At 62.6% G+C, this 226,125-nt stretch carries 215 protein-coding genes, 1 other RNA gene and 2 pseudogenes (1 of these 218 only partly in view); 92 read left to right on the top strand and 126 right to left on the bottom strand.

Annotation, left to right across the window (positions count from 1 at the left end; all coding sequences use genetic code 11):
• The 6 genes and pseudogenes from DMX11_RS01110 to pcaR form a co-directional block, all read right to left on the bottom strand.
• Positions 1–212 carry the 5' portion of a 3-carboxy-cis,cis-muconate cycloisomerase gene (locus DMX11_RS01110; RefSeq protein WP_110742676.1) on the bottom strand. 1,141 nt of this gene lie to the left of the window's left edge, so 212 of the gene's 1,353 nt are visible here — the first part of the coding sequence; it begins with the start codon at positions 210–212; its stop codon lies beyond the left edge, outside the window.
• A gap of 9 nt (positions 213–221) precedes the next feature.
• Positions 222–1,511 (bottom strand): MFS family transporter, encoded by a 1,290-nt coding sequence (locus DMX11_RS01105; RefSeq protein ID WP_110742675.1) that lies wholly within the window; start codon positions 1,509–1,511, stop codon positions 222–224.
• Between the two features lie 185 nt (positions 1,512–1,696).
• Positions 1,697–2,902 carry a 3-oxoadipyl-CoA thiolase gene (pcaF, locus tag DMX11_RS01100; RefSeq protein WP_175442624.1) on the bottom strand — a complete coding sequence of 402 codons (1,206 nt, stop codon included), beginning with the start codon at positions 2,900–2,902 and terminating at the stop codon, positions 1,697–1,699.
• Positions 2,899–3,000: pseudogene (locus tag DMX11_RS01095) on the bottom strand (CoA-transferase subunit beta); the annotation flags it as partial. The gene pcaF and the pseudogene DMX11_RS01095, both read right to left, overlap by 4 nt.
• 153 nt (positions 3,001–3,153) lie before the next feature.
• Positions 3,154–4,500, bottom strand: coding sequence for an MFS transporter (locus DMX11_RS01090; protein ID WP_110742674.1), 1,347 nt, complete (start codon positions 4,498–4,500; stop codon positions 3,154–3,156).
• Between the two features lie 322 nt (positions 4,501–4,822).
• Positions 4,823–5,698, bottom strand: coding sequence for a pca regulon transcriptional regulator PcaR (gene pcaR, locus DMX11_RS01085; protein ID WP_110742673.1), 876 nt, complete (start codon positions 5,696–5,698; stop codon positions 4,823–4,825).
• 476 nt (positions 5,699–6,174) lie between these two features.
• On the opposite strand from pcaR, the gene DMX11_RS01075 reads away from it, so the two are divergent.
• Together DMX11_RS01075 and DMX11_RS01070 are read left to right on the top strand one after the other, a co-directional pair.
• Entirely contained in the window at positions 6,175–6,375 is a 201-nt protein-coding gene (locus tag DMX11_RS01075) for a hypothetical protein (RefSeq protein WP_110742672.1), read from the top strand.
• Between the two features lie 311 nt (positions 6,376–6,686).
• Positions 6,687–8,159 (top strand): inorganic phosphate transporter, encoded by a 1,473-nt coding sequence (locus tag DMX11_RS01070; protein ID WP_110742671.1) that lies wholly within the window; start codon positions 6,687–6,689, stop codon positions 8,157–8,159.
• A gap of 65 nt (positions 8,160–8,224) precedes the next feature.
• Here DMX11_RS01070 and DMX11_RS01065 read toward each other — a convergent pair whose 3' ends face one another.
• Positions 8,225–9,700, bottom strand: coding sequence for a helicase HerA-like domain-containing protein (locus DMX11_RS01065; protein ID WP_110742670.1), 1,476 nt, complete (start codon positions 9,698–9,700; stop codon positions 8,225–8,227).
• A gap of 168 nt (positions 9,701–9,868) precedes the next feature.
• Here DMX11_RS01065 and DMX11_RS26350 point away from each other — a divergent pair.
• From DMX11_RS26350 to DMX11_RS01045, 5 genes and pseudogenes are all read left to right on the top strand, one after another.
• Positions 9,869–10,885 (top strand): annotated as a pseudogene (locus DMX11_RS26350) (cache domain-containing protein); the annotation flags it as partial.
• A 93-nt stretch (positions 10,886–10,978) separates the two neighbouring features.
• Positions 10,979–11,743 (top strand): methyl-accepting chemotaxis protein, encoded by a 765-nt coding sequence (locus tag DMX11_RS26345; RefSeq protein WP_371921779.1) that lies wholly within the window; start codon positions 10,979–10,981, stop codon positions 11,741–11,743.
• A 248-nt stretch (positions 11,744–11,991) separates the two neighbouring features.
• On the top strand, positions 11,992–13,113 hold the full coding sequence (locus DMX11_RS01055; protein WP_110742668.1) for a glycosyltransferase family 1 protein: 1,122 nt from the start codon (positions 11,992–11,994) through the stop codon (positions 13,111–13,113).
• Complete coding sequence (locus tag DMX11_RS01050; RefSeq protein WP_110742667.1) at positions 13,106–13,870, top strand: DUF2334 domain-containing protein; 765 nt, start codon at positions 13,106–13,108, stop codon at positions 13,868–13,870. Before DMX11_RS01055 ends, DMX11_RS01050 begins: the two co-directional genes overlap by 8 nt.
• A complete protein-coding gene (locus tag DMX11_RS01045) occupies positions 13,867–14,859 on the top strand; it encodes a lysylphosphatidylglycerol synthase transmembrane domain-containing protein (RefSeq protein ID WP_110742666.1) in 993 nt (330 codons plus the stop codon). Before DMX11_RS01050 ends, DMX11_RS01045 begins: the two co-directional genes overlap by 4 nt.
• Before the next feature lie 249 nt (positions 14,860–15,108).
• Here DMX11_RS01045 and purU read toward each other — a convergent pair whose 3' ends face one another.
• The gene (purU, locus tag DMX11_RS01035; protein ID WP_110742665.1) at positions 15,109–15,960 is read right to left on the bottom strand and encodes a formyltetrahydrofolate deformylase; all 852 of its coding nucleotides are present in this window, start codon (positions 15,958–15,960) and stop codon (positions 15,109–15,111) included.
• 281 nt (positions 15,961–16,241) lie between these two features.
• Here purU and mvaT point away from each other — a divergent pair, with 281 nt between their 5' ends.
• Positions 16,242–16,619 carry a histone-like nucleoid-structuring protein MvaT gene (gene mvaT, locus DMX11_RS01030; protein ID WP_110742664.1) on the top strand — a complete coding sequence of 126 codons (378 nt, stop codon included), beginning with the start codon at positions 16,242–16,244 and terminating at the stop codon, positions 16,617–16,619.
• Between the two features lie 70 nt (positions 16,620–16,689).
• Here the strand turns inward: mvaT and sbcB are convergent, their stop codons facing one another.
• The 3 genes from sbcB to DMX11_RS01015 form a co-directional block, all read right to left on the bottom strand.
• The gene (gene sbcB / locus DMX11_RS01025; protein ID WP_110742663.1) at positions 16,690–18,123 is read right to left on the bottom strand and encodes an exodeoxyribonuclease I; all 1,434 of its coding nucleotides are present in this window, start codon (positions 18,121–18,123) and stop codon (positions 16,690–16,692) included.
• 58 nt (positions 18,124–18,181) lie between these two features.
• Positions 18,182–18,541 (bottom strand): PilZ domain-containing protein, encoded by a 360-nt coding sequence (locus DMX11_RS01020; RefSeq protein WP_110742662.1) that lies wholly within the window; start codon positions 18,539–18,541, stop codon positions 18,182–18,184.
• A 123-nt stretch (positions 18,542–18,664) separates the two neighbouring features.
• Positions 18,665–19,051, bottom strand: coding sequence for a tol-pal system YbgF family protein (locus DMX11_RS01015; RefSeq protein WP_110742661.1), 387 nt, complete (start codon positions 19,049–19,051; stop codon positions 18,665–18,667).
• 178 nt (positions 19,052–19,229) lie between these two features.
• On the opposite strand from DMX11_RS01015, the gene pyk reads away from it, so the two are divergent.
• Positions 19,230–20,684: a pyruvate kinase gene (pyk, locus tag DMX11_RS01010; protein WP_110742660.1), complete on the top strand. Its 1,455-nt coding sequence runs from the start codon at positions 19,230–19,232 to the stop codon at positions 20,682–20,684.
• Between the two features lie 124 nt (positions 20,685–20,808).
• Here pyk and DMX11_RS01005 read toward each other — a convergent pair whose 3' ends face one another.
• Positions 20,809–21,747: an iron-sulfur-binding ferredoxin reductase gene (locus DMX11_RS01005; protein ID WP_110742659.1), complete on the bottom strand. Its 939-nt coding sequence runs from the start codon at positions 21,745–21,747 to the stop codon at positions 20,809–20,811.
• Positions 21,748–22,026: 279 nt separating this feature from the next.
• Here DMX11_RS01005 and DMX11_RS01000 point away from each other — a divergent pair, with 279 nt between their 5' ends.
• On the top strand, positions 22,027–23,550 hold the full coding sequence (locus tag DMX11_RS01000) for a fumarate hydratase (RefSeq protein ID WP_016488901.1): 1,524 nt from the start codon (positions 22,027–22,029) through the stop codon (positions 23,548–23,550).
• A gap of 120 nt (positions 23,551–23,670) precedes the next feature.
• Here the strand turns inward: DMX11_RS01000 and DMX11_RS00995 are convergent, their stop codons facing one another.
• Both DMX11_RS00995 and DMX11_RS00990 read right to left on the bottom strand, forming a co-directional pair.
• Entirely contained in the window at positions 23,671–24,543 is an 873-nt protein-coding gene (locus DMX11_RS00995) for a carbon-nitrogen hydrolase family protein (RefSeq protein ID WP_110742658.1), read from the bottom strand.
• Positions 24,540–25,130: a GNAT family N-acetyltransferase gene (locus DMX11_RS00990; protein ID WP_110742657.1), complete on the bottom strand. Its 591-nt coding sequence runs from the start codon at positions 25,128–25,130 to the stop codon at positions 24,540–24,542. The genes DMX11_RS00995 and DMX11_RS00990 overlap by 4 nt, the downstream gene beginning before the upstream one ends.
• A gap of 115 nt (positions 25,131–25,245) precedes the next feature.
• Here DMX11_RS00990 and DMX11_RS00985 point away from each other — a divergent pair, with 115 nt between their 5' ends.
• Complete coding sequence (locus DMX11_RS00985; RefSeq protein ID WP_110742656.1) at positions 25,246–25,644, top strand: nuclear transport factor 2 family protein; 399 nt, start codon at positions 25,246–25,248, stop codon at positions 25,642–25,644.
• 36 nt (positions 25,645–25,680) lie between these two features.
• On the opposite strand, the gene DMX11_RS00980 is transcribed toward DMX11_RS00985, so the two are convergent.
• From DMX11_RS00980 to DMX11_RS00955, 6 genes are all read right to left on the bottom strand, one after another.
• The gene (locus DMX11_RS00980; protein WP_110742655.1) at positions 25,681–26,259 is read right to left on the bottom strand and encodes a DJ-1/PfpI family protein; all 579 of its coding nucleotides are present in this window, start codon (positions 26,257–26,259) and stop codon (positions 25,681–25,683) included.
• A 51-nt stretch (positions 26,260–26,310) separates the two neighbouring features.
• The gene (locus DMX11_RS00975; protein ID WP_110742654.1) at positions 26,311–27,468 is read right to left on the bottom strand and encodes a phosphatidylserine/phosphatidylglycerophosphate/cardiolipin synthase family protein; all 1,158 of its coding nucleotides are present in this window, start codon (positions 27,466–27,468) and stop codon (positions 26,311–26,313) included.
• 1 nt (position 27,469) lies between these two features.
• Positions 27,470–28,051, bottom strand: a complete 582-nt coding sequence (locus DMX11_RS00970) for a YceI family protein (protein WP_110742653.1) — start codon at positions 28,049–28,051, stop codon at positions 27,470–27,472.
• A 44-nt stretch (positions 28,052–28,095) separates the two neighbouring features.
• Complete coding sequence (locus tag DMX11_RS00965; RefSeq protein ID WP_110742652.1) at positions 28,096–28,392, bottom strand: amidase; 297 nt, start codon at positions 28,390–28,392, stop codon at positions 28,096–28,098.
• On the bottom strand, positions 28,389–29,468 hold the full coding sequence (locus DMX11_RS00960) for a serine hydrolase (protein ID WP_110742651.1): 1,080 nt from the start codon (positions 29,466–29,468) through the stop codon (positions 28,389–28,391). Before DMX11_RS00960 ends, DMX11_RS00965 begins: the two co-directional genes overlap by 4 nt.
• Positions 29,469–29,537: 69 nt before the next feature.
• Positions 29,538–30,425 carry an acyl-CoA dehydrogenase gene (locus DMX11_RS00955; protein ID WP_110742650.1) on the bottom strand — a complete coding sequence of 296 codons (888 nt, stop codon included), beginning with the start codon at positions 30,423–30,425 and terminating at the stop codon, positions 29,538–29,540.
• Between the two features lie 160 nt (positions 30,426–30,585).
• Between DMX11_RS00955 and olsB the strand changes: the two genes are divergently transcribed.
• Together olsB and DMX11_RS00945 are read left to right on the top strand one after the other, a co-directional pair.
• Entirely contained in the window at positions 30,586–31,341 is a 756-nt protein-coding gene (gene olsB / locus DMX11_RS00950; protein ID WP_110742649.1) for an L-ornithine N(alpha)-acyltransferase, read from the top strand.
• The gene (locus tag DMX11_RS00945; RefSeq protein WP_110742648.1) at positions 31,341–32,129 is read left to right on the top strand and encodes a lysophospholipid acyltransferase family protein; all 789 of its coding nucleotides are present in this window, start codon (positions 31,341–31,343) and stop codon (positions 32,127–32,129) included. The genes olsB and DMX11_RS00945 overlap by 1 nt, the downstream gene beginning before the upstream one ends.
• Before the next feature lie 115 nt (positions 32,130–32,244).
• Here the strand turns inward: DMX11_RS00945 and DMX11_RS00940 are convergent, their stop codons facing one another.
• Positions 32,245–32,829 (bottom strand): ACP phosphodiesterase, encoded by a 585-nt coding sequence (locus DMX11_RS00940; protein WP_110742647.1) that lies wholly within the window; start codon positions 32,827–32,829, stop codon positions 32,245–32,247.
• Between the two features lie 149 nt (positions 32,830–32,978).
• Here DMX11_RS00940 and DMX11_RS00935 point away from each other — a divergent pair, with 149 nt between their 5' ends.
• Complete coding sequence (locus DMX11_RS00935; RefSeq protein ID WP_110742646.1) at positions 32,979–33,281, top strand: helix-turn-helix transcriptional regulator; 303 nt, start codon at positions 32,979–32,981, stop codon at positions 33,279–33,281.
• Between the two features lie 16 nt (positions 33,282–33,297).
• On the top strand, positions 33,298–34,347 hold the full coding sequence (locus DMX11_RS00930; protein WP_110742645.1) for an alkene reductase: 1,050 nt from the start codon (positions 33,298–33,300) through the stop codon (positions 34,345–34,347).
• A 46-nt stretch (positions 34,348–34,393) separates the two neighbouring features.
• Here the strand turns inward: DMX11_RS00930 and DMX11_RS00925 are convergent, their stop codons facing one another.
• From DMX11_RS00925 to DMX11_RS00915, 3 genes are all read right to left on the bottom strand, one after another.
• The gene (locus tag DMX11_RS00925) at positions 34,394–35,263 is read right to left on the bottom strand and encodes an ATPase (RefSeq protein ID WP_110742644.1); all 870 of its coding nucleotides are present in this window, start codon (positions 35,261–35,263) and stop codon (positions 34,394–34,396) included.
• An 87-nt stretch (positions 35,264–35,350) separates the two neighbouring features.
• Positions 35,351–36,346 (bottom strand): NAD(P)-dependent oxidoreductase, encoded by a 996-nt coding sequence (locus tag DMX11_RS00920; RefSeq protein ID WP_110742643.1) that lies wholly within the window; start codon positions 36,344–36,346, stop codon positions 35,351–35,353.
• A gap of 49 nt (positions 36,347–36,395) precedes the next feature.
• A complete protein-coding gene (locus DMX11_RS00915) occupies positions 36,396–37,286 on the bottom strand; it encodes a LysR family transcriptional regulator ArgP (protein WP_110742642.1) in 891 nt (296 codons plus the stop codon).
• Positions 37,287–37,386: 100 nt separating this feature from the next.
• On the opposite strand from DMX11_RS00915, the gene DMX11_RS00910 reads away from it, so the two are divergent.
• The 11 genes from DMX11_RS00910 (at position 37,387) to DMX11_RS00860 (ending at position 51,862) form a co-directional block, all read left to right on the top strand.
• Complete coding sequence (locus DMX11_RS00910; RefSeq protein ID WP_110742641.1) at positions 37,387–37,986, top strand: LysE/ArgO family amino acid transporter; 600 nt, start codon at positions 37,387–37,389, stop codon at positions 37,984–37,986.
• Between the two features lie 282 nt (positions 37,987–38,268).
• Positions 38,269–38,865, top strand: a complete 597-nt coding sequence (locus DMX11_RS00905) for a superoxide dismutase (protein ID WP_060508514.1) — start codon at positions 38,269–38,271, stop codon at positions 38,863–38,865.
• 305 nt (positions 38,866–39,170) lie between these two features.
• A complete protein-coding gene (locus tag DMX11_RS00900) occupies positions 39,171–41,222 on the top strand; it encodes a bifunctional diguanylate cyclase/phosphodiesterase (protein ID WP_177410694.1) in 2,052 nt (683 codons plus the stop codon).
• Between the two features lie 146 nt (positions 41,223–41,368).
• Complete coding sequence (locus DMX11_RS00895; protein WP_110742639.1) at positions 41,369–42,706, top strand: imelysin family protein; 1,338 nt, start codon at positions 41,369–41,371, stop codon at positions 42,704–42,706.
• Positions 42,707–42,850: 144 nt separating this feature from the next.
• Positions 42,851–43,333 (top strand): hypothetical protein, encoded by a 483-nt coding sequence (locus tag DMX11_RS00890; RefSeq protein ID WP_110742638.1) that lies wholly within the window; start codon positions 42,851–42,853, stop codon positions 43,331–43,333.
• 12 nt (positions 43,334–43,345) lie between these two features.
• Positions 43,346–43,732 (top strand): hypothetical protein, encoded by a 387-nt coding sequence (locus DMX11_RS00885; protein WP_110742637.1) that lies wholly within the window; start codon positions 43,346–43,348, stop codon positions 43,730–43,732.
• A 110-nt stretch (positions 43,733–43,842) separates the two neighbouring features.
• Positions 43,843–45,270: a di-heme oxidoredictase family protein gene (locus DMX11_RS00880; protein WP_110742636.1), complete on the top strand. Its 1,428-nt coding sequence runs from the start codon at positions 43,843–43,845 to the stop codon at positions 45,268–45,270.
• Between the two features lie 20 nt (positions 45,271–45,290).
• Positions 45,291–46,355, top strand: coding sequence for an imelysin family protein (locus DMX11_RS00875; protein WP_110742635.1), 1,065 nt, complete (start codon positions 45,291–45,293; stop codon positions 46,353–46,355).
• Positions 46,356–46,357: 2 nt separating this feature from the next.
• The gene (locus tag DMX11_RS00870; RefSeq protein WP_110742634.1) at positions 46,358–47,455 is read left to right on the top strand and encodes a DUF1513 domain-containing protein; all 1,098 of its coding nucleotides are present in this window, start codon (positions 46,358–46,360) and stop codon (positions 47,453–47,455) included.
• A gap of 201 nt (positions 47,456–47,656) precedes the next feature.
• Complete coding sequence (locus tag DMX11_RS00865; protein ID WP_110742633.1) at positions 47,657–48,805, top strand: efflux RND transporter periplasmic adaptor subunit; 1,149 nt, start codon at positions 47,657–47,659, stop codon at positions 48,803–48,805.
• Positions 48,806–48,817: 12 nt separating this feature from the next.
• On the top strand, positions 48,818–51,862 hold the full coding sequence (locus DMX11_RS00860) for a multidrug efflux RND transporter permease subunit (RefSeq protein WP_110742632.1): 3,045 nt from the start codon (positions 48,818–48,820) through the stop codon (positions 51,860–51,862).
• A 106-nt stretch (positions 51,863–51,968) separates the two neighbouring features.
• Here the strand turns inward: DMX11_RS00860 and DMX11_RS00855 are convergent, their stop codons facing one another.
• The 5 genes from DMX11_RS00855 to colR all read right to left on the bottom strand — a co-directional run bounded on the left by DMX11_RS00855 (position 51,969) and on the right by colR (position 55,677).
• Entirely contained in the window at positions 51,969–52,202 is a 234-nt protein-coding gene (locus DMX11_RS00855; RefSeq protein ID WP_110742631.1) for a hypothetical protein, read from the bottom strand.
• Positions 52,202–52,900, bottom strand: a complete 699-nt coding sequence (locus tag DMX11_RS00850) for a lipopolysaccharide kinase InaA family protein (RefSeq protein ID WP_110742630.1) — start codon at positions 52,898–52,900, stop codon at positions 52,202–52,204. Before DMX11_RS00850 ends, DMX11_RS00855 begins: the two co-directional genes overlap by 1 nt.
• A gap of 6 nt (positions 52,901–52,906) precedes the next feature.
• A complete protein-coding gene (locus DMX11_RS00845; protein WP_110742629.1) occupies positions 52,907–53,587 on the bottom strand; it encodes a class I SAM-dependent methyltransferase in 681 nt (226 codons plus the stop codon).
• Between the two features lie 106 nt (positions 53,588–53,693).
• The gene (locus DMX11_RS00840; RefSeq protein WP_110742628.1) at positions 53,694–55,004 is read right to left on the bottom strand and encodes a HAMP domain-containing sensor histidine kinase; all 1,311 of its coding nucleotides are present in this window, start codon (positions 55,002–55,004) and stop codon (positions 53,694–53,696) included.
• A complete protein-coding gene (colR, locus tag DMX11_RS00835; RefSeq protein WP_003255215.1) occupies positions 54,994–55,677 on the bottom strand; it encodes a two-component system response regulator ColR in 684 nt (227 codons plus the stop codon). Before colR ends, DMX11_RS00840 begins: the two co-directional genes overlap by 11 nt.
• A 183-nt stretch (positions 55,678–55,860) precedes the next feature.
• Here colR and DMX11_RS00830 point away from each other — a divergent pair, with 183 nt between their 5' ends.
• The gene (locus DMX11_RS00830; protein WP_110742627.1) at positions 55,861–56,589 is read left to right on the top strand and encodes a phosphatase PAP2 family protein; all 729 of its coding nucleotides are present in this window, start codon (positions 55,861–55,863) and stop codon (positions 56,587–56,589) included.
• Between the two features lie 72 nt (positions 56,590–56,661).
• On the opposite strand, the gene groL is transcribed toward DMX11_RS00830, so the two are convergent.
• The 5 genes from groL to DMX11_RS00805 form a co-directional block, all read right to left on the bottom strand.
• The gene (gene groL, locus DMX11_RS00825) at positions 56,662–58,302 is read right to left on the bottom strand and encodes a chaperonin GroEL (protein WP_110742626.1); all 1,641 of its coding nucleotides are present in this window, start codon (positions 58,300–58,302) and stop codon (positions 56,662–56,664) included.
• A 48-nt stretch (positions 58,303–58,350) separates the two neighbouring features.
• Positions 58,351–58,644: a co-chaperone GroES gene (locus DMX11_RS00820; RefSeq protein WP_016488938.1), complete on the bottom strand. Its 294-nt coding sequence runs from the start codon at positions 58,642–58,644 to the stop codon at positions 58,351–58,353.
• A 244-nt stretch (positions 58,645–58,888) separates the two neighbouring features.
• Positions 58,889–59,350, bottom strand: a complete 462-nt coding sequence (locus DMX11_RS00815) for an FxsA family protein (RefSeq protein ID WP_096426721.1) — start codon at positions 59,348–59,350, stop codon at positions 58,889–58,891.
• 67 nt (positions 59,351–59,417) lie between these two features.
• The gene (locus DMX11_RS00810; RefSeq protein WP_110742625.1) at positions 59,418–60,149 is read right to left on the bottom strand and encodes a HugZ family protein; all 732 of its coding nucleotides are present in this window, start codon (positions 60,147–60,149) and stop codon (positions 59,418–59,420) included.
• A gap of 167 nt (positions 60,150–60,316) precedes the next feature.
• A complete protein-coding gene (locus DMX11_RS00805) occupies positions 60,317–61,327 on the bottom strand; it encodes a DUF481 domain-containing protein (protein ID WP_110742624.1) in 1,011 nt (336 codons plus the stop codon).
• A gap of 152 nt (positions 61,328–61,479) precedes the next feature.
• On the opposite strand from DMX11_RS00805, the gene DMX11_RS00800 reads away from it, so the two are divergent.
• Positions 61,480–61,833, top strand: a complete 354-nt coding sequence (locus tag DMX11_RS00800; RefSeq protein ID WP_110742623.1) for an MGMT family protein — start codon at positions 61,480–61,482, stop codon at positions 61,831–61,833.
• 43 nt (positions 61,834–61,876) lie between these two features.
• Positions 61,877–63,424, top strand: a complete 1,548-nt coding sequence (locus tag DMX11_RS00795; RefSeq protein ID WP_110742622.1) for an AmpG family muropeptide MFS transporter — start codon at positions 61,877–61,879, stop codon at positions 63,422–63,424.
• Between the two features lie 97 nt (positions 63,425–63,521).
• On the opposite strand, the gene DMX11_RS00790 is transcribed toward DMX11_RS00795, so the two are convergent.
• The 3 genes from DMX11_RS00790 to DMX11_RS00780 form a co-directional block, all read right to left on the bottom strand.
• Positions 63,522–64,766 (bottom strand): MFS transporter, encoded by a 1,245-nt coding sequence (locus DMX11_RS00790; RefSeq protein WP_110742621.1) that lies wholly within the window; start codon positions 64,764–64,766, stop codon positions 63,522–63,524.
• 154 nt (positions 64,767–64,920) lie between these two features.
• Positions 64,921–65,763, bottom strand: a complete 843-nt coding sequence (locus tag DMX11_RS00785) for a mechanosensitive ion channel family protein (protein ID WP_110742620.1) — start codon at positions 65,761–65,763, stop codon at positions 64,921–64,923.
• A gap of 114 nt (positions 65,764–65,877) precedes the next feature.
• Positions 65,878–66,363, bottom strand: a complete 486-nt coding sequence (locus tag DMX11_RS00780; RefSeq protein WP_016713577.1) for a YajQ family cyclic di-GMP-binding protein — start codon at positions 66,361–66,363, stop codon at positions 65,878–65,880.
• Between the two features lie 100 nt (positions 66,364–66,463).
• Between DMX11_RS00780 and DMX11_RS00775 the strand changes: the two genes are divergently transcribed.
• The 3 genes from DMX11_RS00775 to DMX11_RS00765 are packed head-to-tail and all read left to right on the top strand — an operon-like array spanning position 66,464 to position 70,018.
• Positions 66,464–67,381, top strand: a complete 918-nt coding sequence (locus DMX11_RS00775) for a putative 2-dehydropantoate 2-reductase (RefSeq protein ID WP_110742619.1) — start codon at positions 66,464–66,466, stop codon at positions 67,379–67,381.
• A 38-nt stretch (positions 67,382–67,419) separates the two neighbouring features.
• Positions 67,420–69,450, top strand: a complete 2,031-nt coding sequence (locus tag DMX11_RS00770) for an ATP-binding protein (protein ID WP_110742618.1) — start codon at positions 67,420–67,422, stop codon at positions 69,448–69,450.
• A 1-nt stretch (position 69,451) separates the two neighbouring features.
• Positions 69,452–70,018, top strand: coding sequence for a cob(I)yrinic acid a,c-diamide adenosyltransferase (locus DMX11_RS00765; protein WP_110742617.1), 567 nt, complete (start codon positions 69,452–69,454; stop codon positions 70,016–70,018).
• 32 nt (positions 70,019–70,050) lie between these two features.
• On the opposite strand, the gene DMX11_RS00760 is transcribed toward DMX11_RS00765, so the two are convergent.
• The 3 genes from DMX11_RS00760 to secA form a co-directional block, all read right to left on the bottom strand.
• Positions 70,051–70,995 carry a Nudix family hydrolase gene (locus DMX11_RS00760; RefSeq protein WP_110742616.1) on the bottom strand — a complete coding sequence of 315 codons (945 nt, stop codon included), beginning with the start codon at positions 70,993–70,995 and terminating at the stop codon, positions 70,051–70,053.
• A 161-nt stretch (positions 70,996–71,156) separates the two neighbouring features.
• Positions 71,157–72,374 (bottom strand): bifunctional glutamate N-acetyltransferase/amino-acid acetyltransferase ArgJ, encoded by a 1,218-nt coding sequence (gene argJ, locus DMX11_RS00755; protein WP_110742615.1) that lies wholly within the window; start codon positions 72,372–72,374, stop codon positions 71,157–71,159.
• A 196-nt stretch (positions 72,375–72,570) separates the two neighbouring features.
• Positions 72,571–75,306: a preprotein translocase subunit SecA gene (gene secA, locus DMX11_RS00750; RefSeq protein ID WP_110742614.1), complete on the bottom strand. Its 2,736-nt coding sequence runs from the start codon at positions 75,304–75,306 to the stop codon at positions 72,571–72,573.
• Positions 75,307–75,634: 328 nt separating this feature from the next.
• Between secA and DMX11_RS00740 the strand changes: the two genes are divergently transcribed.
• Positions 75,635–76,090, top strand: a complete 456-nt coding sequence (locus tag DMX11_RS00740) for a DUF721 domain-containing protein (protein ID WP_110742612.1) — start codon at positions 75,635–75,637, stop codon at positions 76,088–76,090.
• Between the two features lie 47 nt (positions 76,091–76,137).
• Here the strand turns inward: DMX11_RS00740 and lpxC are convergent, their stop codons facing one another.
• The 18 genes from lpxC to rsmI form a co-directional block, all read right to left on the bottom strand.
• Positions 76,138–77,049 (bottom strand): UDP-3-O-acyl-N-acetylglucosamine deacetylase, encoded by a 912-nt coding sequence (gene lpxC / locus DMX11_RS00735; RefSeq protein WP_003260771.1) that lies wholly within the window; start codon positions 77,047–77,049, stop codon positions 76,138–76,140.
• Positions 77,050–77,161: 112 nt separating this feature from the next.
• Positions 77,162–78,358: a cell division protein FtsZ gene (ftsZ, locus tag DMX11_RS00730; RefSeq protein WP_012274054.1), complete on the bottom strand. Its 1,197-nt coding sequence runs from the start codon at positions 78,356–78,358 to the stop codon at positions 77,162–77,164.
• Between the two features lie 55 nt (positions 78,359–78,413).
• On the bottom strand, positions 78,414–79,670 hold the full coding sequence (gene ftsA, locus DMX11_RS00725) for a cell division protein FtsA (RefSeq protein WP_110742611.1): 1,257 nt from the start codon (positions 79,668–79,670) through the stop codon (positions 78,414–78,416).
• A 14-nt stretch (positions 79,671–79,684) separates the two neighbouring features.
• On the bottom strand, positions 79,685–80,554 hold the full coding sequence (locus DMX11_RS00720) for a cell division protein FtsQ/DivIB (protein ID WP_025340544.1): 870 nt from the start codon (positions 80,552–80,554) through the stop codon (positions 79,685–79,687).
• Positions 80,555–80,559: 5 nt separating this feature from the next.
• The gene (locus DMX11_RS00715) at positions 80,560–81,516 is read right to left on the bottom strand and encodes a D-alanine--D-alanine ligase (RefSeq protein WP_110742610.1); all 957 of its coding nucleotides are present in this window, start codon (positions 81,514–81,516) and stop codon (positions 80,560–80,562) included.
• Complete coding sequence (murC, locus tag DMX11_RS00710) at positions 81,513–82,961, bottom strand: UDP-N-acetylmuramate--L-alanine ligase (protein ID WP_016713564.1); 1,449 nt, start codon at positions 82,959–82,961, stop codon at positions 81,513–81,515. The genes DMX11_RS00715 and murC overlap by 4 nt, the downstream gene beginning before the upstream one ends.
• Entirely contained in the window at positions 82,954–84,033 is a 1,080-nt protein-coding gene (gene murG, locus DMX11_RS00705) for an undecaprenyldiphospho-muramoylpentapeptide beta-N-acetylglucosaminyltransferase (RefSeq protein WP_110742609.1), read from the bottom strand. Before murG ends, murC begins: the two co-directional genes overlap by 8 nt.
• Positions 84,023–85,237: a putative lipid II flippase FtsW gene (ftsW, locus tag DMX11_RS00700; protein ID WP_110742608.1), complete on the bottom strand. Its 1,215-nt coding sequence runs from the start codon at positions 85,235–85,237 to the stop codon at positions 84,023–84,025. Before ftsW ends, murG begins: the two co-directional genes overlap by 11 nt.
• On the bottom strand, positions 85,234–86,580 hold the full coding sequence (gene murD / locus DMX11_RS00695; RefSeq protein ID WP_110742895.1) for a UDP-N-acetylmuramoyl-L-alanine--D-glutamate ligase: 1,347 nt from the start codon (positions 86,578–86,580) through the stop codon (positions 85,234–85,236). Before murD ends, ftsW begins: the two co-directional genes overlap by 4 nt.
• A gap of 6 nt (positions 86,581–86,586) precedes the next feature.
• Complete coding sequence (gene mraY, locus DMX11_RS00690) at positions 86,587–87,669, bottom strand: phospho-N-acetylmuramoyl-pentapeptide-transferase (RefSeq protein WP_003251852.1); 1,083 nt, start codon at positions 87,667–87,669, stop codon at positions 86,587–86,589.
• The gene (murF, locus tag DMX11_RS00685; RefSeq protein ID WP_110742607.1) at positions 87,669–89,036 is read right to left on the bottom strand and encodes a UDP-N-acetylmuramoyl-tripeptide--D-alanyl-D-alanine ligase; all 1,368 of its coding nucleotides are present in this window, start codon (positions 89,034–89,036) and stop codon (positions 87,669–87,671) included. Before murF ends, mraY begins: the two co-directional genes overlap by 1 nt.
• Positions 89,029–90,516, bottom strand: a complete 1,488-nt coding sequence (locus DMX11_RS00680) for a UDP-N-acetylmuramoyl-L-alanyl-D-glutamate--2,6-diaminopimelate ligase (RefSeq protein ID WP_110742893.1) — start codon at positions 90,514–90,516, stop codon at positions 89,029–89,031. Before DMX11_RS00680 ends, murF begins: the two co-directional genes overlap by 8 nt.
• A complete protein-coding gene (locus tag DMX11_RS00675; RefSeq protein ID WP_177410699.1) occupies positions 90,516–92,273 on the bottom strand; it encodes a penicillin-binding protein 2 in 1,758 nt (585 codons plus the stop codon). The genes DMX11_RS00680 and DMX11_RS00675 overlap by 1 nt, the downstream gene beginning before the upstream one ends.
• Positions 92,273–92,566: a cell division protein FtsL gene (gene ftsL / locus DMX11_RS00670; protein WP_110742605.1), complete on the bottom strand. Its 294-nt coding sequence runs from the start codon at positions 92,564–92,566 to the stop codon at positions 92,273–92,275. Before ftsL ends, DMX11_RS00675 begins: the two co-directional genes overlap by 1 nt.
• Positions 92,563–93,510 carry a 16S rRNA (cytosine(1402)-N(4))-methyltransferase RsmH gene (gene rsmH / locus DMX11_RS00665; RefSeq protein ID WP_110742604.1) on the bottom strand — a complete coding sequence of 316 codons (948 nt, stop codon included), beginning with the start codon at positions 93,508–93,510 and terminating at the stop codon, positions 92,563–92,565. Before rsmH ends, ftsL begins: the two co-directional genes overlap by 4 nt.
• Complete coding sequence (gene mraZ, locus DMX11_RS00660; RefSeq protein ID WP_004575120.1) at positions 93,507–93,962, bottom strand: division/cell wall cluster transcriptional repressor MraZ; 456 nt, start codon at positions 93,960–93,962, stop codon at positions 93,507–93,509. The genes rsmH and mraZ overlap by 4 nt, the downstream gene beginning before the upstream one ends.
• A 308-nt stretch (positions 93,963–94,270) precedes the next feature.
• An RNA gene (gene rnpB, locus DMX11_RS00655) (RNase P RNA component class A) lies at positions 94,271–94,643 on the bottom strand.
• Positions 94,644–94,710: 67 nt separating this feature from the next.
• On the bottom strand, positions 94,711–95,586 hold the full coding sequence (rsmI, locus tag DMX11_RS00650; protein ID WP_110742603.1) for a 16S rRNA (cytidine(1402)-2'-O)-methyltransferase: 876 nt from the start codon (positions 95,584–95,586) through the stop codon (positions 94,711–94,713).
• A 186-nt stretch (positions 95,587–95,772) separates the two neighbouring features.
• Here rsmI and DMX11_RS00645 point away from each other — a divergent pair, with 186 nt between their 5' ends.
• From DMX11_RS00645 to DMX11_RS00630, 4 genes are all read left to right on the top strand, one after another.
• Positions 95,773–97,590: a penicillin-binding protein activator gene (locus DMX11_RS00645; RefSeq protein ID WP_110742602.1), complete on the top strand. Its 1,818-nt coding sequence runs from the start codon at positions 95,773–95,775 to the stop codon at positions 97,588–97,590.
• Positions 97,590–97,961, top strand: coding sequence for a YraN family protein (locus DMX11_RS00640; protein WP_110742601.1), 372 nt, complete (start codon positions 97,590–97,592; stop codon positions 97,959–97,961). Before DMX11_RS00645 ends, DMX11_RS00640 begins: the two co-directional genes overlap by 1 nt.
• A gap of 86 nt (positions 97,962–98,047) precedes the next feature.
• Complete coding sequence (locus tag DMX11_RS00635) at positions 98,048–98,641, top strand: phosphoheptose isomerase (RefSeq protein WP_012274070.1); 594 nt, start codon at positions 98,048–98,050, stop codon at positions 98,639–98,641.
• Positions 98,638–99,216: a BON domain-containing protein gene (locus DMX11_RS00630; RefSeq protein WP_110742600.1), complete on the top strand. Its 579-nt coding sequence runs from the start codon at positions 98,638–98,640 to the stop codon at positions 99,214–99,216. Before DMX11_RS00635 ends, DMX11_RS00630 begins: the two co-directional genes overlap by 4 nt.
• Before the next feature lie 176 nt (positions 99,217–99,392).
• Here DMX11_RS00630 and DMX11_RS00625 read toward each other — a convergent pair whose 3' ends face one another.
• The 7 genes from DMX11_RS00625 to rplM form a co-directional block, all read right to left on the bottom strand.
• On the bottom strand, positions 99,393–99,824 hold the full coding sequence (locus DMX11_RS00625) for a ClpXP protease specificity-enhancing factor (RefSeq protein ID WP_110742599.1): 432 nt from the start codon (positions 99,822–99,824) through the stop codon (positions 99,393–99,395).
• A 10-nt stretch (positions 99,825–99,834) separates the two neighbouring features.
• Positions 99,835–100,458, bottom strand: a complete 624-nt coding sequence (locus DMX11_RS00620) for a glutathione S-transferase N-terminal domain-containing protein (RefSeq protein ID WP_110742598.1) — start codon at positions 100,456–100,458, stop codon at positions 99,835–99,837.
• A gap of 117 nt (positions 100,459–100,575) precedes the next feature.
• Positions 100,576–101,355 (bottom strand): cytochrome c1, encoded by a 780-nt coding sequence (locus DMX11_RS00615; protein ID WP_110740498.1) that lies wholly within the window; start codon positions 101,353–101,355, stop codon positions 100,576–100,578.
• Positions 101,355–102,566, bottom strand: coding sequence for a cytochrome bc complex cytochrome b subunit (locus DMX11_RS00610; RefSeq protein ID WP_110742597.1), 1,212 nt, complete (start codon positions 102,564–102,566; stop codon positions 101,355–101,357). Before DMX11_RS00610 ends, DMX11_RS00615 begins: the two co-directional genes overlap by 1 nt.
• Positions 102,566–103,159 (bottom strand): ubiquinol-cytochrome c reductase iron-sulfur subunit, encoded by a 594-nt coding sequence (petA, locus tag DMX11_RS00605; RefSeq protein ID WP_110742596.1) that lies wholly within the window; start codon positions 103,157–103,159, stop codon positions 102,566–102,568. Before petA ends, DMX11_RS00610 begins: the two co-directional genes overlap by 1 nt.
• A 263-nt stretch (positions 103,160–103,422) precedes the next feature.
• Entirely contained in the window at positions 103,423–103,815 is a 393-nt protein-coding gene (gene rpsI / locus DMX11_RS00600; protein ID WP_003260797.1) for a 30S ribosomal protein S9, read from the bottom strand.
• 14 nt (positions 103,816–103,829) lie between these two features.
• The gene (rplM, locus tag DMX11_RS00595; protein WP_003251819.1) at positions 103,830–104,258 is read right to left on the bottom strand and encodes a 50S ribosomal protein L13; all 429 of its coding nucleotides are present in this window, start codon (positions 104,256–104,258) and stop codon (positions 103,830–103,832) included.
• A gap of 258 nt (positions 104,259–104,516) precedes the next feature.
• Between rplM and DMX11_RS00590 the strand changes: the two genes are divergently transcribed.
• Together DMX11_RS00590 and DMX11_RS00585 are read left to right on the top strand one after the other, a co-directional pair.
• Positions 104,517–105,557, top strand: coding sequence for an NADP(H)-dependent aldo-keto reductase (locus DMX11_RS00590; RefSeq protein WP_110742595.1), 1,041 nt, complete (start codon positions 104,517–104,519; stop codon positions 105,555–105,557).
• A gap of 208 nt (positions 105,558–105,765) precedes the next feature.
• A complete protein-coding gene (locus DMX11_RS00585) occupies positions 105,766–106,686 on the top strand; it encodes a GlxA family transcriptional regulator (RefSeq protein WP_177410697.1) in 921 nt (306 codons plus the stop codon).
• Between the two features lie 94 nt (positions 106,687–106,780).
• Here the strand turns inward: DMX11_RS00585 and zapE are convergent, their stop codons facing one another.
• From zapE to DMX11_RS00570, 3 genes are all read right to left on the bottom strand, one after another.
• Entirely contained in the window at positions 106,781–107,875 is a 1,095-nt protein-coding gene (gene zapE / locus DMX11_RS00580) for a cell division protein ZapE (protein WP_110742594.1), read from the bottom strand.
• Between the two features lie 84 nt (positions 107,876–107,959).
• On the bottom strand, positions 107,960–109,309 hold the full coding sequence (locus DMX11_RS00575) for a tryptophan--tRNA ligase (RefSeq protein WP_110742593.1): 1,350 nt from the start codon (positions 109,307–109,309) through the stop codon (positions 107,960–107,962).
• A gap of 25 nt (positions 109,310–109,334) precedes the next feature.
• Positions 109,335–109,970, bottom strand: coding sequence for an alpha/beta hydrolase (locus tag DMX11_RS00570; RefSeq protein WP_110742592.1), 636 nt, complete (start codon positions 109,968–109,970; stop codon positions 109,335–109,337).
• A 135-nt stretch (positions 109,971–110,105) separates the two neighbouring features.
• On the opposite strand from DMX11_RS00570, the gene DMX11_RS00565 reads away from it, so the two are divergent.
• The gene (locus DMX11_RS00565; protein ID WP_110742591.1) at positions 110,106–110,543 is read left to right on the top strand and encodes a YhcB family protein; all 438 of its coding nucleotides are present in this window, start codon (positions 110,106–110,108) and stop codon (positions 110,541–110,543) included.
• A 168-nt stretch (positions 110,544–110,711) separates the two neighbouring features.
• Entirely contained in the window at positions 110,712–111,389 is a 678-nt protein-coding gene (locus DMX11_RS00560; RefSeq protein ID WP_110742590.1) for a hypothetical protein, read from the top strand.
• Positions 111,390–111,462: 73 nt separating this feature from the next.
• Here the strand turns inward: DMX11_RS00560 and DMX11_RS00555 are convergent, their stop codons facing one another.
• Complete coding sequence (locus tag DMX11_RS00555) at positions 111,463–112,677, bottom strand: methionine gamma-lyase (RefSeq protein ID WP_110742589.1); 1,215 nt, start codon at positions 112,675–112,677, stop codon at positions 111,463–111,465.
• A 127-nt stretch (positions 112,678–112,804) separates the two neighbouring features.
• On the opposite strand from DMX11_RS00555, the gene DMX11_RS00550 reads away from it, so the two are divergent.
• From DMX11_RS00550 to DMX11_RS00525, 4 genes are all read left to right on the top strand, one after another.
• A complete protein-coding gene (locus DMX11_RS00550) occupies positions 112,805–113,284 on the top strand; it encodes an Lrp/AsnC family transcriptional regulator (protein WP_110742588.1) in 480 nt (159 codons plus the stop codon).
• Positions 113,285–113,396: 112 nt separating this feature from the next.
• Entirely contained in the window at positions 113,397–115,655 is a 2,259-nt protein-coding gene (locus DMX11_RS00545; protein ID WP_110742587.1) for an S-type pyocin domain-containing protein, read from the top strand.
• The gene (locus DMX11_RS00540) at positions 115,652–115,915 is read left to right on the top strand and encodes a bacteriocin immunity protein (RefSeq protein WP_110742586.1); all 264 of its coding nucleotides are present in this window, start codon (positions 115,652–115,654) and stop codon (positions 115,913–115,915) included. The genes DMX11_RS00545 and DMX11_RS00540 overlap by 4 nt, the downstream gene beginning before the upstream one ends.
• A gap of 243 nt (positions 115,916–116,158) precedes the next feature.
• On the top strand, positions 116,159–116,422 hold the full coding sequence (locus tag DMX11_RS00525; RefSeq protein WP_110742585.1) for a bacteriocin immunity protein: 264 nt from the start codon (positions 116,159–116,161) through the stop codon (positions 116,420–116,422).
• A gap of 94 nt (positions 116,423–116,516) precedes the next feature.
• Here the strand turns inward: DMX11_RS00525 and cysN are convergent, their stop codons facing one another.
• The 3 genes from cysN to DMX11_RS00510 form a co-directional block, all read right to left on the bottom strand.
• Positions 116,517–118,418 carry a sulfate adenylyltransferase subunit CysN gene (gene cysN / locus DMX11_RS00520; RefSeq protein WP_110742584.1) on the bottom strand — a complete coding sequence of 634 codons (1,902 nt, stop codon included), beginning with the start codon at positions 118,416–118,418 and terminating at the stop codon, positions 116,517–116,519.
• Between the two features lie 15 nt (positions 118,419–118,433).
• A complete protein-coding gene (gene cysD, locus DMX11_RS00515) occupies positions 118,434–119,351 on the bottom strand; it encodes a sulfate adenylyltransferase subunit CysD (protein ID WP_003251799.1) in 918 nt (305 codons plus the stop codon).
• Between the two features lie 218 nt (positions 119,352–119,569).
• The gene (locus DMX11_RS00510) at positions 119,570–120,328 is read right to left on the bottom strand and encodes a Nif3-like dinuclear metal center hexameric protein (RefSeq protein ID WP_110742583.1); all 759 of its coding nucleotides are present in this window, start codon (positions 120,326–120,328) and stop codon (positions 119,570–119,572) included.
• 167 nt (positions 120,329–120,495) lie between these two features.
• Here DMX11_RS00510 and algW point away from each other — a divergent pair, with 167 nt between their 5' ends.
• A complete protein-coding gene (gene algW, locus DMX11_RS00505; protein WP_110742582.1) occupies positions 120,496–121,656 on the top strand; it encodes a Do family serine endopeptidase AlgW in 1,161 nt (386 codons plus the stop codon).
• A gap of 171 nt (positions 121,657–121,827) precedes the next feature.
• On the opposite strand, the gene DMX11_RS00500 is transcribed toward algW, so the two are convergent.
• The 4 genes from DMX11_RS00500 to DMX11_RS00485 form a co-directional block, all read right to left on the bottom strand.
• Entirely contained in the window at positions 121,828–122,592 is a 765-nt protein-coding gene (locus tag DMX11_RS00500; RefSeq protein WP_016498022.1) for an amino acid ABC transporter ATP-binding protein, read from the bottom strand.
• Positions 122,593–122,602: 10 nt separating this feature from the next.
• Complete coding sequence (locus DMX11_RS00495; protein ID WP_110742581.1) at positions 122,603–123,700, bottom strand: amino acid ABC transporter permease; 1,098 nt, start codon at positions 123,698–123,700, stop codon at positions 122,603–122,605.
• 10 nt (positions 123,701–123,710) lie between these two features.
• Positions 123,711–124,889 carry an amino acid ABC transporter permease gene (locus DMX11_RS00490; protein WP_110742580.1) on the bottom strand — a complete coding sequence of 393 codons (1,179 nt, stop codon included), beginning with the start codon at positions 124,887–124,889 and terminating at the stop codon, positions 123,711–123,713.
• Positions 124,890–124,956: 67 nt separating this feature from the next.
• Entirely contained in the window at positions 124,957–125,985 is a 1,029-nt protein-coding gene (locus tag DMX11_RS00485; RefSeq protein WP_110742579.1) for an amino acid ABC transporter substrate-binding protein, read from the bottom strand.
• 332 nt (positions 125,986–126,317) lie between these two features.
• Here DMX11_RS00485 and DMX11_RS00480 point away from each other — a divergent pair, with 332 nt between their 5' ends.
• Positions 126,318–126,974 carry an alpha/beta hydrolase gene (locus DMX11_RS00480; RefSeq protein ID WP_110742578.1) on the top strand — a complete coding sequence of 219 codons (657 nt, stop codon included), beginning with the start codon at positions 126,318–126,320 and terminating at the stop codon, positions 126,972–126,974.
• Positions 126,975–127,075: 101 nt separating this feature from the next.
• Positions 127,076–128,545 carry an ATP-dependent RNA helicase RhlB gene (gene rhlB / locus DMX11_RS00475; RefSeq protein WP_110742891.1) on the top strand — a complete coding sequence of 490 codons (1,470 nt, stop codon included), beginning with the start codon at positions 127,076–127,078 and terminating at the stop codon, positions 128,543–128,545.
• 164 nt (positions 128,546–128,709) lie between these two features.
• Here rhlB and moaE read toward each other — a convergent pair whose 3' ends face one another.
• From moaE to DMX11_RS00450, 5 genes are all read right to left on the bottom strand, one after another.
• Positions 128,710–129,156, bottom strand: coding sequence for a molybdopterin synthase catalytic subunit MoaE (gene moaE / locus DMX11_RS00470; protein ID WP_110742577.1), 447 nt, complete (start codon positions 129,154–129,156; stop codon positions 128,710–128,712).
• A 2-nt stretch (positions 129,157–129,158) separates the two neighbouring features.
• Positions 129,159–129,404, bottom strand: a complete 246-nt coding sequence (moaD, locus tag DMX11_RS00465) for a molybdopterin converting factor subunit 1 (protein WP_110742576.1) — start codon at positions 129,402–129,404, stop codon at positions 129,159–129,161.
• A complete protein-coding gene (gene moaC / locus DMX11_RS00460) occupies positions 129,404–129,874 on the bottom strand; it encodes a cyclic pyranopterin monophosphate synthase MoaC (RefSeq protein WP_110742575.1) in 471 nt (156 codons plus the stop codon). The genes moaD and moaC overlap by 1 nt, the downstream gene beginning before the upstream one ends.
• 137 nt (positions 129,875–130,011) lie before the next feature.
• Positions 130,012–131,406, bottom strand: a complete 1,395-nt coding sequence (locus DMX11_RS00455; RefSeq protein WP_110742574.1) for a PhoH family protein — start codon at positions 131,404–131,406, stop codon at positions 130,012–130,014.
• A gap of 281 nt (positions 131,407–131,687) precedes the next feature.
• Entirely contained in the window at positions 131,688–132,815 is a 1,128-nt protein-coding gene (locus DMX11_RS00450) for a polysaccharide deacetylase family protein (RefSeq protein WP_110742573.1), read from the bottom strand.
• A gap of 137 nt (positions 132,816–132,952) precedes the next feature.
• On the opposite strand from DMX11_RS00450, the gene yaaA reads away from it, so the two are divergent.
• The 13 genes from yaaA to DMX11_RS00385 all read left to right on the top strand — a co-directional run bounded on the left by yaaA (position 132,953) and on the right by DMX11_RS00385 (position 150,943).
• Positions 132,953–133,732: a peroxide stress protein YaaA gene (gene yaaA / locus DMX11_RS00445; protein WP_110742572.1), complete on the top strand. Its 780-nt coding sequence runs from the start codon at positions 132,953–132,955 to the stop codon at positions 133,730–133,732.
• A gap of 1,095 nt (positions 133,733–134,827) precedes the next feature.
• Positions 134,828–136,144, top strand: a complete 1,317-nt coding sequence (locus DMX11_RS00440; protein WP_110742571.1) for a nucleotide sugar dehydrogenase — start codon at positions 134,828–134,830, stop codon at positions 136,142–136,144.
• A 74-nt stretch (positions 136,145–136,218) separates the two neighbouring features.
• Positions 136,219–137,700, top strand: coding sequence for a glycosyltransferase family 2 protein (locus DMX11_RS00435; protein ID WP_110742570.1), 1,482 nt, complete (start codon positions 136,219–136,221; stop codon positions 137,698–137,700).
• A gap of 37 nt (positions 137,701–137,737) precedes the next feature.
• Positions 137,738–138,904 (top strand): PilZ domain-containing protein, encoded by a 1,167-nt coding sequence (locus DMX11_RS00430; protein ID WP_110742569.1) that lies wholly within the window; start codon positions 137,738–137,740, stop codon positions 138,902–138,904.
• Positions 138,905–138,916: 12 nt separating this feature from the next.
• A complete protein-coding gene (gene algK, locus DMX11_RS00425; RefSeq protein WP_110742568.1) occupies positions 138,917–140,344 on the top strand; it encodes an alginate biosynthesis TPR repeat lipoprotein AlgK in 1,428 nt (475 codons plus the stop codon).
• The gene (locus DMX11_RS00420; RefSeq protein WP_110742567.1) at positions 140,341–141,819 is read left to right on the top strand and encodes an alginate export family protein; all 1,479 of its coding nucleotides are present in this window, start codon (positions 140,341–140,343) and stop codon (positions 141,817–141,819) included. Before algK ends, DMX11_RS00420 begins: the two co-directional genes overlap by 4 nt.
• Before the next feature lie 16 nt (positions 141,820–141,835).
• Positions 141,836–143,395 (top strand): mannuronan 5-epimerase AlgG, encoded by a 1,560-nt coding sequence (gene algG / locus DMX11_RS00415; RefSeq protein ID WP_110742566.1) that lies wholly within the window; start codon positions 141,836–141,838, stop codon positions 143,393–143,395.
• Between the two features lie 13 nt (positions 143,396–143,408).
• The gene (locus DMX11_RS00410; RefSeq protein ID WP_110742565.1) at positions 143,409–144,851 is read left to right on the top strand and encodes an alginate O-acetyltransferase; all 1,443 of its coding nucleotides are present in this window, start codon (positions 143,409–143,411) and stop codon (positions 144,849–144,851) included.
• An 8-nt stretch (positions 144,852–144,859) separates the two neighbouring features.
• The gene (locus tag DMX11_RS00405; protein ID WP_110742564.1) at positions 144,860–145,963 is read left to right on the top strand and encodes a mannuronate-specific alginate lyase; all 1,104 of its coding nucleotides are present in this window, start codon (positions 144,860–144,862) and stop codon (positions 145,961–145,963) included.
• A gap of 196 nt (positions 145,964–146,159) precedes the next feature.
• Positions 146,160–147,617, top strand: a complete 1,458-nt coding sequence (locus DMX11_RS00400) for an MBOAT family protein (RefSeq protein ID WP_110742563.1) — start codon at positions 146,160–146,162, stop codon at positions 147,615–147,617.
• Positions 147,618–147,627: 10 nt separating this feature from the next.
• Positions 147,628–148,785 (top strand): alginate O-acetyltransferase, encoded by a 1,158-nt coding sequence (locus DMX11_RS00395; protein WP_110742562.1) that lies wholly within the window; start codon positions 147,628–147,630, stop codon positions 148,783–148,785.
• Positions 148,786–148,805: 20 nt separating this feature from the next.
• Positions 148,806–149,453, top strand: a complete 648-nt coding sequence (locus DMX11_RS00390) for an alginate O-acetyltransferase AlgF (RefSeq protein WP_110742561.1) — start codon at positions 148,806–148,808, stop codon at positions 149,451–149,453.
• Between the two features lie 35 nt (positions 149,454–149,488).
• Entirely contained in the window at positions 149,489–150,943 is a 1,455-nt protein-coding gene (locus DMX11_RS00385; RefSeq protein WP_110742560.1) for a mannose-1-phosphate guanylyltransferase/mannose-6-phosphate isomerase, read from the top strand.
• Positions 150,944–150,982: 39 nt separating this feature from the next.
• On the opposite strand, the gene DMX11_RS00380 is transcribed toward DMX11_RS00385, so the two are convergent.
• The gene (locus tag DMX11_RS00380) at positions 150,983–151,435 is read right to left on the bottom strand and encodes a hypothetical protein (protein WP_110742559.1); all 453 of its coding nucleotides are present in this window, start codon (positions 151,433–151,435) and stop codon (positions 150,983–150,985) included.
• Positions 151,436–151,604: 169 nt separating this feature from the next.
• On the opposite strand from DMX11_RS00380, the gene DMX11_RS00375 reads away from it, so the two are divergent.
• Positions 151,605–152,069, top strand: a complete 465-nt coding sequence (locus DMX11_RS00375) for a multidrug transporter (protein ID WP_110742558.1) — start codon at positions 151,605–151,607, stop codon at positions 152,067–152,069.
• A gap of 70 nt (positions 152,070–152,139) precedes the next feature.
• The gene (locus DMX11_RS00370; RefSeq protein WP_110742557.1) at positions 152,140–152,952 is read left to right on the top strand and encodes an SDR family oxidoreductase; all 813 of its coding nucleotides are present in this window, start codon (positions 152,140–152,142) and stop codon (positions 152,950–152,952) included.
• Positions 152,953–153,015: 63 nt separating this feature from the next.
• Here DMX11_RS00370 and DMX11_RS00365 read toward each other — a convergent pair whose 3' ends face one another.
• The 5 genes from DMX11_RS00365 to DMX11_RS00345 all read right to left on the bottom strand — a co-directional run bounded on the left by DMX11_RS00365 (position 153,016) and on the right by DMX11_RS00345 (position 158,981).
• Complete coding sequence (locus DMX11_RS00365) at positions 153,016–153,810, bottom strand: SDR family NAD(P)-dependent oxidoreductase (RefSeq protein ID WP_110742556.1); 795 nt, start codon at positions 153,808–153,810, stop codon at positions 153,016–153,018.
• 50 nt (positions 153,811–153,860) lie between these two features.
• Positions 153,861–155,312, bottom strand: coding sequence for an efflux transporter outer membrane subunit (locus DMX11_RS00360; protein WP_110742555.1), 1,452 nt, complete (start codon positions 155,310–155,312; stop codon positions 153,861–153,863).
• Positions 155,309–156,370, bottom strand: a complete 1,062-nt coding sequence (locus DMX11_RS00355) for an HlyD family secretion protein (RefSeq protein ID WP_110742554.1) — start codon at positions 156,368–156,370, stop codon at positions 155,309–155,311. Before DMX11_RS00355 ends, DMX11_RS00360 begins: the two co-directional genes overlap by 4 nt.
• A gap of 28 nt (positions 156,371–156,398) precedes the next feature.
• Complete coding sequence (locus DMX11_RS00350; RefSeq protein ID WP_110742553.1) at positions 156,399–157,940, bottom strand: MFS transporter; 1,542 nt, start codon at positions 157,938–157,940, stop codon at positions 156,399–156,401.
• 135 nt (positions 157,941–158,075) lie between these two features.
• The gene (locus DMX11_RS00345) at positions 158,076–158,981 is read right to left on the bottom strand and encodes a LysR family transcriptional regulator (protein ID WP_110742552.1); all 906 of its coding nucleotides are present in this window, start codon (positions 158,979–158,981) and stop codon (positions 158,076–158,078) included.
• 208 nt (positions 158,982–159,189) lie between these two features.
• On the opposite strand from DMX11_RS00345, the gene DMX11_RS00340 reads away from it, so the two are divergent.
• Positions 159,190–159,636, top strand: coding sequence for a universal stress protein (locus DMX11_RS00340; protein WP_110742551.1), 447 nt, complete (start codon positions 159,190–159,192; stop codon positions 159,634–159,636).
• A 22-nt stretch (positions 159,637–159,658) separates the two neighbouring features.
• Here the strand turns inward: DMX11_RS00340 and DMX11_RS00335 are convergent, their stop codons facing one another.
• Genes DMX11_RS00335 through DMX11_RS00320 form a run of 4 tightly spaced genes read right to left on the bottom strand, consistent with a single transcriptional unit; the run spans position 159,659 to position 164,438 of the window.
• Positions 159,659–160,519: an HlyD family secretion protein gene (locus tag DMX11_RS00335; protein WP_110742550.1), complete on the bottom strand. Its 861-nt coding sequence runs from the start codon at positions 160,517–160,519 to the stop codon at positions 159,659–159,661.
• 10 nt (positions 160,520–160,529) lie between these two features.
• On the bottom strand, positions 160,530–160,730 hold the full coding sequence (locus tag DMX11_RS00330; RefSeq protein WP_009685040.1) for a DUF1656 domain-containing protein: 201 nt from the start codon (positions 160,728–160,730) through the stop codon (positions 160,530–160,532).
• A gap of 4 nt (positions 160,731–160,734) precedes the next feature.
• On the bottom strand, positions 160,735–162,912 hold the full coding sequence (locus DMX11_RS00325) for an FUSC family protein (RefSeq protein WP_110742549.1): 2,178 nt from the start codon (positions 162,910–162,912) through the stop codon (positions 160,735–160,737).
• Positions 162,909–164,438: an efflux transporter outer membrane subunit gene (locus tag DMX11_RS00320; RefSeq protein WP_110742548.1), complete on the bottom strand. Its 1,530-nt coding sequence runs from the start codon at positions 164,436–164,438 to the stop codon at positions 162,909–162,911. The genes DMX11_RS00325 and DMX11_RS00320 overlap by 4 nt, the downstream gene beginning before the upstream one ends.
• Before the next feature lie 191 nt (positions 164,439–164,629).
• On the opposite strand from DMX11_RS00320, the gene DMX11_RS00315 reads away from it, so the two are divergent.
• Together DMX11_RS00315 and DMX11_RS00310 are read left to right on the top strand one after the other, a co-directional pair.
• Positions 164,630–165,577: a LysR family transcriptional regulator gene (locus tag DMX11_RS00315; protein WP_110742547.1), complete on the top strand. Its 948-nt coding sequence runs from the start codon at positions 164,630–164,632 to the stop codon at positions 165,575–165,577.
• Between the two features lie 179 nt (positions 165,578–165,756).
• Positions 165,757–166,731 (top strand): D-glycerate dehydrogenase, encoded by a 975-nt coding sequence (locus tag DMX11_RS00310; RefSeq protein WP_110742546.1) that lies wholly within the window; start codon positions 165,757–165,759, stop codon positions 166,729–166,731.
• 68 nt (positions 166,732–166,799) lie between these two features.
• Here the strand turns inward: DMX11_RS00310 and DMX11_RS00305 are convergent, their stop codons facing one another.
• On the bottom strand, positions 166,800–167,702 hold the full coding sequence (locus DMX11_RS00305; protein WP_110742545.1) for a DMT family transporter: 903 nt from the start codon (positions 167,700–167,702) through the stop codon (positions 166,800–166,802).
• Positions 167,703–167,861: 159 nt separating this feature from the next.
• Between DMX11_RS00305 and DMX11_RS00300 the strand changes: the two genes are divergently transcribed.
• Positions 167,862–168,737, top strand: a complete 876-nt coding sequence (locus DMX11_RS00300; protein ID WP_110742544.1) for a helix-turn-helix domain-containing protein — start codon at positions 167,862–167,864, stop codon at positions 168,735–168,737.
• A 29-nt stretch (positions 168,738–168,766) separates the two neighbouring features.
• Here DMX11_RS00300 and DMX11_RS00295 read toward each other — a convergent pair whose 3' ends face one another.
• From DMX11_RS00295 to DMX11_RS00270, 6 genes are all read right to left on the bottom strand, one after another.
• Positions 168,767–171,157: a TonB-dependent receptor gene (locus DMX11_RS00295; protein WP_110742543.1), complete on the bottom strand. Its 2,391-nt coding sequence runs from the start codon at positions 171,155–171,157 to the stop codon at positions 168,767–168,769.
• Positions 171,158–171,319: 162 nt separating this feature from the next.
• Positions 171,320–172,303: a FecR domain-containing protein gene (locus DMX11_RS00290; protein ID WP_110742542.1), complete on the bottom strand. Its 984-nt coding sequence runs from the start codon at positions 172,301–172,303 to the stop codon at positions 171,320–171,322.
• On the bottom strand, positions 172,300–172,875 hold the full coding sequence (locus DMX11_RS00285) for an RNA polymerase sigma factor (protein ID WP_110742541.1): 576 nt from the start codon (positions 172,873–172,875) through the stop codon (positions 172,300–172,302). Before DMX11_RS00285 ends, DMX11_RS00290 begins: the two co-directional genes overlap by 4 nt.
• 3 nt (positions 172,876–172,878) lie before the next feature.
• Positions 172,879–173,205 (bottom strand): DUF3325 domain-containing protein, encoded by a 327-nt coding sequence (locus tag DMX11_RS00280; RefSeq protein ID WP_110742540.1) that lies wholly within the window; start codon positions 173,203–173,205, stop codon positions 172,879–172,881.
• Positions 173,205–174,782: a PepSY domain-containing protein gene (locus DMX11_RS00275; RefSeq protein WP_110742539.1), complete on the bottom strand. Its 1,578-nt coding sequence runs from the start codon at positions 174,780–174,782 to the stop codon at positions 173,205–173,207. Before DMX11_RS00275 ends, DMX11_RS00280 begins: the two co-directional genes overlap by 1 nt.
• Positions 174,779–175,084 (bottom strand): DUF3649 domain-containing protein, encoded by a 306-nt coding sequence (locus DMX11_RS00270; RefSeq protein WP_110742538.1) that lies wholly within the window; start codon positions 175,082–175,084, stop codon positions 174,779–174,781. The genes DMX11_RS00275 and DMX11_RS00270 overlap by 4 nt, the downstream gene beginning before the upstream one ends.
• A gap of 246 nt (positions 175,085–175,330) precedes the next feature.
• Between DMX11_RS00270 and DMX11_RS00265 the strand changes: the two genes are divergently transcribed.
• Both DMX11_RS00265 and DMX11_RS00260 read left to right on the top strand, forming a co-directional pair.
• The gene (locus tag DMX11_RS00265; protein ID WP_110742537.1) at positions 175,331–175,678 is read left to right on the top strand and encodes an HPF/RaiA family ribosome-associated protein; all 348 of its coding nucleotides are present in this window, start codon (positions 175,331–175,333) and stop codon (positions 175,676–175,678) included.
• 121 nt (positions 175,679–175,799) lie between these two features.
• Positions 175,800–176,090 (top strand): DUF3509 domain-containing protein, encoded by a 291-nt coding sequence (locus DMX11_RS00260; protein ID WP_110742536.1) that lies wholly within the window; start codon positions 175,800–175,802, stop codon positions 176,088–176,090.
• Positions 176,091–176,093: 3 nt separating this feature from the next.
• Here DMX11_RS00260 and DMX11_RS00255 read toward each other — a convergent pair whose 3' ends face one another.
• The gene (locus tag DMX11_RS00255) at positions 176,094–176,564 is read right to left on the bottom strand and encodes a phosphate-starvation-inducible protein PsiE (RefSeq protein WP_110742535.1); all 471 of its coding nucleotides are present in this window, start codon (positions 176,562–176,564) and stop codon (positions 176,094–176,096) included.
• Positions 176,565–176,855: 291 nt separating this feature from the next.
• On the opposite strand from DMX11_RS00255, the gene DMX11_RS00250 reads away from it, so the two are divergent.
• Positions 176,856–177,119 carry a YebG family protein gene (locus DMX11_RS00250; protein ID WP_016497959.1) on the top strand — a complete coding sequence of 88 codons (264 nt, stop codon included), beginning with the start codon at positions 176,856–176,858 and terminating at the stop codon, positions 177,117–177,119.
• A 16-nt stretch (positions 177,120–177,135) separates the two neighbouring features.
• On the opposite strand, the gene DMX11_RS00245 is transcribed toward DMX11_RS00250, so the two are convergent.
• Positions 177,136–178,155: a Glu/Leu/Phe/Val dehydrogenase dimerization domain-containing protein gene (locus DMX11_RS00245; protein WP_110742534.1), complete on the bottom strand. Its 1,020-nt coding sequence runs from the start codon at positions 178,153–178,155 to the stop codon at positions 177,136–177,138.
• 122 nt (positions 178,156–178,277) lie between these two features.
• Between DMX11_RS00245 and DMX11_RS00240 the strand changes: the two genes are divergently transcribed.
• Entirely contained in the window at positions 178,278–179,084 is an 807-nt protein-coding gene (locus DMX11_RS00240; RefSeq protein WP_110742533.1) for a SirB1 family protein, read from the top strand.
• Here the strand turns inward: DMX11_RS00240 and maiA are convergent.
• The 3 genes from maiA to hmgA are packed head-to-tail and all read right to left on the bottom strand — an operon-like array spanning position 179,078 to position 182,320.
• Positions 179,078–179,710 carry a maleylacetoacetate isomerase gene (maiA, locus tag DMX11_RS00235; protein WP_110742532.1) on the bottom strand — a complete coding sequence of 211 codons (633 nt, stop codon included), beginning with the start codon at positions 179,708–179,710 and terminating at the stop codon, positions 179,078–179,080. The two genes, DMX11_RS00240 and maiA, sit on opposite strands and share 7 nt — an antisense overlap.
• Before the next feature lie 12 nt (positions 179,711–179,722).
• Positions 179,723–181,015 carry a fumarylacetoacetase gene (fahA, locus tag DMX11_RS00230; protein ID WP_110742531.1) on the bottom strand — a complete coding sequence of 431 codons (1,293 nt, stop codon included), beginning with the start codon at positions 181,013–181,015 and terminating at the stop codon, positions 179,723–179,725.
• Positions 181,016–181,018: 3 nt separating this feature from the next.
• Positions 181,019–182,320 (bottom strand): homogentisate 1,2-dioxygenase, encoded by a 1,302-nt coding sequence (hmgA, locus tag DMX11_RS00225; protein WP_110742530.1) that lies wholly within the window; start codon positions 182,318–182,320, stop codon positions 181,019–181,021.
• A gap of 174 nt (positions 182,321–182,494) precedes the next feature.
• Here hmgA and DMX11_RS00220 point away from each other — a divergent pair, with 174 nt between their 5' ends.
• Positions 182,495–183,277 (top strand): IclR family transcriptional regulator, encoded by a 783-nt coding sequence (locus DMX11_RS00220; RefSeq protein ID WP_110742890.1) that lies wholly within the window; start codon positions 182,495–182,497, stop codon positions 183,275–183,277.
• A gap of 270 nt (positions 183,278–183,547) precedes the next feature.
• On the opposite strand, the gene DMX11_RS00215 is transcribed toward DMX11_RS00220, so the two are convergent.
• From DMX11_RS00215 to DMX11_RS00200, 4 genes are all read right to left on the bottom strand, one after another.
• Complete coding sequence (locus DMX11_RS00215; protein WP_110742529.1) at positions 183,548–184,462, bottom strand: SDR family oxidoreductase; 915 nt, start codon at positions 184,460–184,462, stop codon at positions 183,548–183,550.
• Positions 184,463–184,576: 114 nt separating this feature from the next.
• Positions 184,577–185,482 carry an alpha/beta fold hydrolase gene (locus DMX11_RS00210; RefSeq protein WP_110742528.1) on the bottom strand — a complete coding sequence of 302 codons (906 nt, stop codon included), beginning with the start codon at positions 185,480–185,482 and terminating at the stop codon, positions 184,577–184,579.
• 173 nt (positions 185,483–185,655) lie between these two features.
• Complete coding sequence (locus tag DMX11_RS00205) at positions 185,656–186,342, bottom strand: LrgB family protein (RefSeq protein WP_110742527.1); 687 nt, start codon at positions 186,340–186,342, stop codon at positions 185,656–185,658.
• Positions 186,332–186,718 (bottom strand): CidA/LrgA family protein, encoded by a 387-nt coding sequence (locus DMX11_RS00200; protein WP_110742526.1) that lies wholly within the window; start codon positions 186,716–186,718, stop codon positions 186,332–186,334. Before DMX11_RS00200 ends, DMX11_RS00205 begins: the two co-directional genes overlap by 11 nt.
• Before the next feature lie 96 nt (positions 186,719–186,814).
• Here DMX11_RS00200 and DMX11_RS00195 point away from each other — a divergent pair, with 96 nt between their 5' ends.
• Positions 186,815–187,696 (top strand): LysR family transcriptional regulator, encoded by an 882-nt coding sequence (locus tag DMX11_RS00195; protein WP_110742525.1) that lies wholly within the window; start codon positions 186,815–186,817, stop codon positions 187,694–187,696.
• Between the two features lie 75 nt (positions 187,697–187,771).
• Here DMX11_RS00195 and DMX11_RS00190 read toward each other — a convergent pair whose 3' ends face one another.
• Positions 187,772–188,230, bottom strand: a complete 459-nt coding sequence (locus DMX11_RS00190; protein ID WP_110742524.1) for a flavodoxin — start codon at positions 188,228–188,230, stop codon at positions 187,772–187,774.
• A 126-nt stretch (positions 188,231–188,356) separates the two neighbouring features.
• On the opposite strand from DMX11_RS00190, the gene DMX11_RS00185 reads away from it, so the two are divergent.
• Together DMX11_RS00185 and DMX11_RS00180 are read left to right on the top strand one after the other, a co-directional pair.
• Positions 188,357–188,785 carry a PAS domain S-box protein gene (locus tag DMX11_RS00185; RefSeq protein ID WP_110742523.1) on the top strand — a complete coding sequence of 143 codons (429 nt, stop codon included), beginning with the start codon at positions 188,357–188,359 and terminating at the stop codon, positions 188,783–188,785.
• A gap of 59 nt (positions 188,786–188,844) precedes the next feature.
• Complete coding sequence (locus DMX11_RS00180; protein WP_110742522.1) at positions 188,845–189,462, top strand: hypothetical protein; 618 nt, start codon at positions 188,845–188,847, stop codon at positions 189,460–189,462.
• Here DMX11_RS00180 and DMX11_RS00175 read toward each other — a convergent pair.
• Positions 189,447–190,382 carry a MerR family transcriptional regulator gene (locus DMX11_RS00175; protein WP_110742521.1) on the bottom strand — a complete coding sequence of 312 codons (936 nt, stop codon included), beginning with the start codon at positions 190,380–190,382 and terminating at the stop codon, positions 189,447–189,449. The two genes, DMX11_RS00180 and DMX11_RS00175, sit on opposite strands and share 16 nt — an antisense overlap.
• Before the next feature lie 223 nt (positions 190,383–190,605).
• Here DMX11_RS00175 and folM point away from each other — a divergent pair, with 223 nt between their 5' ends.
• The 3 genes from folM to DMX11_RS00160 are packed head-to-tail and all read left to right on the top strand — an operon-like array spanning position 190,606 to position 191,983.
• Positions 190,606–191,343 (top strand): dihydromonapterin reductase, encoded by a 738-nt coding sequence (gene folM / locus DMX11_RS00170; RefSeq protein ID WP_110742520.1) that lies wholly within the window; start codon positions 190,606–190,608, stop codon positions 191,341–191,343.
• 9 nt (positions 191,344–191,352) lie between these two features.
• Positions 191,353–191,649, top strand: coding sequence for a DUF1244 domain-containing protein (locus DMX11_RS00165; protein ID WP_146230333.1), 297 nt, complete (start codon positions 191,353–191,355; stop codon positions 191,647–191,649).
• Positions 191,642–191,983 carry a HopJ type III effector protein gene (locus DMX11_RS00160; RefSeq protein ID WP_177410692.1) on the top strand — a complete coding sequence of 114 codons (342 nt, stop codon included), beginning with the start codon at positions 191,642–191,644 and terminating at the stop codon, positions 191,981–191,983. The genes DMX11_RS00165 and DMX11_RS00160 overlap by 8 nt, the downstream gene beginning before the upstream one ends.
• A gap of 44 nt (positions 191,984–192,027) precedes the next feature.
• Here DMX11_RS00160 and DMX11_RS00155 read toward each other — a convergent pair whose 3' ends face one another.
• Together DMX11_RS00155 and fabV are read right to left on the bottom strand one after the other, a co-directional pair.
• Positions 192,028–192,936 (bottom strand): alpha/beta fold hydrolase, encoded by a 909-nt coding sequence (locus DMX11_RS00155; protein WP_110742518.1) that lies wholly within the window; start codon positions 192,934–192,936, stop codon positions 192,028–192,030.
• A 146-nt stretch (positions 192,937–193,082) separates the two neighbouring features.
• On the bottom strand, positions 193,083–194,294 hold the full coding sequence (gene fabV / locus DMX11_RS00150; RefSeq protein WP_003251642.1) for an enoyl-ACP reductase FabV: 1,212 nt from the start codon (positions 194,292–194,294) through the stop codon (positions 193,083–193,085).
• 334 nt (positions 194,295–194,628) lie between these two features.
• Between fabV and DMX11_RS00145 the strand changes: the two genes are divergently transcribed.
• Positions 194,629–195,807 (top strand): acetyl-CoA C-acetyltransferase, encoded by a 1,179-nt coding sequence (locus DMX11_RS00145; protein ID WP_110742517.1) that lies wholly within the window; start codon positions 194,629–194,631, stop codon positions 195,805–195,807.
• Between the two features lie 84 nt (positions 195,808–195,891).
• On the opposite strand, the gene DMX11_RS00140 is transcribed toward DMX11_RS00145, so the two are convergent.
• Positions 195,892–196,716 (bottom strand): 5-methyltetrahydropteroyltriglutamate--homocysteine methyltransferase, encoded by an 825-nt coding sequence (locus DMX11_RS00140; protein WP_110742516.1) that lies wholly within the window; start codon positions 196,714–196,716, stop codon positions 195,892–195,894.
• Positions 196,717–196,985: 269 nt separating this feature from the next.
• Here DMX11_RS00140 and DMX11_RS00135 point away from each other — a divergent pair, with 269 nt between their 5' ends.
• Positions 196,986–198,473 carry a methylenetetrahydrofolate reductase C-terminal domain-containing protein gene (locus DMX11_RS00135; protein WP_110742515.1) on the top strand — a complete coding sequence of 496 codons (1,488 nt, stop codon included), beginning with the start codon at positions 196,986–196,988 and terminating at the stop codon, positions 198,471–198,473.
• Here DMX11_RS00135 and yjiA read toward each other — a convergent pair.
• The 3 genes from yjiA to DMX11_RS00120 all read right to left on the bottom strand — a co-directional run bounded on the left by yjiA (position 198,433) and on the right by DMX11_RS00120 (position 201,835).
• The gene (gene yjiA, locus DMX11_RS00130; RefSeq protein ID WP_110742888.1) at positions 198,433–199,410 is read right to left on the bottom strand and encodes a GTPase; all 978 of its coding nucleotides are present in this window, start codon (positions 199,408–199,410) and stop codon (positions 198,433–198,435) included. The genes DMX11_RS00135 and yjiA overlap by 41 nt on opposite strands.
• A gap of 147 nt (positions 199,411–199,557) precedes the next feature.
• Positions 199,558–199,755, bottom strand: coding sequence for a YbdD/YjiX family protein (locus DMX11_RS00125; protein WP_016713459.1), 198 nt, complete (start codon positions 199,753–199,755; stop codon positions 199,558–199,560).
• A 13-nt stretch (positions 199,756–199,768) separates the two neighbouring features.
• Positions 199,769–201,835, bottom strand: a complete 2,067-nt coding sequence (locus DMX11_RS00120; protein WP_110742514.1) for a carbon starvation CstA family protein — start codon at positions 201,833–201,835, stop codon at positions 199,769–199,771.
• Between the two features lie 166 nt (positions 201,836–202,001).
• Between DMX11_RS00120 and DMX11_RS00115 the strand changes: the two genes are divergently transcribed.
• Both DMX11_RS00115 and DMX11_RS00110 read left to right on the top strand, forming a co-directional pair.
• Complete coding sequence (locus tag DMX11_RS00115; protein WP_110742513.1) at positions 202,002–202,364, top strand: PilZ domain-containing protein; 363 nt, start codon at positions 202,002–202,004, stop codon at positions 202,362–202,364.
• A 263-nt stretch (positions 202,365–202,627) separates the two neighbouring features.
• Positions 202,628–204,145 (top strand): nucleobase:cation symporter-2 family protein, encoded by a 1,518-nt coding sequence (locus tag DMX11_RS00110; protein WP_110742512.1) that lies wholly within the window; start codon positions 202,628–202,630, stop codon positions 204,143–204,145.
• Between the two features lie 35 nt (positions 204,146–204,180).
• Here DMX11_RS00110 and radA read toward each other — a convergent pair whose 3' ends face one another.
• Positions 204,181–205,551, bottom strand: coding sequence for a DNA repair protein RadA (gene radA, locus DMX11_RS00105; RefSeq protein ID WP_110742511.1), 1,371 nt, complete (start codon positions 205,549–205,551; stop codon positions 204,181–204,183).
• A gap of 176 nt (positions 205,552–205,727) precedes the next feature.
• On the opposite strand from radA, the gene mscL reads away from it, so the two are divergent.
• Positions 205,728–206,147, top strand: coding sequence for a large-conductance mechanosensitive channel protein MscL (gene mscL, locus DMX11_RS00100; RefSeq protein WP_110742510.1), 420 nt, complete (start codon positions 205,728–205,730; stop codon positions 206,145–206,147).
• Positions 206,148–206,180: 33 nt separating this feature from the next.
• Here the strand turns inward: mscL and DMX11_RS00095 are convergent, their stop codons facing one another.
• Complete coding sequence (locus tag DMX11_RS00095; RefSeq protein ID WP_110742509.1) at positions 206,181–206,957, bottom strand: ferredoxin--NADP reductase; 777 nt, start codon at positions 206,955–206,957, stop codon at positions 206,181–206,183.
• A 214-nt stretch (positions 206,958–207,171) separates the two neighbouring features.
• Between DMX11_RS00095 and DMX11_RS00090 the strand changes: the two genes are divergently transcribed.
• On the top strand, positions 207,172–207,879 hold the full coding sequence (locus tag DMX11_RS00090; protein ID WP_110742508.1) for an autoinducer binding domain-containing protein: 708 nt from the start codon (positions 207,172–207,174) through the stop codon (positions 207,877–207,879).
• Positions 207,880–207,975: 96 nt separating this feature from the next.
• On the top strand, positions 207,976–209,100 hold the full coding sequence (locus DMX11_RS00085) for a methyltransferase (RefSeq protein WP_110742507.1): 1,125 nt from the start codon (positions 207,976–207,978) through the stop codon (positions 209,098–209,100).
• Positions 209,101–209,198: 98 nt separating this feature from the next.
• Here DMX11_RS00085 and DMX11_RS00080 read toward each other — a convergent pair whose 3' ends face one another.
• The 3 genes from DMX11_RS00080 to DMX11_RS00070 are packed head-to-tail and all read right to left on the bottom strand — an operon-like array spanning position 209,199 to position 211,811.
• Positions 209,199–209,354, bottom strand: coding sequence for a DUF2474 domain-containing protein (locus DMX11_RS00080; protein ID WP_060508707.1), 156 nt, complete (start codon positions 209,352–209,354; stop codon positions 209,199–209,201).
• A gap of 9 nt (positions 209,355–209,363) precedes the next feature.
• On the bottom strand, positions 209,364–210,371 hold the full coding sequence (cydB, locus tag DMX11_RS00075; RefSeq protein ID WP_110742506.1) for a cytochrome d ubiquinol oxidase subunit II: 1,008 nt from the start codon (positions 210,369–210,371) through the stop codon (positions 209,364–209,366).
• Between the two features lie 3 nt (positions 210,372–210,374).
• The gene (locus tag DMX11_RS00070; protein WP_110742505.1) at positions 210,375–211,811 is read right to left on the bottom strand and encodes a cytochrome ubiquinol oxidase subunit I; all 1,437 of its coding nucleotides are present in this window, start codon (positions 211,809–211,811) and stop codon (positions 210,375–210,377) included.
• A gap of 346 nt (positions 211,812–212,157) precedes the next feature.
• Here DMX11_RS00070 and DMX11_RS00065 point away from each other — a divergent pair, with 346 nt between their 5' ends.
• The 3 genes from DMX11_RS00065 (at position 212,158) to trmA (ending at position 215,954) form a co-directional block, all read left to right on the top strand.
• On the top strand, positions 212,158–213,378 hold the full coding sequence (locus DMX11_RS00065) for an MFS transporter (protein WP_110742504.1): 1,221 nt from the start codon (positions 212,158–212,160) through the stop codon (positions 213,376–213,378).
• Between the two features lie 198 nt (positions 213,379–213,576).
• Complete coding sequence (locus DMX11_RS00060; protein ID WP_110742503.1) at positions 213,577–214,872, top strand: NCS2 family permease; 1,296 nt, start codon at positions 213,577–213,579, stop codon at positions 214,870–214,872.
• A complete protein-coding gene (trmA, locus tag DMX11_RS00055; RefSeq protein WP_110742502.1) occupies positions 214,869–215,954 on the top strand; it encodes a tRNA (uridine(54)-C5)-methyltransferase TrmA in 1,086 nt (361 codons plus the stop codon). Before DMX11_RS00060 ends, trmA begins: the two co-directional genes overlap by 4 nt.
• 42 nt (positions 215,955–215,996) lie before the next feature.
• Here trmA and pcaG read toward each other — a convergent pair whose 3' ends face one another.
• Together pcaG and pcaH are read right to left on the bottom strand one after the other, a co-directional pair.
• The gene (gene pcaG, locus DMX11_RS00050) at positions 215,997–216,602 is read right to left on the bottom strand and encodes a protocatechuate 3,4-dioxygenase subunit alpha (protein WP_003251601.1); all 606 of its coding nucleotides are present in this window, start codon (positions 216,600–216,602) and stop codon (positions 215,997–215,999) included.
• Positions 216,603–216,612: 10 nt separating this feature from the next.
• Positions 216,613–217,332 (bottom strand): protocatechuate 3,4-dioxygenase subunit beta, encoded by a 720-nt coding sequence (pcaH, locus tag DMX11_RS00045; protein ID WP_051100860.1) that lies wholly within the window; start codon positions 217,330–217,332, stop codon positions 216,613–216,615.
• 199 nt (positions 217,333–217,531) lie between these two features.
• Here pcaH and DMX11_RS00040 point away from each other — a divergent pair, with 199 nt between their 5' ends.
• Together DMX11_RS00040 and DMX11_RS00035 are read left to right on the top strand one after the other, a co-directional pair.
• Positions 217,532–218,425: a neutral zinc metallopeptidase gene (locus DMX11_RS00040; RefSeq protein ID WP_110742501.1), complete on the top strand. Its 894-nt coding sequence runs from the start codon at positions 217,532–217,534 to the stop codon at positions 218,423–218,425.
• 271 nt (positions 218,426–218,696) lie between these two features.
• On the top strand, positions 218,697–220,616 hold the full coding sequence (locus DMX11_RS00035) for a methyl-accepting chemotaxis protein (protein WP_110742500.1): 1,920 nt from the start codon (positions 218,697–218,699) through the stop codon (positions 220,614–220,616).
• A 118-nt stretch (positions 220,617–220,734) separates the two neighbouring features.
• On the opposite strand, the gene ggt is transcribed toward DMX11_RS00035, so the two are convergent.
• The 3 genes from ggt to DMX11_RS00020 form a co-directional block, all read right to left on the bottom strand.
• Positions 220,735–222,402: a gamma-glutamyltransferase gene (gene ggt, locus DMX11_RS00030; RefSeq protein ID WP_110742499.1), complete on the bottom strand. Its 1,668-nt coding sequence runs from the start codon at positions 222,400–222,402 to the stop codon at positions 220,735–220,737.
• A gap of 117 nt (positions 222,403–222,519) precedes the next feature.
• Positions 222,520–223,416: a LysR family transcriptional regulator gene (locus DMX11_RS00025; RefSeq protein WP_110742498.1), complete on the bottom strand. Its 897-nt coding sequence runs from the start codon at positions 223,414–223,416 to the stop codon at positions 222,520–222,522.
• A gap of 95 nt (positions 223,417–223,511) precedes the next feature.
• Complete coding sequence (locus DMX11_RS00020; RefSeq protein WP_110742497.1) at positions 223,512–224,102, bottom strand: NAD(P)H-dependent oxidoreductase; 591 nt, start codon at positions 224,100–224,102, stop codon at positions 223,512–223,514.
• Between the two features lie 162 nt (positions 224,103–224,264).
• On the opposite strand from DMX11_RS00020, the gene DMX11_RS00015 reads away from it, so the two are divergent.
• On the top strand, positions 224,265–224,579 hold the full coding sequence (locus DMX11_RS00015; protein ID WP_110742496.1) for a putative quinol monooxygenase: 315 nt from the start codon (positions 224,265–224,267) through the stop codon (positions 224,577–224,579).
• On the opposite strand, the gene DMX11_RS00010 is transcribed toward DMX11_RS00015, so the two are convergent.
• Positions 224,569–225,333 (bottom strand): sulfite exporter TauE/SafE family protein, encoded by a 765-nt coding sequence (locus DMX11_RS00010; RefSeq protein ID WP_110742495.1) that lies wholly within the window; start codon positions 225,331–225,333, stop codon positions 224,569–224,571. The genes DMX11_RS00015 and DMX11_RS00010 overlap by 11 nt on opposite strands.
• 77 nt (positions 225,334–225,410) lie before the next feature.
• On the opposite strand from DMX11_RS00010, the gene DMX11_RS00005 reads away from it, so the two are divergent.
• On the top strand, positions 225,411–226,125 hold a 715-nt coding region (locus DMX11_RS00005), incomplete at its 3' end, for a LysR substrate-binding domain-containing protein (protein WP_110742494.1).

The raw sequence follows: 226,125 nt of genomic DNA, 5'->3' as shown, positions 1-226,125 counted from the left end.
ATGGCATTGGCCAAGGCGCCAACGTCATAGCGCTCGGCCTGGCACGCTGCCTCGATGGCCGCCACTGCACTGTGCGGGACCAGCCCGGCAGCAGCTTCGGCATGGGCCAGCGCGGCCTCGAAATCGAGCATGCCCTGCAGGCGGCCACGGTCGGAGAAGATCTCGCGCATGGCCGGCGCGGTGAAGTAGGCGTCGAACAGTTGGTTGCTCATGCAGCATCCTTAGTGATCATGGTGCAGGTACTCGGCCTGCTTCGGCAGGCGCAGGCTGAACAGGAAGGCTATCGCCATCATCGCCGTCACATACCAGTAGAAGGTATTTTCCATACCCATGGTCTTCAGCCCCAGGGCCACGTACTCGGCCGAACCGCCAAATGCGGCGTTGGCCACCGCATAGGCCAGCCCCACACCCAGCGCGCGCACCTGCGGCGGGAACATCTCGGCCTTCACCAGGCCGCTGATGGAGGTGTAGAAACTGACGATGCACAGTGCCAGGCTAATCAGCACGAAAGCCATGAACGGGCTGGTCACGGTTTTCAGTGCCATCAACAGCGGCACGGTGCACAGCGTACCCAAGGCGCCGAACAGCAGCATCGAATTACGCCGCCCGATGCGGTCGGAGAGCATCCCGAAGAACGGCTGCAGCACCATGAACAGGAACAGCGCGCCGGTCATCACGTAGCTGGCGTTCTTCGCCGTCATGCCGGCGGTGTTCACCAGGTACTTCTGCATGTAGGTGGTGAAGGTGTAGAAGATCAGCGAGCCGCCAGCGGTATAGCCAAGCACGGTGACGAAGGCCGCCGCATGGTTGCGGAACAGGCCCTTGATGGTGCCAGCGTCCTTGTCCTGGCGGGTTTCGGCGCTGCTGGTCTCATGCAGCGAGCGGCGCAGCATCAACGAGATCAGCGCGGCGATGGCCCCCACCACAAAGGGAATGCGCCAGCCCCAGGCCCGCAGTTCATCTTCGGTCAGCAACTGCTGCAGGATCACCACGACCAGCACGGCCAGCAACTGGCCGCCGATCAAGGTCACGTACTGGAACGAGGCAAAAAAGCCGCGCTGCCCGCGCAGGGCCACTTCGCTCATGTAGGTGGCGGTGGTGCCGTACTCGCCACCCACCGACAGGCCCTGGATCAGGCGAGCCAGCAACAGCAGCGCCGGAGCCCAGGTGCCAATGCTGGCGTAGGTAGGCAGACAGGCGATCATCAGTGAGCCGAAGCACATCATCAGCACTGAGATCATCAGGGAATTCTTGCGACCATGGCGGTCAGCGAGGCGGCCGAATATCCAGCCACCGATGGGGCGCATCAAAAAACCTGCGGCGAATACGCCTGCGGTGTTCAGCAGCTGCACGGTAGGGTCGTCGGAGGGGAAGAAGGCCGGGGCGAAGTAGATCGCGCAGAAGGCGTAGACGTAGAAGTCGAACCATTCCACCAGGTTGCCCGAGGAGGCACCAACGATAGCGAAGATGCGCTTGCTGCGCTCTTCGCCGGTGTAATAGGTTGAGGTCATGACGTTTTTACTCCTGGAGGGTCCTAGGTAAGTCTAGACATACCTAGTAACACACTCGTTCCGCTATCTGGCTGGCAATTGGCCCTACGTCTGACAGGTCCGGCCTCTTCGCGGGTAAACCCGCTCCCACAGGGGTTGCGTGGATCCCTGTGGGAGCGGGTTCACCCGCGAAGAGGCCGTACAGGTCAAACTCGCTCGATGGCCAGCGCCAGGCCTTGGCCGACACCTACGCACATGGTCGCCAGGCCCTTGCGTCCACCACTCTTCTCCAGCTGATGCAGCGCAGTCAGCACCAGGCGCGCACCGCTCATGCCCAGCGGGTGGCCCAAGGCGATAGCGCCGCCATTAGGGTTCACCTGCGGCGCGTCATCGGCCACACCCAGCTCACGCAGCACCGCCAGGCCTTGGCTGGCGAAGGCTTCATTCAGCTCGATCACATCGAAATCATTCACCGCCACACCCAGGCGCTCGGTCAGCTTGCGCACCGCCGGCACCGGGCCGATACCCATCACCCGCGGTGCAACGCCGCCGCTGGCCATGCCCAACACGCGGGCACGTGGGGTCAGGCCGTGTTTCTTCACTGCTTCGGCCGAGGCCAGAATCAACGCTGCTGCACCGTCGTTCACGCCCGATGCGTTGCCAGCGGTGACAGTCTTGTCCGGGCCATTGACCGGCTTGAGCTTGGTCAGCGCTTCCAGGGTGGTTTCCGGGCGCAGGTGCTCGTCACGCTCAACGATAACTTCGCCTTTCTTGTGGGCGATACGCACCGGTACGATCTCTTCGGCGAAGAAGCCAGCAGCCTGGGCAGCAGCAGCCTTCTGCTGACTGCGCAGGGCGAAGGCGTCCTGGTCAGCACGCGACACCTGGTAATCGTCGGCCACGTTGTCAGCGGTTTCCGGCATGGAGTCGACGCCGTACTGGCTCTTCATCAGCGGGTTGATGAAACGCCAGCCGATGGTGGTGTCTTCCAGCTTCATGTTGCGCGAATAGCCGCTTTCGGCCTTGCCCATGACGAACGGGGCACGCGACATCGACTCGACGCCGCCGGCAATCGCCAGTTCCATTTCACCGCTGGCGATAGCGCGGAAGGCGGTGCCGATGGCATCCATGCCGGAGGCGCACAGGCGGTTCAGGGTCACGCCTGGAATGCTTTCTGGCAGGCCAGCCAGCAGCAGCGCCATACGTGCCACGTTGCGGTTGTCTTCACCGGCCTGGTTGGCGCAGCCGAAGAACACCTCGTCAACCTGGTCCCATTGCACGCCGGGGTTGCGCTCGATCAGCGCCTTCAGCGGCACAGCGGCCAGGTCGTCGGCCCGCACACCCGCCAAGGCACCGCCAAAGCGGCCGATCGGGGTACGGATGGCGTCACAGATGAATACGTCTCGCATCAGGCTTCTCCTGCCGGCTGGCCATGGGCCGCGGCGGTACGGGCATCGAGGTCACGCAGGGCGGACAGCTCGATTTCGGTGGGTTCGGTAGTGGTCTGCACGTGGCATTTGGAGGCTCCTGGTCAGGGTGCTTCAGTGAGCTCAGATTAAGGAGACTGGTGGGTGGCTTACAATCCGATAATCGACTCTATGTGCGGTTATCGAACAATTTGTTGCCCTGCTACTCATCTCCGTTCGCAGAGCCACCCCTGCTTTCACGTTGCGTCGGCATGGCTCACCAGGCCCTTAACGACCACACCCACGGTTGCCAGCGCCGCCGGCACCAGCAATGCGGTCAGCACCTGCTCGAAGTTCCAGCCCAGCCCCAGCAAGGTCGCGCCACTCCAGGCGCCGAGGATGGCACCAAACCGACCGATGCCCAGCATCCACGACACACCCGTGGCACGGCCCTGGGTCGGGTAGAAGCGTGCTGCAAGCGATGGCATCGCCGACTGCGCGCCGTTCACGCACATGCCCGCGATCAGTACCAGGGTGGCCAGAACGGTGATATTGCCCAGGCTCTGCCCGACGGCGTAAGCGAACACCCCGGCCAGCAGGTAGAAAATGCCGATCACCTTGTGCGGGTTGAAGCGGTCCATCGCCCAACCTACGCCAACGGCACTGAGCACGCCGCCAAACTGGAACAGCGCGCCGATGAACGCGGCCTGCTCCATGCTCGCGCCACTGTCACGCATCAGAGTGGGCAACCAGCTGGTCAGTAGGTAGACGATGACCAGGCCCATGAAGTAGGTCAGCCACAGCAGCACGGTCCCCAGGCCATAGGTGCCAGAGAAGATCACCGCAAACACGTTGCGCGCGGCCACGGCCTTCTGTTCCGGCACGCTGAAGCTACCCGCCTCGGCTACTACCTGTGGCGCAATCGGCGACAAGGTCCTGCGCACCTTGTCGGTGCCACGGTTGCGTACCACCAGGAAGCGTGCCGACTCCGGCAGCCAGACCATCAGCACCAGCGCCAGCAGCAAGGGCAGCACGCCGCCAATCACCAGCAGACTGTGCCAGCCATAAGCCGGAATCATCTTCGCGGAAATGAAGCCACCACCGGCCATGCCTAGGTTGAAGCCGCAGAACATGCTGGTCACCAGCAACGACTTGAGGCGCTCCGGGGTATATTCGGACAGCAGCGTGGTGGCGTTGGGCATGCCGGCGCCAAGGCCCAGGCCGGTCAGGAAACGCAGCACCAGCAACTGGTCGACATTGGTGGCATAGGCCGAGGCCAGGCTGAAGCCACCGAACACCAGTACCGCCCCTACCAGCACACCCTTGCGGCCAAATCGGTCGGCCAGCGGCCCGGAGCCGAGGGCGCCGAATACCATGCCGATCAATGCGGCACTCATCACCGGGCCGAGGCTGGCGCGGTCGATTCCCCATTCCTGTGACAGCGCCGGGGCGATGAAGCCCATGGCGGCGGTGTCAAGGCCATCGAGGAAGACGATCAGGAAGCACAACAGCATGACCCGCCACTGGTAGCGGGACAGCGGCTGCTGATTGATGAACGACTGGACGTCGAGGCTTTTGCCGACGTTGTTTTGCGCTTGGTTCATTGTTGTTATCCAGAATATGAGGCACAGCCAAGCCACTGCACGCGGCTAACCGGTACAAGTTGGCAATGATCGGAAAAGTTGGCCTGTGTCAGCCTGGATACAACGGGACTGCATGCGGGTGCGGCCGCGGCAGCGAAGGGACAGTATGCATGGTGAGTGCCTCTTATGTTTTTCTTGTTCGGTCGGCACAGCCGACCGTTGCGAGAAACATTAATCAGCGGGCGCAGGTGACGCAATTCACCGGGAGCGACACTGTGCGTTTATCGAACAGAGATGGCTTTTACCTGTTCTATTTTGGGGCCGCTTTGCGGCCCCGGCCAGGTCAACCAAACAACTGATGGCAAAGGTCGCGGCTGGCCGCCAGCAGAATCGGCAGGAAGCGCTGCTCCAGCTCGCTGCGCGTTACCCGCCCAACATGGGTACTCACGTTCAACGCCGCCAGTACCTGCCCCGAAGCGTCATACACCGGTACTGCAATCGACCGCAGCCCCTGCTCCAGCTCCTGATCCACCACGCACCAGCCCTGGGCGCGCACCTGCTGAATGCAGGCAAACAGCGACTCAGGGTCATGCAGGGTACGGCTGGTCCGCGCCTTCAGGTCGGCGCGCTCCAGGTACTCGCGCAAGCTGGTGTCATCCAGCGCCGCCAGCAGAATGCGCCCCATCGACGTGCAGTAGGCCGGCAGGCGCCCGCCCACCGACAGGTCCACCGAAATCAACCGCTCGACCGTGGCGGATCGGGCTATATAAAGGATGTCATCGCCTTCGAGGGTGGCCATGTTGGCCGCCTCATGCAATTGATCGCTGATTCGGTCCAGGTAAGGCTGGGCCGAAATCGCCAGTGGCGTCGACGACAAGTAGGCATGCCCCAGGGTCAGCACTTTCGGCAACAGCGAATAAGTACGCCCATCGGTGGTGGCATAGCCGAGCTTGATCAACGTGTGCAGGCAGCGGCGCACGGCGGCACGCGGGATTTCCGTGCGATGGCTGATCTGCGCGATGGTCAGGTGGCGCTTGCGCTCCTGGAAGGCCTGGATGACGGCCAGCCCACGCGCCAGCGATGTCATGAAGTCCGGATCGCCGGTAAAAGCCTGGATGCGCTTGGCCGGGGAGGCCACGATTGGCGGCGCCATGGCCGCAGACGCAGGTCGCCCCGCCTCCGGATTGGCGGAATCGTTGTCCACGGTTTGGTCACTCATCGCACACCTCAAAAAAAACGCCGGTTCGTGCGATTATCGAACAAACGGCCGATAATCGCAATTGACCGCTGACACTTTTGCTTATACCTTTCTCATGCCACTTGTGGCTTCTTTGGAGAGACTGGTCAGGTACCCACCGTAGAAGTCCCCAGGCAACGGCCTCGCCTTACGGCGAGGCCGTTTTTCATAACTACCCCGCCCGTACATTTCAGCGAACTTTTATCCGCGTTGCCTTTCCAAGTTGTACGAAAGGCCCAAATTGTTTGCGGGCACCTTCTACTCGTTATGTCAGGCGATGTCAGGCTTGGTTAAATAACGCTGTTCGGCGATTTATCGATTGCTATAATCAAGTGCACAGGCCCCACTGTCCGTAGGGTAGTGCAACCTTGCGGTCATGAAGCCGTTACGGCCTGCGAGGGGTGTGCGTACTGCACATCGCCCGACAACAGCCATTACTCTTAATTCAGGTACTGCATGTGACGAAAGATGAACTGCGCGCAGAACTCGAGCGCCAGGCTGAACGTTACAAGGATGTTTACGGCGGCGAAGTGACCACTTATGCCGCACAACCCGATCCGGAACGCAAACCTTGGCGCAAACGCGCCAGTGTGCGCGACCAGGCCTTCAGCCAGGAACTGGAACGTATTGAAAAGGAACTGCGCAGCGACGCTCCCTGACCCGGGACCACGCCAGCGCGTCGTCGCCCGGCCAGCCCGGGCGCGGTCGATCTTTACTGCTCGGCCGATGATGAAATGGAATTACACAAATTTCATACGGCCGTTTGAATCACGATCCAGCTGTTTTTTTTGGCATTTTTAGCCTCGTTTCGGCATATTTTGCGCTTTTTGAACGATTTTTACCTGCCTGAACGCCCCACCTTGCACCACGCCTTGCGGCCATGAAGATTGCCATCGGTCTGTAGCGGGTGCATCGATTGCCAAGGTTTTCTGGCATAATCCCGCCCCCCTATGACCGCCAGACAACCTTCATGATCGATTTATTCAGCGGACTGGATGCCTGGGTGTTGGTGAGCTTGCTGCTCGCCTTGACCTTCGTACTCGCCTTCGAGTTCATCAATGGCTTTCATGACACCGCCAACGCGGTAGCTACCGTCATCTATACCAAAGCCATGCCGCCGCACCTCGCCGTGTTCTTCTCCGGCGTGTTCAACTTCCTTGGCGTTCTGCTGGGCGGTGTCGGGGTGGCCTATGCCATCGTGCACCTGCTGCCGGTAGAGCTGCTGATCAATGTGAACACCGGACACGGCCTGGCCATGGTTTTCTCGCTGCTGGCTGCGGCCATCACCTGGAACCTGGGCACCTGGTACTTCGGTATCCCCGCCTCCAGTTCGCACACGCTGATCGGCTCCATCCTTGGTGTCGGCCTGGCCAATGCGCTGATCAACGACATTCCGCTGGGCGACGGCGTCAACTGGCAGAAGGCGATCGACATCGCCATGTCGCTGGTGGTCTCGCCGATGGCCGGCTTCGCCGTTGCAGCCCTGGTACTGATCGGCCTGAAATGGTGGCGCCCACTGTCGAAGATGCACAAAACCCCCGAGCAGCGCCGCAAGCTCGACGACAAGAAGCACCCGCCGTTCTGGAACCGCATGGTGCTGGTGGTCTCGGCCATGGGCGTGAGTTTCGTGCACGGCTCCAATGACGGTCAGAAAGGTATCGGCCTGATCATGCTGGTGCTGATCGGCATCGTCCCAGCCAAGTTCGTCCTCGACCTGAACAGCACCACCTACCAGATCGAGCGTACCCGCGACGCCACCCTGCACATGAGCCAGTTCTACCAGCGTAACGCCGCTACCCTGGGCGATTTCCTGGCCCTGGGCAAGGCCAAGGCCAGCGACCTGCCGGAGCAGTTCAGCTGCAACCCGCAGCAGACCGAGCCGACCATCGCCGCGCTGCAGTCCTCGCTGCAGGGCGTAACCGACTACCACAGCCTGGATACCGAAAAGCGCATCGAAGTACGCCGCTACCTGCTGTGCCTGGATGACACGGCGAAGAAGGTTGGCAAACTGCCTGGCCTGGATGCCCGCGAAAAGGCCGACCTGGAAAAACTGCGCAAAGACCTTACCGCCACCACCGAATACGCCCCGTTCTGGGTGATCGTGGCTGTCGCCTTGGCCCTGGGCCTTGGCACCATGGTTGGCTGGAAGCGCGTGGTGCTGACCGTTGGCGAGAAGATCGGCAAGCAGGGCATGACCTATGCCCAGGGCATGTCGGCACAGATCACCGCAGCCTGCGCCATCGGCATGGCCAACGTGTTCGCCCTGCCGGTGTCGACCACCCACGTGCTGTCGTCCGGTGTGGCCGGCACCATGGTCGCCAACAAGAGCGGCCTGCAAGGCGGCACCGTGAAGACCATCCTGCTGGCCTGGGTCCTGACCCTGCCGGCCTCGATGGGCCTGGCCGCTGGTCTGTTCTGGCTGGCGTCCAAAGCCATTGGCTGAGTGACACCGCTATTGAAAAAGGCGCCATCGGCGCCTTTTTCATTGGTGTAACCCCTGCACCGGCACTACTTCTTCTTGCTCCCCAACAACGACCCCATCAAGCCTCGCATCAACTGCCGCCCCAACTGATTGGCCGCCTGGCGCACCGCCGACTTGATCGCCTGCCCCGCCGCGCTCTGCAAGAAATCACCGGCCTTGTCGGCAAAGCTCTCTTCATCGACCTTCGGTTGCGGCGCCGGCTCCACCGCCTGGCCTTTACGCTGAGTCAGCATTTCATAGGCCGACTCACGGTCCACCGGTTTGTCGTAACGCCCCGCCAACGGCGAAGCGGCTACCCGTGCACCGCGCTCCGCAGCACTCAACGGCCCGATCCGCGACTGCGGCGGTGCAACCAGCACCCGCTGCACCATCGCCGGCGTCCCCTTCTCTTCCAAAGTACCCACCAGCGCCTCGCCGATCCCCAGCTCGGTGAGCACTGCCAGGGTGTCGAATGCTGGGTTGGGCCGGAAGCCATCAGCCACAGCCCGCAACGATTTCTGCTCCTTGGCAGTGAACGCCCGTAAGCCATGCTGAATGCGCAAGCCCAGCTGGGCCAGCACCGCGTCCGGCAAGTCGCCGGGTGACTGGGTCACAAAGTACACGCCAACCCCCTTGGAGCGGATCAGCCGCACCACCTGCTCCAGGCGGTCCTGCAAGGCCTTGGGGGTACCGTTGAACAGCAGGTGCGCTTCATCGAAGAACAACGCCAACACCGGTTTGTCGGCATCGCCGCGCTCGGGCAACTGCTCGAACAACTCGGCCAGCAGCCACAAAAGAAAGGTCGCGTAAACCTTGGGCGCCTCATGCACCAGCCGGGTGGCATCAAGCAGGTGGATACGGCCTCGGCCATCCGCGTCGGGGCGCAGCAAGTCCTCAAGTTGCAACGCCGGCTCGCCAAACAGCGCCTCGGCGCCCTGCTGCTCCAGGGTCGCCAGCCGCCGCAACAAGGCCTGGGTAGAAGCCGTGGTCATCAACGCGCTGTCTTCGCCCAGCAGCTGTGGGTTGTCCTTCAGGTGCGCGAGCAGTGCCTTGAGGTCCTTGAGGTCGAGTAGCAGCAGGCCCTCGCGATCGGCCACCTTGAACGCCGCATACAACGCCGCCTGCTGGCTGTCGGTCAGCTCCAGCAAGTTGCCCAGCAGCAGCGGCCCCATTTCGCTGAGTGTGGTGCGCAACGGGTGGCCGGACTGCCCGGCGATATCCCACAAGCTGACCGGATAGGCCTGCGGCACATGCCCCAGCCATGGCATGCCGGCGATCCGTTCCGCCACCTTGCCCTGTGGCGCACCGGCAGCACCCAGGCCGCACAGGTCGCCTTTGACGTCGGCGGCGAACACCGCCACCCCGGCGTCGCTGAACACTTCCGCCAGGTGTTGCAGGGTGACGGTCTTGCCAGTACCCGTCGCACCCGCCACCAAGCCGTGACGGTTGGCAAGTCGCATGGCCTGCCCGACTGGCTGGCCATCCGGGCCAGCACCTACAACGATGGTCGAAGTTTCCGGCATCTCATCAATCCTCTGCTCAAGCTTTAACTAAATTCGGCCGATACCGTTGGGTGATATTCGCCTTAATAGAGAGGAACAACCGAAAAGGGACTTTTCGGGATGTTGCACTGGCTACAGCTCCACTCGTGCGAACGCCTGATATAAAACCTTAGCGGAACCGATTACGCCATGAACAAAAGCCTTCGTTTCAGCCACAAGATTCTATTGGCAGCATCACTGATCGTGATACTCGCCTTCAGCCTTTTCACCCTCTACAACGATTACCTCCAGCGTAATGCGATCCGCGAGAACCTGGAAAACTATCTGGCTGAAATGGGCACCTCCACTTCCACCAACATCCGCAACCTGTTCGAAGGCCGGATCAAACTGGTGGAAAACCTGGCGCAGAACATTGCCCAGGACCCGGCCAACGCCGAGACCCTGATGGGCCAGAATGCACTGGTTTCCAGCTTCCTCACCGTCTACCTGGGCAAGGTCGATGGCGGTTTCAGTGTGCGCCCTGATTCGAAGATGCCGGACGGCTACGACCCGCGCACCCGCCCTTGGTACAAAGAGGGCATGAATGCCAGCGGGGCGACCCTGACCGAGCCCTACATCGACATGACCACCAACAAGATGGTCATCGGCATCCTCAGCAAGGTCTCCAGCAGTGTTGGCGTAGTCGGGGGCGACCTGGCCCTGGACGGCCTGGTGCAGATCATCAACTCGCTGAATTTCGGCGGCATGGGCTACGCCTTCCTGGTCAACGACCAGGGTAAGGTCCTCGTGCACCCGGACAAAGACCTGGTGATGAAGTCGCTGTCGGACCTGTTCCCGCAGCACACGCCTAAATTGACCGGTGAGCTGACCGAAGTACACAGCGATGGCCAGACCCGCCTGCTGACCTTCACCCCCATCACTGGCCTGCCATCGGCCAACTGGTACATCGGCCTGTCGGTGGACAAGGACAAGGCCTTCTCGATGCTCAGTACTTTCCGCACCTCGGCGGTGATCGCCACGGTAGTGGCGGTGGTAATCATCATCGGCCTGCTCGGCCTGCTGATCCGCGTGCTGATGCAGCCGCTGCACACCATGACCCGTGCCATGGAAGACATCGCCGAGGGTGAAGGCGACCTGACCAAGCGCCTGCGCATCCACAACCACGATGAATTCGGCATCCTCGGCAACGCCTTCAACCGCTTCGTCGAACGCATTCACAGCAGCATCAGCGAAGTTTCCTCGGCCACCGAGCAAGTCAACGAAGTGGCCCTGCGGGTCATCAGCGCTTCCAACTCGTCGATGACCAACTCCGATGAGCAGTCCAACCGCACCAACAGTGTTGCCGCCGCCATCAACGAACTGGGCGCCGCAGCCCAGGAGATTGCCGGTAATGCCGCCCAGGCTTCGCAGCACGCCAGCTCGGCACGCCTGCTGGCTGAAGAAGGCCAGCAGGTGGTCGAGCGCAATATTGCAGCAATGAACCGCCTGTCGGACCTGATCGTCACCTCCAGCGAGCACATCGAAACGCTGAACAGCAAGACCGTGAACATTGGCCAGATCCTCGAAGTGATCACCAGCATTTCCCAGCAGACCAACCTGCTGGCGCTGAACGCCGCCATCGAAGCGGCCCGCGCCGGGGAAGCCGGGCGAGGTTTTGCCGTGGTCGCCGATGAAGTGCGCAACCTGGCACATCGCACCCAGGAATCAGCGCAACAGGTACAGACCATGATCGAAGAACTGCAGGTCGGTGCCCGCGAATCGGTCGAGACCATGGACCAGAGCCAGCGCCACAGCCAGGACAGCATGCAGATCGCCAACCAGGCCGGCGAACGCCTGGACAGCGTGACCGTGCGCATTGGCGAGATCGACGGCATGAACCAGTCGGTGGCCACGGCCACTGAAGAACAGACCGCCGTGGTCGAGGCGATCAACATGGACATCAACGAGATCAACATGCTCAACCAGGAAGGCGTCGAGAACCTGCAAGCCACCCTGCGTGCGTGCGCCGACCTTGAACAACAGGCCGGGCGCCTGAAGCACTTGGTGGGCAGTTTCCGCATCTGACAGGCACTGCACCGCCCCCCTGCAGGAGCAGCCTTGTGCTGCGAGCGGGCAGTTCAGCCTAAACAGCTGTACTGCCCGTTCTGGCCCTTCGCGACACAAGGCTGCTCCTGCAAAACACCGGATCTCCTTCCCGTTACACCCCGCCCAACCCCGATCGAACAAACTATCCTTCACAAAGGTCAACCTTTAGGCGTGTCATCGCCGGCAATCCAGCGCCGGATGACAGACCCGAAGACGATCCCGGAGGGATGCTGATCGTGCACATCGCCGACATCACCATGTTCTACGCCCCGGCCAGCGGTGGCGTACGTACCTATCTTGATGCCAAACACCGCCGCCTCGACGCCATCCACGGCGTACGCCACAGCCTGTTGATTCCCGGCCCCAGCGCCCAGCACGCTGATGGTGTCTACCAAGTACCCGCCCCCCCTCTGCCATTTGGCAAGGGGTACCGCTTTCCGGTACGCCTGGCCCCGTGGTGCAAGACACTGCGCACCCTCAAGCCCGACCTGATCGAAGTCGGCGACCCCTACCTGACCGCCTGGGCAGCGCTGGAGGCACGGCGCCAGCTCGATGTCCCGGTGATCGGGTTCTACCATTCCGACCTGCCGCTGCTGGTCAGCAACCGTATGGGCAATTGGTTCACCCCCAACGTTGAAGCCTATGTCAGCAAGCTTTACGGCAATTTCGACCGAGTGCTGGCCCCCAGCCAGGTCATGGCCGACAAGCTGCGCCGCCTGGGTGTACGTGACGTCCACGTGCAGCGCCTGGGTGTCGACCTGGCCACCTTCCACCCCGAACAGCGTGACCCGGGCCTGCGCGCGCAACTGGGCATTGCCGACACCAGCCGGCTGCTTATCTACGCCGGTCGCGGCTCGCGGGAGAAGAACCTGCCGGTTCTGCTCGACTGCATTCAGCAGCTTGGTCAGCCCTACCACCTGTTGCTGGTGGGCTCGAACATGCCGGCCAATGTGCCGCATAACGTCAGCGTGATCGACCACTTCTGCCCCGCAGCAGAGGTCGCCCGGCTGATGGCCAGCGCCGACCTGCTGGTGCATGCAGGTGACCAGGAAACCTTCGGCCTGGTCATTCTCGAAGCCATGGCCAGTGCCACCCCGGTGGTCGCAGTGCGCGCCGGCGCATTTGGTGAAATCATCAACGAGCAGTGCGGCCGCCTGTGTCGCCCCAACGATGCCCAGGCCATGGCGACGGCAGTGCGCGAGGCTTTCGAAACCGGGGTAGACGTACTCGGCGCACAGGCCCGTCGACATGTAGAACAGCACTACTCCTGGGAGAACGTGGTGACCGGCCTGCTGCAGCACTACCAGGCTGTGCTTGGCCATCAACCGCAGGTACTCGCCCATGGTTGAGCCACTACCGGCATCGCGCAGCCTGATGCTGGTGCTGCACGATGTCGCGCCCGAGACCTGGCCCGACTACCAGCCCTTCGTCCAGGCCGTCGACGCCATTGGCGGCGTGCCCATGACCTGGCTGGTGGTACCGGACTTTCACCAGCGCAACCCGCTGCTGCGCTCACCGGCCTTCTGCAGCCTGCTGGAGCGGCGCCTGGCCCAAGGCGATGAGTTGGCCCTGCACGGTTATCACCATGCCGACAATGGCCCGCCGCCGCGTACCCCCGGCGAGTACTTCATGCGCCGTATTTACACCCACGAAGGCGAGTTCTACGGCCTCGACCAGCAACAGGCGCTGCAACGCCTGGAGCACGGCCTGGCGCTGTTCGACCAGCAGGGCTGGCCGGTGGCCGGCTTTGTCGCGCCGGCCTGGCTGATGAGCGAAGGTACCCGCCAGGCCCTGCGCCAGCTGCCCTTGCGCTACACCAGCACACCGCAGCATCTGTACCGCCTGCCGGAGTTCACCCCGATCAAAGCCCCCGGGCTGGTATGGAGTGCCCGCAGTGCCTGGCGCCGCGGGCTGTCGAGGGCGCTGTGCGACTGGCAATGCCGGCGCTGGCAGAATGCCGAAACCTTGCGCCTGGGCCTGCACCCGGTGGACATGCGCCACCGCACCTCCCGTGAATACTGGCTAAGCACCTTACGCAGCCTCATGGCACAAGGCCGCGAGCCACTGACCAAGTCGGCCTGGCTGGACCGCCAGGCCAGCGCATGAATCGCCTGGCCTGGCTCGGCCTGGCGCTGATCGGCGCCGTGCTGGTGCCAACCTTGCTCGGCGGCAGCGAGCTGCTGCCCAGGCTACAGCGCTTCGACCCCCGGTTGATGCTGACGCTGCTGGGCATGATCCTGCTGTGCTGGGTAATCAACGCAATGCGCCTGCGCTTGCTACTTGGCCAGCAGGGCTCAAGGCTTGGACGCATTCGGAGCCTGGGCGTGGTGATGGCCACCGAGTTCGCCATCTGCACGACCCCCGGCGGGAGCGGTGGGCCACTGACCCTGATGGCCCTGCTGGCGCGTGAGCGTATCGGCCCCGCGCGCAGCGGCGCGGTATTCGCCATGGACCAGCTGAACGACCTGGTGTTTTTCTTTTGCGCGATGCTGGCAATCGCCGGCTATGCGTTGTTCCACAGCCTGGGGCGTAGCCAGGAAAGCATGTTGCTAGGCAGTGCACTGCTGCTGTGCAGCGCGTTGGCTGGCGTGATCGGGTTGTTGCGTTACCGACGCCCGCTGATGCGCCTGAACGGCAAGCTGTTGCAACGCCTAGGCGTAGGCCAGCCGCGCAAACGCCGCTGGGCGCGCAAGGTGCTGCATTTCATCGACGCGCTGGCGCAGACCTGGGGGCTGCCTAAACGTACGCTGACAGCGGTGTTCATCCTCACCTGCGTCCACTGGGGGCTGCGCTACAGCGTGCTGTATCTGGTATTGCGCGGATTGGGTGTGGACCTGGCGTGGATCCCCAGCTTCCTGGTGCAGATGGTGTCGCTCAGTGCCGGCCAGTTCAGCTTGCTACCCGGCGGAGCAGGTGCTGCCGAGCTGACCTCGGCCAGCCTGCTGACGCCACTGGTGGGCAGTTCCACTGCCGCTGCGGCGATCCTGATATGGCGGGCGGTTACTTATTACTTCTACCTGTTGGCCGGTGGGCCGGTGTTCGTGTGCCTGCTGGCGCGTCCGTTACTGGAGCGCTGGCGGCGTCAGGCGGGTTGAGCTGTTGCCAGAGTTCGGCAGCGCCGGGGAAGTCGGTGCCGTCGGTTTCGGCCAGGGCTTCGGGGTCATAGCGGGCAAGGCAGCCTTCGCCCAAGGTGGGAGGGGGTGACGCATGAGGTTGGTTGCGCCGCTTGGCCATCGGGATCTCCCTCGAAGTTGCCGGGGGCTTCCCACCCCAATCGCCGGCAACCAGGTGCACTACCTGTGGCTGCTTGCCGACGATGGGCTGCAAAGCAGCCCCCTACACCATCAATCAAACACCACCGTCTTGTTGCCATGCACCAGGACGCGGTCTTCCAGGTGATAGCGCAAGCCACGAGCCAACACCATCTTCTCGACATCGCGGCCAAAGCGGACCATGTCCTCGATGCTGTCGGCATGGCTGACACGTACCACGTCCTGCTCGATGATCGGGCCGGCGTCCAGCTCTTCGGTGACGTAGTGGCAAGTTGCGCCGATCAGTTTAACGCCACGCAGCGAGGCCTGGTGATAAGGCTTGGCGCCCACGAACGACGGCAGGAAGCTGTGGTGAATGTTGATCACCTTTTCGGCATAGTCCCGGCACAGTTGTGGCGGCAGAATCTGCATGTAGCGGGCAAGCACGACGACGTCGGCAGCATGCTCCTCGACCAGGCGCGACACTTCGGCAAAGGCCGGGGCCTTGTCCTTGGGGTCGACCGGTACATGGAAGAACGGAATGCCGTGCCACTCGACCATGCTGCGCAGGTCGTTGTGGTTGGAGATCACGCAGGGAATCTCGCAATCCAGCTCATCGGTGTGCCAGCGGTGCAGCAGGTCGGCCAGGCAGTGCGATTCACGGCTGGCCATCAATACCACGCGTTTTTTTTGCGCCGAGTCGGTAACACGCCACGTCATCGAGAACTCTTCGGCGATGGGGGCAAACGCCTCGCGGAAGGCTTCTATACCAAACGGCAGCGATTCAGCGCGGATTTCATGGCGCATGAAGAACCAACCGCTCTGCTCATCGGAGTGGTGGCTGGCTTCGTTGATCCAGCCATTGTACAAGGCCAGAAAATTACTGACTTTCGCCACGATGCCTACACGGTCGGGGCAGGCGATCACCAGACGATAGGTGCGCATGAATGAGACTCCAGAACTTCGCAAAGGCGCCTATTCTAGCGGCCCGCCAGGAAAAACGCAGTATCGATTGCAGCAGCCGGGCCGGAGTGGCGAAGGCGACGTACTGTAGCCGTGTGTGACAGACATGACCAAACACAGGGCTTTATGTAAATTTTTGTTCACCTGAGAAATATTGTCACAGCTTAATTAACAGTTAACTGGCCAATATTAGGTTTACTTGCGAGTATCGCCTGTCTATTATTGCCTCACACATTTTCCGAACACGCATTAAGGAACACTCCATGTCCCTGATCAACGAATACCGCGCTACCGAAGAAGCCATCAAAGAACTTCAGGCCCGCCTGGCCAACCTGTCGCAGGATGACAAGCTGAAGAAAGAACTGGAGTTCGAAGGCAAACTGCGCAACCTGATGGGCGAGTACTCCAAGTCGCTGCGCGACGTGATTGCCCTGCTCGACCCAGAGTCGAAACTGAGCAAAGGCCCACGTGGTGCAGTCAAGGCTGTTGCCACCAAGCGTGCGCGCAAGGTCAAGCAATACAAAAACCCGCACAACGGTGAAGTGATCGAAACCAAAGGCGGCAACCACAAGACCCTGAAAGAGTGGAAAGCCAACTGGGGCGGTGATGTGGTTGAAAGCTGGGCTACCCTGCTGGACTGATTGTCCGCCTACGCCCCTGCTTATCGCAGCAACAACGCCGGCACATTGCCGGCGTTGTTGTTTGTGGCTTTCAACCAATTGCAAACTGCTGCTGCAACTGCCGGGCATGCACTTGCCAGGCCTCCAACACACGCCGGCCCGCCTCGTCGGCGCCCTCCCAGGCTTGCTGGCGCGCCTGTTCGAAGTCGCCCAGCGTGTTTGGCGCGCCCCATTGCGGCTCGCTCAGGCGCTGCCGACAGAAGCCATGCCAGCGTTGCCGCTCTTCACCGCTCAGGGTCTCGGGGAAGTTACGCGCGCGATAGCGGAACAACAGTTCCGGCAAGCGCGGGTCGTCGAACATCCAGTGGCCGCGGCTCAACTGCGCCGGTTCCAGCACCCGAACTTGCTCGCACAAACGCCGGTCACGGTCACCGATAAAACCGTCATACAACTGCTGTTCCGGGTCTTCACTCGGGGCGAAGTCTTCCTTGCCGTAGATGTGTTCCAGCTTGTCTTGCCATTGCGCCTGTTGGTTGGCCAACTGTTCGCCACGGCATTGTAACAACGTCAAGTCCAGGCCTAACCGTTGTTGATCGGCCGGTCGCAATACCGACAGCGGCGCCAGTACCGGGCAGCGATTGATCTGTACCAGTTTCAACGGTACCGGTAATTCCCCGTCAGCCAATTCATCATGCCGGGTGTACAAACGCTGGCGCAAAACTTCGGCACTTTCCCTCAGTAACGGTAGGGTTTCCTGATGCAGATCGCACACAATCAATGCATTGCGATTACGGGGGTGCCACGCCAGTGGCAATACGACACCCAGGTAATTACGTGCCGCTGAAAAGCGCCCGGAAATATGCACCAGTGGCTGCAACAAACGGATCTGCTCCATCACTTTGTGCTTGCTGCGCAACTGGAACAGCCAGTCATACAACTTGGGCTGCTTCTGCCGGATGAGCCGGGCCAGTGCAATGGTTGCCCGCACGTCGGAAAGCGCTTCGTGGGCATGGCCGTGGTCAATGCCATTGGCCTTGCTGAGCAATTCCAGGCGCAGGCTGGTGCGCCCGTCCTGCTGCGGCCATTGAATGCCTTCCGGGCGCAAGGCATAGGCGGTGCGCACGATGTCAATCAGGTCCCAGCGGCTGTTGCCGCCCTGCCATTCACGGGCATAGGGGTCAAAAAAGTTGCGATACAGGCTGTAGCGCGTCACTTCATCATCGAAGCGCAGCGTGTTGTAGCCAGCGCCACAGGTACCCGGTTGCGCCAGCTGTGCGTGGACCCGGGTCATGAACTCGGCTTCGCACAGGCCCTGCTCGGCCAACAGTTGCGGAGTGATGCCAGTCACCAGGCACGCCGCTGGGTGCGGAAGGATGTCGTCGGAGGGGCGGCAATAAAGGCTGATCGGCTCATCGATCTCGTTGAGGTCGAAGTCAGTGCGTACGCCGGCCACCTGCAGCGGCCGGTCGCAGCGCGGGTTGATGCCGGTGGTTTCGTAGTCGTGCCAGAAAATGCTGGAGGTCACGGAGTCGTCCTGTATCAAGGTCGACCCGATTCTAGCGCGATTCCTGGCGAACCAAGGCTCAGACGGAAGCGTTGGCGGGGCGGAAGCTGAAATAGTCGCGCAGCGAATGCACGAAATCATCGTACTCACGGGGCGCTTGCAGCAGCATGAAGCCCGAATCGTAATGCCCTGGCGTCTGGTCTTCGCTGCACCACAGGCAACTGGCGGTAAGGTTGACGAACTGATGGCCGCCGCCAACCAACGGCATGCGTAATTGCAGCTCGTAGTCGGGCCCGACCAGCACAGGTAACTGGCTGATGACCATCAGGCCGTCTTCGGAGGCGTTGCCCAGCTGGCCGATCTCCTGACCGGTAAAGCGGTTGAACACCTTGAGGACGCAAGGCAGCTGATGGCGTTCGATGTGGCGCTTGTTGAACATGATCGCGAGTGTATTCCGTACCTGATGCCAGGAATACAAGGTACTGGCGGTTGTTGTAACAGCTGAGTTACAGATTAGCGCAGGGCGCGCGGCAAATCCCGTGAAATAAATCACACCTTGGCATTAACGCCAAGGTGCACTCGTCACCGGGCTGGCCACGGCAGCTTCGCCGCGACGGTAATGCCCCAGTTTCTCGAGGGTCTGCAGGCGTGCCTGGGCGCGGTAGGCGTATTCGTTGCCCGGGTATTTCTGGATCAGGTACTGGTAGGTCTGCGCGGCATCAACGTACAAGGCCTGCCGCTCGAGGCATTGACCGCGCAGCAGCGACACCTCGGGGTGGATGAACGGCCGCGCACGGCTGGTGCGGTCGACTTGCGACAGCTCAAGCATGACCCGCGCACAATCGCCACGGTCGTAGGCGCGATAGGCATTGTTCAGGTGGTGGTCCATGGACCAGCGGGTGCAGCCGACAGCACTGGCGGCCAGGGCTAAAACGATCAGGGCTCGCATGGGGATCTCCTTTGATACCAGTGTATCGGCGTTCGCGTGCAAATCTTCACACCCTTTTGCCAGGATACCTTGCCGTTCAAATGCCACCCTGCCTTGGTCGCAGGTAGTGCAACGGAACAATGACTACAGCGCAATTGAGGAGTAGCCTTTCGCTGCGCTTCACTATAGGAGTCTGTGCATGAGCATCCGCCGTACCAAAATCGTCGCCACCCTTGGCCCCGCCAGCAACTCGCCGGAAGTGATCGAACAGCTGATCCTCGCCGGCCTGGACGTGGCACGCCTGAACTTCTCCCACGGCACTCCGGACGAGCACAAGGCCCGCGCGCGCCTGATCCGTGACATCGCCGCCAAGAACGGCCGCCATGTTGCACTGCTGGGCGACCTGCAGGGTCCCAAGATCCGCATCGCCAAGTTCGCCAACAAGCGCATCGAACTGAAGATCGGTGACAAGTTCACCTTCTCCACCGCTCATCCGCTGACCGAAGGCAACCAGGACATCGTCGGTATCGACTACCCCGATCTGGTCAAGGACTGCGGCGTCGGTGACGAACTGCTGCTCGACGATGGCCGCGTGGTCATGCGCGTCGAGACTGCCACCGCAGACGCCCTGCACTGCGTGGTGATCATCGGTGGCCCGCTGTCGGACCACAAAGGCATCAACCGCAAAGGTGGCGGCCTGACCGCACCGGCCCTGACCGAAAAAGACAAGGCCGACATCAAGCTGGCGGCGGAAATGGACCTGGATTACCTGGCCGTATCCTTCCCGCGCGATGCCAGCGACATGGAATATGCCCGCAAGCTGCGTGACGAGTCCGGCGGCAGCGCCTGGCTGGTGGCCAAGATCGAACGCGCCGAAGCGGTAGCCGACGACGAGACCTTGGACAAGCTGATCCTCGCTTCCGACGCCGTCATGGTTGCCCGTGGTGACCTGGGCGTGGAAATCGGCGACGCCGAGCTGATCGCCATCCAGAAGAAGATCATCCAGCACGCTCGCCGCAACAACAAGGCGGTGATCGTGGCGACCCAGATGATGGAGTCGATGATCCAGAACCCGATGCCGACCCGTGCCGAAGTGTCCGACGTGGCCAACGCCGTGCTGGACAACACCGACGCGGTAATGCTGTCGGCCGAGAGTGCTGCCGGTTCTTACCCGATCGAAGCCGTCCAGGCCATGGCCCGTATCTGCTCCGGCGCCGAGAAGCACCCGACCAGCCAGAAGTCCAGCCACCGCCTGCACACCACTTTCGAGCGCTGCGACGAGAGCATTGCCCTGGCGGCCATGTACACCGCCAACCACTTCCCGGGCGTGAAAGCGATCATCGCACTGACCGAAAGCGGCTACACCCCGTTGATCATGTCGCGCCTGCGCTCGCACGTGCCGATCTTCGCCTTGTCGCCGCACCGCGCAACCCAGGCCCGTGCCAACATGTTCCGTGGCGTCTACCCGATTGCCTTCGACCCGGCCTCGTTGCCGGCCGACAAGGTCAGCCAGGCTGCCGTCGACGAACTGCTCAAGCGTGGCCTGGTGGAGCAAGGTGACTGGGTGATCCTGACCAAGGGTGACAGCTACCACACCATCGGTGGCACCAACGGCATGAAGATCCTGCACGTTGGTGATCCGCTGGTCGGTTGATAGCGCCGAGGGGCCGCGTTGCGGCCCAATCGCCGGCAAGCCAGCTCCCCCAGGCTCAGGCCTGATGCAATCCTGTGGGGGCTGGCTTGGCGGAGATCAGGCCAGACTCATCACCCCCAATGCCTCAGGCATGCTCAACGAACACATCTGCGTACACCTGCCCCCGCGGCACCCCGGCAATGAATAGCCGCCGGGCAAACCGCTCTACACTCCCCGGCGCGCCACAAAGCAACGCTATCGTCTGCCGTGACGACGGGCGCAACCCGGCCAGCGCCTCATCCAGCTGCTCCGCCAGCACCAGCTCTACATGCACCCCGGGCAACGCCTGCAGCGCCTGCAGCGCCTGCAGCGCCTGCGCCAGATAATGCCCTGCCTGATCCCGCGCTACGTGTAGCAGCCGAATCTCCCCCCGGTGCCCCTGGCGCAATGCATCGCGCAAGATGCCCCACAACGGCGCCAGCCCGGTCCCCGCTGCCAATAACCAAAGCGGCCGCTCCTGCCAGTCCGGGTCGTAATGCAAGGCCCCGCCCCTCAGCTCACCCAGGCGCAGCTCATCGCCAACCTGCAAACCCCGCGCCTTGTCACAAAAGGCACCTGGGCGCAGGCAATCGATATGAAACTCAAGGTGATCATCCTCACCCGGCAGGCTGGCCAGGGAATAAGGCCGGGCAACCTCGCCCAGCCACAGCACCACATGCTGGCCCGCCTGATAACGCAGCGCTCGCGCGGGCTGTAAACGTAGACGCAACACATCGCCGAACCAGTCCAGTGCACTGACCTTGGCCGGCACACCATCCTGCCGAGGGTCGAACAGTGCCACGCGCACATCCTCGACCACCCGGCACTGGCAGGCCAGGCGCCAGCCCTGGGCATGCTTGTCCAGGGCCAGGGCCTCGGGCATGGCGTCCAGCAACTGCCCGCCCTGGCAATGCACCAGGCAGGCATGACAGCTACCGGCGCGGCAACTGTACGGCACATTCAACCCGGCCTCGTTCAAGGCATCGAGCAGGTTGTTGCCGGTCGGCACCGCCCAGCGGCGCTCGCCCACGCAAAGTTCGGGCATGTTCAGGTATCTCTTCCACTGCAGATTGTTGGGGGCGCAAATGGGCCCCCAGAGATTTTAAGGCCAGTCACAAGTGTCAGCAGCAAAAAGGACGCCTGCCCCCCAACCGACCATGGTCCAGACCACTCGCAGGTGTTTCACGCCGTGAGGCACGCTATACTGCCGCGCCCTTTTGCGTCGGCCATGCTGCCGGCGCGCCTTTGCAAGGCGTTTCGACATGCTGGTCGGCACCGTCGAGCGTCTCTATGAATGTTCCCGTCTTTAAGAGGAGCGCGCTGCATGACCGTGATCAAGCAAGACGACCTGATTCAGAGCGTCGCCGACGCCCTGCAATTCATCTCGTACTACCACCCCGTCGATTTCATCCAGGCCATGCACGAGGCCTATCTGCGTGAGGAGTCGCCTGCTGCACGCGATTCCATCGCCCAGATCCTGATCAACTCGCGCATGTGCGCCACCGGCCACCGCCCGATCTGCCAGGACACCGGTATCGTCACCGTGTTCGTGCGCGTGGGCATGGACGTGCGCTGGGACGGCGCCACCCTGAGCGTCGACGACATGATCAACGAAGGTGTGCGCCGCGCCTACAACCTGCCTGAAAACGTCCTTCGCGCTTCGATCCTGGCCGACCCGGCAGGTGCCCGCAAGAACACTAAAGACAACACTCCGGCAGTGATCCACTACTCCATCGTCCCTGGCGACAAGGTCGAGGTCGATGTCGCAGCCAAGGGCGGCGGCTCGGAGAACAAGTCGAAGATGGCCATGCTCAACCCGTCCGACTCGATCGTCGACTGGGTGCTGAAGACTGTGCCGACCATGGGTGCTGGCTGGTGCCCCCCTGGCATGCTCGGCATCGGCATCGGCGGTACCGCCGAGAAGGCCGCGGTCATGGCCAAGGAAGTGTTGATGGAGTCCATCGACATCCACGAACTCAAAGCGCGTGGCCCGCAGAACCGTCTGGAAGAAATCCGCCTGGAACTGTTCGAGAAGGTCAACCAGCTGGGCATCGGCGCCCAGGGCCTGGGTGGCCTGACCACCGTGCTCGACGTCAAGATCATGGACTACCCGACCCACGCCGCCTCCCTGCCGGTGTGCATGATCCCCAACTGCGCAGCCACCCGCCACGCTCACTTCGTGCTCGATGGCTCCGGCCCGGCCGAGCTGGAAGCGCCGTCGCTGGACGCCTACCCGGAGATCGTCTGGGAAGCGGGCCCAAGCGCCCGTCGCGTCAACCTCGACGACATTACCCCGGAAGAAGTCGCCAGCTGGAAGCCGGGCGAAACCATTCTGCTCAACGGCAAGATGCTGACCGGTCGCGATGCCGCGCACAAGCGCATGGTCGAAATGCTCAACCGTGGTGAAGCGCTGCCGGTGGACCTGAAAGGCCGCTTCATCTACTACGTCGGCCCGGTCGACCCGGTCGGTGACGAAGTGGTAGGCCCAGCCGGCCCGACCACCGCCACCCGCATGGACAAGTTCACTCGTCAGATCCTCGAGCAGACTGGCCTGCTGGGCATGATCGGCAAGTCCGAGCGTGGCCCGACCGCGATCGAAGCGATCAAGGACAACAAGGCCGTGTACCTGATGGCCGTAGGTGGCGCTGCCTACCTGGTGGCCCAGGCCATCCGCAAGTCGAAGGTCCTGGCCTTCGCCGAGCTGGGCATGGAAGCGATCTACGAGTTCGAGGTCAAGGACATGCCGGTGACTGTTGCCGTAGACAGCAATGGTGAGTCGGTGCACATCACTGGCCCTGCCCTGTGGCAGAGCAAGATTGCCGAAAGCCTGGCCGTCGAAGTGAAGTAACCTGATGTAACTGCGGCAGCTGCTTCGCGGGCAAGCCCGCTCCCACAGGTAACGCGTAGCCTTCTGGCTTGCGCTGCCCTTGTTGGAGCGGGCTTGCCCGCGAAGGGGCCGCCACTGTCATTAAAGGACTCTCTCGAACTGCTCCGGCCAGTCCCGCCAGGTAAACACCTGCCCTTCCCGCCTCACCCGTCGCACTTCCTCCAGGTCCACCTCACACACCAGCCACTGGCTGCAGTCCGGGTTCAACTGCTCACTCAACGCCACCACGCCATCGCCCGGCATGCCGTGATCCGGCGGCACGAACAAGCCTGCCCGGCCGATATTCTCGTCCAACGCCGGCGACCAGGGCGCCACCCCCACCGTAGGGCTCTGCAACACAGCAATCTGGTTCTCCAGGGCTCGTGCCTGAGCGCCAATCCGCACCCGGTGGTAGCCGGCCTCGGTATCGGTACAACTCGGCGCCAGGATCAGGTCGGCACCACCCTCGGCCAGGCGCCTGGCCAGCATCGGGAATTCGTTGTCATAGCAGATCAGGATCCCCAGGCGGCCCAGTTCGGTCTCGAACACCTGCAGTCCCTGGCCCGCCGCGATGTCCCACTGTTCCCGCTCGAAGCGGGTCATCATCAGTTTATCCTGGTAACCCAGCATACCCTTGGGCCCGAACAACCAGGCCCGGTTGCGGTAGCGCCCGTCGCTGTCCAGCACCGGCACACTGCCCGGTTGCAGGTAGATCCCCCAGCGCCGGGCAAGGCTTTCACACAAGGCTTTCCACGGTTCGATCAGCGGCTGGATACCGGCAATCGACGCCTGCAGGTCACCCCGTAGCTCAACGCTCAACTGGCCGCTGAGCACCAGCCCAGCGTACTCCGGCAACAGCAGCAAGCGGGCACCCGCCTCCACGGCTTCAGCGCACAGGCCTTGCAGGTGGTCGGCGTACGACTCCCAGGTTTCATGCAGCTCGACGGCATACTGGCAGGCCGCCAGGCGGATCATATCGGCAGTTCCTTGAGCCAGAACGACATCAGCTTGTCGGAGCTTTCTGCATCGTCAATGTCGCGCCAGGCGTAACGGGTACGCAGCGATGGGTCGTGCAGGAAGCCGCGGTTGCGCCAGAAGCCATGCAAAGGCTTGTAATCGGCGGGCCGGCGTGGGTGCACACCCGGCCGCTCGACCGCGCAGAACGCGCAGTAGTCGAACTCGGCCAGTTTGTGCGCGTAGGATTCGCGCTCGATGAAGAACCGCACCCCCAGGCCCTGGCCGCGGTATGCCGGCAGTACCAGGGACTCACCGAAGTAATACACGCTGGCCGGGTCGCGCCCCTGGGCCACGAAGGGCTGCTGGAATTCAGGCGCTACGTCCACCAGCGGCAGGCCGGTGGAGGCGCCGACCACCTCGCCGTCATCCAGTGCCAGCACCACCAGGCTGCGCCCGGAACGGGCGTAGCTGGCGAGGTAATCAGCTTCGTACTCCGGGGTGCCGTCGTAAAGGTAGGGGAACTCGCGGAACACACTGAGGCGCAGGCGAGCGAGGTCATCGATGTAAGGCGCGATAGCGGCGCCGTGCAACAGGCGTATTTCCATGCTTGGCGGTCGTTTTGTCGATGTGGATGACGCGCTCGGCTAAGCCGGGCTTGAGGGGAAACCCTATCATCCGTCGCAACGACCCGCCTTTTCCCTACACGACAGGTATTGTTCCATGACCGCTACCGAACTGGTAAATGCTTACTACGCCGCCTTCAACGCTGGCGACATGCAGGCCTTCCTGGCGCTGCTCAGCGAGGACGTGATCCACGATATCAACCAGGGCGAGCGGCAGATGGGCAAGGCCAGGTTCGCCGCGTTCATGGACAAGATGAACCGCTGCTACCGCGAGCGCCTGGCCGATATCGTGGTGATGCAGAACGCCGACGGCAGCCGTGCAGCGGCGGAATTCACGGTGCATGGTGAATACCTGGCCGATGACGAGGGGCTGCCGGCGGCCAACGGGCAGACCTACGTGCTGCCGGCGGGAGCATTCTTCTATATCCACTGCGGCAAGATTGCCCGAGTGACCAACTACTACAACCTCACTGACTGGGTTGAGCAGGTGGCCTGAAGTCACGCGCCCGGGCCCACGATTTGACCCGCTCCGTCAGGCGATACGGGTGCCGAGCACCTTCAGGAATGCCGCCAGCCAGGCAGGGTGAGCCGGCCAGGCCGGTGCGGTGACCAGGTTGCCATCCACATGCGCCTGGTCCACCGCAATATCGATGAAGGTGCCGCCCGCCAGGCGCACTTCCGGCGCACACGCCGGGTATGCACTGCATTCGCGTCCCTCCAGCACGCCAGCCGCCGCCAGCAGTTGTGCCCCATGGCACACCGCCGCAATCGGCTTGCCGGCGTGGTCGAATGCCCGCACCAGCTCCAGTACCTTCTCATCCAGGCGCAGGTACTCCGGCGCGCGGCCACCCGGGATCAGCAGTGCGTCGTAGCCCTCGGGCCGCACCCGCACAAAGTCATAGTTCAGGGCAAAGTTGTGCCCAGGCTTTTCGCTGTAGGTCTGCTCACCCTCGAAATCGTGAATCGCGGTGCGCACGGTCTGCCCCGCCAGCTTTTCAGGGCACACTGCATGCACCGTGTGGCCGACCATGCTCAGCGCCTGGAAGGGCACCATCGCTTCGTAGTCCTCGACGTAATCGCCAACCAGCATCAAAATCTTCTTCGCCGTCATCGCACCCACTCCTTCGATTGCCTTGGGACAGTCACTGCACGATAGCCGCTCTCAGTCGCGACGGTCGAGCAAGTTCACCACCAGGCGGTCGAGCCAGCCCCACACCCGCTGCTTCACCCGCCGCCACAACGGCCGAGCATGCCAGTGAGCCAGGTCGATTTCCTCGCTCAGGGCAAAGTCGCGCTCGAAGCTGGCAACCACGGCGGCCGTCAAAGGCGGGTCCAGTGCCTCGATGTTGGCCTCAAGATTGAAGCGCAGGTTCCAGTGGTCGAAGTTGCACGAACCCACACTCACCCAGTCGTCCACCACCGCCATTTTCAGGTGCAGGAAGCACGGCTGATATTCGAATATCCGCACCCCGGCGCGCAGCAGGCGCGGATAGTAACGGTGCCCGGCATACCGCACCGAAGGGTGGTCGGTGCGTGGGCCGGTCAGCAACAACCGCACGTCAAGCCCTTTGCTGGCCGCACGGCGTAACGAGCGGCGTACGCTCCAGGTCGGCAAGAAGTATGGCGTGGCCAGCCAAACCCGCTGCTTGCCACTATTAAGCGCCCGCACCAGCGCATGCAGGATGTCCTGATGCTGCCGGGCGTCGGCATAGGCTACCCGGCCCATGCCCTGCCCCTGCGCCGGTACCTTGGGCAGGCGCGGCAAGCCAAAGCCCTCGGCCGGGCGCCAGGCGGTGCGGCGGTTGTTTGCCTGCCACTGGCGGTCGAACAGCAGTTGCCAGTCGGTCACCACCGGGCCTTGCATCTGCACCATGACCTCGTGCCAGTCGCTGCTCGGCTCACCCGGCGTCCAGAACTCGTCGGTAACCCCTGTCCCGCCCACCACGGCCCAGCGCTCATCCACCAGCAACAACTTGCGGTGATCGCGGTACAGGTTGCGCAACCCGCGCTTCCAGCGCAGGCGGTTGTACCAGCGCAGGTACACGCCCGCGTCCAGCAGGCGCTGGCGCAGTTTGCTGTTGAATGCCAGCGAACCATAGTCATCGAACAGGCAGCGTACCCGCACGCCACGCCGGGCGGCCTGCTCCAATGCCTCGACCACTGCGTCGGCACAGGCCCCAGCCTCTACCAGGTACAGCTCCAGATCGACCTGGAACTCGGCGCGCACAATGGCCGTGAGCATCCGCGGAAAGAACTCGGGTCCGTCGATCAGCAGCTCGAACTGATTGCCATCCCGCCAGGGGAAGACCGGCCCCGGCATGTCAGCGGGCGGTGAAGATCAGCACCGCATTGACCGGTACCGACGGGTTGATGGATTTGAGCTTGGCGAATTTGCGCAGGCTTTCCAGCCCCGGCAGCAGGCCGAAATCCTCGGCACGCAGCACCAGTGGCTCAAGTGTCACCACCTGGAACCGCCGCGCATCCAGACGGGTGGCCAGCAACAGCGCATTGTAGCTGTGCGATTGGCCATGCAGAGTAACTGTCAACGGCAGGCGCAACTCGATCTGCGCGCCGTCGGCCAGGTCGTTGATCGGCCGCAGGTCGATGTGCGCCTGCACGGTCGCCTCGGCAAAACGCTCGACCTCGAACAGGCTGTCGCGCATCTGCTCATCGCGCAGCGGAATACCACTGCTGACCGAATCCATCTCGATGCGCAGCCCGGCCGTGCCCTTGCCATCGACACTGCCGTGCAACACCAGAAAACGATGGACCTCGGCGGTATCACCGTTCTTGCCGGTCACGAACGACAGGCGCGAAGACTCGCCATCAAGATGCCAGTTGGCATGGGCGGGCAGGCACAAAGCCAGCAACAGGGCGGGTAGCAGGCGGGGCAACTTGAACATGACTGATCTCGTGAAACCAAGCCGCCAACCTTACCCGCCCACCTTCACGGCAGCAAGCGGCAGCCCTCGCGAGGGCCTTGCCAGGCAGCCTGGTTGCGCTGGCCAAGGCCCTCGGCGGTAACCAGACGCTGCAGGCTGTGTTCCTCCAGCCGGCGCAACGGCAGCCATTGCTTCACGTAGCCCCGGCAGTACGCCTCGTCGAAGCCCATGACGAAGCGGCACGAGCAGTACTCCTTGGCCGAGTAAGCCGAGAGAATGCCCGGAAAGTCTGCCAGCGCCTGGCGCTCCAGCCACGCCCAGCCGAGCAAGGCGAGCATGGCCAGCAACAGCGCACGCCTCATGCACCCTCCTTGGGTAACGTCGCCAACACCCGCTTCAGCAGCTCGTCATGACGGTAGCTGCCGTCACGGTCATCGCCGTAACGCACGATAACCAGCTTCTGCGAAGGCAGCACATACAGCGCCTGGCCCCAATGACCCAGGGCGGCGAAGGTATCGGCGGGCGCACTCGGCCAAGGCCGATCGGCGCCGGTCAACGGTTGGTTGAGCCACCAGTGGCCACCGGGGTTGGCCTCGCCGGGCAGCGCTTCGGCCTGGGCAAAGGCTGTACGGTTGAAGGCCACCCAAGCCCGGGGCAACAGTTGTTGGCCCTGCCAGCGCCCGTCGCGCTGCATCAGCAAGCCAATACGCGCCAGGTCGCGGGCGGTGAGGTACAGGTAGGAAGAACCGACATAGGTGCCTGCCCGGTCACGCTCCCACACGGCACTGTCGATACCCAGTGGGTTGAACAACGCATGCCAGGGGTAGTCAGCATACTGCCCGGCGTCGAGCATGCCGCGCAGTGCGGCGGCCAGCAGGTTGCTGTCGCCGCTGGAATAGAGGAAGCGCTGACCGGGGCTGGCCGCCGTACCCCGCGCAGCGGTGTAGGCGGCCATGTCCTCGCGGCCGCGGGTATACAGCATGGCCACCACCGAAGACTTGAGCGGGGCATACTCGTAGTCTTCCTGCCAACTCAAGCCACTGGCCCAGTGCAGCAGGTCGACCATGCGTATGTCCGGGTGGGTGCGCATGGCCGGGTAGAAGCGCGTGACCGGGTCTTGCAGTTGGAACCGGCCCTGGCCCTGAGCCACGCCCAGCAGCGTGGCCAACACGCTCTTGCTGATCGACCAGGTGAGGTGCGCGGTGCCGGCGCTGGTGGGGGCGCTGTAGCGTTCGTGGAGAATACGGCCGTCGCGGATGATCAACAGGGCGTCGGTACGGATGCCTTTGCGCTCAGGCACGGAAGTTGCGGGGAACGCGTAGGCATCGACGGCTTGCCAGTCGAGGTTGGCAGGGTCGATCAGCCAGTCCGGCTGGGGCCAATCTTCTGCCCAGGCACACCCCGTAACCAGCGCCAGTGTCAGCAGGAGTGCCTTCATCGTGTTCGCCTTTTTCGGGGTCGCTTTGCGGCCCCGGGGTTCATCGAATCACAGCAAACTATCAGGCATTCATGACAATCCCGCAGCAGCCCAAGCCTTGCTCAGCCGCTTCTCTCGCGCCGCCATGGCCAGCGCCATCACCCCCTGGTCACGCTGCCAAAGCTCGGCCCAATGCGCCGGTCCCGCCGCCAACGCTGCGTCGATCTCCCCCCGCAGCGCCTGAAACTGCGCAAACAACCCGCCCAGCAGCAAATGGCAGCCCGTGCTGTCGGCACACTGCCGGCTACCCTCGGCACACCCGGCCAACAGCCCCAGCAGTTGCAGGCGCAAACCCTGCGGCCAGCCACACGCCTGCCCCACGCCATACAACCAGGCCGTCAGCGCCGTAAGTACGTACAAGTCCTCCAGCGAGCGGAACGGTTTAACGTAGGCATCCCAACCATCACCGGCCAGTAACTCGCACGCGGCCTGCTCCAGCAGCAGCCGGCCGTGGCCCACTTCCGGCATCAGCGGCAAGGTCGGCAGCGGCTCCAGCGTCACCCCCGGCTCGCCGGGGTAAACCACTGCAAGTTTCAAGCGCGGCGCCGCACCTGCCGGCTCGCTGCGCGCTGCCACCAGCAGCCACTCCGCCTCAAGCCCAGCGGTGACGAAATCCTTGCTACCCGTCAGCCGCAAACCGTCCAGCCGCGTGTGCATGTCGGCCGGCCGCACGCTGCGCCGCTCCGTGGCACACAACGCGCCAAGGCTGGGCGGCGCACTGGGCCACAGCACGCGCAAGGCCGCCTGGTAACCCACCAGGAAGGCCAGGCCCGGGGTGGGCATCGCGCGCCCGCCCAGTACCGCCAGTTCGAGCGGCGCAACCGGGCCAAGGCGCTCTAGAAGCGCGGCATAGGTTTCGCCCAGGGTGCCCGCCAGCGCTTGGCGTAGCGGGTCGTTGAGTCGTTGCAACCAGGCCATGAAACAGCTCCTTGCCGGGGGGCATTCGATGAAGGCTCAGGGGGTGTCACGCAAGCATCACCAAAGGTTCACAGGGGTGACACCGCGTCTACCTAGGCTGACTTTGCACAACAAAGCCGACCGGCCGCAACCCTTCATGGCTGGCTTATGGAGACTCGTAATGACTCGGATCGCTCACGCTGGCGACAACAGCACCGAACGCCGTCTGCAAGCCGAACGCCTGGTTGGCGCCGCGGCGCTGCAAGAGGCCCAGGCCCTGCGCTACAAAGTGTTCAGCGCAGAATTCAAGGCCAAGCTCAAAGGTGCCGAGCACGGCCTGGACATGGACGACTACGACGTGCACTGCCGCCATATCGGTGTACGCGACCTGAGTACCGGCAAGCTGGTTGCCACCACCCGCCTGCTCGACCACCAGGCGGCCAGCAGCCTCGGCCGCTTCTACAGCGAAGAAGAATTCAGCCTGCACGGCCTGGTGCAACTGCAAGGCCCGATCCTTGAACTGGGCCGCACCTGCGTGGCCCCCGACTACCGCAACGGCGGCACCATCGCCGTGCTCTGGGGCGAACTGGCCGAGGTCCTCAACGAAGGCCGCTACAGCTACCTGATGGGTTGCGCCAGCATCCCCATGCAGGACGGTGGCGTGCAGGCCCATGCCGTGATGCAGCGCCTTCGCGAGCGCTACCTGTGCACCGAACACCTGCGAGCCGAGCCGAAGAAGCCGCTGCCGAGCCTCCCGCTGCCCAGTAACGTCATCGCCGAAATGCCACCGCTGCTCAAGGCCTACATGCGCCTGGGCGCCAAGATTTGCGGCGAGCCATGCTGGGACGAGGACTTCCAGGTGGCCGACGTATTCATTCTGCTCAAGCGCGACGAGCTGTGCCCACGCTACGCCCGCCACTTCAAGGCGGCGGTCTGATGGCCAAGCTGCGGGTACTGGCCCGCCTCTGCAGACTGATGCTGGTATTGCTGCTAGGCATGCTGATGGCCAGCGTTATCGCCGTGGGCGAGCGGCTGGGCGTCAAGGCGCCGATCGAGCGACGCCAGCGCTGGAGCTGCCTGTTCATGAAACGCCTGGTCGCCGCCCTGCCCTTCGATGTGCGGGTAGTCGGCGAGCTGCCTCAGCGCCCCATGCTGTGGGTCAGCAACCATGTTTCCTGGACCGACATTCCGCTGCTGGGCATGCTGCTGCCGCTGTCGTTCCTGTCCAAGGCCGAAGTACGCCATTGGCCAGTGGCGGGCTGGCTGGCGGAAAAGGCCGGCACCCTGTTCATTCGCCGTGGTGGCGGTGACAGCCAGCGCTTGCGCGAGCAGATTGCCGGGCAACTAGGCCTGGCCCGCCCGTTGCTGATCTTCCCCGAAGGCACCACCACCACCGGTCGCACCCTGCGCACCTTCCATGGTCGCCTGCTGGCAGGCGCCATCGACCGTGGCGTGGCGGTGCAGCCGGTGGCTATCCAGTATTTGCGTGACGGCCAGATCGACCCGGTTGCGCCGTTCATCGGTGATGACGACCTGGTGTCACACCTGATGCGCCTGTTTGCCCAGCCCCGAGGCGAGGTGTGCATTCACCTGCTGGCGCCGATTGGCAGCGTGGGCAAGGAGCGCGCGGCGCTGGCGGTGCAGGCGCAGCAGGCGATCCACCGGGCGCTGTTCGGGGAGGACGACGTCGAGTTTGCCCCACAGCGGCAGGCTCGAGCTGCCTGAACTTTTTGCACCGTCAGTGCAGGCTGGCTGGGGGCAGTCCAGGTACGGCGCAACTTTCAATGCAAGCGGACCCGCTGTGGGAGCGGGCAAGCCCGCGAAAAAGGCCAATACAAAACTAACGGCCAGACACCCGCCGTGCCGCCGCAAACGCCTGCAACTGCGGGTAAAACTCGCGAAAATCCGCCATCAGCGGCTCATACAGCCGCTCCAGCTCAGCCATGACCCCGGCCATCCCCTCGGGCCGCGACAACCTTCGGGCAATGCCGTTGAACACCTGCTCCAACGTGGCGAAATCGCCATACGCCCCTAACCAGTCATCCGCTGCCATGAAGGGCGCAATCCGCGCCAGCCGCCCCGGCAAATCCGGCTCCGCCAGCAGCACCCGATAAAAATCCCCGGTGAACTGATCCAGCGGCTGCTCGGCATAGTCGCCCCAGTGCCGCGCCAGGCAATGATCGAAGAACACATCCAGCACGATCCCGGCGAAACGCCGCCGCTCGCGCGGAAAACGCGCCAGCGCCGCCAGTACCAAAGGGTGTTGGTCGGTGTAGCTATCGATATGCCGGTGCAGCCGAATGGCCGCCTCCAGCGCAGGCGGAAAACGCCCAGCCAGCGAACCTTTGACGAAGTCGCCATACAGGCTGCCCAGCAATTGTTGCGGCGCCGGGCCGCCCAGGTGCAAATGTGCGAGGTAGTTCATGGGCGCATTCTAGCATCGCCCCTGTCTATATCGTTGTAACGCGATATAGCGATTCGTACTCAGCTCAGAACCTCTTCATATTTGTATATCGGAATTCTACGATTTATATTTCGTCCTATCGCGATATACCGCTACAACGAGCCAACCCCATGCCACTCGATCTCGACGAAATCATAAAAGCGCTGGCCCATCCGGTCAGGCGAGAAATCCTCAGCTGGCTGAAAGACCCGGCAAACCAGTTCCCCGACCAGTACCACAGCACCGAAAACGGTGTGTGTGCCGGGCAGATCGACCAGCGCTGCGGCCTGTCGCAGTCGACCGTTTCTGCCCACCTGGCCACCTTGCAACGCGCCGGGCTGATCAACAGCCAGAAGATTGGCCAATGGCACTTCTTCAAACGCGACGAAGCCACCATCCAGGCGTTCCTCGAACAACTGCGCCAAGCGCTTTGACCAGCAGGTAACCGATATGACCACGCTTTTCGATCCGATCACCCTGGGCGACCTGCAATTGCCCAACCGCATCATCATGGCCCCGCTCACCCGCTGCCGTGCCGACGAAGGCCGCGTGCCCAATGCGCTGATGGCCGAGTACTACGTTCAGCGCGCCAGTGCCGGGCTGATCCTCAGCGAGGCGACGTCGGTCAGCGCCATGGGCGTCGGCTACCCGGACACCCCTGGCATCTGGAACGATGAGCAAGTGCGTGGCTGGAACAACGTGACCAGGGCCGTACACGCCGCTGGCGGGCGCATCTTCCTCCAGCTGTGGCACGTTGGCCGCATTTCCCACCCCAGCTACCTCAACGGTGAGCTGCCAGTGGCCCCCAGTGCGATCCAGGCCAAGGGCCACGTGAGCCTGGTGCGCCCACTGAGCGACTACCCCACCCCGCGCGCTTTGGAAACCGAAGAAATCCTCGACATCGTCGAGGCCTACCGCAGTGGTGCCGAGAATGCCAAGGCTGCTGGCTTCGATGGCGTGGAGATCCATGGCGCGAACGGTTACCTGCTCGACCAGTTCCTGCAAAGCAGCACCAACCAGCGCACCGACCGTTATGGCGGCTCGCTGGAAAACCGTGCGCGCCTGCTGCTGGAAGTGACCGATGCGGCCATCGAAGTGTGGGGCGCCAACCGCGTAGGCGTGCACCTGGCGCCGCGTGCCGATGCCCACGACATGGGCGATGCCGATCGCGCCGAAACCTTCACGTATGTCGCCCGCGAACTGGGCAAGCGTGGCATCGCCTTCATCTGCTCGCGCGAGCGGGAAGCTGACGACAGCATTGGCCCGCTGATCAAAGAGGCGTTTGGCGGCCCGTACATCGTCAACGAGCGCTTCGACAAGGCCAGTGCCAACGCGGCCCTGGCCAGTGGTAAAGCCGATGCGGTGGCGTTTGGCGTGCCGTTCATCGCCAACCCCGACCTGCCGGCGCGGCTGGCGGCGGATGCGCCGTTGAACGAGGCACATCCCGAAACCTTCTATGGCAGGGGGCCGGTGGGTTACATCGATTACCCGCGGTTGTGATCGAGGGCCATTCGCGGGCGTGCCCGCGAATGAAGCTCAGGTGATGTCACGGCCGGGCACTGATCTGCTGCTGCAGGTTCTGGATCTGGCTCTGCAAGGTATTCAGGTTCCGGGTCATCTGTGCCCGGAACGCATCGAACTCCTGCACCGAGGCGCCACCCGCCGACGAAGCGGCCGGGCGGTTGTCGATCTGGCTCTTGAGCACGACCATGTCCTGCTCAAGGCTCTGGATAGCCGCACTCGGGTTACCCTGCTTCTTCAGCGCTGCCACTTCGCTGCCCAGGCTCTTGAGCTGGCCGTCCAGCTTGCCGCCATCCACCTGCGCAGCCTTCAGTGCGGCAACCTGTTCATTCAGAGCCTTGAACTGGCTGTCCAGCTTGCCACCATCGACCTGCCCCGAGCGCAACGCAGCCAGTTCACCATTCACCAGTTTCAACTGCGCCTGCAACTGGCTTTGCAGCTCGGTCACGGCTTTCTGCTGTTCGCGGGTATCGGCCAGCACCTGCTCCAGACGCTTGCCCAGGTCGCCGGTCTGCCCGGCCACCCCCTTCTGCAACTCGCGCAGCTGCAATTTCAGGGCCTCGCTGCTGGTAGTCGCACCAGACTCGCTGGCCGCCACCTTGCCACTGATCGCCTGCAGGCGCCCGGCTGCTTCTTCACTGATGCGGGCAAAGCTTTCCTGGGTCGCCACCAGTTGCTGCTCCATCAGTGAGATCTGCTGGAAGCTCCACCAGCCCAGCCCAGCCAAGGCAATGAACGAAGCCACGAGCAATGCCCACAGTGGTGCCGTGCTGGCGCCACGGGCGGCTTTCTGGCGGCTGCGCACCACGTGCGCTGGCATCAGTTCGTCATCATCAACGGTGCCCGCCCGCAAGGTGGGCACGTCGTCGTAGTCATCGTGAGCATGGTTACGCATGGATACATTCAACCGCGGTAGTCGCAAAGAGGCACGAGTATAAACCGCCAGCGCGGCGCATTGATGACCATTGTCGGGCTGGCGCGATCAGTGCCCTTGCGGCAGGTGCTTCCACCAGCCACAGAATTCATCCAGCGCCGTCCACAGGCTGACCTTGGGCTGGTAGTCCAGGTACTGCCGGGCGCGGCTGATATCCAGGGTGAAATCTCGGCTCATCACCTGCATGCCCAGACGCGACAAGGTCGGTTGCGGGCGCCCCGGCCAAAGCATGCAGGCCGCTTCGTTCAGCGCCGCCAGGCTGTAGGCCAGGCCGTATGGACGGTAGCGGGTAACCTGGGGCAGCTGCATCTGGCGCATCACGTAGTTGACCACGTCCCACAAGGGCAGCGGCTGGCCGTTGCTGATGTTGTAGGCCTGGCCCAACGCCCGGTCTTCGGCGAACAGCGCACTGAGCAGCGCGTCGTTGAGGTTGTGCACGCTGGTGAAATCGACCTTGTTCAAGCCATTGCCAATGATCGCCACCCGGCCTTTGCGCTGCATCTGCATCAGCCGCGGAAAAATGCTGGCATCGCCGGCACCGGTAACGAAGCGCGGGCGCAGGGCCAGCACTTCAAGGCCAAACTCCTGGGCGCCGAACACCTTCTGCTCGGCCAGGTGCTTGGTTTGCCCGTAGTGGTCATGAAAGCGGCGCGGTACCTGGTCTTCGCGGATATCCAGGCGCGACCGGCCATTGAAGTAGATCGACGGCGACGACAGGTGCACCAGGCGCCGCACGTGCTCTTTAAGGCAACCCTCGACCACGTTCTCGGTGACCACCACATTGCCCTGATAGAAGTCCTGGTAGCGCCCCCAGTTACCGACTGCGCCAGCACAATGCACCACCGCCTCGACGCCCTGGCACAGGCGCCGCGCCAGTTCGGCGTCGCCCAGGTCGCCGGGAATGAACTGGGCGCCGCGCTTGACCAGGTGCTCGACCCCTTCGGCACGACGGCCGCTGACCCGCACGTCCAGGCCCTGCTCCAGGGCGAAGCGCGCAAAGCGTCCACCAATGAAGCCACTCGCGCCGGTGACCAGAATTCGCATGTATCACTCCGTCTTGCCAGATTTCAGATGCAACTGACGCCAGCCGCAGCTACAAGGGCACCAACCATTGCCGTGCGCGATGCCGCAGGTGGTCGGTCAGTTGCGCAAGCAGTTGCCCGCCATTGCGCCAATGATGCCAGTACAGCGGCACATCGATGGGGGTATCGCTGCAGATTTCCACCAACTGGCCGCCGGCCAGTTGCTCGCGAGCCTGCAGTTCGGGTACCAGGCCCCAGCCCAGCCCGGCTTCGGTCATGCGCAGGAAACCTTCCGAGGACGGGCACAGGTGATGCAGGAAACCGTCCTCGATACCCAACGAGGCCAGGTAGCGGTGCTGCAGGAAGTCGTCAGGCCCGTACACGATCGCTGGCGTACGAGCCAGGCGGCTGGCGACAAAGCCTGCGGAAAAATGCCGTGCCATGAACCCGGGGCTGGCCAGCGCCCGGTAGCGCATCGCGCCCAATGGCAGGCTGCGTGCACCGGCCACCGGCCGTTCGCTGCCACACAGGCAAGCCGCCACTTCGCCAGCGCGCATGCGCTTCAGGCCGACTTCCTGATCTTCTACCACCAGGTCGGTGAGCACGTTCTGCTGCGCGCAGAAGTCGCCCACCGCACCGGCCCACCAGGTGGCCAGGCTGTCCGCATTGAGGGCGATGCGCAGGCGCTCCGGCATGCCTTCTTCATCAAGGGCCGGCACCTGGCGCTGCAGGTCGCGCTCCAGCAACCGTACCTGCTGCACGTGGTTCAGCAACTGGCGGCCGACATCGGTCGGGCTGGGCGGCGTAGCACGCACCAGCACCGGCTGGCCTACGCGTGCTTCAAGCAGCTTGATGCGCTGGGAAATGGCCGATTGCGACAAGCCCAGTACCTGCGCAGCACGCTCAAAACCACCCTGTTCGATCACCGCGGCGAGGGCGGCCAGCAGCTTGTAGTCGAACATCGATTTTCCTAATGCCTGATGAGCTTTATTGGTTTTTCTTATACAACCCATAACCGCACAATAGCCAGCATCTTTTATGCGCTTTTTGGAGACTTCGGCCATGTGGCAAAGCTATTTCAACGGCATGCTGGTGGCTTTTGGCCTGATCATGGCCATCGGCGCGCAGAACGCCTTCGTTCTGGCCCAGAGCCTGCGCCGCGAACATCACCTACCAGTGGCGGCACTGTGTATCGTCTGTGACGCCATCCTGGTGGCCGCCGGCGTGTTCGGCCTGGCCACCGTGCTGGCCCACAACCCCACCTTGCTGGCCGTGGCTCGTTGGGGCGGCGCGGTGTTCCTGATCTGGTACGGCGCCAAAGCCCTGCGCAGCGCCTGTTCCAAACAAAGCCTGCAACATCAGCAGGGCCAAGGCACACGTTCGCGGCGTGCGGTGCTGCTGAGTGCCTTGGCAGTGACCCTGCTGAACCCCCACGTATACCTCGACACGGTGCTGCTGATCGGCTCGCTTGGCGCCCAGCAGACTGAGCCCGGGGCCTACGTGGCGGGAGCGGCCAGTGCCTCCCTGCTGTGGTTCTCGAGCCTGGCGATTGGCGCAGCCTGGCTTGCACCTTGGCTGGCACGGCCGGCGACCTGGCGCATGCTCGACCTGATGGTGGCGGTGATGATGTTCGCGGTAGCGGCGCAGTTGATCTTCAACTGACCTGGGTTCGGCATGGCATGTTTATCGCCTGGGAGTTCGAGCGCCGCGCAGGCGGCGCGCGGTTTCACAGGCGCTACAAGGGTTAAGGCAAACACCACCGGTCGGCACAGCCGAACCGCTCCGGAACCTCTATTCCCTATGTTTGTTGCGTGGTTATGCGCCGGGCCCGGTGCTATGATCCAGCCCTTGCGTCGCAAAGAGTACAAACTCGCCGACGCTTATCGGGCCGCCCGTGATCGGCCTTGCGCAAACCGCAAACAGACCTGAATCAGGAGATCCACCATGGCTTTTGAATTGCCGCCGCTGCCGTACGCCCACGATGCCCTGCAGCCGCACATCTCCAAGGAAACCCTGGAGTATCACCACGACAAGCACCACAACACCTATGTCGTGAACCTGAACAACCTGGTCCCAGGCACCGAATTCGAAGGCAAGACCCTCGAAGAAATCGTCAAGGCCTCTTCGGGCGGCATCTTCAACAACGCCGCTCAAGTCTGGAACCACACCTTCTACTGGAACTGCCTGTCGCCAAACGGCGGCGGCCAGCCGACCGGTGCACTGGCTGACGCCATCAACGCCGCGTTCGGCTCCTTCGACAAGTTCAAGGAAGAGTTCACCAAGACTTCGGTGGGTACCTTCGGTTCCGGCTGGGGCTGGCTGGTGAAGAAAGCTGACGGTTCCCTGGCCCTGGCCAGCACCATCGGCGCCGGCTGCCCGCTGACCAGCGGCGACACCCCGCTGCTGACCTGCGACGTCTGGGAGCACGCCTACTACATCGACTACCGCAACCTGCGTCCGAAGTACGTCGAGGCGTTCTGGAACCTGGTCAACTGGGCCTTCGTTGCCGAGCAGTTCGAAGGCAAGACCTTCAAGGCCTGAGTCATCCAGCCTTGATCCAAAAAACCCGGCCACGTGCCGGGTTTTTTGTGCCTGCGCGCTGCCACAGGGATGCAGCAGGGCCACAAGCAGCGCCGTATCCGTGGGCGCAGGGTTACCCGCCATGGGCAGGCACGGTTTTGCTTGCTCAGCCCGCATAGCGCGCTAACATCAAACCTCTGGAAGATTGATACAGCGCATTCAAGTTGCGGGGTCAGGCAACCGATACACTGCTCATGGTCGGCCGGTAGTGTATCGTCATCGTTGATGGCAAAATGATGCCATGCGCATGGATTAAGGAAACCCCATTGAAGCTGGAATTGCGGAACAGCTTGTCGGTCAAGTTGCTCAGGGTCGTGCTGTTGTCGGCGTTGGCGGTCGGCGTCGTGCTCAGCTGTGCGCAAATCGTCTACGACACCTACAAGACCCGCCAGGCCGTGAACAACGATGCCCAGCGCATTCTCGACATGTTCCGCGACCCATCCACTCAGGCGGTGTACAGCCTCGACCGCGAAATGGGCATGCAGGTGATGGAAGGCCTGTTCCAGGACGAATCGGTGCGCATGGCGTCCATCGGTCACCCCAACGAAACCATGCTGGCTGAAAAGTCGCGCCCGCTGCGGGACACGTCGATGCGCTGGCTGACCGACCTGATCCTTGGCCAGGAACGCACCTACACCACGCAACTGGTCGGCCGTGGCCCCTACAGCGAGTACTACGGCGACCTCAGCATCACCCTCGACACGTCGTCCTACGGCGAAGGCTTCCTGATCAACGCGGTGATCATCTTCATCTCCGGTGTGTTGCGGGCCTTGGCCATGGGCCTGGTGCTGTACCTGGTCTACCACTGGCTGCTGACCAAGCCGCTGTCGAAGATCATCGAGCACCTCACCCAGATCAACCCCGACCGCCCCAGCCAGCACCAGTTGCCGCTGCTCAAGGGCCACGAAAAAAACGAACTGGGCCTGTGGGTGAACACCGCCAACCAGCTGCTGGCGTCGATCGAGCGCAACACCCACCTGCGCCATGAAGCAGAAAACAGCCTGCAACGCATGGCCCAGTACGACTTCCTCACCGGCTTGCCCAACCGCCAGCAATTGCAGCAGCAACTGGACAAGATCCTCGTCGACGGCGGCCGACTGCAGCACCGCGTGGCTGTACTGTGCGTGGGCCTTGACGATTTCAAGGGCATCAACGAGCAGTTCAGCTACCAGGTCGGTGATCAGCTGCTGCTGGCGTTGGCCGACCGCCTGCGTGCCCACAGCGGGCGCCTGGGCGCCTTGGCACGGCTGGGCGGCGACCAGTTTGCCCTGGTGCAGGCCAATATCGAGCAGCCCTACGAGGCCGCCGAACTGGCGCAAAGCATTCTGGATGACCTTGAAGTACCGTTCGACCTCGACCACCAGCAAATCCGCCTGCGCGCCACCATCGGCATCACCCTGTTCCCCGAAGACGGCGACAGTACCGAGAAGCTGCTGCAGAAAGCCGAACAGACCATGACCCTGGCCAAGGCCCGTTCGCGCAACCGCTACCAGTTCTATATCGCCAGCGTCGACAGCGAGATGCGTCGCCGCCGCGAGCTGGAAAAAGACTTGCGCGAAGCGCTGCCGCGCAATCAGTTGTACCTGGTGTATCAGCCACAGATCAGCTACCGCGACCACCGCGTGGTGGGTGTCGAGGCGCTGCTGCGCTGGCAGCACCCGGAGCTGGGCATGGTGCCGCCCGACCAGTTCATCCCGTTGGCCGAACAGAACGGCAGCATCATCAGCATCGGCGAATGGGTGCTCGACCAGGCCTGCCGGCAGTTGCGCGAATGGCACGACCTGGGCTTCAGCGACCTGCGCATGGCGGTCAACCTGTCCACCGTGCAGTTGCACCACAGTGAGCTGCCACGGGTGGTCAACAACCTGCTGCAGGCCTACCGCCTGCCGCCGCGCAGCCTGGAACTGGAAGTCACCGAAACCGGCCTGATGGAAGACATCAGCACCGCCGCCCAGCACCTGCTGAGCCTTCGCCGCTCCGGGGCGCTGATAGCCATCGACGACTTCGGCACCGGCTACTCGTCGCTCAGCTATCTGAAGTCACTCCCGCTGGACAAGATCAAGATCGACAAGAGCTTCGTCCAGGACCTGCTCGACGACGATGACGACGCCACCATCGTTCGCGCCATCATCCAGCTGGGCAAGAGCCTGGGCATGCAGGTAATCGCCGAGGGCGTGGAAACCGCCGAGCAGGAAACCTACATCATTGCCCAAGGCTGCCACGAGGGCCAGGGCTACCACTACAGCAAGCCGCTGCCGGCGCGGGAGCTGAGCCACTTCCTCAAGCAAGCACAGCGTAACCAGGTTTCGATGCTCTAGGCCCACCTGCCCGGTTACAGCCTGCAGCCGGGATTTGAATGAATTGCACGTCAGACCCTTTACAGCAAATGCAAATCTTTCGCATGATGTTGCGGTTTCGCGTGCCTCGGCGCACTGTCCAACCACACGACGCAGGAAAACCAATAATGATTCGAATGCCCCTGGCCTCCGCCAGTCTGCTGGCCATCGCCATCGCCCTCGCCGGTTGCGGCGAAAAAGATGACAAGGCTGCCGCTCCGCAAGCCCAGGCTCCTGCTGCTGCCGCCAGCACCACCGCTGCGGCACCCGGGGCTGTCGACGAAGCCGCCGGCAAAGCCGTGGTCAAGCATTACGCCGAAATGGTCTACGCCGTATACAGCGACTCGCTGAGCACCGCCAAAACCCTGCAGACCGCTGTCGACGCGTTCCTCGCCAAGCCCAGCGATGAAACCCTGAAGGCCGCCAAGGAGGCCTGGTTCGCCGCACGCGTTCCTTACCTGCAGAGCGAAGCCTTCCGCTTCGGCAACACCATCATCGATGACTGGGAAGGCCAGGTGAACGCGTGGCCGCTGGACGAAGGCCTGATCGACTACGTAGACAAGAGCTACGAGCATGCCCTGGGCAACCCGGCCGGCAGCGCCAACATCATCGCCAACACCGAGATCCAGGTTGGCGAAGAGAAAGTCGACGTCAAGGACATCACCCCTGAGAAGCTGGCCAGCCTGAACGAACTGGCAGGTTCCGAAGCCAACGTCGCCACTGGCTACCACGCCATCGAATTCCTGCTCTGGGGCCAGGACCTCAACGGCACCGGCCCAGGCGCCGGCGCCCGCCCGGTTTCCGACTACCTCGAAGGCCAGGGCGCCACTGGTGGCCACAACGACCGCCGTCGTGCCTACCTGAAAGCAGTCACCCAGCTGCTGGTCACCGACCTCGAAGAAATGGTCGGCAACTGGGCGCCGAACGTCGCCGACAACTACCGCGCCAAGCTGGAAGCCGAGCCGGTCACCGACGGCCTGCGCAAGATGCTGTTCGGCATGGGCAGCCTGTCGCTGGGTGAACTGGCAGGCGAGCGCATGAAGGTTTCGCTGGAAGCCAACTCGCCAGAAGACGAGCAAGACTGCTTCAGTGACAACACTCACTACTCGCACTTCTACGACGCCAAGGGCATTCGCAACGTCTACCTGGGCGAGTACACCCGTCCGGACGGCACCAAGGTCAGCGGCCCGAGCCTGTCGTCGCTGGTAGCCAAGGTTGACCCGGCGGCCGACGCTACCCTCAAGGCCGACCTGGAAGCCACCGAAGCCAAGATCCAGGTGATGGTCGACCACGCCCTCAAAGGCGAGCACTACGATCAGCTGATCGCCGCCGACAACGCTGCCGGCAACCAGATCGTACGTGACGCCATCGCCGCCCTGGTCAAGCAGACCGGTTCGATCGAGCAGGCGGCGGGCAAGCTGGGTATCGCCAACCTGAACCCGGACACTGCGGATCACGAGTTCTGATCCGCTAACCGCGCTTCACCCCAAACGCCCGGCCTTGTGCCGGGCGTTTTCGTTTGCACGGCAGGGGCTGCAATTCCCGCTGCCTGGCATGCGCCGCGATAGTCATCCTGCTGACCTTCATCGGATCAACAAGCAGGAGGCACAGTGCTGCAGGTTCTTGATGTCTGGGGCGAAGGCCGAATCGTCCAGCGGGTGAAAGGGAAGGACCTCGTTACTGGGTTCCGTGACGCCTACAACCTGAACAAAGCCGGCCAACGGATTTCCAACGGCCCCTTCACGGGCGAGCACATTCCCAACCTGGTTCTCGTCTACGAGTACGACGCGCCCGACTTCCCCCTGGACGATCGCGCGATTCCCCATGTGACCCTGATGGGTGCTCCCATCACTTACCACGTGGCCCTGGAGATGTGCAGGGTGGTTGCCCGCCCCGGCAAGATCTACCTGTATGACCCCAATGAAACCGACCGCAGGATGTTCGAGGCCGTTGCCTTCACCCAAGGGCTGCAGCTACTGGGTCGCTTTGACCCCGCCGAACTTGACCCGCCCTTCAACGAGATCACCCTGCTTGCAGCGTACGTCTACCGCAGCCCAAGCAGCCCGTTGCCACGCCCAGACAACCGACCGTAAAAGGACCCTCACATGGCCAGCGTCACCTACTTGCGCTCCATCGCCAACAACACGCCCTACACCTTGACCGTGATCGACGGTGAAAACCGCAGCCATAGCCTGGCAATCGGCGCCCAGCACGCCTGGAATGGCTCGCTGGCCGTTCCGTGGATCGGTAAATCCAGTGAAAACCACAAAGCCTTGCGCTTGATCCTCGGCCCGGCGGCCGGTACCAGCATCTGGCTCTACCAGGATTACTGGCAACCCGCGCACGAGGACGCGATCAAACAGCTCACTGCCAGCACCATGGAATATGCCAGTGAAGAGGCTGTCGAGGTACCCGGCGACAATCGCAATGGCGGCAACAAGAACCTGATCATCAGCCTGGTCAATCGACAGTTCACGCTTTACATGGCGTGAGTGCCTCGAAAGGCGACGATTTCATCGAGCAAACGCAAATTGCTCTTATTCAATGATCCTGGGCCTGCTAAGCTTGCACGCCGGTTTTTCGCTCAAGCCCAGGATCCTTGATGTCCTTGTCGCTGTCTCGACTTTCCCCCGTGCTGCTGGCCTTCGCCCTCGCCGCCTGTGATGACGCCCCGCGTTTCACCCAGGCCGAGCCCGGCGAAGCCTTGTCGGCTGGCAAGGCGACCGTGCAGCGTGCCGACCGTAACGCCTATTCCCTGCCCTCGGCCAACCTCTCGCCCGAGCGACGTCTGGATTTCGCCGTAGGCAACAGCTTTTTCCGCAATCCGTGGGTGATTGCCCCGTCCACCACCACCGCCCGTGACGGCCTCGGCCCGCTGTTCAACACCAACGCCTGCCAGAACTGCCACGTGCGCGATGGCCGCGGCCATCCGCCAGAGCCAGGCGACAGCAATGCAGTAGGCATGCTGGTCCGCCTGTCGATCCCCGACCAACCCTACCTGGCCAAGGTGATCGAACGTCTCGGCGTGGTACCAGAGCCGGTCTACGGCACCCAACTGCAGGACATGGCCATCCCCGGGGTCGCTCCGGAAGGCAAGCTACGGGTGAGCTACAGCAGCGAAACGCTGACATTCAGGGACGGCCAGCAAGTCGAGCTGCGCAAGCCGGCCCTGCAGATCACCCAGCTCGGCTATGGCGTGATGCACCCCGACACACGGTTTTCGGCACGCGTGGCGCCGCCGATGATCGGCCTGGGCCTGCTCGAAGCCATCCCTGAGGCCGACCTGCTGGCCAACGAAGATCCGGACGACCGCAACCGCGACGGCATCCGCGGGCGGGCCAACCGGGTGTGGGACGACGCCCAGGGCAAGACCGTGGTCGGCCGCTTCGGCTGGAAAGCCGGCCAGCCCAACGTCAACCAGCAGAACGTGCACGCCTTTGCCGGCGACATGGGCCTGACCAGTACCCTGCAGCCCAAAGACGACTGCACCCCGGCCCAAACCGACTGCCTGGCCGCGGCCAATGGCGATGGCGCCGATGGCGAGAAGGAAGTCAGCGACAACATCCTGCGCCTGGTCACCTTCTACACCCGCAACCTGGGCGTGCCGGCCCGCCGCGACGTGGGCTCGCCACACGTACTGGCAGGGAAGAACCTGTTCTACCAGGCAGGCTGCCAGGGTTGCCATACCCCGCAATTCACCACCGCCGCCAATGCCGCCGAGCCGGAACTGGCCAACCAGGTCATCCGCCCCTACAGCGACCTGTTGCTGCATGACATGGGCCCGGGGCTGGCCGACGAGCGCACCGAATTCGCCGCCAATGGCCAGGACTGGCGTACCCCGCCACTGTGGGGCATCGGCCTGAGCGAAACGGTCAGCGGCCACAGCCAGTTCCTGCACGACGGCCGCGCCCGCAACCTGCTTGAAGCCGTGCTCTGGCACGGCGGCGAAGCCGAGGCGGCACGCAACTTCGTACTCACTTTCGATGCCGAGCAGCGCACTGCGTTGCTGGCGTTCCTGAACTCACTTTAAAACGCGCTAAGGAGCCGGGCATGTTCCGACCCAAACTGTTGTTCACCAGCCTCGCCGCACTCGCCCTCGGCGCCTGCTCGCCGCAGGACCCGCAAGCCGTGACCTCCGCCGCCATCGCCAAGCAGGTGATCCTGCCCACCTACAGCCGCTGGGTCGAAGCCGACCGCATGCTGGCTGCCAGCGCTCTGGCCTACTGCGAAGGCAAGGAAGACCTGGACAAGGCCCGCGCCGACTTCCTCAACGCGCAAAAAGCCTGGGCCGAGCTGCAACCGCTGCTGGTCGGCCCGCTGGCCGAAGGCAACCGCGCCTGGCAGGTGCAGTTCTGGCCCGACAAGAAGAACCTGGTCGGTCGCCAGGTCGAGCAACTGGTCAACGGTGACAAGCCAGTCGATGCCGCGGCCCTGGACAAGGCCAGCGTGGTAGTGCGCGGCCTGTCCGCCTACGAGTACATCCTGTTCGACAGCAAACCGGACATCGCCACTGCCGAGCAGAAAGCCCGCTACTGCCCGCTGCTGGTGGCCATCGGTGAGCACCAGAAGGCCCTTGCCGAAGACATCCTCAAGAGCTGGAACAGCACCGACGGCATGCTCTCGCAGATGACCAAGTTCCCCAACCAACGCTACGCCGATTCCCACGAGGCAATCGCCGACCTGCTGCGTTCCCAGGTCACCGCCCTGGATACCCTGAAGAAGAAGCTGGGTGCGCCAATGGGCCGCCAGAGCAAGGGCATCCCGCAACCGCTGCAGGCTGAAGCCTGGCGCAGCCACAACTCGATGAAGAGCCTGGAAGCCACCCTCAAGGCGGCCGAAACCGTCTGGGTCGGGGTCGACAACCAAGGCTTGCGCGGCTTGCTGCCCAGCGATCAGAAAGCGCTGGCAGACAAGATCGACGCCGCCTACGCTGCCTCGCTCAAACTGCTGGCCGATAACCAGAAGAACCTGGGCGAGCTGCTGGCCGACGACGCTGGCCAGCAAACCCTCAACCAGATCTACGACAGCCTCAACGCCGTCCACCGCCTGCACGAAGGCGAGCTGGCCAAGGCGCTGAACATCCAGCTGGGCTTCAATGCCAACGACGGTGACTGATCATGCTGCGACGCCAGGCCCTCAAACTCGGTAGCGTATTGCTCAGCGCCCTGACGCTGGGCGGCTGGAGCCTGTTCCGCAACAAAGGCAGCGAGCCCCTGCTGCTCTCGGCGCGTGACGATGGCGACGGCAAGCACTATGCCGTGGGTTTCCGCCTGGACGGCACCCAGGTGTTCAGCACCCAGGTCGCCCAGCGTTGCCATGCCATCATCCACCACCCCGAGCAGCCGATCGCACTGTTCGTCGCCCGCCGCCCGGGCACCGAAAGCTACCTGGTCGACTTGCGCGACGGGCGCCTGCTGCAAACGGTGGCCTCGCAACCGAACCGGCACTTCTACGGCCATGCCGTGGTGCACAAAGGCGGCGAATGGCTGTATGCCACCGAGAACGACACCAGCGACCCGGGACGGGGCGTGCTTGGGGTGTACCGTTTCGAAGGCGAGCGCCTGGTGCACACCGGCGAAATCCCGACCCATGGTATCGGCCCCCACGAGGTTGCCTGGCTGCCCGATGGCGAAACGCTGATCGTGGCCAACGGCGGTATTCGTACAGAGGCCGAAAGCCGGGTCGAGATGAACCTCGATGCCATGGAGCCAAGCCTGGTGCTGATGCAGCGCGACGGCACCCTGCTGAGCAAGGAAACCCTTGCCCAGCAGATGAACAGCGTGCGCCACCTCGCGGTGGGTAGCGATGGCACTATCGCTGCCTGCCAGCAGTTCATGGGCGATGCAGACGAAACGGCCGAGTTGCTGGCAATCAAGCGCCCGGGCGAGCCATTCAAGGCTTTCCCGGTGCCGGAACGGCAGCTGCAGGCCATGGCCCAGTACACCGCCAGCGTCGCCATTCACAGCGAGCTGCGCCTGGTGGCGTTGACTGCACCCCGGGCCAACCGCCTGTTCGTCTGGGACCTGGACAGCGGCGAGGTGCGGCTGGATGCACCGATGCCCGATTGTGCGGGGGTGGGTGCGGTGAAAGACGGTTTTGTCGTCACCTCCGGGCAGGGCCGTTGCCGGTTCTATGATTGCACCAAGGCCGAACCGGTAGGGCAACCGATGAACCTGCCGTCCGGCTTCTGGGACAACCACCTGCATCTCGTCTGATTTTTCTGTTGCCTGAACCGGCCTTATCGCCGGCAAGCCAGTGGCCCCTCTATGCGCGCTGACTTGCCGGCAATAGGGCCGGTACAGACAATTCACCCTCCTCCCCCGAAAAACAGTCAATACTTCCCCCATTCACACGTGGGCAGGATCGCCCGTTGTCGTGTCCAGACGAATAACAACCGAATCCAAGGAACCGGACCTATGCTGCGCCGGCGCATGCTCATCATGTTGGCCGTGGTTCTGCTGATCGTGCTGGCCCTGGGGGGCTACAAGGCCTTCTCGATCTACCAGCAGATCCAGATGTTCACGGCCCCCAAGCCGCCCATCACCGTGGCGGCGGCCTTGGCCGAACAGCGCCAGTGGCAACAGCGCCTGCCCGCCGTCGGCAGCCTTAAAGCGCTGCAGGGTGTCGAGCTGAGCCTGGAGGTAGAGGGCATCGTCAAGACCCTGCATTTCGACTCCGGCCAGCAGGTAAAAGCCGGGCAACTGCTGCTGAGGCTCAACGACGACCAGGAGACAGCGCTGCTCGGCACTGCCGAGGCGGACCTGGGCCTGGCCAAGGTCGACTTTGGCCGCGGCCGGCAACTGGTGGGCGACTCGGCAATTTCCCGTGGCGAATACGACCGCCTCAATGCCCAGTACCTGCGCAACCAAGCGGTGGTCGACCAGCTCAAGGCATCGAAGACCAAGAAGAGCATCAGCGCCCCGTTCAGCGGCACCATCGGCATCCGTCAGGTGGACGTTGGCGATTACCTGGCCCCCGGCACGGTGATCGCTACCCTCCAGGACACTTCCAGCTTGTATGTCGACTTCAATGTGCCGGAGCAGGCTCTGCCAAACCTGAGCCTTGGCCAACAAGTGCTGGTGCAGGTGGCGGCCTACCCCGGCCAGACCTTCCCCGCCAGCCTCAGCGCCATCAACCCCAAGGTCGAGGAAACCACGCGCAACCTGCTGGTGCGCGCGACCATGGCCAACCCGGATGGCAAGCTGCTGCCCGGCATGTTCGCCAGCCTGCTGATCCTGCTGCCCACCCCCCAGCCGCAAGTGGTGGTACCGGAAAGCGCCATCACCTACACCCTGTATGGCAACTCGGTGTATGTCGCCACGCCGAAAAAGGACAAGGACGGCAAGCCGGAAACCGACGAAAAAGGCCAATCGCAACTGGTCGCCGAACAACGCACGGTACAGACCGGCGAGCGCCGTGACGGTGTGGTGGTGGTCAACAAAGGCTTGCAGGCGGGCGAGCAGGTGGTCACGGCCGGGCAGCTGAAGCTTACCCCCGGCGCCGCGATCCGGATTGGCCAGGACAAGGCCCTCAAGCCCGCACAGGGCGCAGCGACCCAGGACTGACAGGAGGCTGGCATGGCGTTCACCGACCCGTTCATCCGCCGCCCGGTGCTGGCCAGCGTGGTCAGCCTGCTGATCCTGCTGCTGGGTTTTCAGGCCTGGAACAAGCTGCAGATCCGCCAGTACCCGCAAATGGAAAACGCCCTGATCACGGTGACTACCGCCTACCCCGGGGCCAACGCGGAAACCATCCAGGGCTACATTACCCAGCCGCTGCAGCAAAGCCTGGCCAGCGCCGAAGGCATCGACTACATGACGTCGGTGAGCCGGCAGAACTTCTCGATCATTTCCATCTACGCGCGCATTGGTGCCGACAGTGACCGGCTGTTCACCGAGCTGCTGGCCAAGGCCAACGAAGTGCGCAACAAGCTGCCGCAGGACTCCGAAGACCCGGTACTGAGCAAGGAAGCCGCCGACGCCTCGGCGCTGATGTATGTCAGTTTCTACAGCAAGGAAATGAGCAACCCGCAGATTACCGACTACCTGTCGCGGGTCATACAGCCCAAGCTGGCCACCTTGCCGGGCATGGCCGAGGCGGAGATCCTCGGTAACCAGGTGTTTGCCATGCGCCTCTGGCTCGACCCGGTCAAGCTGGCCGGTTTCGGCCTGTCGGCCAGCGATGTGACCAATGCCGTGCGCCGCTACAACTTCCTTTCCGCCGCTGGCGAGGTGAAAGGCGAATACGTGGTCACCAGCATCAATGCGAATACCGAGCTGAAGTCGGCCGAAGCCTTCGCGGCCCTACCGGTCAAGATCGACGGCAACAGCCGGGTGCTGCTGGGCGATGTGGCGCGGGTCGAGATGGGCGCGGAAAACTACGATACGGTCAGCTCGTTCGACGGCACCCCGTCGGTGTACATCGGCATCAAGGCCACCCCCGCCGCCAACCCGCTGGACGTGATCAAGGAAGTGCGGCGGATCATGCCCGAGCTGGAAAGCCAACTGCCCTCGGCGCTCAAGGTATCGATCGCCTACGACGCCACGCTGTTCATCCAGGCCTCCATCGACGAAGTGATCAAGACCCTCGGCGAAGCGGTGTTGATCGTCATCGTGGTGGTTTTCCTGTTCCTCGGTTCCCTGCGTTCGGTACTGATACCGGTGGTGACCATTCCGCTGTCGATGATCGGGGTACTGTTCTTCATGCAGATGATGGGCTACTCGCTCAACCTGCTGACCCTGCTGGCCATGGTGCTGGCCATCGGGCTGGTGGTGGACGATGCCATTGTCGTGGTGGAAAACATCCATCGGCACATGGAGGAAGGCAAGGCGCCTTTCGACGCGGCCCTGGAAGGTGCGCGCGAGATTGCCATGCCGGTCGTGTCGATGACCATCACCCTGGCTGCGGTGTATGCGCCGATCGGCTTCCTGACCGGGCTTACCGGCGCGCTTTTCAAGGAGTTCGCCCTGACCCTGGCCGGCGCGGTGATCATCTCCGGCATTGTGGCACTGACCTTGTCACCGATGATGTGCGCCCTGCTGCTGCGCCCGGAACAGAACGCCAGCGGCCTCGCCCACCGCCTCGACCAGTTGTTCGATCGGCTGAAGGTCCGCTACCAGCGGCTGCTGCACGCCACCCTCGACAGCCGGCCGGTGGTGCTGGTGTTTGCGGTGATCATCCTGTGCCTTATCCCGGTGCTGCTCACGTTCACCCAGAACGAACTGGCGCCCAACGAGGACCAGGGGGTGATCTTCATGATAAGCAGCTCGCCGCAACCGGCCAACCTCGACTACCTCAACGCCTACACCGACCAGTTCACCCCGCTGTTCAAGGACTTTCCCGAGTACTACTCGTCGTTCCAGATCAATGGCTTCAACGGCGTGCAGAGCGGTATCGGCGGCTTCCTGCTGAAGCCGTGGAACGAACGCGAGCGCACGCAGATGGAGTTGCTGCCGCTGGTGCAGGCCAAGCTTGAGGAAATCGGCGGCCTGCAGATCTTCGGTTTTAACCTGCCATCATTGCCCGGCACAGGCGAGGGCCTGCCGTTCCAGTTCGTCATCAATACCGCTGGCGATTACCCAGCCTTGCTGGAGGTGGCCCAGCGCATCAAGGCCCGCGCCCAGGCGTCAGGCAAGTTCGCTTTCCTCGATATTGACCTGGCCTTCGACAAGCCCGAGGTGGTGGTGGATATCGACCGGGCCAAGGCGGCGCAGATGGGGGTGTCGATGGACACCCTCGGCGGCACCTTGGCGACCTTGCTGGGCGAGGCGGAAATCAACCGTTTTACCCTTGAAGGGCGCAGCTACAAGGTGATTGCCCAGGTCGAGCGACCGTACCGCGACAACCCCGGCTGGCTGAACAATTACTACGTGAAAAACGACCAGGGCCAGTTGCTGCCACTGTCGACCTTGATCACCCTGACTGATCGCGCGCGCCCGCGCCAGCTCAACCAGTTCCAGCAGCTGAACTCGGCCATCATCCAGGGCGTGCCCATGGTCAGCCTGGGCGAAGCGCTGAAGACCGTGCAAGACATTGCCCGTGAAGAGGCGCCAGAAGGTTTCGCCTTCGACTATGCCGGTGCGGCCCGCCAATACGTGCAGGAAGGCAGCGCGTTGTGGGTCACCTTCGGCCTGGCCCTGGCGATCATCTTCCTGGTGTTGGCAGCGCAGTTCGAGAGCTTCCGCGACCCGCTGGTCATCCTGGTGACCGTGCCCTTGTCCATCTGCGGGGCGTTGCTGCCGCTGTTCCTGGGCATATCGAGCATGAACATCTACACCCAGGTAGGGCTGGTGACGCTGATAGGGTTGATCAGCAAGCACGGCATCCTGATCGTCGAGTTCGCCAACCAGTTGCGGGCAGAGCGGGGCCTGAGCGTGCGCGAGGCGATCGAAGAAGCGGCGGCGATTCGCTTGCGGCCAGTGCTGATGACCACGGCGGCGATGGTGTTTGGCATGGTGCCGCTGATCCTGGCAACCGGGGCCGGGGCGGTCAGCCGCTTTGACATCGGTACGGTGATTGCGACCGGGATGTCCATTGGTACGCTGTTCACTTTGTTTGTGCTGCCTTGCATCTACACCTTGCTGGCGCACAAGACGGTGGCCAAGGTACCTGTCGTTGTGTGATCCGGGCTCTTCGCGGGCTCACCCGAGCAGGCCCGACCAGGCAGATGCCAAAAAGCCAGAGGCCCCGCTATTGCGGGGCCTCTGGTATTTCTAGCTCACACCGGGCTCAACCGAACGGCCGTAATCCCTGGCGCATACCGAACAGGAACAGCAACAGGTCATGATCCGGCTGGACCTTGGCCTGCTGCTGCGGTTTCGCTTCCCGCGGCAGCGCGCACTGGTCGGCCATTTCAGCCTTGCTGAACACCGTCGGCTTGGGCTCCTCCCAGGCAGCGACCGCCACAGTGGTGACCGCCAGACCTGCAATCAGGAACAAAGCTCGAGCTATTTCTAGTTTCATCACCCTAACCCTTTGACAGCGCTGCCAAACGCCATCTTGTAAAAGTAGAGCAGCGTTTGCCATTCCGCGTCATTGAGCGACGAATGGCGGCGCAGCTGGCGCAGGTCGTTGCCCGCCGCACGCTGGCAGCTGATGCGCCGCCGGCACTTTTCCAGGTCGAGCAACGCCACCTCGACACGGGCCTGCTCGCCCTCGCCAATCACCTTGATGAACACATGCTTGCCGTACAGGCAGCCATGCTGCCAGTGGCCCAGGTGCATGCGCGCCAGGTTATCCGCCAGGTCCTTGAGCATGCGCTCATGCACCACCTGCGGGTAACGCTCGCGGGCACCTTCGGCATGCCAGGTGTCGAGCTCGACAAAGCCGTCGAGCGCTTCGCTGACCAGCAGCGCACGCCACTGGTGGTCGGCATCACGCTCGGCACCACAAAAGACGATGCGTGGCACACGCACGCCGAGTTGCTCGAAGCTGTTGAGCGCATCCAGCTCACGCAATACGGTCGGCCGGCCGAAAGGGTGCAGCAGGCTACGGTAGATATGCCCGACCTGGCGCTTGGCATACAGCAGTTTGCCGTCGGCATCGTTCAGGCGTTGCACACCACTCTCGCCACCGCGGCGCTGGTTAGGCTCCTCGACCCACTCGCCTTGCTGGCGCCAGTAAAAATCGAACCGCGACTCCCCTCTCTGGGCTACAGCCATCAAACACTACCCCTTACGCAATACGTAGACCCGCCACATGGCATAGAACGGCAGGAAGTCGAGGCGTTCCTGGATTCTGAAGCCGGCGGCCGTGAATTCTTCTTCGACCGTTTCAGCCGGTAACACGAAACGGTTCTGGTAATTATCCTGATCGGCCCTGGCACTGCGGCGCTGCTCGAGCTTTTTCCGCCGCCAGGCCTTGAAATTGCCGTCCACCCACAACGACAGGATCACACTATCACGGCTAACTCGCTGAAATTCCGACAGAATGGTTTTTCTGTGTGCCGATTCGCCAATGTGGTGGAACAGGCGCATGCAGAAAATGCTGTCCACCGAATTGTCCGGCAAATCGATGGCAAATGCCGAAGTCTGCAAAGGCCGTACCCGTGCCACCACTTCTGGCGGTTGCGCGGCGCAGGCTGTCTCGATCATCGCCTCGGAGTTGTCGGCACCGATGATGACCCGGTTGGGCTTTTCCGCCAGCAGCGGCCAGAAGCGGCCGGCACCGCAAGGCAAGTCCAGGACCAGGCCAGGCTCGCCGGCCAACGCCAGAGCGCGCCGGGCCAATTGTTCATCTCGCTTGTGGGAAAGGCGTCGCGCCAGGCCGTCCTGATGCTTGAGGAAGTACTCGCGGGCATGGTCTTTGTCGTACTTCTCGGAAAATTCAAGCTTGATGGGGCTACGCATTGGGCATCTCCTGACTCATTGCGCCCACAGTAGTCATGCAAGCGTTGGCATCAGGTCATGCCAATGTGAAAAATATGTTTAGCGCCCAGGCACCTGTTACAACAGATTACTCCACCAGGGTGTCCAGGTCGTCCTTGGTCGTGGTGTTGGTCAGGTCCACGTGGAATCGACAGCCGTGCGGCAGGGTCGATGTAAGGGTGACATGCCAACCCTGGTCGTCACAGATCCGCTGCACCAGCGACAGCCCCAGGCCCAGGCCCTCGCCGCGCCGCTCATCGCCCCGCACGAACGGTTTGAACATCGCCTCGCGCTGCTCCTCGGGGATGCCCACCCCGCTGTCCTCGACGCTGAAGCCGTTGGCCTCCAGGCTCAGGCGGATATAGCCAGCATCGGTATAGTGCGCGGCATTACGCAGCAGGTTGCCCATCACCGACTGCAGGAAGGTGGCGTTGTACAGCACCGGGCTGGCGCTGATGCGGCCATCGAAGTACAGGGTCAGGCCTTTCTGCTCGATGGTGTCGCGCCACACCCCGATGAGCTCGTCGGCCACCTCGCGCAGGGTCGCTCGCGACGCCACCGCGCCCTCGTCACGCTGCGCCCGGGCCAGCATGAGGAAGGTCTTGACCAGTTCGCGCATTTCTTCGGTAGCCCGCGCCACTCGCTCTACCTGGCTGCGTGCGCGGGTATCGAGATTGGGGTTTTCCATCAGCAGTTCGCAGGAGGTCGCCAGCACCATCAGCGGCGTGCGCAGCTCGTGGCTGACGTCACTGGTAAACAGCCGCTCGCGGGTCAGGGCGTCGCGCAGGCGGCCCAGGGTATCGTCGAACGCCACCGCCAACTGGCCGACTTCGTCCGCCGCATAGTCCGGCGCCAAAGGTGGCGCCAGGCCCAGCAACTGGTCGCGATGACGCACCTGGCGCGCCAGGCGGATCACCGGTGCCATTACCCGGCGCGCGACCAGCCAGCCGAGAATTACCGCCAGCACCAGGCTGAGCACGAAGCCCACCACTACCACTGCGAACAGCACACGCTCGCGCTCTTCGAAGTCGCTTTGGTCCTGCAGCAGCACATAGCGGCGGCCATCGACGATCTCGACCATGGCGTGGTAAGACAACTGGTCGCGAAACACTTCGTGGAAGCCACGCTCGAGGTGGCGCAGGTCCTTTGGCAGCTCGAAGTCATCACGGCCGCCACTGAAATAGAACAGCTGGTCGGGACGAGGCCGATGACTCCAGTCGCTGACACTGTCCATACGCAACAGACGCTGCAGGTCGCCACCCAGCACCGAGGAAATCAGCCGCTCTTCGACCAGGTGCACGGTGCCGACGATACCGAAGGCGAACGCCCCGGCCACCAGCGCGCTCATCAGCGCAAAGGCAATGATGATGCGCTGGGCAAGGCTTTGCTTAAACTCCATCGCGGCCCTCGGCGAGGCGATAGCCGACGCCATGGACGGTATGCAGCAGCGGTTTTTCAAATGGCTTGTCGATCACCTGGCGCAGCTGGTGCACGTGGCTGCGCAGGCTGTCGCTGTCGGGGCAGTCATCGCCCCACAGGGCCTCTTCCAGCACCTCGCGGCGCAATACGTGCGGGCTTTTCTGCATCAGCACCGCCAGCAGCTTCAGGCCGACCGGGTTGAGTTTGAGCAAGCGGCCCTGACGCGTCACCTCAAGGGTGTCAAGGTCGTAGCTGAGGTCGGCTACCTGCAACGTACGGCGCCCACCGCCCTGGGCACGGCGCAGCACCGCTTCGATGCGTGCGGCCAGTTCGGACAGGGCGAACGGCTTGAGCAGGTAGTCGTCGGCACCGGAGCGGAAGCCCTGTAGCCGGTCGTCCAGCTGGTCACGGGCGGTGAGCATGATCACCGGCGTGTCACGGCGGGCGTCTTCGCGCAGGCGCTTGCACAGGGTGTAGCCATCGATGCCGGGCAGCATGATGTCGAGCACGATCAGGTCGTAGTGCTCGGTGGCGGCCAGGTGCAGGCCGGACAGACCATCCTGGGCGCAGTCGACGGTGTAACCCTTCATGCCCAGGTAATCGGCCAGGTTGGCCAGGATATCGCGGTTGTCTTCAACCAAAAGAATGCGCATCGGTTTCTCCTGTGCGGCGCTTCTCGCTGTGGTGCGCGGCAGGCGCAGCTTAAGGCCTATGCCTGCACGGTGCCAGCCCTGCGGAAAATTCACCGCACTTGACGGTTTTTTCACTGATCCTTCACGGACACAGGATAGCGGGCGGCCGACAATGCCCGATCTTTTCCGCGCCCTGGAGCCGCCATGCAGCAACGCACCCGCCCACGTCCGATCAATTACTGGCTGTACCTGGGAGTTCCCCTGGCGACCGCGCTGGCCTTGATCCTGCTGGAACTGACCTCGGTCGACATGGACGTCGCCAACCTGTTCTTCGACCCCGCCGCCGGGCAGTTCATTGGACGCCACAGCTACCTGCTGGAGAACATCCTGCATGACCGGGTGAAGCAGGGGGTGATCCTGCTGGGTATTTTGTCGCTGCTGACCTTTGCCGCGAGCTTTTTCTGGCGGCGCTTGTTCGGCTGGCGCCGCGAGCTGGGCTGCCTGGTGCTGGCCCTGGGCCTGTCGACGGCATTCGTGACGCCGCTGAAAAAGGTGACCCAGGTGCAGTGCCCCTGGAGCCTGACCCAGTTTGGCGGTACCGAAACCTACAGCAAGCTGCTGGAACCGCGGCCGCCAACCGACAAGCCAGGGTTGTGCTGGCCGGGTGGCCATGCGGCGACCGGGTTCTGCCTGTTCGGGTTGTTCTTCATGCTGCGTGATCGCAAGCCACGGCTTGCGCGCGCAGCGTTCGTAGTGGCGTTTGTAGCCGGATCAGTGCTGGGTGTGGGGCGGATGATGCAAGGGGCGCACTTCTTGTCGCACAACGTGTGGACGGCCGTGTTCTGCTGGTTGATCGGGTTGGGGTCGTATTACCTGGTTCTGTATCGCCACGGAATGGCTGAGGTGCCAGTCACCGAGCGCAGCGTAGCCTGATGCTCGGGTAAACGAAAAAGCCCCGGTTCGTGAGAACCGGGGCTTTCTGATGGTGCAGGGGGTAAGGCTGGCTTACATCATGCCGCCCATGCCACCCATGCCGCCCATGTCAGGCATGCCAGCAGCTGGCTTGTCTTCTGGCAGGTCAGCAACCATGGCTTCGGTGGTGATCATCAGACCGCCGATCGAAGCAGCAGCTTGCAGCGCCGAACGGGTGACCTTGGCTGGGTCCAGGATGCCCATCTCGATCATGTCGCCGTATTCGCCGGAAGCAGCGTTGTAACCGAAGTTACCCGAACCTTGCTTGACCTTGTCAGCCACAACGCTTGGCTCGTCGCCGGCGTTAGCAGTGATCTGGCGCAGCGGGGCTTCTACAGCGCGACGCAGCAGGGCGATACCGACGTTCTGGTCTTCATTGTCGCCTTTCAGGTCAACAATGGCTGCCAGGGCGCGAACCAGGGCAACACCACCGCCAGGTACCACGCCTTCTTCAACGGCTGCACGGGTAGCGTGCAGGGCGTCTTCAACGCGGGCTTTCTTCTCTTTCATTTCAACTTCGGTGCCGGCACCAACCTTGATCACGGCAACACCGCCAGCCAGCTTGGCCAGACGCTCTTGCAGCTTCTCACGGTCGTAGTCCGAGGAAGTTTCTTCGATCTGGGCACGGATCTGCTTGACGCGTGCTTCGATCTCGGTGTCAGCGCCAGCACCATCGATGATGGTGGTGTTTTCCTTGGACAGGATCACGCGCTTGGCGTTACCCAGGTGCTCCAGGGTAGCGGTTTCCAGGGACAGGCCGATTTCTTCGGAGATGACCTGGCCACCGGTCAGGACGGCGATGTCCTGCAGCATGGCCTTGCGGCGGTCGCCGAAGCCCGGTGCCTTGACCGCAGCAACCTTGACGATGCCACGCATGTTGTTGACTACCAGGGTAGCCAGCGCTTCGCCTTCAACGTCTTCGGCAACGATCAGCAGTGGGCGGCCGGCCTTGGCAACGGCTTCCAGAACTGGCAGCAGCTCACGGATGTTGGAGATCTTCTTGTCGACCAGCAGCAGCAGCGGGCCTTCCAGCTCGGCAACCATGGTGTCCGGCTTGTTGACGAAGTATGGCGACAGGTAGCCACGATCGAACTGCATGCCTTCTACGACAGACAGTTCGTTTTCCAGGCCCGAGCCTTCTTCGACAGTGATCACGCCTTCTTTACCGACTTTTTCCATGGCTTCGGCGATGATTTCACCGATGGAGTTGTCGGAGTTGGCGGAGATGGTGCCTACCTGGGCGATGGCCTTGGAGTCGGCACATGGCTTGGACAGGTTCTTCAGCTCGGCGACAACGGCAGCAGTGGCCTTGTCGATACCGCGCTTCAGGTCCATCGGGTTCATGCCGGCAGCGACGGCTTTCAGGCCTTCGTTGACAATGGCCTGGGCCAGCACGGTAGCGGTGGTGGTGCCGTCACCGGCAGCGTCGTTGGCCTTGGAAGCGACTTCCTTGACCAGCTGGGCGCCCATGTTTTCGAAAGCGTCTTTCAGCTCGATTTCTTTGGCGACGGAAACGCCGTCCTTGGTGATGGTTGGCGCGCCGAAGCTCTTGGCCAGTACCACGTTACGGCCTTTCGGGCCGAGGGTCGCTTTTACAGCGTCAGCCAGTACGTTGACACCAACCAGCATTTTTTTACGAGCGGAATCGCCAAACTTTACGTCTTTAGCAGCCATGATCGTTTAATCCTTGAATTTCTTTGGAGTAACGGGAAGTCGGGGAAATCAGCCTTCGACAACGGCGAGGATTTCGTTCTCGGCCATGACCAGCAGGTCTTCGCCATCGACTTTCACGGTGTTGCTGCCCGAGTAAGGGCCGAAGACCACTTTGTCACCCACTTTCACGGCCAGCGCGCGAACTTCGCCGTTGTCCAGGATGCGACCGGTGCCGACGGCTACAACTTCGCCGCGGTTTGGTTTTTCAGCGGCCGAACCCGGCAGGACGATACCGCCAGCGGTTTTCGATTCTTCTTCGCTGCGACGGATGACTACGCGGTCATGCAGAGGACGAAGCTTCATTGTCGATCTCTCCCAAATTGTGGTTTTCATCGGCCGGTATCGACACCGGCGGGTTGATGCTGTCCGGCGTTGCCGGGAAGTGGCCCGCGATGGGCGAACCACTTGTGTAATGTCTGGCGTTGCCGCCAGAAACCTTGCGGTGACCACATACATGAGGCCGCCATATTCAATTACAAGGCTAGGTACACAAAATTTTTCATCAGGCCGAAAAAGACCGGGGCCGCTTATGCGGCCCCGGTGCGTTTCACTTATCGCGGCGCTCGTACTCGCCTTCGATCACGTTCGGCCGATGGCCGCCCTCACGGGGCTGCGCCTGGAACGGGTCGTCCTGGAACGCACGCTGGCGCATGGCCTGGGCCTCGGCGCGCTCGCGCATCTTGCGCGCAGCCAGGTGACGGGTGAACGGCAGCAGGCACAGCAGGCCGAGCACGTCGCTGATGAAGCCTGGCAGCAACAACAGGCCACCACCGACCGCCAGCATCATGCCCTGGAACATGTCCTCGGCGGGCAGTTCACCGCGCTGCAGGCTCTCACGGGCACGCAATGCGGTGGCCAGACCGGCCACCCGCATCACCAGCACGCCCAGGGCGGAGCCGGCGATGATCAGCAGCAGCGCCGGGAAGAACCCGATCGCGGCACTGACCTTCACGAAGACGAACAGCTCCAGCACGGGAAACAGCAGAAACAACAGTAGAAAAGCACGCATCAAAGCAATCCTCGTTGGAAGACACCCTTCCTGTGAGACCTACAGATGGATGCAGATGCTCGTTTTTTCAACCCTCGACCTGTGCCGCAGTCGGCCACTGGTCAGCGCGCGCCAGCAATACCAGGGCTTCGCGGACTTGTGTCGGGGTATTGCAAATACTGGGGAAAGGCAACCAGTGCACCGCCTGGCCAATACGCAGGTGCATGCCTTCGCTGTCCACTCCGACCATCTGCGCCTGCACATGGCGTGGCAGGTCGGTCAGCGCCACGTAGTGGGCGATTGCGTTAGCGTGGTCGCTGTTCATGTGTTCGACCATGCTCGCCTCGGCCTTGCCGGCGAACGGGTTGGCCAGGGTTACCTGGTCCAGCCAGTGAATTGCGCCGAAACCGCCAATGTAGCGGTGACGCACCGGCTGCAGCACCCAAAAGTCGAAGTCGTGGGCCTTATGGTAGTTGGCCGCGTCGGGGAAGTAGCGGTAGTAGCGCTCGGCGGCGGCCTCGATGGCCGCATCGTCGACCAACTTGTGCGCCTCGGCCATCACGGTCAGGCGGCCCACCGCCTGCACATCCTCTGCCTCCCGCTCCCCCACCAGCAGCGAGCACTTGGGGTCTTTCTGCAGGTTGTGGGTATGCTGGGCGATGCGGCTGATGAGGATCAGCGGGTTGCCCTGGGCGTCCAGGCAGTACGGCACGACCGAACCGAACGGGAAACCGGGCATCGACTTGGAATGGGTCGAGAGCACGCCACGGTATTCCTTGAGCAGCAGTTCCCGGGCGGGGCGGATGGCGGTGGTACTCACTTGGGGACGGCTCCTGGCGGACTGAATCAAGACAAGATAAGCATTATTAGTTCCAGTGCCAATGGGGCTGTTACACAGCCCATTGCGACACAAGGGCGCTCCCACATTGACCGGCGTGATCCCTGCCATGGTGTCGCGACAGGGGGGGGCAAAACGCCCCCGGCGGCTTACCAGGTAACGCCGAACCCGGCGGTATAGCGCGTCTTGTCCAGGTCACTCTCACGCGTCCCGGTGATGATGTCCTTCTCCGCCTTGAGGTTGAGCGAGGCCCATTCGGTGACCTTGTAGCGCAGGCCGACCTCAGCATCCAGCGAGTAGTCAGCCGCACCACCCAAGGGCTTGGCGAACTCGCCGTTGGTGAACAGCTGCACGTTCTTGCCGATCAGGTAGCGGGTGTAGTCCCACTTCACCGCAGCGGAGTAGAAATTGTCCTTGCTGCCGTCCTGGTACTCGAAATCGGTGCGGTTGATCAGCGAACCCAACGAGAACGCGCCTAGCTCGTCGTCCCAGAACTGGTACCCCGGGCCGGTACCCACAGTACGCTGGCGGGCCAGGTCTTCGATGCGGTCGCGCTTGTATTCAGCACGCCCCTGCCAGAACCACTTCTCGGTGAGAAAGCGGTCCAAGGCATACTCGGCACTCCAGTTGTCGGTGGTAGTGACGTCGTCCTTGGTCTCGCGGTTGTATTCGCCTTCGGCATTGTGCCGCCAGCGGCCATGACGGGCCGTGGTCTTGAAGCCGATGTCATAGTCGTCGGTGTCATTCTCGGCACGCTTGTAGTCCAGCGCCACATCGACATTGCCTTTCCACACGAAGTCCTCGACCAGCGGCTTGGGCTTCATGATCTGCTCGATGCTGGCGAGCTCGACGGTTTTCGGCGCTTCGCCATTGGCCAGGGTCACCTTGCCAGGCTCGGCCGCCTTCAGCGACTTGGCCCTCTCACCGTTGTAGGCATCCTGCTTGACCAGCATCTCCTGGTCGCTCTCCAGGGTCTGGACTTCCTTCCAGTCCAGGGCGATGGCGCCGCCGTAAGGGGTCTCGAGCAGCAGCTTGCCGCCATCGAAGACTTTGATCTTGCCACTGAGCCGGTCGCCATTCTTCATCCACACGGTGTCGGCGAACACCGGGGACGCACACAGGGAAGCTGCAAGCAGGCACAACAAGGATCTAGTATTCATAAGCGGACTACAGGTTCGATTCAACGAAAAAAGCCGGGCATTATCCAGATACCGACGACCAGAGCAAGGACAGACCGGGTGCATGCCGTTGAGTTCAACTCTCATTTCCCGGACCATCGGTCCGGTTTCATCTGCAGCCCTAGGGGGGCGTGATGCCTGGTGGATATGAGCACGCCCATGATTGCGCCGAAGGCCGACGAACGGCGCTATATTCGGTGCTTGGCCAGGTGCCGAGCGGCAAAGTGGTGAGTTATGGCCAGCTGGCCGAGCTGGCAGGGCTTGGGCGCGCGGCGCGGTGGGTCGGGCGCACCCTAGGGCAGTTGCCAACCGATCCCCGCCTGCCCTGGCACCGGGTGCTCGGCGCAGGTGGCCGGCTGAGCCTGGCACTGGGGACCCCGTCGGGGGATGAACAACGGGCGCGTCTACGCGCGGAAGGTGTGAATGTAACCAACAATCGTGTGGATATGACGCGCCATGGCTGGCGCCCAATGGAGCACAGCGGTTAGAGTGCGCGCTTTGTTTTCGAAAACTTGAGGCAGATGTTGGCCCATGCCCCGTAAAACCTGGCGCGCTGCGCTTGAAGCCTATGCCAGCCCGTCAACCCTGGTACTTTTGCTGCTCGGCTTTGCCGCCGGCCTGCCCTACATGCTGGTGTTTTCAACCCTGTCGGTGTGGCTGCGCGAAGCCGGCGTCGCCCGCGAGACCATTGGATATGCCAGCCTGATCGGCCTGGCCTACGCCTTCAAGTGGGTGTGGTCGCCGCTGCTCGACCAATGGCGCCTGCCGCTGCTGGGCGGCCTGGGGCGTCGGCGTTCGTGGCTGCTGTTGTCACAGGCGCTGGTGGTCATCGGCCTGGTCGGCATGAGCCTTTGCGATCCGCAACAACACCTGTCGTGGCTGATCGCGATGGCGGTGCTGGTGGCCTTCGCCTCGGCCACGCAGGATATCGCCGTCGATGCCTACCGCCTGGAAATCGCCGACGACCAACGCCAGGCCGCGCTGGCAGCCAGCTACATGGCCGGCTACCGGGTAGCCGCCCTGCTCGCCACGGCTGGCGCCCTGTTCTTCGCCGAGTGGTTCGGCTCCACCGGTTTCAGCTACCTGCACAAGGCCTGGGCCGGCACCTACGTGATGTTCGGGGTAATGATGCTGCCCGCGCTGTTCACCACCCTGGTCATGCGCGAACCGCCAGTGCCCATGCGTACCCAGCTCTCGGCAGCGCGTTACGGGCTGGTGCACCAGATGGCCTCGGTTTTCGTGCTGATCATCTTGCTGGTGTCGGTACCCGCCAGCTTCACCCAGATGTTCAATACCGGCTGGTCCACAGTCATCTCCGGTGATGCCACGCCGCTCGACCTGCTGCTGGAAGACCGCGCCTTCCTGCGCCTGATTCTCTATGTGCTGCTGACCTGGGCGTGCCTGTCGAGCCTTGGTCGCCGTGGCCTGGCGCCGGTGCTGACACCGGTCAACGACTTCATCGCCAGGTACCGCTGGCAGGCCCTGCTGCTGCTGGGCCTGATCGCCACCTATCGCATGTCTGACACGGTGATGGGCGTGATGGCCAACGTGTTCTACATCGACATGGGCTTCACCAAAGACCAGATCGCCAGCGTCAGCAAAATCTTCGGCCTGATCATGACCCTGGTCGGTGCCGGGATCGGCGGCCTGCTGATCGTACGCTTCGGCATCATGCCGATCCTGTTCATCGGCGGCGTTGCATCGGCGGGCACCAACATTCTGTTCCTGATGCTGGCCGACATGGGCCCGAACCTGGAAATGCTGGTGGTGACCATCTCGCTGGACAACTTCAGCTCGGGTATGGCCACTTCGGCCTTCGTCGCCTACCTGTCGAGCCTGACCAACCTGAAGTTCTCGGCAACCCAGTACGCGTTGCTCAGCTCGATCATGCTGCTGTTGCCGCGGTTGATTGGGGGCTATTCGGGGGTGATGGTGGAGAAGTTCGGTTACCACGACTTCTTCCTGATTACCGCACTGCTGGGCGTGCCTACGCTGATCCTGATTGCCCTGCAGTGGCGTCAGGAGGCCGGGCGGGGCAAGCCGGTGGCTCAGGAAAGCTCGGCGACCGAGCGCCCCTGACAGCTCGGTACAACCTGTTCTGCTCCTACCGCAGGCAAGCCAGCCGACACAGATGGCCGCTGGCTTGCCCGCGACAGGACCAGAGCAGGTAAACCCATTACTGGAACACAGCCCCCTCCCCCGACCTGCCGCCCACCACGAACCACAACGGCCACAGCGCCAATGCCCCCGCCACCCCCGCGGCCAGCGCAAAGTGCAGCAGGCTGGCGCCGGCACCAATCATTGCCAGCAGCGCACCGCCCAACCCCAGCAAGGCAATGGTGATCATCCCCAGCATCGCGGAAACCAGGCCCTTGCTCTGTTCGCTGGAGAACAGCGTCATGCGGTACAACACTGCGTTGGCCACGCCCAAGCCCAGGGCATACAGCGACATGCCCACGACCACGCTGGTTACGCTCGACCAGTACCAGGTCGCCAGCACCATCAGGCCCAGGCCAGCCAGGTATGGCCATAGCGCGCCGCGCACCAGGGCCGGCAACGGATAGCGGTCCGCGATACGGTTGATGATCAGGTTACCGAGGATCAGCCCGCCAAACACCGGCAGCTGCCACAAGGCGTATTCCATGGTGCTCAGCCCTTCGTCGTGGATCAGCAGCACCGGCGACAGCCCGATCCAGCCAATCAGCGGCAAGCCGACCAGGCCCAGGGCAGCGCTGCCGGCAACGAAACGGCGGTTGGCCAGCAACTGGCCATAGCCCGCCAGCAGCGGCAGCAAATGGATTGGCGTGAAGGCCAGGCGTGTCCCATCACGGCGCTCCACCCCCAGGGTTTCCGGCATCAGCCGGTACAGCAGCAACCAGGTCAGCATGGCGCCGAAGGTGAACGCCACGAACAGCCAGCGCCAATCCAGCCATTGCAGCAGCAAGGTACCCACCAGCGGACCCAACAGCGGCGATAGCAAGGCGATGTTCGCCAGCAGGGCCATCATGCGTACGGCGTCAGCCTCGCTGAAGGCTTCGTTGAGGGCCGGGTAGCTGACCGTGACCACGAAGCCCAGGCCAATGCCCTGCAACAGGCGCAGGAGGTTGAACAACCCGATGTCATGAACCCAGAAAGTAGCCAGGCAGGCCAGGCCGAAGCCTGCGCAGCCGACCAGTAACAGCGGGCGCCGCCCGTAACGGTCTGCCAGCGGGCCGATCAGCCATTGCAGCACCACGCCGCCCAGCAGGTAAAGGTTGAGGGCGTGCGGGATGTATTCCGGGCTCGCCTTCAGGTCGTCGACCACCACCGGCATGGCCGGCATGACCGCGTCACTGGCCAGATAGGTCAGCAGCTCGAACAGGGCCAGGGTCAGGCCGAACAGCAAGGCGCGCAGAGGGGTGATGTACAGCAGTGGTTTCATGATGGCGTATCGGGTGTGGCAGGCAGGGTCAGGCTATATGCCAGAAATGGCGTTTTTTTGCTGTGAACAAGTGTAAAAAAAAACGGGGCCGCTTCACGCCCCATCGCCGGTAAGCCAGCGATGAGGCCTAAAGCGGCCCCGTTTTCCTGCAGGCTTATTGCACGGCAGTCTCCTGCACCACGCGAATCACCCGCTGAGGGAACGGAATGTCGATGCCTTCGGCCTTCAACCGGTCACGTGCATGCTCATTGAGCATGAACATCACGTCCCAGTAATCGGAAGTCTTGGTCCACAAACGCAGCGACACGGTGATCGAGCTGTCACCCAGTGTCGCCACCACGGCCTGGGGTGCCGGGTCAGCCAGCACACGCGGGTCCTTGGCCAAGTCCAGCAGCACGTTACGGGCCTTCTGCAGATCGGCCTCGTAGTCCACGCCCACGTCGAACACCACCTTGCGCGTTGGCTGGCGATTGGTGTTGGTGATGATGCCGTTGGACAGGCTGCCGTTAGGCATGATCACAGTCTTGTTGTCACCGGTGCGCAGCACGGTGTGGAAGATCTGGATACTGTCGACGGTACCGGCAACACCCTGCGCTTCGATCCAGTCACCAATGCGGAACGGGCGGAACATCAGGATCAGCACCCCGCCGGCAAAATTCGCCAGGCTGCCCTGCAAGGCCAGACCGATGGCCAGGCCGGCGGCACCGATGGCGGCGACGAACGAAGTGGTCTCGATGCCGATCATCGAGGCAACACTGACCAGCAGCAGCACCTTGAGGACGATATTGGCCAAGGTGCTGATAAAGCCTTGCAACGCCAGGTCGGCATTGCGCAGGCCCACCAGCTTGCCCAGGCGGGCGCTGACCTTGTTGATGATCCACCAGCCGACCGCCAGGGTCAGCAGCGCCAGCAGCACACGGCTGCCGTATTCCATGATCAGGGGGATCCAGGTTTGCGATTGGCGAACCAGCTGATCGACTTCAGCGTTCAAATCCATATTCATCTCCTGATGCCGAGCGGCAAGTACACGGTAGAACAGGCTACGCGCGTTTGCGCAGCCCCGGCCCCCATGGACATCACATGGCCATCGGGGTTCCGGCCCGCCCGCGCATCAGTCGCGGAAGTTGTTGAACTGCAGCGGCATGTCGAATTCCTTGGTGCGCAGCAGGGCAATGGCTTCCTGCAGGTCGTCACGCTTCTTGCCGGTTACACGAACCTGCTCGCCCTGGATAGCGGCCTGCACTTTCAGCTTGCCATCCTTGATGGTGGCAACGATTTTCTTGGCCAGGTCCTTGTCGATGCCTTCGCGGAACTTGGCTTCCTGTTTCTTTTCCTTGCCGGATGCGTACGGATCCTTGGTTTCCAGGCATTTCACGTCGATCTTGCGCTTGACCAGCGCGAGGCGCAGGATTTCCAGCATCGCTTCGAGCTGGAACTCTTCTTCGGCAGTGAGCATCACGGTCTGCTCTTTGTCCTTGAACTCGAAGGTGCCCTTACCCTTGAGGTCGTAACGGCGGTCCAGATCCTTGATGGCGTTGTCGACCGCGTTCTGCACTTCGTGCTTGTCCAGTTCCGATACCACGTCGAACGAAGGCATGGTTGTTCTCCCAAAATAAAAGCGCGCTCAGGCTGAAGATGGAGCGCGCTGGGTTTGACGGTTAAAATGCGGGCTCATTATAACGGGTTGCGAAACGCATATGAGCAGCACCTGGCATATTCTCGGCGCCGGCAGCCTGGGCAGCCTGTGGGCTTGCCGCCTGGCACGTGCAGGCAAGGCCGTCAGGCTGATCCTGCGTGACGGGCAGCGGCTGCGGGCTTACCAGCAGGCTGGCGGCCTCACCCTGTTCGAGCAGGATCACACCCGGCACTACGCCATCCCCGCCGAAACCGCGCAGGCGCATGGGCCGATCCACCGCCTGCTGGTGGCCTGCAAGGCCTACGACGCCGCCCCGGCAATTGCCGGGGTGGCGCCACGGCTGGCCGATGGCGCCGAAGTGCTGCTGTTGCAGAATGGCTTGGGCAGCCAGGATGAAGTCGCCGACTTGGTACCTCACGCGCGCTGTATCTTCGCCTCCAGCACCGAAGGTGCGTTCCGCGAGGGTGACTGGCAGGTGCGCTTCGCCGGCCACGGCTTCAACTGGGTCGGCGACCCGCGCATGCCAACGACCCCGGCCTGGTTCGATGACCTGCACCAGGCGGGTATCCCTGCCGAATGGACGGTGGACATCCTCACCCGCCTGTGGCGCAAACTGGCGCTCAACTGCGCCATCAACCCGCTGACCGTATTGCATGACTGCCAGAACGGCGGGCTGCTGGGGCATCTGGGTGAAGTGGAAGCGCTGTGCGGCGAACTGGCCGAGCTGCTGCGCCGTTGCGGCCAGCCCCAAGCAGCGGACGGGCTGGACGAAGAGGTGCAGCGGGTGATCCTCGCCACCGCAGCCAACTACTCTTCCATGTACCAGGACGTGCGCGCTGGCCGGCGCACCGAGGTGCACTACCTGCTCGGCCATGCCTGCCGCGCCGCCGGCCGCCATGGCCTGCAGCTGCCGCAGCTGGAACACCTGCAGCTACGCCTGGTCGAAAACCTGCGCCTGCGTGGCTTGCCCTGCGACTGACGCAGCCCCTTGAACCGGATATGGACATTGCCTAGCCCATGACCTTGCGCCAACGCCTGGAAAACCTCCCGGTCGGGCAGAAGCTGCTGGCGGCCCTGCTGGTATTGCTGGTGACCATCCTGCTGGTGGCCAACCTCACCTTCATCAGCGCAGCCTACTGGATCACCCAGGAAAGCATGGCCCCACAGGCCCTGCAGACCATCGGCCGGCTAGTGGCCAACCCGCAGCTGGCGGCCCGCGCTGGCGACACGCCAGAGACCGCCAGTGCCCTGCTCAAGGAGCTGGACAGCTACACGCCGCTGCGCGCTGCCGCCGTCTATGGCGGCGATGGCCGCATGCTGGCGCAGTTGCAGCATGGCGAGCCGCTGGCCATGCCCAAGCGCTTTCACAACATCGACGGCTGGCGCCTCATGGAGTTTCGCAGCACCCAGCTGATCCGCATCCCGCGCGACGCCAACCCACCTGCACACCTGCTGCTGGTGGCCAGCAGCGAACTGCCCACGGCGTTCTACACCGGTACCCTCAGTGCCAGCCTGGGGATCCTGGTGTTCAGTATCCTGCTGTGGATTGTCATCGCCCGGCAGATCAAGCGCCTGATCACCCAGCCCATCAATCAGCTGGAAGAGCTCAGCCGCCAGGTGACCCGTGAGGAGAGCTACGCCCTGCGCGCCCGGCGCGGCAACGACGATGAAATCGGCAGCCTGGCCGAGGCTTTCAACACCATGCTGTCGCGTATCGAAGCCCGGGAGCAGCAGCTCAAGCGCGCCCGTGACGAGTTCCAGGATGCCTATGACCAGGCCCAGGGCCTGGCCGAGGAAACCCGCCACACCAACCGCAAACTGGAGCTGGAAGTACAGGTGCGCAGCAAGATCGAGAAAAAGCTCACCGGCTTTCAGAATTACCTCAACAGCATCATCGACTCAATGCCATCGGCGCTGATCGCCCTTGACGAACAGCTCTATGTCACGCAGTGGAACCATGAGGCCACGGTGCTTTCCGGCACGCCGCTGGATGAAGCGCTGAACCAGCCGGTGTTCATCGCCTTCGAACCGCTCAAGCCGTTCCTGCCGCAGCTGAAGGAAACCGTGGAAAAGCACCGGGTGGCGAAAATCGAGCGGGTGACCTGGGCCAAGGGCGATGACCTGCGCCACTACGCCCTCACCTTCTACCCGCTGACCGGCGGCGGCGGGCGCGGCGTGGTCATTCGTATCGACGACATTACCCAGCGCCTGTCACTGGAAGAAATGATGGTGCAGTCGGAGAAAATGCTCTCGGTCGGTGGCCTGGCAGCCGGCATGGCCCACGAAATCAACAATCCGCTCGGCGCCATTCTGCACAATGTGCAGAACATCCGCCGGCGCCTGTCGAACGAGCTGCCGCGCAATCAGGAACAAGCCGAAGAGCTGGGTATCGACCTGGCCACGGTCAACCGCTACCTGGACAGCCGCGAGGTACCGCAGCTGCTCGACGGTATCCAGCAAGCCGGAGCCCGGGCGGCGAAGATCGTTACCCACATGCTCAGCTTCAGCCGCCGCAGCAACCGTCAGCTGGTGCCCTGCGAGCTGCCGGCACTGATTGACCAGGCAGTGGAAATTGCCGGCAACGACTTCGACCTGGCCATCGGTTTCGACTTCAAGGGCCAGGCCATCGTGCGCCAGTTCGACCCCGAGCTCGGGCCGGTGCCCTGCACGGCCAACGAGCTGGAACAAGTGCTGCTCAATTTGCTGAAGAACGCCGCCCAGGCCATTCACCTGCGCCCACAACCGAGCGAGCCGGGGCGTATCACCCTACGTACGCGGCTGAACCCGCCATGGGCGGAAATCCAGGTCGAGGACAACGGTGTGGGCATGCCCGAAGCGGTGCGCAAGCGCACCTTCGAGCCGTTCTTCACCACCAAGGAAATCGGCCAGGGCACCGGTCTGGGCCTCTCGGTCTCGTACTTCATCATCACCAACAACCACAAAGGGCAGATGGAAGTGCATTCCACTCCCGGCCAGGGCACCTGCTTTACCCTGCGCCTGCCCCTTGGCCCGCCTACAGCAGCGGTGCCGACAAAAATGGAGAAGTGACATGGGCTACCGCCTGTCAAAGATCTACACCCGCACCGGTGACAAGGGCGAAACCGGGTTGGGCGATGGCCGCCGGGTGGCCAAGGACCACCCACGGATCGAAGCGATTGGCGAAGTGGACAGCCTGAACAGCCAGCTGGGCGTGCTGCTGGCAGGCCTGGCCGAGCATGGGCTGGATGAGGTGAGCTGCGTGCTTGCACCCTGTCAGCACCGCTTGTTCGATTTGGGTGGGGAACTGGCCATGCCCAGCTACCAGGCGTTGAACCAGGCGGAGGTAGAGCGACTGGAGGCCGCTATCGATGTGTGGAACGAAGAGCTGGGGCCGTTGAAGAACTTCATCCTGCCCAGTGGCTCGATGCTGGTGGCCCAGGCGCATGTGTGCCGCAGCCTGGCACGCAGTGCCGAACGGCGGTGTCAGCAGTTGAATGCCGTAGAGCCGCTGGAGGGGGTTGGGCTGGCCTATATCAACCGGCTGTCTGATCTGCTGTTTGTGGCAGCGCGGATCATTGGGCGGCGGCAGGGCGTGGCTGAGGTTTTGTGGCAGCCTGCCGAGAAAGCGCAGGGCTGATGATTCTGGGGCCGCTTTGCGGCCCCTATCACTCATGACTCAGGCCAGAACGCCCGAATTCCGGCTACCCCTTGCGCCCCAGCCTCCCAGGCCTGCTCGCGCTCACCCGGCCCTACCCCACCCAGCAGATAGACCGGCTTGCTGAACCCCGCAATCAAACGCTGCGCCGCATCCCACCCCAGAGGCACCGCCTCGGGATGCGTCTGGGTTGCCTGCACCGGCGACAAGGTGACAAAGTCCACACCCATCTGCTCTGCCAGCGCCAGCTCCTCGGCACTGTGGCAGGATGCTGCCAACCAACGCTCCTTGGGGAACGGCCGGCCCTTGGCGGCATACTTGCGCAGTTGCGCTGCCGTCAGGTGCCAACCGGCAGCCGGGAAATCCCCCAGCCACTCCAGCGGCCCCTTGAGCATCAGCTGCGCCTTGCCCGCACACAGCCCCACCGCATCCACCGCCACGTCGCGGTACTTGGGGTCATACATGTCCGGGGCACGCAACTGGATCAGGCGAATGCCGTTGGCCACCGCCTTCTGAATGCCCTTGAGCATCTGCGGTACTTCCAGGCCATCCGGGGTGATCAGGTACTGGTCCGGCAAACGCGCGGCAGCCACGATCGGCGTGTTGGCCTCAGGGAATTCGTATTGCGGCAAATCGCGCGGGGCCACCCACGCCAGCGGCTGGCCTTCGGCGCCATGCGGCTCGCCAGTGAACGCCTCGACTTCGCGCACATCCAGCAGCACCTGTTTGTCCGGGTAGTCATGGCTGACCTTGATCAGCGCACGCGAACGGCTTACCTCGATACCCAACTCTTCACGCAACTCGCGCGTCAGCGCCGCTTCGACGCTTTCGCCCTCCTCCAGCTTGCCGCCGGGGAACTCCCACAGGCCGCCCTGGTGCTGGGTATCGGCACGCCGCGCAATCAAGATGCGGCCATCCGCGCCACGAATGACGGCCGCTACTACATGAATCCGTTTCACACTTCACACTCCCCCAGGCCAGCTTGCAACCAGGAGGCGTGCAGCTTGTCGCCGATGATCAGGTAATAGCTCATGGTTCGGCTCCATTGGTTTGAGTAAGTCAGGGCTGCTTCGCAGCCCTTCGCGACGCAAGGCCGCTCCCACAGGATGCCCAGCCTGAATCAGGTACGGTACTCGGCGTTGATCTTCACGTACTCGTGGGACAGGTCGGTAGTCCAGATGGTTTCGCTGCACTGGCCACGGCCCAGTTCGATACGGATGGTAATCTCTTCCTGAGCCATCACTGCCGAACCCTGCGCCTCGGTGTAGCTAGGGCTACGGCCGCCCTGGCTGGCGATGCACACGTTGTCGAGGTACACGTCGATCAGGCTCACATCCAGCTCTGGCACACCGGCACGGCCAACGGCAGCGAGGATACGGCCCCAGTTCGGGTCGGAGGCGAACAGCGCGGTCTTGATCAGCGGCGAGTGGGCGACGGCGTAACCGACGTCCAGGCATTCCTGGTGGTTGCCACCACCATTGACCTGCACGGTGACGAACTTGGTCGCGCCTTCGCCGTCACGGACGATGGCCTGGGCCACTTCCATGCACACTTCGAACACGGCCTTTTTCAGCGCTTCGAACAGTGCGCCGCTGGCTTCGGTCACTTCCGGCAGATTGGCTTTGCCGGTGGCGATCAGCATGCAGCAGTCGTTGGTCGAGGTATCACCATCGATGGTGATACGGTTGAACGACTTGTTGGCACCGTCCAGCATCAGGTCCTTGAGCACCGCGGGGGCAACCTTGGCGTCGGTGGCGATGTAGCCGAGCATGGTGGCCATGTTCGGGCGGATCATGCCTGCACCCTTGCTGATGCCGGTGACGGTAACGGTCACGCCATCATGCTGGAACTGGCGGCTGGCGCCCTTGGGCAAGGTGTCGGTGGTCATGATGCCGGTGGCGGCTTCAGCCCAGTGGTTTTCCGACAGGTTGTCCAGGGCGGCCTGCAGCGCGCCTTCGATCTTCTCGACCGGCAGCGGCTCGCCAATTACACCCGTGGAAAACGGCAAGATCGACTCGGCAGGCACGCCAGCCAGTTCGGCCAGCTTGGCGCAGGTGCGCTCGGCAGCAGCCAGGCCTGGCGCGCCGGTACCGGCGTTGGCATTGCCGGTGTTGGTCAGCAGGTAACGCACGGTGCCCTGTACGCGCTGCTTGGACAGGATCACCGGCGCCGCGCAGAAAGCGTTGAGGGTGAACACACCCGCCACGCTGGAGCCTTCGGCACAGCGCATGACCACCACATCCTTGCGCCCTGGGCGCTTGATGCCGGCAGAAGCGATGCCGAGTTCAAAACCCGGAACCGGGTGCAGGGTGGGCAAAGGACCAAGACCAACAGCCATTTAGAGCGCTCCTAGAAATTACGGTGAAATGATGAAGGAAAGCGGGGCCGCTTCGCGCCCCATTCGCGGCACAAGGCCGCTCCCACATGAGCATCGCAACCTCCAGAGCAGGCGCGGCTCATGTGGGAGCGGCCTTGTGCCGCGAATGGGCCGCACAGCGGCCCCCGATTTGTCACGTTACAGCGAGTGAATCAGATCACTCGATCTGACCATGGCAATGCTTGAACTTCTTGCCCGAACCACACCAGCACGGCTCGTTGCGGCCCAGCTTCAGGTCGTTGCGCACCGGCGCCGAGGCAACTGCCACTTCGGCACCCTCCTCGCTCAGTTGCTCGCTCTCCAGGCCAGGGGCGGCGGCGTGCTGGAACTGCATGCGGCTGGCCAGCTCCTCGGCTTCGCGACGCAGGCGGGCTTCTTCTTCGGCCGGGTCTTCGCGACGAACCTGGACGTGCGACAGCACGCGGATGGTGTCGCGCTTGATCGACTCCAGCAGCTCCTGGAACAGGCTGAACGACTCGCGCTTGTACTCCTGTTTCGGGTTCTTCTGCGCATAGCCGCGCAGGTGAATACCATGACGCAGGTGGTCCATGGTCGACAGGTGGTCTTTCCACAGGTCGTCCAGCACGCGCAGCAGGATCTGCTTCTCGAAGGTACGCAGGGCGTCGATGCCGGCCTGGTCTTCCTTCTCGGTGTAGGCGGTGGTGATCTCGCTCAGCAGCTTCTCGCGCAGGGTTTCTTCGTAGAGGTGATCGTCCTCGTCGAGCCACTGCTGGATAGGCAGTTTCATGGCGAAATCGCTGGCCAGGGAAGCTTCCAGGCCGGCCACGTCCCACTGCTCGGGCAGCGATTGCGGCGGAATGTGCTGGCTGATGGTAGCGTCCAGGACTTCCTGACGGAATTCGACGATGGTGTCGCCGATGTTCTCGGCGGCCAGCAGGCTGTTGCGCATGTGGTAGATCACCTTGCGCTGCTCGTTGGCCACGTCATCGTATTCAAGCAACTGCTTGCGGATGTCGAAGTTGCGGCCTTCGACCTTGCGCTGGGCTTTCTCGATGGCGTTGGTGACCATGCGGTGCTCGATGGCCTCGCCCGACTGCATGCCCAGGGCCTTCATGAAGTTCTTCACCCGGTCAGAGGCAAAGATGCGCATCAGGCTGTCTTCCAGCGACAGGTAGAAGCGGCTGGAACCCGGGTCGCCCTGACGGCCGGAGCGGCCACGCAACTGGTTGTCGATACGGCGCGATTCGTGGCGCTCGGAAGCGATCACGTGCAGACCACCGGCTTCGATCACCTGCTGGTGACGCTTCTGCCAGTCGGCCTTGATCTGGGCGATCTGCTCGGCAGTCGGGCTTTCCAGCGCGGCCACTTCGGCTTCCCAGTTACCCCCCAGCAGGATGTCGGTACCACGGCCTGCCATGTTGGTAGCGATGGTCAGCGCACCCGGGGCGCCGGCTTGCGCGATGATCTCGGCTTCCTTCTCGTGGTACTTGGCGTTCAGTACCTTGTGGTCGATGCCTTCCTTCTTCAGCAGGTTCGACATGTGCTCGGAAGTTTCGATCGTGGCAGTACCCACCAGGATCGGCCGGCCCTGCTTCATGCTTTCCTTGATATCGGCGATGATCGCGGCGTATTTCTCGTCGGCGGTCAGGTACACCAGGTCGTTGAAGTCTTTACGCGCCAATGGCTTGTTCGGCGGAATGACCATGACGTTGAGGGCGTAGATCGACTGGAACTCGAACGCTTCGGTGTCGGCGGTACCGGTCATGCCGGACAGCTTGGTGTACAGGCGGAAATAGTTCTGGAAGGTGGTCGAAGCCAGGGTCTGGCTCTCGGCCTGGATATTCAGGTTTTCCTTCGCCTCGATAGCCTGGTGCAGGCCTTCGGACAAGCGACGGCCCGGCATGGTGCGGCCGGTATGCTCGTCGATCAGCAGGACCTGGCCGTCCTGGACGATGTATTCGATGTTGCGGTGGAACAGCTTGTGCGCACGCAGGCCGGCGTAGACATGGGTCAGCAGGCCCAGATTGTGTGCCGAGTACAGGCTCTCGCCTTCCGCCAGCAAGCCGGCCTGGGTCAGCATCTCTTCGATGAACTGGTGACCGGCTTCGTTCAGCTCGACCTGGCGGCTCTTCTCGTCGATGGTGAAGTGGCCTTCCTGGGTGACCTGGCCTTCGACCTCTTCGATGTGCTGGGTCAGGCGCGGGATCAGGCGGTTGATCTCGATGTACAGCTTGGAGCTGTCCTCGGCCTGGCCGGAAATGATCAGCGGGGTACGCGCTTCGTCGATGAGGATGGAGTCGACTTCGTCGATCACGGCGAAATTCAGCTCACGCTGGAATTTCTCGTCCTGGCTGAACGCCATGTTGTCGCGCAGGTAGTCGAAACCGAATTCGTTGTTGGTGCCGTAGGTGATGTCGGACGCATAGGCGGCGCGCTTTTCTTCAGGCGGCTGGAAGGCCGAGACGATGCCGACCGACAGGCCGAGGAACTCGTACAGCGGGCGCATCCAGTTGGCGTCACGACGGGCCAGGTAGTCGTTCACGGTGACCACGTGCACGCCCTTGCCGGACAGTGCGTTGAGGTACACCGCCAGGGTACCGACCAAGGTCTTGCCTTCGCCGGTACGCATTTCTGCGATCATGCCCTCGTGCAGGGTCATGCCGCCGATCAGCTGCACGTCGAAGTGGCGCATGCCCATCACACGCTTGCCGGCTTCACGGGCCACGGCGAAGGCTTCGGGCAGCAATTGGTCCAGTGTCTCGCCTTTGGCCAGACGCTCCTTGAACTCTGCGGTCTTGCCCCGCAGTTGCTCGTCGGAGAGGGCCACCATCTTCTCTTCGAAGGCATTGACGATACTTACCGTCTTGAGCATGCGTTTGACTTCACGCTCGTTCTTGCTTCCAAAAAGTTTTTTTAACAAAGGCGCAAACATATCGGCAGGATCTTCCACACGTAGGGATGGAGGGCGGCCCCATGAGTCGCCCGTGCAGCCCTGAGGCCGCATGCGAACGAGCATTCTACCCGGAAACGATGGTGAGGAAAGTGGTGGATTTCCACGATGCTATTACAGCGTTTTGGCGGGGGCTTGTCTTAGATAGGGGCATTTTCCCTGAGTTCAAGCCTTGGCAACATGAAAGCTATCGAGAACTGGTCTTATCTCTCGCTGCCCCGCCACCCTCCTCGATGACACGCCCACGAAGAGGCCGGTGCAGACTACAGAGGTGGTAAACTGCTGATCTTGTCACCTCATGCACGGTCCCATGGCCTATAAACCCTCCCCCGCACAGCCACCTTCGGCCCTGCTGCGCCAGGTCCGCCCGCTGCGCCTGCTGCTGAACCAGGCCGAACGCCTGGAGTACTTGCAGCGCCTGCTGGAAAGCCAGTTGCAGCCGGCCGCCCGCGAGCACTGCCACGTGGCGTCCTGGCGCGATGGCACGCTGTTGCTGGTAGTCACCGACGGCCACTGGGCAACCCGCTTGCGCTATCAGCAGAAACGTCTGCTGGCGGCGTTGCAGGCCATGGAGGCCTTCGGCAACCTCAGGCGTATTCTGTACAAGGTGCAGCCGCCGCTGGTGCCGGCCAAACGCGGCGGGCATGCCGCCGAGCTGTCCAATAGCGCCGCCGAGAGCTTACGTGATACCGCCGAGGGCATCACCGACCCCAAGCTGCGTGCAGCACTGGAACGGCTGGCCGCCCACGCCCAGCACAAGCCATAAAAAAGGCCACCCGAAGGTGGCCTCAATGAACTAGAGAGTGTTCGAACTTACACGGCCGCGACAGGGCGCATGTACGAGATCGGTGCCGTACTGGCATCTTCGAAAGTGACCACTTCCCAGGCATCGGTTTCAGCAATGAGCTTGCGCAACAGCTGGTTGTTCAGCGCGTGGCCGGACTTGTAGCCCTTGAACTCGCCGATCAGGCTGTTGCCCAGCAGATACAGGTCGCCAATGGCGTCGAGGATCTTGTGCTTGACGAATTCGTCATCGGAACGAAGGCCGTCTTCGTTGAGCACACCAGTCTCGTCGACCACGATGGCGTTCTCGACACTGCCACCCAGCGCAAGGTTGTGCTTGCGCAGGTACTCGATGTCACGCATGAAGCCGAAGGTGCGGGCGCGGCTGACTTCCTTCACGAACGAGGTGCTGGAGAAGTCGACAACCGCACTCTGGGTCTGGCCCTTGAGGACCGGGTGATCGAAGTCGATCTCGAAGCTCACCTTGAAACCGTCGAAAGGCAGGAAAGTGGCGCGCTTGTCGCCCTCTTCCACAGTTACCTCACGCAGGATGCGGATGAACTTCTTGGCTGCGTCCTGTTCTTCCAGGCCGGCAGACTGAATCAGGAATACGAAGGGACCGGCGCTGCCATCCATGATCGGCACTTCCGAGGCGGAGAGCTCGACGTAGGCGTTATCGATGCCCAGGCCCGCCATGGCGGAGAGCAGGTGCTCGACCGTATCGACCTTGACGTCACCGTTGACCAGCGTCGTCGACATGGTTGTCTCGCCGACGTTGGCCGCACGCGCAGGAATCTCGACCACAGGGTCGAGGTCGGCGCGGCGGAAGACGATGCCGGTGTCAACAGGTGCAGGCTTGAGGGTCAGGTATACCTTCTCCCCGGAGTGCAGACCGACACCTGTGGCACGGATGGTATTCTTCAGGGTGCGTTGTTTAATCATGGCATTGGCCGCTTCAGCGCAAATTGCGAACAGGTATCAACAAAGGCTGGGGATGATAACAGACCCAACCTTTGATGAATACCAATCACCTTTATACCCCTGATAAATTCCATTAATCAGCCTGACGACGCAGGAATGCCGGGATATCGAGGTAGTCCAGGTCATCCTGAGGGTTCAGTTTAGCGGCTGCGGCAGCACCTGCATGGGCCTGGTTACGCATCACGGTCGGGCGCTCCAGGTCACGGTAGTTGACCGCTGGCTGCTCTTGACGAGCCGGCGCCGGGTTGGAGGCTTCATACGCCTGCTGAGCAGTCTGCAGGGTGTTGTCGACCACCTTCACAGGCTTCTCGATGCGCGCGCCCAGGCCGGTGGCCACCACGGTCACGTGCAGTTCGTCACGCATGTCCGGGTCGATCACGGTCCCGACCTTGACCATGGCGTGGTCGGAGGCGAAGGCTTCGATGATGCTACCCACGTCGGAGTACTCACCCAGCGACAGGTCCGGGCCTGCGGTGATATTCACCAGAATACCGCGGGCGCCCTGCAGGTTGACGTCTTCCAGCAGCGGGTTGCGGATCGCTGCCTCGGTGGCTTCACGGGCGCGGTTCGGGCCGCTGGCACAGCCAGTACCCATCATCGCCATGCCCATTTCGCCCATCACGGTGCGTACGTCGGCAAAGTCGACGTTGATCATGCCCGGACGCTTGATGATGTCGGAAATACCGCGCACCGCACCGGCCAGTACATCGTCGGCCTTGGCGAACGCGGACAGCAGGCTGGCGTCCTTGCCCAGGATGGTCAGCAGCTTCTCGTTGGGGATGGTGATCAACGAGTCGACGCTTTCAGCCAGCATGCGGATGCCTTCATCGGCGATCTGCATGCGCTTGCGGCCCTCGAACGGGAACGGACGGGTCACCACGGCAACGGTGAGAATGCCCATTTCCTTGGCCACTTCGGCAATGATCGGTGCGGCACCGGTACCAGTACCGCCGCCCATGCCGGTGGTGATGAACACCATGTTGGTGCCCTGCAGCACTTCAGCGATGCGCTCACGGTCTTCCAGCGCAGCCTGACGGCCGACTTCCGGATTGGCACCGGCACCCAGGCCCTTGGTCACGCCAGTGCCCAATTGCAGGATGGTGCGCGCGCCAATGTTTTTCAGCGCCTGGGCATCGGTGTTGGCGCAGATGAATTCCACGCCTTCGATGCTGCTCTTGACCATGTGGTTGACGGCGTTGCCGCCACCACCACCAACGCCGATCACCTTGATGACCGGGCTTTGCGGGACGTTGTCTACGAGCTCGAACATTTTCCCTCTCCTTACAGTTCTCTAGTTGTTGCGCCTACCACTACTGCTTTGAAACTTAGAAGTTGCCCTGGACCCACCGCTTGAAGCGCTCAAGCACTGGGGCCTTCGGTTCATCGCCATAGCTGTTGCTGCTGCTGTTGCCGGTCAGGGGCAGGTCTTCGGACTGCTTCTGCAGGCCGTAGGTGAGCAAGCCCACGCCGGTGGAATAGATCGGGTTGCGCACCACGTCGCTCAGCCCCCGAACGCTGTGCGGCACGCCCAGGCGTACCGGCATGTGGAAGATTTCCTCGGCCAGTTCCACGGCGCCTTCCATCTTCGCGGTGCCGCCGGTGAGGACGATGCCGGCCGGCACCAGGTCCTCGTAGCCGCTGCGGCGCAGTTCGGCCTGGATCAGGGTGAAGAGCTCGTCGTAACGTGGCTCTACCACCTCGGCCAGGGCCTGGCGCGACAGCTCGCGCGGTGGGCGATCGCCCACGCTTGGCACCTTGATGGTCTCACCGGCGCCGGCCAGTTTGGCCAGGGCGCAGGCGTAGCGGATCTTGATTTCTTCGGCGTACTGGGTCGGCGTACGCAGGGCCATGGCGATGTCGTTGGTCACTTGGTCGCCGGCAATCGGGATTACCGCGGTGTGACGGATAGCGCCCTCGGTGAAGATGGCGATGTCGGTGGTGCCGCCACCGATGTCCACCAGGCACACGCCGAGCTCCTTCTCATCGTCGGTCAGCACCGAGTAGGCCGAGGCCAGCTGCTCAAGGATGATGTCGTCGATTTCCAGGCCGCAGCGGCGTACGCACTTCTCAATGTTCTGCGCCGCGTTTACCGCGCAGGTGACCACGTGCACCTTGGCCTCAAGGCGTACACCCGACATGCCCAGCGGCTCGCGCACGCCTTCCTGGTTGTCGATCACGTAGTCCTGCGGCAGGGTGTGCAGCACGCGCTGGTCGGCCGGGATCGCCACGGCCTGGGCCGCGTCGAGTACACGCTCCAGGTCAGCCAGGCTGACCTCGCGGTCACGGATGGCGACGATACCGTGGGAGTTCAGGCTGCGGATGTGGTTACCGGCCACACCGACGAATGCCGAGTGGATGCGGCAGCCGGCCATCAGTTGCGCTTCTTCGACGGCGCGCTGGATCGACTGCACGGTGGACTCGATGTTCACCACCACGCCTTTTTTCAGGCCGCGGGACGGATGGGTACCGATCCCGACGATTTCCAGGGTGCCGTCCTCGCCCACTTCGCCGACCAGCGCCACCACCTTGGAGGTGCCAATGTCCAGCCCGACGATCATTTTGCCGCTATGCGCGTTTGCCATGGTCCTGCCTCTCTCTAATTCTTCGCAACGGCGGGTTGGGCCGTCGTCGGTGCAATCGGTTCCCGCCAGCCAACGGCAAGTCCGTTGGAGTAACGCAGATCAATGCGGGCGATAGTGCTGATCTGGTCTTTGAGCGTTTTGTCGTAAATGGCAATGAAACGGCGCATCTTCTCCACCAGATGGTCGCGCCCCAGCAGCAGCTCGATGCCTGGCCCGGCGCTGCTCGCACCGGTAGTCAGGAACCAGCTGCCTCGCTCGCGCAGCTCCAGGCGAGCGATGGAAAAGCCCAGGGGGCGCAGCATCTGGCTCAATACCTGATACTGCTGCATGACTTGTTGCTGGGCACGCTGTGGCCCGGCCAGTTGTGGCAGGTGTTCGTAGTTGGCCAGCTCGCGCGGGGTGAAGGCCTGGCCCTGGTTGTTGAGCAAGGCCTCGTCCCCCCAGCGTGCTACCGGCAGTTGCTCTTCAAGGCGGATCACCACCTCGTCGGGCCATACGCGGCGCACTTCGGCGTGAGCGATCCACGGCATCTGCTCGAGCTCCGCGCGCATCGCTGGCAGGTCGACACTGAAGAAGCTCGCCGCCACGTAGGGCGCGATCCGCTGCTGCACCGACTGCTGGCTGATGTAGCTGAGGTCGCCCTGCACGTCGATTTTGGTAATCGGCCGGTCGGCGTACGGCATCAGGCGAATGGCACCCTCGTAGGCGCCAAAGCCTGCCGCTACCAGCAGCACCGGCCACAGCAGGCGCTTGAGGCCGCCCAGGCTTGGCCGCGGCAGGCGCGCCGATACGGGCTCGTCGGCCACCAGCCGGCTGGCACCACGCGGCACCGGCTTGCTACGGCCGGTAACGGGTTGCTGCTGACGTATCATCGCGCCTTGCATGATGGTTAACCTCGCGTCGCCATGCTTTCGGCCAGGATCGCCAGCACCAGTTGCTGGAAGTCCAGGCCGGCCGCGCGGGCCGCCATGGGCACCAGGCTATGATCAGTCATGCCGGGTGCGGTGTTGACTTCGAGCAGCCAAAACCGGCCCTGCTCGTCCTGCATCACGTCCAGACGCCCCCAGCCTTCGATGCCAATGGCGTCGCAGGCGCGTGCGGTCAGGTCGATCAGTTCCTGTTCCTTGGCGCTATCCAGGCCGCACGGGATGCGGTACTGGGTATCGTTGGCGATGTACTTGGCGTCGTAGTCGTAGAACACGTGCGGTGTACCCAGGGCGATCGGCGGCAGCACTTGGCCGCGCAGTACCGCAATGGTGAACTCCGGGCCGTGGATCCACTGCTCCACCAGTACCTGGGAATCGTATTTGGCGGCTTCCTGCCAGGCGGCGACCAGCTCCTGGGCGCTGTTCACCTTGGCCATGCCGATGCTAGAGCCTTCATGGGCGGGTTTGACGATCAGCGGGAAGCCCAGTTCCGTACTGGCTTGCAAACAATCGTTTTCGCTCGCCAACACCGCGTGGCGCGGGGTTGGAATACCCAGGCTCTGCCACACCTGTTTGGTGCGCAGCTTGTCCATGGCCAGCGCCGAGGCAAGGATGCCGCTACCGGTGTAGGGAATACCCAGGCACTCCAGCAGGCCTTGCATGCTGCCGTCTTCGCCGCCGCGACCGTGGAGGATGATGAAGGCGCGGTCGATCTTCTCGCTTTGCAGGCGCTCGAGCAGGTCGTCACCGACGTCGATGGCGACCACGTCGACACCGGCCTTGGTCAACGCGTCGATCACCGCAGCGCCGGATTTCAGCGACACCTCGCGCTCGGCGCTCTTGCCACCGTACAGCACAGCCACGCGGCCGAACGCTGTCACGTCCAGGGTCGAGTGCAGCTTGTCGTAGGCGCTGGTCATTTCGACTTCTCCTGCTTGGCGCCAGCGAACAGCGGGCTTTTCATCAACTGCGGGGCCAGGCCACCGACATCACCGGCACCCTGGCAGATCAAGATGTCGCCAGCGCGCAGCAGTGGCTTGACCAGCGGCGCCAGCTCGGCACCGCGCTCGATGTAGATAGGGTCCAGCTTGCCGCGCTGGCGGATGCTGTGGCACAGCTGGCGGCTGTCGGCACCTGGGATCGGCTCTTCACCGGCCGGGTAGACCTCCATCAGCAGCAGCACGTTGGCATCGCCCAGCACCTGGACAAAATCGTCGTACAGGTCGCGGGTGCGGCTGTAGCGATGCGGCTGATAGACGATCACCAGGCGGCGGCTTGGCCACCCACCACGCACCGCCTTGATCACCGCCGCCACTTCGGTCGGGTGGTGGCCATAGTCGTCGACCAGCATCACGCTGCCGCCTTCGACCGGCAGTTCGCCGTACACCTGGAAGCGCCGGCCGACACCCTGGAAGCCGGACAGGCCCTGGATGATGGCCTCGTCAGTGATGCCTTCGTCGGTGGCGATGGCGATGGTCGCCAAGGCGTTCAGCACGTTGTGGTTGCCGGGCATGTTCACCGACACCTCCAGCGGCTCGCGGTCACGGCGCAGCACGGTGAAGTGGGTCTGCATGCCCTGCTGGCGCACGTTGATGGCGCGGATATCGGCCTCTTCGCTAAAGCCGTAGGTCACGGTCGGACGCTTCACCTGCGGCAGGATTTCGCGCACGACCGGGTCGTCCAGGCACATCACTGCCAGGCCGTAGAACGGCAGGTTGTGCAGGAACTCGACGAAGGTCTTCTTCAGTTTGTTGAAGTCGCCTTCGTAGGTTGCCATGTGGTCGGCATCGATGTTGGTGACCACGGCCACCATCGGCTGCAGGTGCAGGAAGCTGGCGTCGCTTTCGTCGGCTTCGGCGATCAGGTAGCGGCTGGTGCCCAGTTGAGCATTGGTACCGGCTGCGGTCAGACGGCCGCCAATGACGAAGGTAGGGTCCAGGCCGCCGGCGGCGAATACCGAGGCCAGCAGGCTGGTGGTGGTGGTCTTGCCGTGAGTACCGGCGACAGCCACGCCGTGGCGGTAGCGCATCAGCTCGGCCAGCATTTCGGCACGTGGCACCACCGGGATGCGACGCTCGAGGGCAGTGGCAACCTCTGGGTTGGCCGGGTTGATGGCACTGGACACCACCAGAACATCGGCGGTCGCAGCATTCTCGGCGCGGTGGCCGACAAAGATCTCGGCGCCGAACGATTCCAGGCGCTCGGTGACCGGCGAGGCTTTCAGGTCGGAACCGGACACTTCATAGCCCAGGTTCAGCAACACTTCGGCAATGCCACACATGCCCACACCGCCGATACCGACGAAATGGATACGGCGGATACGGCCCATCTTTGGCTGGGGCATGGCTTTCTGGCTCTCAACCATGGGCCACCTCCAGGCAGATGTCGACCACGGTGCTGGTTGCGGCAGGTTTGGCCAGGCGCCGTGCGGTGCCTGCCATGACGTTGAGTTTCTCGGGTTGCATCAGCACCTCGTTCAGGCGTTCAGCGAGCTGCGCTGCGCCAGTTGTCGCTTGCGGCATCAGGAAGGCAGCGCCTTCGCGGGCCAGATATTGGGCGTTGTGGGTCTGGTGGTCGTCGATCGCGTGCGGCAAAGGCACCAGCATCGAAGGCAAGCCTGCTGCCGCCAGCTCGCTGACGGTCAGGGCTCCAGCCCGGCACACCACCATGTCGGCCCAGCCATAGGCCTGGGCCATGTCTTTGATGAAAGGCTCTACCTGAGCCGTGACACCTGCCTCGTGATAACGCTCGGCGGTGATCGGCGCGTGTTGCTTGCCGGCCTGGTGGAACACCTCTGGCCGCAACGCGGCGGGCACTTCGGACAGGGCCTTAGGCAACAATTTGTTCAATGGTTCCGCACCCAGGCTGCCCCCCAGCACCAACAGGCGGGCACGGCGCTCGACCAAGGGCGCACGTTGGGCGTCCATGAACAGCTCCGGGCGCACCGGGTTGCCGGTGGTGCGACGCTTGTCGCTGGCCTCGAAGGTGTTCGGGAAAGCTTCGCAGACCCGCGCAGACAATGGCACCAGCAAGCGATTGGCGGTGCCGGCGCGGGCGTTCTGTTCGTGGATCACCAGCGGCACACCGCAGAGCCGCGCAGCCACGCCGCCGGGGCCGGTCACGTAGCCGCCAAAGCCCAGTACGCAGACCGGCTTGAGCTGGCGAATGATGCGCCGGGCCTGCAGCACGGCCTTGACCAAGGTGAACGGTGCCTTGAGCAACGACAGCTTGCTTTTGCCGCGCAGGCCGCTGACCTGGATCAGGTGCAAGGGCAGACCGGCCTGTGGCACCAGTTCGTTTTCGATGCCACGCGGGGTGCCCAGCCAGTGCACGCTGTAGCCGCGCGCCTGGAACTCCCGGGCGCAGGCCAGGGCCGGGAACACGTGCCCCCCGGTACCACCGGCCATGATCAGTACGTTCTTGCCATCAGCGGCCATGACTGGTCTCCTCGGCAAAATCGCTTTCACTGAATTCATGTTCCTCGCTACCCAGGTGCGTGCGGCTTTCCCACTCGATGCGCAGCAACAGGCCCACGCAGGCGCAACAGATCACCAGCGAGCTGCCCCCATAGCTGAGGAATGGCAAGGTCAGGCCCTTGGTCGGCAGCAGGCCGACGTTCACGCCGATATTGATCAGGAACTGGCCGATCCACAGGAACGCCAGGCCGAACGCCATGTAGGCGGCAAAGAACTGCTTGGCCTTTTCGGCCCACAGGCCGATGTACAGGGCCCGCACGGTCACGAACACGAACAGTGCGATGGTCACCAGCGAGCCGACCACACCCAGCTCTTCGGCCAGTACCGAGAACACGAAGTCGGTGTGCGCTTCAGGCAGGTAGAACTGCTTCTGTACGCTGTTACCCAAGCCCACGCCCAGCCATTCGCCACGGCCGAAGGCAATCAGCGCCTGGGTCAGCTGGTAGCCAGAACCGAACTGGTCGGACCACGGGTCGGTAAAGGTGATCAGCCGCGCCATCCGGTAGGGTTGCGCCTGCACCAGCACGAACACTGCGACCACCGCCAGCACCACCATCAGACTGAAGCGGAACAACCCCACCCCGCCGAGGAACAGCATGGCCGCCGCCGCGCCCATCATCACCACGGTGGCGCCGAAGTCAGGCTCCATCAACAGCAGGCCGGCCATCGGCAGCAGCACGATGAACGGCTTGAAGAAGCCCATCCAGCTTTCGCGCACTTCGGTCTGCCGACGCACCAGATACCCGGCCAGGTAGATGACCACGAACACCTTGGCAATTTCCGAAGGCTGCACGTTGAAGAAGCTGAAGCCGATCCAGCGCATCGAACCGTTCACTTCACGGCCGATACCCGGCACCAGCACCAGCACCAGCAAGCCAAAGGCACCAATCAGCATCATGAAGCCCATGCGCTGCCAGGTGGCGATCGGCACCAGCATGGTGGCACCACAGGCGACCAGGCCGAGGAACACGTACACCAGGTGACGGAACATGTGGTAAAGCGGGTTGCCCGACTGCACCGCAGCCACTTCCGACGAGGCCGAGGTGATCATCACCAGGCCCAGGCCCAGCAAGGCCAGGCAACCGGCAAGCATCGGGAAGTCGAGGTCGACGCCACGGCCACTGATCAGCGGCGACGGATAAGGCTTGAGGATGCCGAAGATCATGCAAGGCCTCCCGCTGCCTGGGCGAACAGGCGGCCGCGTTCTTCGAAGTTTCTGAACATGTCGAGGCTTGCGCACGCCGGCGACAGCAGCACGGCATCGCCAGCCTGGGCCAGTTCGGCACATTGCTGTACGGCGTCGTCGAGGGTCTTGACCCGGACCAGTGGCACGTCATCGCCCAGGGCCTCGGCGAGGCGCTCGGCATCACGGCCAAGCAACACCACGGCGCGGCAGAAGCGCTTGACCGGCTCGCGCAATGCGGTGAACTCGGCACCCTTGCCGTCACCACCGGCGATCAGCACCAGTTTGCCTTCGATATCGGCCCCCAGGCCTTCGATGGCGGCCAGGGCCGCCCCGACGTTGGTAGCCTTGGAATCGTCGTACCAGCTCACGCCATTGCGCTCGCGAACCCACTGACAACGGTGGGCCAAGCCCCCGAACGCCCGCAGGGCTTCAAGCATGGGCTCGAATGGCAACCCGGCAGCATGGCCCAGCGCCAGCGCCGCCAGGGCGTTGCTCTGGTTGTGCGCACCACGAATCTTCAGCTCGCGCACCGGCATCAGCGCCTGGAATTCGAATGCCAGGTATTTCTCACCATCCACTTCGCGCAGGCCGAAGGCTTTGAAGTCAGGTTGGTTGAGGCCGAAGGTCCAGCATGGGCGACCTTCCACCGGCAACGGCCGGCTGAGGGCGTCCTGGCGATTGACGACAACCTGCTTGGCACCCCGGAAGATGCGGTGCTTGGCCAGGTGGTAGGCGGGCAGGCCGCTGTAGCGGTCCATGTGGTCTTCGCTGATATTCAGCACGGTGGCCACTTCGGCGTTCAGCTGGTCGGTGGTTTCCAGCTGGAAGCTGGACAGTTCCAGTACGTACAGCTCGACGTCATCCGCCAGCAGGTCCAGCGCCGGAGTACCCAGGTTACCGCCCACGGCCACGCGCTTGCCGGCCTTGGCGGCCATTTCGCCGACCAAGGTGGTGACAGTGCTCTTGGCATTGGAGCCGCTGATGGCAATGATCGGCGCCTTGGCGTTGCGGGCGAACAGCTCGATGTCGCCGGACAGTTGCACGCCGCGTGCGGCGGCCTGCTGCAAGGCCGGGGTGGCCAGGGCCAGGCCCGGGCTCACGTACAGCTCGTTGGCGCGGCACAGGAAGTCCACGTCCAGCTCCCCACAGCGCACTTCCACCTGCGGGTAATCACGGCGCAGGGTGTCCAGTTCCGGCGGTTGCTCGCGGGTGTCGGCGACCGCAAAGGCAATGCCCCGGCTCGCCAGGAAGCGAACCAGGGACATGCCGCTCTTGCCGAGGCCGACAACGATGCGGAATTGGTCGGAAGCGATCAAGGACACGCTCATCTACCTCAATTTCAGGGTTGCAAGGCCAATCAGTACCAGGATCACGGTGATGATCCAGAAACGGACGATCACACGGGGCTCTGGCCAGCCCTTGAGTTCAAAGTGGTGGTGGATCGGCGCCATGCGGAACACGCGCTTGCCGGTCAACTTGAAGGAGGCGACCTGAATCACCACCGACAGGGTTTCCACGACGAAGATGCCGCCCATGATGAACAGGACGATTTCCTGGCGCACGATCACGGCGATGGTGCCCAGTGCGGCGCCCAGCGCCAACGCGCCGACGTCACCCATGAACACTTGTGCCGGGTAGGTGTTGAACCACAGGAAGCCCAGGCCGGCACCGATCAGCGCGCCACAGAACACGATCAGCTCGCCCGAACCCGGCACATAGGGGATCAGCAGGTATTCGGCGAACTTCACGTTACCCGACAGGTAGCAGAAGATGCCCAGCGCGCCCCCGACCATCACCGTCGGCATGATTGCCAGGCCATCGAGGCCATCGGTGAGGTTGACCGCGTTGCTGGAGCCAACGATGACGAAGTAGGTCAGCACAACGAAGCCGACGCCCAGCGGAATGGTGACGTCCTTGATGAACGGCAGGATCAGCGTGGTCTCGACGCTGGTCGGCGCGGTTTTGTACAGGAACACTGCTGCCGCCAGGCCGAACACCGACTGCCAGAAGTACTTCCAGCGACTCGGCAGGCCACGCGAGTTCTTCTCGATCACCTTGCGATAGTCGTCGACCCAGCCGATGGCACCGAATGCCAGGGTGACGATCAGCACCACCCAGACGTAACGGTTGCTCAGGTCGGCCCACAAGAGGGTGCTGACGGCGATGGCCGACAGGATCAGCGCGCCACCCATGGTCGGCGTGCCGGACTTGGACAGGTGCGATTGCGGGCCGTCGTTGCGCACGGCCTGGCCGATCTGGCGAATTTGCAGGGTACGGATCATCCACGGGCCCAGCCACAGCGCCAGGGACAACGCGGTCAGTACCCCCAGGATCCCGCGCAAGGACAGGTACTGGAAGACCGCGAAGCCTTTGTGGAACTGTTGCAGATACTCGGCCAACAGCAGCAGCATTAATGTTTCTCCCCGCTGGAACCGCACAATGCCGCAACGACGTTTTCCATCGCAGCGCTGCGCGAACCCTTGATCAAGATAGTTGTATTGCCGGCATTTTCGGCGCTAACTGCGTCGATCAGCTCAGCTTGAGTAGCGAAATGACGGCCATTGGCGCCGAACGCCTTGACCGCATGTGTCATGTTGGAACCCACTGCGTACAGGGCGTCGACCTTGCCACGCGCGTAGTCGCCCACCTGACGGTGGCCTTCTTCCGCCCATTGCCCCAATTCGCCGATATCCCCAAGCACCAGAACGGTGCGCCCGGAAAAGCCGGCGAGTATATCAATGGCCGCGCACATGGAGGTGGGATTTGCGTTGTAACTGTCGTCGATCACTCGCGCGCCGTTCGGCGCGATCTGCGCCACGGTGCGGCCCTTGACCGGTTGCACGGCAGCCAGGCCGGCGGCGATGCCACTCAGGCTCAGACCAACGGCATGCGCCGCAGCGGCAGCGGCCAAGGCGTTGCTGACATTGTGCTCACCCAGCAGATTGAGCTGCACGTCAACCACGTCGCCGGCGCCATGTAGCTTGAATGACGGGCACCCACGGGCATCGCGACCGATGTCGCTGGCATGGAAATCGGCGCTGGCGTTGCTGCGGGCAAAACTGACGACCTTGTGGTTACCGGCACGGGCCTTCCAGATGGCAAAGGCTTTGTCATCCAGGTTGAGAATGGCGATGCCGCCCTCGCCCAGGCCCTCAAGGATTTCGCCCTTGGCCTCGACAATCTTCTCCGGGCCGCCGAACTCGCCCACATGGGCCGTACCGGCGTTGTTGATGATGACCACCTGCGGCTGGGTCAGCCCGACGGTGTAGCGGATTTCGCCAATGCGCGAAGCGCCCAGTTCGATCACCGCGGCGCTGTGCTCCGGGGCGATCTCCAGCAGGGTCAGCGGCGCGCCGAGGTCGTTGTTGAGGTTGCCACGGGTAGCGTGCACCAGGCCACGGGTGCGCAGGATGCTGGCCAGCATCTCCTTGACCGTGGTCTTGCCGCTGGAACCGGTAATGGCTACCACTGGTTTGTCGTAGGCGGCACGGTTCAGTGCGCCGAGCTTGCCCAGCGCCAGGCGGCAGTCGGCCACCAGCAACTGCGGCAGGTCGACACCAGGAACTTCGCGCTCGACCAAAGCCGCGACCGCGCCTTTGGCTTTCACATCAGCTAGGTAGTCATGGCCATCGAAACGCGGGCCGACCAGGGCGACGAACAGTTGCCCGGCGCTGACGCTGCGGCTGTCGATGCTGACGCCGGTGAACGTGGCGTCGGCACCGACCTGTTGACCAATCCCTGCAGCAGCCAGCTGGCTGAGCGACATCGGCTTAATCATGTGGAGCCTCCCAGGCTGCAAGTGCCTTTTCGGCTTCGATCAAATCGGAGAAAGCATGGCGCTCGCCATTGATCTCCTGGTAATCCTCATGCCCCTTGCCGGCCAGCACGATCACGTCGTTGGCAGCGGCTGAGGCGATCAGGTGCGCAATGGCTTCCCCACGGCCGGCGACGAACTCGACGTCATCAGGCTGGGTGAAACCGGGGCGAATGTCGTTGAAGATGCCCAGCGGGTCTTCGGTACGCGGGTTGTCGTCGGTGACCAGCACGCGGTCGGCCAGGCGCTCGGCCACTTCGGCCATCAGCGGGCGTTTGCCGCGATCACGGTCGCCGCCGCAGCCGAACAGGCACAACAGCTTGCCGTGGGCATGCGGGCGCAGGGCTTCGAGCACTTTTTCCAGCGCGTCCGGGGTGTGCGCATAGTCGACCACCACCAGCGGTTTGTCGCCGCCACCCAGGCGCTGCATGCGGCCGACCGGGCCTTGCAGTTGCGGGATGACTTTGAGGATCTCGTCCAGCGCGTAGTCCAGCGCCAGCAGGGTTGCGACGGCGGCGAGCATGTTGCTCAGGTTGAAGCGGCCGAGCAGCTGGCTGCGCAGTGTGCGCTCACCTTGGGCAGTGACGAGCGTGGCGCGCACGCCATCGTCGTTGAACACGGCTTCGCGGCAGAACAGCGACGCGTCCGGGTTTTCCAGGCTATAGCTGATCAGCCGGGTCTCGATACGATCGGTCATCGGCTTGCGGGCGAAATCGCCAGCCAGACGGCGGCCGAAGTCATCGTCCAGGTTGATCACCTGGCAACGCAGGCTCGGCCAGGCGAACAGCTTGGCCTTGGCGGCCTCATAGGCCTGCATGCTGCCGTGATAGTCGAGATGGTCGCGGGACAGGTTGGTCATCACCGCGATGTCGAATTCCAGCGCGGCAACGCGGCCTTGCTCCAAGGCATGGGAGGAAACTTCCATGGCCACGGCCTTGGCGCCGGCTTTCTTGAGATCGTTCAGCGTCGCCTGCACGGCGATCGGGTCCGGCGTGGTCAGGCGCCCGCTCTGCAGCTCGCCGTAGAAGCCGGTACCCAAGGTGCCGATCAGGCCGCAACGCTGGCCGAGCAGGTCGAGCGCCTGAGCGACTAGTTGGGTGACACTGGTCTTGCCGTTGGTACCGGTCACACCGACCAGGTTCAACTGGCGGCTAGGCTCGCCATAGAAGCGACCGGCGATGTCCGACAGTTGGGCAATCAGGCCCTTGACCGGGATCAGCGGCACATCGGTCAGCGGCAGCACATTGGCGCCCTGCTCCTCGTAGGCAACGGCGGCAGCACCACGGGCCAGGGCATCGGCGATATGCTCGCGGCCATCGACCTTGGCGCCCGGCACCGCCAGGAACAGGTCCCCTGCGCGCACATTGCGGCTGTCCAGGGTCAGCTCACGGATCAGCGGGTCACGGCTGGCGTGGGCGAAAAGTTTGCTCAATGGCATTGTCATCATCCACGCCCTCCGTTGGCGGCTGCTGCATTGACTTGCGATTGCACGGCGGGCGCTTGCGCCGGCACGGGTGCAGGCGGCGGCAGGTTGTCTGGCGGCACGTTCATCAAGCGCAGGGTACCGGACATGACCTTGCTGAATACCGGTGCCGAAACCAGGCCGCCGAAGTAACCACCCTTGCCGGGTTCGTCGATGACCACGACGATCGCGTAGCGCGGGTCGCTCATCGGCCCGAAGCCTGCGAACAGCGAGCGGTAGGCGTTTTCGGTGTAGCCCTTGGAGCCCACGGTGGCCTTACGCGCGGTACCAGACTTGCCGGCTACGTGATAGAACGGCACCTGGGCGCGGAACACCCCACGTGGCGCTTCGATCACCTGCTGCAGCATGCCCTGCACAGTTTCGGCGGTTTCCTTCGGAATGGCCTGCACGGCCTCCGGGGCCTTGTCGACCTTCAGGATCGACAGCGGCACCATCTTGCCGTCGTTGGCGAGCGCCGCGTAGGCGTGCACCAGTTGCAGGGCGGTGACCGAAACGCCGTAGCCATAGGACAGGGTCGCAGTCTCGGCCTTGCGCCACTCCCGATGGTTGGGCAGGTTGCCGACGCGCTCGCCCGGGAAGCCAAGGCCGGTGTACTGGCCCAGGCCGACCTGGGACATGACCCGGTAGATCGCTTCGCCGCCGATATCGAAGGCAATCTTGCTCATGCCGACGTTACTGGAGTTGATCAGGATGCCGGTCAGGTCGAGGATTGGCCCCTCGCTGCGCGACACGTCCTTGATGGTGTAGCGGCCGATCTGCAGGCTGCCCGGGTACACCTCGACCTTGTCGGTGGGTTTCCAGCGGCCGCTTTGCAGTGCCGCGCTCATGGAAATCGGCTTGACCGTGGAACCCGGCTCGAACACGTCGATGATGGCCCGGTTACGCATGGCTGCCGGGAACATGCTGCGGCGGTTGTTGGGGTTGTAGGTTGGCTGGTTGACCATGGCCAGGACTTCGCCAGTCTTGACGTCCATGATCACCAGGCTGCCGGCCTTGGCGTCCTGCTCGGCGATGGCATTGCGCAGTTCGCGGGTAGCCAGGTACTGCAGGCGCAGGTCAATCGACAACGCCAAGGTCTTTCCGGCCTTGGCGTTCTTGGTTACCTGGATGTCCTTGATCAGCCGGCCGCGCCGATCCTTGATCACCTGGCGCTTGCCAGGCACGCCGGCCAACCACTCGTCATACGCCAGCTCTACCCCTTCGCGACCGTGGTCGTCGAGGTCGGTGAAGCCAACCATGTGCGCGGTGACATCACCGGCCGGGTAGAAGCGACGAAACTCTTCCAGGCCGTAAACGCCCGGCACTTTCAGGTCGAGCACGTGCTGGCCCTGCTCCGGGGTCAGCCCGCGGACCAGGTAGATGAATTCCTTGTTGGCCTGCTGGGTCAAGCGCTCGGTCAACTGCTGGGGGTTTTGCCCCAGCGCCGCGGCCAGCTGCGGCCAGCGCTCTTTGGAGGCCTGCATTTCCTTGGGGTTGGCCCACAGGGTGGTGACCGGAGTACTCACGGCCAAAGGTTCACCATTGCGGTCGGTAATCAACCCTCGGTGCGCCGGGATCGGGATGTGACGCAGGCTGCGCGCATCACCCTGGCCCTTGAGGAAATCGCGGTCGACAACCTGCAGGTCAATGATGCGCCAGCAAATCGCACCGACCATGATCGCCAGCAAGCCGATCACGACACGGAACCGCCACGGGTAAAGTGCACCTTCGAGCTTCATCATGGCGCCACCATCCGTACTTCATCAGCGGAAGGCACACGCATCTTGAGTTGCTCGGAGGCCAGGTTCTCGATGCGGCTGGCAGCAGTCCAGGTGCTCTGCTCAAGGATCAGCCGGCCCCATTCGGCCTGGGCCTTGTCGCGTTCGTTCAGTTCACCGTACAGGGTGTTGAGCAGCTGGCGGTTCCAATGCGCGCTGTAGGACACGGCAATGGCTGAAACCAGCACGCCAACGAACAGCAGAAGCATCAGGAAGCTTCCGCCTGGCAAGGGTTTGGCAAACAGCCTGCTCACCGCAGCTTCTCCGCCACACGCATCACGGCGCTACGCGACCGCGGGTTGGCCTTGAGCTCGGCTTCGGAGGCGAACTGGGCCTTGCCGATGAGCTTGATCTTCGGCTCGAAGACCTTGTGCTGGACCGGCAGGTTGCGCGGCAGGTTATCGGCCTCGCCCTTCACCAGCTTGCGCATGAACAGCTTGACGATACGGTCTTCCAGCGAGTGGAAACTGATGACTGCCAGGCGACCGCCGACCTCAAGCGCATCGAGCGCGGCTTCAAGGCCCGCCTCAAGGTCACCCAGCTCGTTGTTGACGTGGATCCGCAGGCCCTGGAAGGCACGCGTAGCCGGGTTCTTGCCCTTTTCCCAGGCCGGGTTGGCCACTTTGAGCACTTCCGCCAAATCGGCGGTACGGGTGAACGGCTGCTTTTCGCGGCGCTCGACCACGGCACGTGCCATGCGCCCGGCAAAGCGCTCCTCGCCGTACTCCTTGAACACGCGAGCGATTTCTTCCACTGGCGCAGTAGCAATGAACTCGGCGGCGCTCACCCCCTGGTCCGGGTTCATGCGCATGTCCAGCGGGCCGTCATTGAGGAAGCTGAAACCACGCTCTGGGTCGTCCAGCTGGGGCGAGGACACGCCCAGATCCAGCAGCACGCCGCTGACCTTGCCGTGCAGGCCACGCTCGGCCACTTCCGCGCCCAGCTCGGCAAAGCTGCGCTGCACAATGACAAAGCGGCCGTCTTCGGCCGCCAGCGCTTGCCCGGTGGCAATCGCTTGGGGATCTTTATCGAAACCCAGCAGCCGCCCTTGCGGCCCGAGCTTGCTGAGAATCAGCCGACTGTGTCCGCCACGGCCGAAAGTGCCGTCCAGATAGCAACCGTCGGCGCGCAGGGCCAATGCCTCGACAGCTTCGTCGAGCAGGACGGTGATGTGGTTGAAGCCGCTATCTATGGTCACAGGATCAGGTCACGCAATTCGTCGGGCATGGCGCCCGGTTGTTGAATAGCTGCAAGGTCGGCTGCCGAAACCGCGTTCCAGGCATCTTCATCCCACAGCTGGAATTTGTTCAGTTGCCCCACCAGCATCGCCTTCTTGTCGAGCTTGGCGTATTCACGCAGGCGGGGCGGCACCAGGAAACGCCCACTGCCATCGAGCTCCAGGTCAACCGCATTACCGATCAGCAAACGCTGCAGGCGGCGGTTTTCCTCACGCAACGATGGCAAGGCACGCAACTTGGCTTCTATCTGTTCCCACTCATCGAGCGGGTATACACACAAGCAGGGGTCTACGGCGTCGATGGTCACGATCAGTTGACCATTGCAACGCGAATCGAGCTCGTCACGGTACCGGCTCGGCATGGCGAGACGGCCCTTGGCATCGAGGCTGACGGCGTTGGCTCCGCGGAACACGGCTGCGATTCCCCACAATGTTAGCTTTTTTGTGCCAGAAAACCCACTTCATCCCACTTTCTGCCACTTGCGCACACTATAGGAATCCGCCCGCTGCACCGTCAAGGCACGTTCGGAAGGAAAAGCCTTACAGGACCGAGATTTAGCGCGATAAAGGAAAGTGGAAGGACTACCAACGCGAAAAAAACACGATAAAAATCAAACCCAGGCAAGCTCATGGAGTTCGAAGTTAAAGTGATTTATCAAGAGTAAGATTTTTTCGGTATTACCAGAGGGGATCTGCAACCGAATAAAGCAGGAAAGGAAAGGTGGAGAGTCGATCTGTAAGCCGGGTTTTGTCGAGGACAGTCATTCCTCTACGACGGCCATCACTGGACGCCTCTAGCAACCTACCCGGTTCCGACGCGGGCCACGCCTGATGGAACCCTATTTGGTCTTGCTCCGAGTGGGGTTTACCTAGCCACGAACTGTTGCCAGTCGTGCGGTGCGCTCTTACCGCACCTTTTCACCCTTACCGGCACCGAAGTGCTTAGGCGGTTATTTTCTGTGGCACTTTCCGTAGGCTCGCGCCTCCCAGGCGTTACCTGGCACTCTGCCCTATGGAGCCCGGACTTTCCTCCCCCCGCTTTTGCTCTACAAAGTAGCGGAACAAAAACAGGCAGCGACTGTCCGATCGACTCTCCGCCGACAAGGTTACCGGCACGCGCGCTCAAGAACAAGTGATAGCTCAATGTATGTCAATGAGCCATTACTGAGCTTTCTGTTTATCCAGTGCCGCTTGATACAAAAGATTCTTGCGCACGCCAGTGATTTCCGCTGCCAGCGCAGCCGCGCGCTTGAGCGGCAACTCCGCCAGCAGCAAGTCGAGCACACGCATTGCCTCGGTGCTGACCGCCTGCTCGCCCTCAGGCGCACTCCAACCACCGACCAGCACCACGCACTCACCGCGCTGCTGGTTGCTGTCACCGGCAACGAATGCACGCAATTCCGCCAGCGGCAGGCCCTTGAGCGTCTCGAAGGTCTTGGTCAGCTCGCGCGCCAGCAGCGCCGGGCGCTCGCCCCCGAATACCGTTTCCATGTCTTCAAGGCATTCGAGGATGCGGTGCGGTGCTTCATAGAAGATCAGCGTGCGCGGCTCTTCCTTCACCTGCTCCAGGCGCGCCCGACGCCCGGCCTGCTTGGCCGGCAGAAAGCCTTCGAAGATGAAACGGTCTGACGGCAGGCCGGCTGCCGACAGTGCAGCGATCAAGGCGCAAGCGCCCGGCACTGGCACCACGCTCACCCCGGCAGCCCGGGCCTGGCGAACCAAGTGGTAGCCCGGGTCGGAAATCAGCGGCGTACCGGCATCGGAGACCAGCGCCACATTTTCGCCGGCCAGCAGCTTGGTGAGAAAACGCCCACCTTCGTCGCGCTCGTTGTGCTCATGGCAGGCCGCCAGCGGCGTATCGATACCAAAGTGCTGCAGCAGGCGGATCGAATGGCGGGTGTCTTCGGCGGCGATCAGCGCCACGTCCGCCAGCACTTTCAGCGCCCGTGCACTCATGTCGTCAAGGTTGCCGATGGGGGTTGCCACTACATACAGCGTTCCCACCGAGGATTTCGAAGCCCCTGCCACATCAGTCACTGCGCACACCTGTCATTCGGATCAAAGGCGCCATTGTAGCCCGAGCGCCTGCAACAGGGCGCAAAGAACTTCACCGGCGGTCAGCGGCAAGCCACCTATAGTGAAGGATCGACACGGCAACATCGCGCCCCGGCCAGTGCTTGGGTACAATTGCCGGCCAACTTGATCGAGTAACAGGACCTTTACATGATCGCTTGCCTGCGGCTGCTCACAGCCCTCTGCCTCGCTGCCCTGCTCGCAGCGTGCGCCAGCTCGCCCTCATCCAGCCTGGGCGAACTGCCACGCACCCCGGATGCCAGCATCGAGCAACTGCTCGAAAAGGCCGCTTCCAGCAAATCTGCGGAAGACGCCGCCCTGCTGCGCCTGAGCGCGGCCGACCTGGCCTACAAGCAGAAGGACTTCCCCCGCGCCGCACGCATTCTCGAGCAAGTTCCGCTGGACACGCTCAAGCCGGCCCAGCAAGTGTTCGCCAGCACCCTCGCTGCCGAACTGGCCATGAGCCGCAACCAGCCCAAGGCGGCCCTGACCGCCCTGGCCCACCCCAGCCTGCAGCGCGTTGCCGAATTGCCGGCAGAGCAGCAAGTGCGCACCTATAGCGTGCACGCCGCCGCACTCGAGGCCGACGGCCAGGCCCTGGCTGCCGCGCAGCAGCGCGTCCTGCTGGCCCCGCTGCTCAGCGGCCAGGCCGCCAGCGCCAACAATGACGCCATCTGGGCCCTGGTGGCCTCGCTGCCGGCCGAACAGTTGCAGCAGCCTGGCAATGACCAGACCCTGAACGGCTGGACCAGCCTGGCCTTTGCCGTGAAGAGCGCCGGCACCCTGGAACAGCAGCAAGGCGCCATCGACACCTGGGTCAAGCAGCACCCGGACCACCCTGCTGCCCAGCAACTGCCACTGGCACTGACCAAGCTCAAGGAACTGGCCAGCCAGCCGCTGACCAAGATCGCCCTGCTGCTGCCCCAGGAAGGCCCGCTGGCCGGCGTTGCCCGCGCCCTGCGTGACGGCTTCATGGCTGCGCACTTCCAGGCCCAGCAAGCCGGCCAGCCAGCACCTGCCGTGCAGGTGTTCGACAGCTCGCGCATCGGCTCGCTCGACGACTTCTATCGCCAGGCCCAGGCCGCAGGCGTGCAACTGGTCATCGGCCCGTTGGAAAAACCGCTGGTCAAGCAACTGGCCGCCAAGCCGCAGTTGCCAATCACCACCCTGGCCCTGAACTATGCCGACGCCGGCCAGAAGGCCCCACCGCAACTGTTCCAGTTTGGCCTGGCTGCCGAAGACGAAGCCCGTGAAGTGGCCCGCCGCGCCCGAGCCGATGGCATGGTCCGCGCCGTGGCCCTGGTGCCGAGCGGCGAATGGGGCGATCGCGTGCTGGCCGCCTTCCGCCAGGACTGGGAAGGCAATGGCGGCACCCTGCTCGCCGCCGAGCGTATCGCCCAGCCGGTAGCGCTGGCCCAGCAAATTGCCGACCTGTTCCAGCTGCGCCAGAGCGAAGGCCGCGCCAAGAGCCTGCAAAGCACCGTGGGCGGCAGCATCGCTGCGCAACCGTCGCGCCGCCAGGACATCGACTTCATCTTCCTCGCCTCGACCCCGCAGCAGGCGCAGCAGATCAAGCCGACCCTGAATTTCCAGTACGCCGGTGACGTGCCGGTATACGCCACCTCGAACCTGTACAGCGCCAGCGGTGACGTCAACCAGTACAACGACATGAACGGCATTCGCTTCTGCGAAACGCCATGGCTGCTCGATACCAGCAACAGCCTGCGCCAGCAGGTAGTGCAGCAGTGGCCGCAAGCGGCCGGCAGCCTGGGCCGCCTGTACGCCATGGGCGTCGATGCCTACAGCCTGGCACCGCGCCTGGGCCAGCTGAAAGCGCTGCCGGACAACCGCGTCCTCGGCCTTTCGGGCAGCCTTAGCGTCAACGCCAACCAGCGCATCGAGCGCCAGCTGCCATGGGCCGAATTTGCCGGCGGCCAGGTTAAACGCCTGCCCGACACCCCACGCTGATGGCTGCAGCGTCGCCTACCAGCGCCGGGCAAGCGGCAGAAACCCAGGCCCTTGAATACCTTCAAGGGCAGGGGCTGCAACTGCTGGCACGTAACTGGCGATGCAAAGGCGGTGAGCTTGATCTGGTCATGCTCGACGCCGATACAGTAGTATTCGTCGAAGTCCGCTACCGGTTTCACGCGGGCTTCGGAGGCGCCCTCGACAGTATCGACGGGCGCAAGCAGAAACGGTTGGTGCTTGCCGCCAGCCTGTTCCTGCAGAAGGAGCCCCACTGGGGCAACCACCCCTGCCGCTTCGACGTAGTCGCCCTGCAGGGCAGCCACCATGCAGGCAGACCGCTTCAATGGCTGAAAAACGCCTTCGAATGCTGAACCCATTTCGTTTTTTTTGCTCTATGTATCGCGGGCTGGTCGTTGTTGCGCGTAGCAAAGGCCACCGCCCCATTTAAGGTCACCAGATGGACATGCAATCCCGAATTCGCCGGCTGTTTCAGGCCAGCATCGATACCAAGCAACAGGCAATGGACATCCTGGCACCGCACATCGAGCAGGCCAGCCTGGTCATGGTCAATGCACTGCTCAACGAGGGCAAGATGCTCGCCTGCGGCAATGGCGGCTCGGCCGGCGATGCCCAGCACTTTTCGTCCGAGCTGCTGAACCGCTTCGAGCGCGAACGCCCGAGCCTGCCGGCCATCGCGCTGACCACCGACAGCTCTACCCTGACCTCGATCGCCAACGACTACAGCTACAACGAAGTCTTTTCCAAGCAGATCCGCGCCCTGGGCCAACCTGGCGACGTTCTGCTGGCGATCTCCACCAGCGGCAATTCGGCCAACGTGATCCAGGCGATCCAGGCCGCACATGACCGCGAAATGATTGTCGTAGCATTGACGGGCCGTGACGGCGGCGGCATGGCTTCACTGCTGCTGCCCGAGGACGTGGAAATCCGCGTGCCCTCGACGGTTACCGCGCGCATCCAGGAAGTCCACCTGCTGGCGATCCACTGCCTGTGCGATCTGATCGACAGCCAACTGTTCGGGAGTGAAGAATGACCCCTATGCGCCTCGGCCTGATGGCCCTGACCCTGTGCCTGAGCGTTACCGGTTGCAGCTCGGTACTGACCTCTACCCGCAATTCGCCGATCGAAGACGATCGTGGTACGCGCACCATTGGCAGCAAGATCGACGACTCACTGATCGAAACCAAGGCCGCGGTGAACATTTCCAAGGCCAACCCGGACCTGGACAAGGGCTCGCACATCGTCGTCAGCAGCTACAACGGCATCGTCCTGCTGGCCGGCCAGACCCCTCGTGCCGAGCTCAAGAGCCTGGCCGAGCAGACTGCCAGCCAGGTACAGCGGGTGAAGAAGGTGCACAACGAGCTGCAGGTGATGCAGCCCTCCTCGATCCTGGCACGCAACAACGACGCCTGGCTGACCACCAAGATCAAGACCCAGATGCTGACCGACAATGCCGTGCCCAGCTCGCGCATCAAGGTGATCACCGAGAACGGCATCGTCTACCTGCTCGGCCTGGTTACCCAGCAGGAGGCCAACTCGGCCACGGCCGTGGTGCAGGGCGTGTCGGGCGTGCAGAAAATCGTCAAGCTGTTCGAGTACATCGACTGATTGCGCTTGCTTGAGATCGTTAGCGCCCGCGCGACGCATCGCGAGCTAACGCTCGCTCCTACGCTTGTTTCGGGCCAGTAACGCCTGTGCCAGGCGCGCGCGGACCCTTTTTGTAGGACGCGACGTTGCAATCTCACTACCAGAAAAAAGGCGATCCGGTTGGATCGCCTTTTTTGTTACTTGACCACTTTCAGGCTTGGCCGCCCTGTAGGGCGCGGTGGCTGACCACCACCTTCGGGCGGGCCATCGTCATCCGGCCGCACATCATCATCGTCTTCGAAGTCGTCTTCCATCAACGACGGCTCCAGCTCGAAGACCATACCTTGACCATTTTCGCGGGCGTAGACCCCCAGGATGGCGCCAACCGGCACGAACAGCGAATGGGTCACGCCGCTGAATCGGCCCTCGAAGCTGACCGCATCGTTTTCCATCTTGAGGCCACGCACAGCACTTGGCGAAATATTCAGGACGATCTGGCCATCACTGGCGAAACCATCAGGCACCTGCACCTTGGGGAACTCGGCATTGACCAGCATATGGGGCGTGCAATCGTTGTCGACGATCCACTCGTACAGTGCTCGAACCAGATAGGGGCGACTGGAGTTCATCAACGGCTCCTTAAAGCTTGCGCATTTCACGTTCAACGGAGGACAAGCTCGCCTGGAAAGGCTCGCGGGCGAACTGACGCTCCATGTAATCCAGCAGCGGCTTAGCTTGCCGCGGCAATTCGATACCCAACACTGGCAAGCGCCAGAGTATGGGCAATAGACAACAATCGACCAGGCTTTGCTCATCGCTCATGAAACAAGCGAACTCATTGAACAGCGGCGAAACGCCGGTCAGGCTTTCGCGCAGGGCCTTGCGCGCCTCGGTACGGGCAGCTTCCCTGCTGCGCGAATCGAGTACGGTGTCGGCCAACGCACACCAGTCACGCTGAATGCGGTGCATCAGCAAACGGCTGTTACCGCGCGCCACCGGATAAACCGGCATCAGCGGCGGGTGCGGGTAACGCTCGTCGAGGTACTCCATAACCACGGTCGACTCATACAACGCCAGGTCTCGGTCAACCAGGGTCGGCACGCTGCCATACGGATTGACCTCAGCCAATCTGGGCGGCAAACGGGAAGGATCGACATCGATGACCTGCACGCTGACGCCCTTCTCGGCCAGCACCAGGCGTACCCGATGAGAATAGTGGTCAGCGGGGTCGGAATAGCAGGCTAACCTGTTGGTTGCGCCCATGTAGCGGCTCCTCGCACGAAATGCGTGTACAACTGTAAATGAAAACGCGCCCGGGGTGCCCTAGCTGTTTTGCTAGGGCACCCCGGGCGCGCTCAACAACCAGAAATTACTGCGTGATCAGTGCACGTCCTTCCAGTACTCACGCTTGAGCAAATAGGCGAATACGAAGAAGAAAGCCAGGTACAGCAACACGTAGGTACCGATGCGCTGGCTTTCCAGTTTGACCGGGTTGGCCGAATAAGCCAGGAAGGTCACCAGGTTCTTGACCTTCTCGTCGAACTGCTCGGTCGTCAGGGTACCGGATTTCGGCGTGATGGTCAGCTGGTCACAGGCTTCATGGGTAATCGGGCTGCCGGTCAATGGGTCGAATTGCTTCTTGCCGTCGGTAACGGTCTGCACCTGCTTGCAGCCAATTACCTGGTTACCCTGCAGGCCCACCAGCACGTTGGGCATGCCAACGTTCGGGAACACCTTGTTGTTCACCCCGTAAGGCCGCGAAGGGTCCTCGTAGAAGCTGCGCAGGTAGGTGTACAGCCAGTCGGTGCCACGCACCCGGGCGACCAGGGTCAGGTCGGGCGGTGCCGCGCCGAACCAGGTCTTGGCGTCACTGGGTTTCATGCCGATCTGCATGTGGTCGCCGATCTTGGCACCGGTGAACACCAGCTTCTCGAGCATCAGCTCGTGCGGGATACCCAGGTCGTCGGCCACCCGCTCGTAGCGCTGAAACTTGGCACTGTGGCAACCCATGCAATAGTTGGCGAAGGTTCGTGCACCGTCCTGCATGGCAGCCTTGTCGGTTAGGTCGATATCGACCTTGTCCAGCTCCAGGCCGTGTTCGGCAGCGAAAGAAAAGGCAGGCATCACTGCCAGCAAAAATACTGCAATCAACTTTTTCATCAGCCAGTCACCCTTTCCGGAACCGGTTTGGCCTTCTCGAGCCTTGTGTAGAACGGCATCAGCAGGAAGTAGGCGAAATACAACACCGTGCACACTTGCGACAGCAAGGTACGCCCAGGTGTCGGCGCCAGTACGCCCAGCACGCCGAGGATGACGAAGGCCACGCAGAACACCAGCAGGAAGACCTTGCTGATCCAGCCCTTGTAACGCATGGAGCGCACCGGGCTGCGATCGAGCCACGGCAGTACGAACAGCACGGCGATGGCCGCGCCCATGGCGATCACCCCCATCAGCTTGTCAGGCACCGCGCGCAGGATCGCGTAGAACGGTGTGAAGTACCACACGGGGGCGATGTGCTCCGGTGTCTTGAAGGCGTTGGCCTGCTCGAAGTTTGGTTTCTCCAGGAAGTAACCACCCATTTCCGGGAAGAAGAACACCACGGCGCAGAACACGAACAGGAACACCACCACGCCGACAATGTCTTTCACCGTGTAGTACGGATGGAACGGAATGCCGTCCAGCGGGATGCCGTTTTCGTCCTTCTTCTTCTTGATGTCCACGCCATCAGGGTTGTTCGAGCCCACTTCGTGCAGGGCCAGGATGTGCAGCACCACCAGGCCCAGGATGACGATGGGCAAGGCGACCACGTGCAGGGCAAAGAAGCGGTTGAGGGTGATACCCGAGATCAGGTAGTCACCGCGGATCCACTGGGTAAGGTCGCCACCGATCACCGGGATTGCACCGAACAGCGAGATGATCACCTGGGCCCCCCAATACGACATCTGGCCCCACGGCAGCAGGTAGCCCATGAAAGCCTCAGCCATCAGCGCCAGGTAGATCAGCATGCCGAACAGCCAGACCAGCTCCCGCGGCTTCTGGTAGGAGCCGTAGAGCAAGCCGCGGAACATGTGCAGGTAGACCACGATGAAGAACGCCGAAGCACCGGTGGAGTGCAGGTAGCGGAGGATCCAGCCGTACTCCACGTCACGCATGATGTACTCGACCGAGGCGAACGCCTCTTCCGCCGAGGGCGTGAAGCTCATGGTCAACCACACACCGGTGACGATCTGGTTGACCAGCACCAGCAACGCCAGGGAGCCGAAGAAGTACAGGAAGTTGAAGTTCTTGGGCGCGTAATACTTGCTCAGGTGGTCTTCCCACATCTTGGTCGCGGGGAAGCGAGCATCAATCCAGTCCATGAACTTGCTCATCATGCTTTCTCCTGGTCGACGCCGATGACGATGATGTCGTCCGTCTCGTAAGAGTGCGGCGGCACGGGCAGGTTGAGAGGCGCCGGCTGCGATTTGTAGACACGGCCAGCCAGGTCGTAGTGGGAACCGTGGCACGGGCAGAAGTAGCCACCCACCCATTTCGGGCCAAGGTCGGCAGGCGCAACCTCTGGACGGAAGGTGGGCGAGCAGCCCAGATGCGTGCACAGGCCGACGAGGATGAGGATTTCCGGCTTGATCGAGCGAACCTCGGGGTCGACATAGGTCGGCTGCACCGAAGCCTTGGATTCTGGATCAGACAAATCGCCGGTAATTTTCTTCAGGTTGCCGAGGATTTCCTCCGTACGCCGAACGATGAACACCGGCTGGCCACGCCACTCGGCCACCATCTGCTGCCCGGCCTCGACCTTGGCGATATTGACCTTCACCGGTGCGCCCGCGGCTTTCGCCTTGGCACTGGGAAACCATGACCCCACGAACGGTACCGCAGCCCCCACTGCCCCCGCTGCCCCGACCACGGATGTCGCGGCTACGAGGAAGCGGCGCCGGCCTGCGTTGACGCCGTCATTGCTCATTCAGTCCTCTCCCATCAGCTTGCTTGGCCAGTTGGACCTGACCTGTACTTAGGTAATGTCTGTGGCACTAAAAATTGGCCGCCATGGTAAGAAACAAATCCACACACTGACAAGGTGATTACCCCTGGTCCGGGCTACAACCCTCGCTTTGCTTGATCTGCGTCTATGCGGCCAGCGATCACGGACATGCTGACAGGTTAGTTCAAGCCAAAAAAAAAGCCCGGTTCCAAGGAACCGGGCTTTTTTCGACTGCCGAAGCGGTATTAACGCTTGGAGTACTGAGGACGCTTACGCGCTTTACGCAGACCCACTTTCTTACGCTCGACTTCACGAGCGTCGCGGGTGACGTAGCCAGCACGACGCAGAGCGCCACGCAGGGTTTCGTCGTATTCCATCAGAGCGCGGGTGATACCGTGACGGATCGCACCGGCCTGACCGCTGACACCACCACCGGAAACGGTGACGTAGATGTCGAACTTCTCAACGGTTTCGGTCAGCTCGAGTGGCTGGCGAACAACCATGCGAGCGGTTTCGCGACCGAAGAACACGTCCAGAGAACGGTTGTTGATGGAGATGTTACCAGTACCCGGACGCAGGAATACGCGAGCGGTTGCGGTCTTGCGACGGCCAGTGCCGTAATTTTGAGTCGCCGACATAATGAACTATCCCGTTAGATCTTCAGTTCTTGAGGCTGCTGAGCAGTGTGTGGGTGAGCAGCACCCGCGTACACTTTCAGCTTGCGGTACATGTCGCGACCCAGCGGGTTCTTAGGCAGCATGCCTTTGACCGCGGTTTCGATAACACGCTCAGGGGCCTTGGCGATCAACTTCTCGAAGTTGATTTCCTTGATACCGCCCGGGAAGCCGGAGTGGGAGTAGTACATTTTGTCGGAAGACTTGGCACCAGTCACACGAACCTGCTCGGCGTTGATAACGACGATGTAGTCGCCGGTGTCAACGTGAGGGGTGTATTCTGGTTTGTGTTTGCCACGCAGACGGGTAGCGATTTCGGTAGCCAGACGACCCAGGGTCTGGCCAGCGGCGTCAACTACGAACCACTCGCGCTTTACTGTTTCCGGTTTAGCAGTAAAAGTTTTCATTCTCTAAAGCCTCAGAGGCCGCCCAGCGAAAAATAGACGGCGAATCTTACTGGATAGTGCACAGCTTGCCAAGGGCAAGCGCGCAGCCGAACACAGACGCTTTTGGGGGCTCGGGTCGGGCACGCCAATGTTCGACGGGGTTCTTCCTGCGTGATGGTGCATCACTTCCGCCACGCGGAGAGGGGCTGAATTATCCAGATTGCGCGAAAAATTTCAACCTGCTTTGATGGGCTTCTATTGCCAAGGAGTGTCTAACCGATGGAATACCGCCAGCTCGGCCGTACCGACCTCAACGTCAGCGCCCTGTGCCTGGGCACCATGACCTGGGGCGAACAGAACGTCCAGGCCGAGGCCTTTGAACAGATTGCCCGGGCCAAGGCCGCCGGGGTGAACTTCATCGACACCGCCGAGATGTACCCGGTGCCGCCCCGCCCGGAAACCTACGCCGCGACCGAACGCATCATCGGCAACTGGTTCAAGGCCAGCGGCGATCGCGATGACTGGGTCCTGGCCAGCAAGGTCGCCGGCCCCGGCAACGGCATCAGCCACATCCGCGATGGCCAGCTCAAGCACAACCGCCAGCACATCGTCGCGGCGCTGGAAGCAAGCCTCAAGCGCCTGCAGACCGACCGCATCGACCTGTACCAACTGCATTGGCCGGAGCGCAGCACCAACTTCTTCGGCAAGCTGGGCTACCAGCACCTGCCGCAGGACCACTTCACCCCGCTGGAAGAAACCCTCGAAGTGCTCGACGAACAGGTGCGCGCGGGCAAGATCCGCCACATCGGCCTGTCCAACGAAACCCCGTGGGGCACCATGAAGTTCCTGCAACTGGCCGACAGCCGTGGCTGGCCACGGGCGGTGTCGATCCAGAACCCGTACAACCTGCTCAACCGCAGCTTCGAAGTGGGCCTGGCCGAAGTGGCCATTCGCGAGCAATGTGGTCTGCTGGCCTATTCCCCGCTGGCGTTCGGCATGCTGTCGGGCAAGTACGAGAACGGCGCACGCCCGGACCACGCCCGCCTGACCCTGTTCAGCCGTTTTGCCCGTTACTCCAACCCGCAGACCGTGGCAGCCTGCAGCCGCTACGTGCAACTGGCCCGTGAGCACGGCCTGGACCCGGCGCAAATGGCCCTGGCGTTCGTCACCCGGCAGCCGTTCGTCACCAGCAACATCATTGGCGCAACCAGCCTGCAACAACTGGACAGCAACCTGGCGAGCCTTGATCTAAGCCTGAGCGATGAGCTACTGGCAGCGATCGAAGCCATACACCAGGCGCAGCCGAACCCGGCGCCTTGAGCTGAAAGGGCTGCTTCGCCGCTTATTCCCTGGCAAAGCAGCCCTGCTGCTACGCGGGGTAGACACAATCGCCAAAAAATAAGACGATCCAGCCGGTGATTGACCACTCTACCCTATAAGAACAATGACAATGATGTTTACCCAACCCCCCGCGTCGCTGCGGCGCGTCAGCATCCTGGCCATTGACAAGGTGTTCGCTTCTACCTTGATGCAGGCCAAGGACTTCTTCCACCTCGCCAGCCTGCGCTACAGCAAACAGCTGGGCCTGGGCTTGCAGCCAATGTTCGAGATCCGCCTGGTGAGCCCCGACGGCCAGCCCGTGGACAGTTTCAGCAATGTACAGCTACCGGTCGACGGTGGCCTGGACGATGCCGATGTGATCATCCTGCCGGCCTACTGGGACGACTTCGACAACCTGTTGCAACATTATCCGCAAGTGCTGCCGTGGCTGCGCGAACAACATGCGCGTGGCGCGGTGCTGTGCGCCGAGGCCAGCGGTGTGTTCTGGCTGGCCGAGTCCGGCCTGCTCGATGGCAAGGAGGCGACCACCTACTGGCGCTTCTTCAGCAGCTTTGCCGAACGCTTCCCGAAGATCCGCCTGAACCAGGACAAGCACCTGACCGACGCCGACAATATCTATTGCGCCGGCGGAGCCACTTCGGCCTGCGACCTGTATATCTACCTGATCGAGCGGTTCTGCGGCGCCAACGTGGCGCGGGCGGTGTCGCGCGACATCCTCTACGAAGTGCAGCGCAACTACACCCCGGGGCGCATGGGCTTTGGCGGGCAGAAACTGCACCAGGACCTGATCATCCTGCAAATCCAGCACTGGCTCGAAGAGCACTTCGCCGACAAGTTCCGCTTCGAGGATGTGGCCCGCAACCACGGCATGAGCATCCGCAACTTCATGCGCCGGTTCCAGGGCGCAACGGGTGACAAGCCGCTGCACTACCTGCAACGGCTACGCATCGAGACAGCCAAGGGGTTGTTGTCGAGCACGCGCAAGAGCATCAAGACCATCAGCTATGAGGTCGGTTATGACGATGCCAGTTTCTTTGCGCGCTTGTTCCGCCAGCACACCGAGCTGTCGCCGAACCAGTATCGGCAGCAGTTCATGCAAGAGGCTTGAGGGCCACGGGGCTGCGCTGCAGCCCTGTCGCGACACAAGGCCGCCCCTCAATGGCCTGCGTACGCCGACCCATGCAGGAGCGACCCCAAAGCTCTCAAGGCTTGTGCGCGCGGGACAGGAACTCGTGCGACTGCATTTCCAGCAACCGGCTCAGGGTACGCTGAAACTCGAAGGCCAGACGCCCACCGGTATACAGGTCCTTCAGCTCCACCTCAGCCGAAATGATCAGCTTGACGTTACGGTCGTAGAATTCGTCGACCATGTTGATGAAGCGGCGGGCAATGTCGTCGGTGGTGACACTCATCTGTTCGACGTTGCTCAGCAGCACGGCATGGAAAATCTTGCCCAGTTCGATGTAGTCGTTCTGGCTGCGCGGCCCGTCGCACAGGGCGCGGAAATCGAACCAGGCGACGTCATCGCAAGTACGCAGCGCATGGATCGGGCGGTTTTCGATCATCAGCACGTCGTTCTCGACCGCCTGGGTGCACTCAGGGGTCAGTGCCTTGAAGCTGGCACGCATGCTCTGGTGCGCTGCATCGTTGAGCGGGTAGTGGAACAGTTCGGCCTGCTCCAGGTGGCGCAGACGGTAGTCGACCCCACTGTCGACGTTCACCACGTCGGTGTACTGCTTGATCATGGCAATCGCCGGCAGGAAGCGCGCACGCTGCAGGCCGTCCTTGTATAGGCCGTCCGGCACGATGTTGGACGTGGCCACCAGCGATACACCGTTCTTGAACAGCTCTTCCATCAGGGTGCCGAGGATCATCGCGTCGGTAATGTCCGAGACGAAGAATTCGTCGAAGCAGATCACCTTGGCTTCTTCGCTGAAGCGCTTGGCGATGAGGGTCAGTGGGTTCTTCTCGCCCTTGAGGGTTTTCATTTCCTCGTGCACACGCTTCATGAAGCGGTGGAAGTGCGTACGCATCTTCTGCTTGAACGGCAGCGCTTCGTAGAAGGTATCGACCAGGTAGGTCTTGCCTCGCCCTACCCCACCCCAGAAATACAGGCCCTTGACCGGGGTCTGCTCTTTCTTGCCGAACAGCTTGCCGAATACGCCCGGCTTGTTGTTCTGCGCCTGTACCAGGTCGTCGTACAGGCGCTGCAGGTGACGCACCGCAGTTTCCTGCGCCGCGTCATGGAAGAAGTCGGGACGTTTCAGATCTGCTTGATAGCGTTCTAAGGGAGTCATGATTCGTTAGCGAGGCAACAAAAAACGGGCCGTCACTGTAGCGACAGGCCCGCTTTATGGCAATCAGACTTGCGTCAATATGCCTCAGCCCTGCTGTGGTGCCAGGGCCTCACGCAGGCTTTGAATGGCTGCATCACGGGCTTCAGCACTGTCGTACTGCGGCCCTTCGGCAACCTGCTCACCGTTCAGCCACAGGGCGAAGCCCAGGCCTTCAAGGCGCACATCGGCCTCACCGCCCTGCTGCAGCTGCTTGCTCAACGCACCGGCACTCTTGCCGTCGGCAAAGCTGCGCGACAGCAACAGCTGCTCGCCGTCGGCGGCCAGCAGGCGGAAGCGGAAGCTGCCATCTTCGTCACGGAAGCTGACGAACCGTGCGCTCTTCGCGGCCTTTTTCTTCACTTCGGCGCTGGCCTGCACGCTGCTGCGGAACGAACGCAGGCCAACCGCCTCGCGCAGTTGCTCGAGGAACGGTGTGGCAATCTTGCGGGCCTTGGCAGCGCCAGCCAGCAGGATGTCTTCGAGGTCCGCCGGGCGGGCGATCAGCTGATGGTAATACTCGCGCTTCTCGGCCAACTGCCCATCGAGCAGCTGGAACAGGCGCTGCTTGGCATCGCCCCAGCCCAGCCCCTCTAACAGCTCATCGCGGAAGCCGGCGCATTGCTCCGGCGTCGAGAAGGCCTGATACAGGGTGAACAGGTGCGAATTGTCTGGGTCTTTCGCCTCGCCCGGGGCACGCGAATCGGTGACGATGCGCGAGATGGCGTCTTTCATGTCCTTGGCGCTGGTGAACAACGGGATGGTGTTGTCGTAGCTCTTGGACATCTTGCGCCCGTCCAGGCCCGGCAGGGTTGCGACGCTTTCTTCGATCACCGCCTCTGGCAGGGCGAAAAAGTCCTGGCCTTGGCCAAACAGGTGATTGAAGCGCTGGCCGATGTCGCGGGCCATTTCCACGTGCTGGATCTGGTCACGGCCGACCGGCACCTTGTTGGCGTTGAACATCAGGATGTCTGCGGCCATCAGTACCGGGTAGCTGAACAAGCCCATGGTCACGCCGGCATCCGGGTCTTCGCCCGCGTCAACGTTCTTGTCCACCGAGGCCTTGTAGGCGTGTGCGCGGTTGAGCAGGCCCTTGGCCGCAACGCACGTCAGCAGCCAGGTCAGCTCGGGGATTTCAGGGATATCGGACTGCCGGTAGAAGGTTACCTTGTCCGGGTCCAGGCCACCGGCCAGCCAGGTGGCGGCAATTTCCAGACGCGAGCGCTGGATGCGCAGCGGGTCATCGCACTTGATCAGGGCGTGGTAGTCGGCCAGGAAGTAGAACGAGTCGACACCGGGCTGCTGGCTGGCACGGATCGCCGGGCGGATGGCGCCGGCGTAGTTGCCCAGGTGCGGTGTGCCGGTGGTGGTGATACCGGTAAGAATGCGCGTGGTCATGGGTGTTCGCTTATTCAGGCTTGGCTCAGTTCGAAAGGCGCGGCAGCAGCAGATCCTTCAGATCGGTCAGCTTGCCATGGAAGAAGTGTCCGCATTCTGCCACTTTCAGCAGCTCATGGGGGCGCCCCAGTGCGTCGGACCATGCGTAAACCAGCTGCGGATCGACCACTTCGTCGGCATCAGGCTGCACCACCGCGATTGGGCAGCGCTGCGGCAGCGGGAAGTCAGCGGTCAGGCGCATCACCGCCGGGGCGATCATGAACAACTGCTGCACGGTCACGCCACGGGCTTCCAGGCGACCGGCCAGGCTGGTGGCGACGAAGCCACCGAACGAGAAGCCCATCAGTACCAACGGCAGCCCAGGATGCTTGGCACGCAACCAGGCCACCGCCGCCTCGGCATCGGCCACCTCGCCAGCCCCCATGTCATGGCTGCCGGCACTCTGGCCGACGCCGCGGTAGTTGAAGCGCAGGGTCACATAGCCGGCATCACGGGCGGTGCGCTGCAGTGTCGAGACCACCTTATTGAGCATGGTGCCGCCCTGGACCGGGTTGGGATGGCAGATCAGCACCGCGCCACGGGCATCGGCCACGTCCAGGTACAAGGCTTCCAACTGGCCGCTGGGGCCATCGATGAACAAGGGGGTTTCGCGGACAAGCAAGGCACTACTCCGTGACCTCGGGGAGGGTCTATTCGTCTAGGTGAGGAATTCTGTTCTGATTTGCGATCGCTCGCGGTATACAGCGCAGGTCTGAGCCGTTAACGTAAAGCAAAGCCGTTTATAGAGGAAGGACTCGTGGAACTCTCGCTCCTTGTTTGGTTGTTGCCGACCCTGGCCCTGGTCATCGGTGTGGTGGTTGGTTTCGTCGTGGCCCGCCTGCTGCCCAACGCCGCGCCCAGCAGCACCCAGCGTCAGCTGGACGAAATGCAGAAACGTTTCGACAGCTACCAGAACGAAGTGGTGACCCACTTCAACAGCACTGCAGTACTGGTCAAGAAGCTGACCCAGAGCTACCAGGATGTCCAGGATCACCTGGCCGACGGCGCCAACACCCTGGCGCTCGACGAACTGACCCGCCAGCGCCTGCTGGCCGCGCTGCACTCCGAAGGCACTCAGGGCCCGCGTGACCGCCTGACCCCGCCAAAAGACACTGCCGAAGTGCCACGCGACTACGCGCCGAAGGCACCGAACTCGCCGGGCATGCTCGACGAGAGCTACGGGCTCAAGCGTTGATCGATTGCCAAGGAGGAGTGGGCTAGCCCCTCCTCCTGCTTCACCCCTCCAGACACACCTGCCCCCCCAAGGCGTAGCCTTCGTACCCCATCTCAGGCCGCATTTCCTGCTGCCGGACGCTCTAGCACTTCGAGATCCTGCATAAGTCCCTCAAACCGGAGCAGACCTATGCTGACTTATCGACAACGCTCTTTCATTGCCACCGTCGAAGCCGTAGATGGCACGATGCACTTCCTCGACCAACTGCACGGCGGGCCCGCCGAACTGGAAAAGACGCCACCCAACAAATCTGGCCCCCTGACCTCAGGCGGCCTGGCGATGGCCGGATTTGCCGGCCGAATGTTCCGCATCAACGCCCTCAGGCGGTCGAGGAACCAGGCCAACACTCAGAAAGCCCCTGCGCCGGCCAAACAACCTGCCAAGCGGGACCAGTCGTTTTACCTGGGCCATGTCCCGGACACGCTGGACCTTCCCCCTTTGAGCCTCTATTTCCGCCGCGTGGATAATGGCTACCGGCTGTTCGTCCGCTCCCAGGTGCGCTTCGGGCTCGCGCTTTACATACATGATGAGGACTGCGTGGGTGCCTTCCGTTCACCGCTCAATAGTGCCTACCCGACGCTTTTCGACTTGCTTGACACCAATAACTCGCGAATTTCCTTCGAGGACCTCGACGACCAGGCGATCGTGCGCCTGGCGCCAGCAGGCAGACAGGAACCCCTCATGCTGCGCACCTTCAACGGGATCCCGTTCACCTATATCTGCAAGAAGGGCCAGCAACCCCTTGAGTTGCGCCTGAACATCGTTGAGAGAAACGCCGCTTACCTCAATCACCCAGACGAGGTTTGATGTGAGCAATAACACGCCGTGGCAGGGCCACGATGCGGCCCCCATGGTGCCACCAAGGCTTGACTGACAGGCATCAAGGGGTGGCTGCGACCTGGCAGCAAGCCTGCAATGCCTGCTCGACATCCGCCAGCAGGTCCTCTGCATCCTCCAGCCCTACTGACAACCGCACCAGCCCCTCGGAAATTCCGTGATGCGCCCGTTCTTCGGGCGTATAGCTGGAATGGGTCATGCTCGCCGGATGCTGCGCAAGGGATTCGGCATCACCCAGGCTCACCGCCCGGGCAAACAGTTGCAGCGCATTCATGAAGCGCCGCCCAGCCTCGATCCCGCCTTTGAGCTCGAAAGCGATCATCCCGCCCGGCATGCGCATCTGCCGTTTCGCCAGTTCGTACTGGGCGAACGACGCCAGCCCCGGATACTGGATCAACTCCACCTGGGGCTGGCGCTCCAGGAACTCGGCAACCTGCTGGGCATTGGTGCAATGACGATCCATGCGCAGTGCGAGCGTCTTGATACCCCGCATCAACAGCGAGGCATCGTGCGGTGACAGCACCGCACCCGTCATGTCCTTGAGGCCTTCAAGGCGAATCCGGTCTATCAGCGCCTTGCGTCCGATCACCAGCCCGGCCGTGACATCACCGTGGCCGCTGAGGTACTTGGTCGCCGAATGCACCACCAGGTCGGCGCCCAGTTCCAGCGGCCGCTGCAGATAGGGCGTGCAGTAAGTGTTGTCGACCACGATGTGCAGGTCATGCCCTTGCGCCGCCTCCGCCACCGCCGCGATATCGACCAACTGCATGTTCGGGTTTGCCGGGGTTTCGAAGTAGATCATTCGCGTCTTGTGGTTGATCGCCGCTTTTAGCGCCTTGCTGTCATTGAGGTCCACATGGCACACCTTCACTCCAAACTCACCAATGCCATGGTGCATGAACGCGAAGGTGCAGCCATACACCGTGCGCCCGACGATGAGCTCGTCACCTGGCCGCAACAGGGTCCACAGGGTCGAGGTGACAGCCCCCATGCCCGACGCCAGGGCCAGACCTGACTCTCCCCCCTCCAGTGAGGCCATGCGCTGCTCCAGCAAGGCCAAGGTCGGGTTGGAAATGCGACTGTACACGTGCCCGCCCTCCTCGCCAGCAAAGCACGCCGCGCCGTACTCGACGCTAGGGAAGGCATAAGTTGAAGTCTGGTAAACCGGTGGCACCAAGGCACCGCCGTGGGAAAGCGGGTCGTAGCCATGGTGTATGGCCCGTGTCGAAAAACCGGTGTTGTTATGGGAGTCGCGCATGGCAACAGCCTCTGGTGGTTTGTTATAAGCTTATGCCACCGAGCTGCCTTATTTTTTCCAAAATTACCCACGCACTTGCGCTTGCTTTGAAAAGAAAACAACAAATACAACACCAGGAGGGCAAATCATGCCTTCAAGCCTCGACCGCACCGACCGCGCCCTGCTTGCTGCGCTGCAACACAACGCCCGCCTGACCGTTGCCGAACTCGCCGACCAGGTTGCCCTGACCACCTCACCCTGCTGGCGACGGGTCAAGCTGCTGGAAGACAACGGCTACATCACCGGCTACCAAGCCATTCTTTCGCCAAAATCGCTGGGGTTTGGCGTGACTGCATTCGTCAGCATCATGATGGACTCGCACACCAAGGACATGGCGCTGGCGTTCGAACAGCGGCTCATGGAAATTCCCGAAATCGTTGCCTGCCACAACATCTCCGGGCGCTATGACTTTCTGCTGGAGATTCTGGCGCGGGACCTGGAGTCGTTCGGGGAGTTCACCCGCGAGGTACTGCAGCGCTTGCCAGGGGTGAAGGAGATCTACTCGAGTTTTTCCTACAAGGCGGTGAAGGAGAAACGGGTGATACCGGTGTCGGAACAACACATCTGAGACAGATCCTTCCGAGCACCACGAAGCTTCCTACTGATTGACAGGCTGCCGCTGACATACCGCAAATTCGATGTACGTAAACCTAGTCCATGTGGTGATTCGGAGAACCTACATGGCACGGGACAACACGTATTATCTGGATGAAGCACTGTACATCAGCGCGCAAGCACCCACCGGTATTGAACTGCGTTTTATTGGTGGTGGGGGTGGGCCGGGCGCAGGTGGCTGGGGGCTAAGCGATGGTTATCCACGCGGCACCAGTCCAACCAAAAATGATATTGCTCGGGTTATTTCCACGCGCCGGGTGCTGACAGAAGAGTTTCAGATCATCGAGAAGGACTATTCAGACAAGTATGCGCATGACATAAAACAGCTTCCTGAAACTATAAACGCGCTCAAAGCCCAGATCAAAGCCGAAGCGAGCAGTACAAACCGCGCGGCATCAACACTCTTTACAGAGCAACAAATCCTATCGTCGCGCATCAGCCAGATTCGTGATGGTTATCTGCAGATTTTACCCGACGCCAACAACTACTTTGGCGTACCCGCCTTCTACAAGCGGGGCGACTCAATGATGAGCCGGTTTCTAGACCCGGGTTTCTTCGCAGCAACCACAGGCCAGGAATTAGGTGTGGAATGGGCCACAAGGCTGCAGAAGTCCTGGGAGGGTACGTACCGTTTACACCTGGAAGCTCAGAAGCACCAAGCATTGGCAGACGAACTTCAAGCACTGGCAAGCCAGGTAGATCAGGAAGAACTCAGCCAGCAACCGCTGGATTTGTTGCAGGTGATTGCGCGTAGAACAGCGCAGATCCACACAGAGCGACAAATACATTTCGATTGTTTACCTAATGTCCTTCAGCATGAGCTGGGGCAAACGGTCATCGATGACGCATTCACGCTTGCCCAAACCTTCAGTGCCTACCTGGCTACCGCTGATGCCCTAGTGCAGGCCAAGCAGTCGCAAATCCCGCCGTATCGAGATCAAAACCCGCGCATCAACGGCCCTCTGTCGAAGCCTCAACTTGAAGGGCTTTTGCATCTGGTCGATGAGCAACGGCTACGCCGGGCAGGCCCCCGCTGGCAGGAATACCACCTGGCACTGGCATTAACCGAATCGGTTAGATTTCTGGGGGTATATGCGGGTGCCACGCAGAACCTGATGCAGCGCGCGGCTGAAGTGGAAAACCTCAAGGCTCGACTCGCTGCACAGGAAGAAGCCGCACGCCAGCAGGCCGAAGCCGAGCGCTTGGCTGCAGAAGCCGAGCGGCAAAGGCAAGAGTCGCTGCGGCGTAATATCTCTTATATCAATGAAGCGCGTTTAGCGGGATCGACGCCAGCCGTAATCCCGATTGGTATAGCAACATTCGCGGTGGCCGAAACGCCTTATAAGGCTTTGAGCGAAGCGATCACAACGGCGATTTCCCGCCTCGTTGCGACTACCATCTCCTCGCTTGCGGTAGGCACCCTCGCGATGGCCTGGCCATCAACGCTGGGTAACAGTGAGCGTAGGTACCTGATCAGCACCCCCCTAGCCAGCCTTACGCCGCCCGGCGGGCCAGACCTTGCAACCTTGGCTCTGTCATCAACCAGCATCGACTTACCGTATTTGCTGGCAGGGGCGGAGCATGACAACGGCCTGGATCTGTATGTGGTGCCTGGGGGCAGGCCAGTACCGGTGCGCACGGCGACATTCGACACTGAACGCCTGGTCTACAGCCTTGCACTGGAAAATCCGCAGCGGATTCTGACCTGGACACCGGCCAACGCGCCGGGTGGTGAAGCCGGAAGCTCCACCAGCTTGCCGCAAGTCCCACCCGGCACCGTTGTTTACACCGGCAGCAGCCTGGACCCTGTCATTACCGAGCAGGAGGGTTACCCCGCACTCGATCTGCTGGATCAGGAACGGCTGATCATCACCTTCCCCATGGACTCCGGATTACCGCCTATTCTGGTGGTATTCAAGAGCCCGAGATATGAGCCGGGTATTGCCATGGGCTCAGGCGCGCAGATCGATGGTATCTGGCTTGGGGACATAACCAGGGAAACCGGAGCAAAAATCCCGACACAAATTGCAAATGCGCTGAGGGGAAGAGAGTTTGGAGATTTCGATGCATTCAGAACCGCATTCTGGAAGGCGATATCCGATACCCAAGAGTTTTCTAGCCAGTTCAATGATGCAAACAGAAGTCTCATCGCAAAAGGTCGCGCGCCCAAAGCGCGCGACAAAGATCACCACAAAGGTCACGCAACCTTCATACTCCACCACGTGATTCCAATTTCCGAAAACGGAGCTGTATACGACGTAGACAACTTAAGAGTAGTCACGCCAGCGGCGCATCACGACATTCACTATGGAGCTTCCGAATGAGTCAAAAAAGCACAATCTCCGAATATACAGAGCTTGAATTCTTGAATTTTATCAAATCAATAATCAACCCACCAGACAACGTAAGCGATCAAGAGCTTGATGCACAAATCATGCTATTCAAGGCTTTGAGCGAACACCCCAACGGTTCAGACCTAATATATTGGCCTGAAGCAGGCGGTCTTGATACACCGGAAGAAATTCTACGCACAATAAAAGTGTGGCGTGCAGCCAACGGCAAGCCAGGATTTAAACCAGAATGAATCCGACACCCCGCTTACGCGGGGTACAGATTGTCCATCTGGGCCTGACCGAATTGGGTGGGCTGATGTACGGCCCTGAAAACCTGCGGATCATGAGCGCCATGGAGTATGTACTATCATCGGAGTCTCCATGGTGATCATTCAGAAACATTGCCTTGCAGACTATTCATACTCGGAGTTCCATTCGATTGTCGAAGAATTGATACATACGACAGGTTCTCCCGCCTTGGCAGGATCGGCTGCATGAGTGAAAAAACCAAACTTTCTGACTATACCGAAAACGAATTTTTGGCACTCATAATTGAAATTCACAGAGCCAACTTGGAAGAACCCGATCACGTACTGGGGGGACTTCTTGATCATTTTTCAAAAATCACTGAACACCCCTCAGGCTACGATCTTTTGTACAGACCAAACCCAAAGGAAAATGGTAGACCTGAAAAAGTACTAGAAATAGTCAAGCAATGGCGGCTAGCCAACGGTAAAGACGGTTTCAAGCCCAGCTAACACGAGCAAGGCCCTGAACTCTGAGGACCTTTTCGCCTGAACTGAGCAATAGAAAAAACCCCGCCGAAGCGGGGTTCTCCTTGCAGGCCAGCGCTTAAATCGCGCCCCGCTGACGCAGCACGTCCAGCACCTGTTTCACGCCCTCGTCCACACTGGTGGTCTGGGTATCGATCACCAGGTCGGCGTCCAGCGGCACATCGAACGGGAAGCTTTCACCCGGGATGTTGTCGCCACCGGCAGCGTACAGGCCCTGCGGGTCACGCTCGCGGCAGGCCAGCGGCGAGGCCTGGACGTAAACGGTCACCAGGCGTTCCTTGCCGATCAGCGCCTTGGCCTGTTCGCGGCCTTCGGCATCCGGGGCCACGAATGCAGCCAGGGTCAGCATGCCGGCTTCGTTGAACTGGCGCGCTACGTGGGCGGCACGGCGCCAGTTTTCGGTGCGGCCGGCGCGGTCCTGTGGCAGGCCCTTGTTCAGGTCGTGGCGCAGGTTCTGGCCATCGAGCACATATACCGCACGGCCCATGTCGAACAGCTTGCGCTCCACGGCATAGGCCAAGGTGCTCTTGCCAGCGCCGGACAGGCCGCTGAACAGCACGGTGGCTGGCTGCTGGCCGAAGCGCAGGGCGCGTTCTTCAGTGGACACGTGGGCCTGCTTGCCATGCTGACCGGTGCTGCCATGGGGCAATACTGGCTGGGCGATGATCATGCCGGCACCGACGGTGCCGTTGGTCAGGCGGTCGATGACGATGAACGCGCCAGTGGTGCGGTTGCTGTCATAACCGTCCAGGGCAATGGCGCTGTCCAGAGACACCTTGACGCGACCAATCTCGTTCAGTTGCAGGGCGCTGGCAGCGTCCTTCTCGAGGGTGTTCACATCCACCTTGTGGGTGATGCTGGCAATCGAGCCCGGCACATAGCTGGTGGCGCGCTTGATGTCGTACTTCTTGCCCGGGAGCATGGGCTCCTCAGCCATCCACACCAGCATGGCGTCGAACTGGTCGGTGACCGGCGGAACGTTGTCGGCGTGTACCAGCAGGTCACCACGGGAGATATCGATCTCGTCTTCCATGGTCAGGGTCACGGCCTGGCCTGGGCCGGCGTTTTCCAGTTCACCTTCGTAGGTGACGATGGATTTGACCCGGCTGCTCTTGCCCGACGGCAGCACGACGATTTCGTCACCCTTGTGTACCACGCCGCTGGCGAGGGTACCGGCGAAGCCGCGGAAGTTCAGGTTCGGGCGGTTGACGTACTGCACCGGGAAACGCAGGTCGGTGAAGTTGCGGTCGGCCGAAACCTCGACGGTTTCAAGGATTTCCATCAGCGTCGGGCCGGTGTACCACGGCGATTGCTCGCTGTGATTGACCACGTTATCGCCCTTGAGGGCCGACATCGGCACAAAGTGCAGGCTGCTCGGGGTCAGGTTGATCGCTTCGGCAAATTTCAGGTAATCGGCCTTGATCGACTCGAACACACCTTCGTCGAAGCCCTTGAGGTCCATCTTGTTGACGGCGACCACGATGTGCTTGATACCCAGCAACGAAGCGATGTAGCTGTGCCGGCGGGTCTGGGTCTGCACGCCATAGCGGGCATCGACCAGGATGATCGCCAGGTCGCAGGTGGACGCACCAGTGGCCATGTTGCGGGTGTACTGCTCGTGGCCAGGGGTATCGGCAATGATGAACTTGCGCTTGGCAGTGGAGAAGTACCGGTAGGCGACATCGATGGTGATGCCCTGCTCGCGCTCGGCCTGCAGGCCGTCTACCAGCAGCGCCAGGTCGACTTCTTCGCCGGTGGTGCCGGACTTTTTCGAGTCACGGGTGATGGCCTCGAGGTGGTCCTCGTAGATCATCTTGGAATCGTGCAGCAGGCGCCCGATCAGGGTGCTCTTGCCATCGTCAACGTTGCCGCAGGTCAGGAAGCGCAGCAGTTCCTTGCGCTCATGCTGGGCCAGGTAGGCGAGGATGTCCTCGCTGATCAGATCAGATTGGTGCGACATGGAGTAACCCTGAAATTAGAAGTAGCCTTGGCGTTTCTTGTCTTCCATGGAACCGGCGCCATCGTGGTCGATGACACGGCCCTGGCGTTCGGACGTACGGGTCAGGAGCATTTCCTGAATGATGTCCGTCAGGGTCTCGGCTTCCGACTCGACAGCGCCCGTCAGCGGGTAGCAGCCGAGGGTACGGAAACGCACCTTCTTCTTGACGATGCGGGCTTTCTCTTCCTCGGAGAGGTGCTCGAGAATGCGCTCGTCGTCGATCATGATCAGGGTGCCGTTCTTCTCGATAACTTCACGCTCGGCGGCGAAGTACAGCGGCACGATCGGGATGCCTTCAAGGTAGATGTACTGCCAGATGTCCAGCTCGGTCCAGTTCGACAGGGGGAAGACACGGATCGACTCACCCTTGTTGACCTTGCCGTTGTACACGTTCCACAGCTCGGGGCGCTGGTTTTTTGGGTCCCAGCGGTGCTTGCTGTCACGGAACGAGTACACACGCTCCTTGGCCCGCGACTTCTCTTCGTCGCGGCGCGCGCCACCGAAGGCAGCGTCGAAACCATGCTTGTCCAGCGCCTGCTTCAGGCCCTGGGTCTTCATGATGTCGGTGTGCTTGGAGCTGCCATGGGTGAACGGGTTGATACCCTGCGCCACACCCTCAGGGTTGACGTGGGTGATCAACTCCAGGCCCATTTCCTCGACCATCTTGTCGCGGAAGCTGTACATCTCCTGGAATTTCCACTGGGTGTCGACGTGCATCACCGGGAACGGCAGCTTGCCCGGGAAGAAGGCCTTGCGCGCCAGGTGCAGCATCACGGCGGAATCCTTGCCGATCGAGTACAGCATCACCGGGTTGTCGAACTCGGCGGCCACCTCGCGGATGATGTGGATGCTCTCCGCCTCCAGCTGTTTCAAGTGCGTCAGTTTGTCGACCATGGCTACTCACGAAAAACGATCTTATGGACGGCCTGCGGGCCGTGTTCGAGCGAGCCACTTTATCACAGCGGCTGCTTCTATTTAGGCGGCTGGCTAGATCGAAAGCGTCTAACGATATGACTGGGGGTTTGGGGCGGCAACCGGCCGCTTCGCGGCTGCAACCGCTCCGGCAAGACCGGCCTGGGAGCGGGTTCACCTGCGAAGGGGAGACACCGTCATCAGATGGGATTCGGACAATCGATGAACAGGTGCTCCAGGGCAAACCGCCGCGCCAGGCAGTCGCCCAGGGCCTGCACGCCGTAGCGCTCGGTGGCATGGTGCCCGGCAGCAATGAAGCTGACGCCATTCTCGCGCGCACTGTGATAAGTCTGCTCGGACGCCTCGCCGGTCAGGTACAGGTCCACCCCGGCGGCAATCGCCGTGTCGATATAGCCCTGCCCGCCGCCTGTGCACCAGCCCACGCGGCGGATCATTGCGTCGCCCTCGACCAATAACGGCTCACGCCCCAGCACCTCTTGCACCCGCCGGGCAAAATCACGCGCAGTCATCGGCTCGGCCAGCGAACCGACCAGGCCGACCACCTTGGGGTTCTCCGGGTCCAGCGGCCCTTCGACGGTGATGTCCAGTTGCCGGGCCAACTGCACGTTGTTGCCCACCTCGGGGTGTACATCCAGCGGCAGGTGGAACGCCAGCAGGCTGATATCGTTGCTCAGCAAGGTTTTCAGGCGGCGCTGACGGATGCCGGTAACGCACGGGTTCTCACCCTTCCAGAAGTAGCCATGGTGCACCAGCACCAGGTCGGCCTCTGCTTCGACCGCGGCATCCAGCAATGCCTGGCTGGCGGTAACGCCGCTGACGATGCGGCTGACATGGGGCCGGCCTTCGACCTGCAGGCCGTTGGGGCAATAATCCTGGATCTTCGCGCTGCCCAGGTAACGCTCGGCTTCTTCAACCAGGGTGGTTAGTGCGACGGCCATGAAAATCTCCTCGAAAACTGCGCTTTTCACGGGCACAACGCAGATCGAACGCCCGTATAATGCCGGCCATTATGGGCCGTCGCCGGCACTGGGGGAACCGGTGTATGATCGCGCGCGTTCATGCCCCACCGCGCGGCCCCTGGCCCCGCTCTTTCCAGGATTCGTTCATGTTCAAGGCTTTGCGTTACTTTGGCTGGCCCCTGCTTACCGGCGTACTGATCGCCATGCTGATCATCCAGCGTTTCCCGGAATGGGTCGGCCTGCCCAGCCAGGACGTCAACCTGCAGCAGGCGCCGCAGACCACGAGGATCATGCAAGGCCCGGTGTCATACGCCGACGCCGTGACCCTGGCCGCCCCGGCGGTGGTCAACCTGTACACCACCAAGGTGGTGAACAAGAGCGCCCACCCACTGTTCGAAGACCCGCAGTTCCGCCGCTTCTTCGGCGACAACCTGCCCAAGCAGCGCCGCTGGGAGTCGAGCCTGGGCTCGGCGGTGATCATGAGCCCCGAGGGCTACCTGCTGACCAACAACCACGTCACCAGCGGCGCCGACCAGATCGTCGTGGCCCTGAAGGATGGCCGCGAAACCCTGGCCCGGGTCATCGGCAGCGACCCGGAAACCGATCTGGCGGTGCTGAAAATCGACCTCAAGAGCTTGCCGGCGATTACCATCGGTCGCTCGGACAACATCCATATCGGCGACGTGTCACTGGCCATTGGTAACCCGTTCGGCGTCGGCCAGACCGTGACCATGGGCATCATCAGCGCCACCGGTCGCAACCAGCTGGGGCTGAACAACTACGAAGACTTCATCCAGACCGACGCAGCGATCAACCCGGGCAACTCCGGTGGCGCACTGGTCGATGCCAACGGCAATCTGATCGGCATCAATACGGCAATCTTCTCCAAGTCTGGTGGTTCACAGGGCATCGGCTTCGCCATCCCGGTGAAACTGGCGCTGGAGGTGATGAAGTCCATCGTCGAGCACGGGCAGGTGATTCGTGGCTGGCTGGGTATCGAGGTACAGCCGCTGAGCCAGGAGCTGGCCGAGTCGTTCGGCATGAAGGACCGCCCGGGCATCGTGGTGGCGGGTATCTTCCGCGAAGGGCCGGCGGCCAAGGCCGGGCTGCAGCTGGGTGACGTGATCCTGAGCATCAATGGCGAGCCGGCCGGTGACGGGCGCAAGTCGATGAACCAGGTGGCGCGAATCAAGCCCAATGAGAAGATCACCATCGAGGTGATGCGCAACGGTCAGCAATTGAAGCTGATCGCCGAGGTGGGGCTGCGGCCGCCGCCGGCGCCGGCTGTAACGCAAGAAGAAAAGTAAGGTGAGGCCTTAAGCCGTTCCGCAACCCTGTGGGAGCGGCCTTGCGTCGCGATGGGCCGCGTAGCGGCCCCAAAATTTCAGCTTCGCAGGGCATATGCCCGGGGCCGCTTTGCGGCCCATCGCGACGCAAGGCCGCTCCCACAGTTGGCCGAGTCTGCTGCCGCTACTGCATCAATGCAGGATCTGGCTCAGGAACAACCTGGTCCGGTCGCTGCGCGGCCGGTCGAAGAAATCATCCGGCGCTGCCTGCTCCACAATCTCGCCCTTGTCCATGAAGATCACCCGGTTCGCCACGGTGCGAGCAAAGCCCATCTCGTGGGTCACGCAGAGCATGGTCATGCCATCCTCGGCCAGGCCTACCATGGTATCGAGCACTTCCTTGACCATTTCCGGGTCCAGTGCCGACGTGGGTTCGTCGAACAACATGATCTTCGGCTTCATGCACAACGCCCGGGCAATCGCCACACGCTGCTGCTGACCACCGGACAACTGCCCCGGGTACTTGTGTGCCTGCTCGGGAATACGCACCCGCTCCAGGTAATGCATGGCAATTTCCTCGGCCTTGCGCCGAGGCATCTTGCGCACCCACATCGGCGCCAGTGTGCAGTTTTCCAGAATGCTCAGGTGGGGGAACAGGTTGAAGTGCTGGAACACCATGCCCACCTCACGGCGGATGGCCTCGATCTGCTTGAGGTCGTTGGTCAGCTCTACCCCATCGACCACAATGCGCCCCTGCTGGTGCTCTTCGAGGCGGTTGAGGCAGCGGATGGTGGTGGACTTGCCCGAGCCGGACGGCCCGCACAGCACGATACGCTCGCCTTGGCGCACGTTCAGGTTGATGTCCTTGAGCACATGGAACTGGCCGTACCACTTGTTCACACCCTGCATCTGGATGATGCCTTCGGGGCCGGCAGGCTGCTTGATCGCTTCACTCATTTCGAAACTCCTAACGCTTGTGGCCAGTGTCCAGCTTGCGCTCCAGGTGCATGGAGTAGCGGGACATACCGAAACAGAAAATCCAGAACACCAGGGCGGCGAACACGTAGCCCTCGGTAGCCATGCCCAGCCAGGCCGGGTCGGCGGCGGCTTGCTTGACGCTGTTCAGCAGGTCGAACAGGCCGATGATGATCACCAGGCTGGTGTCCTTGAACAGGGCAATGAAGGTGTTGACGATGCCGGGAATCACAAGCTTCAGCGCCTGCGGCAAGATCACCAGCCCCATCGAGCGCCAGTAGCCAAGGCCCATGGCCGCGGCGGCTTCGTACTGGCCCTTGGGGATGGCCTGCAGGCCGCCGCGTACCACCTCGGCGATGTACGCCGACTGGAACAGGATCACGCCGATCATCGCCCGCAGCAGCTTGTCGAAGCTCATGCCTTCGGGCAGGAACAACGGCAGCATCACCGACGACATGAACAGCACGGTAATCAGCGGCACGCCACGCCAGAACTCGATGAAAGTCACGCACACCACTTTCACGGCCGGCATCCTCGAACGCCGGCCCAGTGCCAGCAGGATGCCCAGCGGCAAGGCGCCGACGATGCCCACGGTGGCGATCACCAGGGTCAGCATCAGCCCGCCCCACTGGCTGGTCGGTACGTTTTCCAGGCCCAGGTACCCACCGTGCAGCAGGGTATAGGCCAGTATCGGGTACAGCACCAGGAAGCCCAGACCGTAGAAGGCTTTGCGTGGGAAGCGCTTGATGAACAGCGGCGCGGCGCCGAGCACGGCAAGCCACACGGTCAGGTCCACACGCCAGCGCAGCTCGGCCGGGTAATAGCCGTACATGAACTGGCCAAAGCGCTGCTGCACGAACACCCAGCAGGCGCCCTCCTTGGTGCAATCGGCGCGGGTGGTGCCGACCCAGTTGGCATCGATCAAGGCCCACTGCAGCAACGGCGGCACGATCAGCCACACCAAGTAGATGGCGAGCAGGGTCAACAGTGTGTTGAGCCAGCTAGAGAAAAGATTGGCACGCATCCATGCGAGCACGCCGACGGTTTTCACCGGTGGCGGCATATCGGGTTTGAAAACATGGGCATTCACGGGCGTATCCTCACCGCTCGATCAGCGCAATGCGCTTGTTGTACCAGTTCATCAGCAGCGAAATGCTGATGCTGATGGCGAGATAGACACTCATGGTGATAGCGATCACCTCGATGGCCTGGCCGGTCTGGTTGAGCACGGTACCGGCGAACAGCGAGACCATCTCCGGGTAGCCGATACCCGCCGCCAGCGAAGAGTTCTTCGCCAGGTTCAGGTATTGGCTGGTCAGCGGCGGAATGATCACCCGCAGTGCCTGGGGAATGATCACCTTGCGCAGGGTCGGGCCCTCGCGCAGGCCCAGCGAGCGCGCCGCTTCGGTCTGCCCATGGCTGACCGAACGGATACCGGAGCGCACGATCTCGGCGATGAAGGCTGCCGTATAGATAGTCAGCGCCAGGGTCAGCGCCAGCAACTCGGGGATCAGCACCCAGCCACCGACAAAGTTGAAGCCTTTGAGCTGCGGCACTTCCCAGCTGACTGGGCTGCCGAACAGCAACACGCTCAGCCCTGGAATGACGATGAACAGCGCCAGGCCCACCCAGAACTTGTGGAATGGCACGCCGGTCTCGTCGAAGCGCTTGTTGGCGAAGCGCACCATCAGCACGATCGCGACAATCGCTACTGCCAGGGCCACCACGAATGGCCAGAAACCGTCGGCCATCGACGCGCCAGGCATGTTCAGGCCGCGGTTGCTGATGAAGAACATGTCGTCGATGTTGATGCTGCCCCGCGGTCCCGGCAGGGTCAGGAACACGGCGAAGTACCAGAACAGAATCTGCAGCAACGGCGGAATGTTGCGGAAGGTTTCCACATACACGGTTGCCAGTTTGCTGATCATCCAGTTCGGTGAAAGGCGCGCCACACCAATGATGAAGCCCAGGATCGTCGCCAGGATGAGGCCGATGAAGGTGACCAGCAGGGTATTGAGCAGGCCGATGACGAACACCCGCGCATAACTGTCGGATTCCACATAGGGGATCAGGTGCTGGGCGATGCCGAAGCCGGCGCTGCGGTCGAGGAAGTCGAAGCCCGAGGTGATACCCCGGTGTTGCAGGTTGGTTTGCGTGTTATGGAACAAGTACCAGCCCAGGCCGACCACGAAAACGATCGTGAGGATCTGGAACAACCACGCGCGCACACGCGGATCGTTAAGGGACAAGCCCTTGGGTGCGCCGATTTGATTTTGCATGAAGTGCCCCGGACAGTAGGGATTCGAACAGCCTGCGGCGGCGGGATGCCGCCGCAGGGTGCAGCCATCAGCGCACAGGTGGCGCGTACTGGATGCCGCCGTTGTTCCACAGGGCGTTCATGCCACGGTCGATCTTCAGGTCGGTGCTCTGGCCCAGGTTCTTCTCGAACACTTCGCCGTAGTTGCCGACTTGCTTGACGATCTGTACTACCCAGTCTTTGGGCAGCTTGAGGTCCTTGCCGTATTCACCGTCGCCACCCAGCAAGCGGGCGACGTCCGGGTTCTTGGTGGACTTGGCTTCAGCCTCGACGTTTTTCGAGGTGATGCCCGCCTCTTCGGCGTTGAGCATGGCGAACAGGGTCCACTTGACGATGCTGAACCACTCTTCATCGCCTTTGCGCACCACTGGGCCCAGAGGTTCCTTGGAGATGGTCTCAGGCAACACCACGTATTCGGTCGGCGCGGCCAGCTTGGAGCGCTGGGCGAACAGCTGCGACTTGTCCGAAGTCAGCACGTCGCAACGGCCGGACTCCAGCGACTTGGCGCTCTCGTCAGAGGTGTCGAAGGTAATCGGGGTGTACTTCAGGCCATTGGCACGGAAGAAGTCCGACACGTTCAACTCGGTGGTGGTACCGGCCTGGATGCAGATGGTCGCGCCATCGAGTTCCTTGGCGCTGGAAACACCGAGCTTCTTGTTGACCAGGAAACCGACGCCGTCATAGTAAGTGACACCGGCAAATACCAGGCCCATGCCGGCATCGCGCGAGCTGGTCCAGGTGGTATTGCGCGACAATACGTCGACCTCGCCCGACTGCAGGGCAGTGAAGCGTTCCTTGGCGTTGAGCTGGCTGAACTTGACCTTGGTCGCGTCGCCGAACACGGCGGCGGCCACGGCGCGACACACATCGGCATCGATACCGACGATCTTGCCCTGCGCATCAGGTACCGAGAAGCCCGGAAGACCATCGCTCACGCCACACTGGACGAAGCCCTTCTTCTTGACCGCATCATAGGTGGCGCCGGCCTGGGCATTGCTCACGGCGCCCAGCGCGGCGGCAGCGGTAAGGACTGCCAGGGTGGTTTTCAACACATTCATTCACTACCTCCAAATCGCTCTTGTTGTATCGAGCCGGAATTGCACCGCACCCTTTTGAGGCATGTCCGACCCGTATTGGCTTGTTATTGGGTCAATTGGCGCAATGGACTGTTCTATGACAGCCTTCGCTTACAAAGGGTGTTACCGTCACGGCCTGCCCTTTGCATCACAGGATGAATTGCAAAGCGCGTACCAAATTTTCTGGCTGTAGCGTTTAAGCGCTCGTCAAGTAGGGAAAGTTGTATCGTTGCGACATTCTTTTTCCGACAATCATTTCCAGCGCCTTCTTTTAACGCATGCCATAACAAGACCCGCACACTTTCGGAGCAGTCATGACCAACCCGCTGATTCTCGAACCACAGAAAACCGCTGACGCCTGTGTGATCTGGTTGCACGGTCTGGGGGCCGACCGTTACGACTTCCTACCTGTGGCCGAATTCATGCAGGAGCGCCTGGCCAGCACGCGCTTCATCATGCCCCAGGCACCGACCCGCCCGGTGACCATCAATGGCGGCTACGCCATGCCCAGCTGGTACGACATCAAGGCCATGACCCCGGCCCGCGCCATTGACGAAGCGCAACTGGAACAATCGGCCGAGCAAGTGGTTGCGCTGATCAAGGCTGAGCAGGCCAAGGGCGTCAGCCTGTCGCGGATCTTCCTTGCCGGTTTCTCCCAAGGTGGCGCAGTGGTGCTGCACACTGCTTATATAAAGTGGCAAGAAGCACTGGGCGGGGTAATCGCCCTGTCCACCTACGCTCCGACCTTCAACGACCAGCACCAGTTGAGTGCTTGCCAGCAGCGCACCCCGGCCCTGTGCCTGCATGGCGTCCACGACCCAGTAGTGATCCCATCGATGGGCCGCACGGCCTTCGAGTACCTCAACACCTGGGGTGTGGCCGCCCGCTGGCATGAGTACCCGATGGAACACGAGGTGGTGGTCGAAGAACTGCAGGACATCCACGACTGGCTGGCCAAGCAACTGCAATAAGCGGTGACCGCCTGTAGTTGTAGGGCTATTCCACTACGCCGCGCCCGAATCTTGCATTACACTGCCCGGCGTACATTCCTTAACCAGTTGATGAGATGATCGTGCTCAAGGCACTCAAGAAAATATTCGGCAAGGGAGACGCCGCGCCACAGGCCGTCGCTCCGGCAGCCAGCGTGACGCCACCTGCGCCTGCGCCCGCCCCCGCCAGCGAGGCCCGGCCGGCAACCAAACCGGCCGCCCAACGCGCCAACCCCACCCCCAAGGCCGAACAGCCTGCCGCCGTTACGCCAGTTGCCGACAACCCAGCCAGGGACAAACCGCGTCGCGAGCGTAAACCCAAGCCGCAGGCCAGCCTGTGGAAGCCGGAAGACTTCGTGGTCGAGCCGCAGGAAGGCAAGACCCGCTTCCACGACTTCAAGCTGTCCAACGAGCTGATGCACGCCATCCACGACCTGGGTTTCCCGTACTGCACGCCGATCCAGGCGCAAGTGCTGGGCTTCACCCTGCGTGGCCAGGACGCCATTGGCCGGGCCCAGACCGGTACCGGAAAGACGGCGGCGTTCCTTATTTCGATCATTTCGCAGTTGCAGCAGACGCCACCGCCCAAGGAACGCTACATGGGCGAGCCACGTGCGCTGATCATCGCGCCAACCCGCGAGCTGGTGGTACAGATCGCCAAGGACGCCGCGGCCCTGACCAAGTACACCGGCCTGAACGTGATGAGCTTCGTTGGCGGCATGGACTTCGACAAGCAGCTCAAAGCCCTGGAAGCGCGCCACTGCGACATCCTGGTGGCCACCCCGGGCCGCCTGCTGGACTTCAACCAGCGCGGCGAAGTGCACCTGGACATGGTCGAGGTGATGGTGCTGGATGAAGCCGACCGCATGCTCGACATGGGCTTCATCCCGCAAGTGCGCCAGATCATTCGCCAGACCCCGCCGAAAAGCGAGCGCCAGACCCTGCTGTTCTCCGCTACCTTCACCGAAGACGTGATGAACCTGGCCAAGCAGTGGACCACCAACCCGGCCATCGTCGAGATCGAACCGGAGAACGTGGCCAGCGAAACGGTCGAGCAACACGTGTATGCGGTGGCCGGCAGCGACAAGTACAAGTTGCTGTACAACCTGGTGACCCAGAACAAGTGGGAACGGGTAATGGTGTTCGCCAACCGCAAGGACGAAGTGCGGCGCATCGAGGAAAAACTGGTGCGCGACGGCATCAATGCCGCCCAACTGTCGGGCGACGTGCCGCAGCACAAGCGTATTCGTACCCTGGAGAACTTCCGCGAAGGGCGCATCACCGTGCTGGTGGCCACCGACGTGGCCGGGCGCGGGATCCATATCGATGGCATCAGCCACGTGATCAACTTCACCCTGCCGGAAGACCCTGACGACTACGTGCACCGCATTGGCCGCACCGGGCGTGCGGGAGCCGATGGCGTCTCGATCAGCTTTGCCGGGGAAGATGACTCCTATCAGCTGCCGGCGATCGAAGAGCTGCTGGGCCGCAAGATCAAATGTGAAATGCCGCCGGATGAGCTGCTCAAGCCGGTGCCGCGCAAGCATCACTGACCTTCAGCAGGCTACATGCAATCAATCTGTGGGAGCGGCCTTGTGTCGCGATTGGGCCGCACAGCGGCCCCGGGATTTCGGCTTTGATGCGCAGATTATCGGGGGCCGCTACGCGGCCCTTTCGCGGGTAAACCCGCTCCTACAGGCGACCGGCGGCGCCTTGATTACCAGCGCCCCGCCGCATCCTGGTCACTCTGTTTCCCCTCCACCCACCTTGGCCCTTCCTGGGTATTCTCCTTCTTCCAGAACGGCGCCCGGGTCTTCAGGTAGTCCATGATGAAGTTGCAAGCATCGAACGCCGCCTGCCGATGGGCACTAGCCACGCCCACGAACACAATCGGTTCGCCCGGTTCCAGCGCACCGATGCGGTGCAGCACCTCCACTTTCAAGAGCGGCCAACGCTGCTCGGCCTCGACCACGATCTTGGCCAGGGCCTTTTCGGTCATGCCCGGATAGTGTTCGAGGAACATCCCCGCCACTTCGCGGCCATCGTTGAAATCCCGCACATAGCCGACAAAACCGACCACCGCGCCCACGCCCACATTGGCTGCATGCATGGCATTGGTCTCAGCCCCCGGGTCGAACGCGTCTTCCTGCACTCGTACAGCCATGTTCAGCCTCCGGTCACCGGTGGGAAGAACGCCACTTCATCGCCCTCTTCCAGCGGTTCATCGAGCTTGCACAGCTCTTCGTTGCGCGCGCACATCAGGTTCTGCTCGGCCAGCAGTTCATACTGCCCGCCCTTGGCAACCAAGGCCTGGCGCACATCATCGAGCACTGTGAACGCCCCCTCCACCCGCTCGCCATCCACGCCCAACAGTTCGCGGTAACGGGCGAAGTACATCACCTTGACCTTCATCACGCCTCCACCTTGTAATGGCCACTCTTGCCACCGAGTTTTTCCAGCAGGCGCACTTGCTCGATGACCATACCTTTATCCACAGCCTTGCACATGTCATAGATCGTCAGCGCGGCCACGCTGGCGGCGGTCAGCGCCTCCATCTCCACCCCAGTCTGCCCGGCCAGCTTGCAGCGGGCGACGATGCGCACGGCGTCCGCGCCGTCGGCGCTGAGTTCGACCTTGACGCTGGTCAGCATCAGCGGATGGCACAGCGGGATCAGGTCGCTGGTCTTCTTCGCCGCCTGAATCCCGGCAATGCGCGCCACAGCGAACACGTCGCCCTTGGGGTGTTCACCATCGACGATCATCTGCAAGGTCTGCGGCAACATGCGCACCCGCGCCTCGGCAGTGGCCTCGCGCTCGGTCACGGCCTTTTCAGTGACGTCGACCATGTTGGCCCGCCCCTGGGAATCAAGATGTGTCAGCACTGCTCTGCTCCTGTGAAGGGAACCCGCAGTGTAAACCTGTGGGTCAGGTTTGAGCAGAGGTATGTGTCGGCAGGGTTGGCCTCTTCGCGGGCACGCCCGCGAAGAGGCCGGGCAGTAAGCTGCCCGGCTAGAGGCTTTTACAAATGCGACTCCGCATACTCGGCCAGCACCGAGCGAGGCACGCCCTGCAGGGTGATGTGCACGCCATGCGGGAAGTCCTTGAAGCGTTCGGTCAGGTAGGTCAGGCCCGAGCTGGTCGCGGACAGGTAGGGGGTGTCGATCTGCGCCAGGTTGCCCAGGCAGACCACCTTGGAGCCGGAGCCAGCACGGGTGATGATGGTTTTCATCTGGTGCGGCGTCAGGTTCTGGCACTCGTCGATCAGGATCAGGCTCTGCTGGAAGCTGCGGCCACGGATGTAGTTCAGCGACTTGAACTGCAGCGGTACCCGCTCAAGGATGTATTCGACGCTGCCATGGGTACTTTCGTCATCCATATGCAGGGCTTCGAGGTTGTCGGTGATGGCGCCCAGCCACGGCTCCATCTTCTCTGCTTCGGTACCCGGCAGGAAGCCGATCTCCTGGTCCAGCCCCTGTACACTGCGGGTGGCGATGATGCGCCGGTAGCGCTTGCTGACCATGGTCTGCTCAATGGCTGCTGCCAGGGCCAGGATGGTCTTGCCGGAGCCGGCCGCCCCCGTCAGGTTGACCAGGTGGATATCCGGGTCGAGCAAGGCGAACAGCGCCAGGCTCTGGTGAATGTCGCGGGGTTTCAGACCCCAGGCTTCCTGGTGCAGCAACGGCTCCTGATGAAGGTCCAGCAGCAGCAACTCATCGTTGCGAATGCCCTTGATCCAGCCGACGAAGCCCTGCTCGTCGATGATGAACTCATTGATGTGCACCGCTGGCAGGTTGTCGATCATCTGCACACGATGCCAGGTACGACCACGCTCCTGACGGGTATCGACTTTGCTGACGCGGTCCCAGAACGAACCACTGACCGAATGGTAGCCCTTGGATAGCAACGACACGTCATCGACCAGCTGGTCGGTGCTGTAGTCCTCGGCGGCGATGCCACAAGCGCGCGCCTTCAGGCGCATGTTGATGTCTTTGGTGACCAGCACCACGTCCAGGTCGGTGCGCCGGCTGCGTACGTCCAGCAGGGTGTTGATGATGATGTTGTCGTTGAGGTTTTCCGGCAGCAACTTGCTGGGTTCGTTGCGCGGGCTCATCAGGATCGACAGGAAGCCCTTCGGCCCACTCTTGTTACGCTGGATCGGCACGCCCTGCTCGACATCGCTGGGCGAAGCGTCACCAAGGGTCTGGTCGATAAGGCGAATGGCCTGCCGGCATTCGGCAGCGATGGTCTGTTTACCGGTCTTGAGCTTGTCGAGTTCCTCCAGCACCGTCATCGGGATCGCGACGTGGTGCTCCTCGAAGTTGAGCAATGCGTTGGGGTCGTGAATCAGGACGTTGGTATCGAGCACATAGAGGATTGGCTTGCTGGAGGAAGGGTTGCGTCCTTGGTCATCCATACTCGGTCACCTTATGTCGAAGCCACACGGCGCGGTCTGCTGCGCCGCAAAGTGACTGCCGTGCTCCCCGTATCCGCGTTGCTACGGGCGGGAAGTGAACCTGGCAAGGTGGGCCTGAATGACGCCACCTGTGCTGCAGGAATCGGCTGTCTGGTTTCTTCATACCGCAAAAACCATGACCGTAAAAAGCATTTTTACGCGTTTTTGAAGTTTATTTTTCAGATTGACGAAGGACCCTTGGCGACGAAGCCAGACAGGACTACGCTCAGAAGTCACACCCTCTATTCGCTATATCCATATTCCCGGCAATCCTCCCAGCCAATCCCGCTCTGGGCGGTGTTTTGCAGCAACCATTGCAGCGCTGGCTGTGCCTTGGGCAGGCTGTCATGAAACTGGATCACGCCCTTGCGCCACAGCAGCATCAGGGTCAGCACGCGTTGCGCCGAGGCCTCTGCGCTCAATGCCCCGTCATCCTCGGCGTCGATATCCCATAACGATACCCGCAACTGCTGGCTGGCCATGAACGGCTCGCCATCGGCCCGGCGCTGGCCGTAGGGCGGGCGGAACAGCGGCACATATTGCTCCGGCAGGTCGGCCTGCACACGCGCCTGGCTGCGGCGCAATGACGCCTGCCAGTCGGTCCACTGTGCGTGGGAACGATATTCCCAGCCCTGAATACCCGCACACTGCCCGTCATACAGATCGCGCAAGGCGTTCGCCGCCCCACCATCACGGCGTTGCTGCAGGCGGTTGCCTAGCACGAAGAAGATGCCCTCGAGCTTTTGCCGGCGCAGGTAGTCGGTCAGCAGGTCGGTATTGCCGCCATCAGGCCCGGGCCCGCCGACGAAGGTCAGCAGGAACATGCGGTCGTTCAGCTCATCACCATTGCGCTCACGCGAGGACAGCCTTTCGACCTCGCTGCTGGTCTGCGGCAGCAAGGCCGCCTTGCGCAGCTGTTCATCCAGGTAGCGCACATGGAACTGATGGCTCGGCTCGACCCATCCGGTGTAGAACGTGCCCACATCGGTGGCGAACGTCGCCGCCTGCGTACGTAAATCCGCCATCGACGTAACCGGGTAACAGAACGACGCATCCTGCTCGCAACTGCGTTGCGCCTGTTGATAACCCTCCCACAAGCGCTGCCACATGCGCGCCCTAACCTGGCGGACCTTCTGCAAGTTAATCTGCCGCAGGCCCAACCGCGCAGCGAGCGTTGCGTCGTCCAGCAGCTCACTTTCATGTAATACCTGGGCGAACGACAGGATTTCTGCCCGCGAGGCAACATCGAACAGCGCCGGGCTGTCCAGTTGCTCGGGCCACAGGCTGCGGTCAAGGCTGACCGGGGGCGATGGAGCGGCCTGCACGGCCAGGCTCAGCAAAGCGGCCAGCAAGGCAGAGGCAATGCGCACGGTTGAAGGCTCCGCAACGGCAAAACGCGAACTATAGCGCCTGCTGCGGCCATGGTCTGTGACTATCGTCGTCATAGTTTGGAGTTGCACCGCACAGCCCGTAGAATTCCTGGCCAACGATGCCAGGAGCCGACCCGATGCTGACGGTGATTTCCCCCGCCAAGACCCTCGACTACGACACCCCGCCGGTGACCGAGCGTTTCACCCTCCCCCAGTACCTGGACGACTCCCAGTTGCTGATCCAGCAACTGCGCGAACTGTCGCCGGCGCAGATCAGCGAGCTGATGCACCTGTCCGACAAGCTCGCCGGCCTGAACGCCGCGCGCTTTGGCAGCTGGACCCCGGACTTCACCCCGGCCAATGCCAAGCAGGCGCTGCTGGCGTTCAAGGGTGACGTGTACACCGGCCTCGATGCCGAGAGCCTGGGCGAGGACGATTTCAGCTACGCGCAAGACCACCTGCGCATGCTCTCTGGCCTGTACGGCCTGCTGCGTCCGCTCGACCTGATGCAACCCTACCGCCTGGAAATGGGCACCAAGCTGGCCAATGCCCGCGGCAAGGACCTGTATGCCTTCTGGGGCACGCGCATCAGCGAATGGTTGAACCACGCCTTGGCCGAACAGGGCGACGACGTGCTGCTGAACCTCGCCAGCAACGAGTACTTCAGCGCGGTGAAACGCAGCGCGCTGAACGCCCGGGTCATCAACGTCGACTTCAAGGACTTGAAGAACGGCCAGTACAAAATCATCAGTTTCTACGCCAAGAAAGCCCGCGGGATGATGAGCCGATTCGTCATCCAGCAGCGCATCAGCGATCCGCAACAGCTCAAGCAGTTCGACGCGCAGGGTTACTACTACAGTGCCGAGCAGTCCAAGGCTGACCATCTGGTGTTCCTGCGCGATCATCCCTCCGAGTAAGCGTGTAGGGCATTCGTCGTGAGCTGATGCTGTACCAATCAGGGTTGCCAGGTGCTCGCCAGGGGATCTTCAGCGCCTGTGAGATCGAGCGCCGCCCGCGCGGCGCATCGCGAGCTGCGCTCGCTCCTACGTTTGTTTCGGGCCAATTTTTCCTGTGAGATTCGCGCGCGTACGCCTTGGCGCATGGCGCGATATCGCGTCGTACAAACAAGGCGGTCGCGCGCGCCTGTCACAGGCGTTACTGGCCCGAAACAAACGTAGGAGCGAGCGCAGCTCGCGATGCGCCGCGCGGGCGGCGCTCGATCTCACAGGCCCTGCATATCTTACGGCCAACGCCTATCAGCCCTGATCCCCCTGCCCTGCAAAAGGGCATCCCGCAAATCGCCATCGCGCCATAAATCCGACGCCAATAATCCGCCACGCCTCCCCTAATCGCCAAACGCCATAAGACCGTTCATACCTTTTTTGACGAATTTTGAAAATTTTTTTTGGATGCTGGCATAAAAATATCTCGTAACAGTCTCACCCTTGATACACGGGGGGAAAACCCCCGCGTGCTATCAAATTGAAACTGCGGACAACTGAATAAATATTTAGAAATCTTTCATCCGAGCGAAACCCACTCAGGAACTTCTGCTAGAACGAATCGCTCATAGTGCCGTAACGATTTTCCTGCCTGCGGGCTGTGAGAGATGACTTACAGATGACAATGGCAGGTATCCACTACCGGCCTTGATAAATTAGACAGGTAGGCCCGAAACCGTTGGCAAGCCTGTTCATGCAGGAGAGATGCGCCCTACAGAATTCGTCCTAGTGGTTGATTTCAAAGGATTTTTCCACTTGAAAGAACAAGCACAGCATTGCGCCAAGTAGCGCATTGCAATAAAGACGGCTGCATTACAGGGCACGTTTTTTAATTGATGGCCTTTTACTGCCAACTTTGAGTGCATAACTTTTTGCGCTCCGGATTTATTTTGCCTGCGCTCGGCGAAGTGTGCGTTCGCCATGGAACCGTGCGCCCGAAAACTGTTGTTAATCAACCCAGCCCGGCTCTCTGCGGAGGCGTCGGCGTGATAAACACATGAGGTGATAGCGATGCGTATCAGCATCTTTGGTTTGGGTTATGTGGGTGCAGTCTGTGCAGGCTGCCTGACGGCGCGTGGCCATGAAGTGATCGGTGTGGACGTGTCCAGCACCAAGATCGACCTGATCAACCAGGGCAAGTCGCCCATCGTCGAACCTGGCCTGGAAGCACTGCTGCAACAGGGCATCGCCAACGGCCGACTGCGCGGTACCACCGACTTCGCCGAAGCCATCCGTGCCAGCGACGTGTCGATGATCTGCGTGGGCACCCCAAGCAAGAAGAACGGCGACCTGGGCCTGGAATACATCGAGTCGGTATGCCGCGAAATCGGCTACGTACTGCGTGACACCACCCGCCGTCACACCATCGTGGTGCGCAGCACCGTGTTGCCAGGCACCGTGAAGAACGTGGTCATCCCGATCCTCGAGGACTGCTCGGGCAAAAAGGCCGGCGTCGACTTCGGCGTTGCGGTCAACCCGGAATTCCTGCGTGAAAGTACCGCGATCAAAGACTACGACCAGCCACCGATGACTGTCATCGGCGAACTGGACAGCGCCAGCGGCGACATTCTCCAGGCCCTGTACGAAGAACTCGACGCCCCGGTCATCCGCAAGCCGATCGAAGTGGCCGAGATGATCAAGTACACCTGCAACGTGTGGCACGCCACCAAGGTCACCTTCGCCAACGAGATCGGCAACATTGCCAAGGCCGTCGGCGTGGATGGTCGTGAGGTGATGGACGTGGTCTGCCAGGACAAGGTGCTCAACCTATCGCAGTACTACATGCGCCCTGGCTTCGCCTTCGGCGGCTCGTGCCTGCCCAAAGACGTGCGCGCCCTCACCTACCGTGCCGCCAGCCTCGACGTGCGGGCACCGCTGCTCGACTCGCTGATGCGCAGCAACGAATCGCAGGTGCAGAACGCCTTCGAGCTGATCGAAGCCCACGACAAGCGCAAGGTCGCCCTGCTTGGCCTGAGCTTCAAGGCCGGCACCGACGACCTGCGCGAAAGCCCGCTGGTGGAACTGGCCGAGCGCCTGATCGGCAAGGGCTATCAGCTGGATATCTACGACGAGAATGTCCAGTACGCCCGTGTTCACGGCGCCAACAAGGACTACATCGAGTCGAAGATCCCGCACGTGTCGTCCCTGCTCAACGCCGACTTCCAGAAAGTCATCGACAACGCCGACATCATCGTCCTCGGCAACCGTGACGAGCAGTTCCGTGCCCTGGCCCAGCAAGCCCCGGCCGGCAAACAGGTGATCGACCTGGTCGGCTTCATGAGCAACCCGACCTGCACCACCAGCCGCACCGAAGGCATCTGCTGGTAAGTGCCTGGCCGGGCAGCGCAAGCCGCAGCGCTTGCGCTGCCCACCTTCCCCCGAATTCTCGACGGATGCTGAACATGCAAAGGCTCCAGACAGTGCTGTTGCAGTGCGCCGGGTGGCTGCTCTACATGAGCCTGCTCATGCTGATCGCCCTGGCCCTGCCAGCCGATATCTTCGACTCGCAGTCGAAGCACTTCATCTTCCTGGTCGGCGCAGTCGGCATCTGGCGCTATTCCATGGGCGCCACCCATTTCATCCGCGGCATGATCTTCCTCTACGGCGTGTACCCGTACCTGCGCCGCAAGGTGCAGAAAATGGGCAATGCCGCCGACCCGTCGCATGTCTACCTGATGGTCACCAGCTTCCGTATCGAAGCGCTGACCACCGCCCAGGTGTACAGCTCGGTGATACGCGAGGCGATCAACTGCGGCTTCCCCACCACCGTGGTCTGCTCGCTGGTGGAAATGTCCGATGAACTGCTGGTGAAGAGCCTGTGGGCCAAGTACAACCCGCCGGCCCACGTAAAGCTGGACATCGTGCGTATTGCCGGCACCGGCAAGCGTGATGGCCTGGCCTACGGCTTCCGTGCCATCTCGCGCATGCTGCCGGACGAAAACGCCGTGGTGGCGGTGATCGACGGTGACACCGTGCTGGCCGATGGCGTGGTGCGCAAGACCGTACCGTGGTTCAAGCTGTTCCCCAATGTCGGCGGCCTGACCACCAATGAGTTCTGCGAAGTGCGCGGCGGCTACATCATGAGCGAGTGGCACAAGCTGCGCTTCGCCCAGCGCCACATCAACATGTGCTCGATGGCCCTGTCCAAGCGCGTGCTTACCATGACCGGGCGCATGTCGATGTTCCGCGCCAGCGTGGTGACCAACCCCGAGTTCATTGCCGACGTCGAAAGCGACTCGCTGATGCACTGGCGCCTGGGCCGCTTCAAGTTCCTTACCGGTGACGACAAGTCCAGCTGGTTTAGCCTGATGCGCCTGGGCTACGACACCTTCTATGTGCCGGACGCCGCCATCAACACGGTCGAGCACCCGCCGGAGAAGAGCTTCCTCAAGGCCAGCCGCAAGCTGATGTACCGCTGGTATGGCAACAACCTGCGGCAGAACTCGCGTGCCCTCGGGCTGGGCATTCGCCGCCTGGGTCTGTTCACCAGCATCGTGCTGTTCGACCAACGTGTGTCGATGTGGACCAGCCTGCTGGGCCTGACCGTGGCGGTAATCGCCAGCCTCAAGTTCGGCCTGGCCTTCCTGCTGGTGTACCTGCTGTGGATCGGTATTACCCGCCTGATCCTCACCGTGATGCTGCTGTGCTCTGGCCACAACGTAGGCCCGGCCTACCCGCTGATTCTCTATTACAACCAGATCATCGGCGCGCTGATGAAGATCTACGTGTTCTTCCGCCTCGACAAGCAGTCGTGGACGCGTCAGCCCACTGCCCTCAAGCGTGACCTCGCCAGCTTTCAACAATGGTTCAACACCTGGTCCTCGCGGACCATGACCTTCTCGGCTGCCAGCATCTTCGTTGCTGTGCTGTTCATGGTCGTGTGAGCCCAACCCGGATCGGATCTAACAGGAACAAACCACCATGAATACCGCCGTGAACGTCAATGTCGTGCATGAGTCCGAAGCCCAGCGCCAACACGCCCGGGTACGCATTCCCGCCAAGCTGCGTTTCCTTGACGCCCAGCGCCAGACCCACGAAGTGAAGGTCGATGACCTTTCCGCCGGTGGCCTGAGTTTTCACACCAAGCAGCCATTGAATGTGGGTGATGTGTTGCGCGGGCGCTTGCAGTTCGTGGTCGACAACCTGGGCCTGTCGATCGACATCGAGTTCCAGGTGCGCTCCTACAACCCGAGCAGCGGCCGTACCGGTGCGCAGTTCCAGAACCTTGAGCCACGCGACATCGCCACACTGCGGCACATCATCACCAGCCACCTGTCCGGTGAGCTGATCAGCATTGGTGACGTACTCAGCACCCTGCAGCGCGACAATTTCACCAAGGCTCGCAAGCAGAAGGACGGCGGCAGTGGCCTGAGCGCCTTCGGCAGGCTCAAAGCAGTCACCGTCACCCTCGGCGTGTTCGTGGTCGGCATCGCGGCCTTTGGCTTCGTCGCCAAGTCCCTCTACGGCATGTACTTCGTCAGCCACGCCGAAGCCGGCGTGGTCGCGGTACCCACCACCAACGTCACCATGCCCCGCGACGGCACCGTCAACAGCCTGGTGGAAAGCGGCGGGCAGATCGCCAAGGGCGCGCCACTGGCCAGCTTCACCACCAGCATGCTGGACATGCTCAAGGGCAACCTCGACGACACGCAACTGGAGCCGGCGAAGATCGAGGAACTGTTCGGCAAGCAGCTCTCCGGCACCCTCACCAGCCCCTGCGATTGCGTAGTCGCCCGCCAGTTGGTGGATGACGGCCAATACGCCGCCAAGGGCCAACCGATCTTCCAGCTGATCCCGCGCACCACCAACCCGATGGTCGAGGCACGCTTCAGCTACCGCCAGTTCGACGAGGTCAAGCCAGGCACCCGGGTCAACTTCCAGGTCGCCGGCGAAGACGAAGTGCGCACCGGCCAGATCATCAGCAGTGCCAGCCTCAACAGCGAAGACTTGGCTTCCGACATTCGCGTGCAGATCAAGCCTGACAGCAGCCTGCCTGCCGAACTGGCCGGCCGCCCAGCGTCGGTCAACAGCGACCGTGGTCCATCGCTGAACTGGCTGATCGACAAAGCCGTGGCCCGTGGCCTGTAAGAGGATCACCGCATGATTCCCTACAAGAAGAGCGCAAGCCTGGGCCTGTGTGCCCTGGCTGCCGCCATCACGCTGGCCGGCTGTGCCGGCCTGCCCGACCAGCGCTTGGCCAACGAGGCCATGAAGCGCGGTGACACGGCATTGGCCGAGCGCAACTACAAGGCCCTGGCCGACCTGGGCTACAGCGAGGCGCAAGTGGGCCTGGCCGACATCAAGGTGGCCACCCGTGACCCGTCGCAGATCAAGGAAGCCGAGGCCACCTATCGCGCCGCGGCCGCCACCTCGCCGCGGGCCCAGGCCCGCCTCGGCCGCCTGCTGGTGGCCAAGCCCGACAGCACCCAGGCCGAGCGCGAAGAAGCAGAGACCCTGCTCAAGCAAGCGGCCAGTCAAGGCGAAAGCAACACCCTGATCCCACTGGCGATGCTCTACCTCAGCTACCCGCAGAGCTTCCCCAAGGTCAACGCCCAGCAGCAGATCGACCAGTGGCGTGCCGCCGGCAACCCGGAAGCGGGCCTGGCCCAGGTACTGCTGTACCGCACTCAGGGCACCTACGACCAGCACCTGGGCGAAGTGGAAAAAATCTGCAAGGCGGCGCTGAACAGCACCGACATCTGCTACGTCGAACTGGCCACCGTGTACCAGAAACGGGGCCAGGCCGACCAGCAGGCCGCCCTGCTCGCCCAGCTCAAGGCCGCCTACGCCCGTGGCGCAGTGCCGGCCACCCGGGTTGACAGCGTGGCCCGTGTGCTGGCCGACCGTAGCCTTGGCCAGACCGACGAAAAAACCGCCAAGGCGCTGCTGGAGCAAGTGGCGCCTGCCAACCCGGCGTCCTGGGTCAGCCTGGCGCAACTGGTCTACGACTTCCCGGAGCTGGGCGACACCGACCAGCTGCTGGCCTACATCGACAAGGGCCGCGAAGCCGAACAGCCACGTGCCGAATTGCTGTTGGGCCGCCTGTACTACGAAGGCAAGACCCTGCCGGCTGACGCCAAGAAAGCCGAGCAACACCTGCAGGCTGCCGCCGCTGCCGGTGAAATCAGCGCCCATTACTACCTGGGCCAGCTGTACCGCCGTGGCTACCTCGGCAACGTCGAGCCACAGAAGGCCGTCGACCACCTGCTAGCCGCCGCCCGTGGCGGGCAGAACAGCGCCGACTATGCCTTGGCCCAGCTGTTCAGCGAAGGCCACGGCATTCGCCCGCAACCGGGCAATGCCTGGGTGTTCGCGCAGTTGTCCCAGGCCAACCCGACGCCGCAATCGACAGAAATGCTCCAGCAGCTCGACCAGCAACTGACCCCTGACCAGCGCAGCCAGGCCCAGCAACTGCTGGCGCAAGAGAAACAGGCGCGCGGCAACATGAGCCAGGGCGCCAGCAGCACCCTGGCCATCGAAGCCCTGCAAGACGACGAAAAAGAAGTAGACGGTGAGGACTCGCTATGACGCTCAATCCCTTCGTGAAAGCCGGCATCGGCCTGAGCTTCGCCCTGCTGTGGTCCTGCCCGACCCTGGCGGAAATGACCACTGAAAAAAACTTTGGCCTGGACGTGAAAATCACCGGCCAGTCGGAAGACGACCGTGACCTCGGCACCCGCTCTGGCGGCGACGTCAACGGCCTGGGCCTGGACCTGCGCCCCTGGGTGTATGGCGAGCGCGGCAACTGGAGCGCCTATGCGATGGGCCAGGCGGTAGCGGCTACCGACACCATCGAAACCGACACCCTGCGCCAGAACGACGACGGCACCACCACCGACACCGGCGACGACAGCCGCAAACCAGACAAAAGCTACCTGGCCATGCGCGAATTCTGGGTCGGCTACAGCGGCCTGACCGCCTACCCTGGCGAACAACTGCGCTTCGGCCGCCAGCGCCTGCGCAGCGACGATGGCATGTGGCGCGACACCAACATCGAAGCGCTGAACTGGACCTTCGACACCACCCTGCTCAAGGCCGACCTTGGCGTAGCCCAGCGTTTCAGCGAATACCGCACCGACCTCACCGAACTGGCACCGGAAGACAAGGATCGCACGCACGTCTACGGCAACATCGCCACGCAGTGGACCCCAGGCCACTGGGTTGGCCTGCGCGCTCACCACACACATGACAGCGGCAGCCTGAAGAACCCCGGCGAAACCGTCGACGCGCTGGACAAGACCCGCACTGGCGACCTCACCTGGCTGGGCCTGGAGGCCAACAGCGACGCCTACAACTGGCGCAACGACCACACCGTGAATTACTGGGGCAGCGTTACCTGGCTGACCGGTGACCGGGACAAGCTGAGCACCCAGCAGGTGGGTGACGACCAGGTCGCCACCGGCAAGCAGAGCGGTGACGTCAACGCCTGGGCAACCGACCTCGGTATCCGCCTGCGCCTTGACCCACAATGGCAGGTCGGCGCTGCGTACGCCCGCGGTAGCGGCGGCGGCGGGGATGACGGTTCGAACAACTTCGAGCAGACCGGCCTGGAGAGCAACCGCTCCAACTTCACCGGCACCCGCTCGCGCGTGCACCGCTTCGGCGAAGCGTTCCGCGGCGAACTGGGCAACCTGCAGGCAGCCACCCTGTTCGCTTCGTGGCAGCTGCGCGACGACTACGACGCCAGCCTGATCTACCACAAGTTCTGGCGTGTCGACGGTAACCAGAACATCGGCTCCAGCGGCATCAACGCCGCGGTCGACGACAACGGCGTGAATCGTCAGCTGGTCGACGGCGAGAAGGACCTTGGCCAGGAAATGGACGTGGTCGTCACCAAGTACTTCAAGCAGGGCCTGCTGCCGGCTTCGATGAGCCAGGCGATCGACGAGCCGTCCGCCCTGGTGCGCCTGCGTGCCGGCGTGTTCAAACCGGGCGATGCCTACGGCAAGGAAACGGACTCGTACATGCACCGCGCCTTCGTCGACGTGATCTGGCGCTTTTAAGGCCGGGAGAAACCTGATGAACCTTCACCCGCACATACGTCACAGCCTGTTGGCCAGCGCCCTGTTGCTGGCTTCGGGCCTGGCCGTCGCAGCAGAACCCAAGGTGATCGCCAAGGAATTGCAGCAGGCCAAGACCTACACCGTGGCCAGCGCACCGATCGAGCCGCTGCAGATGGACCCGCCCAAGCTGCCCGACCTGAGCGGCTACACAGCCCAGGCCGTGCAGAAGAAGATCGACCGCAGCCACAAGGGCAAGGTCAGCCTGCGCCGCATGTTCCAGGAGGACACCCTCAAGGAATTCGTCGGTGGCGACAACAAGGCTGCCGAGTGGGTCCAGCGTCAGCATGGCATCCCGCAGGCGATCTTCATCGATGACGGCCATGTCGACCTGGTCGAACTGAGCAAGAAGGTCCCTGCGCAGTACCTCAGGGAGGTCGAACCGGGCGTGTACCTGGCGCGCCTGCCGATCGTGGTCGGGCAGAAGGGCATCCTCGAGATCGACGGCAAGGTCAAGCAACTGCGCCTGTCGCAGGAAGGCGGATCGTTCCTGGTCAACGACGGCAAGCTGTTCGTCACTGACACCCAGGTGACCGGCTGGCGGGAAAAGGACAACGGCCCGGCGACCTTCCGCTCGCCAAAGGAGTTTCGCCCGTTCCTGCTGTCGTGGGGCGGTACCGAGACCTACATCGTCAATACGAAAATGGCCAGTTTCGGCTACGCCAAGTCCAAATCGTACGGTGTGAGCATTTCCCAGTACACGCCGAACATGGCCAAGCGCATGGGCCGTCCTGAACCCACCGGCTGGATCATCGGCTCGGAATTCAGTGACATGTGGTACGGCTTCTACTGCTACGAAACCCAGGACTTCGTGGTCAAGGACAGCACCTACCGCGACAACATCGTCTACGGCATCGACCCCCACGACCGCTCACACCGCCTGATCATTGCCGGCAATACCGTCTACGGCACCAAGAAGAAGCACGGCATCATCGTCTCGCGTGAGGTCAACGACAGCTGGATCATCAACAACAAGAGCTACGACAACAAGCTCTCCGGCGTGGTGATCGACCGTAACAGCGTCAACAACCTGGTGGCCTACAACGAGATCTACCGCAACCACACTGACGGCATCACCCTGTACGAAAGCGGCGACAACCTGCTCTGGGGCAACAAGCTGATCAACAACCGCCGCCACGGCATTCGCGTGCGCAACAGCGTGAACATCCGCCTGTACGAAAACGTTGCCATGGCCAACGGCCTGGTCGGCGTATACGGCCACATCAAGGACCTGTCCGACACCGACCGCGACATCGCCCTCGACCCGTTCGACACCAAGGTGTCGCTGATCCTGGTGGGTGGCGAGCTCGCAGCCAACGGCTCTGGCCCGCTGTCGATCGACTCGCCACTGTCGGTCGAGCTGTACAAGGTGTCCATGCTCGCCCCGCGCAAGGCCAGTGGCATCAGCCTCAACGGCATCCTCGGCGAACGCCAGGACGAAATCCTCGACCTGCTGGTACGCCAGCAGAAGGCTGTGCTGATCGACCCGGTCGAACGCCAGACCGAAATGATCGATTAAGGAAGCCCAGACCATGACTCCACACCTGATGAAACTGCTGGGCCTGTCCGCCGCCCTTCTGGCGATCAGCCAGGGCGTACGCGCCGAAGACGTCAAGGCCCCGACCTTCAGCGCTGAGCCGTGCTGCCAGCTGTGCCCGGAAGCGCACGATGCCAGCCGCTACACCACCCGCTACCAGCAGAACTTCACCACGCTGGTCCAGGCCCAGGGCGACTGGCTGTTCCGTACCCGCGAGGACCTGCGTACCGAGTTCAATACCACCCCGGCCGGCTACAAGCGCCTGCAGCAAGTGCATGACGCGTTCAAGAAACGCGGCGTGGAACTGGTGGTGGTGTACCAGCCGACCCGCGGCCTGGTGAACCGCAATATGCTCAACCCGGCCGAAAAAGCCGCGTTCGACTACCAGAAGGCACTGGGCAACTACCAGGCCATGCTCAAGCGCTTCGCCAGCATGGGCTACAACGTGCCTGACCTGTCACCGCTGACCAACGAGCAACTGGCCGCCGCCGACCAGGGCAAGGACTTCTACTTCCGTGGCGACCAGCACTGGACGCCTTACGGTGCCGAACGCGCGGCGAAGATCGTGGCCGACACCGTGCACAAGATGCCGGCCTTCGAAGGTATCCCGCGCAAGGAGTTCGAGACGAAGAAGTCCGGGCGCATGGGCAAGACCGGCACCCTGCACAACGTTGCCGGCCAACTGTGTGGCACCAGCTACGCCGTGCAGTACATGGACCAGTTCGCCACCGAGCCGAAGGGCTCCAGCGGTGGCGGCGACGACCTGTTCGGCGATGGCGGCAACGCGCAGATCACCCTGGTCGGCACCAGCCACAGCGGCAAGAACTACAACTTCTCGGGCTTCCTCGAGCAATACATCGGCGCCGACGTGCTCAACGTCGCCTTCCCTGGCGGTGGCCTGGAGGGGTCGATGATCCAGTACCTGGGCAGCGAGGAATTCCAGAAGAACCCGCCGAAGATTCTGATCTGGGAATTCTCCCCACTGTACCGCCTGGACCAGGAAACCATCTGGCGGCAAATCCTTGGCCTGCTCGACGACGGCTGTGACGACCGCCCGGCCCTTATGAGCGCCAGCACCACCCTCAAGCCCGGCAAGAACGAGCTGATGGTCAACGGCAAGGGCGGCGTGATCAAAGACCTGGTCAACCGCAACCTGCAGATGGACGTCAAGTTCGAAGACCCGTCGGTGAAGGTGCTGCAGGCCACCCTCTGGTACCTCAACGGCCGCCATGAGGACATCAAGCTGGAAAAACCGGAAACCTCCGACACCGATGGGCGCTTTGTCTTCCAGATGCGCGAAGACGAGGACTGGGCCAGCCAGAGCCTGCTGGCATTCGAGGTGCAGGGCCCGGAGAACGGTACCCAGAAGGTCGAGGCCAAGCTCTGCAAACGCAACAACTTTGCCGTGCCAGCGCAAACCGCGCAGGCCGGCCAGTGAGGCGACCAATGACTGCATTCAAGCGAATTTTCAGCCCTGCCCTGCTTGCCCTGGCGCTGTTTGGCGGCGCTGCACAGGCTGCGCTGGTGCCACCGCAGGGGTACTACGAGGGCATCGAAAAGCTCAAGACGGGCGATGGCAATTTCCGCTGCGAAGCGGCGCCCAAACCGTACACCGGCGCGCTGCAGTTCCGCAGCAAGTACGAAGGCTCGGACAAGGCACGGGCGACCCTGAACGTTGCCTCGGAAAAGGCCTTTCGCAAGTCTACCGAAGACATCACCACCCTTGAAAAAGGCGTGAGCAAGATGGTCGGCCAGTACATGCGTGACGGTCGCCCGGCTCAGCTCGACTGCACCTTGACCTGGCTGGGTAGCTGGGCACGCGCCAATGCGCTGCTGTCCACCGACTACAACCACACCGGCAAGTCGATGCGCAAATGGGCACTGGGCAGCATGAGCGGTTCCTGGCTGCGCCTGAAATTTTCCAACGCCCAGCCGCTGGCGGCGCACCAGGCAGAAGCCGAGCTGATCGAGAAGTGGCTGGCCCGCCTGGCCGAGCAGACCGTGCGCGACTGGAGCGACCTGCCGCTGGAGAAGATCAACAACCACAGCTACTGGGCAGCATGGTCGGTGATGGCGACAGCGGTGGCGACGGACCGCCGTGACCTGTTCGACTGGGCAGTGAAGGAGTTCAAGGTTGGCGCCAACCAGGTCGATGAGCAGGGCTTCCTGCCCAACGAGGTCAAGCGCAAGCAACGCGCCCTGGCCTATCACAACTACGCCCTGCCACCACTGGCGATGATCGCCAGCTTCGCCCAGGCCAACCAGGTGGACCTGCGCAGCGAGAACAACTTCGCCCTGCAGCGGCTGGGCGAAGGCGTGCTGTACGGCGCCCGCGACCCACGTCACTTCGCTGAACGTGCGGGTGAAAAGCAGGACATGAAAGACCTCAAGGTCGACAGCAAATATGCCTGGCTCGAGCCTTGGTGCGCGCTGTACCAGTGCGTCGGCGACACGCTCGAGCGCAAGCACGACATGCAACCGTTCAACAGCTTCCGGCTGGGGGGCGATGTGACCCGGGTCTACGACCCGAGTGCAGAGAGCAAAAAGTAATACCCCGATGTGGGTGTGATCGCTGTGGGAGCGGGCTTGCCCCGCGAATAGGCCCGTGAGGGTGATGGCGTTGTCTGCACTGACGCCTTCGCGGGCAAGCCCGCTCCCACAGGGACCTAATTGCCTTCCAGTTATTTGCTGGGGGGTTTGGGGGGCGCTTTGCCCTGGATGCTGTGAACAAATTAGGAGAACCGGGATGGTCTTCTCGTCCAACGTGTTCCTGTTCCTGTTCTTGCCGATATTCCTCGGCCTGTACTACTTGAGCGGGCAACGTTATCGCAACCTGCTGCTGCTGATCGCCAGCTACATCTTCTATGCCTGGTGGCGGGTGGACTTCCTGGCCCTGTTCGCCGGGGTCACCCTGTGGAACTACTGGATCGGCCTGAAAGTCGGTGCCGCCGGCGTGCGCACCAAGCCGGCGCAGCGTTGGCTGCTGCTCGGCGTAGGTGTCGACCTGGCAATCCTCGGCTACTTCAAGTACGCCAACTTCGGCGTCGACAGCCTCAACGCGATCATCAGTTCGTTTGGCCTGGAGCCGTTCATCCTGACCCACGTGCTGCTACCGATCGGTATCTCGTTCTACATCTTCGAGTCGATCAGCTACATCATCGACGTGTACCGCGGCGACACCCCGGCCACCCGCAACCTGATCGACTTCGCGGCGTTCGTGGCGATCTTCCCGCACCTGATCGCCGGCCCCGTGCTGCGCTTCAAGGACCTGGTCGACCAGTTCAACAACCGTACCCACACCCTGGACAAGTTCTCCGAAGGCTGCACCCGCTTCATGCAGGGCTTCATCAAGAAAGTGTTCATCGCCGACACCCTGGCGGTCGTAGCCGACCATTGTTTCGCCCTGCAAAACCCGACTACCGGCGACGCCTGGCTCGGCGCACTGGCCTACAGCGCGCAGCTGTACTTCGACTTCAGCGGTTACAGCGACATGGCCATCGGTCTGGGCTTGATGATGGGCTTCCGTTTCATGGAAAACTTCAAGCAGCCGTACATCAGCCAGTCGATCACCGAGTTCTGGCGGCGCTGGCACATCAGCCTGTCGACCTGGCTGCGCGACTACCTGTACATCACCCTGGGCGGTAACCGCAAAGGCACCTTCAACACCTACCGCAACCTGTTCCTGACCATGCTGCTGGGCGGCCTGTGGCACGGCGCCAACTTCACCTACATCATCTGGGGCGCCTGGCACGGCATGTGGCTGGCCATCGAGCGTGCGCTGGGCATCGACACCAACCCACAGCGCTTCAACCCGGTGAAGTGGGCCTTCACCTTCCTGCTGGTGGTGGTCGGTTGGGTGATCTTCCGCGCCGAGAACCTGCACGTCGCCGCACGCATGTATGGCGCCATGTTCAGCTTCGGCGACTGGCAGCTGTCAGAACTCAACCGCGCCCAGCTGACCGGTCTGCAGGTCGCCACCCTGGTGATCGCCTACCTCACCCTGGCGTTCTTTGGGCTGCGCGATTTCTACCGCAACGCCAAGCCGACCCCCAAGGCCACCCCGGTGCAAATCAACAGCGACGGCTCGCTCGGCCTGGACTGGACCCGGGTAATGACCCGCGCGCTGGTGCTGCTGCTGTTCGTGGCCTCGATCCTCAAGCTTTCGGCGCAGAGCTACTCGCCGTTCCTTTACTTCCAGTTCTGAGGTTGATGACATGACCCGGACATTACGCATTACCTATTCGCTGTCGTTCCTCGGCCTGCTGGTTGGCATGGGCGCCTGGTCCACCGGTGGCCTGCAGAGCTTCCAGCGCACCGAGCAGATGACCTTGCTCAACGGCAAGCTGGCCAAGGCTGCCGAGACCCACTACGACGCTGAGTTCCCGATCAAGCGCCTGGGCACCAACCTGTGGGCGGCGATGGACTTCAAGCTGTTCAACGAAGGCCGTCCCGGCGTGGTGCTGGGCCGTGACCAGTGGCTGTTCAGCGACGAAGAGTTCAAGCCCACCGCCGGTGCCGAGCAGTTGATGCAGGAAAACCTGGCGTTGATCCGTGGCGTACGCGACACCTTGCAGCAACACGGCAGCCAGCTGGTGCTGGCGATCGTACCGGCCAAGGCACGGGTCTATGCCGAGTACGTCGGCAAGGAACAGCCTGCCAGCCTGCATGAAGATCTGTACAACCAGTTCCATGCCCAGGCACGCCAGGCCAACGTCTTCGCCCCTGACCTGATGGCCCCGCTGGAGCAAGCGAAGGCCCGCGGCCAGGTGTTCCTGCGCACCGACACCCACTGGACACCGATGGGCGCCGAAGTGGCGGCGCAGGCACTGGCCGAAGCGGTCAGCCGCCAGAACCTGCTCAATGGCGCCCCGCAAACCTTCATCACCGAGGCCGGCAACACCGCCCCTTACAAAGGCGACCTGACCAACTTCCTGCCCCTGGACCCGCTGTTCAGCAACCTGCTGCCGAGCCCCGACAACCTGCAGCAACGCACAACGCGGCCAGCCGAGAGCGAAGGCGAAAGCGACGATGCCCTGTTCGCCGACACCCAGATCCCGGTCGCCCTGGTAGGTACCAGCTACAGCGCCAACCCGCACTGGAACTTCCTGGGCGCACTGCAGCAGGCGCTGCACAGCGACATCGCCAACTACGCCGAAGACGGCCACGGTCCGCTGCTGCCAATGCTCAAGTACCTGCAAAGCGACGCCTTCAAGAACGCCGCGCCACAAGTCGTGGTGTGGGAATTCCCCGAACGTTATCTGCCAATGAAAAACGACCTCAGCAGCTTCGATCCGCAGTGGATCGCGCAGCTGAAAAACTCCCGTAAATCCGAAGAAAACCTGGCCCTGTCGTCCACCCGGACAGACCACTGATTGATAGAGAGGAAATGCACATGACTACCAAGACTTCCATTGCCAAAGCCCTCACCCTCGCGGCCGGCCTTTCCCTTGCTTCGATGCAGGCCTTCGCCGGCGCCGACGCCGCACTGTATGGCCCAAGCGCGCCGAAGGGTTCGACGTTCGTGCGCCTGTACAACGCGGCCAGCGCCCCGGCTGCGGCCTCGGTCGGCAACACCCAGATCAAACAGGTGGGCGCCCAGGCCAGCAGCGACTTCAGCTTCCTGCCGGGCGGTGACTACACCGCCCAGGTCGGTGGCAAGAGCGTGCCGGTCAAGCTGGCCTCGGACAAGTACTACACCCTGGTCAACAGCAGCAGCGGCAACCCGCAGCTGATCGAAGAACCGCCATTCAAGAACAAGCAGAAAGCCCTGGTGCGCGTGCAGAACCTGAGCGACCAGCAGCTGACCCTGAAAACCGCCGACGGCAAGACCGAAGTGGTCAAGCCGGTGGCCGCCAACGGCCGTGGTGAGCGCGAAATCAACCCGGTCAAAGTCAGCCTGGCGCTGTACCAAGGAGACAAGAAAGTGGGTGACGTGAAACCCGTCGCCCTGGAGCGCGGCGAAGCCGCAGTGCTGTACGTAACGGGTTCCGGCAACGCCTTGTCGCCGGTGTGGGTAACTCGCCCCGTGGCTAGCAACTGATTCCCCTGCCTCTAAACGACTATTGGAGAAACATGATGATCCCGGTAATTCTTTCTGGTGGTAGCGGTTCGCGTCTGTGGCCTCTGTCGCGCAAGCAGTTCCCCAAGCAGTTCCTCGCCCTGACCGGCGAACACACCCTGTTCCAGCAAACCATCGAGCGCCTGGTGTTCGAGGGCATGGACACGCCGATCGTGGTCTGCAACAAGGACCACAAGTTCATCGTCCAGGAGCAGCTGGCCGCGCTGAAGCTGGAAACCCAGGGCATCCTGATGGAGCCGTTCGGCCGTAACACCGCGCCGGCCGTGGCCATGGCAGCGATGAAGCTGGTCAACGAAGGCCGCGACGATCTGATGCTGGTGCTGCCTGCCGACCACGTGATCGATGACCAGAAGGCGCTGCAACGTGCCCTGGCCCTGGCCACCGTGGCCGCCGAGCGTGGCGAGATGGTGTTGTTCGGTGTGCCGGCAACCAAACCGGAAACCGGCTACGGCTACATCCGTTCCAGCCAGGATGCGCTGCTGCCCGAAGGCGTGGCGCGGGTTGCGCAGTTCGTCGAAAAGCCCGACGAAAAACGCGCCGCCGAGTTCGTCCAGGCCGGTGGTTATTTCTGGAACAGCGGCATGTTCCTGTTCCGCGCCAGCCGTTTCCTCGAGGAGCTGAAAAAGCACGATGGCGACATCTATGACACCTGCGTGCTGGCCCTGGAGCGCAGTGAAGAAGACGGCGATGTGCTGAGCATCGACGAAGCCACCTTCGCCTGCTGCCCGGACAACTCCATCGACTACGCGGTAATGGAAAAGACCCAGCGTGCCTGTGTGGTGCCGATGTCGGCCGGCTGGAGCGATGTCGGCTGCTGGTCGTCGCTGTGGGAAGTGCACGAGAAAGACGACAACGGCAACGTTACCAAGGGCGACGTGGTGGTGCAGGACAGCCACAACTGCATGATCCACGGCAACGGCAAGCTGGTGTCGGTGATTGGCCTGGAAAACATCGTGGTAGTCGAGACCAAGGACGCGATGATGATTGCCCACAAGGACAAGGTCCAGGGCGTCAAGCAGATGGTCAAGACCCTCGACGAGCAGGGCCGCACCGAAACCCAGAACCACCTGGAAGTCTATCGCCCGTGGGGCTCGTACGACTCGGTGGACATGGGCGGCCGTTTCCAGGTCAAGCACATCACCGTCAAGCCGGGTGCCAGCCTGTCGCTGCAGATGCACCACCACCGCGCCGAGCACTGGATCGTGGTGTCCGGCACGGCCGAGGTGACCTGTGACGAAAACGTGTTCCTGTTGACCGAGAACCAGTCGACCTACATCCCGATTGCCTCGGTGCACCGTTTGCGCAACCCGGGCAAGATCCCGCTGGAAATCATCGAAGTACAGTCCGGCAGCTACCTGGGCGAGGATGACATCGAGCGCTTCGAGGACGTGTATGGGCGTACGTCCACACCCATCGAGCGCGGCGTTTCGGTGAAGACCATCGCGCAGTAAGTGCTGACTCGCCCCTGGGCCGACCAGGGGCGAGCCTGCTCATTCAACGCTCGGGCCTATGACGTAGATTTCGAATGGGCCACCCACCACCCTGAAAGGGCGCTGCAAATCGTCCTCTCCTTCAAATTCGAAGGCTTCAGCCTTTATGCTGGTGGCGGTCAATTCGAGTTTCCGGATACGCCCAGATTTCGCATAGCCGCCATAGGTTGTGCCGCGCTTGTGAACAACCGCCCGGTTGCCCTCACCGCTGATAACGACATCCCTCACCCCCTCCTGCAATTCCAGGTCGAAGTCAATGTAGACGTCCGCATCATCGGCCTGCCCCTTGTACGCATACAACCACGCGTATTGTTCAGTGCTCCCGAAATCCACGCCCTGCGAAACGAAATCCTCCGTTTGGCCCGCAAGGCTGATGACGGCTGTAACTGTGCCCTTGGCGGGCGTTCTTTTCATGTCCTGCACATGCTTTTGCTCAACCGATATGTCATTCATGACCATGCTCCTTTTGAATAGGCATGGCGGAATCTAAAATGGATGTACCCTTTCCACTACTCGCAGGAATACGAGGTCTGGCTTCTGGCCTAGGGACTCACCGGTGACATGACCGCTGGGTTCTCGATAGGCTTTAGCCTTCCATCCGCGCGAATGAGGCGATTACGCGATGCTGATCGGTGCCCTGCTGATCCTCACCTGGCTGGTGTTGTTGTTGCGTCATCCAGCCAAGGCTCTTCCGATCTCCCTGGCGGCCGTGTGTGGCCTGGGCCTGGTGGCCTTGTTCGTAGTTTGGCAAGACAGCCGCGAAAGCAGCCGACTGGCACGCCTGGACCTGCGCCTGGCCTACGCCCCGGAACACTGCCCTGCCGACCGCGCTCTGCAGGTACGCATGAAGAACGGCAACGACGTGCCGCTTACCGACCTGCGCTGGCGCGTGGCGGCATATGCACCGGGCGATACCGTGAATCTGGCCGAGAACACCTACAATGCACCGCGATACCGTGGGCCGGGTGAATTGCAGCCAGGGGCCGAATGGAAAGACTGCCTGCCATTGCCGCCATTGCGTTCCGGCTACCGGCCTCAGACCCTGGAGTTTCGGGCTGAGCATCTGCAAGGTACATTTGCCAATTGATGTGTTGCCTATGCCCACGTAGAGGCCGACACAGGAAACAAACAATCCTCCATGACAACAGGCCACTAGCATGCCCAACGTCCTGATCACCGGTTGCTCCAGCGGCATCGGCCGCGCCCTGGCCGACGCCTTCCGCGATGCCGGCCACCGAGTCTGGGCCACCGCCCGCAAGCCTGAGGATGTCGAGCAACTGAGTGCTGCCGGCTACACCGCCCGGCAGCTGGATGTCAACGACGGTGAGGCGCTGGCCCGCCTGGCAGAGGAGCTGGAAACCCTCGATATCCTGATCAACAACGCCGGCTACGGTGCCATGGGCCCATTGCTCGATGGTGGCGTCGACGCCCTGCGCCAGCAGTTCGAAACCAACGTGTTCGCCGTGGTAGGCGTTACCCGGGCACTGTTCCCACTGCTGCGCCGCTCACGCGGCCTGGTGGTGAACATCGGCAGCGTTTCCGGCGTATTGGTCACCCCGTTCGCTGGCGCCTACTGCGCCTCGAAAGCGGCGGTGCATGCCCTGAGCGATGCCTTGCGCCTGGAGCTGGCGCCGTTCGGTGTGCAGGTGATGGAAGTCCAGCCTGGGGCGATTGCCTCGCAGTTCGCCAGCAATGCGCAGCGCCAGGCCGAGCAGGTACTGGCAGCGGATTCAGCGTGGTGGCCGTTGCGAGAACATGTGCAGGCAAGGGCCAGGGCGTCCCAGGACAGGCCGACTTCGGCGGCGGTGTTTGCCCAAGGGGTGTTGGCAGCGGTGGGCAAGTCGCCGGTACCGGCGCTGGTGCGGTTGGGCAATGGCAGTACGGCATTGCCGTTGATGGCCCGCTTGCTGCCGCGGCGGTTGCTGGACTGGGCACTGCGCAAGCGCTTTGGCCTGCTGCGCCCGCTCTGAGTTTTAGGCTGCCTGTACCGGCCTCGGCTTGCCAGCGAGAGGGCGAGTACAGGCAGTACAGACTCAGGCGATGGAGCGCAGCACCCCGCCATCCACCCGCAAGGCAGCTCCGGTGGTGGCACTGGCCTGCATTGATGCCAGGTACACCACCATGTTGGCCACTTCTTCCACCGTCGCCAGCCGCTTGATCAGCGAGCTCGGCCGGTGCTCGGCGAGGAAGTTGGCCTCCAGCGCCTCAGTCGACACGCCCTGCTCTTCGGCCAGCTTGGCAAAAAAGTCTCCTACACCTTCCGAGCGTGTAGGCCCTGGCAACACCGAGTTCACCGTCACCCCGGTACCGGCCAGGGTTTCGGCCAGGCCGCGGGACACCGCCAGCAGTGCGGTCTTGGTCATGCCGTAGTGAATCATCTCTGTCGGGATCTGCAGCGCCGACTCGCTGGACAGGAACACCACCCGCCCCCATTTGCGCTCGGCCATGCCTTGAGCATAGTGCCGCGACAGGCGCACGGCGCTGAGCACGTTGACGTCGAAGAAGCGCTGCCAGTCTTCATCCTCGATCTCGAAGAACGGCTTGGGCTCGAAGATGCCGAGGTTGTTGATCAGGATGTCGGTATGCGGCACCTGGTCGAACAGCTTTTGCGCGCCGTCCTTGCTACCGAGATCGGCAGCGATACCAATGATGCGAGCTTGCGGCAGGCGTTCGCGCACGGCGGTGAGGGCTTGGTCGACGCGCGATTGGGTGCGCCCGTTGAGAACCACTTCGGCGCCGGCTTCAGCCAGGCCGATGGCGATGGCCAAGCCTATGCCGGCGGTGGAACCGCTGACGATCGCGCGTTTGCCGTTCAGGGAAATGTGCATATGGGCCTCCTAGGTAAACAAGACAATTGCCGGGGGAACGGCCCCCGCTCTCATGCTTTCTTTGCCAACGGTTCGTCGAACGCCTGCCAGCCACCACCCAAGGCCTTGTACAAGCCCACCAGCGCCTGCGACACCGCCGCCGAGCTGTCGATCCACTGCTCCTCGCTGGCCAGCAAGGCACTTTGCACCGTCAGCACATTGAGAAAGTCCACCGCCCCTTCCACATATTGGCGTTGGGCGGTTTCCAGGGCGATACGGTTCTGCCGCACTGCCTCGGCAAGGTGATCACGGCGCAACTGACTGGCGTTGTACAGGCGTAGCACATCGTCGATTTCATGCCAGGCACCCAGCACTACCTTGCGGTAGTTCAGCGCGGCTTCCTGCTGTTGCGCCTCGCGCAATTCCAGGGTGCCCTTGAGCCGGCCGCCTTCGAAGATTGGCAGCGACAACTGCGGGCCGAAGGCAAACCGGCGCGAATCCCAGCCACCGAAATCCGACAGCTGCATGGCCTGGAAACCGACACTGCCCGACAAACGGATGCTCGGGTAGAAGTCGGCCTCGGCCACGCCAATGCTGGCAGTAGCCGCATGCAGGCGGGCCTCGGCCTGGCGGATGTCCGGGCGCCGCTCAGCCAGCTCGGACGGCAAGCCGATGGCGAACGTCTGCTGCGGCGCGGGCAACTCGCCCTCCTTCAACAATTCAGCCTGCAGGCTGCGCGGCGGCTCGGCGGCGAGCAGGCTCAGCGCGTTGATCAGGTCATCGCGGCGGGCTTCCAGGCTGGGCAGGCGCGACTCGATCGAGGCAACCTGGGCGCTGGCCTGAGCCACATCAAGCCGGGTGGCGACACCTTCGGCCTGCCGGTCTTGCGACAGCTTCAGGCTGTGCCGGGCGACCTGGAGGTTATCCTGAGTCACATCGATGGTGTGCTGCACGGCGCGCAGCTGGATGTAATTGCCGGCGGTTTCCGACAGCAATGCCAGCAGCACACCGCGACGGTCGTTCTCTGCCACTTCGACGGTGGCATCGGCAGCCTCTACCTGGCGCCGCACTCGCCCCCACAGGTCGAGCTCCCAACCGGCCACCAAGTCACCCTGCCATAGGTTGTAGGCCTCTTTGCCGGCCTTGCCGGACGGGTCGCTCAGGCCTTCGGCACTGTTGCGGGCACGGCTGTAGCCAGCGTTCGCATCCACCGACGGCACTTCATCAGCGGCGACCGTGCTGCGCAGGGCTCGGCTTTGCAGCAACCGGGCGCTGGCCATCTGCAAGTCGAGGTTGCGCTCAGCAACGCGCTGGATCAAGGCACTCAGCTGTGCATCGTGGAAGGTTTCCCACCAGCGCAGTTCCAGCGGCTCGGCCTGTGGCTGGCTGGCCGCTGCCTTGCCTTGCAGCGGTGCCCACTGTTGCGGGGCCTGGGTGTCGGGGCGCAGAAAGTCCGGGCCCATGGTGCAGCCGGCCATGAGTGCGGCCAGCAGCAGCGGGCTCAAGTGCAAGGCCGGTTTCATCGTGCACTCACCTCTTTGCCATCCAGCTTGTCGCCACGTGTGTCGATGGTCGCTTCCACCGACATGCCCACACGCAGGCGGCTGAGCAGCGGTTGGCCATCATCGAAGACGATTTTCACCGGAATACGCTGAACCACCTTGGTGAAGTTGCCGGTGGCGTTGTCTGGCTTGACTGCTGCGAACGTCACGCCGGTAGCGGGAGCGATGCTTTCCACATGGCCTTGCAGCTTCTCACCGGAGAAGGTGTCGACGCTGATGCTCACCGGCTGGCCCGGTTGCACATGGGTCAACTGGGTTTCCTGGAAGTTGCCGACCACGTAAGCCTGCTGCAAGGGCACTACCGACAGCAGCCGAGCGCCCGGGTTGACGTAAGCACCGACACGCAGGGCGCGCTCGCCGACCATGCCGTCCACCGGCGCGGTGATGCGTGTATAGGACAGGTCGAGCTGGGCTTTCTCCACGCCCGCTTCGGCACGCTTGAGCTGGCCATCGGCACTCGCAACCTGGGCCGTGAGGATGTCCACCTGCTTGCGCGCCGCCACCAGCGCCGCCTGGGCATTGGCCAGGCGGGCGCGTGCTTGGTCGACGCCACTGCGTGCCTGCTGGGCGTTCTGCACGGTACCGGCGCCCTGCTCGGCCAGGCGGCTGTAACGGTTGACTTCGTGGTCGGCGAACGCCGCTTCAGCCTGGGCCGCCTTCACCGCCGCTTCCGCCTGGGCAATCAGCGAAGCCTGGCGTTCAAGGGTGGCCCGAGCGTCGGCGCTTTGCGCCTGGGCCACCAGCAACTGCGCCTGGGCGGCATCCAGCGCGGCCTGGTAGTCGCGGGCATCGATGGTCGCCAGCAACTGGCCGGCCGTGACCTGCTGGTTGTCTTCCACCAGTACTTCCTTGGTGAAGCCGGCGACCTTCGGCGCGACCACGGTGTAGTCGGCGATGACATAGGCATCGTTGGTGCTCTGGCGGTGGTCGCTGCCGAGCATCCAGGGGCCGACGATGCCAGCCAGGACGGCCACGGCCAGCACCGAGCCGATGAACAGGGTTTTGCGGTTGTTGGTCATTTCAGCGGTTCTCGAATTCATCCAGGGTTCAGGCCACCGCGCGCGGCGGATACACCCGGGTAGGCACGAAAGGGATCAGGCAGATCAGGGCGACTGCGATGCAGGCCAGGATCAGGTAGAGGTCAGCGGAGGTCAGCACCAGCGCCTGCTCGTGGATGCGCTTGGCCAGCCCAGCGGCGTTATCATCGAGCTGCGGGGCGTTGCCCAGGCTGTCCACCAGGTGGTTGGAATGGAAGTGCCGGCGCAGGGTGCCAAGGGCGTCCAGCAGGCCACCGGCGATCACCGCGGCCAGGCCCTTGACGGTGTTGAACCAGCTGGAGGCAAACGGGCCTTCCTGCGGGGTCATGCCGTTGGTGGACAGCATCAGCAGCGGCAGTACCGCCATCGGCTGGCCAAATACCTGCAGCAGGTAGAACGGGTAGAAATCGCCCCGGATCCACTCGCTGGTCAACAGGCTGCTGCCGACGCATGACGCCGCCAGCATCGCCAGGCCCATGCCCAGTACCCAACGGCAATCGACTGCGCGAATGTTGCACAGCGCAGCCGTGAGTGGCAGGGCAATCAGCTGCGGCATGGCCACCAGCATCATCAACGGGCTGGTCTGCGCCGGGCGATAACCCTGGATCTGCGCCAGGTAGGCCGACGGGATGCTGCCCACGCCTGACAGCACGATCAGCACGCCTCCCAGGGTCACCAAGGCGAAACTCAGGTTGCGCCGCGACAGCATGCGCAGCTGGAAGAACGGCAGCGGCTCGGACCATTCATTGAACATGAACAGCACCAGCAACAGCAGGCCACCCCCGAGCAGCCAACAGATCAGCGGCGAGTCGAACCACCCCCAGCGATCGCCCAGTGACAGGCCCAGCACGATGCTACTGATGGCCGGCAGGCCGAGCACCACGCCCCGCCAGTCGAACTGCTTGAAACGCTCCAGGCGCAGCGGGTCCTGCGGCAGGCCCCAGGCGACACAGAAAATGGCCAGCGCCGAGGGCAGGATGATCTGCCAGAACGCCCACTGCCAGCCCACGTACTCGGTCCACAGCCCGGCCAGTGGCGTGCCGAGGTTGGGGCCAAAAGTGGCGGTCAGGGCATAACAGGCCAGCCCGTACACCTTGATGCCCGGCGGCAGGAAGCGCAGGGCCACGCTCATCAGCATCGGCGGCAAGGCGCCCGAAGCGAAGCCTTGCAATATGCGCAGCAGCATCAGGCTGTGCAGGTTGGGGGCGAACGGTTGCAGCAGGCCGAGCACGGCGAACAGGCCGATGGCGCTGATCGTGAAGCGTCGCAGCGAAAAGGTGGTGGCTAGCCAGGGCGCGAAGGCCATGGCCGACACCGAGGCAGCGCTGTACACCGCCAGCAGCCAGGCGCCTTCGTCGGCACCGATACCCATGGCCCCGCGAATATCGGCCAGGGAAATCTTGGTCACCGACTCGTTGAGACCCGCGCACAACACAGCCAGCAGTACACCGAACAGCCCGACCACTACCTGCAGGCCAAATGCCGTCTGCGCAGGTGCAGCCGGCGCGGGGGCGGCAGCAATGGCGGCAGACGGGGCGGACAGGGAACTCATGGGCAGACAACTCCAGCAACAAATTAGCGACTGGAGCAAGTCTAAGAAGGTCGAATGCTTACGAAAACTGACTTGTTGGCAGGTTTATATTGCGTCAAACGCAATCGGGGTACGAACCGGTGACTGTCGCACGTTTCAAGGGTCGATCCTGCCGCACGCCTTCAACGTCTGCCGCAGCCAGCGATGGGCCGGGTCGTTGTCGAACCGCGGGTGCCAGGCCTGCATGACATTGACCTTTTCCAATGGGACGGGGATCTCGAAGGACCTCAATGGCAGTTTCAGCCGGTTCACACTGTTCAGGATATTGGCGGGTATCGGCAAGATGAGATCCGAGTCCGGTAGCGAAAACATGGCTGAGTGAAAACTCGTGGTAATCAGCGCCACCCGGCGCTCCACCTTGTGATTGGCCAGCGCCACGTCGATAGGCCCATTGGCACGGCCACGGCGGGAGACACTGATTTGCGGGTAGGCGGCGAAGCGCTCAGGGGTGATCTCGTCATCGAAAACCGGGTGCCCTTCACGCGCCAGGCCTACGAAATAAGTATTGAACAGGCTCTGAACCTTGATTTCGGGGCCCAGTTCAACGGCTGAACTGATGATCAAGTCGATTTGCCCATTGCGCAGCACTGCATCATCGTCGCCGCTGCCCTCCGGTACAAAACGCAGCACCGTACGCGGTGCCTGGGCCAGCATCATGCGTAGCAACTGAGCGCCATACAGGGCGATGAACAGGTCATTGGTGCGGATATTGAAGGCACGGTCAAGGTTCGCAAGGTCGACATCGTCGCGACTGCGAAAGACCTGCCCGGCCTGCTCCACCAGGCCATGCACCTGCTCGCGCAGGGCCAGTGCCCGCGGCGTCGGCACCAGGCCACGGCCGGCCCGCACCAGAATCGGGTCACCCAGTGCTTCGCGGATACGCCCAAGGGTCCGGCTCATGGCTGCCGGGCTCAGGTTCATGCGCTGTGCCGCGCCAACCACACTGCCCTCGTCGAGCAAGGCATCTAGGGCGACGAGCAGGTTCATGTCCGGGAGTTGCATGGCCGTTTTCCGTTACAGCTGTGGGAAACGCGATGGTAGCAGGTTGGTGGATTGCATCAGACGCAATGCGCTCTTGCGTGCTGGGGCATTTATTCGGGGTGCGGGATGGGCCATAAGTGATGCAGTGGCTGTACGAGCCCTTTCGCGGGGCAGGCCCGCGAAAGGGCTCGTACAGCCAACCAACTCGCCAGCGTCAATAAGGAACCACATGCCCAGCCCCGTCTTGATTGCCATCGATGCCTCTGCTGCCGCTACCGCCCTGCTCACCCTCGCCCGCCGTTACTGCCGCCCCGGTGAACACGAACTGCACGTGCTGCTGGCCATCGATTCCACCTTCGCCGTGCATGAGCAACCGGCGCCCTACACCGCCGAGGAACTGGAGGAATACCCCGCCGCCTGCGAGGAACAGCAGCATGCCGACGACGCCGTAGCCGAGGCCGTGCGCGAGTTGCAGCAAGCCGGTTTCACCAGCCAGGGCTGCATGGTGGCCGGCCAGCCGGTTGAAGCCATTGTGGCCAAGGCGCAGGAACTGAACTGCGAACTGATCATCATGGGCCACCGCCACCTGTCGCGGTTGGGGCGGTTGCTGGACCCGTCGATCAGCGCGAAGGTCATCGACCGTGTCGAAGTGCCGGTGTTGGTGGGGGCGGCGTGAACCGCTGATCAGTCAGCAGACCTCACCCCGCGCTCGGTTTCACCACCACCGTACAAGTCGTCCCCGCTGCCAACAAGAACCCTTCCGGCACTTCATCGATGTGAATGCGCACCGGCACCCGCTGTGCCAGGCGCACCCAGTTGAAGGTCGGGTTCACATCGGCGATCAGCTCGCGGCTCTGCGGGTTGTCGCGGTCGTAGATGCCGCGGGCGATGCTCTCCACATGGCCCTTGATGCGCTCACCGCTCATCATCTGCAGCTCGGCCTGGTCGCCTACCTTTACGTGAGGCAACTTGGTTTCCTCAAAGAAGCCGTACACCCAGAACGAGTTCTCGTCGACCACCGCCATGACCGCTTCACCCGTGCGCGCGTAGTCGCCCTTGTGGATATTCAGGTTGGTCACGTAGCCGTCCACCGTGGCCACGATGTGGGTGCGCTTGAGGTTCAGCTCGGCCGCAGCCAATTCGGCCAGGGCCTGCTGGTAGTCAGCCTGGGCGGCGTTGGCGATGTTACTGGCGTCATCGCGGTTTTCCCTGGAAATCACCAGGTTGTCCATGTCGGCACGGCGCTTGGCGTTGACCTTGCGCATTTCCCAGGTGGCCTTGCGCGAGGCGACCAGCGCCTTGGCCTGGTCGACCGCCAGCTGGTAGTGCTCGGGGTCGATCTGGATCAGCAGGTCGCCCTTCTTCACCCGCTGGTTGTCTTTCACCGGCACCTCCACCACGTAGCCTGGCACATCGGCAGCGACATTGATGATATCGGCGCGCACGCGGCCGTCACGGGTCCACGGGGTAGTCATATAGTGCAGCCACAACTGGCGACCGATGGCCACGGCAGCGATCAGCACCAGCAGGGTGGCGATCAGGCTGAAGAACTTTTTCATCGAGGGTTTCTCACCAGTAGACAGTAAGCGCCATGGCGCCGAACAAGCAGACGAACAGGCTCAGGCGCAGCAACGCCGGGTGCCAGAAGAAGCGGTAGCCATCATGGCTGGCGATGAACCGGTCGAGGCCCCAGGCCAAGCCCAAGGCGAACAGGAACATCAAGGTCATGGTGGGCATGTACACGCCATGGAAGGCGATTTCACGGGGCATGCTTTCACGGAACATCGTGCAATCCTTTCGCCGGTACCAGCGGCGACAGTGGGTCCAGCAGGGAAGAACGAATGAAGTGCAGGTAGCTTTGCGCTCGGCGCAGCACCGAGGTATCAAAATGCCGGGCGAATGGCTCGTCGGTGGCCTGCACGCGGGCAATCGCATGGTCCACCGCTACCAGCGCGCGCTCGTGGTTGCTGGCACTGGGCTGCAGGAACAGCCGCGCCAGGGCGCGGCCCATCACGCGAATGGCCTGGCGCCAGGGCTGCGACTCGGCGTAGGCCGGGTGCACCGGTGCGCGGGCCTGCTCCTTGCGCAGCTCGATGACCGCGTGGCCGATTTCCAGCACGGTGAACATCCATCCCATCAGTTGGCTCTGCACCTGCGGCTTGCCGGCCGCCAGGCCATAGGCCTGGTGCAGCAGGTCGCGGGTGCGGCTTTCGAAAGCCGTGCCGATGCCGCGCAGGCGGCCGCTGATAGCGAACAGCACCTGTTCGCGCAGCTCCTGTTCCAGACGGCTCCACAACCAGCGGCTGTTGGGTGGCAGGATGATTGCCCCGGCGGCGGCACAGACGAACATGCCAATGACCATGCCGATGTAGTCGTTGATGAAGCTGTACGGGTCATACACGGTGAGGTTGTTGGGTACCGAGCCAATGGCGAAGAACACCAGCAGGCCGATGCCGTAACCGGCATAGGCGGGGCGCGACGACAGGAATGCCCCAAGCACGAACACGGGTGCCAGTACCATGCACAGCAACGGGAAGCCATCGATCCAGGGGAAGACGAAAAAAGTTTCGAAGAAGCCGACGAAGGCCCCGATCGCCGTGCCGCAAGCCATCTGGAAGGACATGCGCTTGGGGTTCGGCGAGGCCGCCGACAGGCCCACGGTAACCGTGGCGATCAAGGTCATCATGGCACCGCTTGGCCAGTCGCTGAGTAGCCAGTAGCTGCCCAGCAGCAACAGTACCGCCGAGGCGCGCACACCGGCGGCGGCCGACACCAGCCAGCTGGTCTGCGCCACGTAGGGCTCGTCCCACCGCTCGCGCTCGTGCTTGTGCGCGGCCAGCGAGGCGTGGGTTTCGGCGTAGCTCAACATCTCGTCGACGAAGCGGTACAACAGCTCGAACGCGGTGTGGAAATCGAGCAGGTCGGATTCGCTGGGGTCCGTTGCCAGGTACTCAGCCCGCAGCCCCCGCACCTGGGCCTGCAGGCCTTCCTTGTAGGCGGCCAGCTCCAGGGTCAGGCGCAGCGCATCGGCGTCGGTCAACGCCCGGCCTACATAGGGCTGCAGCAACTCCACAAGGGTGTTCAGGCCCGGTTCGATGGCACTGACGATCTGCAGCGGGCCACGGGCACGCAGGCGCTCCAGCAAGCGGTGCAAGGCATTGAAGCGGGTGGTGATGGCCATGAACTCGCTGTTCATGCGCACCAGCCGGCCACTGCGACGGCGCATGTGCGGGTCTTCGAAAGCGGTGACGTTGCGCAGGCTCTCAAGGCCCACGGCTTCTGCCACGAAGCGCACGTTGCTGCTCTCGAAGCGGTCCTTTTGACTGTCGCCACGCAGGGCCTCCACCACCACCCCGGCAAATACGCCAAAGCGCTGGTAAAGGGCGTTGCGCATGGCAGCACTGGCCGACTGCGGCAGAATCGCGGCGCTGACGAAGGTCGACACCAGGATGCCCAGGGCAATTTCCAGCACCCGCCATACCGCGGCCATGAACGCCTGGTCAGGGTGCTGCAACACCGGCAGGCCGATCATCGCCGCGGTGTAGCCGGCCAGCACGAAGCCATAGGCGCGGAAAGTGCGGTAGCGCATGGCACCGGCCGAGCACAACCCTACCCACAGCGCCAGGCTGGGCAGGAACAGCTCAGTGTTCTGCGGAAAGATGGCGATCAGCGCCACCATCATCGCCGAGCCGGCCAGCGTGCCGAGCACCCGATAGAAGCTCTTGGCGAACACGTGCCCGCTTTGCGGCTGCATCACGATGAACACGGTGATCATCGCCGTGCGCGGTTGCGGCAACTCAAGCCGCATGGCCAGCCACAGGGTGATGAACGCGGCGGCCAGGACCTTGAAGATGTAGACCCAGGTCACGCCGTCGGTGCGCGCCCAGGCAAAAAAGCCCCGACGCCATTCCAGGCTTCGCAGCCAGCGCACGGGCAGACTGGAAGTACTCATTCGGCGTTATCCGGCTTCTTGTCGAAAATGGCCAGGGTCGCCGGGGTTTTCGGCGCAGCCTGGCGCTGTTCATCGGGCACATCCAGGCCCGCCTGCAGGCCCCCGCCCAGGGCGGTGACCAACTCGGCATGGGCGACCAGGCGGGCGGCCTGCACCTGCTGTTGCACCTGCTGCTGGCGGAACAACAAGGTTTGCGCGTTGAGCACGTTGAGGTAGTCGGTAAGGCCGCGCTGGAAGGCGATCATCGCGATGTCGTAGGTTTTCTGCGCAGCGGCGACCGACTCGGCGGCAAAGTGCGACTGCTCTTTCATCGACTCGCGGCGGATCAACTGGTCGGAGATGTCTTTCAGCGCACCGACCACAGTCTGGTTGTAGCGCGCCACGGCCACGTCATAGCCGGCGGAGGCCACGCCCAGCTGCGAGCGCAGACGGCCACCGTCGAAGACCGGCAGGCTGATGGCCGGGCCGACGTTGTAGTTGAACTTGCGCCCGGTGAGGAACTCCAGCGGCCCACCGCCGGTGGCCATGAAGCCCAGGCTGCCGACCAGGTCCACGTTGGGGAAAAAGCCGGCGTGGGCGACGTCGATACCCCGCGCCTGCGCGGCCACCTGCCAGCGGCTGGCAACCACGTCGGGGCGCTGGCCAACCAACTCGGCTGGCAGGTTCGACGGCAGGTTCAGCGGCGCAGCCAGGGCCAAGGTCGGGCGCTGCAACTGGGCGCCTTCGCCCGGGCCCTTGCCCGCCAGTGCCGCCAGCTGGTTGCGGGTCAGGGCAATCTCTTCGTTCAGGCTATCGAGCTGGCGGTGGGTTTCCGGCAGCGGCGCTTCGGCCTGGCTGACTTCGAAGTGGGTGCCGATGCCGGCATCCAGCCGGCGCTTGGCCAAGGCCAGGATCTGTTCCTGCTGCTCCAGCTCGGCTGTGACGATATCGCGCTGGGCAAAATGCAGACTCAACTGGATGTAGGCACGCACCACATTGTTCTGCAGTTCCAGTTGCGCCTGGCGGGCTTCGGCCACGCTCATGTGCGCCTGGTCCACGGCCTGCTCGCTGGCATTGCGTTCACGGCCCCACAAGTCGAGGGCGTAGCTGAAGCCGATGGCAGCATTGTTGTCCCAGGTGTTGGCACCGGACAGCGCGCCAGGGCCATAGAACGGGTCTTCCGGCCAGTTGTGGCGCTTGAGCGTGGCCTTGCCGTTGCCCTGGAGCTTTTCCGCCGACTCGACCACACCGGCCATGGCCTTGGCTTCGCGCACCCGCGCCGCAGCCATGGCCAGGCTCGGGCTGCCGGCCACGGCCAAGGTAATCCAGCGGTCCAGCTGCGGGTCGCCATAGGCGTGCCACCACTGCTGCTCAGGCCAGTGGGCGTCGGTGGCGGCTTCGCGAATGGCCGCGTCTGTGGACAAGGTATTGGCTTGCAGCGTCTTGCTTTGCGGGGCAATGCCCCAGGTTCCGATACAGCCGCTCAAGGTGAGGGCAAGGGCACAGGCACTGAACGTATTGAACGTTCTGATGATGCGACGCGGCACAGCTGCGATTTCCCGAGGATGAGGTAAAGGGGCCGGGCAATTCTAGGGGGCAGCAGCACTGGCGATAAGCGCAGATTCCTGCGAATCTTTGTTACCAAAACAGCGATAATCCGCCTTTGGTCGAAGACAACTTTTCATCTTTTTTACGTTACTTCGTGACACAATTTTGTCCTCTACATCGAGAGTGACCCATGGACACCCTGCAAAACATGCGTGCTTTCAGTTGCGTAGCCCAATTAGGCAGCTTTACCGCCGCGGCGGCGCAACTGGATACGACCACCGCGAACGTGTCGCGGGCGGTATCCAACCTGGAAGCCCATCTGCAAACAAGGCTGCTCAACCGTACCACCCGCCGCATTGCGCTGACCGAGGCCGGCAAGCGCTACCTGATGCGTTGCGAACAGATTCTGACCTATGTCGAAGAAGCCGAAGCCGAGGCCAGCGACGCCCATGCGCGTCCGGCCGGGCAGTTGAAGGTGCATTCGATGACCGGGGTCGGCCAGCACTTCGTGGTCGATGCCATCGCCCGCTACCGCGAATCTCACCCTGACGTCACCTTCGACCTGACCATGGCCAACCGTGTGCCCGACCTGCTCGACGAGGGCTATGACGTGTCGATCGTGCTGGCCACCGAACTGCCCGATTCGGGGTTCGTTTCGCAGCGCCTGGGCATTACCTACAGCATCGTCTGCGCATCACCGGCCTACATTGCCCGCCACGGGGTGGCGCACAAGCCTGCAGACCTGCTGAAACATGCCTGCCTGCGCATGGTCAGCCCGGTGATTCCGCTGGAGAAGTGGCTGTTCGACGGCCCGGAAGGCCAGGAGATGGTCAACATCACCAGCTCGCCGTTCATGGTCAACACCGCCGACGCCATGAAGACCGCGATCCGCAGTGGCATGGGCGTGGGCGTACTGCCGATCTATTCGGCCATCGAGGGCCTGCGTGACGGCAGCCTGGTGCGGGTGCTGCCCGAATACCGCCTGCAAGAGCTGAACCTGTACGCCATCTACCCGTCGCGGCAGTACCTGGATGCCAAGATCAAGACCTGGGTCGAGTACCTGCGCAACTCGCTGCCGGAGATTCTTGCCGCGCATGAGGCGGACCTGAAAACCCATCAGGTGATGATCGCCAACTAAAAAGCTGCTGCATTGTGGGGCTGGACAATGGTAGGTTGCTAACCATTGTCGGCCCATTCGCGGGCCTCCCCGCGCCCACAGGTACAGCGCTGCCCTCAAGGCCTGCACCAAACCTGTGGGTGCGGGTTTACCTGCGAAGAATCCACCCTTGTCCCACCGCCTTGCAGAGAAGTTGCCCGATGAAAAAGACCGTCCTGGCCTTCAGCCGTATCACCCCGGCCATGGCCGAGCGCCTGCAGCAAGACTTCAACGTGATCATGCCCAACCCCAAGCTGGGCGACATCAACGCCCAGTTCAATGAGGCCCTGCCTGAAGCCCACGGCCTGATCGGCGTTGGCCGCAAGCTGGGCCGCGCCCAGCTCGAGGGCGCTGCCAAGCTGGAGGTGGTGTCCAGCGTGTCGGTCGGCTATGACAACTACGACCTGGATTACTTCAACGAGCGCGGCATAGCCCTGACCAACACGCCGGACGTGCTCACCGAAAGCACGGCCGACCTGGGCTTCTCGCTGGTCATGGGCTGCGCCCGCCGCACCGCCGAGCTGGATGCCTGGACCAAGGCCGGCAACTGGCAGGCCACCGTGGCCCCGGCCCACTTCGGCAGCGACGTGCATGGCAAGACCCTGGGCATCGTCGGCATGGGCAATATTGGTGCAGCCGTGGCACGCCGTGGGCGCTTCGGCTTCAACATGCCGATCCTGTACAGCGGCAACAACCGCAAGCCCGCGCTGGAGCAAGAGCTGGGCGCGCAGTTCCGCAGCCTGGAGCAACTGCTGGCCGAAGCCGACTTCGTGGTCATCGTGGTGCCGTTGTCCGATGCCACCCGCAAGCTGATCAGCACTCGCGAGTTGAAGCTGATGAAGCCGAGCGCGTTCCTGATCAACATCGCCCGTGGGCCGGTGGTGGATGAAGCTGCGCTGATCGAAGCGTTGCAGAACGGCACCATTCGCGGAGCAGGCCTGGACGTGTACGAGAAAGAACCGCTCACCGAATCGCCGCTGTTCAAGCTGCCCAATGCCTTGACCTTGCCACACATTGGTTCGGCCACTGCCGAAACCCGAGCGGCCATGGGCAACCGGGCGATGGAGAACCTGCGTGCAGCGTTGCTGGGGGAGCGGCCGCGGGACTTGGTGAACCCGCAGGTGTGGAAGGGCTGACCGTATTGGAGTTCCTGTGCTGGCCTCTTCGCGGGTAAACCCGCGAAAGGGGCCGACGCAATCCTCACCTACTTGGCTACCACAACACCCTCGGTCACCCTAGCCCGGGGCTTGCGAAACACCAACACATTCCCCGCCATCACCGCCACCAGCCCGAGCAAGGCCGGTGCCGTCCACTGATACCCCTCGGCCACCGCGGACACGTTCAACGCCACCAACGGGAACAGCACGGTGCAGTACGCTGCCCGCTCTGGCCCCATGCGCCCGACCAGGGTCAGGTAGGCGGTGAAGGCAATCACCGACCCTGGCACCACCAGATACAACAGCGAGCCGATATACCGCGCATTCCACTCCATGCTGAACGGCACGCCGCTGACTACGCAGAACAGCCCTAGCATGAGCGCCCCGTAGACCATGCCCCAGGCGTTGGTGGTCATGGGCCTGAGCCCGGCCTTCTGCTGCATGCTCGACAGCATGTTGCCGGCCGAGAAGCACAGCGTGCCGAGCAGGGCCAAACCAAGGCCGTACAACGTCTCACGGCTTGCTGCGTGGTGTGACAGTTCGGGCCAGAACAATAGGCCCAAGCCGAGCAACCCCAGGGCGCCACCCCCCAGCACATTGCCAGCGATCTTCTGGCCAAAGAATATCCGCGCGTTCAGGGCGTTCCACAGGGTGGCGGTAGAGAACACTACGGCAATCAGCCCGCTGGCGATCCACTGGCTGGCGCTGAGGAAGCAGATGAAATTGACGCAGAACAGGCACAGGCCCTGGGCCAGGCAGATCTGGTGGCCGCGCTTGGTCATTGGCTGCAGGCGGCGGGTGAGCAGCAGGAAGGCGAACAGGATCAGGCCGGCCAGAGCGAAGCGGTAGACGATCGAAACGGGAATGGCGACCACCCCCAGTTGGAGCTTCAGGGCGATCCAGGTGGTGCCCCAGATCAAAACGGTGAGCAAATAGAGTGACAGGTTCATCGGTGCGGATCCTCAGGCGATCGAGGGTACGGCCCTCGCCAGTGCAATCAGTGTTCGCCCTGCCCGACACCTTGCGCTTGCACAAACTTGCGCATTTGTCCCCCGGGTGGCTGTGCGCCAGCCCAAGGCGCAGTAGGATGGCCCTCAGAGGAACTGCCCATGACCCCTTTCACTCAGTTGCAAGTGTTCAACGCCATGCATGCCTCGCCCCATGCCCGCCTGGAACTGAGCGCGCAGCTGGGCGACGGGCTGGCGGCGGCGTTGTGGAACAACCGCGACGATGCCCGCGACTATCAGGCGCCTAGCCATCACACCTTGTCGTGCTACATCGCCGACGGCACCGGCACTTTCCGGCGCCAGCGGCCAGCCGACAAAGGCGCACCCGACAAGCTGTGCATCATGCCGGCCGGCCATGAGTCGAACTGGGTGGTGAACGGCGCCATTCGCCTGGCCCACCTGTACGTCAGCGAGGCGCAATTTGCCCTGGGCTGCGTGCGCCTGCTCGACCGTGAACCGCGTGAACTGCAGCTACAGGAAGCGACCTTTCTCGATGACCCACAGCAGGCCGGGCGCTTTCGCCAGCTGATCGGCCTGGACTGGGACGAGCCCGGCGAGCGCCTGCTGGCCAGCACCCTGGCGCACGAAATCGTTGACCATGCGCTGCTCAGCCAAGTGGGGCTGCGCCACGGCCTGCGCCTGAAAGGCGGGCTGGCGCCTAACCTGCGCCGGCAACTGGTCGACTACATCGAAGCGCACCTGGACCAACCCGTTACCCTGGGCGAGCTGGCGTTGCGATGCAACTTGTCCGAATACCATTTTGCGCGCATGTTCCGCGCAAGCTTCGGGCTGCCGCCGCACCAGTACCTGCTGGCCCGGCGGCTGCACCGCGCTTGCCAGCTGTTGCGACTGGGGGTGATGCCGCTGGGGGAAATTGCCCTGTTGTGCGGGTTTGCCAGTGCCAGCCATTTCAGCAACCGGTTTCGCCAAGCCCTGGGGGCCACACCTGGCGAATACCGCAAGGCCTTTTTCAGCTGAAACCGGGGCCGCTCGGCGACCCCATTGACCTAGAACTCGAAGGTGCTCGACAAACTGACCTGCCGCGCATCGCCAATCGCCACAAAGTACTGGTTCACCGCCGAGCTGTAATACACCTTGTCGAACAGGTTCTTCACGTTCAGTTGCAGGCGCACGTTATGTTCGTCGAGTTGGGTCTCGTAGGTGGCAAATGCATCGGCAACGGTATAGCTCGGCAGGTCGAAGGTGTTGGTCGCGTTACCCGAACGCTCGCCCACATAGCGGGCGCCGGCACCGAAGCGCAGCCGGTCACCCCCGAACAGGCTGCCAAAGTCATACACTGCCGACAGCGAGCCGCTGTGCCGGGCCACGTTCTGCAGGCGATTGCCCTCAAGATCAGGATCCTTGGTTACCTTGGCATCGGTAAGTGCATAGCTGCCGATCAGGCTCCAGCGCTCGCTGAGCTGGCCGGTCACGTCGAGTTCGACACCGCGTGAACTGACTTCACCCGCATTGCTGTAGACCGTCTCGCGGGTGATGGCGTCAAAGTTCGAGACCAGTACATTGCGCTTGGTGATATCGAACAAGGCCAGGGTGCCTGTGATACGGCCTGGCATGTCGAACTTGGCGCCCAGCTCCCACGACTTGCCCTCCTCAGGTGCCACCGAGGAGTCGAGCACGACATTGCCGGTCAGCGGCGCGATGGTCGAGTTGGGCTTGAACGACTCGCTGTAGCTGCCATAGAACGAGAGCTGGTCGTCGACTTTGTAAACGATACCGGCGTGGGGTACCCAGGCCTGGCCACTGATGTCGGTATTGGCCTTGAACGGGCGACCGCGGCCAGCGTACTGGTCGTACTGCTGGAAACGCGCACCTGCTACAAGGATCCAGTGCTCATCGAGGTGCAGCGCGTCCTGCACGAACAGCGCATCGGTGCGCAGCTTGTCGGTCTGGTCGCTGTCGCTGGCTCGTACGTTGGAGCCCTCCACTTCCTGTCCGTAGACCGGGTCCAGATAACTGAACGTGGACTGTGGTGTCTGGCGAATCAGGTCACCGCGAAAGATCTTGCGGTCTTCATGGTCGATGCCGAACAGCAGGTCATGCTGCATCCCCGCCAGCTCGACATTACCATTGAGACTCAGGGTCACGAACTGGTCACGGCTCATGGCGTTGTGGGTGCCGTCGATGCTGCGTGTCAGCGTGCCTTGGGTTTCGTTGACGCCGGTCACGCGAACCTGGCTGGCATCGTAAGTCTCGCGGTTGAAGCTGTAGCCGAAGTGCAGCTTCCAGTCATCGGCCAACGGGTGGTCGACCTCCAGGCGGTACAGGTCGGAGCGCCCTTCCATGTCGTTGAAAGGCTCGTCCAGGCGCCGCGTGGCTGGGATGTCCAGCGGATGGCCGTTTGCGCCGAACGCCGTGCCGCGGTCAAACGGGTATAGGAATTCACGGTGCTCGTAGGCCAGAACAACCTGGGTATCCTCGCCCAGCCAGGCCAGAGACGGCGCCACCAGCGATTCGCGGTGCACCCCGTAGTTGCGCCAGTAATCCTCGTCTTCATGGTCGACGATAAGCCGGTAGGCGAAGTTGCTGTCGCCCAGCGCGCCCGTACTGTCGAACCCGCCGCCACTGCCGTTCTTGCCACTGCCGTAGGTCGAACCCCGCACGGTCAGGGCGTTGTATTGCTCAAGTTGCGGGCGCTTGCTGACCACGTTGATGACCCCGCCCGGGTCCTGGATGCCGTACAGCAGGGAGGCCGGCCCCTTGAGCACTTCGACCCGTTCGGTACTGGCATTGAGGCTGCGGCCCTGCACGATGGGCATCCCGTCACGCATGATCGAGCCGTCGCGGTTGTCGCCAAAGCCGCGCTTCATCACGGTATCGGACGTGCCGCCGAAGTTGTTGCCCTGGGTGATGCCGCTGACGTTGGCCAGGGCGTCATCGAGGTTGCGCGGGGCCTGGTCGCGAATGACCTGGGCCGGGACCACGTTGATTGCCTGGGGGATGTCCTGGTTCAGGCCCTGGCCGCGCATGATCGAGGCCGTTGCCGGAGGTTGGTAGCTGTCGATGTCCAGCTGCGAGGTAACGGTGGTGGCCTGCAGATTGAGGGCGCCAGAGGTATCCACCGCCTCCAGGGTCAGGGTGCGCGCGTCCAGGCGACGCCAAGCCAGCCCACTGCCGACCAGCAGTTGTTGCAGCGCTTGTTCGGCGCTGTAGCTGCCGTTCAGCGCCGGGGCCTGCACAGCGGGCAATTCGACGGTGTAGACCACGCTTTGGCCCACGCTGCGGCTGAAGGCACTGAGGGCCTGGGCCAGTGGCTGGGCCGGCTGGGCGAATGCGTAGGCCTGCTGTTGCTCGACAGCGCTCGCCAAAGGAGCGATGGCGATGGCCGGGAGCATGGCAAGGCCGAACCAGAGGGGGACGCAACGCGGGGAGAACTTCATGGACGCTGACCTGTGAGAGGGTTATGACTGCGAATGAATCGCACTTCCACTCATTACACGGATGCCACGTCCTGTTACCTCACCCGTTATCTGAAAATATTTTTTCTGGGCCCGCCTCTGCAGGAGCAGCGTGATGCTCCTGAAGGGCCACCACACTGGTAATCACTGAACCAAGGTCAACCGCCCCAGCACCGTCTGCCGCGAAAACCCCATCACCTTGCCCAGTGAATCCAGCGCCAGCAGTGGCTCGGCCACCGGGAAACTGCCGCTGACCTTGCGCTTGGCCAATTCATCATCCAGCAGCAGGATGCGCCCCGGGTAATAACGCCCCAGGTCCTCGACCACCTGCGCCAACGGTACCTGGTAGTAATTCAACCAACCCTGGCGCCAGGCCAGGCGGTTGTCGCTGTCCACTTGCTGGGTGTCGCCCAGTTTTCCCGCGGCATAAGCCACCTGCTGGTTAGCCGTCAGCTCGCGCGCCACCGCGCCCGCCATCGGGCTGACCGCCACACGCCCGCTGCGCACCGTCACCTGGGCCCCCGCGCTTTGCTCACGCACCTCGAATTGGGTACCCAGCACCCGCACCTTGCCCCCGCCAGATTCGACCAGGAACGGCTCACCGGTATGGCTTACCTGGAAAAACGCGGCGCCATGCAACAGCCGCACGCGGCGCTCGCCGTGTGCGAAATCGATCGCTATCGCGCTGTCCGCATCCAGCGTCACCTGCGACTGGTCGGCGAGGGTCACCTGGCGAATCTGCCCGCCTGTGGTGTAGTCGGCCTGCAAGTCCTGCAGCCAGTAAGCGGGGTGCCAGCCACCCGCAACGCTCACAGCCAGTACCAGGCAGGCCGCCACAGCCAGCGCCGCCACCCGTTGCCGCCATGGGCGCCTGGCTGCTGGTCTGGCCATGGCATCAAGGTAGCGTTGCAGGGTTTCATGTTCTTCATCAGCCAAGCGTGCCGCCGGAGCAACACTCTGCTGCCATAGCGCCTGGGCCTGGTCATAGGCAGCACGGTGGCCAGGGTCGGCCAGCAGCCAGCGCTTGAACGCCGCGCCCTCGGCTTGCCCAGGCTGCTCGTTGATGCGGCTGAGCCAGTGCAGGGCCGCCTGCGACTGCGCCTCGGTGATCGGCGGTAAACGGCTCATCGATGGGCACTCCCTGGCCGGCGTGGGGTGGACGGGGGCTCGGCGATACTCGCCTTGCACGCTTCGAGCGCGCGCATCATATGCTTTTCCACTGCGCTCTGGGACAGTTGCATGGCCTTGGCTATCTCGCCGTACTTGCAGCCGTGGACCCGGTTCAGCAGGAAGATCTGCCGAGTACGCTCGGGCAAGGCACGCAAGGCGGCCTCGATACGCTGCAAGTCATGGTCAACCTCCACGGCCTGATCCGGGGCGAGGGCCATGGCCGCTTCATCCACCGGCAACGCCGCTTCGGCCACGCGCTCGCGGCTGCCCTGGCTGCGCAGGTGATCAATGGCCAGGTTGCCGGCACAACGCAGCAGGTAGGTATCCAGCGCCTCGACCTGGACCTCGGGGCGGCGCCAGAAACGCAGGAACAGCTCCTGGACCAGGTCCGATGCCGTGGCGCGACAGCCAACCCGGCGGCTGACCAGCGCTTCCATGCGCGCACGCTGGGCCTGGAATACCTGGACGAAACGGGCACGCCCGCCAGCATTGTCGGCGTCGGGCTCGATGATGTCCCCCTGGTCGCTCACGGGTCACACAGCGAACGCAGCCAGCAGCGGGCCCAGCACCGCGCTGGCGGCGGCCAGGCCCAGCAGCAGGCGCGGCTGATACGGCAGGCCGAACACCCACAGGGTCACCCCGGCCATGATGACCGCGGCCCACTCCACCAGGCCATGGGCCCAGCCCCGCAGGTGCACGCTAAGGACCAGCGATAGCGCCAGCAGCAACCAACCGGTCACGCGTAACAGGCGCAACTGCCTGGGCCGCGGCTTGCGCCCGAGCAGGTCTTTGAAGTGCTTTTCCATGGCCAGGCACAGGGCGACGAAACCTGCAAAGGCGATCAGTGCGTTACCCAGCATCAGCTTGCCTGCACCGGTTCAGCCGCCGTTTTTTCTGCCGCACGCGGCGCGCGCCTGGCCATAGGCTTGGGGCTGCGTAGCATCTTGCCGGCCAGCCAGGCCAGGAACAGCCCGGTGCCCAGCGCCGTCAGGTCAAAACCGGCCATGGACCAATCCCCCGCAGGCAGCGACTGATTCAGGCCGCGGCCGGTGGTCAGGCCATTGAGCAGCGGCAGCAAGGTAAAGGCGAACGCGCCCAGTGCCAGTTGCTCGCCCCAGGCTCGGCGCCCGCTGCGCAGCACGGCATGCACCAGTGACAGGCCCCAGGCCATGAAGAAGACATTGACCTCCCAGTCGGCGCGGCCTTCAACGCCGGTCGGGATTAGCCGGTTGGCCCAGAAGAAGCCCGCCACAGCCAGCAGCAGGCCACTCATGCTGGCGATATTGAGCACCTCGACCAGGCGTAGCTCGCCTGGCATGTGCGCGCTTTTGGCATGCTTGAGCTGGCGCTTGCCCAGCCACATTACCAGGCCGGTGCCGATCACCGCAGTACCGGAAACACCAAAGAAAAAGTACAGCCAGCGCAGCCAGGGCCCGGCGAAGTTGCCCATGTGCAGCCCGGCGAAGCTGAAGGCAGTCATCATCGCCCCGCTCTCCGGCTTGCCCTGGCTGAGCAGCGCGCCGTTGGCGCCGTCGAAGGTCCAGTTGGCGCTGCGCCGGTAGGCCACGTGGTCGGCGGCCGACTGGCTGAAGGTGACGCGGGCATTGCTGTCGCCCGGGTTCTGCACCTGGATGCTACCGATCCGCGCGCCTGGCTGCAGTTCCTGCACCTTGGCGTACAGGCTTGGCAGCGCCACCAGCGGCGTGGCTACCTGGGCTGCCTTGGGCGCATCGTCACGGCCGAACAGGTCGTTGAAGTATTTGTCAGTGGCATTGCCATAGCTGGCCATGATGCCCGCTGGCATCACCATGTACATGAACAACACCAGGCTGCTGTAGCTGATCATCAGGTGGAACGGCAGCACCAGCACACCTATGGCGTTGTGCCCATCCAGCCAGGAGCGCTGGCCCTTGCCGGGCCGGAAGGTGAAGAACTCCTTGAAGATCTTCTTGTGGGTGATGATGCCGGTGACCAGCCCCAGCAGCATGATGAACGCGCAGAAAGTCGACAGCCAGCGACCGAACGGGTACGGCATCTGTAACTGGAAATGGAAGCGGTAGAAGAACTCGCCCCCCCTGCTGTCGCGTGCCTCCACCGGCTGGCCGGTCTGGGTATCGAGGGTCTTGCTGGCGAAGCCGCGCCGCCCGCCATTCGGGTCACGGTAACCCACGGTCAACGCGGCCTCGCGCTCGTTGGGCAGGCGGATGAACCAGTTACCGGAGTGCCCGGCATTTTGCTCCAGGTAACGCTGGGCCATCCCCAGGCTACGGGCCGGGTCCAGCGCGTGGCTGCGAACCTCGGGGTGAGACCATTGGGTAATCTCCTCCTTGAAGTACGACAGCGTGCCGGTGAGGAAAATGGCGAACAGCAGCCAACCGAAGATCAGGCCGGTCCAGGTGTGCAGCCAGGCCATGGCCTGGCGGAAGCCTTCTTTCATGGCGTTTTCATCCAGTAGGCAACGGCGCTGATCATGCCCAGCAACAGGCTTGGCGCCAGCACGCCAAGCCAGGCCCGCCAGGCGCTGCGGCAGGCAAAGCACCAGATGAATGCCAGCAGGTAGAAGACGAACGAAAGCAACAGGCCAGTGAGCGTGGCATCGACCTTGGGCAACGGTGCGACAAGGGCGATGCAGACGCTGGCCATGGACGCCAACAGGTAGCCACCCAGCAGCGCAGCCAGGCTGCGTGAGGCCACGGCCAGGCGGTAGCTGAGCGGAAGGCCGGCAGTGTTGCGCGTCATGGCGAAGGTCCGGGCGTGTTCGGGGTTGCAATACTAATGATTTCAATTCTCATAAGCAAAGCTACATCGTAGGGGTGCACGCCAGTGGGTCTTGCAAGGGGGATGTGCAACAAGAAATTTATTTTCAAAAAGGGCTTGAATTCGTTGCGCGGTTGCCTGACCTTAGAGTCAAGAGGCGCAGAAATTCCAAGGGTCTCAAGGACCTGGCAGCGCCTCCATGCGAGCAAGCTGAATAAGGATTGAATCATGCAAATCCAGGTTAACAGCAGCAACCATTTCGAAGGTAACGCCCGGCTCGACCAGTGGGTCCGCAGTACACTGGAAAGCTCACTTGAGCGCTACGAGGACGACCTCACCCGCATCGAGGTGCACCTGCGCGACGAGAACGGCGCCAAGCCCGGACCGCATGACAAACGCTGCCAGATGGAGGCTCGCCCCAAAGGCCACCAGCCGATTTCCGTGACCCACACCGCCACTTCGCTGGACCAGGCAGTCGACGGTGCAGCCACCAAACTGAACCATGCGCTGGAACACTTCTACGGCAAGCTGCGCAGCAAGCGCGGCGCCCTGGAACTGAGTGACCCCGACGCCTGATCGACAATGCCAAACGCCCGGCCTTGAGCCGGGCGTTTTCGTTTGTGCCGATCAATGGCACTGAACCAACGTGCGAACATCCCGGTCAACCTCTGCACTCACTCACCGCAGAAGCAAGACCATGAACAACCCATTCGAACGAATCAGTGCAGCATTCGCTCCCGAATATCGGGTGAACCTGAGCATTGCGAACCTCGACGGCAGCATCATGCTGACCCTGTCCGACGACGCCGGCGTGGTGGCCAAGCGCCTCATCACCCAGGCCCAACGCAACGACCCAGTGCGCCTGCAGCGGGTGATCGACAGCATCCGCCTGGGCCTGGCCATCGAACTGGGGCAGAACCCTATGCAGGTACTCGCAGCGCTGACCCGTGACGCCGGTCACGGCCAGCGCCCATTCATGGCCAACTGAAGCCTACTTGCCCTCCCCTACGTCCTTGCCGTTGGCATCCAGCACCTTGGTCGAGGGGTAGCGATACGAGGCATAGCGCACCACCAGGATCGAGAACGCCAGCAGCAGGATGCCCCCGCACAGGTACAGCAGCCCCTCGTCCGGTGCCTTGTGGTGCGAAACATCGCCGATCAGCAGGCGGGTGAGCGCGGTGATCGCCACATACAACAGAAAGCGGATCGGCATGTGGTTGGTCTTGAAGTAGATGCCGACCATCGCCCCCAGTTCGAGGTAGATGAACAGCAGCAGGATGTCATCGACGCTGATCCCGCCCTTGCCGAGCATGTCCAGGAAGGTGACCACCGCCGCATAGGCAGTGATCGCGCCAATGCCGAACAGCGCCAGGTAATGGAAGGCCTCGACGCACAGGTTACCCAGCGAGTCAGCCGAGCCGTGCAGGCCCTTGCGCAGCTTTTCTGCCCATTTGATGTTCACGATGTTCCATTCCCCGATACGTCTTTAAGGATGATGCGTCGCTGATGTGACGCTTGTGCCATGCAGTTAAAGGGCCAGGCCCCTGTCTTGGAAGGCGACCGATTGCCGCAAGGCACCTTGAGGCATGACGGGTTGCAAAGAAGCGACCGGCTTTGACAGGCAAAGGCGCGCGCGCAGCGCTCAGTCTATGCCGGGCTACAATTTCTGCTTGCGAACCAACCCGTATTGCCATTACTGTATATCGATACAGTAAATCGCAACACAACCAGCAAAAAGGCATAGAGGTGATGAATGGCCGTCGAAGTGGTGTACCGCAGCAGCCGCGACCCGGAGCGCTTGTTCATGGATAAGGCCGAAGCAGACCGTCACGACAAAATGCTCGAACTGGCCGAACGCTTGGCCGAAGTGCTGCACAAGGCGGTGCCGTCGCTGACCGAGCAGCAGGTCGAGGAAGCCGGTATCTACATGGCCAAGAACCGCGATGTGTTCGCCCGGGCGTTCAAAAGCCAGCCGGATGCGTTGGCCGAGTTGCTCGAAGCGCCAGCAGCAGAGTAGGCCTGCCCAGGCCTCGTTACCCGTACAGCAATCGCTCCGCCAGCATCTGCGCCACTCGCGCCGGCGAGCGCTTCTCCGCCTGCGCATGGCCGAACACTTCGGTCAGCCGCGTCGGTATCCGCGCCAGGTGCGCGGTGATGGTGCCCAGGTCTTCGCCACGATGGGTTAGCGCCACGTAGATCAGCCCGCCAGCATTGATGACATAGTCAGGCGCATACAGTATCCCGCGCGACTCCAGCTGGTCGGCCACCTGCAAGGTAGTCAACTGGTTGTTCGCCGCCCCCGCCACTGCCGCACACCGCAGCTGCATCACGCTCTGCCCATTCAATACTGGCCCCACGCCGCATGGCGCAAAAATATCGCAAGGGGTGCTGAGCAACGCATCGTTGGTCACAGGCTTTGCATCGAACTGCTCCATCGCCAGCCGCACACGCCCCGGGTCGAGGTCGCTGACCAGCAACTCCGCGCCTACCGCGTGCAGTTGCTCGGCCAGCGCATAACCGACATTGCCCAACCCTTGAATCGCGATCCGCAGGCCGCGCAAATCATCACTGCCAAGGCGGAATGAGGTTGTTGCCCTGATACCGGCGAATACCCCCATCGCCGCATGCGGTGAAGGGTCACCCGAAGCAGTGGTACTGGTCACATGCGGCGTGCTCTGGGCGATGCAGTCCATGTCCAGGGTAGAGGTGCCGCTGTCTACGGCAATGATGAAGCGCCCATGCAAGGTATCGATGAAGCGGCCAAAGGCTTCGAACAGCGCGGCGCGGTTTTCCACATGCGGGTTGCGCATGATCACCGCCTTGCCGCCACCCAGCGGCAGACCCGCCAAGGCCGCCTTGTAGCTCATGCCCTGGGCCAGGCGGATGGCGTCGGTCATGGCACTTTCGTCATCGGCATACGGCAGGTAGCGGCAACCGCCCATCGCCGGCCCCAACTGCTCGCTGTGGATTGCCACCACCGCTTTCAGGCCCGTAGCCGGGTCGTTGAACAAGTGCAGTGACTGAGTACGGGTGCTTTGCATCAGTGCGAACATCGACAGGCCCCCACGAGGTGCTTACTCCAGTATAGGCACGGCCCCGGGGCCGGTGCCGCCGCCGGACCACTGGACGAAACCGCGCGCCACGGCTAATACTCAAGCGTGTGTGGAGAAACCCCATGAACCCACGTCAAGCCTGCCTGGCCTGCCTGGAACGCGAGCCTGTCGCCCTGCTGGAAGCCGCATTGTGGATGGCTGCCGAGCACGACCGCAGCGTCGAGCCCGCGGCCAGCCTTGCCCACGTGCACGAATTGCAGCGCGAGATCAGCACCAGTCTGCCCATGCTGCCGCTGGGCGAACTGGCCCAGCCGCTGCTGCGCCAGCTTAACGCACTGGGTTTCCAGCAGGATGAATACCACCCCTTGCGTCCGCACGCAGCGATGATGGACAAGGTGCTGCAGCGCCGCCGTGGCCAACCGCTGACGCTGGCGATCCTTGCTCTGGAGCTGGCGCGGCGCCTGTCCATCCCGCTGGAAGGCGTGGGTTTCCCTGGGCATTTCCTGCTCCGCGTACCGGGGGCCGACCACCTGCTGGACCCCTGTGGCGGCCGACGCTTGTACCCCAGCGATTGCCGCGAGTTGCTGGCGCGCCAGTTCGGCCCGCACGTGGCGCTGACAGCAGAGCATATGCGCGGCGCCAGCCCTTTGCAGATGCTGCAACGCCTGTCACGTAACCTGCGCCAGTTGCACATCAGTAACGACAACCACCTGGCGGCGCTGATCGATGCCGAGCGGGTGATGCAACTGGGCCCGGTGCAGGTGGGCGACTACATGACCCGCGCCTCGCTCTACCAACACCTGGATTGCCCACAGGCCGAGCGTTTCGACCTGGAGCATGCGTTATTGCTGACCGAAGACCCGGTCCAGCGCCTGAAGCTGTCCGAGCGTATCGGCAAGCTCCCGGCCGCTAACCGTTCACTTCACTGAGCCGGGCTGTCCGGCTGCCGGGCGGGATGGGCACTGGCGAAGGCCGGGTGAACGGCTGCCAGTGCGGCAACCCGCCGAATACGCGGGAAGCCGCCGAGGTCGACATTGAAGCGCTCGGCGGCGTACAGCTGCGGGATCAGGTACACATCCGCCAACCCTGGCGTATCGCCAAAGCAGAAGCCTTCATCGCCAATCAGTTGTTCCACTGCCGCCAGCCCTTGGCTGATCCAGTGATCGATCCAGTCGCTGACCTGTCCCTCGTCATGGCCTGCCTCGCGCAGCCGGTTGAGCACGCTGACATTGTGCAGCGGGTGAATGTCGCAGCCGATGATCGCTGCCACGCCTCGCGCCTTGGCACGCACCTCGGCCATGACCGGCAGCAACGCAGGCTGTGGATAAACCTCTTCCAGGTATTCGATGATCGCAGGTGACTGCACCAGCAAATCACCGCCATCGGTGCGCAATGCCGGCACCCGCCCCTGCGGGTTGACGGCAACATAGGCCGCATCTCGCTGCCCGCCTTGCAGCAGGTTGACCGGCAGGGACTGGTAAGCCAGCCCCTTCAGTGCCAGGGCAATGCGCACCCGGTAGGACGAGGTGGAACGGTAGTAGGTGTACAGCTCCATGCCCTAGCCTCCTCAGTTGGCCGCGACAACCGTGCCACGGCATTCGCCGAAACCGATGCTGGCCACACCGTCACGCGCGCAGCGCGCCCGCAGGATGATCTCGTCACCGTCCTCGAGGAACTTGCGCACCTCGCCACTGGCCAGCTCCACCGGCAGCTTGCCGCCTTCGGTGATCTCCAGCAGGCTGCCGAACGAACCTGGCGTGGCGCCCGACAGCGTGCCAGATCCGAACAGGTCGCCCGGCTGCAGCTGGCAGCCATTGACGCTGTGGTGCGCCACCAGCTGCGCCACGGTCCAGTACATGCTGCGGGTGTTGCTCAGGGTCAGGCGGTGTGGGGCAACACCCTGCTCGCGCATGCGCTCGGTCAGCAGCAGTACTTCCAGTTCGATGTCAAATGCACCCGCGGCCTGGTCGCGTTTGTCCAGCAGGTAGGACAGTGGCTGCGGGTCGCCTTCCGGACGGGCAGGCTGGGCGCAGCGGAACGGCTCCAGCGCTTCGGCAGTGACCACCCATGGCGAGATCGTGGTAATGAAGCTCTTGGACAGGAACGGCCCCAATGGCTGGTATTCCCAGGCCTGGATGTCGCGCGCCGACCAGTCATTGAGCAGGCACAGGCCGGCTACGTGCTCGGCGGCATCGCCTACGGGAATGGCCTGGCCCATCTCGTTGCCCTGGCCGATCCAGATGCCCAGCTCCAGCTCGTAGTCCAGCCGCGCACAGGGGCCGAAGCTCGGCTCAGTGTGCCCGGCCGGCAGGGTCTGGCCTTTTGGCCGACGCACATCGGTGCCCGATGGGCGAATGGTCGAAGCACGGCCGTGGTAACCGATCGGGACGTACTTGTAATTAGGCAGCAGCGGGTTGTCGGGGCGGAACAGCTTGCCCACGTTCTTGGCGTGCTCGATGCCCACGTAGAAGTCGGTGTAGTCACCGATCTGCGCCGGTACATGCAACTGGCAGTCGCTGGCCAGATACAGCAGCGGCTTCAGCGCCGCCTGGTGTTCGCTGTGTTCGCCCAGCAATACCTGCAGGCGCTCGCGCAGAGCGATGCGCGCGCTGCGGCCCAGAGCGAAGAATGCGTTCAGCGCCCCGCCCCGGGTAGCCTCGACGGCGGCCTTGGCGGCGCCGTCGAACAGGCCGGCGGCCAGCGCCGCTTCCAGGTCGAGGATTGCGTCGCCGATGGCCACGCCACAGCGCCTGGCTTCACCCGGCCGGCTGAAGATGCCCATGGGCAGGTTCTGCAGCGGGAAGTCGCTGTGCCCGTTGGCGTGCTCGACCCAGCTACGGGCATTGGCAGTGTGGTTCATGGGTTATCTCCGGTTCGGGTTGAAGGTGCTCGGCAAGGTCGCCCAGCAACTATCGTAGTCAGCCTGCAATTGCGGGCATTCAAGGGCTTGCAGGCTCGGGCGCAGCACCTGGCTGGTCTCGAACATGAAGGCCATGGTGTTGTCGATCTTGTGCGGCGCCAGGTCGGCGGCAATGGCTTTTTCGCAGGTTTCAGCGTCGGGACCATGGGCGCTCATCACCCCGTGCAGCGACGCACCGCCCGGCACGAAGCCCTCGGCCTTGGCATCGTAGGCGCCATTGATCAGGCCCATGAATTCGTTCATCAGGTTGCGGTGGAACCAAGGTGGACGGAATGTGTTCTCGGCCACCATCCAGCGTGGCGGGAAGATCACGAAGTCCATGTTGGCCAGGCCATGCACGCTGGTCGGCGAGGTCAGCACGGTGAAGATCGACGGGTCCGGGTGGTCGAAGCTGACCGTGCCAATGGTGTTGAAGCGGCGCAGGTCGTACTTGTACGGCACGTTGCTGCCGTGCCAGGCGACCACGTCCAGCGGCGAGTGCTGCAGCTCGCAGGCCCAGTGCTCGCCCAGGAACTTCTGCACCAGTTGCACCGGCCCTGCGGCCTCTTCGTAGTGCGCTACCGGGGTAAGGAAGTCGCGCGGGTTGGCCAGGCCGTTGCTGCCGATCGGGCCCAGGTCCGGGAGACGCAGTGGTGCCCCATGGTTTTCGGCGATGTAGCCACGGGCCTGGCCATCGAGCAGTTCGACACGGAACTTCATGCCGCGCGGGATCACTGCAATTTCCAGTGGCTCGACCTCCATCACCCCCAGTTCGGTAGCGATGCGCAGGCGGCCCAGTTCCGGCACCAGCAACAGTTCACCGTCGGCGTTGAAGAACACCCTCTCCATGGAGCGGTTGGCGCGGTAGATATAGATACTGACACCAGCCGGCTTTTCTGCCGCCGCGTTGGCCACCATCGGCAGCCAGCCCTCGATGAAGTCGGTCGGCTCGCCGGGAATCGGCTGTGGGCTCCAGCGCAGGCGGTTGGGGTTGATGCCCCCTAACGGCCCACTCAGCGGCTGGCGCGCCAGGCGCTCGAAACGCGGGTGCAATGCTGAGGGGCGAATACGGTACAGCCAGGTACGGCGCAGCTCGTTGCGGGCCATGGTGAACGCAGTGCCCGAAAGCAGTTCGGCATACAACCCGTAGGGCGCCTTCTGCGGCGAGTTCTGCCCGACCGGCAAGGCCCCTGGCAGGGCTTCGCTGGCAAACTCGTTGCCGAAGCCGCTGAGGTAGTGAAGGTCGGGTGAGGGGTCGCGATTCATCGGTGCCTCCGGGCTCTGGCCGAGCCGTTGCGGGCAGCTGGCTGTTGCCCCGAGGTGGGGTGGCAGCGCGTCTGCATTGTTTTTATCGTAATCAGATTACGAATAACGTAATTTGCTACGCGCATGGCGTCAAGCTATAAAGGCCCGACTTGAAAAATGCAGAAGAAGATGTCCATGACCAAAGCCAGCTCCCCCGCCGATAACGGCAAGCAGAAAGTCCGCTCGGCGGAGGTCGGCACCGACATCCTCAAAGCCCTTGCCGAGCTGTCCCCGTCCACCTCGCTGTCACGCCTGGCAGAGCATGTGCAGATGCCGGCAAGCAAGGTGCACCGTTACCTGCAGGCGTTGATCGCCAGCGGCTTTGCCGAGCAGGATGCCGCCACCAACCATTACGGCCTGGGGCGTGAGGCACTGCGGGTGGGGCTGGCGGCGCTTGGCAGCATCGACGTGCTGAAAATTGCCGCGCTGCCGCTGTCGCAACTGCGCGACGAACTGAATGAGAGCTGCTTCATTGCCGTGTGGGGTAACCAGGGGGCGACCGTGGTCAGCATCGAACCGGCGGTACGTGCAGTCACGGTGGTAACGCAAATCGGCTCGGTGCTGCCACTGCTTAGCTCGTCTACCGGGCTGGTGTTCGCTGCCTACCTGCCCGAGCGCGAGACCGTGGAGTTGCGTGACCGCGAGCTGGCTGCCCTGGGGCACGATGCCGACCATTACCAGGCGCTGCTGGCAGGCATTCGCGAGCGTGGCCTGCATCATGTGCACGGCCTGTTGATGCCCGGCGTGGACGCGCTGTCGGCACCGGTTTTCAATGCCATGGGCCAGGTTGCAGCGGTGATGACCGTGGTCGGGCCGACGTCGATCTTCCATGCCGACGAACACGGCCCCGCAGCACTGCGGTTGCTGGCGGCCGCGCGCGAGACCAGCTGGCGCATGGGCTATTCGCCCGCCGCCTGAGCAGCAGCGTCACTGTTGCCCGAAACGTAAAGGTGAATGTCATAAGGGGCTATTTTTCCCACGGGATCAAGCGCTTATTCTTCACTCACTGGCCGGCATGAAGGGCTCTCCCCCCGCCTTTCAGGCCTGCGAGGTTCACCGACGTAGATTTTGAAGCTCCTTGATCTAACGTCTCGATTGGCCGCTGCGGCTTGCAGCGGCCTTTTTTATGGCCTGGATAAAGTGCCCTTCTGCGCTAGCCGGCAAAGGCCTGCGCAGTCATTGCCCATTTCACCCTAGCGGGTACTTCTGCAGGTTTTCCATCATCTGCTGCAGCGCCTGCAAACTGTCCTGCGGGTGCACCGCGCCGTCGAAATCACCAATGCGCGCCCAGTTCTGCGCCACCTGCTCGGGGGTAAAACCTTCGCGCGGGTCAAAGCCCACACCTAGGCTACGCTCCCAACGCACCTTGCCGACCCAACCACCGCCCACCTCGAACAGCTCGCCGCTGCCCTGGCACTGCTCACTGCCCAGGTACACCACCAGCGGGCTGACCAGTTCGGGCTTGAGCCGCTCGAACACCTGCGGCGGGATCAGCCCTTCGGTCATTCGTGTTCCACCTGTGGGGGCGATGGCATTGACCAGGATGTTGTGCTTGCGCCCCTCGATCGCCAAGGTGCGGGTGAGCCCGTACAGGCCCAGCTTGGCCATGCCGTAGTTGGCCTGGCCGAAGTTGCCGTAGATGCCGGAGGTGGAGGCGGTAAAGATCACCCGGCCCCAGTTCTGCTCACGCAGGTGTGGCCAGGCCGCGCGGGTGACTTTGTAGGCGCCCTCGACATGCACCTGGTAAACCTGCTCCCAGTCGCTGTCATCCATCTTGTGGAAGGTTTTGTCACGCAGGATCCCGGCATTGTTCACCAGCACATCGACCCGGCCAAAGCTGTCCAGGGCCTGCTCGACAATGCGCGCGCCGTGGCTGACCGAGTCATGGTTGGCAACCGCGCAGCCCCCGGCGGCGCGGATCTCCTCCACCACCCGGTCGGCAGCCGAGGCGCTGGCACCTTCACCGTAGGTAGAGCCGCCGAGGTCGTTGACCACGACCTTGGCACCCCGCGCAGCGAACAGCAGCGCGTGGGCACGGCCCAGGCCACCTCCTGCACCGGTAACGATTACCACGCGATCTTGCAGACGGACAGGCTCGCTCATGCTCAAGGCTCCAGGCAGGTTCAGGTCAGCCGAGTGTCCGCCCCCAGCGGTGGGCGGACAATCAAGCTCGTGCAGGCTGAATGCCTGGCAATAACGCAGGGCGATGAGGCCCCGTCAGGACCACGCCATTTTCGGCTGGGGGTAGTTCAGCGGCTGTTCACGAAAGGCCAGGTAATGCCGCAGCACCTGCACCGGCGCTTCGGTGTGGGGGTAGTGGCCAATGCCCTGCAACTGCACGGTGTCAGGCTCCGGCACCAGTTGCCGATAACGCTCGAGCATGTGCGCGCCGGACAAGGGGTCGACCATCCCGTTGATCAAGCGCAGGGGCACGCCCTTGCGCTGCATCGCCTCGACCCAGCGATCGCGGTACAAACTGCGCTCGGGCATGTAGCCCACCAGCTTGTGCAGGATGCGCGTGCCACGGTTGGCGGCGATCAGGCTCCAGAAGTCATCCAACGCGCTTTCGCTGGGGTGGGTGCAGGGACCGTAGATCTGGCTGACATTGCGCACCAGGTCGTCACGCCCGAACGAGCGCCCGACCAGCCAGCCGAAGCGGCTCAGCAGCAGCTTCTGGATGAGCAGCGTGCGGCAGCTTTCGGCGAACAGCCCACTGTTGAGGAACACGCAGCTGGCAACCTCGGCACGCTGCTCATGATGCCGCGTCAGCAGCTCCTGGGCCACGCTGCCGCCATAGTCGTGGGCCAGCAGGTGCACCGGCTGGTCGACGTGCAGGTGGGCTAGCAGGGCCTGTTGCAGGTCTGCCTGTTCCATCAGGCTGTACGCGTGATCGACCGGTTTGGCCGAATCGCCAAAGCCGAGCATGTCGCACGCAATCACCCTGAAGCGTTGGGTCAAGGGCCCCCACAAGTAATGCCAGTCCCAACTGGCGGTGGGGAAGCCGTGTAACAAAAGCAGAGGCTCTCCTTGCCCTGCGGTCCAGTAGCGGATGCTCTGGCCCCGGAATGTGAAGCTTTGACCCCGGGTTCGCCAGACGCACAATGGAATTTCGGCCAAAGGCATCAGATCGGTCCCGGGTAGGTGTTGGCGGAATAGGGCAAGGCTGCGGTCATTGCAAGTCACCTCGGCACTTACATGTGCTCTCTATGTCGAGGCTGAGTCTAGCCAGCAGCCCATGGGCTGAAACTTGCGTTGCCAGCCAGCTTGATGACTGAGCGAGTCAGTGGCACGAACGGTCAGAGCAGCATGGCCAGCAGCGGCGCCGCAAACAGGTTCAGCAGCCCGGTCAGGACCATCACCAGCCCGGCCACCGAGCCTTCCTCACGCCCCACTTCCTGCGCCCGGCTCACCCCGGCGCCATGCGCGCCAACGCCGAACAGTGCCCCCCGCGCCAGCGGCGTGCGTAGCGGCAACCAGCGCAGCAGTACACCGCCGAACATGGCGCCGAGCACACCTGTGAACATCACGAACACGGCGGTCAGCTCTGGCACGCCCCCCAGGTCATGCGCCAAGGGCATGGCGAATGGCGTGGTGATGGAGCGCGGCACCAGCGACAGGCTGGTTGCGCTGTCCAACGCCAACAGGTGCGCCAGCCCCCACGAGCTGGCGATCGAAGCACTGCTGCCAGCCACCATGCCGACCATCAGTGCCGGCCAATGCCGCGCCAGCATGGCCCGCTGCTGCCAGATCGGCACGGCAAAGGCCACAGTCACCGGGCCGAGCACGCTCATCAACCAATGGGTGTTGCGTGCATACTCGGCATAGGCGGTATGCAGCGGCACAGCGACCGCCAACAGTAATACCGGTACCAGGATCAATGGCGAAAAGAGGTAACGCTTGCTGCGCCGATACAGCCAGCGGCTGCCCAGATAGGCCAGCAAAGTCAGCGCCAGCCAAAACAGCGGCATGGGCTCAAGGCTCATGACGCAAGCTCCAGCGGCACACCAGCTCCACGGTCAGGGCGGTCACCACCATCACCATCAGCGTACTCACGGCGATCACCAGCAGGATGCGCCAGCCCTCATCACGGATCAGCGCGCCGTAGTCGAGCAGGCTCATCAGCGCCGGGATGAAGAACAGCAGCATCTCGGCCATCAACCAGCCCGCGCCCAGTTGCAGCATCGCCGGCTTGAGCACACCGGACGCAAAGAGTATCAACAACAGCGCCAGGCCCATCACCCCGCCAGGAATCGGCCAGCCCAGCCAACGGGCAAGCTGGCCGCCAAGCAGGAACAGGGCACACAGAATCGCCAGCTCGACCAGCAGGCGCAGGGCATTTTTGATTAACGCGGGTTTCATGGCGGGGTTCCTCGACAAGCCCTTATTTTAAGATTCGCCTGCCCAGGCCAGAAGCGAATTGTTAGACTGATCGCCATTCCATAATGGAATCCGGACATGGAATTCAAACAACTGCGCAGCTTCATTGAAGTGGTCCACCGCGGCGGCTTTACCCAGGCCGCACAGACCCTGTACATCAGCCAGTCGGCCGTGAGCAAGCAGGTGGCCCAATTGGAGCAAGATGTGGGCCAGCCGCTGCTGGAGCGCCAAGCCTCGCAGCTACACCTGACAGCTGCGGGACGCATCGTGCTGGAGCGGGGCGAGGCCCTGCTGCGCCAGCGTCAGGCGCTGCTGAACGAACTGGACGACCTTGGCCAGATGGAGCGCGGTGAACTGCGCCTGGGCTTGCCGATGCTGGGCAGTGATGCACTGTTCGCAGGCTTGTTCGCCGAATACCGGCGGCGCCACCCGAACATCACCATCCAGTTGCTCGAAGGTGGCAGCCGAAGCGTCGAACAGGCAGTCAAGAGTGGAGAACTGGAGCTGGGCGGCAGCCTTACGCCCACTGACGAGTCGTTCGAGTACCAGCCGTTCTGCAACGAACCGCTGGATGCCCTGTTGCCGGCGGGCCATGGGTTGGCGGAGCTGACCGAGGTGGACCTGGGGCAGCTGGCCGGTACGCCGTTCCTGCTGTACCAGCGCAGCTTCGTGCTCAATGACCGGCTGCTGAAAGCGTGCCAGCAGCAGGGGTTTACCCCCAAGGAAGGCGGGCGCAGTGGCCAGGCGGACTTTTTGGTGGCATTGGTAGCGGCGGGCCAGGGCGTGGTGTTGCTGCCCCGCGTGGTGGCAAAGGCACTCGAGCGCCCCGGGGTGGTGCGCTTGCCGCTGCGTTCGCCGGGGGATTTGCGATGGGACATTGCCTTTATCTGGCGGCGCGGGGGGTACCTGTCGCGGGCGGCACAGGCGTGGTTGGCGCTGCTACGCGAACATCACCGCTGACCGGCTTTTCAGGGGGCAGCCTGCCCTGCCCCTCTCGCCGCCAAGCCGGCACCCAGAGACCGAGCAGGCCTGGGGTCAGGACGCTTTCAATGCTGTGATCAACTCAGCCAACCATGGCTCTGCATCCGCCTCGGGGGTCACCGTCTCGCTGGCATCCAGGCGCAGCATCGACTGCACTTCGCGCACGCCCAGTTCGGCAAACAGCTCGCGCATCTGCTCGCCACCGCCGCAATAGGTATCGCCATAGCTGGAATCGCCCAGCGCAATCACTGCGCCCGGCAAGCCACGCCAAGCTGCAGGTAGCAGGTCACGGATGCTGCTGTACAGCGGCATGAGGTTGTCTGGCAGCTCACCCATGCCAGTAGTCGAGGTCACGGCCAGCAGGGCTTCCGGGGCAAAACCTTCAAGGTCCTGCAAAGTTGCACGCGCCGCATGCCAAGCCTCCAGGCCTGCTGCCTTGAGCAGTGCTTCTGCGTGACGGGCGACTTCATCGGCGGTGCCATAGACCGATCCGGAAATAATGGCGACTTTCATCGGGTAGAGGATTCCGAAACTGAGTGAAAACGTAGGATACTAGCATCCAGCGCTGGCAAAAGGCCGCCTCTACCAAAGTCGCCATCCTCAGCCCCGCTTCGCCCCTTGTCGCCCAGTGGCCAGAACATGATCAATGCGCAGTTATTGCAATCGATGGTCGATGCGTCCAATGACGGGATCGTGGTTGCCGAACAGGAAGGCGACGACACCATCCTGATCTACGTGAATGCCGCCTTCGAACGCCTGACCGGCTACAGCCGTGACGAAATCCTCTATCAGGATTGCCGTTTCCTGCAGGGCGACGACCGTGACCAACTGGGCCGCGCACGCATTCGCAGGGCGCTGGCTGAAGGCCGCCCGTGCCGCGAAGTGCTGCGCAACTACCGCAAGGATGGCAGCGCTTTCTGGAACGAGCTGTCGATCACCCCGGTAAAGCGCGATGCCGACCAACGCACCTATTTCATCGGTATCCAGAAGGACGTCAGCCGCCAGGTCGAACTGGAGCGGGAACTGGCCGAACTGCGCGCTCATCCGAAACCCGACGAACGCGCCTGAACCAAGCGCGCCCTGCACGGTCAATGACGTTGAAGAAATCGCTACTACCGAGTTCGATCATGCAAGCAGATGCACTCCTGACCCAGGCCGAGCTGGATTTCATACAGAACATGCAGCACTCGCCGCAATTGAACCTGGCCGATTCCATGTCGAGCCTGCTGGTCAATGGTGACCGCCGCATCCAGAGTCTGCTTACCCAGCTGGTGGCCAACGAGCAGGTGACCTTGCAGGCCCAGTTCAACAACCAGCAGATCAGCTTCCCTTTGCAACTGGTGGAAGACGAGTTCCACGCCCTTCACCTGCAAGTGGGCTCACCGGAAATCTACGAAGACGGCCCCATGCTGCGCCCTTGGCGCCTGTCGATGGACCAGCCGAGCCCGTTGCTCGATGACCACGACCACGCAAGCGGCCTGTGGGTGCGCGATATTTCCTTCAAGGGCGTACTGCTGGAGTTGCGTGAGCTGCCATCGGCACCCGCCCGCTTCGAGCTTCGATTCGCCCCTGGCGGCATCCCCCCGATCGAATTGCATGGTGTTCTGGGCCGGCGCATCGGCCCGGACCTGGCAGCCTACGATCTCAGCCAGAGCCCGGCTGAAGAAATCGAACGCCTGCGCGACTACATTCTTCAGGCTCATCGCCGCGCCCACCCCGAGCTGCACGCTCAAGTATCCAGCTGACCTGCCAGAAACTGCCTCAAGCGCTGACGCATCACATCACCTTGTGCTCCCAGACAGGCAACAGGGCTGCCAGCCAGGCTGTCGTGCGCGATTTCTGCCGCTTCCCCGGCCAGCAACAACGGGCAATCCAGCACTGCCGCCAGGCGCGTCAGCTGCCGGGTGAGTTCTGCGGTGGGCGGCTGATGGGAAAACAGCACCAGGGCGTCCGGCTTCAAACGCTCACAGACCAGCGCCAGCTCTTGCAACGGCTGCCCGCAGACCAATGGGGTCACGCCTGTTTCGTCACTGCCCAGGATCAGGCTGGTGACCAGCAGTTCAAGCTCATGGCACTGCCCCGGTAACGGCGAAAGCAGCACGGTGCGGCTACGCGGCCCATGGGCAAGCTGCAAACGGGCGAACACCCGACTTCGCAAGAACTGGTCCAGAAACAGCCATTCGCTGGCCTGCCCATACCCGCCGCGGCGCACGGCCATGTCATGCCAAACAGGCATGAAGACTTCGGCAAAAACCTGATCCAGCGTGCAGGCGGCAAATACCTCCTCGTAAAGGCGGCCCAGCCCTACGAGGTCGAAGCATTGCACCGCCAGGCGAATCTGGTGCTGCCAGCGCAGCCAGGCATCCGATGCGCCACTGGTATGCCCGGCAATGGCATGGCTACGAGCAAGAATGCTGCCCACCTTGCTGACGGAAACGCCGCGCTCCAGCCAGCCGAGGATACTGCGGATATCGTCGATATCGGCTTGGGAATACAGGCGGTGGCCACTGTCGGTACGGATTGGCTGGATCAGTCCATAACGACGTTCCCAGGCGCGGAGGGTCACCGCGTTGACGCCGGTCAGGCGGGAAACTTCACGAATCGGAAACAGTACCTGCTGCGTGAAGCTCGCATCAATCAACGGCTTACGTCCCTGTTCGTTCATCTGCACGGCCTACCCTGTGTGCGGAAGTTGAACACACAGTCTACTACGACAGCGCCGGGCGCAGGATGCAATCGTTTGCCGGCTGAGTGCACCAGGCCAGACACCGCTGACAATCTACCTGTCCACCCGCTTGCCAGCCGGTTGTCTACAGGCTTCCCCGAACATGACAGGGGACAGGCGCAGCCACTGAGGCCAGGCCATACAACAGGCAAACAGTTCGGGTATGCTGGGCAGCAACCAAAGGACAGACAAAGTTGACCGCCCGAACATGAACAGCCCCATTCTCGTTACCGGAGCCAGCCAGCGCGTCGGGCTGGCCCTGGCCCTTGAACTGGCGCAGGCCGGCCATACGGTGGTCAGTGCCAGCCGCAGCGTCCAGCCACAGGCGGCCCACCCCAACATCGTGCAGTTCCAGGCAGACCTGTGCCTGGCGGCCGACCGCCAGGCGCTGATCGATCACTTGCATAGCCATTACGATGGCCTGCGCGCGATCATCCACAACGCCTCACTGTGGCTCGACGACGGCCTCGACAACCTCGAAACCATGTTCCGGCTACACGTCGAAGCGCCCTACCACCTCAACCTGGCACTCGGCGACCTGCTGACCAAGGTGGAAAAGGCCGACATCATCCACATCTGCGACGAAACCTCTTCACGCGGCAGCAAGAGCCACATTGGCTATGCCGCCACCAAGGCGGCGTTGCAGAACATGGTGCTGTCATTTGCCGAAAAATATGCGCCCACGGTGCATGTGAACGGTATCCTGCCTGGGCTGCTAATCCTCAAGGAAGGGGGTGACGAAGCCTACCGCCAGCAAACCCTGAAAAAGGCCCTGCTGGAGTTCGAACCCGGCGCCGGTCCGCTGATCGAGACGGTCAAATACCTGCTCGCCAGCCAATACAGCACCGGCAGCCAGGTGGTCATCAACGGTGGCCGCCACCTGAAGAACCGCATGACTTGAGAGAACCCCATGACGCCACAGCAACAACTCGAACTCGAGGCCGCCGCGTTCCGGCGCCTGGTCGACCACCTGCAAAAGCGCACCGACGTACAGAACATCGACCTGATGAACCTGTCCGGTTTCTGCCGCAACTGCCTGTCCAAGTGGTACAAGGCAGCGGCTGACGAGCGCCAGCTCGACCTGAGCCTGGATGACGCCCGTGAAGCGGTGTACGGCATGCCTTACGCCGAGTGGAAAGCCCAATACCAGAAAGAAGCCAGCGCCGAGCAGCAAGCGGCGTTCGAAAAAGGAAAACCTCGTGACTGATCTGAACACCCTGCGCGCCAGCCTGGCCAGCGGCCAACATGCATTCGCCGACACCTTGGCGTTCATTGCCGACCACTACAGCTACCAGCCGCAAGCCTTCAACAATGGCGGCGTGGAAAATGCGGCCGGGCAGAACGAAGGGTCGTGCAAGACCCTGGGCCTGGCGTTGCTGGAGGGGCTAAGCGACCAGGAAGCGCTGCTGGCTTTTGGCGAGCATTACCGTGATGTGCTGGCCACGCCTGAGGGCAGTGACCATGGCAATATCCGTGCGCTGATCAAGCATGGGCTGGCCGGTGTGAAGTTCACCGCGCAGCCGCTTTCGCGCAAGGCTTGAGATGGCCGGGGCCGCCTTGCGGCCCCGCACTATCGAACCCAGCATCACTCCAGGAAGGTTCCCGGCCCCCCGCCTTGCAACCGGCCACGCTGCAACCACTGCAACGTCACCGGCCACAAACTCTCGCGAAACCGGTCATGGAAGAACGCGAAATGGCCAATTTCACCAACCGAGATATCCACAGGTGCAATCCGCAGGTGACGCCGCTCGGTCCCCTGTAGATAACCCAGCAAACGCTCGGTCGCTTCCACCGTGCCAAAGGGGTCGTCGGTCAGGCTGATGGCCAGCGTCGCCGCCCGTACCTGGGCGAACGGGAGTACTGCCAGCGCGCGACCGCTGGGACGCTGTTCATAACGCGGTGTACGGGTGGTCCAGTCACGTACCACGCCGGATGGCGTGTCTTCCAGCCAACCCAGGCGCTTGCCGGGGAAGTAGCCAAACACCCAGCTCAGCAGCGGCATCACCACATGCCATTTGCCAAATAGCCGCCAGCGCTGGTCGGGTGCGTAATCGCGCCAGTAGGCAAACTGCGCGCCTACCATCACCACACGCCGCACCTGGCCGGCCGACGGTGCCAGGCCAACCGCGCAACCTCCAAAACTGTGCCCCACCACATCCACCGGCTGCCCAGGGAAGTGCTCAGCCGCGTGCGCCAGCATCGCTTCGAAATCGAGCCGGCCCCAGTCGCTCCACGAGGCCTGGAAGCCGCGCAGCGAAGCCGGTCGGGACTCACCGATACCACGGTAGTCGTAGGTCAGCACATCGCAGCCGTGGGCGAACAAGTAGTCGGCAAAACGGGAGTAGTAGCGGCAGCGTACCGAAGTGGCAGCGTTGATGATCACCAGCGGGCGCTGGGGGTCAGGTTGGGCATGGCGCCAGACGAAGCCACCGAGGCTGTAACCGTCGGCCGCAGGGTGGCGAAATGGGGTAGCGGGTTGGGTGAGGCTACTCATGGCGCATTTCCTGTCGTTGTGCGCCAAAACTAGCAAAGATTTTGTCGCCTGTACCGGTCTCTTCACGGGTGAGCCCGCGCCTACAGGCGTTGCAGAACCTGTGGGCGCGGGCTTGCCCGCGAAGAGGCCGGTACAGGCTTACCCGATTACAGCTCGACGCAGTCGAACTTCACATCGGTAGCCACGTCTTCGTCGTAGTTGACGTCAGCGCGCTCGAAACCGAACAGGTTGAGGAACTGCTTCTTGTAGCCGGCGTAGTCGGTCAGCTCGAACAGGTTCTCGGTGGTCACCTGTGGCCACAGGGCCTTGCAGGCATTCTGCACGTCGTCGCGCAGTTCCCAGTCGTCCAGGCGCAGGCGCCCCTTCTCGTCGACCTCTGCCGGCGCACCGTCGGTACGGTACATACGGTCGCGGTACATGCGGTCGAGCTGGTCCTGGGTGCCTTCGTGAACACCTTTCTCCTGCATGATCTTGAAGACCATCGACAGGTACAGTGGCATCACCGGAATGGCCGAGCTGGCCTGGGTAACCACCGACTTGAGCACCGCCACATTGGCGCCGCCTTTCACTTCACCGGCCAGCTTCTGGTTCAGACGCAGGGCGGTTTCGTCCAGGTCCTGCTTGGCCTGGCCCAGTGCACCGTGCCAGTAGATCGGCCAGGTGATATCGCTGCCGATGTAGCTGAACGCCACGGTACGGGCGCCTTCGGCCAGCACGTTGGCGCCGGCCAGGGCGTCGATCCACAGCTGCCAGTCCTGGCCACCCATCACGGTGACGGTATCGGCGATTTCCTGTTCGGTGGCCGGCTCGATGCTGGCCTCGATGATGGTGTCCTTGTTGGTGTCGATGGCGGTCGACTTGTACGGCTGGCCGATCGGCTTCAGTGCCGAGCGGATCACTTCACCGGTCTGCGGCAGCTTACGCACTGGCGAGGCCAGCGAGTAGATGACCAGGTCGACCTTGCCGCCCATTTCGTTCTTGATCAGCTCGATGACCTTGGCGCGGGCCTCGTCGGAGAACGCGTCGCCGTTGATCGACTTGCTGTACAGGCCTTCGGCCTTGGCAAACTTGTCGAAGGCCGCAGCGTTGTACCAGCCAGCGGTGCCGGCCTTGGTCTCGGTGCCTGGCTTTTCGAAGAACACGCCCAGGGTATCGGCCTTGAAGCCGAACGCTGCGGTGATGCGGGCTGCCAGGCCGTAGCCGCTGGAAGCACCGATGACCAGGACCTTCTTCGGGCCATCCTCGCGCACGCCCAGCTTGCGGGTGGCTTCGATCTGGTCACGGACGTTGAGCTCGCAGCCCTTCGGGTGAGTCGTGGTGCAGATGAAACCGCGAACCTTAGGATGAATGATGGCCAATGTCTGTACCTCGTCAGGTTTATGCCGGGGAAGCGCCGCTCGAGGGCGATTCCTGTTGATCAGAGGGTGAGACTACCCCCGCAGGTTATCCGACACATATTACGGGGTGATCATGGGGATGCAAAACTGTGGCGTGCCTGCGCTGGCCTGTCGGCGGTCGAGCCCGCGCCAACCGCCGCATACAACCCGTCAAGATTTCGCAGCATGATCCCCTGGGCCGAACCGCGCGCATTCATTTGCTTTTCACATCAATCGCAAAGAAAAACAAACTTAACAAATAAGCCAAAGCCGCCGATGCTTGGCGCACTACGCCCATTGCCCGGAGAACAACAACATGAACGACGTGGTCATCGTCGCCGCAACCCGTACCGCCATCGGCAGCTTCCAGGGCGCCCTGGCCACTGTGCCTGCGGTCGACCTCGGCGCCGCTGTGATCAAGCGCCTGCTGGAGCAGACCGGGCTGGACCCGGCGCAGGTCGACGAAGTCATCCTCGGCCAGGTGCTTACCGCCGGCGCCGGGCAGAATCCGGCCCGCCAGGCCGCGATCAAGGCCGGCCTGCCCTTCAGCGTCCCTGCCCTGACGTTGAACAAAGTCTGCGGTTCGGGCCTCAAGGCCCTGCACCTGGCAGCCCAGGCCATCCGCTGCGGTGACGCCGAAGTGGTGATTGCCGGTGGCCAGGAGAATATGAGCCTGGCCCCCTACGTGATGCCCTCGGCCCGTACCGGCCAGCGCATGGGCCATGGCCAGCTGATCGACAGCATGATCACCGATGGCCTGTGGGATGCCTTCAACGATTACCACATGGGCATCACTGCCGAAAACCTGGTGGACCAGTACGGCCTTGACCGTGAACAGCAGGACGCCTTCGCCGCCGAGTCGCAACGCAAGGCGGTGGCAGCGATCGAGGCTGGCCGCTTCGATGCGGAAATCACCCCTATCGTGTTGCCACAGAAAAAGGGTGAGCCAAAAGTCTTCGACCGGGACGAGCAGCCGCGCCCGGATACCACCGCCGAATCGCTGGGCAAGCTGCGCCCGGCGTTCAAGAAGGACGGCAGCGTTACCGCTGGCAACGCCTCCAGCCTGAACGACGGCGCTGCCGCCGTGCTACTGATGAGCGCCGCCAAGGCCAAGGCCCTGGGCCTTCCGGTGCTGGCGAAGATCGCCGCCTATGCCAGCGCCGGGGTAGACCCGGCGATCATGGGCATCGGCCCGGTTTCGGCGACCCAGCGCTGCCTGGACAAGGCCGGCTGGCAGTTGAGTGACCTGGACCTGATCGAAGCCAACGAGGCCTTTGCCGCGCAGGCCCTGGCGGTGGGCAAGGCGTTGGAATGGGATGCGGCACGGGTCAACGTGAATGGTGGGGCGATTGCCTTGGGCCACCCGATTGGCGCTTCCGGGTGCCGGGTATTGGTGACGTTGCTGCACGAGATGATCAAGCGCGATGCCAAAAAAGGCCTGGCGACCTTGTGCATCGGCGGTGGGCAAGGTGTGGCGTTGGCCATCGAGCGCTGATGTAGTTCAGCACACCCAGCACCTTCGCGGGGTGAACCCGCTCCCGCGGGCCCCGCGAAGTGCGCCGGCACAGCCAACACAGGATCAAGCCGCAGCGCGGTACTGCCCGAGCGAAGCGGCCAGCATCACCACTTCCTGGCACTTCTGCACAGCGAGGTCCAGCGGGCTTTCCAGCAACGAACAGGCCGGCGCCAACCACAGCCGCTCACCCAGGCGCTCGTCGGCCTCATGCAACAGCCCCAGCATCTTGTCCAGGTCGCACGGCGAGGCATCGCGGCCGTCGACCAGGCCCAGCGACAGCACCTTGTAAGCAGGCAAACGGTCGAGAATGCTCTGATACTGCTCAGGTGCCTGCACCAGATCAATGTGAAGGCCATCGACCGGTAGGTTGGCGGCCAGGCCCAGGTTGCCATCGAGGCCACCCGAATAGGTCGCGATCAGCTTCTTCAACGGTGCGCGCTGAAGGATGTTGTAGACGCGCTCAAAGGCATTCTTCCAGTCTTGCGGCAGCTCCCGGGCGAGGATCGGTTCGTCGATCTGCACCCATTCAACGCCCTGGGCAGCCAGGCGATTGAGGACCTCGTCATATAACGGCAAAAGGCGCTCGAGCAGCTCCAGCCTGTCGAAGTCACCGCCCAGGGCCTGGGCCTGCCACAGGTAGGTCAATGGGCCGATAATCACCGGCTTGACCGCATGGCCCAGGGCCTTGGCGTGTTCCACTTCTTCGAACAATGGCTCCCAGTCCAGGGCGAACGGCTGGTCGCCTGTAATCAGCACGTGGTCGTTCTGGGCGAAGTCGCCAACTGGCAGCAAATGGATACCGGCGTCTTTCTGCACTTGCCAGTGGCGGGCCCGCAGCTCGCGGTCACCGCTAATACGTGGAAAGCCCAGGTTATGTGCCAGTGCCATGTCTTGTCCCTTCAGCATGCTCGAAATAATGAAAGGATTGTCCGGCTGATGAGGGATTGAGACAAACTCATAAAATTTGAGATGAACTCAAGAAAATCTCATGATCAAGGATCTGCATGGGCTGTACCGGCCACTCGTGGCGGTTCGACGCCTGCCCGAGCACGGCACAACCGATGTCTCGTTCAGAGCAACACCCTGCGCATCGGGACATGACCTCGCCCGCCATCTGCCGCACAATGCCACCCTGACCAAACCAGGTGCCCGGCCTCATGAGCCTGCTGAAAACCGCGCTGCGCGAACAGAACTTCGTCTGTGTCATGGAGTTCGTCCCCAAAGCCTCCGCAGAACGCTTCACCGCCATGCAAGCGATCATGGCCCGCGGGCACCTGTGCGGCTGGCCAATGACCGTGGCCATCGGCGACCGCGTCGGTAGCCCGCTGGACATGTCGCCGCTGGACGCCCTCGCCTCGTTCGACACCCCCGTGCCTGCGCTGCCGCATTTTTCCGGCAAGGACCGCGAACGCCATCACTTGCTCGCGCAACTGCAACACATGGACGCCGCCGGCCTCGACCAGTTGTTGCTGCTGACCGGCGATCGCCTGCCAGGGCATGAGCCTGGCCAGCGCCCCGTGCGCTATCTGGAGTCGGTGGCGGCCCTGCAGATTGCCCGCCAGGCCTGCCCACACTGGTTGCTGGGCGCGGCGCTGAACCCGTTCAAGTACCACGAGGAAGAAGGCGGCGCGCAATACTTCAAGGCCGAGAAAAAGCTGGCTGCAGGGGCTGACTTCCTCACCCTGCAACTGGGCTTCGACGCTGCAAAGCACCAGGAAGCCATGCACTGGATGCGCCGCCAGGCCGCGCCCAGGCCCATGCTGGCCTGCCTCATGAGCCTGACCCACGGCCGAGCGGCAATGCTCGACCACGTGGCTGGCGTTACCGTGACACCCTCCATGCGCGAAATGCTCGAAGCAGAAACGGCGCAGTCCAAGGCCTTTGCCCTGGCGCGCAGCGTTGACCGCCTGGCCTTGCAGATCATTGGCACGAAACTGATGGGCTACGCCGGTGTGCACCTGTCAGGTATCCACGGGCTGCAACAACTGCTTGCCCTGGAGGAGCGGCTTGAGCACTGGCAAGCGCAGGTTCACACGCTGGAACAATGGGCACCCGCCTGGCATGCCAGCTGGCAGATGCCCGGCCTGCCGGCGGTAACCTTCCATCCGCCCCAGGCGAACTGGCGCGACGGCGAATCACGGGTCGATGCCTCCTTCAAGGAGAAAACCCGTTATCACCTGATGCATGGCATGCATGCACTGCTGTTCAGCCGCCGCAACAGCCTGAGCAAGGCGTTCGGCTGGGCGGTGCGCCAGCCAGTGTGGGCTACCCGGGTTGGCGCACACGTGCTGCACACACTGGAGCGCAGCGTGAAGCGCCCGTTGGCAGGGTGTGATACCTGCGGCCACTGCCGCCTGGAAGACACCCTGTATATCTGCCCGGAAACCTGCCCCAAGGGCCTGGCCAATGGCCCTTGCGGAGGTACCGCGCTGAACCGCTGCGAGTTTGGCGACCGCGAGTGCATCCACAGCATCAAGTACCGCACCGCCAAGGCCGTGGGGCAAACCGCCGTCCTGACCGAGCGGCTGATCCCGTGCATCGAGGTGGAGACCCGCCACCGCAGCTCATGGCCGCAATGGTTCGCCGCGCAAACCCCGCGCCGGGTCAGTCCGCAGCCAGCGCCTCGAACCCAGCCTGAATCTTAGCCTCGGGCAGGTCATCGGCAATGAATACCATCACGCTTTCGCGGGTTTCACCTTCGGCCCACTCGGCGTCCCAGTCAAAACCGTAGAGCTTGAGCACCCCCTGGAACACCAGCTTGCGCTCCTCGCCGGCAATGTTCAGCACACCCTTGTAGCGCAGCAGCTGTTTGCCGTGGGTTTCCAGCAGCTCGTTCATGAAGCTGCTGAGGCGGTCGATGTCCAGGGCGGTTTCCGTGCGCAGCACCATGGTGCCGATACGGTCCGGGGTCGCGGGCTTGAGCACCGGGCGCAGCTGGGGTTTCAGGTTTGCGCCCAGATCCGGGTTGAGGTTGAAACCGCGCACATCCAGTAGTTCTGCCAGATCGATGCAGCCGTGTTCAACGACACGGATAGCCGCCCGGCCATTGATGCGGGCCAAGCGTTCGCGCAGGGCCTCGACAGCAGCCGGCTCGACCAGGTCGGTCTTGCTCAGCAGCAGGCGGTCAGCAAAGCCGACCTGGGCCTGGGCAATGGTTTGGGTCAGGTGCAACTCGGCATGCATGGCATCGACCAACGTGATGATGCCATCGAGGATATAGCGATCACGCAGCTCCTCGTCGATGAAAAAGGTTTGTGCCACCGGCGCCGGGTCGGCCAGCCCAGTGCATTCGATCACCAGGCGGTCGAAGGCGATTTCACCAGCATCCAGGCGCTCGAGCAGCAGGTACAGGGCGCGGGTCAGGTCACCGTGGATGCTGCAGCACACGCAGCCGTTGGCCAGAGTCATTACCTGCACCGGCTGGTCACCCAGCAGCTGGCTGTCGATGCCGGCTTCGCTGAATTCGTTTTCGATCACGGCCAGTTTCAGGCCGTGCTCGGCCTTGAGCATGTGCTTGAGCAAGGTGGTCTTGCCAGCGCCAAGGAAGCCTGTGAGTACGGTTACGGGAATAGGCGTCTGCACGCAGAACATCTCCTGTGCGGAAAAAACACGGGCCTCATCGCCGGCAAGCCAGCTCCCCGCAGGTACTGCACGAACCTTGCGGTTCGTGGGTGCCTGCGGGGAGCTGGTTTACTGGCGATGAGGCCGGTACAGGTTAACGCTTAAGGCTCAGCAGCACTTCGGCCCGGACTTGCCACCGTATCGCGCCTCCTGACGTTCGCGGAAAAACTCCTCGTACGTCATGACCGGCTTGTCCGGGTGCGTCTTCTGCATGTGCTCGACGTAGTTGTCGTAGTCGGGCATGCCGACCATCAGGCGGGCTGCCTGCCCCAGGTATTTACCCAGTCGACCCAGGTCGTTGAACATCGCTGCAGTCCTCTCAAGCGTCAGGCAGTGCCTGGAACGGGGTTTCCTTGTCGCTGCGCTCCTTGCGGCCCAGGGCGGCGTAGCCGACCTTGAGGGCAAAGAACAGCACGCTGAACACCACCAGCAGGAACAGGATGGTCAGGCCAGCATTGGTGTAGGCGTTGAAGATAACGTGCTGCATCTGCCCGATATCCTTGGCCGGGGCCAATACCTGACCGGCGTCCAGAGCGGTGCTGTATTTCTTGGCCAACGCCAGGAAACCAACAGCCGGGTTCGGGTCGAACAGCTTGATCAGGCCCGCCGCCGTGGTGCAGATCAGCAGCCAGGCTGCCGGCAGCAGGGTGACCCAGATGTAGCGCTCGCGCTTCATCTTGATCAGGACCACGGTGCCCAGCATCAGGGCAATACCCGCCAGCATCTGGTTGGAGATACCGAACAGCGGCCACAAGGTGTTGATGCCACCCAGCGGGTCGATCACGCCTTGGTACAGCAGGTAACCCCACAGCGCCACGCAACCGCCGGTGGCCAGCAGGTTGGCACCCCACGATTCGGTGCGTTTCAGGGCCGGCACGAAGCTGCCCAGCAGGTCCTGCAGCATGAAGCGCCCGGCACGGGTACCGGCGTCTACCGCTGTGAGGATGAACAGCGCCTCGAACAGGATCGCGAAGTGATACCAGAATGCCATGGTGTTTTCACCCGGCAGCACCTGGTGCAGGATCTGCGCAATACCTACCGCCAGGGTCGGTGCACCACCGGCACGGGCCAGAATGGTGTGCTCGCCGATGTCGCGGGCGACCGCCTCCAGTTGCTCGGGGGTGATCAGGAAGCCCCAACTGCTTACCGTCTGAGCCACCGACGCAACGTCGGCGCCAACCACGGCCGCCGGGCTGTTCATGGCGAAATACACACCCGGCTCGATCACCGAGGCCGCAACCATGGCCATGATGGCGACGAACGATTCCATCAGCATGCCGCCATAGCCGATGTAGCGGGCGTTGGTTTCGTTATCCAGCAACTTGGGCGTGGTGCCCGAGGAAATCAGCGCGTGGAAGCCGGATACCGCACCACAGGCAATGGTGATGAACAGGAACGGGAACAGAGTACCCTTCCACACCGGGCCGGTGCCGTCGGTGAACTGGGTCAGCGCCGGCATTTTCAGCTCGGGCATGGTCACCAGGATGCCGATGGCAAGGGCGATGATGGTGCCGATCTTGAGGAAGGTCGACAGGTAGTCACGCGGCGCAAGTACCAGCCATACCGGCAACACTGCAGCGACGAAACCGTAGCCGACCAGCATCCAGGTGATCTGCACACCCGTGAAGGTGAACGCCGGGCCCCACACCGGATCTGCAGCAATCTGGCCCCCCAGCCAGATCGAAGCCAGCAGCAGCACCACGCCGATGATCGAGATCTCGCCGATGCGGCCTGGGCGGATGTAGCGCATGTAGACGCCCATGAACATCGCGATCGGGATGGTCGCCATCACCGTGAACATGCCCCATGGGCTTTCGGCGAGAGCCTTGACCACGATCAACGCCAACACCGCCAGGATGATGATCATGATCAGGAAGCAGCCGAACAGGGCGATGGTGCCCGGAATGCGGCCCATCTCTTCGCGCACCATGTCGCCCAGCGAGCGGCCATTGCGGCGGGTAGACAGGAACAGGACCATGAAGTCCTGTACCGCACCGGCCAGCACCACGCCGGCGATCAGCCACAGCGTGCCGGGCAGGTAGCCCATTTGCGCGGCGAGCACCGGGCCCACCAGGGGACCAGCGCCAGCGATGGCGGCGAAGTGGTGACCGAAAAGAATGTGTTTGTTGGTCGGGACGTAGTCCAGGCCATCATTGTTGAGCACCGCCGGGGTGGCCCGGCGCGGGTCGAGTTGCATCACTTTGGTGGCGATGAACAGGCTGTAGTAGCGATAGGCGACCAGGTAGATGGCCACTGCCGCGACCACGATCCACAAGGCGTTGATCGCCTCGCCGCGACGCAGGGCAACCACACCCAACGCGCATGCGCCTATGACTGCCAGCGCCAGCCACGGAATGTGGCGTAGCAGGCTATTATTGTTGTTCATGGTTAGCTTCCAGCTGGTGGATTGGAAAGACCGCCCACCGAGTCTAGGGCCAGTCAAGCGGCATTGCCATACTTGCTTTGGTCTAGAGCCTCTGCGGCCAGATTGCAGTACCTGATGCACATACCCATCTAACTATAGTCAGGATGTCACCCGAGGGCCCTACGCCATGAGCGATCACGACGAACGCCGCCGTTTCCAGCGAATCGACTTCGACGCCCCTACCGAACTCCGTCAAGGTGTCAAACGCTGGCCTGCCAAGTTGCTCGACTTGTCACTCAAGGGCTTGCTGGTAGAGCGCCCGGAGAAATGGGACGCCGACCTGACTCAGGACTTCGACGCGATCATCCATCTGGACTCGCACACCCAGGTGAAAATGCAAGTCGAACTGCGCCACGAAGAAGAAGACCGGCTGGGTTTCATTTGCCTGTACATCGACATCGAATCGATGTGCCATTTGCACCGTCTTGTGGAATTGAACGTGGCCGACAGCACCGAAATGATGCGTGAACTGCGTCAACTCATCGAATAATGAAATCTCTTAGCTAGCTAATAGCTTCTCCACCGGGTGTTTCCTGTCTACCCAGACAGCTTTAAGGCTGGGTAGCAGAACTTTGTACACACCCCTTTAATACAGCTTATGACGAGTTGGTACGGCTTCTGCATTGGGTTTTCGCACCCCGTGCAAGCGTTTCTGTGCGCGCTCCAATCAAAATATTGTATACAATTTTTGTAGCAATGATTTGTAGGAAGTGTCTACAGTAGCGGCACAACAATAAACAGAGAGCCTGCTCCATGACTACGTCCCCTAGCACGTCTCCCGCCCAGCGCCCCGAGGACGAAAACCTCGGGTTGGGTGCCAACCTGGCCTATGGTCTGCAGCATGTGCTGACCATGTATGGCGGGATCGTCGCGGTACCCCTGATCCTGGGCCAGGCCGCTGGCCTGAACGGCGCTGAAATCGGCATGCTGATCGCCGCCTCGCTGTTTGCCGGTGGCTTGGCCACCTTGCTGCAAACCCTCGGCCTGCCGTTCTTTGGTTGCCAGTTGCCGCTGGTGCAGGGCGTATCGTTCGCCGGTGTGGCGACCATGGGGGCAATCCTCAGCAGCGAGGGCGGCGGCGGCTTGCCGGGCGTGCTCGGTGCGGTCATGGCGGCATCGCTGATCGGGTTCCTGATCACCCCAGTGTTCTCGCGCATCACCAAGTTCTTCCCACCGCTGGTGACCGGCATTGTCATCACCACCATCGGCCTGACCCTGATGCCGGTAGCTGCCCGCTGGGTGATGGGCGGCAACAGCGCTTCGCCCGAGTTCGGCAGCGTGGCCAACATCGGCCTGGCGGCACTGACCTTCGCCATCGTGCTCCTGCTGAGCAAACTCGGCAGCGCAACCATCTCGCGGCTGTCGATCCTGCTGGCCATGGTGGTCGGCACGCTGATCGCCTGGGCGCTGGGCATGGCTGACTTCAGCAAGGTCACCGAAGGCCCGATGTTCGCCTTCCCTACGCCGTTCCACTTCGGCATGCCGGAATTCCATATCGCCGCGATCCTGTCGATGTGCATCGTGATCATGGTGACCCTGGTGGAAACTTCGGCCGACATCCTCGCCGTAGGTGAAATCATCGATACCAAGGTCGACTCCAAGCGCCTGGGCAACGGCCTGCGCGCCGACATGGCATCGAGCATCCTGGCACCGATCTTCGGCTCGTTCACCCAGAGCGCATTCGCCCAGAACGTCGGCCTGGTGGCGGTGACCGGCGTCAAGAGCCGCTACGTGGTGGCCACCGGTGGCGTCATCCTGGTGGTGCTCGGCCTGCTGCCGATCATGGGCCGGGTGATTGCTGCCGTGCCGACCCCGGTGCTGGGCGGCGCCGGCATCGTGCTGTTCGGTACCGTAGCGGCCAGTGGTATCCGTACCCTGTCCAAGGTCAGCTACAAGAACAACGTCAACCTGATCATCGTCGCGGCCTCGCTGGGCTTTGGCATGATCCCGATTGCCGCACCGACCTTCTACCACCACTTCCCGAACTGGTTCGAGACCATCTTCCACTCGGGCATCAGCTCGGCAGCGATCATGGCCATTCTGCTGAACCTGATCTTCAACCACTTCACCACCGGCAACTCGGAAAACCAGTCGGTGTTCGCTGCAGCCTACGAGCGCACCATCCAGTATTCGGACATTTCCGCGCTGCGAGATGGCGACTACTTCAAGGATGGCAAGCTGTTCGATGCCGAAGGTAATGAAGTGCCGATGCTGGAACTGGACGAGCACGGTAATGAAACGGTCAGGCGCACGGCGGTAGCCGAGCACTGACCGCCAGCAGGAGCGAGCTCGCTCGCTCCTGCACATTATTCGAACAATGCATCCAGCGCCTGTTCCAGCCGTGTCACGGCTATCACCTGCAACCCCGCCGGCGCCTCTTTTGGCGCATTGCCCTTGGGCACGATCGCCCGCTTGAAGCCATGTTTGGCTGCTTCCTTCAAACGCTCCTGCCCACTGGGCACTGGCCGCACTTCACCCGACAGGCCGATCTCGCCAAATACCAGCAGGCCATGGGCCAACGGCCGGTTGCGCAAGCTGGACATCACCGCGGCCAGCAGCGCCAGGTCCGAAGCTGTTTCCAGCACCTTCACCCCGCCGACCACGTTGAGGAATACGTCCTGATCATGGGTCGGAATACCACCATGGCGGTGCAGCACCGCCAGCAGCATGGCCAGGCGGTTCTGGTCCAGGCCCAGGGTGACCCGGCGCGGGTTGGCCAGGTGGCTGTCGTCGACCAGCGCCTGCACCTCGACCAGCATCGGCCGCGTGCCCTCCCACGTTGCCATCACCACACTGCCGGGCACCTCTTCCTGAGTACGGTTGAGGAAGATCGCCGAGGGGTTGGACACCTCTTTCAGGCCACGGTCGGTCATGCCGAACACGCCCAGTTCGTTAACCGCGCCAAAACGGTTCTTTACCGCCCGCAGCAGGCGCAGACGGCCATCAGACTCGCCCTCGAAATACAGCACGGTATCGACCATGTGCTCCAGCACCCGCGGGCCGGCCAGCGAGCCTTCCTTGGTCACGTGGCCGACGAGGAATATCGCCGTACCACTCTGTTTCGCGTAACGCACCAGCAATGCCGTGCTTTCGCGCACCTGGGCCACGCCGCCGGGGGCCGATTGCAATTGCTCCGTGAAAATGGTCTGGATCGAGTCGATCACCATTACCCGCGGTTTTTCGACCCGCGCCGTGGCAATGATGGTCTCGATGCAGGTTTCGGTCATCACCTTGAGCTTGTCCTGCGGCAGGCCCAAGCGCCGCGAGCGCATGGCGACCTGCTGCTGCGACTCTTCACCGGTGACATACAGTGCCGGCATGCCCACCGCGATATTGCACAAGGTCTGCAGCAGGATGGTCGACTTGCCGATGCCGGGGTCGCCGCCGATCAGCACCACCGAACCATCCACCAGACCGCCGCCGAGCACGCGGTCCAGCTCGGTGCTGCTGGTGGTGAAACGCGGGATTTCCTCGACACTGACCTCGGCCAGGGTCTTGATCTGCGCCTGCTGCCCGGTCCAGCCGGCGCGGCCGCTGCTGGGCGCCGCGGCACCGCCGCTTTCGATCATGGTTTCGACCAGGGTGTTCCAGGCCCCGCATTCGCCGCACTGGCCGGCCCATTTGGGGAAGGTCGCGCCGCACTCGGTGCAGCCATACAAGCGCTTGGCCTTGGCCATGGGTGGGGTCTCCTGGAAAAAACCGCCATCATAGCCGAGCAGGACGTGTCTCGAACGCATCGGGATGCGACAAAACTATTCGTTCTAACTACAGTCACTACCCCTGTACACAGCGCATGAAGCGTTTTAGTGGCTTACACTGCGTTAACCTTACCTTTTGTTACAAGGATCTAAACATGGGCATGCTCAATGAGTTCAAGGCCTTCGCGGTCAAAGGCAATGTCGTCGACATGGCGGTTGGTATCATCATCGGCGCGGCCTTCGGCAAGATCGTCTCGTCCTTCGTCGGCGACGTGATCATGCCGCCACTGGGCCTGTTGATCGGGGGCGTGGACTTCAGCGACCTGGCCGTTACCCTCAAGGCAGCCCAAGGTGACGTGCCGGCGGTGGTGCTGGCGTATGGCAAGTTCATCCAGACCGTGATCGACTTCGTGATCGTGGCCTTTGCCATCTTCATGGGAGTGAAGGTGATCAACCGCCTGAAACGTGAAGAGGCCGTGGCGCCGACTGCACCGCCGGTGCCTTCTGCCGAAGAAACCTTGCTGACCGAAATTCGCGACTTGCTCAAGACGCAGAACCAGAACCGCTTGCCTTGAGCATGCCGGGGCTGCCTGGCAGCCCCGCTGGCCTTACCAGTAATTCTCTACAGCCACCTGCCCCGGTCGCTTGCTCAGGCTCAGTTGAAGGTCACGCGCCTTCAACACCTTGCGCGTCTCGTCGATCATTTCTGGGTTGCCGCAGAGCATCACCCGCGAATGCTCGGGCGAAAATTCCAGCCCCGCAGCCTTCTCCAGCTCGCCATTCTCGATCAAGGTGGTTATGCGCTGGTTCAACGCCCCCGGGTGCTGCTCGCGGGTCACCACCGGAATGAACTGCAGCTTGCCGGCAAACTCGGCCAGGTAATCGCGCTGCTCAAGCCCGGCGATTTCTTCCACATAGGCCAGTTCCTGGGCTTCACGCACCGAATACACCAGCTTGATGTTGTCGAAGCGCTCCCACGCCTCGAAGTCCTGCAAAATCGACATGAACGGGGCAATCCCGGTACCGGTAGCCAGCAGCCACAAGTCGCGTCCACCGACAAACCGGTCAAGGGTTAGAAAGCCGAAGGCCTGGCGGTCGATCAGCAAGGTATCGCCCGCACCCAGCCGGCTCAGTTCACTGGTGAACTCACCGCCTGGCACCACGATGGAGAAGAAGTCGAGGTGCTCGTCATGGGGCGCGCTGACCATGGAATAGGCGCGCCACACCACACTGCCATCAGCCTTGGCCACGCCCAGGCGGGCAAACTGGCCGGAACGGAAGCGGAACCCGGCATCGCGCGTAACCCGCAGGCTGAAGAGGTTCGGCGTCAGTGGCTGAACATCGAGCAGGGTCTGGCGGGTGAATTTTTCGGCGCTAGCGGTCATAGGGGGCTCCAGGTTTGGCGTGTGCACAGTGTCGCTTAAAGTGGCCCGGATAAAAACCATCGCTTTGTAGGGCCACATCGAGGGTGATTGTGCCGAAGTCGCAGAAAAACATGACCGCTATAACAAAAAAATCCCAACGCCATGGTAGGTCTTTTCCTACAATGACCCGGGTACTCAAACGGATTGGATCCTGTAACCCCAAGGAGTGTTTCAGATGCTTCACTGGAAACCTGAGCATCTACATGCGTTTGTCAGCGAACGCAGCCCGCGGAAGCTGTTCGACATCGCAGTGCACCTGGCACAGGATCTGGGCATGGACTACCTCGGGTTGAACATTCGCATCCAGATCGCCACGCAGACGCCCAGAGTCTATCTGTACAGCAACTACCCAGATGAATGGATCGAGCGTTACCAGCGCGACGAGTTCTACAAGCAGGACCCGGCCGCCAATGTCAGCCATACCTCGACCATGCCAGTACTCTGGACTGACGACCTGTATCGCGAAGCCCCGCACTATCGGGAAGCGGCTTGCCGGCATGGCCTGCGTCATGGCTGGACACAGTCACTGCACGACCTGCAGCACAACGAAAGCCAGATCAGCGTGGCCCGCCCCGTCGGCAACATCGGCATCAACGAACTTTACGACAAAGCCGGCAGCGTGCAGTGGCTGTGCCACACCCTGCATTCCGTGCTGGGCGAATACCACCTGAGCGCGCTGTGCCCACCGCAGCCGAAAATGAGCGAGCGCGAACTGGAAGTGCTGAAATGGTCGGCCGCCGGTAAGACCGCTGCCGATGTCGCCTGCATATTGTCGTTGTCGCAAAGCACGGTGAACTTCCATATCCGCAGCGTCATCACCAAGACCAACGCCGCCAACAAGGCCGGCGCCATCGCTATCGCCGCCCTGCGTGGCTGGATCTGACCTTCAAACCTGCGACCTTGGGCAAAGCCCTGTAGAATCGCCCGGCAAAGCCCGGGGCGAACCGCAACGGGCAGTTTCATACCCGAGCCAGACGCCATGCCCCTGCTGACCACCCCCTACGCCGAACTCGACCTGATCCGCCAGCCGGAGCAGGCCAACGACCCGCTGCAGGCTTTTGATGCCGCCGACGAGTACCTGCTTGCGCAGTTGCACGAACAGGCACCTGCCGAAAACTGCCGGGTACTGGTGCTCAACGACAGTTTCGGCGCCTTGGCCGCCAGCCTGGCTGGCAAGGTGCACGTGGTCAGCAGCGGCGATTCGCATCTGGCGCACCTGGCGCTGGAAAAGAACCTGGCGCGCAATGGTCTGCCGTTCGACAGTGTTCCGTTCGTGACGGCCAGCGAACATTGGCAAGGCCCGTTCGACCGCGTACTGGTGCGTGTGCCCAAGACCCTGGCCCTGCTCGAAGAGCAACTGATTCGCCTGCAGGGCCACCTCGCACCCGGTGCGCAGGTGATTGCCGGGGCCATGATCAAGCACCTGCCTCGGGCAGCCGGAGAGCTGATGGAAAAGCACATCGGCCCGGTACAGGCCTCGCTGGCGCAGAAAAAGGCCCGCTTACTCACTGCGACGGTGGCCGAACGCCCTGCCACCCGCTCCCCCTACCCCAGCCGCTACCGCCTCGACGCGCCGGCGCTGGAGTTGGTCAACCATGCCAACGTGTTCTGCCGTGAGGGCCTGGATATCGGTACCCGGGCGTTCCTGCCGCACCTGCCACGCGACCTTGGCCGTGCGCGGGTAGCCGACCTGGGCTGTGGCAACGGTGTGCTGGCGATTGCAAGCGCGCTGGCGAACCCCGATGCCGAATATACCTTGGTTGACGAATCGTACATGGCGGTGCAATCGGCGCGGGAAAACTGGCAAGCTGCACTGGGTGAACGCCCGGCGGTTTTCGAGGCGGCCGATGGCTTGGCCGGGGTCGAGAAGCAGTCGCTGGACGTGGTGCTGTGCAACCCGCCGTTCCACCAGCAGCAGGTAGTGGGCGATTTTCTTGCCTGGCGCATGTTCCAGCAGGCGCGCGAAGCGCTGGTGGTGGGTGGGGCGCTGTATATCGTGGGTAACCGCCACCTGGGCTACCACAGCAAGCTGGCGCGGTTGTTCCGCGGGGTCGAGCAGGTGGCGGCTACGCCCAAATTCGTCATCCTGAAAGCTCGCAAGTAGGCGCTATAGGCTCAAGCTGTGGGAGCGGGCTTGTCCCGCGAACTGGACACCGCCGATGTTCGCGCGGCAAGCCCGCTCCCACAAAGACTCCGCTTTTCTTAATGGGTGGTAAGGCCAGCAGCCCCCATGAACAGGCGCATCACCCAAGCCGCCACGCCCAGCGCGGCAACACTCATCGCCCAGATCAGCACTAGCCAACCCAGCCGCTGCCACAGTGGCTTCTTGTCTTCCAAGCCATGCTTGCCAGTCATCATCCGGACCTCCTAGTGATAGCCGTCTTCGTGGGTCACCTTGCCGCGGAACACGTAGTAGCTCCAGAAGGTATACATGAGGATGAACGGCAGGATGAACAACGTGCCCACTAGCATGAAGCCCTGGCTCTGCGGTGGCGCTGCGGCGTCCCAGATCGAGATCGACGGCGGAATGATGTTCGGCCACAGGCTGATGCCCAGGCCGCTGTAGCCGAGGAAGATCAGCACCAGGGTGAGCAGGAATGGCGTGTAGTGAGCATTGCGCGCCACCGCCTTGAGCAACCCATAGAAGGTCACCAGCACCAGCAGCGGCACCGGCATGAACCACAGCAGGTTGGGCATGCTGAACCAGCGGTCGGCGATCTGCGGGTAGGCAATGGGCGTCCACAGGCTGACGATACCAATCACTGCCAGCAGCACCAGCGCCAGTGGCCGGGCAATGTCGTGCATCGTTTTCTGCAGCGACCCTTCGGTTTTCATGATCAGCCAGGTGCAACCCAGCAAGGTGTAGGCCACGATCAGCCCCAGCCCGCTGAACAGGCTGAACGGGGTCAGCCAGTCGAGCGTGCCACCAGCGAAATGCCGGTCGACCACCTTGAACCCCTCCAGGAAGGCGCCCAGTGCCACGCCCTGGAAGAAGGTGGCAACCAGCGAACCCCAGATGAACGCCTTGTCCCAGATATGCCGCTTCTCGGCGGTGGCCTTGAAGCGGAACTCGAAGGCCACGCCGCGGAAAATCAGACCAATGAGCATCAGGATCAACGGCAGGTAAAGCGCTTCGAGCACCACCGAGTAGGCCATCGGAAACGCCCCGAACAGCCCCGCCCCACCCAGTACCAGCCAGGTTTCATTGCCGTCCCACACCGGGGCGACGGTGTTCATCATCACATCACGGTCATGCTCGCCCTTGACGAACGGGAAGAGCATGCCGATCCCCAGGTCGAAACCATCCATCACCACGTACATCATGACGCCGAAGATGATGATCACGGCCCAGATCAGCGGAAGGTCGATACCCATGGCTCAGTTCCCCTTGTTCAGGCTGACGGTGTTGGCCTCGTGGCCATCATCGGCGGCGGACAGCGGCCGCGCCGGGGTGCGTTTGGTGCCAGGGCCACCGGGGTTGGTCTCGTCCCCCTCACCGGTCTGCGGGCCTTTGCGCACCAGGCGCATCATGTAACCAAGGCCAGTGCCGAACAGGGCGAAGTACACCACCACGAAGGCTACCAGGGTAAAACCGAGCTGGGCGTAACTGTGGTTGGACACACCGTCGGCGGTGCGCATCAGGCCGTACACCACCCACGGCTGGCGGCCGATTTCGGTGGTGAACCAGCCGGCCAGCAACGCGACCAGCCCGGAGGGTCCCATCCACAGCGCCACATGCAGGAACGGCCGAGAGCTGTAGAGCGTGCCGCGCTTGCGCAGCCACAGGCTCCACAGGCCCACGAAGATCATCAGGAAGCCGAGGCCGACCATGATCCGGAACGACCAGAACACAATGGTCGAGTTGGGCCGATCTTCAGGCGGGAACTCCTTCATTGCTGGTACCTGTTTGTCCAGGCTGTGGGTCAGGATCAGGCTGCCCAACGCCGGAATTTCGACCTTGAAGCGGGTAGTCTCGGCCTTCATGTCGGGGATGCCGAACAGGATCAGCGGGGTCGGCTCGCCGGGCACGTTTTCCCAGTGGCCTTCGATCGCCGCAATTTTCACCGGTTGGTGCTTGAGCGTATTGAGCCCGTGGAAATCCCCGATCACAGCCTGGATAGGGGCGACGATCAGCGCCATCCACATGGCCATCGACAGCATCTTGCGCACTGCCGGGTTATCCCGCCCACGCAGCAGGTGCCAGGCCGCCGAGGCACCGACGAAGAACGCGGTCGAAACGAACGCAGCCGTAGCCATGTGCATCAGGCGGTAGGGGAACGAGGGGTTGAACACCACTGCCAGCCAGTCCACCGGTACCACCCGGCCATCGATGATCTCGTGGCCTTGCGGGGTTTGCATCCAACTGTTGGAGGCCAGAATCCAGAACGTCGAGACCAGCGTGCCGAGTGCCACCATGACCGTGGAGAAGAAGTGCAGGCCACGGCCGACGCGGTTCCAGCCGAACAGCATGACCCCCAGGAAACCGGCCTCGAGGAAGAAGGCGGTGAGGACTTCGTAGGTAAGCAATGGGCCGGTGACGGCGCCGGCAAAGTCGGAGAAGCGGCTCCAGTTGGTGCCGAATTGATACGCCATGACCAAGCCAGAGACCACGCCCATGCCGAAGTTGACGGCGAAGATCTTCGACCAGAAATGGTAGAGGTCACGATAGACCTGGTGGTGGGTCCGCAGCCAAAGGCCTTCGAGGACTGCCAGGTAGCTGGCCAAACCAATGGTGATGGCCGGGAACAGGATGTGGAACGACACGGTAAAGGCAAACTGCATTCGGGCGAGCTCTAGAGCCTCTATTCCGAACATGGTGCTTCCTCTTCAGATAATCCGGCGTCTGGGCTTGTGGCCCCGTCGCCCACTGCCCCCACTTGGTCGAGCACGGCGCATTGGAATTGTTCTGTTCGATCGCAGGGATTCCGGCCCATAGGGCCAATTCGTTAGCTCTGGAACGATTGACCCAGATCAACGACTGCTAGGAAGCATAGTCCCGAATGGCCAGATGGGCCGTGCGGTTGATTGCCGCGTGACCAGTTGCCCCACCCTCTATCATGCGGCGTTGAAAGCTGCTGATTTGGGCAAACAGTAACCGTTTGTTACAAACAGATGGTACGCTGCGCCCCCTCCTCTACTGCGCCGAGGCCCCTGGTTTCCGATGTCCGATTCCGCACCGCAGTTGTTGCGTCACCACCGCCCTTTCCTGGCTTTCTGGCTGGCCCGTGTGTTCACCGCCAGCGGTTTTCAGATGCTCACCGTGGCCATTGGCTGGCACCTCTACCAGTTGACCGGCAACGTGCTGGACCTGGGCCTGGTCGGCCTGGTCGAATTCGCCCCACGGGTGCTGTTCATGCTGCACACCGGGCATGTCGCCGACCGCTATGACCGGCGCAAGGTCGCCGCCGTGTGCCAGAGCCTGCAGGGGCTCATTGCCCTGGCGCTGGCCGTGGGCAGCGCCACCGACAACGTCACCCGCGAGCTGATTTTCGCGTTGGCCTTCGTGCTCGGCGCGACGCGCTCGTTCGAAATGCCCGCGACCCAGGCACTGTTGCCCAATGTGGTGCCGCCCAGTCTGTTCCCCCGGGCAGTGGCGGCGTCGGCGTCGGCCACGCAGTCGGCGACCATCGTCGCGCCAGCGGTGGGTGGCTTCTTGTATGCCTTCGGCAGCATCTGGGTATACGGCCCCACCGTGGCCCTGTACGCCATCGCCTGCGTGCTGACACTGAGCCTGCAGGCGCGCGGCCAGGTCGCCCAGCGCGGGCGTGCCAGCATCGAGTCGCTGCTGGCGGGCATCCGCTTCATCCGCAGCCGCCCCGACATCCTCGGCGCCATTTCGCTGGACCTGTTCGCCGTGCTGCTGGGCGGCGCCACGGCGTTGCTGCCGGTATTCGCCAAGGACATTCTGCTGACCGGCCCGATGGGCCTCGGCCTGCTGCGCTCGGCACCAGCGGTGGGCGCGTTGCTGATGTCACTGTGGCTGGCGCGGTTCCCGTTCGAGCGCAACGTCGGGCGCACCATGTTCACCGCCGTAGGCATTTTCGGTGTGGCAACCATTGCCTTCGGCCTGTCGACCTCGTTCTGGTTCTCGCTGGCGGTGCTGGTGGTGCTGGGCGCGGCAGACATGATCAGCATGGTCATTCGCAGTTCATTCGTGCAGCTGGAAACGCCCGATGAAATGCGCGGGCGCGTGAGCGCGGTGAACGGGCTGTTCATTGGTGCTTCAAACCAGCTCGGTGAGTTCGAATCCGGGGTGACGGCGCACTGGTTTGGCACAGTGCCAGCGGTAGTGATGGGTGGGGTGGGCACGTTGGTGGTGACTGGGGTTTGGATAAAACTGTTCCCCACACTGGCCAAGCGGGACCGGTTGCATAACGGCTGATGGGTTGCCTGTTGTGGCGCGATCGCCGGCACAGGCTGCAATAACCCATTCCCCAACGGCCATAGGCCCCCGCCATGCATGCTGGTATGATGCGCGGCTTTTTTCCGCCCCACACAAAACCACGGCAACCGGTACGGTCTGTGCTTTGCTGATGGGGTCGATATATTCATGGCGCCGGGGGCGCCTTGGGGAGCGGGCATGCTGGAAAGGCTGTTTCAACTAAGAGCACACAACACCAACGTGCGCACCGAGATTCTCGCGGGCGTCACTACCTTCCTGGCCATGGCCTACATCCTGTTCGTCAACCCGAGCATTCTCGGCGAGACCGGCATGGACAAGGGGGCGATCTTCGTTGCCACCTGCCTGGCCGCGGCCATCGGCTCCACCACCATGGGCCTGATCGCCAACTACCCGATCGCCCTGGCGCCGGGCATGGGGCTGAACGCGTTCTTCACCTACACCGTGGTGCTGCACATGGGCCACACCTGGCAAGTGGCGCTGGGTGCAGTTTTCCTGTCGGCGGTGATGTTCTTCCTGCTGTCGATCTTCCGCATTCGCGAATGGATCGTGAACAGCATCCCGCTGCCGCTGCGCTCGGCAATTGCCGCTGGTATCGGCCTTTTCCTGGCGCTGATCGCGCTGCATAACGCGGGTATCGTCGTCGATAACCCGGCTACGCTGGTAGGTTTGGGTGACCTCAAGCAACCGGCTCCGATCCTCGCTACCCTGGGCTTCTTCCTGATCGTCGGCCTGGAGTCGCTGAAGGTCCGCGGCGCCGTGCTGATCGGCATCCTGGCAGTGACCGTCGCTTCGATCGTGATGGGCGTTACGCCATTCGGCGGCATCGTATCCATGCCACCATCGCTGGCGCCGACCTTCCTGCAACTGGACATCGCTGGCGCGCTGGACGTGGGCTTGGTCAGCGTGATCTTCGCCTTCCTGTTCGTCGACCTGTTCGACAACTCCGGCACCCTGATCGGCGTGGCCAAGCGCGCAGGGCTGATGGGCAAGGATGGCCACATGCCGAAGATGGGCCGTGCCCTGATCGCCGACAGCACCGCCGCCATGGCCGGTTCGCTGCTGGGTACTTCGACCACCACCAGCTACATCGAGTCTGCTGCTGGCGTGAGCGCCGGCGGCCGCACTGGCCTGACCGCCATCGTCGTCGCCGTGCTGTTCCTGCTGGCGCTGTTCTTCGCCCCGCTGGCCGGTAGCGTACCTGCCTTCGCCACTGCCCCGGCGCTGCTGTTCGTCGCAGTGCTGATGGCCTCGGGCCTGGCAGAAATAAACTGGGACGACGTGACCGAAGCCGCGCCGGTTGTAGTGACTGCCCTGGCCATGCCGCTGACCTACTCGATCGCCAACGGCATCGCCTTCGGCTTCATCTCCTGGACTGCCGTCAAGCTGATTTCGGGCCGCCACCGCGACCTGAACCCGGCGCTGGTGATCCTTTCCATCCTGTTCGTCATCAAGCTGGGCTGGTTCAACGCATGAGTGCTGCTTTCGACCCCTCCTCCTACGCCACCCAGCTGGACGCCAAGGTGGCCCGGCTGCGCGAGCTGCTGGCGCCGTTTGGCGCGCCGGAGCCGGCTGTTTTCGACTCGCCGCGCGAGCACTACCGCCTGCGTGCCGAGTTCCGCCTGTGGCGCGAGGACGGCCAACGCCACTACGCCATGTTTGCCCCGGGCGAGAAGCACAAGGCAATCCTGATCGAAGATTTCCCAATCGCCAGCCAGCGCATCAATGAGTTGATGCCACGCCTGAAGGCGGCCTGGCAGGCTAGCGAAGCGCTGGGCAACCGCCTGTTCCAGGTGGAGTTCCTTACCACCCTGGCTGGCGATGCCATGGTCACCCTGTGCTACCACCGCCCGCTGGACGAGGCCTGGGAAGTGGCGGCGCGGCAATTGGCCGAGGACCTGGGCGTGAGCATCATTGGCCGCTCCAAGGGCAAGCGCCTGGTGATCGGCCGAGACTATGCGATGGAAAAACTCGACGTGGCCGGCCGTGTGTTCAGCTATCGCCAGCCGGAAGGCGCATTCACCCAGCCCAACGGTGCGGTGAACCAGAAGATGCTCAGCTGGGCCTTCGAGGCGATGGGCGAGCGTGAGGATGACCTGCTGGAGCTGTATTGCGGCAACGGCAACTTCACCCTGCCACTGGCCACTCGCGTGCGTCAGGTGCTGGCGACCGAGATCAGCAAGACGTCAGTCAATGCTGCGCTGAGCAACCTCGACGAGAACGCTGTGGATAACGTGCGGCTGGTGCGTTTGTCGGCAGAGGAGCTGACCCAGGCGCTGAATGAGGTGCGACCGTTCCGTCGCCTGGAAGGCATCGACCTGAAGCGCTATCAGTTCGGTACCGTGTTCGTCGACCCACCGCGGGCCGGGATGGATCCGGATACCTGTGAGCTGACCCGGCGGTTCGAGCGGATCCTGTACATCTCGTGCAACCCCGAAACACTGGCGGCGAACATTGCCCAGTTGCAGGATACCCACCGCATCGAGCGTTGCGCGTTGTTTGACCAGTTCCCGTATACCCATCATATGGAGAGTGGGGTGCTGCTGGTTCGGCGCTGATCGTCGGATCGCTGGGGCTGCGTTGCAGCCCCAGGCATTGATTCAGAAGTCGAAGAACACCGTCTCCCCTTCCCCCTGAATACGGATATCGAAGCGATACGCCGTCTTCCCGTCCACTTCGCAACGCTTGGCAATCAGCGTCTCGCGGCGCTGCGGCTGCTCGATCAGGTTGAGCACCGGGCACTTGGCATTGGCCTGGGCCTCATCATCGAAATACAGGCGCGTGTGCAGGTGGATGTTGATCCCCCGCGCGAACAAGCTGATGTTGATGTGCGGCGCCATCGGCACGCCAGCAGCGTTGTTCACCACACCCGGCTTGACCGTGTGCAGGGTCCACTCGCCGGCATCGAAGGTGGTGGCGGTGCGGCCAAAGCTGTTGAAGGCGTTTTCCAGGTTGTAGGCATCCTGGTACTCGCCATTGGCATCGGCTTGCCACACTTCCAGGAACGAGTCGCGCACCAGGTGGCCGTTACCGTCGTATACCTGGCCGAGCAGCAGAATATGTTCGCCCGGCGCGTCCGGCTTGGCCAGGCGGTTCCAGATTTCCTGATCGCGGGTTGGGTTGCCGGCCGCTTCCAGGGCCAGGCCGATGTGCACGTAGGGGCCGGCGGTCTGCGAAGGGGTTTCCGGCAGCAGTTCGATTGGCATGGCGGGGTCCTCAGCAGTTTTCGAAGTGGGTCTTGCGCTGGCCGCGCAGCACGATGTCGAAGCGGTAGGCCAGGCAGTCCATCGGGTTGGCGTTGCTCATGTCGAGCTTGGCGATCAACTGCTGCACGGCTTCAGGGTTGGCGATCGACTTGACGATCGGGCACATCGGGATGAGGGGGTCACCTTCGAAATACAGCTGGGTGATCAGCTTGGTGGCAATCGACGGGCCGCTGATGGCGAAGTGGATGTGCGCCGGACGCCAATCGTTCGGGCCGTTGCGCCATGGGTACGGGCCCGGCTTGATGGTGCGGAAGCTGTAGTAGCCATCACGGTCGGTCAAGCAGCGGCCGACGCCACCGAAGTTCGGGTCCAGCGGTGCCAGGTAGCGGTCGTTCTTGTGGCGATAGCGGCCGCCGGCGTTGGCTTGCCACATCTCTACCAGGGTATTCGGCACAGGCTTGCCGTACTGGTCGACGACGCGGCCGGCAACGATGATGCGCTCACCGATCGGCAGGCCACCGTTGTTGAAGTTCAGCAGCAAGTCATGGTCGTGGGCGCCGAAGCCCAGGTGGGAAAAGTCCGGACCAGTGGTTTCACTGATCGACTGTGGAATGCTGACCAGTGCCTGGCGCGGCGAGCGGGCAATGGACGTCTTGTAGTCAGGCGTAAGGGCTTTAGGGTGCCAGTTGCGATCACGGATCACGAAGCGGCTGTTGTCCTGGGCGGGCATGCCGGTTTCCTCTCTTGGAATTATGAGAACGCCTGGGCGTGGCAGGCGGACTTGCAGTTTCGAGCATGTCGCGCGCGATGAATATTGAATTGAGCTGCTTGCAACATAACCATTTGGTTATGGGTTAACAGCTTGGTCTGACACCAGGCGCAGTCGTGGACTAATCTTGTCTACTTGTTTCACGCTCCGGAGAGCATTCATGGAATGGCGAAAAGGCCGACGCAGCGACAATGTGGTCGATGCCCGAGGCGAAGGTGGCGGTGGCGGCGGCATGCGTTTCGGCGGCGGCAAGGGGCTAGGCCTTGGGGCAATCCTGCTGATTGTCGGCATCGGCTGGCTCACCGGGCAGGACCCGTTGCAGATTCTTGGCCAGCTCACCGGCCAGATGGAGCAGCAACAACAGCAGACGGCGCCCAGTGGGGCGGGCGGCAAGGCGCCACCGGCAAATGACCAGCAAGCCGAGTTCGTTGCCTCGGTCCTGGGCGATACCGAGGACACCTGGAAAGCGCTGTTCGCTGAAGCCGGCAAGCAATACCGCGACCCTAAACTGGTACTGTTCAGTGGCCAGGTCAATTCAGCCTGTGGCTTTGCATCGGCGGCGGTGGGACCGTTCTACTGCCCGGCGGACCAGCGGGTTTACCTCGACATGTCGTTCTTCCGCGAAATGGAAACCCGCTTCGCGGCAGCTGGTGACTTCGCCCAGGCTTATGTGATCGCCCACGAAATCGGCCACCATGTGCAGACCTTGTTGGGTGTTTCGGCCAAGGTCGATGCCGCCCGCCGCAGCGGTCAGCGCATGGAGGGTGACAACGGGTTGCTGGTGCGCCAGGAACTGCAGGCCGACTGCCTGGCCGGGGTATGGGCCTACCAGGCACAGAAGCGCCTGAACTGGCTGGAACCGGGTGATGTCGAGGAGGCACTCAACGCAGCCAATGCCATTGGCGATGACCGCCTGCAACAGCAAGGCCGTGGCCGCGTGGTACCGGACTCGTTCACCCATGGCACCTCGGCGCAGCGGGTGCGTTGGTTCAAGGCCGGGTTTGCCCAAGGTGAGGTGAACAGCTGCGATACTTTCAGTTCGCGCAACCTCTGATACCCGGCCCGACAGGCTGACGCGGTCGCTTCAGGAACGGCGGTAGCCGCGAACACCGGCAAAGCTGGTGCCATCTACCGCGTCGCCTGCTTCGCGGGTGAACCCGCTCCCACAGCGCCCGCGCCAGAGCGCTTGCTCATATTTTGCTGAAAAAGCGTTTCAGCTTCCGCATTCATTGCCGATAACCCCTGCACGAGTCAGCGGGCACCCAGAACAACAACGCCTGGCGATCGAAGATCAAGCGAGCGAAAACTACTTCTGGAGAGCGTGCATGAACAGCTGGTTCGCCAACATCAGCGTCAACCTCAAACTCGGCCTGGGCTTCGGCCTGGTGCTGGTCCTTACCGGCCTGCTGGCTCTGACCGGCTGGACCAGCCTCGGCAGCCTGATCGATCGCAGCAACTGGATGGGTGACATTGGCCAGCTGAACAAGGACCTCACCGACCTGCGCATCGCGCGCCTGCAGTACATGATCGCCAACGGCGACGATGCCGCAGCCGCCAACACCCAGGCCAAGTTGGACGCCTTCAGCAAGCAACAGGCCTACCTGTCCAGCACCTTCAAGAGCCCGGAAAACGTCAAGCTGCTGGGTGAACTGGGCGAGACCATCAGCGCCTACAAGTTGTCGCTGAACAAGATGCGCCAAGGCTACGACGCTACCCGCTCCGCACGTACAGCCATGGACAGCTCAGCCTCCCGCGCCGACCAGGCCATGGACGTGCTCAGTCAGGAAGTAATGGCGCGCCCAGAAGCCGACAGCACGCGCCTGGCCCAGTACCAGCTGATCAGCAAGGCCCGCCAGCAACTGCTGCAGGTGCGCATCGACGTGCGTGGCTATATTGCCGACAACAGTGCCGCCAACGAGCAAGCCGCTCTGCGCCAGCTGGACGCCGCACTGGCCGATGTCGACAACCTCAAGCGCCAGCTGCCTACCGAAGAAGCTCGCCTGCAACAGTTCGAAAGCGCGGTGCTGGCCTACCGCAACGCCGTGAGCCAGTTCCGCGACGCGGTCGCCAACATCACCACCTCACGCGCCGAAATGACCGTGCAGGGTGCCGATATCGTCAAGCGCAGCGATGCGCTGTACAAGATCCAGCTGGAGCGCCGCGACATCGAGAGCAGCCAGGCTCGCAGCCTGCAGGCCATCGCCACGCTACTGGCGCTGCTGGTCGGCGTGCTGGCAGCGGTGCTGATTACCCGTCAGATCACCCGCCCGCTGCACGACACCCTGGTGGCGGTGGAGAAGATCGCCAGCGGCGACCTCACCCAGCACCTGCGCGTCACCCGCCGCGATGAACTGGGTGTGCTGCAACAGGGCATCGCGCGCATGGGCACGACCCTGCGCGAGCTGATCAGTGGCATCCGTGATGGCGTCACGCAGATCGCCAGCGCCGCCGAAGAGCTGTCGGCAGTCACCGAACAGACCAGCGCCGGCGCCAACAGCCAGAAGGTTGAGACCGACCAGGTGGCCACCGCCATGCACGAAATGGCGGCCACCGTTCAGGAGGTCGCGCGCAACGCCGAGCAGGCCTCACATGCCGCCACCAATGCCGACGACGAAGCCCGCGCTGGCGACCGCGTAGTGGGTGAAGCGATTGGCCAGATCGAACGCCTGGCCGAGGACATGCATCGCTCCACCGAGGCCATGAACCTGCTGCAGCAGGAAAGCCAGAAAATCGGCAGCGTGATGGACGTGATCAAGTCGGTAGCCGAACAGACCAACCTGCTGGCGCTCAATGCGGCGATCGAGGCGGCACGTGCTGGCGAGGCCGGGCGTGGATTTGCCGTGGTCGCCGACGAAGTGCGTGGCCTGGCCCAGCGCACGCAGAAGTCCACCGAAGAGATCGAAGAGCTGATTGCCAGCCTGCAGCAGGGTACTCAGCAAGTGGCGAACGCCATGCAGGGCAGCCGTACCTTGACCGACAGCAGCGTCGAGTTGGCACGCAAGGCCGGCGCCTCGTTGGAAAACATCACCAGTACGGTTTCGGGCATCCAGTCGATGAACCAGCAGATTGCTGCGGCGGCGGAGCAGCAGAGTGCGGTGGCTGAAGAAATCAGCCGCAGCATCCTGAATGTGCGGGATGTGTCGGAGCAGACCGCAGCGGCCAGCGATGAGACAGCAGCATCGAGTGTCGAGCTGGCACGGTTGGGTGGGCAGTTGCAGATGCTGGTCAGTCAGTTCCGCGTCTGACCTTCGGCGCTGTCCCGACACAAGTCCGCTACCCCATCGATCCACGTACGCCGGTCTTTGGGGAAGCGCCCTTGTGTCGCGCCAGGAAGGCAAGGCCCTCCCGGCGTGCTGACAGGTATTACTTGACGATCATCCCCACCCCACGCCCACGTGGATCGGAAGCGGTCTCCAGCTTCGCACCCTCCACCCGGATCGCCTGGATATCGCCCATCTCCCAACCCTGGTCTTCCAGCACGTAGCCCATCGTCTTCAACTCATCAGCCACCGGCCCGGTCAGCGGGGCATAGCTGTCAAAGTAGATGGTGTCCTTGGGCAGCAACTGGTGATGCACGCGCTGCGCCGCCACGGCCTTGTCCAGCGGCATGCCGTAGTCATACAGGTTATTCATCACCTGGAAGATCGAGGTGAAGATCCGCGACCCGCCCGGGGTGCCGATCACCAGCTCGACCTTGCCGTCACGGGTCATCAGGCTGGGGCTCATGGACGACAGCATGCGCTTGCCCGGTTCGATGGCGTTGGCATCGCCACCGACCACACCAAAGGCATTCGCCGCCCCCGGCTTGGCGCTGAAGTCATCCATCTCGTCGTTCAGCAGGAAGCCCGCCCCCTTCACCACCACGCCACTGCCGTAGTCGAGGTTGAGGGTGTACGTGTTGCTGACCGCGTTGCCCTGTTTGTCGACGATCGAGAAATGCGTAGTCTGGTGCGGCTCCAGGCCCGGCTTGACCTTGTCGGTGTCGGAAATGGCCTTCGGGTTGACCTGCGCAGCGCGCTTGGCCAGATAATCCTTGGCCACCAGCTTGTCCACAGGCACTTTTGTGAAAGCCGGGTCGCCGAGGTAATCCGCCCGGTCGGCGAACACCCGCTTCTCGATCTCGGCCAGCAAATGAATGTACTGCGCCGAATTGTGCGCCACCCCCTTGAAGTCCGCAGCGCGGTCTTCCTTGATGCCCAGCAGCTGGGCCAGGGCAACACCGCCGGAGCTTGGCGGTGGCGCGGTGTAGACCACGTTGCCACGCCAGCTCACGGCCATGGGCTCACGCCATACGGCCTTGTAGTCCTTCAGGTCTTCCTTGGTGATCAGGCCCTTGTCGGCCTGCATCTGGGCCACCAGCAAGTCGGCGGTCTTGCCCTGGTAGAACTCGCTTACGCCCCTGTCGGCGATACGCTCCAGGGTCTGTGCCATTTCCGGCTGCTTGAACAACTCGCCGACCTTCATGTTGCCAAAGTAGTCGTTGAAGTTGGTCGCGGTCTTGAACATGCCTTGGGCATCGTTGCGGTACTGGTATTGCTTTTCCGCCACCTTGAAGCCGTTTTTCGCATAGCCGATGGCCGGGGTCAGCAGCTCGCCCCAGGGCAGCTTGCCGAACTTCTTGTGCGCCTCCCACAGGCCCATCACTGTGCCGGGCACGCCAGCGGCGCGTACACCGACCAGGCTAAGGTTCTCGATCACCTCGCCCTTGTCGTCCAGGTACATGTTGCGCGTGGCAGCCTTGGGCGCAACCTCGCGGTAGTCGAGGAAGTACGGCTTGCCGTCAACGAAGAGGGTCATGAAGCCACCACCGCCGATATTACCGGCCTCGGGGTACGTCACCGCCAGGGTGAATGCCGTGGCCACTGCAGCATCTACCGCGTTGCCGCCCTTTTTCAGGATATCGGCGGCTACCTGTGCACCATATTGATCGGGTGCAGCCACCGCGCCGCCCTCCAGATTGGCGGCGTAAACCGAGGAACAGCTCAGGATCGCGGCTGCGAGAGCCAGGTACTGGAACGGAACAATACGCATGACACTTCCTTGGTGTTGTTTTTGTTGAGCAGTCAGTAAGGCCGAAGCGCTGCGACTGTGCAATCAACCGAAGGAAGTTTCGCCGCCTGTGGACAGGATCTGTCGCGTTCAGGCAACTCAGCAGGCGTACATCGCAAGCTTGCGCTGGATGAAATCGAGAAAGCACTGGATGCGCAGCGCCAACTGGGTGTTACGGTAGTACACCGCGTGGATCGGCTGGCGGTAGCCGTTGTTGGCCTCGCTCAGCAGCACCTGCAGGCGCCCGGCCCGGATGTCTTCGTGGGTCATGAAGTGCGACAGGCTGACGATGCCTTCGCCAGCCAGTGCCAGCTGGCGCAAGGTCTCCCCGCTGGAGGCGATAAGCGCCGGGCGGATGCTCCAGCGATCGCCCTGGGCATGCCGTAGCGGCCAGTGGTTGAGCGACTCGGGTTGGCTGAAGCCAAGCAGGCAATGGTTGGCCAGGTCCTCGACGCGCTGTGGCGTGCCGTGCTGTTCCAGATAGGCCGGGCTGGCCAGCACCTGCACCGGGCTGCAACCCAGGTTACGTGCGTGCAGGCTGGAATCGGCCAGTTCACCAATGCGTATTGCCACATCGGTGCTCTGTTCCAGCAGGTCGATGATCAGGTCGTCGGTGTTCAGCTCCAGCTCGATGCCCGGGTACTGGCGGCGGAACTCGCCGATCCACGGCAGGATGGCATGCAGCATGAATGGCGCAGCGGCGTTGATACGCAGACGCCCGGTGGCGGTCTGGCGGTTCATCGACAGGCGCTCTTCCATGTCGTCCATCTGCTGCAAAATCAAGCGCGCACGCTCGACGAAGAAACGGCCTTCCTCGGTGAGGTCCATGCGCCGGGTAGTGCGGTTCACCAAGGTGGTACCTAGCTTGCCCTCCAGGCGGGACAGGGTGCGGCTGACGGCAGATGGGGTCTGGCCCATCTGCTCGGCAGCGGCAGAGATCGAGCCGCAGTCGATGACGGCGACAAATACCTGGAGTTCTTCGGAGCGGGTTTTCACATCTGGGCCTGTGATTGGAGTCTGCAAAGATTAGATAGCCGCTTGCCGAGGCCAAGTCCAGCGGCGCCTGTACCGGCCTCTTCGCGGGCAACACATTACTGCGCCTTGCCAAACACCTTGTCCAGATGCGCTTCATAGGCCGCCAAGGCCGCCGGCACATCCGGGCGCTTCATCACATCCGTCGCCAGGAAAGTCGGCAGGCCAGTCATGCCAAGGAACTGGTTAGCCTTGTGGAACGGGAAATACACCGCGTCCACACCCCGGCCCTCGAAGAAGTCGCTCGGGTCATCGAAGGCCTGCTGCGGCGCGTTCCAGGTCAGCGACAACATATACTGCTTGCCGTGCACCAAACCACCGCTGCCGTACTTCTGCGTGTGGTCCGACCGGGTACGGCCGTCGTTGGCATACAGGCTGCCGTGGCCAGCGGTGAACACATCATCGACGTACTTTTTCACTGTCCACGGCGCGCCCATCCACCAGCCGGGCATCTGGTAGATCACCACATCGGCCCAGAGGAATTTCTCTACCTCTTGCTGGGCGTCGTAGCCACCATCGATGAACGTTTCACGCACATCGAAACCGGCCCGGTCCAGGTGAGCCACCGCAGCCTGGTGCAACGTTGTGTTGAGGCGACCATCGGAATGGGCGAACTGCTTGCCACCGTTGAGCAGAAGAATCTTTTTCATGCTGGCCTCCGGGCCGTTCCAGAAATTCAGGCCGGCAGGTTAGAGGCTCGCAGGCGGGCGATACAGCCTCTGTAGAGCAAAATACAATTGACCTGAAGTCACGAATACCGCACAGATTATTGCCGTAGAATCTGTTCACCTTCCATCAATGAGTAGCGTCCCATGAGTGAGCAGTTCGCCTTCATCCTCAAAGCCAAGACCCGCCCGGAAATGGCTGATGCCTTCGAAACCCTGTTCCGCCCTTACGTCGAGCCAAGCCGCCAGGAACCGGGCTGCATCGAGTACCACATGCTGCGTGACCAGCAGGACCCGAGCCTGTTTGTGTTTTTCGAAGTGTGGGCCGACCAGGCCGCGCTGGATGTGCACTCGGCGTTGCCACACATGACCGCGTTCTTCGAAAAGCGCATGGACTATCTGGAGCGCGATTTCGATATCCAGCGTGTCGACATGCTCAGCGCCTCGTCCGCTAGCCGTTGATCAGCAGATGGCCGCCAAGTATGGCCAAGCCAATGAAGAAGCAACGCTTGAACAACAGCGCGCTGATGCGCTGACGCAGCCACTGGCCGGCCAGCATGCCGAGCAGGGCTGGCGCCAGCATCAGCAGAGACGCACCCAGCGCCTGCCCGCCCAGGGCATCCTGCCCGGCCAGGCCGACGGCCAAGGCCAGGGTCGAGACGGTGAACGCCAGCCCCAGGGCCTGGATCAACTGCTCCCGGCTCAGGCCCAGGCTCTGCAGGTAGGGCACAGCCGGCATCACGAACACCCCGGTCGCTGCGGTGACCACGCCGGTGATCAGCCCGCAAAGCGGTCCCAGCCAGCGCTCATGCCGCACCTGCAGGTGCAAGCCCGAGCCCATCAGCCCATACAGCGCATACACCAGCAAGGCTGCCCCCAGCGCGTGTACGGCCCATGGACCACTGTTGATCCCCAACCAGGCGCTACCCAGCAAGGTGCCGACAAAGATCAGCGCCAGCATCGGCCCCAGGCGTACCAGCAAACCCCGCAGCTGCCCACCGCTGGCCAGCTGCCACAGGTTGGTGAGGGTTGAAGGAACGATCAGTAATGCTGCTGCCTGCGCCGGTTGCAGAGCCAGGCCCAGCAGGCCCATGGCAATGGTCGGCAGACCGAGGCCAATCACCCCCTTCACCGCCCCTGCCAGCACAAAGGTCAGTACCACCAGCAATGTGAGTGCTGGGCCTATGTTCTGGTAGAAAGCGAGCAAGGTATTCATGGGCCGATGATGCTGATTGCCGGGTGGAATGAAAATCTGCCTTATATTCACCCAGACTCTTGCCTAGGTAGAGCCACATGCATTTCGACCTGATCGACCTGAAGCTTTTTCAGCACACCCTGGAGTGCGGCAATATCACCGCCGGTGCCAGTCGCACCCACCTGTCACTGCCGGCGGCGAGTGCGCGCATTCGTGCCATGGAAGCTTCGCTGGGTATCCCTTTGCTGGAGCGTAATCGCCGTGGCGTCCAGCCGACGCCGGCCGGCCAGGCCCTGTTGCAGCATGCACGGCTGATAGCGCAGCAAGTCGAACGCCTGCAATTCGACCTGGGCCAGTACGCGCAAGGGCAGCAGGGCCAGGTGCGCCTGCTGTGCAACACCGCCGCGCTTACCGAGTACCTGCCCGAACTGCTGGCCAGCTACCTGGCGGCCAACCCCGGGGTCAGCGTGGATGTGCAAGAGCTGCCGAGCTTGCGCATCGTGCAAGCGATCACCCAAGGCATGGCTGACCTTGGCATCGTGTCGACCGCAGCCCCCAGTGATCACCTGCAGACCCGGCCGTTTCGCGACGACCCGCTGGTGCTGGTGACGCCGCTGGGCCACCCGCTGGCCAGTGTGGTGGCCCCCAGCTTCATCGACAGCCTGAGCCATGGCCATGTCGGCCTGGGGGCTGGCAGTGCACTGGCGTTGTATCTGGAAGAACAGGCCCTGCGCGAGGGCCAACGCCTGCGGGTACGTGTGCGGGCAGAGGGGTTTGACGGGGTGCTTCGCATGGTCGCCGGCGGGGCGGGGG

Source organism: Pseudomonas sp. LB-090624 (genome assembly GCF_003205205.1).
Taxonomy (GTDB): Bacteria; Pseudomonadota; Gammaproteobacteria; order Pseudomonadales; family Pseudomonadaceae; genus Aquipseudomonas.
Note: the sequence above shows the minus strand (reverse complement) of the source record. Positions and strands in the feature narration are given on the sequence as shown.

What these genes read in the sequence shown, in the direction of transcription:
- DMX11_RS01105 (WP_110742675.1), bottom strand. Translation starts at nt 1,511, where the DNA reads ATGACCTCAACCTATTACACCGGCGAAGAGCGCAGCAAGCGCATCTTC.
- DMX11_RS01090 (WP_110742674.1), bottom strand. Translation starts at nt 4,500, where the DNA reads ATGAACCAAGCGCAAAACAACGTCGGCAAAAGCCTCGACGTCCAGTCG.
- pcaR (WP_110742673.1), bottom strand. Translation starts at nt 5,698, where the DNA reads ATGAGTGACCAAACCGTGGACAACGATTCCGCCAATCCGGAGGCGGGG.
- DMX11_RS01070 (WP_110742671.1), top strand. Translation starts at nt 6,687, where the DNA reads ATGATCGATTTATTCAGCGGACTGGATGCCTGGGTGTTGGTGAGCTTG.
- DMX11_RS01065 (WP_110742670.1), bottom strand. Translation starts at nt 9,700, where the DNA reads ATGCCGGAAACTTCGACCATCGTTGTAGGTGCTGGCCCGGATGGCCAG.
- DMX11_RS26345 (WP_371921779.1), top strand. Translation starts at nt 10,979, where the DNA reads ATGACCAACTCCGATGAGCAGTCCAACCGCACCAACAGTGTTGCCGCC.
- DMX11_RS01055 (WP_110742668.1), top strand. Translation starts at nt 11,992, where the DNA reads ATGCTGATCGTGCACATCGCCGACATCACCATGTTCTACGCCCCGGCC.
- DMX11_RS01050 (WP_110742667.1), top strand. Translation starts at nt 13,106, where the DNA reads ATGGTTGAGCCACTACCGGCATCGCGCAGCCTGATGCTGGTGCTGCAC.
- DMX11_RS01045 (WP_110742666.1), top strand. Translation starts at nt 13,867, where the DNA reads ATGAATCGCCTGGCCTGGCTCGGCCTGGCGCTGATCGGCGCCGTGCTG.
- purU (WP_110742665.1), bottom strand. Translation starts at nt 15,960, where the DNA reads ATGCGCACCTATCGTCTGGTGATCGCCTGCCCCGACCGTGTAGGCATC.
- mvaT (WP_110742664.1), top strand. Translation starts at nt 16,242, where the DNA reads ATGTCCCTGATCAACGAATACCGCGCTACCGAAGAAGCCATCAAAGAA.
- DMX11_RS01020 (WP_110742662.1), bottom strand. Translation starts at nt 18,541, where the DNA reads ATGTTCAACAAGCGCCACATCGAACGCCATCAGCTGCCTTGCGTCCTC.
- DMX11_RS01015 (WP_110742661.1), bottom strand. Translation starts at nt 19,051, where the DNA reads ATGCGAGCCCTGATCGTTTTAGCCCTGGCCGCCAGTGCTGTCGGCTGC.
- pyk (WP_110742660.1), top strand. Translation starts at nt 19,230, where the DNA reads ATGAGCATCCGCCGTACCAAAATCGTCGCCACCCTTGGCCCCGCCAGC.
- DMX11_RS01005 (WP_110742659.1), bottom strand. Translation starts at nt 21,747, where the DNA reads ATGCCCGAACTTTGCGTGGGCGAGCGCCGCTGGGCGGTGCCGACCGGC.
- DMX11_RS01000 (WP_016488901.1), top strand. Translation starts at nt 22,027, where the DNA reads ATGACCGTGATCAAGCAAGACGACCTGATTCAGAGCGTCGCCGACGCC.
- DMX11_RS00995 (WP_110742658.1), bottom strand. Translation starts at nt 24,543, where the DNA reads ATGATCCGCCTGGCGGCCTGCCAGTATGCCGTCGAGCTGCATGAAACC.
- DMX11_RS00990 (WP_110742657.1), bottom strand. Translation starts at nt 25,130, where the DNA reads ATGGAAATACGCCTGTTGCACGGCGCCGCTATCGCGCCTTACATCGAT.
- DMX11_RS00985 (WP_110742656.1), top strand. Translation starts at nt 25,246, where the DNA reads ATGACCGCTACCGAACTGGTAAATGCTTACTACGCCGCCTTCAACGCT.
- DMX11_RS00980 (WP_110742655.1), bottom strand. Translation starts at nt 26,259, where the DNA reads ATGACGGCGAAGAAGATTTTGATGCTGGTTGGCGATTACGTCGAGGAC.
- DMX11_RS00975 (WP_110742654.1), bottom strand. Translation starts at nt 27,468, where the DNA reads ATGCCGGGGCCGGTCTTCCCCTGGCGGGATGGCAATCAGTTCGAGCTG.
- DMX11_RS00970 (WP_110742653.1), bottom strand. Translation starts at nt 28,051, where the DNA reads ATGTTCAAGTTGCCCCGCCTGCTACCCGCCCTGTTGCTGGCTTTGTGC.
- DMX11_RS00965 (WP_110742652.1), bottom strand. Translation starts at nt 28,392, where the DNA reads ATGAGGCGTGCGCTGTTGCTGGCCATGCTCGCCTTGCTCGGCTGGGCG.
- DMX11_RS00960 (WP_110742651.1), bottom strand. Translation starts at nt 29,468, where the DNA reads ATGAAGGCACTCCTGCTGACACTGGCGCTGGTTACGGGGTGTGCCTGG.
- DMX11_RS00955 (WP_110742650.1), bottom strand. Translation starts at nt 30,425, where the DNA reads ATGGCCTGGTTGCAACGACTCAACGACCCGCTACGCCAAGCGCTGGCG.
- olsB (WP_110742649.1), top strand. Translation starts at nt 30,586, where the DNA reads ATGACTCGGATCGCTCACGCTGGCGACAACAGCACCGAACGCCGTCTG.
- DMX11_RS00945 (WP_110742648.1), top strand. Translation starts at nt 31,341, where the DNA reads ATGGCCAAGCTGCGGGTACTGGCCCGCCTCTGCAGACTGATGCTGGTA.
- DMX11_RS00940 (WP_110742647.1), bottom strand. Translation starts at nt 32,829, where the DNA reads ATGAACTACCTCGCACATTTGCACCTGGGCGGCCCGGCGCCGCAACAA.
- DMX11_RS00935 (WP_110742646.1), top strand. Translation starts at nt 32,979, where the DNA reads ATGCCACTCGATCTCGACGAAATCATAAAAGCGCTGGCCCATCCGGTC.
- DMX11_RS00930 (WP_110742645.1), top strand. Translation starts at nt 33,298, where the DNA reads ATGACCACGCTTTTCGATCCGATCACCCTGGGCGACCTGCAATTGCCC.
- DMX11_RS00925 (WP_110742644.1), bottom strand. Translation starts at nt 35,263, where the DNA reads ATGCGTAACCATGCTCACGATGACTACGACGACGTGCCCACCTTGCGG.
- DMX11_RS00920 (WP_110742643.1), bottom strand. Translation starts at nt 36,346, where the DNA reads ATGCGAATTCTGGTCACCGGCGCGAGTGGCTTCATTGGTGGACGCTTT.
- DMX11_RS00915 (WP_110742642.1), bottom strand. Translation starts at nt 37,286, where the DNA reads ATGTTCGACTACAAGCTGCTGGCCGCCCTCGCCGCGGTGATCGAACAG.
- DMX11_RS00910 (WP_110742641.1), top strand. Translation starts at nt 37,387, where the DNA reads ATGTGGCAAAGCTATTTCAACGGCATGCTGGTGGCTTTTGGCCTGATC.
- DMX11_RS00905 (WP_060508514.1), top strand. Translation starts at nt 38,269, where the DNA reads ATGGCTTTTGAATTGCCGCCGCTGCCGTACGCCCACGATGCCCTGCAG.
- DMX11_RS00895 (WP_110742639.1), top strand. Translation starts at nt 41,369, where the DNA reads ATGATTCGAATGCCCCTGGCCTCCGCCAGTCTGCTGGCCATCGCCATC.
- DMX11_RS00885 (WP_110742637.1), top strand. Translation starts at nt 43,346, where the DNA reads ATGGCCAGCGTCACCTACTTGCGCTCCATCGCCAACAACACGCCCTAC.
- DMX11_RS00880 (WP_110742636.1), top strand. Translation starts at nt 43,843, where the DNA reads ATGTCCTTGTCGCTGTCTCGACTTTCCCCCGTGCTGCTGGCCTTCGCC.
- DMX11_RS00875 (WP_110742635.1), top strand. Translation starts at nt 45,291, where the DNA reads ATGTTCCGACCCAAACTGTTGTTCACCAGCCTCGCCGCACTCGCCCTC.
- DMX11_RS00870 (WP_110742634.1), top strand. Translation starts at nt 46,358, where the DNA reads ATGCTGCGACGCCAGGCCCTCAAACTCGGTAGCGTATTGCTCAGCGCC.
- DMX11_RS00865 (WP_110742633.1), top strand. Translation starts at nt 47,657, where the DNA reads ATGCTGCGCCGGCGCATGCTCATCATGTTGGCCGTGGTTCTGCTGATC.
- DMX11_RS00860 (WP_110742632.1), top strand. Translation starts at nt 48,818, where the DNA reads ATGGCGTTCACCGACCCGTTCATCCGCCGCCCGGTGCTGGCCAGCGTG.
- DMX11_RS00855 (WP_110742631.1), bottom strand. Translation starts at nt 52,202, where the DNA reads ATGAAACTAGAAATAGCTCGAGCTTTGTTCCTGATTGCAGGTCTGGCG.
- DMX11_RS00850 (WP_110742630.1), bottom strand. Translation starts at nt 52,900, where the DNA reads ATGGCTGTAGCCCAGAGAGGGGAGTCGCGGTTCGATTTTTACTGGCGC.
- DMX11_RS00845 (WP_110742629.1), bottom strand. Translation starts at nt 53,587, where the DNA reads ATGCGTAGCCCCATCAAGCTTGAATTTTCCGAGAAGTACGACAAAGAC.
- DMX11_RS00840 (WP_110742628.1), bottom strand. Translation starts at nt 55,004, where the DNA reads ATGGAGTTTAAGCAAAGCCTTGCCCAGCGCATCATCATTGCCTTTGCG.
- colR (WP_003255215.1), bottom strand. Translation starts at nt 55,677, where the DNA reads ATGCGCATTCTTTTGGTTGAAGACAACCGCGATATCCTGGCCAACCTG.
- DMX11_RS00830 (WP_110742627.1), top strand. Translation starts at nt 55,861, where the DNA reads ATGCAGCAACGCACCCGCCCACGTCCGATCAATTACTGGCTGTACCTG.
- groL (WP_110742626.1), bottom strand. Translation starts at nt 58,302, where the DNA reads ATGGCTGCTAAAGACGTAAAGTTTGGCGATTCCGCTCGTAAAAAAATG.
- DMX11_RS00820 (WP_016488938.1), bottom strand. Translation starts at nt 58,644, where the DNA reads ATGAAGCTTCGTCCTCTGCATGACCGCGTAGTCATCCGTCGCAGCGAA.
- DMX11_RS00815 (WP_096426721.1), bottom strand. Translation starts at nt 59,350, where the DNA reads ATGCGTGCTTTTCTACTGTTGTTTCTGCTGTTTCCCGTGCTGGAGCTG.
- DMX11_RS00805 (WP_110742624.1), bottom strand. Translation starts at nt 61,327, where the DNA reads ATGAATACTAGATCCTTGTTGTGCCTGCTTGCAGCTTCCCTGTGTGCG.
- DMX11_RS00800 (WP_110742623.1), top strand. Translation starts at nt 61,480, where the DNA reads ATGCCTGGTGGATATGAGCACGCCCATGATTGCGCCGAAGGCCGACGA.
- DMX11_RS00795 (WP_110742622.1), top strand. Translation starts at nt 61,877, where the DNA reads ATGCCCCGTAAAACCTGGCGCGCTGCGCTTGAAGCCTATGCCAGCCCG.
- DMX11_RS00790 (WP_110742621.1), bottom strand. Translation starts at nt 64,766, where the DNA reads ATGAAACCACTGCTGTACATCACCCCTCTGCGCGCCTTGCTGTTCGGC.
- DMX11_RS00785 (WP_110742620.1), bottom strand. Translation starts at nt 65,763, where the DNA reads ATGGATTTGAACGCTGAAGTCGATCAGCTGGTTCGCCAATCGCAAACC.
- DMX11_RS00780 (WP_016713577.1), bottom strand. Translation starts at nt 66,363, where the DNA reads ATGCCTTCGTTCGACGTGGTATCGGAACTGGACAAGCACGAAGTGCAG.
- DMX11_RS00775 (WP_110742619.1), top strand. Translation starts at nt 66,464, where the DNA reads ATGAGCAGCACCTGGCATATTCTCGGCGCCGGCAGCCTGGGCAGCCTG.
- DMX11_RS00770 (WP_110742618.1), top strand. Translation starts at nt 67,420, where the DNA reads ATGACCTTGCGCCAACGCCTGGAAAACCTCCCGGTCGGGCAGAAGCTG.
- DMX11_RS00765 (WP_110742617.1), top strand. Translation starts at nt 69,452, where the DNA reads ATGGGCTACCGCCTGTCAAAGATCTACACCCGCACCGGTGACAAGGGC.
- argJ (WP_110742615.1), bottom strand. Translation starts at nt 72,374, where the DNA reads ATGGCTGTTGGTCTTGGTCCTTTGCCCACCCTGCACCCGGTTCCGGGT.
- secA (WP_110742614.1), bottom strand. Translation starts at nt 75,306, where the DNA reads ATGTTTGCGCCTTTGTTAAAAAAACTTTTTGGAAGCAAGAACGAGCGT.
- DMX11_RS00740 (WP_110742612.1), top strand. Translation starts at nt 75,635, where the DNA reads ATGGCCTATAAACCCTCCCCCGCACAGCCACCTTCGGCCCTGCTGCGC.
- lpxC (WP_003260771.1), bottom strand. Translation starts at nt 77,049, where the DNA reads ATGATTAAACAACGCACCCTGAAGAATACCATCCGTGCCACAGGTGTC.
- ftsZ (WP_012274054.1), bottom strand. Translation starts at nt 78,358, where the DNA reads ATGTTCGAGCTCGTAGACAACGTCCCGCAAAGCCCGGTCATCAAGGTG.
- ftsA (WP_110742611.1), bottom strand. Translation starts at nt 79,670, where the DNA reads ATGGCAAACGCGCATAGCGGCAAAATGATCGTCGGGCTGGACATTGGC.
- DMX11_RS00720 (WP_025340544.1), bottom strand. Translation starts at nt 80,554, where the DNA reads ATGCAAGGCGCGATGATACGTCAGCAGCAACCCGTTACCGGCCGTAGC.
- DMX11_RS00715 (WP_110742610.1), bottom strand. Translation starts at nt 81,516, where the DNA reads ATGACCAGCGCCTACGACAAGCTGCACTCGACCCTGGACGTGACAGCG.
- murC (WP_016713564.1), bottom strand. Translation starts at nt 82,961, where the DNA reads ATGGTTGAGAGCCAGAAAGCCATGCCCCAGCCAAAGATGGGCCGTATC.
- murG (WP_110742609.1), bottom strand. Translation starts at nt 84,033, where the DNA reads ATGGCCGCTGATGGCAAGAACGTACTGATCATGGCCGGTGGTACCGGG.
- ftsW (WP_110742608.1), bottom strand. Translation starts at nt 85,237, where the DNA reads ATGATCTTCGGCATCCTCAAGCCTTATCCGTCGCCGCTGATCAGTGGC.
- mraY (WP_003251852.1), bottom strand. Translation starts at nt 87,669, where the DNA reads ATGCTGCTGCTGTTGGCCGAGTATCTGCAACAGTTCCACAAAGGCTTC.
- murF (WP_110742607.1), bottom strand. Translation starts at nt 89,036, where the DNA reads ATGATTAAGCCGATGTCGCTCAGCCAGCTGGCTGCTGCAGGGATTGGT.
- DMX11_RS00680 (WP_110742893.1), bottom strand. Translation starts at nt 90,516, where the DNA reads ATGACAATGCCATTGAGCAAACTTTTCGCCCACGCCAGCCGTGACCCG.
- DMX11_RS00675 (WP_177410699.1), bottom strand. Translation starts at nt 92,273, where the DNA reads ATGAAGCTCGAAGGTGCACTTTACCCGTGGCGGTTCCGTGTCGTGATC.
- DMX11_RS00645 (WP_110742602.1), top strand. Translation starts at nt 95,773, where the DNA reads ATGATCGCTTGCCTGCGGCTGCTCACAGCCCTCTGCCTCGCTGCCCTG.
- DMX11_RS00640 (WP_110742601.1), top strand. Translation starts at nt 97,590, where the DNA reads ATGGCTGCAGCGTCGCCTACCAGCGCCGGGCAAGCGGCAGAAACCCAG.
- DMX11_RS00635 (WP_012274070.1), top strand. Translation starts at nt 98,048, where the DNA reads ATGGACATGCAATCCCGAATTCGCCGGCTGTTTCAGGCCAGCATCGAT.
- DMX11_RS00630 (WP_110742600.1), top strand. Translation starts at nt 98,638, where the DNA reads ATGACCCCTATGCGCCTCGGCCTGATGGCCCTGACCCTGTGCCTGAGC.
- DMX11_RS00625 (WP_110742599.1), bottom strand. Translation starts at nt 99,824, where the DNA reads ATGAACTCCAGTCGCCCCTATCTGGTTCGAGCACTGTACGAGTGGATC.
- DMX11_RS00620 (WP_110742598.1), bottom strand. Translation starts at nt 100,458, where the DNA reads ATGGGCGCAACCAACAGGTTAGCCTGCTATTCCGACCCCGCTGACCAC.
- DMX11_RS00615 (WP_110740498.1), bottom strand. Translation starts at nt 101,355, where the DNA reads ATGAAAAAGTTGATTGCAGTATTTTTGCTGGCAGTGATGCCTGCCTTT.
- DMX11_RS00610 (WP_110742597.1), bottom strand. Translation starts at nt 102,566, where the DNA reads ATGAGCAAGTTCATGGACTGGATTGATGCTCGCTTCCCCGCGACCAAG.
- petA (WP_110742596.1), bottom strand. Translation starts at nt 103,159, where the DNA reads ATGAGCAATGACGGCGTCAACGCAGGCCGGCGCCGCTTCCTCGTAGCC.
- rpsI (WP_003260797.1), bottom strand. Translation starts at nt 103,815, where the DNA reads ATGTCGGCGACTCAAAATTACGGCACTGGCCGTCGCAAGACCGCAACC.
- rplM (WP_003251819.1), bottom strand. Translation starts at nt 104,258, where the DNA reads ATGAAAACTTTTACTGCTAAACCGGAAACAGTAAAGCGCGAGTGGTTC.
- DMX11_RS00590 (WP_110742595.1), top strand. Translation starts at nt 104,517, where the DNA reads ATGGAATACCGCCAGCTCGGCCGTACCGACCTCAACGTCAGCGCCCTG.
- DMX11_RS00585 (WP_177410697.1), top strand. Translation starts at nt 105,766, where the DNA reads ATGCAGGCCAAGGACTTCTTCCACCTCGCCAGCCTGCGCTACAGCAAA.
- zapE (WP_110742594.1), bottom strand. Translation starts at nt 107,875, where the DNA reads ATGACTCCCTTAGAACGCTATCAAGCAGATCTGAAACGTCCCGACTTC.
- DMX11_RS00575 (WP_110742593.1), bottom strand. Translation starts at nt 109,309, where the DNA reads ATGACCACGCGCATTCTTACCGGTATCACCACCACCGGCACACCGCAC.
- DMX11_RS00560 (WP_110742590.1), top strand. Translation starts at nt 110,712, where the DNA reads ATGCTGACTTATCGACAACGCTCTTTCATTGCCACCGTCGAAGCCGTA.
- DMX11_RS00555 (WP_110742589.1), bottom strand. Translation starts at nt 112,677, where the DNA reads ATGCGCGACTCCCATAACAACACCGGTTTTTCGACACGGGCCATACAC.
- DMX11_RS00550 (WP_110742588.1), top strand. Translation starts at nt 112,805, where the DNA reads ATGCCTTCAAGCCTCGACCGCACCGACCGCGCCCTGCTTGCTGCGCTG.
- DMX11_RS00545 (WP_110742587.1), top strand. Translation starts at nt 113,397, where the DNA reads ATGGCACGGGACAACACGTATTATCTGGATGAAGCACTGTACATCAGC.
- DMX11_RS00540 (WP_110742586.1), top strand. Translation starts at nt 115,652, where the DNA reads ATGAGTCAAAAAAGCACAATCTCCGAATATACAGAGCTTGAATTCTTG.
- DMX11_RS00525 (WP_110742585.1), top strand. Translation starts at nt 116,159, where the DNA reads ATGAGTGAAAAAACCAAACTTTCTGACTATACCGAAAACGAATTTTTG.
- cysN (WP_110742584.1), bottom strand. Translation starts at nt 118,418, where the DNA reads ATGTCGCACCAATCTGATCTGATCAGCGAGGACATCCTCGCCTACCTG.
- cysD (WP_003251799.1), bottom strand. Translation starts at nt 119,351, where the DNA reads ATGGTCGACAAACTGACGCACTTGAAACAGCTGGAGGCGGAGAGCATC.
- DMX11_RS00510 (WP_110742583.1), bottom strand. Translation starts at nt 120,328, where the DNA reads ATGGCCGTCGCACTAACCACCCTGGTTGAAGAAGCCGAGCGTTACCTG.
- algW (WP_110742582.1), top strand. Translation starts at nt 120,496, where the DNA reads ATGTTCAAGGCTTTGCGTTACTTTGGCTGGCCCCTGCTTACCGGCGTA.
- DMX11_RS00500 (WP_016498022.1), bottom strand. Translation starts at nt 122,592, where the DNA reads ATGAGTGAAGCGATCAAGCAGCCTGCCGGCCCCGAAGGCATCATCCAG.
- DMX11_RS00490 (WP_110742580.1), bottom strand. Translation starts at nt 124,889, where the DNA reads ATGCAAAATCAAATCGGCGCACCCAAGGGCTTGTCCCTTAACGATCCG.
- DMX11_RS00485 (WP_110742579.1), bottom strand. Translation starts at nt 125,985, where the DNA reads ATGAATGTGTTGAAAACCACCCTGGCAGTCCTTACCGCTGCCGCCGCG.
- DMX11_RS00480 (WP_110742578.1), top strand. Translation starts at nt 126,318, where the DNA reads ATGACCAACCCGCTGATTCTCGAACCACAGAAAACCGCTGACGCCTGT.
- moaE (WP_110742577.1), bottom strand. Translation starts at nt 129,156, where the DNA reads ATGGCTGTACGAGTGCAGGAAGACGCGTTCGACCCGGGGGCTGAGACC.
- moaD (WP_110742576.1), bottom strand. Translation starts at nt 129,404, where the DNA reads ATGAAGGTCAAGGTGATGTACTTCGCCCGTTACCGCGAACTGTTGGGC.
- DMX11_RS00455 (WP_110742574.1), bottom strand. Translation starts at nt 131,406, where the DNA reads ATGGATGACCAAGGACGCAACCCTTCCTCCAGCAAGCCAATCCTCTAT.
- yaaA (WP_110742572.1), top strand. Translation starts at nt 132,953, where the DNA reads ATGCTGACGGTGATTTCCCCCGCCAAGACCCTCGACTACGACACCCCG.
- DMX11_RS00440 (WP_110742571.1), top strand. Translation starts at nt 134,828, where the DNA reads ATGCGTATCAGCATCTTTGGTTTGGGTTATGTGGGTGCAGTCTGTGCA.
- DMX11_RS00435 (WP_110742570.1), top strand. Translation starts at nt 136,219, where the DNA reads ATGCAAAGGCTCCAGACAGTGCTGTTGCAGTGCGCCGGGTGGCTGCTC.
- DMX11_RS00430 (WP_110742569.1), top strand. Translation starts at nt 137,738, where the DNA reads ATGAATACCGCCGTGAACGTCAATGTCGTGCATGAGTCCGAAGCCCAG.
- algK (WP_110742568.1), top strand. Translation starts at nt 138,917, where the DNA reads ATGATTCCCTACAAGAAGAGCGCAAGCCTGGGCCTGTGTGCCCTGGCT.
- DMX11_RS00420 (WP_110742567.1), top strand. Translation starts at nt 140,341, where the DNA reads ATGACGCTCAATCCCTTCGTGAAAGCCGGCATCGGCCTGAGCTTCGCC.
- algG (WP_110742566.1), top strand. Translation starts at nt 141,836, where the DNA reads ATGAACCTTCACCCGCACATACGTCACAGCCTGTTGGCCAGCGCCCTG.
- DMX11_RS00410 (WP_110742565.1), top strand. Translation starts at nt 143,409, where the DNA reads ATGACTCCACACCTGATGAAACTGCTGGGCCTGTCCGCCGCCCTTCTG.
- DMX11_RS00405 (WP_110742564.1), top strand. Translation starts at nt 144,860, where the DNA reads ATGACTGCATTCAAGCGAATTTTCAGCCCTGCCCTGCTTGCCCTGGCG.
- DMX11_RS00400 (WP_110742563.1), top strand. Translation starts at nt 146,160, where the DNA reads ATGGTCTTCTCGTCCAACGTGTTCCTGTTCCTGTTCTTGCCGATATTC.
- DMX11_RS00395 (WP_110742562.1), top strand. Translation starts at nt 147,628, where the DNA reads ATGACCCGGACATTACGCATTACCTATTCGCTGTCGTTCCTCGGCCTG.
- DMX11_RS00390 (WP_110742561.1), top strand. Translation starts at nt 148,806, where the DNA reads ATGACTACCAAGACTTCCATTGCCAAAGCCCTCACCCTCGCGGCCGGC.
- DMX11_RS00385 (WP_110742560.1), top strand. Translation starts at nt 149,489, where the DNA reads ATGATCCCGGTAATTCTTTCTGGTGGTAGCGGTTCGCGTCTGTGGCCT.
- DMX11_RS00380 (WP_110742559.1), bottom strand. Translation starts at nt 151,435, where the DNA reads ATGAATGACATATCGGTTGAGCAAAAGCATGTGCAGGACATGAAAAGA.
- DMX11_RS00375 (WP_110742558.1), top strand. Translation starts at nt 151,605, where the DNA reads ATGCTGATCGGTGCCCTGCTGATCCTCACCTGGCTGGTGTTGTTGTTG.
- DMX11_RS00370 (WP_110742557.1), top strand. Translation starts at nt 152,140, where the DNA reads ATGCCCAACGTCCTGATCACCGGTTGCTCCAGCGGCATCGGCCGCGCC.
- DMX11_RS00365 (WP_110742556.1), bottom strand. Translation starts at nt 153,810, where the DNA reads ATGCACATTTCCCTGAACGGCAAACGCGCGATCGTCAGCGGTTCCACC.
- DMX11_RS00360 (WP_110742555.1), bottom strand. Translation starts at nt 155,312, where the DNA reads ATGAAACCGGCCTTGCACTTGAGCCCGCTGCTGCTGGCCGCACTCATG.
- DMX11_RS00355 (WP_110742554.1), bottom strand. Translation starts at nt 156,370, where the DNA reads ATGACCAACAACCGCAAAACCCTGTTCATCGGCTCGGTGCTGGCCGTG.
- DMX11_RS00350 (WP_110742553.1), bottom strand. Translation starts at nt 157,940, where the DNA reads ATGAGTTCCCTGTCCGCCCCGTCTGCCGCCATTGCTGCCGCCCCCGCG.
- DMX11_RS00345 (WP_110742552.1), bottom strand. Translation starts at nt 158,981, where the DNA reads ATGCAACTCCCGGACATGAACCTGCTCGTCGCCCTAGATGCCTTGCTC.
- DMX11_RS00340 (WP_110742551.1), top strand. Translation starts at nt 159,190, where the DNA reads ATGCCCAGCCCCGTCTTGATTGCCATCGATGCCTCTGCTGCCGCTACC.
- DMX11_RS00335 (WP_110742550.1), bottom strand. Translation starts at nt 160,519, where the DNA reads ATGAAAAAGTTCTTCAGCCTGATCGCCACCCTGCTGGTGCTGATCGCT.
- DMX11_RS00330 (WP_009685040.1), bottom strand. Translation starts at nt 160,730, where the DNA reads ATGCCCCGTGAAATCGCCTTCCATGGCGTGTACATGCCCACCATGACC.
- DMX11_RS00325 (WP_110742549.1), bottom strand. Translation starts at nt 162,912, where the DNA reads ATGAGTACTTCCAGTCTGCCCGTGCGCTGGCTGCGAAGCCTGGAATGG.
- DMX11_RS00315 (WP_110742547.1), top strand. Translation starts at nt 164,630, where the DNA reads ATGGACACCCTGCAAAACATGCGTGCTTTCAGTTGCGTAGCCCAATTA.
- DMX11_RS00310 (WP_110742546.1), top strand. Translation starts at nt 165,757, where the DNA reads ATGAAAAAGACCGTCCTGGCCTTCAGCCGTATCACCCCGGCCATGGCC.
- DMX11_RS00305 (WP_110742545.1), bottom strand. Translation starts at nt 167,702, where the DNA reads ATGAACCTGTCACTCTATTTGCTCACCGTTTTGATCTGGGGCACCACC.
- DMX11_RS00300 (WP_110742544.1), top strand. Translation starts at nt 167,862, where the DNA reads ATGACCCCTTTCACTCAGTTGCAAGTGTTCAACGCCATGCATGCCTCG.
- DMX11_RS00295 (WP_110742543.1), bottom strand. Translation starts at nt 171,157, where the DNA reads ATGAAGTTCTCCCCGCGTTGCGTCCCCCTCTGGTTCGGCCTTGCCATG.
- DMX11_RS00290 (WP_110742542.1), bottom strand. Translation starts at nt 172,303, where the DNA reads ATGAGCCGTTTACCGCCGATCACCGAGGCGCAGTCGCAGGCGGCCCTG.
- DMX11_RS00280 (WP_110742540.1), bottom strand. Translation starts at nt 173,205, where the DNA reads ATGCTGGGTAACGCACTGATCGCCTTTGCAGGTTTCGTCGCCCTGTGC.
- DMX11_RS00275 (WP_110742539.1), bottom strand. Translation starts at nt 174,782, where the DNA reads ATGAAAGAAGGCTTCCGCCAGGCCATGGCCTGGCTGCACACCTGGACC.
- DMX11_RS00270 (WP_110742538.1), bottom strand. Translation starts at nt 175,084, where the DNA reads ATGACGCGCAACACTGCCGGCCTTCCGCTCAGCTACCGCCTGGCCGTG.
- DMX11_RS00265 (WP_110742537.1), top strand. Translation starts at nt 175,331, where the DNA reads ATGCAAATCCAGGTTAACAGCAGCAACCATTTCGAAGGTAACGCCCGG.
- DMX11_RS00260 (WP_110742536.1), top strand. Translation starts at nt 175,800, where the DNA reads ATGAACAACCCATTCGAACGAATCAGTGCAGCATTCGCTCCCGAATAT.
- DMX11_RS00250 (WP_016497959.1), top strand. Translation starts at nt 176,856, where the DNA reads ATGGCCGTCGAAGTGGTGTACCGCAGCAGCCGCGACCCGGAGCGCTTG.
- DMX11_RS00245 (WP_110742534.1), bottom strand. Translation starts at nt 178,155, where the DNA reads ATGTTCGCACTGATGCAAAGCACCCGTACTCAGTCACTGCACTTGTTC.
- DMX11_RS00240 (WP_110742533.1), top strand. Translation starts at nt 178,278, where the DNA reads ATGAACCCACGTCAAGCCTGCCTGGCCTGCCTGGAACGCGAGCCTGTC.
- maiA (WP_110742532.1), bottom strand. Translation starts at nt 179,710, where the DNA reads ATGGAGCTGTACACCTACTACCGTTCCACCTCGTCCTACCGGGTGCGC.
- fahA (WP_110742531.1), bottom strand. Translation starts at nt 181,015, where the DNA reads ATGAACCACACTGCCAATGCCCGTAGCTGGGTCGAGCACGCCAACGGG.
- hmgA (WP_110742530.1), bottom strand. Translation starts at nt 182,320, where the DNA reads ATGAATCGCGACCCCTCACCCGACCTTCACTACCTCAGCGGCTTCGGC.
- DMX11_RS00220 (WP_110742890.1), top strand. Translation starts at nt 182,495, where the DNA reads ATGACCAAAGCCAGCTCCCCCGCCGATAACGGCAAGCAGAAAGTCCGC.
- DMX11_RS00215 (WP_110742529.1), bottom strand. Translation starts at nt 184,462, where the DNA reads ATGAGCGAGCCTGTCCGTCTGCAAGATCGCGTGGTAATCGTTACCGGT.
- DMX11_RS00210 (WP_110742528.1), bottom strand. Translation starts at nt 185,482, where the DNA reads ATGCCTTTGGCCGAAATTCCATTGTGCGTCTGGCGAACCCGGGGTCAA.
- DMX11_RS00205 (WP_110742527.1), bottom strand. Translation starts at nt 186,342, where the DNA reads ATGAGCCTTGAGCCCATGCCGCTGTTTTGGCTGGCGCTGACTTTGCTG.
- DMX11_RS00200 (WP_110742526.1), bottom strand. Translation starts at nt 186,718, where the DNA reads ATGAAACCCGCGTTAATCAAAAATGCCCTGCGCCTGCTGGTCGAGCTG.
- DMX11_RS00195 (WP_110742525.1), top strand. Translation starts at nt 186,815, where the DNA reads ATGGAATTCAAACAACTGCGCAGCTTCATTGAAGTGGTCCACCGCGGC.
- DMX11_RS00190 (WP_110742524.1), bottom strand. Translation starts at nt 188,230, where the DNA reads ATGAAAGTCGCCATTATTTCCGGATCGGTCTATGGCACCGCCGATGAA.
- DMX11_RS00185 (WP_110742523.1), top strand. Translation starts at nt 188,357, where the DNA reads ATGATCAATGCGCAGTTATTGCAATCGATGGTCGATGCGTCCAATGAC.
- DMX11_RS00180 (WP_110742522.1), top strand. Translation starts at nt 188,845, where the DNA reads ATGCAAGCAGATGCACTCCTGACCCAGGCCGAGCTGGATTTCATACAG.
- DMX11_RS00175 (WP_110742521.1), bottom strand. Translation starts at nt 190,382, where the DNA reads ATGAACGAACAGGGACGTAAGCCGTTGATTGATGCGAGCTTCACGCAG.
- folM (WP_110742520.1), top strand. Translation starts at nt 190,606, where the DNA reads ATGCTGGGCAGCAACCAAAGGACAGACAAAGTTGACCGCCCGAACATG.
- DMX11_RS00165 (WP_146230333.1), top strand. Translation starts at nt 191,353, where the DNA reads ATGACGCCACAGCAACAACTCGAACTCGAGGCCGCCGCGTTCCGGCGC.
- DMX11_RS00155 (WP_110742518.1), bottom strand. Translation starts at nt 192,936, where the DNA reads ATGAGTAGCCTCACCCAACCCGCTACCCCATTTCGCCACCCTGCGGCC.
- DMX11_RS00145 (WP_110742517.1), top strand. Translation starts at nt 194,629, where the DNA reads ATGAACGACGTGGTCATCGTCGCCGCAACCCGTACCGCCATCGGCAGC.
- DMX11_RS00140 (WP_110742516.1), bottom strand. Translation starts at nt 196,716, where the DNA reads ATGGCACTGGCACATAACCTGGGCTTTCCACGTATTAGCGGTGACCGC.
- DMX11_RS00135 (WP_110742515.1), top strand. Translation starts at nt 196,986, where the DNA reads ATGAGCCTGCTGAAAACCGCGCTGCGCGAACAGAACTTCGTCTGTGTC.
- DMX11_RS00125 (WP_016713459.1), bottom strand. Translation starts at nt 199,755, where the DNA reads ATGTTCAACGACCTGGGTCGACTGGGTAAATACCTGGGGCAGGCAGCC.
- DMX11_RS00120 (WP_110742514.1), bottom strand. Translation starts at nt 201,835, where the DNA reads ATGAACAACAATAATAGCCTGCTACGCCACATTCCGTGGCTGGCGCTG.
- DMX11_RS00115 (WP_110742513.1), top strand. Translation starts at nt 202,002, where the DNA reads ATGAGCGATCACGACGAACGCCGCCGTTTCCAGCGAATCGACTTCGAC.
- DMX11_RS00110 (WP_110742512.1), top strand. Translation starts at nt 202,628, where the DNA reads ATGACTACGTCCCCTAGCACGTCTCCCGCCCAGCGCCCCGAGGACGAA.
- radA (WP_110742511.1), bottom strand. Translation starts at nt 205,551, where the DNA reads ATGGCCAAGGCCAAGCGCTTGTATGGCTGCACCGAGTGCGGCGCGACC.
- mscL (WP_110742510.1), top strand. Translation starts at nt 205,728, where the DNA reads ATGGGCATGCTCAATGAGTTCAAGGCCTTCGCGGTCAAAGGCAATGTC.
- DMX11_RS00095 (WP_110742509.1), bottom strand. Translation starts at nt 206,957, where the DNA reads ATGACCGCTAGCGCCGAAAAATTCACCCGCCAGACCCTGCTCGATGTT.
- DMX11_RS00090 (WP_110742508.1), top strand. Translation starts at nt 207,172, where the DNA reads ATGCTTCACTGGAAACCTGAGCATCTACATGCGTTTGTCAGCGAACGC.
- DMX11_RS00085 (WP_110742507.1), top strand. Translation starts at nt 207,976, where the DNA reads ATGCCCCTGCTGACCACCCCCTACGCCGAACTCGACCTGATCCGCCAG.
- DMX11_RS00080 (WP_060508707.1), bottom strand. Translation starts at nt 209,354, where the DNA reads ATGATGACTGGCAAGCATGGCTTGGAAGACAAGAAGCCACTGTGGCAG.
- cydB (WP_110742506.1), bottom strand. Translation starts at nt 210,371, where the DNA reads ATGGGTATCGACCTTCCGCTGATCTGGGCCGTGATCATCATCTTCGGC.
- DMX11_RS00070 (WP_110742505.1), bottom strand. Translation starts at nt 211,811, where the DNA reads ATGTTCGGAATAGAGGCTCTAGAGCTCGCCCGAATGCAGTTTGCCTTT.
- DMX11_RS00065 (WP_110742504.1), top strand. Translation starts at nt 212,158, where the DNA reads ATGTCCGATTCCGCACCGCAGTTGTTGCGTCACCACCGCCCTTTCCTG.
- DMX11_RS00060 (WP_110742503.1), top strand. Translation starts at nt 213,577, where the DNA reads ATGCTGGAAAGGCTGTTTCAACTAAGAGCACACAACACCAACGTGCGC.
- trmA (WP_110742502.1), top strand. Translation starts at nt 214,869, where the DNA reads ATGAGTGCTGCTTTCGACCCCTCCTCCTACGCCACCCAGCTGGACGCC.
- pcaG (WP_003251601.1), bottom strand. Translation starts at nt 216,602, where the DNA reads ATGCCAATCGAACTGCTGCCGGAAACCCCTTCGCAGACCGCCGGCCCC.
- pcaH (WP_051100860.1), bottom strand. Translation starts at nt 217,332, where the DNA reads ATGCCCGCCCAGGACAACAGCCGCTTCGTGATCCGTGATCGCAACTGG.
- DMX11_RS00040 (WP_110742501.1), top strand. Translation starts at nt 217,532, where the DNA reads ATGGAATGGCGAAAAGGCCGACGCAGCGACAATGTGGTCGATGCCCGA.
- DMX11_RS00035 (WP_110742500.1), top strand. Translation starts at nt 218,697, where the DNA reads ATGAACAGCTGGTTCGCCAACATCAGCGTCAACCTCAAACTCGGCCTG.
- ggt (WP_110742499.1), bottom strand. Translation starts at nt 222,402, where the DNA reads ATGCGTATTGTTCCGTTCCAGTACCTGGCTCTCGCAGCCGCGATCCTG.
- DMX11_RS00020 (WP_110742497.1), bottom strand. Translation starts at nt 224,102, where the DNA reads ATGAAAAAGATTCTTCTGCTCAACGGTGGCAAGCAGTTCGCCCATTCC.
- DMX11_RS00015 (WP_110742496.1), top strand. Translation starts at nt 224,265, where the DNA reads ATGAGTGAGCAGTTCGCCTTCATCCTCAAAGCCAAGACCCGCCCGGAA.
- DMX11_RS00010 (WP_110742495.1), bottom strand. Translation starts at nt 225,333, where the DNA reads ATGAATACCTTGCTCGCTTTCTACCAGAACATAGGCCCAGCACTCACA.